At 66.8% G+C, this 225,789-nt stretch carries 203 protein-coding genes and 1 pseudogene (2 of these 204 running past the window's edge); 87 read left to right on the forward strand and 117 right to left on the reverse strand.

Translation table 11 applies throughout. The features are described from left to right. The 8 genes in view from ACEN9N_RS16250 to ACEN9N_RS16285 are tightly spaced (at most 56 nt apart) and all read right to left on the reverse strand, a layout consistent with a single transcriptional unit that may run on beyond the window. Window positions 1–163, reverse strand: partial view of a VOC family protein gene (locus tag ACEN9N_RS16250; protein ID WP_495653999.1) — the 5' portion only. Its footprint begins 227 nt before the window's first position; the window shows 163 of its 390 coding nt (coding positions 1–163); its start codon is at window positions 161–163; its stop codon lies off the left edge, out of view. Next, window positions 160–924 carry an SDR family NAD(P)-dependent oxidoreductase gene (locus tag ACEN9N_RS16255; RefSeq protein ID WP_413313764.1) on the reverse strand — a complete coding sequence of 255 codons (765 nt, stop codon included), beginning with the start codon at window positions 922–924 and terminating at the stop codon, window positions 160–162. Before ACEN9N_RS16255 ends, ACEN9N_RS16250 begins: the two co-directional genes overlap by 4 nt. Continuing rightward, window positions 921–3,047 (reverse strand): acetate--CoA ligase family protein, encoded by a 2,127-nt coding sequence (locus tag ACEN9N_RS16260; RefSeq protein ID WP_495654000.1) that lies wholly within the window; start codon window positions 3,045–3,047, stop codon window positions 921–923. The genes ACEN9N_RS16255 and ACEN9N_RS16260 overlap by 4 nt, the downstream gene beginning before the upstream one ends. A gap of 3 nt (window positions 3,048–3,050) precedes the next feature. After that, a complete protein-coding gene (locus ACEN9N_RS16265) occupies window positions 3,051–3,812 on the reverse strand; it encodes an enoyl-CoA hydratase/isomerase family protein (RefSeq protein ID WP_007839063.1) in 762 nt (253 codons plus the stop codon). Further along, window positions 3,809–4,939 carry an acyl-CoA dehydrogenase family protein gene (locus tag ACEN9N_RS16270; protein WP_495654001.1) on the reverse strand — a complete coding sequence of 377 codons (1,131 nt, stop codon included), beginning with the start codon at window positions 4,937–4,939 and terminating at the stop codon, window positions 3,809–3,811. The genes ACEN9N_RS16265 and ACEN9N_RS16270 overlap by 4 nt, the downstream gene beginning before the upstream one ends. A 9-nt stretch (window positions 4,940–4,948) precedes the next feature. Next, complete coding sequence (locus ACEN9N_RS16275) at window positions 4,949–6,151, reverse strand: acyl-CoA dehydrogenase family protein (RefSeq protein ID WP_413313761.1); 1,203 nt, start codon at window positions 6,149–6,151, stop codon at window positions 4,949–4,951. A 56-nt stretch (window positions 6,152–6,207) separates the two neighbouring features. Beyond that, a complete protein-coding gene (locus ACEN9N_RS16280; protein ID WP_495654002.1) occupies window positions 6,208–7,164 on the reverse strand; it encodes a flavin reductase in 957 nt (318 codons plus the stop codon). A gap of 38 nt (window positions 7,165–7,202) precedes the next feature. Further along, entirely contained in the window at window positions 7,203–8,294 is a 1,092-nt protein-coding gene (locus tag ACEN9N_RS16285; RefSeq protein ID WP_413313759.1) for an LLM class flavin-dependent oxidoreductase, read from the reverse strand. Between the two features lie 99 nt (window positions 8,295–8,393). Between ACEN9N_RS16285 and ACEN9N_RS16290 the strand changes: the two genes are divergently transcribed. Further along, complete coding sequence (locus tag ACEN9N_RS16290) at window positions 8,394–9,305, forward strand: LysR family transcriptional regulator (RefSeq protein ID WP_413332962.1); 912 nt, start codon at window positions 8,394–8,396, stop codon at window positions 9,303–9,305. 8 nt (window positions 9,306–9,313) lie between these two features. Here the strand turns inward: ACEN9N_RS16290 and ACEN9N_RS16295 are convergent, their stop codons facing one another. Beyond that, window positions 9,314–10,195 carry an SMP-30/gluconolactonase/LRE family protein gene (locus ACEN9N_RS16295; RefSeq protein ID WP_495654003.1) on the reverse strand — a complete coding sequence of 294 codons (882 nt, stop codon included), beginning with the start codon at window positions 10,193–10,195 and terminating at the stop codon, window positions 9,314–9,316. 108 nt (window positions 10,196–10,303) lie between these two features. On the opposite strand from ACEN9N_RS16295, the gene ACEN9N_RS16300 reads away from it, so the two are divergent. Both ACEN9N_RS16300 and ACEN9N_RS16305 read left to right on the forward strand, forming a co-directional pair. Then, complete coding sequence (locus tag ACEN9N_RS16300; RefSeq protein WP_495654004.1) at window positions 10,304–11,563, forward strand: CaiB/BaiF CoA transferase family protein; 1,260 nt, start codon at window positions 10,304–10,306, stop codon at window positions 11,561–11,563. A 74-nt stretch (window positions 11,564–11,637) separates the two neighbouring features. Further along, complete coding sequence (locus tag ACEN9N_RS16305) at window positions 11,638–12,597, forward strand: Bug family tripartite tricarboxylate transporter substrate binding protein (protein ID WP_413313754.1); 960 nt, start codon at window positions 11,638–11,640, stop codon at window positions 12,595–12,597. 27 nt (window positions 12,598–12,624) lie between these two features. On the opposite strand, the gene ACEN9N_RS16310 is transcribed toward ACEN9N_RS16305, so the two are convergent. From ACEN9N_RS16310 to ACEN9N_RS16350, 9 genes are all read right to left on the reverse strand, one after another. Next, window positions 12,625–13,275, reverse strand: coding sequence for a hypothetical protein (locus tag ACEN9N_RS16310; protein ID WP_007839036.1), 651 nt, complete (start codon window positions 13,273–13,275; stop codon window positions 12,625–12,627). 69 nt (window positions 13,276–13,344) lie between these two features. Beyond that, window positions 13,345–13,623: a phage integrase family protein gene (locus tag ACEN9N_RS16315; RefSeq protein ID WP_495654005.1), complete on the reverse strand. Its 279-nt coding sequence runs from the start codon at window positions 13,621–13,623 to the stop codon at window positions 13,345–13,347. A gap of 394 nt (window positions 13,624–14,017) precedes the next feature. Beyond that, a complete protein-coding gene (locus tag ACEN9N_RS16320) occupies window positions 14,018–17,332 on the reverse strand; it encodes a pilus assembly protein (RefSeq protein WP_495654006.1) in 3,315 nt (1,104 codons plus the stop codon). Window positions 17,333–17,349: 17 nt separating this feature from the next. Continuing rightward, window positions 17,350–17,901 carry a pilus assembly PilX family protein gene (locus ACEN9N_RS16325; RefSeq protein ID WP_495654007.1) on the reverse strand — a complete coding sequence of 184 codons (552 nt, stop codon included), beginning with the start codon at window positions 17,899–17,901 and terminating at the stop codon, window positions 17,350–17,352. Next, window positions 17,898–18,968, reverse strand: coding sequence for a PilW family protein (locus ACEN9N_RS16330; protein WP_495654008.1), 1,071 nt, complete (start codon window positions 18,966–18,968; stop codon window positions 17,898–17,900). The genes ACEN9N_RS16325 and ACEN9N_RS16330 overlap by 4 nt, the downstream gene beginning before the upstream one ends. After that, window positions 18,965–19,591 (reverse strand): type IV pilus modification protein PilV, encoded by a 627-nt coding sequence (gene pilV / locus ACEN9N_RS16335; RefSeq protein WP_413313750.1) that lies wholly within the window; start codon window positions 19,589–19,591, stop codon window positions 18,965–18,967. The genes ACEN9N_RS16330 and pilV overlap by 4 nt, the downstream gene beginning before the upstream one ends. Then, a complete protein-coding gene (locus ACEN9N_RS16340) occupies window positions 19,592–20,071 on the reverse strand; it encodes a GspH/FimT family pseudopilin (protein WP_413313749.1) in 480 nt (159 codons plus the stop codon). Beyond that, window positions 20,062–20,508, reverse strand: coding sequence for a type IV pilin protein (locus tag ACEN9N_RS16345; protein WP_413313771.1), 447 nt, complete (start codon window positions 20,506–20,508; stop codon window positions 20,062–20,064). The genes ACEN9N_RS16340 and ACEN9N_RS16345 overlap by 10 nt, the downstream gene beginning before the upstream one ends. 302 nt (window positions 20,509–20,810) lie before the next feature. Further along, window positions 20,811–21,716, reverse strand: a complete 906-nt coding sequence (locus tag ACEN9N_RS16350) for a substrate binding domain-containing protein (protein WP_495654009.1) — start codon at window positions 21,714–21,716, stop codon at window positions 20,811–20,813. Window positions 21,717–21,896: 180 nt separating this feature from the next. Between ACEN9N_RS16350 and ACEN9N_RS16355 the strand changes: the two genes are divergently transcribed. The 3 genes from ACEN9N_RS16355 to ACEN9N_RS16365 are packed head-to-tail and all read left to right on the forward strand — an operon-like array spanning window position 21,897 to window position 24,256. Continuing rightward, the gene (locus ACEN9N_RS16355; protein ID WP_495654010.1) at window positions 21,897–22,691 is read left to right on the forward strand and encodes an SDR family NAD(P)-dependent oxidoreductase; all 795 of its coding nucleotides are present in this window, start codon (window positions 21,897–21,899) and stop codon (window positions 22,689–22,691) included. 14 nt (window positions 22,692–22,705) lie between these two features. Beyond that, window positions 22,706–22,999: a putative quinol monooxygenase gene (locus ACEN9N_RS16360; protein WP_413313746.1), complete on the forward strand. Its 294-nt coding sequence runs from the start codon at window positions 22,706–22,708 to the stop codon at window positions 22,997–22,999. A 42-nt stretch (window positions 23,000–23,041) separates the two neighbouring features. Further along, window positions 23,042–24,256 carry an L-dopachrome tautomerase-related protein gene (locus ACEN9N_RS16365; RefSeq protein WP_495654011.1) on the forward strand — a complete coding sequence of 405 codons (1,215 nt, stop codon included), beginning with the start codon at window positions 23,042–23,044 and terminating at the stop codon, window positions 24,254–24,256. Between the two features lie 259 nt (window positions 24,257–24,515). On the opposite strand, the gene ACEN9N_RS16370 is transcribed toward ACEN9N_RS16365, so the two are convergent. After that, window positions 24,516–25,559, reverse strand: a complete 1,044-nt coding sequence (locus ACEN9N_RS16370) for a DMT family transporter (RefSeq protein ID WP_495654012.1) — start codon at window positions 25,557–25,559, stop codon at window positions 24,516–24,518. A gap of 244 nt (window positions 25,560–25,803) precedes the next feature. Here ACEN9N_RS16370 and ACEN9N_RS16375 point away from each other — a divergent pair, with 244 nt between their 5' ends. Beyond that, window positions 25,804–27,144 (forward strand): C4-dicarboxylate transporter DctA, encoded by a 1,341-nt coding sequence (locus tag ACEN9N_RS16375; protein WP_007839028.1) that lies wholly within the window; start codon window positions 25,804–25,806, stop codon window positions 27,142–27,144. A 22-nt stretch (window positions 27,145–27,166) separates the two neighbouring features. Beyond that, a complete protein-coding gene (locus ACEN9N_RS16380) occupies window positions 27,167–27,874 on the forward strand; it encodes a GntR family transcriptional regulator (protein WP_007839027.1) in 708 nt (235 codons plus the stop codon). 362 nt (window positions 27,875–28,236) lie between these two features. Here ACEN9N_RS16380 and ACEN9N_RS16385 read toward each other — a convergent pair whose 3' ends face one another. The 3 genes from ACEN9N_RS16385 to ACEN9N_RS16395 are packed head-to-tail and all read right to left on the reverse strand — an operon-like array spanning window position 28,237 to window position 31,554. After that, window positions 28,237–28,620, reverse strand: coding sequence for a hypothetical protein (locus tag ACEN9N_RS16385; RefSeq protein ID WP_007839025.1), 384 nt, complete (start codon window positions 28,618–28,620; stop codon window positions 28,237–28,239). Between the two features lie 2 nt (window positions 28,621–28,622). After that, the gene (locus tag ACEN9N_RS16390; RefSeq protein WP_495654013.1) at window positions 28,623–30,890 is read right to left on the reverse strand and encodes an RHS repeat-associated core domain-containing protein; all 2,268 of its coding nucleotides are present in this window, start codon (window positions 30,888–30,890) and stop codon (window positions 28,623–28,625) included. After that, complete coding sequence (locus ACEN9N_RS16395; RefSeq protein WP_007839022.1) at window positions 30,826–31,554, reverse strand: hypothetical protein; 729 nt, start codon at window positions 31,552–31,554, stop codon at window positions 30,826–30,828. The genes ACEN9N_RS16390 and ACEN9N_RS16395 overlap by 65 nt, the downstream gene beginning before the upstream one ends. Before the next feature lie 450 nt (window positions 31,555–32,004). On the opposite strand from ACEN9N_RS16395, the gene ACEN9N_RS16400 reads away from it, so the two are divergent. From ACEN9N_RS16400 to ACEN9N_RS16410, 3 genes are all read left to right on the forward strand, one after another. Next, entirely contained in the window at window positions 32,005–33,117 is a 1,113-nt protein-coding gene (locus tag ACEN9N_RS16400; protein WP_413332939.1) for an AI-2E family transporter, read from the forward strand. A gap of 166 nt (window positions 33,118–33,283) precedes the next feature. After that, the gene (locus ACEN9N_RS16405) at window positions 33,284–33,721 is read left to right on the forward strand and encodes a DUF2141 domain-containing protein (protein WP_495654014.1); all 438 of its coding nucleotides are present in this window, start codon (window positions 33,284–33,286) and stop codon (window positions 33,719–33,721) included. Window positions 33,722–33,734: 13 nt separating this feature from the next. Beyond that, the gene (locus ACEN9N_RS16410; protein WP_495654015.1) at window positions 33,735–35,231 is read left to right on the forward strand and encodes a carotenoid oxygenase family protein; all 1,497 of its coding nucleotides are present in this window, start codon (window positions 33,735–33,737) and stop codon (window positions 35,229–35,231) included. Window positions 35,232–35,253: 22 nt separating this feature from the next. On the opposite strand, the gene ACEN9N_RS16415 is transcribed toward ACEN9N_RS16410, so the two are convergent. Next, window positions 35,254–36,159 carry a LysR family transcriptional regulator gene (locus ACEN9N_RS16415; RefSeq protein WP_413313739.1) on the reverse strand — a complete coding sequence of 302 codons (906 nt, stop codon included), beginning with the start codon at window positions 36,157–36,159 and terminating at the stop codon, window positions 35,254–35,256. Between the two features lie 113 nt (window positions 36,160–36,272). Here ACEN9N_RS16415 and gcl point away from each other — a divergent pair, with 113 nt between their 5' ends. Genes gcl through ACEN9N_RS16430 form a run of 3 tightly spaced genes read left to right on the forward strand, consistent with a single transcriptional unit; the run spans window position 36,273 to window position 39,801 of the window. Continuing rightward, window positions 36,273–38,063 carry a glyoxylate carboligase gene (gene gcl, locus ACEN9N_RS16420; RefSeq protein WP_495654016.1) on the forward strand — a complete coding sequence of 597 codons (1,791 nt, stop codon included), beginning with the start codon at window positions 36,273–36,275 and terminating at the stop codon, window positions 38,061–38,063. A 20-nt stretch (window positions 38,064–38,083) separates the two neighbouring features. Beyond that, on the forward strand, window positions 38,084–38,869 hold the full coding sequence (gene hyi, locus ACEN9N_RS16425) for a hydroxypyruvate isomerase (protein ID WP_495654017.1): 786 nt from the start codon (window positions 38,084–38,086) through the stop codon (window positions 38,867–38,869). Window positions 38,870–38,892: 23 nt separating this feature from the next. Continuing rightward, window positions 38,893–39,801 (forward strand): 2-hydroxy-3-oxopropionate reductase, encoded by a 909-nt coding sequence (locus ACEN9N_RS16430; RefSeq protein ID WP_495654018.1) that lies wholly within the window; start codon window positions 38,893–38,895, stop codon window positions 39,799–39,801. Window positions 39,802–39,911: 110 nt separating this feature from the next. Here the strand turns inward: ACEN9N_RS16430 and ACEN9N_RS16435 are convergent, their stop codons facing one another. Further along, on the reverse strand, window positions 39,912–41,246 hold the full coding sequence (locus tag ACEN9N_RS16435; RefSeq protein WP_413313737.1) for an NAD(P)/FAD-dependent oxidoreductase: 1,335 nt from the start codon (window positions 41,244–41,246) through the stop codon (window positions 39,912–39,914). A 229-nt stretch (window positions 41,247–41,475) separates the two neighbouring features. Between ACEN9N_RS16435 and ACEN9N_RS16440 the strand changes: the two genes are divergently transcribed. The 4 genes from ACEN9N_RS16440 to ACEN9N_RS16455 all read left to right on the forward strand — a co-directional run bounded on the left by ACEN9N_RS16440 (window position 41,476) and on the right by ACEN9N_RS16455 (window position 46,615). Next, window positions 41,476–43,776: an NADP-dependent malic enzyme gene (locus ACEN9N_RS16440; protein WP_495654019.1), complete on the forward strand. Its 2,301-nt coding sequence runs from the start codon at window positions 41,476–41,478 to the stop codon at window positions 43,774–43,776. Window positions 43,777–43,957: 181 nt separating this feature from the next. After that, complete coding sequence (locus ACEN9N_RS16445; protein WP_495654020.1) at window positions 43,958–44,992, forward strand: ABC transporter substrate-binding protein; 1,035 nt, start codon at window positions 43,958–43,960, stop codon at window positions 44,990–44,992. Continuing rightward, a complete protein-coding gene (locus tag ACEN9N_RS16450; protein ID WP_495654021.1) occupies window positions 44,992–45,834 on the forward strand; it encodes an ABC transporter ATP-binding protein in 843 nt (280 codons plus the stop codon). The genes ACEN9N_RS16445 and ACEN9N_RS16450 overlap by 1 nt, the downstream gene beginning before the upstream one ends. Window positions 45,835–45,844: 10 nt before the next feature. Next, window positions 45,845–46,615: an ABC transporter permease gene (locus ACEN9N_RS16455; protein ID WP_007836088.1), complete on the forward strand. Its 771-nt coding sequence runs from the start codon at window positions 45,845–45,847 to the stop codon at window positions 46,613–46,615. A gap of 11 nt (window positions 46,616–46,626) precedes the next feature. On the opposite strand, the gene ACEN9N_RS16460 is transcribed toward ACEN9N_RS16455, so the two are convergent. After that, window positions 46,627–47,163, reverse strand: a complete 537-nt coding sequence (locus tag ACEN9N_RS16460) for a response regulator transcription factor (RefSeq protein ID WP_157632248.1) — start codon at window positions 47,161–47,163, stop codon at window positions 46,627–46,629. A 597-nt stretch (window positions 47,164–47,760) separates the two neighbouring features. Here ACEN9N_RS16460 and ACEN9N_RS16465 point away from each other — a divergent pair. From ACEN9N_RS16465 to ACEN9N_RS16485, 5 genes are all read left to right on the forward strand, one after another. Then, window positions 47,761–51,441, forward strand: a complete 3,681-nt coding sequence (locus tag ACEN9N_RS16465) for a DUF5801 repeats-in-toxin domain-containing protein (RefSeq protein WP_495654022.1) — start codon at window positions 47,761–47,763, stop codon at window positions 51,439–51,441. A gap of 89 nt (window positions 51,442–51,530) precedes the next feature. Then, complete coding sequence (locus ACEN9N_RS16470) at window positions 51,531–53,324, forward strand: type I secretion system permease/ATPase (protein ID WP_495656393.1); 1,794 nt, start codon at window positions 51,531–51,533, stop codon at window positions 53,322–53,324. Next, the gene (locus ACEN9N_RS16475) at window positions 53,321–55,045 is read left to right on the forward strand and encodes a type I secretion system permease/ATPase (protein ID WP_495654023.1); all 1,725 of its coding nucleotides are present in this window, start codon (window positions 53,321–53,323) and stop codon (window positions 55,043–55,045) included. The genes ACEN9N_RS16470 and ACEN9N_RS16475 overlap by 4 nt, the downstream gene beginning before the upstream one ends. Before the next feature lie 44 nt (window positions 55,046–55,089). Next, window positions 55,090–56,457 (forward strand): HlyD family type I secretion periplasmic adaptor subunit, encoded by a 1,368-nt coding sequence (locus ACEN9N_RS16480; protein ID WP_495654024.1) that lies wholly within the window; start codon window positions 55,090–55,092, stop codon window positions 56,455–56,457. Window positions 56,458–56,584: 127 nt separating this feature from the next. Next, complete coding sequence (locus ACEN9N_RS16485; RefSeq protein ID WP_007836096.1) at window positions 56,585–56,965, forward strand: cupin domain-containing protein; 381 nt, start codon at window positions 56,585–56,587, stop codon at window positions 56,963–56,965. A 101-nt stretch (window positions 56,966–57,066) separates the two neighbouring features. Here the strand turns inward: ACEN9N_RS16485 and ACEN9N_RS16490 are convergent, their stop codons facing one another. The 4 genes from ACEN9N_RS16490 to ACEN9N_RS16505 form a co-directional block, all read right to left on the reverse strand. Next, complete coding sequence (locus ACEN9N_RS16490; RefSeq protein ID WP_007836097.1) at window positions 57,067–57,288, reverse strand: oxidoreductase-like domain-containing protein; 222 nt, start codon at window positions 57,286–57,288, stop codon at window positions 57,067–57,069. Between the two features lie 108 nt (window positions 57,289–57,396). Then, a complete protein-coding gene (lpxO, locus tag ACEN9N_RS16495; RefSeq protein ID WP_007836098.1) occupies window positions 57,397–58,293 on the reverse strand; it encodes a lipid A hydroxylase LpxO in 897 nt (298 codons plus the stop codon). 93 nt (window positions 58,294–58,386) lie between these two features. Further along, a complete protein-coding gene (locus ACEN9N_RS16500) occupies window positions 58,387–58,788 on the reverse strand; it encodes an OsmC family protein (RefSeq protein WP_007836099.1) in 402 nt (133 codons plus the stop codon). A gap of 25 nt (window positions 58,789–58,813) precedes the next feature. After that, a complete protein-coding gene (locus ACEN9N_RS16505; protein ID WP_007836101.1) occupies window positions 58,814–59,281 on the reverse strand; it encodes an Lrp/AsnC ligand binding domain-containing protein in 468 nt (155 codons plus the stop codon). Between the two features lie 128 nt (window positions 59,282–59,409). On the opposite strand from ACEN9N_RS16505, the gene ACEN9N_RS16510 reads away from it, so the two are divergent. Further along, on the forward strand, window positions 59,410–60,711 hold the full coding sequence (locus ACEN9N_RS16510) for a D-amino acid dehydrogenase (RefSeq protein WP_495654025.1): 1,302 nt from the start codon (window positions 59,410–59,412) through the stop codon (window positions 60,709–60,711). 12 nt (window positions 60,712–60,723) lie between these two features. On the opposite strand, the gene ACEN9N_RS16515 is transcribed toward ACEN9N_RS16510, so the two are convergent. Further along, window positions 60,724–61,806 (reverse strand): aromatic ring-hydroxylating dioxygenase subunit alpha, encoded by a 1,083-nt coding sequence (locus tag ACEN9N_RS16515; protein WP_495654026.1) that lies wholly within the window; start codon window positions 61,804–61,806, stop codon window positions 60,724–60,726. 334 nt (window positions 61,807–62,140) lie between these two features. On the opposite strand from ACEN9N_RS16515, the gene ACEN9N_RS16520 reads away from it, so the two are divergent. The 8 genes from ACEN9N_RS16520 to ACEN9N_RS16555 all read left to right on the forward strand — a co-directional run bounded on the left by ACEN9N_RS16520 (window position 62,141) and on the right by ACEN9N_RS16555 (window position 70,197). Next, entirely contained in the window at window positions 62,141–63,166 is a 1,026-nt protein-coding gene (locus ACEN9N_RS16520) for an ABC transporter substrate-binding protein (protein WP_007836107.1), read from the forward strand. Further along, window positions 63,163–63,690 carry a nucleoside deaminase gene (locus ACEN9N_RS16525; protein WP_413313727.1) on the forward strand — a complete coding sequence of 176 codons (528 nt, stop codon included), beginning with the start codon at window positions 63,163–63,165 and terminating at the stop codon, window positions 63,688–63,690. The genes ACEN9N_RS16520 and ACEN9N_RS16525 overlap by 4 nt, the downstream gene beginning before the upstream one ends. A gap of 124 nt (window positions 63,691–63,814) precedes the next feature. Continuing rightward, window positions 63,815–64,645 carry an urease accessory protein UreD gene (locus tag ACEN9N_RS16530; protein ID WP_495654027.1) on the forward strand — a complete coding sequence of 277 codons (831 nt, stop codon included), beginning with the start codon at window positions 63,815–63,817 and terminating at the stop codon, window positions 64,643–64,645. 106 nt (window positions 64,646–64,751) lie between these two features. Then, on the forward strand, window positions 64,752–65,654 hold the full coding sequence (locus tag ACEN9N_RS16535; RefSeq protein ID WP_495654028.1) for an iron-containing redox enzyme family protein: 903 nt from the start codon (window positions 64,752–64,754) through the stop codon (window positions 65,652–65,654). Further along, the gene (locus tag ACEN9N_RS16540; protein WP_495654029.1) at window positions 65,651–66,595 is read left to right on the forward strand and encodes a methyltransferase; all 945 of its coding nucleotides are present in this window, start codon (window positions 65,651–65,653) and stop codon (window positions 66,593–66,595) included. Before ACEN9N_RS16535 ends, ACEN9N_RS16540 begins: the two co-directional genes overlap by 4 nt. Next, window positions 66,595–67,689, forward strand: coding sequence for a hypothetical protein (locus ACEN9N_RS16545; protein WP_007837288.1), 1,095 nt, complete (start codon window positions 66,595–66,597; stop codon window positions 67,687–67,689). The genes ACEN9N_RS16540 and ACEN9N_RS16545 overlap by 1 nt, the downstream gene beginning before the upstream one ends. An 8-nt stretch (window positions 67,690–67,697) precedes the next feature. Continuing rightward, entirely contained in the window at window positions 67,698–68,525 is an 828-nt protein-coding gene (locus ACEN9N_RS16550; protein ID WP_413313724.1) for a GNAT family N-acetyltransferase, read from the forward strand. Window positions 68,526–68,604: 79 nt separating this feature from the next. After that, on the forward strand, window positions 68,605–70,197 hold the full coding sequence (locus ACEN9N_RS16555) for a diguanylate cyclase domain-containing protein (RefSeq protein WP_495654030.1): 1,593 nt from the start codon (window positions 68,605–68,607) through the stop codon (window positions 70,195–70,197). Between the two features lie 27 nt (window positions 70,198–70,224). Here the strand turns inward: ACEN9N_RS16555 and ACEN9N_RS16560 are convergent, their stop codons facing one another. Beyond that, complete coding sequence (locus ACEN9N_RS16560; RefSeq protein ID WP_413313722.1) at window positions 70,225–71,097, reverse strand: LysR substrate-binding domain-containing protein; 873 nt, start codon at window positions 71,095–71,097, stop codon at window positions 70,225–70,227. A 107-nt stretch (window positions 71,098–71,204) separates the two neighbouring features. Here ACEN9N_RS16560 and ACEN9N_RS16565 point away from each other — a divergent pair, with 107 nt between their 5' ends. The 4 genes from ACEN9N_RS16565 to metC all read left to right on the forward strand — a co-directional run bounded on the left by ACEN9N_RS16565 (window position 71,205) and on the right by metC (window position 75,821). Then, window positions 71,205–71,795 (forward strand): cysteine dioxygenase family protein, encoded by a 591-nt coding sequence (locus tag ACEN9N_RS16565; protein ID WP_495654031.1) that lies wholly within the window; start codon window positions 71,205–71,207, stop codon window positions 71,793–71,795. A gap of 81 nt (window positions 71,796–71,876) precedes the next feature. Next, window positions 71,877–73,460 (forward strand): rhodanese-like domain-containing protein, encoded by a 1,584-nt coding sequence (locus ACEN9N_RS16570; protein WP_495654032.1) that lies wholly within the window; start codon window positions 71,877–71,879, stop codon window positions 73,458–73,460. A gap of 57 nt (window positions 73,461–73,517) precedes the next feature. Then, complete coding sequence (locus ACEN9N_RS16575; protein WP_413313719.1) at window positions 73,518–74,528, forward strand: Bug family tripartite tricarboxylate transporter substrate binding protein; 1,011 nt, start codon at window positions 73,518–73,520, stop codon at window positions 74,526–74,528. Between the two features lie 45 nt (window positions 74,529–74,573). Then, window positions 74,574–75,821: a cystathionine beta-lyase gene (metC, locus tag ACEN9N_RS16580; protein WP_495654033.1), complete on the forward strand. Its 1,248-nt coding sequence runs from the start codon at window positions 74,574–74,576 to the stop codon at window positions 75,819–75,821. Here the strand turns inward: metC and ACEN9N_RS16585 are convergent. The 5 genes from ACEN9N_RS16585 to ACEN9N_RS16605 form a co-directional block, all read right to left on the reverse strand. Then, entirely contained in the window at window positions 75,794–76,069 is a 276-nt protein-coding gene (locus ACEN9N_RS16585; protein ID WP_056593515.1) for a hypothetical protein, read from the reverse strand. The two genes, metC and ACEN9N_RS16585, sit on opposite strands and share 28 nt — an antisense overlap. A gap of 175 nt (window positions 76,070–76,244) precedes the next feature. Then, window positions 76,245–76,664: a sel1 repeat family protein gene (locus ACEN9N_RS16590; RefSeq protein ID WP_495654034.1), complete on the reverse strand. Its 420-nt coding sequence runs from the start codon at window positions 76,662–76,664 to the stop codon at window positions 76,245–76,247. Window positions 76,665–76,791: 127 nt separating this feature from the next. After that, the gene (locus tag ACEN9N_RS16595; protein WP_495654035.1) at window positions 76,792–78,951 is read right to left on the reverse strand and encodes a TonB-dependent receptor; all 2,160 of its coding nucleotides are present in this window, start codon (window positions 78,949–78,951) and stop codon (window positions 76,792–76,794) included. 204 nt (window positions 78,952–79,155) lie between these two features. Then, window positions 79,156–79,362: a YbdD/YjiX family protein gene (locus tag ACEN9N_RS16600; RefSeq protein WP_007837269.1), complete on the reverse strand. Its 207-nt coding sequence runs from the start codon at window positions 79,360–79,362 to the stop codon at window positions 79,156–79,158. Between the two features lie 4 nt (window positions 79,363–79,366). Beyond that, window positions 79,367–81,442 (reverse strand): carbon starvation CstA family protein, encoded by a 2,076-nt coding sequence (locus ACEN9N_RS16605; RefSeq protein WP_495654036.1) that lies wholly within the window; start codon window positions 81,440–81,442, stop codon window positions 79,367–79,369. Window positions 81,443–81,669: 227 nt separating this feature from the next. On the opposite strand from ACEN9N_RS16605, the gene ACEN9N_RS16610 reads away from it, so the two are divergent. The 5 genes from ACEN9N_RS16610 (at window position 81,670) to ACEN9N_RS16630 (ending at window position 87,409) form a co-directional block, all read left to right on the forward strand. Beyond that, window positions 81,670–82,917 carry an FAD-dependent oxidoreductase gene (locus tag ACEN9N_RS16610; RefSeq protein WP_495654037.1) on the forward strand — a complete coding sequence of 416 codons (1,248 nt, stop codon included), beginning with the start codon at window positions 81,670–81,672 and terminating at the stop codon, window positions 82,915–82,917. Window positions 82,918–83,030: 113 nt separating this feature from the next. Further along, window positions 83,031–83,741, forward strand: coding sequence for a DUF3348 domain-containing protein (locus ACEN9N_RS16615; protein WP_007837265.1), 711 nt, complete (start codon window positions 83,031–83,033; stop codon window positions 83,739–83,741). Then, complete coding sequence (locus ACEN9N_RS16620) at window positions 83,738–86,098, forward strand: DUF802 domain-containing protein (RefSeq protein WP_495654038.1); 2,361 nt, start codon at window positions 83,738–83,740, stop codon at window positions 86,096–86,098. The genes ACEN9N_RS16615 and ACEN9N_RS16620 overlap by 4 nt, the downstream gene beginning before the upstream one ends. Beyond that, window positions 86,098–86,751: an OmpA family protein gene (locus tag ACEN9N_RS16625; RefSeq protein WP_413313769.1), complete on the forward strand. Its 654-nt coding sequence runs from the start codon at window positions 86,098–86,100 to the stop codon at window positions 86,749–86,751. The genes ACEN9N_RS16620 and ACEN9N_RS16625 overlap by 1 nt, the downstream gene beginning before the upstream one ends. Next, window positions 86,726–87,409: a DUF2894 domain-containing protein gene (locus ACEN9N_RS16630; RefSeq protein ID WP_007837261.1), complete on the forward strand. Its 684-nt coding sequence runs from the start codon at window positions 86,726–86,728 to the stop codon at window positions 87,407–87,409. Before ACEN9N_RS16625 ends, ACEN9N_RS16630 begins: the two co-directional genes overlap by 26 nt. A gap of 4 nt (window positions 87,410–87,413) precedes the next feature. Here the strand turns inward: ACEN9N_RS16630 and ACEN9N_RS16635 are convergent, their stop codons facing one another. The 4 genes from ACEN9N_RS16635 to ACEN9N_RS16650 form a co-directional block, all read right to left on the reverse strand. Continuing rightward, window positions 87,414–87,944: a C40 family peptidase gene (locus ACEN9N_RS16635; RefSeq protein WP_495654039.1), complete on the reverse strand. Its 531-nt coding sequence runs from the start codon at window positions 87,942–87,944 to the stop codon at window positions 87,414–87,416. 123 nt (window positions 87,945–88,067) lie between these two features. Further along, the gene (locus ACEN9N_RS16640; RefSeq protein ID WP_056593546.1) at window positions 88,068–88,358 is read right to left on the reverse strand and encodes an HU family DNA-binding protein; all 291 of its coding nucleotides are present in this window, start codon (window positions 88,356–88,358) and stop codon (window positions 88,068–88,070) included. 182 nt (window positions 88,359–88,540) lie between these two features. Continuing rightward, a complete protein-coding gene (locus ACEN9N_RS16645; protein WP_495654040.1) occupies window positions 88,541–89,167 on the reverse strand; it encodes a DUF938 domain-containing protein in 627 nt (208 codons plus the stop codon). 150 nt (window positions 89,168–89,317) lie between these two features. Then, window positions 89,318–91,465: a carboxypeptidase regulatory-like domain-containing protein gene (locus tag ACEN9N_RS16650; protein WP_495654041.1), complete on the reverse strand. Its 2,148-nt coding sequence runs from the start codon at window positions 91,463–91,465 to the stop codon at window positions 89,318–89,320. A gap of 239 nt (window positions 91,466–91,704) precedes the next feature. Between ACEN9N_RS16650 and ACEN9N_RS16655 the strand changes: the two genes are divergently transcribed. The 5 genes from ACEN9N_RS16655 (at window position 91,705) to ACEN9N_RS16675 (ending at window position 96,529) form a co-directional block, all read left to right on the forward strand. Beyond that, window positions 91,705–92,373, forward strand: a complete 669-nt coding sequence (locus ACEN9N_RS16655; protein ID WP_495654042.1) for a response regulator — start codon at window positions 91,705–91,707, stop codon at window positions 92,371–92,373. 19 nt (window positions 92,374–92,392) lie between these two features. Then, window positions 92,393–94,198, forward strand: a complete 1,806-nt coding sequence (locus ACEN9N_RS16660) for a sensor histidine kinase (RefSeq protein WP_495654043.1) — start codon at window positions 92,393–92,395, stop codon at window positions 94,196–94,198. Window positions 94,199–94,412: 214 nt separating this feature from the next. Next, window positions 94,413–95,141 (forward strand): hypothetical protein, encoded by a 729-nt coding sequence (locus ACEN9N_RS16665; RefSeq protein ID WP_413313706.1) that lies wholly within the window; start codon window positions 94,413–94,415, stop codon window positions 95,139–95,141. 169 nt (window positions 95,142–95,310) lie between these two features. After that, on the forward strand, window positions 95,311–95,889 hold the full coding sequence (locus ACEN9N_RS16670; RefSeq protein ID WP_495654044.1) for a DUF4189 domain-containing protein: 579 nt from the start codon (window positions 95,311–95,313) through the stop codon (window positions 95,887–95,889). 76 nt (window positions 95,890–95,965) lie between these two features. After that, complete coding sequence (locus ACEN9N_RS16675; RefSeq protein WP_495654045.1) at window positions 95,966–96,529, forward strand: hypothetical protein; 564 nt, start codon at window positions 95,966–95,968, stop codon at window positions 96,527–96,529. Window positions 96,530–96,619: 90 nt separating this feature from the next. Here the strand turns inward: ACEN9N_RS16675 and ACEN9N_RS16680 are convergent, their stop codons facing one another. The 9 genes from ACEN9N_RS16680 to ACEN9N_RS16720 form a co-directional block, all read right to left on the reverse strand. After that, window positions 96,620–97,297 (reverse strand): methyltransferase family protein, encoded by a 678-nt coding sequence (locus ACEN9N_RS16680; protein ID WP_495654046.1) that lies wholly within the window; start codon window positions 97,295–97,297, stop codon window positions 96,620–96,622. Window positions 97,298–97,637: 340 nt separating this feature from the next. After that, on the reverse strand, window positions 97,638–98,303 hold the full coding sequence (locus tag ACEN9N_RS16685; RefSeq protein ID WP_007837242.1) for a response regulator transcription factor: 666 nt from the start codon (window positions 98,301–98,303) through the stop codon (window positions 97,638–97,640). Continuing rightward, complete coding sequence (locus ACEN9N_RS16690) at window positions 98,300–99,676, reverse strand: cache domain-containing protein (RefSeq protein WP_495654047.1); 1,377 nt, start codon at window positions 99,674–99,676, stop codon at window positions 98,300–98,302. The genes ACEN9N_RS16685 and ACEN9N_RS16690 overlap by 4 nt, the downstream gene beginning before the upstream one ends. 37 nt (window positions 99,677–99,713) lie before the next feature. Next, window positions 99,714–100,700 (reverse strand): hypothetical protein, encoded by a 987-nt coding sequence (locus tag ACEN9N_RS16695; RefSeq protein WP_495654048.1) that lies wholly within the window; start codon window positions 100,698–100,700, stop codon window positions 99,714–99,716. 12 nt (window positions 100,701–100,712) lie between these two features. Continuing rightward, window positions 100,713–101,933, reverse strand: coding sequence for an MFS transporter (locus ACEN9N_RS16700; protein WP_495654049.1), 1,221 nt, complete (start codon window positions 101,931–101,933; stop codon window positions 100,713–100,715). A gap of 97 nt (window positions 101,934–102,030) precedes the next feature. After that, window positions 102,031–102,957, reverse strand: coding sequence for a VTT domain-containing protein (locus ACEN9N_RS16705; protein WP_237726160.1), 927 nt, complete (start codon window positions 102,955–102,957; stop codon window positions 102,031–102,033). Between the two features lie 262 nt (window positions 102,958–103,219). After that, the gene (locus tag ACEN9N_RS16710; RefSeq protein WP_413313700.1) at window positions 103,220–104,230 is read right to left on the reverse strand and encodes an aldo/keto reductase; all 1,011 of its coding nucleotides are present in this window, start codon (window positions 104,228–104,230) and stop codon (window positions 103,220–103,222) included. An 84-nt stretch (window positions 104,231–104,314) separates the two neighbouring features. Beyond that, the gene (locus ACEN9N_RS16715; RefSeq protein ID WP_495654050.1) at window positions 104,315–105,868 is read right to left on the reverse strand and encodes an alkaline phosphatase D family protein; all 1,554 of its coding nucleotides are present in this window, start codon (window positions 105,866–105,868) and stop codon (window positions 104,315–104,317) included. 60 nt (window positions 105,869–105,928) lie between these two features. Beyond that, window positions 105,929–107,185, reverse strand: coding sequence for a YVTN family beta-propeller repeat protein (locus ACEN9N_RS16720; RefSeq protein WP_495654051.1), 1,257 nt, complete (start codon window positions 107,183–107,185; stop codon window positions 105,929–105,931). A gap of 142 nt (window positions 107,186–107,327) precedes the next feature. Here ACEN9N_RS16720 and ACEN9N_RS16725 point away from each other — a divergent pair, with 142 nt between their 5' ends. Then, window positions 107,328–107,903, forward strand: coding sequence for a sigma-70 family RNA polymerase sigma factor (locus ACEN9N_RS16725; protein ID WP_495654052.1), 576 nt, complete (start codon window positions 107,328–107,330; stop codon window positions 107,901–107,903). Continuing rightward, complete coding sequence (locus ACEN9N_RS16730) at window positions 107,890–108,576, forward strand: anti-sigma factor family protein (protein WP_495654053.1); 687 nt, start codon at window positions 107,890–107,892, stop codon at window positions 108,574–108,576. The genes ACEN9N_RS16725 and ACEN9N_RS16730 overlap by 14 nt, the downstream gene beginning before the upstream one ends. 12 nt (window positions 108,577–108,588) lie before the next feature. Here the strand turns inward: ACEN9N_RS16730 and ACEN9N_RS16735 are convergent, their stop codons facing one another. The 10 genes and pseudogenes from ACEN9N_RS16735 to ACEN9N_RS16780 form a co-directional block, all read right to left on the reverse strand. Then, complete coding sequence (locus tag ACEN9N_RS16735) at window positions 108,589–109,839, reverse strand: MFS transporter (RefSeq protein WP_495654054.1); 1,251 nt, start codon at window positions 109,837–109,839, stop codon at window positions 108,589–108,591. Between the two features lie 132 nt (window positions 109,840–109,971). Next, a complete protein-coding gene (urtE, locus tag ACEN9N_RS16740; RefSeq protein ID WP_495654055.1) occupies window positions 109,972–110,664 on the reverse strand; it encodes an urea ABC transporter ATP-binding subunit UrtE in 693 nt (230 codons plus the stop codon). A gap of 12 nt (window positions 110,665–110,676) precedes the next feature. Next, window positions 110,677–111,555 (reverse strand): urea ABC transporter ATP-binding protein UrtD, encoded by an 879-nt coding sequence (urtD, locus tag ACEN9N_RS16745; protein ID WP_007837229.1) that lies wholly within the window; start codon window positions 111,553–111,555, stop codon window positions 110,677–110,679. Continuing rightward, window positions 111,552–112,790, reverse strand: coding sequence for an urea ABC transporter permease subunit UrtC (gene urtC / locus ACEN9N_RS16750; protein ID WP_495654056.1), 1,239 nt, complete (start codon window positions 112,788–112,790; stop codon window positions 111,552–111,554). Before urtC ends, urtD begins: the two co-directional genes overlap by 4 nt. Next, entirely contained in the window at window positions 112,787–114,334 is a 1,548-nt protein-coding gene (gene urtB / locus ACEN9N_RS16755) for an urea ABC transporter permease subunit UrtB (protein WP_495654057.1), read from the reverse strand. The genes urtC and urtB overlap by 4 nt, the downstream gene beginning before the upstream one ends. A gap of 185 nt (window positions 114,335–114,519) precedes the next feature. Then, on the reverse strand, window positions 114,520–115,788 hold the full coding sequence (gene urtA / locus ACEN9N_RS16760) for an urea ABC transporter substrate-binding protein (RefSeq protein ID WP_007837226.1): 1,269 nt from the start codon (window positions 115,786–115,788) through the stop codon (window positions 114,520–114,522). A 116-nt stretch (window positions 115,789–115,904) separates the two neighbouring features. Then, window positions 115,905–116,231, reverse strand: a complete 327-nt coding sequence (locus ACEN9N_RS16765; protein ID WP_007837225.1) for a nucleotide pyrophosphohydrolase — start codon at window positions 116,229–116,231, stop codon at window positions 115,905–115,907. 86 nt (window positions 116,232–116,317) lie between these two features. Next, entirely contained in the window at window positions 116,318–117,025 is a 708-nt protein-coding gene (locus ACEN9N_RS16770) for an MFS transporter (RefSeq protein WP_495654058.1), read from the reverse strand. Window positions 117,026–117,075: 50 nt separating this feature from the next. Continuing rightward, a pseudogene (locus ACEN9N_RS16775) lies at window positions 117,076–117,771 on the reverse strand (MFS transporter); the annotation flags it as partial. Between the two features lie 73 nt (window positions 117,772–117,844). Continuing rightward, on the reverse strand, window positions 117,845–118,231 hold the full coding sequence (locus ACEN9N_RS16780; RefSeq protein WP_007837222.1) for a hypothetical protein: 387 nt from the start codon (window positions 118,229–118,231) through the stop codon (window positions 117,845–117,847). 116 nt (window positions 118,232–118,347) lie between these two features. On the opposite strand from ACEN9N_RS16780, the gene ACEN9N_RS16785 reads away from it, so the two are divergent. Further along, entirely contained in the window at window positions 118,348–119,274 is a 927-nt protein-coding gene (locus ACEN9N_RS16785; protein ID WP_413315664.1) for an AraC family transcriptional regulator, read from the forward strand. A 23-nt stretch (window positions 119,275–119,297) separates the two neighbouring features. On the opposite strand, the gene ACEN9N_RS16790 is transcribed toward ACEN9N_RS16785, so the two are convergent. Together ACEN9N_RS16790 and ppk2 are read right to left on the reverse strand one after the other, a co-directional pair. Continuing rightward, complete coding sequence (locus tag ACEN9N_RS16790) at window positions 119,298–120,338, reverse strand: extracellular catalytic domain type 1 short-chain-length polyhydroxyalkanoate depolymerase (RefSeq protein ID WP_495654059.1); 1,041 nt, start codon at window positions 120,336–120,338, stop codon at window positions 119,298–119,300. 63 nt (window positions 120,339–120,401) lie between these two features. After that, window positions 120,402–121,322, reverse strand: coding sequence for a polyphosphate kinase 2 (gene ppk2, locus ACEN9N_RS16795; RefSeq protein ID WP_413315666.1), 921 nt, complete (start codon window positions 121,320–121,322; stop codon window positions 120,402–120,404). A gap of 146 nt (window positions 121,323–121,468) precedes the next feature. Between ppk2 and ACEN9N_RS16800 the strand changes: the two genes are divergently transcribed. From ACEN9N_RS16800 to ACEN9N_RS16835, 8 genes are all read left to right on the forward strand, one after another. Next, window positions 121,469–123,100, forward strand: a complete 1,632-nt coding sequence (locus tag ACEN9N_RS16800; RefSeq protein WP_495654060.1) for an inorganic phosphate transporter — start codon at window positions 121,469–121,471, stop codon at window positions 123,098–123,100. Window positions 123,101–123,109: 9 nt separating this feature from the next. After that, window positions 123,110–124,153 carry a transporter gene (locus ACEN9N_RS16805; protein ID WP_007837212.1) on the forward strand — a complete coding sequence of 348 codons (1,044 nt, stop codon included), beginning with the start codon at window positions 123,110–123,112 and terminating at the stop codon, window positions 124,151–124,153. A 97-nt stretch (window positions 124,154–124,250) separates the two neighbouring features. Next, the gene (locus ACEN9N_RS16810; protein ID WP_056593640.1) at window positions 124,251–125,108 is read left to right on the forward strand and encodes a 3',5'-nucleoside bisphosphate phosphatase; all 858 of its coding nucleotides are present in this window, start codon (window positions 124,251–124,253) and stop codon (window positions 125,106–125,108) included. Further along, on the forward strand, window positions 125,105–126,082 hold the full coding sequence (locus tag ACEN9N_RS16815) for a DMT family transporter (RefSeq protein ID WP_495654061.1): 978 nt from the start codon (window positions 125,105–125,107) through the stop codon (window positions 126,080–126,082). Before ACEN9N_RS16810 ends, ACEN9N_RS16815 begins: the two co-directional genes overlap by 4 nt. An 18-nt stretch (window positions 126,083–126,100) precedes the next feature. After that, the gene (locus ACEN9N_RS16820) at window positions 126,101–126,736 is read left to right on the forward strand and encodes an L-threonylcarbamoyladenylate synthase (RefSeq protein ID WP_413315671.1); all 636 of its coding nucleotides are present in this window, start codon (window positions 126,101–126,103) and stop codon (window positions 126,734–126,736) included. Between the two features lie 40 nt (window positions 126,737–126,776). Beyond that, window positions 126,777–127,433, forward strand: a complete 657-nt coding sequence (locus tag ACEN9N_RS16825) for a site-2 protease family protein (RefSeq protein ID WP_007837195.1) — start codon at window positions 126,777–126,779, stop codon at window positions 127,431–127,433. Window positions 127,434–127,445: 12 nt separating this feature from the next. Beyond that, complete coding sequence (locus ACEN9N_RS16830; protein WP_413315673.1) at window positions 127,446–128,777, forward strand: tryptophan--tRNA ligase; 1,332 nt, start codon at window positions 127,446–127,448, stop codon at window positions 128,775–128,777. A gap of 73 nt (window positions 128,778–128,850) precedes the next feature. Next, window positions 128,851–129,453, forward strand: coding sequence for a LuxR C-terminal-related transcriptional regulator (locus ACEN9N_RS16835; RefSeq protein WP_007837193.1), 603 nt, complete (start codon window positions 128,851–128,853; stop codon window positions 129,451–129,453). 84 nt (window positions 129,454–129,537) lie between these two features. Here ACEN9N_RS16835 and shkS read toward each other — a convergent pair whose 3' ends face one another. Further along, complete coding sequence (gene shkS, locus ACEN9N_RS16840) at window positions 129,538–130,953, reverse strand: surface-behavior sensor histidine kinase ShkS (protein WP_007837192.1); 1,416 nt, start codon at window positions 130,951–130,953, stop codon at window positions 129,538–129,540. Window positions 130,954–131,121: 168 nt separating this feature from the next. Between shkS and ACEN9N_RS16845 the strand changes: the two genes are divergently transcribed. Next, window positions 131,122–131,523, forward strand: a complete 402-nt coding sequence (locus tag ACEN9N_RS16845) for a phage holin family protein (RefSeq protein WP_056593660.1) — start codon at window positions 131,122–131,124, stop codon at window positions 131,521–131,523. 40 nt (window positions 131,524–131,563) lie between these two features. On the opposite strand, the gene ACEN9N_RS16850 is transcribed toward ACEN9N_RS16845, so the two are convergent. From ACEN9N_RS16850 to ACEN9N_RS16865, 4 genes are read right to left on the reverse strand one after another with little or no spacing between them, the layout of a single operon-like run. Then, complete coding sequence (locus ACEN9N_RS16850) at window positions 131,564–132,676, reverse strand: ABC transporter substrate-binding protein (protein WP_007836015.1); 1,113 nt, start codon at window positions 132,674–132,676, stop codon at window positions 131,564–131,566. Beyond that, a complete protein-coding gene (locus tag ACEN9N_RS16855; protein WP_495654062.1) occupies window positions 132,673–133,770 on the reverse strand; it encodes an ABC transporter permease in 1,098 nt (365 codons plus the stop codon). Before ACEN9N_RS16855 ends, ACEN9N_RS16850 begins: the two co-directional genes overlap by 4 nt. Then, entirely contained in the window at window positions 133,767–135,287 is a 1,521-nt protein-coding gene (locus ACEN9N_RS16860; RefSeq protein WP_413315676.1) for a sugar ABC transporter ATP-binding protein, read from the reverse strand. The genes ACEN9N_RS16855 and ACEN9N_RS16860 overlap by 4 nt, the downstream gene beginning before the upstream one ends. Next, window positions 135,284–136,207, reverse strand: coding sequence for an SMP-30/gluconolactonase/LRE family protein (locus ACEN9N_RS16865; protein ID WP_495654063.1), 924 nt, complete (start codon window positions 136,205–136,207; stop codon window positions 135,284–135,286). Before ACEN9N_RS16865 ends, ACEN9N_RS16860 begins: the two co-directional genes overlap by 4 nt. A gap of 274 nt (window positions 136,208–136,481) precedes the next feature. Here ACEN9N_RS16865 and ACEN9N_RS16870 point away from each other — a divergent pair, with 274 nt between their 5' ends. Next, window positions 136,482–137,492 (forward strand): LacI family DNA-binding transcriptional regulator, encoded by a 1,011-nt coding sequence (locus tag ACEN9N_RS16870; protein ID WP_495656394.1) that lies wholly within the window; start codon window positions 136,482–136,484, stop codon window positions 137,490–137,492. Window positions 137,493–137,503: 11 nt separating this feature from the next. On the opposite strand, the gene ACEN9N_RS16875 is transcribed toward ACEN9N_RS16870, so the two are convergent. Further along, window positions 137,504–138,250 (reverse strand): IclR family transcriptional regulator, encoded by a 747-nt coding sequence (locus tag ACEN9N_RS16875; RefSeq protein WP_495654064.1) that lies wholly within the window; start codon window positions 138,248–138,250, stop codon window positions 137,504–137,506. A 169-nt stretch (window positions 138,251–138,419) separates the two neighbouring features. On the opposite strand from ACEN9N_RS16875, the gene ACEN9N_RS16880 reads away from it, so the two are divergent. Genes ACEN9N_RS16880 through ACEN9N_RS16920 form a run of 9 tightly spaced genes read left to right on the forward strand, consistent with a single transcriptional unit; the run spans window position 138,420 to window position 146,848 of the window. Further along, window positions 138,420–139,406 carry a Bug family tripartite tricarboxylate transporter substrate binding protein gene (locus ACEN9N_RS16880; protein WP_495654065.1) on the forward strand — a complete coding sequence of 329 codons (987 nt, stop codon included), beginning with the start codon at window positions 138,420–138,422 and terminating at the stop codon, window positions 139,404–139,406. Between the two features lie 5 nt (window positions 139,407–139,411). Then, window positions 139,412–140,344 carry an amidohydrolase family protein gene (locus ACEN9N_RS16885; RefSeq protein ID WP_495654066.1) on the forward strand — a complete coding sequence of 311 codons (933 nt, stop codon included), beginning with the start codon at window positions 139,412–139,414 and terminating at the stop codon, window positions 140,342–140,344. Next, window positions 140,341–141,327 (forward strand): Bug family tripartite tricarboxylate transporter substrate binding protein, encoded by a 987-nt coding sequence (locus ACEN9N_RS16890; protein ID WP_495654067.1) that lies wholly within the window; start codon window positions 140,341–140,343, stop codon window positions 141,325–141,327. The genes ACEN9N_RS16885 and ACEN9N_RS16890 overlap by 4 nt, the downstream gene beginning before the upstream one ends. 55 nt (window positions 141,328–141,382) lie before the next feature. Beyond that, window positions 141,383–142,072, forward strand: a complete 690-nt coding sequence (locus tag ACEN9N_RS16895; protein WP_495654068.1) for an RraA family protein — start codon at window positions 141,383–141,385, stop codon at window positions 142,070–142,072. Further along, window positions 142,069–142,998 carry an NAD(P)-dependent oxidoreductase gene (locus ACEN9N_RS16900; RefSeq protein WP_495654069.1) on the forward strand — a complete coding sequence of 310 codons (930 nt, stop codon included), beginning with the start codon at window positions 142,069–142,071 and terminating at the stop codon, window positions 142,996–142,998. Before ACEN9N_RS16895 ends, ACEN9N_RS16900 begins: the two co-directional genes overlap by 4 nt. A 42-nt stretch (window positions 142,999–143,040) precedes the next feature. After that, window positions 143,041–144,024 (forward strand): Bug family tripartite tricarboxylate transporter substrate binding protein, encoded by a 984-nt coding sequence (locus ACEN9N_RS16905; RefSeq protein WP_495654070.1) that lies wholly within the window; start codon window positions 143,041–143,043, stop codon window positions 144,022–144,024. 22 nt (window positions 144,025–144,046) lie between these two features. Then, window positions 144,047–145,009 carry a tripartite tricarboxylate transporter substrate binding protein gene (locus ACEN9N_RS16910; protein ID WP_495654071.1) on the forward strand — a complete coding sequence of 321 codons (963 nt, stop codon included), beginning with the start codon at window positions 144,047–144,049 and terminating at the stop codon, window positions 145,007–145,009. Window positions 145,010–145,022: 13 nt separating this feature from the next. Then, on the forward strand, window positions 145,023–145,910 hold the full coding sequence (locus ACEN9N_RS16915; protein WP_495654072.1) for an amidohydrolase family protein: 888 nt from the start codon (window positions 145,023–145,025) through the stop codon (window positions 145,908–145,910). 23 nt (window positions 145,911–145,933) lie between these two features. Continuing rightward, a complete protein-coding gene (locus tag ACEN9N_RS16920; RefSeq protein ID WP_495654073.1) occupies window positions 145,934–146,848 on the forward strand; it encodes an SMP-30/gluconolactonase/LRE family protein in 915 nt (304 codons plus the stop codon). Window positions 146,849–146,857: 9 nt separating this feature from the next. On the opposite strand, the gene ACEN9N_RS16925 is transcribed toward ACEN9N_RS16920, so the two are convergent. Beyond that, a complete protein-coding gene (locus tag ACEN9N_RS16925) occupies window positions 146,858–147,937 on the reverse strand; it encodes an L-idonate 5-dehydrogenase (RefSeq protein WP_495654074.1) in 1,080 nt (359 codons plus the stop codon). Window positions 147,938–147,950: 13 nt separating this feature from the next. Next, on the reverse strand, window positions 147,951–148,904 hold the full coding sequence (locus tag ACEN9N_RS16930; RefSeq protein ID WP_495654075.1) for a 2-hydroxyacid dehydrogenase: 954 nt from the start codon (window positions 148,902–148,904) through the stop codon (window positions 147,951–147,953). 127 nt (window positions 148,905–149,031) lie between these two features. Here ACEN9N_RS16930 and ACEN9N_RS16935 point away from each other — a divergent pair, with 127 nt between their 5' ends. The 3 genes from ACEN9N_RS16935 to ACEN9N_RS16945 are packed head-to-tail and all read left to right on the forward strand — an operon-like array spanning window position 149,032 to window position 151,126. After that, window positions 149,032–149,811 (forward strand): glucose 1-dehydrogenase, encoded by a 780-nt coding sequence (locus ACEN9N_RS16935; RefSeq protein ID WP_007836040.1) that lies wholly within the window; start codon window positions 149,032–149,034, stop codon window positions 149,809–149,811. A 30-nt stretch (window positions 149,812–149,841) separates the two neighbouring features. Beyond that, a complete protein-coding gene (locus ACEN9N_RS16940) occupies window positions 149,842–150,744 on the forward strand; it encodes an NAD(P)-dependent oxidoreductase (protein WP_495654076.1) in 903 nt (300 codons plus the stop codon). Between the two features lie 43 nt (window positions 150,745–150,787). After that, on the forward strand, window positions 150,788–151,126 hold the full coding sequence (locus ACEN9N_RS16945; RefSeq protein WP_495654077.1) for an EthD domain-containing protein: 339 nt from the start codon (window positions 150,788–150,790) through the stop codon (window positions 151,124–151,126). On the opposite strand, the gene ACEN9N_RS16950 is transcribed toward ACEN9N_RS16945, so the two are convergent. Both ACEN9N_RS16950 and ACEN9N_RS16955 read right to left on the reverse strand, forming a co-directional pair. Continuing rightward, window positions 151,092–153,014 (reverse strand): glycoside hydrolase family 15 protein, encoded by a 1,923-nt coding sequence (locus ACEN9N_RS16950; RefSeq protein ID WP_413315693.1) that lies wholly within the window; start codon window positions 153,012–153,014, stop codon window positions 151,092–151,094. The two genes, ACEN9N_RS16945 and ACEN9N_RS16950, sit on opposite strands and share 35 nt — an antisense overlap. A gap of 85 nt (window positions 153,015–153,099) precedes the next feature. Continuing rightward, on the reverse strand, window positions 153,100–153,345 hold the full coding sequence (locus tag ACEN9N_RS16955) for a hypothetical protein (RefSeq protein WP_007836053.1): 246 nt from the start codon (window positions 153,343–153,345) through the stop codon (window positions 153,100–153,102). Window positions 153,346–153,580: 235 nt separating this feature from the next. Between ACEN9N_RS16955 and ACEN9N_RS16960 the strand changes: the two genes are divergently transcribed. The 4 genes from ACEN9N_RS16960 to ACEN9N_RS16975 all read left to right on the forward strand — a co-directional run bounded on the left by ACEN9N_RS16960 (window position 153,581) and on the right by ACEN9N_RS16975 (window position 165,214). Further along, a complete protein-coding gene (locus ACEN9N_RS16960; RefSeq protein ID WP_495654078.1) occupies window positions 153,581–154,363 on the forward strand; it encodes a 4'-phosphopantetheinyl transferase family protein in 783 nt (260 codons plus the stop codon). A gap of 421 nt (window positions 154,364–154,784) precedes the next feature. Then, window positions 154,785–162,479 carry an ESPR-type extended signal peptide-containing protein gene (locus tag ACEN9N_RS16965; RefSeq protein WP_495654079.1) on the forward strand — a complete coding sequence of 2,565 codons (7,695 nt, stop codon included), beginning with the start codon at window positions 154,785–154,787 and terminating at the stop codon, window positions 162,477–162,479. Window positions 162,480–162,511: 32 nt separating this feature from the next. Continuing rightward, window positions 162,512–163,402, forward strand: coding sequence for an OmpA family protein (locus ACEN9N_RS16970; RefSeq protein ID WP_413315697.1), 891 nt, complete (start codon window positions 162,512–162,514; stop codon window positions 163,400–163,402). A 93-nt stretch (window positions 163,403–163,495) separates the two neighbouring features. Continuing rightward, complete coding sequence (locus ACEN9N_RS16975; protein WP_495654080.1) at window positions 163,496–165,214, forward strand: tannase/feruloyl esterase family alpha/beta hydrolase; 1,719 nt, start codon at window positions 163,496–163,498, stop codon at window positions 165,212–165,214. A gap of 10 nt (window positions 165,215–165,224) precedes the next feature. Here ACEN9N_RS16975 and ACEN9N_RS16980 read toward each other — a convergent pair whose 3' ends face one another. The 3 genes from ACEN9N_RS16980 to ACEN9N_RS16990 all read right to left on the reverse strand — a co-directional run bounded on the left by ACEN9N_RS16980 (window position 165,225) and on the right by ACEN9N_RS16990 (window position 169,212). Next, window positions 165,225–167,105, reverse strand: coding sequence for a TRAP transporter large permease (locus ACEN9N_RS16980; RefSeq protein WP_495654081.1), 1,881 nt, complete (start codon window positions 167,103–167,105; stop codon window positions 165,225–165,227). Next, window positions 167,102–168,118 (reverse strand): TRAP transporter substrate-binding protein, encoded by a 1,017-nt coding sequence (locus tag ACEN9N_RS16985; RefSeq protein ID WP_007836067.1) that lies wholly within the window; start codon window positions 168,116–168,118, stop codon window positions 167,102–167,104. Before ACEN9N_RS16985 ends, ACEN9N_RS16980 begins: the two co-directional genes overlap by 4 nt. A 275-nt stretch (window positions 168,119–168,393) precedes the next feature. After that, on the reverse strand, window positions 168,394–169,212 hold the full coding sequence (locus ACEN9N_RS16990; protein ID WP_495656395.1) for an SDR family NAD(P)-dependent oxidoreductase: 819 nt from the start codon (window positions 169,210–169,212) through the stop codon (window positions 168,394–168,396). A gap of 280 nt (window positions 169,213–169,492) precedes the next feature. Here ACEN9N_RS16990 and ACEN9N_RS16995 point away from each other — a divergent pair, with 280 nt between their 5' ends. Beyond that, on the forward strand, window positions 169,493–170,383 hold the full coding sequence (locus tag ACEN9N_RS16995; RefSeq protein WP_495654082.1) for a LysR family transcriptional regulator: 891 nt from the start codon (window positions 169,493–169,495) through the stop codon (window positions 170,381–170,383). Continuing rightward, window positions 170,350–171,354, forward strand: a complete 1,005-nt coding sequence (locus ACEN9N_RS17000; protein ID WP_413315702.1) for a YihY family inner membrane protein — start codon at window positions 170,350–170,352, stop codon at window positions 171,352–171,354. Before ACEN9N_RS16995 ends, ACEN9N_RS17000 begins: the two co-directional genes overlap by 34 nt. Before the next feature lie 126 nt (window positions 171,355–171,480). Here ACEN9N_RS17000 and ACEN9N_RS17005 read toward each other — a convergent pair whose 3' ends face one another. From ACEN9N_RS17005 to ACEN9N_RS17025, 5 genes are read right to left on the reverse strand one after another with little or no spacing between them, the layout of a single operon-like run. After that, on the reverse strand, window positions 171,481–172,461 hold the full coding sequence (locus ACEN9N_RS17005) for a UDP-glucuronic acid decarboxylase family protein (RefSeq protein WP_495654083.1): 981 nt from the start codon (window positions 172,459–172,461) through the stop codon (window positions 171,481–171,483). A gap of 22 nt (window positions 172,462–172,483) precedes the next feature. Beyond that, a complete protein-coding gene (locus ACEN9N_RS17010) occupies window positions 172,484–173,869 on the reverse strand; it encodes a UDP-glucose dehydrogenase family protein (RefSeq protein ID WP_495654084.1) in 1,386 nt (461 codons plus the stop codon). A gap of 29 nt (window positions 173,870–173,898) precedes the next feature. Continuing rightward, window positions 173,899–174,711, reverse strand: coding sequence for a glycosyltransferase family 2 protein (locus tag ACEN9N_RS17015; protein ID WP_495654085.1), 813 nt, complete (start codon window positions 174,709–174,711; stop codon window positions 173,899–173,901). Window positions 174,712–174,765: 54 nt separating this feature from the next. Beyond that, entirely contained in the window at window positions 174,766–175,674 is a 909-nt protein-coding gene (locus ACEN9N_RS17020; RefSeq protein ID WP_495654086.1) for a UbiA family prenyltransferase, read from the reverse strand. Then, a complete protein-coding gene (locus ACEN9N_RS17025) occupies window positions 175,671–178,343 on the reverse strand; it encodes a hypothetical protein (RefSeq protein ID WP_495654087.1) in 2,673 nt (890 codons plus the stop codon). Before ACEN9N_RS17025 ends, ACEN9N_RS17020 begins: the two co-directional genes overlap by 4 nt. Window positions 178,344–178,536: 193 nt before the next feature. Here ACEN9N_RS17025 and ACEN9N_RS17030 point away from each other — a divergent pair, with 193 nt between their 5' ends. Further along, window positions 178,537–181,206 carry a glycosyltransferase family 4 protein gene (locus tag ACEN9N_RS17030; RefSeq protein WP_495654088.1) on the forward strand — a complete coding sequence of 890 codons (2,670 nt, stop codon included), beginning with the start codon at window positions 178,537–178,539 and terminating at the stop codon, window positions 181,204–181,206. Window positions 181,207–181,388: 182 nt separating this feature from the next. On the opposite strand, the gene ACEN9N_RS17035 is transcribed toward ACEN9N_RS17030, so the two are convergent. Next, window positions 181,389–182,447: a beta-keto acid cleavage family enzyme gene (locus ACEN9N_RS17035; RefSeq protein WP_478179329.1), complete on the reverse strand. Its 1,059-nt coding sequence runs from the start codon at window positions 182,445–182,447 to the stop codon at window positions 181,389–181,391. A gap of 250 nt (window positions 182,448–182,697) precedes the next feature. Between ACEN9N_RS17035 and ACEN9N_RS17040 the strand changes: the two genes are divergently transcribed. Beyond that, on the forward strand, window positions 182,698–183,738 hold the full coding sequence (locus ACEN9N_RS17040; RefSeq protein ID WP_413315703.1) for an AraC family transcriptional regulator: 1,041 nt from the start codon (window positions 182,698–182,700) through the stop codon (window positions 183,736–183,738). Between the two features lie 91 nt (window positions 183,739–183,829). On the opposite strand, the gene ACEN9N_RS17045 is transcribed toward ACEN9N_RS17040, so the two are convergent. The 3 genes from ACEN9N_RS17045 to ACEN9N_RS17055 are packed head-to-tail and all read right to left on the reverse strand — an operon-like array spanning window position 183,830 to window position 186,781. Next, window positions 183,830–184,888: a beta-keto acid cleavage family enzyme gene (locus tag ACEN9N_RS17045; RefSeq protein ID WP_413315704.1), complete on the reverse strand. Its 1,059-nt coding sequence runs from the start codon at window positions 184,886–184,888 to the stop codon at window positions 183,830–183,832. A 50-nt stretch (window positions 184,889–184,938) separates the two neighbouring features. Beyond that, window positions 184,939–185,781 carry a TauD/TfdA dioxygenase family protein gene (locus ACEN9N_RS17050; protein ID WP_007836074.1) on the reverse strand — a complete coding sequence of 281 codons (843 nt, stop codon included), beginning with the start codon at window positions 185,779–185,781 and terminating at the stop codon, window positions 184,939–184,941. A gap of 31 nt (window positions 185,782–185,812) precedes the next feature. Beyond that, window positions 185,813–186,781: a Bug family tripartite tricarboxylate transporter substrate binding protein gene (locus ACEN9N_RS17055; protein ID WP_495654089.1), complete on the reverse strand. Its 969-nt coding sequence runs from the start codon at window positions 186,779–186,781 to the stop codon at window positions 185,813–185,815. Window positions 186,782–186,982: 201 nt separating this feature from the next. On the opposite strand from ACEN9N_RS17055, the gene ACEN9N_RS17060 reads away from it, so the two are divergent. Genes ACEN9N_RS17060 through ACEN9N_RS17070 form a run of 3 tightly spaced genes read left to right on the forward strand, consistent with a single transcriptional unit; the run spans window position 186,983 to window position 190,269 of the window. Beyond that, window positions 186,983–187,954 (forward strand): quinone oxidoreductase family protein, encoded by a 972-nt coding sequence (locus ACEN9N_RS17060; RefSeq protein ID WP_495654090.1) that lies wholly within the window; start codon window positions 186,983–186,985, stop codon window positions 187,952–187,954. Between the two features lie 7 nt (window positions 187,955–187,961). Next, window positions 187,962–188,972: a YeiH family protein gene (locus ACEN9N_RS17065; RefSeq protein ID WP_495654091.1), complete on the forward strand. Its 1,011-nt coding sequence runs from the start codon at window positions 187,962–187,964 to the stop codon at window positions 188,970–188,972. A 49-nt stretch (window positions 188,973–189,021) separates the two neighbouring features. Then, window positions 189,022–190,269: a porin gene (locus ACEN9N_RS17070; protein WP_495654092.1), complete on the forward strand. Its 1,248-nt coding sequence runs from the start codon at window positions 189,022–189,024 to the stop codon at window positions 190,267–190,269. 183 nt (window positions 190,270–190,452) lie between these two features. On the opposite strand, the gene ACEN9N_RS17075 is transcribed toward ACEN9N_RS17070, so the two are convergent. The 5 genes from ACEN9N_RS17075 to ACEN9N_RS17095 form a co-directional block, all read right to left on the reverse strand. After that, complete coding sequence (locus ACEN9N_RS17075) at window positions 190,453–191,688, reverse strand: FAD-dependent oxidoreductase (protein ID WP_495654093.1); 1,236 nt, start codon at window positions 191,686–191,688, stop codon at window positions 190,453–190,455. Between the two features lie 74 nt (window positions 191,689–191,762). Then, window positions 191,763–192,767, reverse strand: coding sequence for an AraC family transcriptional regulator (locus tag ACEN9N_RS17080; RefSeq protein ID WP_495654094.1), 1,005 nt, complete (start codon window positions 192,765–192,767; stop codon window positions 191,763–191,765). A 169-nt stretch (window positions 192,768–192,936) separates the two neighbouring features. Beyond that, window positions 192,937–193,404, reverse strand: a complete 468-nt coding sequence (locus ACEN9N_RS17085) for a DUF4259 domain-containing protein (RefSeq protein WP_495654095.1) — start codon at window positions 193,402–193,404, stop codon at window positions 192,937–192,939. Window positions 193,405–193,643: 239 nt separating this feature from the next. Beyond that, window positions 193,644–194,966, reverse strand: a complete 1,323-nt coding sequence (locus ACEN9N_RS17090) for an amidohydrolase (protein ID WP_007836079.1) — start codon at window positions 194,964–194,966, stop codon at window positions 193,644–193,646. 87 nt (window positions 194,967–195,053) lie between these two features. Next, the gene (locus ACEN9N_RS17095) at window positions 195,054–195,257 is read right to left on the reverse strand and encodes a hypothetical protein (protein ID WP_413315731.1); all 204 of its coding nucleotides are present in this window, start codon (window positions 195,255–195,257) and stop codon (window positions 195,054–195,056) included. A gap of 519 nt (window positions 195,258–195,776) precedes the next feature. Between ACEN9N_RS17095 and ACEN9N_RS17100 the strand changes: the two genes are divergently transcribed. Then, the gene (locus ACEN9N_RS17100) at window positions 195,777–196,736 is read left to right on the forward strand and encodes an SDH family Clp fold serine proteinase (RefSeq protein ID WP_495654096.1); all 960 of its coding nucleotides are present in this window, start codon (window positions 195,777–195,779) and stop codon (window positions 196,734–196,736) included. A gap of 164 nt (window positions 196,737–196,900) precedes the next feature. On the opposite strand, the gene ACEN9N_RS17105 is transcribed toward ACEN9N_RS17100, so the two are convergent. Next, window positions 196,901–197,671 (reverse strand): SOS response-associated peptidase, encoded by a 771-nt coding sequence (locus tag ACEN9N_RS17105; protein WP_495654097.1) that lies wholly within the window; start codon window positions 197,669–197,671, stop codon window positions 196,901–196,903. An 89-nt stretch (window positions 197,672–197,760) separates the two neighbouring features. Here ACEN9N_RS17105 and ACEN9N_RS17110 point away from each other — a divergent pair, with 89 nt between their 5' ends. The 4 genes from ACEN9N_RS17110 to ACEN9N_RS17125 all read left to right on the forward strand — a co-directional run bounded on the left by ACEN9N_RS17110 (window position 197,761) and on the right by ACEN9N_RS17125 (window position 199,389). Then, window positions 197,761–198,201, forward strand: coding sequence for a hypothetical protein (locus ACEN9N_RS17110; protein ID WP_495654098.1), 441 nt, complete (start codon window positions 197,761–197,763; stop codon window positions 198,199–198,201). A 13-nt stretch (window positions 198,202–198,214) separates the two neighbouring features. Beyond that, window positions 198,215–198,535: a hypothetical protein gene (locus ACEN9N_RS17115; protein ID WP_495654099.1), complete on the forward strand. Its 321-nt coding sequence runs from the start codon at window positions 198,215–198,217 to the stop codon at window positions 198,533–198,535. Next, complete coding sequence (locus ACEN9N_RS17120) at window positions 198,532–198,753, forward strand: hypothetical protein (RefSeq protein ID WP_495654100.1); 222 nt, start codon at window positions 198,532–198,534, stop codon at window positions 198,751–198,753. The genes ACEN9N_RS17115 and ACEN9N_RS17120 overlap by 4 nt, the downstream gene beginning before the upstream one ends. 381 nt (window positions 198,754–199,134) lie before the next feature. After that, window positions 199,135–199,389 carry a hypothetical protein gene (locus tag ACEN9N_RS17125; RefSeq protein WP_495654101.1) on the forward strand — a complete coding sequence of 85 codons (255 nt, stop codon included), beginning with the start codon at window positions 199,135–199,137 and terminating at the stop codon, window positions 199,387–199,389. Window positions 199,390–199,453: 64 nt separating this feature from the next. Here ACEN9N_RS17125 and ACEN9N_RS17130 read toward each other — a convergent pair whose 3' ends face one another. The 28 genes from ACEN9N_RS17130 to ACEN9N_RS17265 all read right to left on the reverse strand — a co-directional run. After that, window positions 199,454–199,987, reverse strand: a complete 534-nt coding sequence (locus tag ACEN9N_RS17130) for a hypothetical protein (protein ID WP_495654102.1) — start codon at window positions 199,985–199,987, stop codon at window positions 199,454–199,456. Next, window positions 199,984–200,337 (reverse strand): ubiquitination-like system serine protease family protein, encoded by a 354-nt coding sequence (locus ACEN9N_RS17135; RefSeq protein ID WP_495654103.1) that lies wholly within the window; start codon window positions 200,335–200,337, stop codon window positions 199,984–199,986. Before ACEN9N_RS17135 ends, ACEN9N_RS17130 begins: the two co-directional genes overlap by 4 nt. Next, window positions 200,334–200,930: a glycoside hydrolase family 19 protein gene (locus ACEN9N_RS17140; protein WP_495654104.1), complete on the reverse strand. Its 597-nt coding sequence runs from the start codon at window positions 200,928–200,930 to the stop codon at window positions 200,334–200,336. The genes ACEN9N_RS17135 and ACEN9N_RS17140 overlap by 4 nt, the downstream gene beginning before the upstream one ends. A gap of 37 nt (window positions 200,931–200,967) precedes the next feature. Further along, a complete protein-coding gene (locus ACEN9N_RS17145) occupies window positions 200,968–201,159 on the reverse strand; it encodes a hypothetical protein (protein ID WP_495654105.1) in 192 nt (63 codons plus the stop codon). Continuing rightward, entirely contained in the window at window positions 201,156–201,599 is a 444-nt protein-coding gene (locus ACEN9N_RS17150; protein ID WP_495654106.1) for a hypothetical protein, read from the reverse strand. The genes ACEN9N_RS17145 and ACEN9N_RS17150 overlap by 4 nt, the downstream gene beginning before the upstream one ends. Beyond that, a complete protein-coding gene (locus ACEN9N_RS17155; RefSeq protein ID WP_444766203.1) occupies window positions 201,586–201,981 on the reverse strand; it encodes a hypothetical protein in 396 nt (131 codons plus the stop codon). Before ACEN9N_RS17155 ends, ACEN9N_RS17150 begins: the two co-directional genes overlap by 14 nt. Before the next feature lie 10 nt (window positions 201,982–201,991). Continuing rightward, window positions 201,992–202,213 carry a hypothetical protein gene (locus ACEN9N_RS17160; protein WP_495654107.1) on the reverse strand — a complete coding sequence of 74 codons (222 nt, stop codon included), beginning with the start codon at window positions 202,211–202,213 and terminating at the stop codon, window positions 201,992–201,994. Window positions 202,214–202,215: 2 nt separating this feature from the next. Further along, complete coding sequence (locus ACEN9N_RS17165) at window positions 202,216–204,087, reverse strand: hypothetical protein (RefSeq protein ID WP_495654108.1); 1,872 nt, start codon at window positions 204,085–204,087, stop codon at window positions 202,216–202,218. Between the two features lies 1 nt (window position 204,088). Next, window positions 204,089–204,475, reverse strand: coding sequence for a hypothetical protein (locus ACEN9N_RS17170; protein ID WP_495654109.1), 387 nt, complete (start codon window positions 204,473–204,475; stop codon window positions 204,089–204,091). Beyond that, the gene (locus ACEN9N_RS17175; protein ID WP_495654110.1) at window positions 204,472–205,818 is read right to left on the reverse strand and encodes an SPRY domain-containing protein; all 1,347 of its coding nucleotides are present in this window, start codon (window positions 205,816–205,818) and stop codon (window positions 204,472–204,474) included. The genes ACEN9N_RS17170 and ACEN9N_RS17175 overlap by 4 nt, the downstream gene beginning before the upstream one ends. 6 nt (window positions 205,819–205,824) lie before the next feature. Further along, the gene (locus tag ACEN9N_RS17180; RefSeq protein WP_495654111.1) at window positions 205,825–207,042 is read right to left on the reverse strand and encodes a hypothetical protein; all 1,218 of its coding nucleotides are present in this window, start codon (window positions 207,040–207,042) and stop codon (window positions 205,825–205,827) included. A gap of 12 nt (window positions 207,043–207,054) precedes the next feature. Next, entirely contained in the window at window positions 207,055–208,674 is a 1,620-nt protein-coding gene (locus ACEN9N_RS17185) for a hypothetical protein (protein WP_495654112.1), read from the reverse strand. Window positions 208,675–208,685: 11 nt separating this feature from the next. Continuing rightward, window positions 208,686–210,737 (reverse strand): autotransporter outer membrane beta-barrel domain-containing protein, encoded by a 2,052-nt coding sequence (locus tag ACEN9N_RS17190; protein ID WP_495654113.1) that lies wholly within the window; start codon window positions 210,735–210,737, stop codon window positions 208,686–208,688. A gap of 3 nt (window positions 210,738–210,740) precedes the next feature. Further along, window positions 210,741–211,139 carry a hypothetical protein gene (locus ACEN9N_RS17195; RefSeq protein ID WP_495654114.1) on the reverse strand — a complete coding sequence of 133 codons (399 nt, stop codon included), beginning with the start codon at window positions 211,137–211,139 and terminating at the stop codon, window positions 210,741–210,743. 2 nt (window positions 211,140–211,141) lie between these two features. After that, on the reverse strand, window positions 211,142–213,934 hold the full coding sequence (locus ACEN9N_RS17200) for a phage tail tape measure protein (protein ID WP_495654115.1): 2,793 nt from the start codon (window positions 213,932–213,934) through the stop codon (window positions 211,142–211,144). A 125-nt stretch (window positions 213,935–214,059) separates the two neighbouring features. Then, the gene (locus ACEN9N_RS17205; RefSeq protein WP_495654116.1) at window positions 214,060–214,848 is read right to left on the reverse strand and encodes a phage tail tube protein; all 789 of its coding nucleotides are present in this window, start codon (window positions 214,846–214,848) and stop codon (window positions 214,060–214,062) included. Between the two features lie 25 nt (window positions 214,849–214,873). After that, the gene (locus ACEN9N_RS17210) at window positions 214,874–215,278 is read right to left on the reverse strand and encodes a hypothetical protein (protein WP_495654117.1); all 405 of its coding nucleotides are present in this window, start codon (window positions 215,276–215,278) and stop codon (window positions 214,874–214,876) included. Window positions 215,279–215,288: 10 nt separating this feature from the next. Further along, window positions 215,289–215,588, reverse strand: coding sequence for a head-tail joining protein (locus ACEN9N_RS17215; protein WP_495654118.1), 300 nt, complete (start codon window positions 215,586–215,588; stop codon window positions 215,289–215,291). Window positions 215,589–215,599: 11 nt separating this feature from the next. Next, window positions 215,600–215,965: a DUF2190 family protein gene (locus ACEN9N_RS17220; RefSeq protein WP_495654119.1), complete on the reverse strand. Its 366-nt coding sequence runs from the start codon at window positions 215,963–215,965 to the stop codon at window positions 215,600–215,602. 35 nt (window positions 215,966–216,000) lie between these two features. Continuing rightward, complete coding sequence (locus tag ACEN9N_RS17225) at window positions 216,001–218,052, reverse strand: ClpP-like prohead protease/major capsid protein fusion protein (RefSeq protein ID WP_495654120.1); 2,052 nt, start codon at window positions 218,050–218,052, stop codon at window positions 216,001–216,003. Between the two features lie 72 nt (window positions 218,053–218,124). Then, complete coding sequence (locus tag ACEN9N_RS17230) at window positions 218,125–219,624, reverse strand: phage portal protein (RefSeq protein WP_495654121.1); 1,500 nt, start codon at window positions 219,622–219,624, stop codon at window positions 218,125–218,127. Window positions 219,625–219,632: 8 nt separating this feature from the next. Then, window positions 219,633–219,845 (reverse strand): phage head-tail joining protein, encoded by a 213-nt coding sequence (locus ACEN9N_RS17235; protein ID WP_495654122.1) that lies wholly within the window; start codon window positions 219,843–219,845, stop codon window positions 219,633–219,635. Window positions 219,846–219,892: 47 nt separating this feature from the next. Further along, window positions 219,893–220,222, reverse strand: coding sequence for a Mor transcription activator family protein (locus ACEN9N_RS17240; RefSeq protein ID WP_495654123.1), 330 nt, complete (start codon window positions 220,220–220,222; stop codon window positions 219,893–219,895). Continuing rightward, window positions 220,215–222,137: a phage terminase large subunit family protein gene (locus tag ACEN9N_RS17245; protein ID WP_495654124.1), complete on the reverse strand. Its 1,923-nt coding sequence runs from the start codon at window positions 222,135–222,137 to the stop codon at window positions 220,215–220,217. The genes ACEN9N_RS17240 and ACEN9N_RS17245 overlap by 8 nt, the downstream gene beginning before the upstream one ends. A 4-nt stretch (window positions 222,138–222,141) precedes the next feature. Beyond that, window positions 222,142–222,747, reverse strand: a complete 606-nt coding sequence (locus ACEN9N_RS17250; RefSeq protein ID WP_495654125.1) for a hypothetical protein — start codon at window positions 222,745–222,747, stop codon at window positions 222,142–222,144. A gap of 2 nt (window positions 222,748–222,749) precedes the next feature. Beyond that, window positions 222,750–223,529: a hypothetical protein gene (locus ACEN9N_RS17255; protein ID WP_495654126.1), complete on the reverse strand. Its 780-nt coding sequence runs from the start codon at window positions 223,527–223,529 to the stop codon at window positions 222,750–222,752. Next, window positions 223,519–223,767 carry a hypothetical protein gene (locus ACEN9N_RS17260; RefSeq protein WP_495654127.1) on the reverse strand — a complete coding sequence of 83 codons (249 nt, stop codon included), beginning with the start codon at window positions 223,765–223,767 and terminating at the stop codon, window positions 223,519–223,521. The genes ACEN9N_RS17255 and ACEN9N_RS17260 overlap by 11 nt, the downstream gene beginning before the upstream one ends. Before the next feature lie 287 nt (window positions 223,768–224,054). Further along, window positions 224,055–225,789, reverse strand: the 3' portion of a protein-coding gene (locus ACEN9N_RS17265; RefSeq protein WP_495654128.1) for a DUF5906 domain-containing protein. It continues 689 nt past the right edge of the window; the window shows 1,735 of its 2,424 coding nt (coding positions 690–2,424); its start codon lies beyond the right edge, outside the window; the stop codon is at window positions 224,055–224,057.

Raw genomic sequence — 225,789 nt, forward strand, 5'->3', positions numbered from 1 at the left:
CCACGCTGGTGTTGCCCACGCCGTACTGGAACCAGCGGTCCTTGTCGCGGAACTTGAGCTTCAGCCCCAGTGCCGATTCGTAGAAGGCATGCAGCTCGGCCGGGCGTTGCGCCACCACGTACACGTTCTGCAGGCGCTGGGGAGAAATGTCCTCGGCGCTCACAGCGAGGTCTCCGATGCGCCGCCGTCCAGTCGGATCACCTCCGCGTTGACGAAGCGCGAGCCGTCGCCGGCCAGGAAGCAGATGGCGTCCGCAATGTCTTCCACGGTGCCGAGCCGGCCCAGCGGCGTGCGCGCGATGCGCCTGGCGTCGAGCTCGGCGTTGCGGTGCTTGGCCGTGCCTTCGGTCGGCACCGCGCCGGGCGCCACGGCGTTCACGCGGATGCGGCGCGCGCCCAGGTCGGCCGCCGCGGCGCGGGTGATGCCGAGCACGCCGGCCTTCAGGCCGCTGTAGACCACCGATCGCGCGGGCGACTTGAAGCCGGCGATGGAGGCCACGTTGATGATGGCGCCGCCGCGTTCCGGGTCCATCGCCTCGGCCGCGGCCTGGATGCCCCAGATCACCGACTTGAAGCCGATGTCGACCATGCGGTCCATCACCTCGGGCGTGATTTCCATCAGCGGCTGGTAGCGCACCCAGGCCGCGTTGTTGACCATCACGTCGAGCCGGCCCGCCTCGCCGGCCAGGCGCTGCACCGCCAGGCGCATGCCTTCGCGGCTCGAGACGTCCTGCGGCACCGCCACGGCCTTGCCGCCGAGGCGGCGGATCTCCGCGACGGTGTCTTCCACGAACTCGGCCTTGAGGTCGTTCACGCCGACCGTCGCGCCCAGCCGGGCGAAGGCCAGCGCGGTGGCTCGGCCGATGCCGTGGCCCGCGCCGCTGATGAAGGCCACGCGGCCTTCGAGGGACTGTGATGCATTCATGGCTTGTCTTTCGTTTCCGGCACCAGCAGCGCATCGAGCGCGAAGGCACCGTGCCCGTGGTCGAGGACCACCAGCGGGTTGATGTCGATCTCGGCGACGCTGCGCGCATGCCGTGCGGCGAACCGCGACAGCGCCGCCACGGCGCGCGCCGCGGCTGCCACGTCGGCCTTCGGCCGGCCGCGTGCGCCATCGAACAGCGCAAAGGCCTTGAGGGAGCGAAGCATCTGCATGGCCTGTGCCTCGGTCACCGGCGCCACCTGCAGCGCCACGTCGCGCAGCACCTCGGCATAGATGCCGCCCAGGCCCACCATCACGACCGGGCCGAAGACCGGGTCCTTCATGGTGCCGAGGATCAGCTCGGTGCCGCCCTGTGCCATCTGTGCCACCAGCACGCCGGCGATGCGCGCCTGCGGCGCCTTCTGCGCGACGCGCGCCAGCAGGCTGTCGTATTCGTCGCGCAGCTGCGCCTCGGAGCGCACGTTGGTCACCACGCCGCCAACCTCGGTCTTGTGCGGGATGTCGGGCGAGACGATCTTCAGCACCACCGGAAAACCGATGTCGCGCGCCGCGGCCAGTGCCTCGTCCCGGCCGCCGGCCGTGACTTCCTTCAGCACCGGGATGCCGGCCTGCGCGAGCACGGCCTTGGCACTGGCCTCGTTGGCGAAGGCTTCGGCCGGAAGCGCTTCGGCCGACCGCGACGCGACCGCCACCTCGGCCTGTTCGCCACGTGTGCCGAGGCGCACCAGCGCCGCCAGCGTGGCACACGCCGCATCGATGGTCTCCACTGTCGGAAAGCCCATCTCGTTCAGCTGCGCCATGGTGTCGGGCGGCGCCTTGCAGCACAGCAGGACGAGCCGCGACGGATGCGCACGGCGCACCTGCTCCAGCGCCGCGAGGTAGACGTCGCGCAGCCGCGGCATCTGGAAGGCGTACGCCGACTGCAGGATCACCGCGTCGCAGCTCGCATCTTCCGCCACCGCCGACAGCACCTGCACCAGCAGCTCGGGCCGGCTCGACACCTGCGCCGTCATGTCGACGGGATTGCCCGGCGATGCGTAGGGCAGCGCGGCCACGATGCGTTCCTGCGTGGCCGCGGAGAGCTTCGGCAGTTCCAGCCCCTGTGCGCTGGCGGCGTCGGCCATCAGCACGCCGAAGCCGCCCGATGCCGTGACCAGCGCCACGCGCGGCCCCTTCGGCGCACGCGCCGTGCCGACCACCGACACAGCATGGCCCACTTCGAGCAGCTGCTCGATGCTGGGCACGCGAATGGCGCCGGCATTGCGCAGCACCACGTCGAACACCGCGTCCGAACCGGCGAGCGCACCGGTGTGCGAGGCCGCCGCTTCGCTGCCGGCCGACGACACGCCCACCTTCAGCACCACGACCGGCTTGCCTGCCTCGCGCGCCATGGCCAGTGCGCGCATCAACCCGGCCGCATTGCGGCAGGTTTCCATGCAGCACAGGATGACCGAGGTGGCCGGGTCGGTCGCCAGCGAGGCGATGCCGTCGGCAATATCGACGTCGCATTCGTTGCCCGTGGTCAGCAGGCGGCTGATGCCGATGCCGCGCTCGACGGCCAGGCGCATCGTGTAGCTGCCGAGGTTGCCGCTCTGCGACACGATGCCCACCGGGCCCGCCGTCGGGAACGACGACTCCAGCGCCACCGAAAAGGTGGCGATGCTCCTGTCCGCCACGCCGATGGAGCCCAGGCAGTTCGGCCCCACCACGCGCATGCCCGATGCCCTGGCGACTTCGCCGATGGCCGCCTGCAGGCGGCTGCCCTCTTCGCCCATCTCCGAGAAGCCCGAAGACAGGATGACGGCCGCGCGCACGCCGCGCGCGGCGCAGTCTTTCACCGCTTCGAGCACCGCATCGGGCGGCACCGCCATCACGGCCAGGTCGGGCACCGACGGCAGCTCGGCAACGTTCGCATAGGCGGGCAGCGACTGCACCGTGCCGCCTTTGCGGTTGACCGGATAGATCGCACCGCGGTAGCCGTACTTCTGCAGGAACTGCAGCGGCCGCCCGCCGATCTTGGTCACGTCGTCCGACGCTCCGAAGATCGCGATCGAGCGCGGCTTGAAGAGTGCCTCCAGCCCCTTGCCCACTTCGACTGTCGCCATCGCTCAGCGCCCCTTGAACACGGGCGGACGCTTTTCCAGGAAGGCCTGGCGCGCTTCCTTGGCATCCTCGGTGCGCGACAGCGCCATGGTGATGTTCTGCTCGAAGCGGTAGCCGTCGCGCTGCGGCATCACGTCCATCATGTTGGCGGCCTGCTTGGCATAGGCCAGTGCGATCGGGCTCTTGGAGGCCATCTCCTGCGCGAGGCGCATGGCGGCGGGCATGAGCTCTTCCGCCGGAACCACCTCGTCGAGCACGCCGCGGCGGTACAGCTCGGCGGCCGGCACGCGCATGCCGGTGAAGAACATGTGGCGCGTGAACGAGCGCCCGAACATGGTCCGCAGCATCGAGACTCCGCCGGCGAGGCCCACGTTGATCTCGGGCATCGCGAAGCTCGCATCGTCGGAGGCCAGGAAGATGTCGCACGCGGCCATCAGGCCGAAGCCCGCGCCCAGTGCCGGGCCGTTGACGGCCGCGATGACGGGCTTGGCGCATTCGCGAATGGCGTTGCCGGTCTCACGGGTCCAGCGGTTGTGGTCGAGGAAGTCGCCGGGCTTGTCGGCCGAGGGGCGGTCCTTCAGGTCGGCACCGGAGCAGAAGAACTTGCCGGTGCCGGTGAGGATGGCCACGCGGATGTCGTCGCGCTCGGAGATCTCGTCGAACACCTGGATCAGGCGGTGGCGAGTGTCGCGGCTCAGCGCATTGACGGGCGGCTTGTCCAGCCGCACGACGGCGACGAACTCGGAAACTTCAAGACTGACGCTCATGACGAACTCCTGGCAACGTGGGACATGCCGCAGGCCGCCGCATCGGCAACGGCGGCTTCGGTCGGGGAATACAGCAACCGCGACGCATGCGCCAAGCGGTCGCCGTAGCGGAACTCGGAGGCGAGCAGGCGCTGCGCCATGCGGGTGGCCAGCACCTCTTCGCTGACGCCCATGCCGCCATGCATCTGGATCGCGCCTTCGGCGCACAGCCGTGCCGTCTCGGCCAGCGCGACTTTCATCAGGCGCAGCGTGCGGCGCAGGTCGGCGGCGCCGCGCTCGTGTTCCTGGAAGGCGTGCATCAGCAGGCCCTTGGCGCAGAGATAGCGCACATACATGTCCGCCGTGCGGTGCCGCAGCACCTGGAACGACGCCAGCGCCACGCCGAACTGGCGACGCTCCTGCAGATGCTTGACGGTCTGCTCGATCAGCGTGGCGAGCGCGGCGACGGTATCCGCCGCGGTGAGCAGCAGCGCTGCGTTGTCGGCTTGCCCGATGGCCGAGTCCAGCGCGGCGCCGCGTGCGATGCACGCCACCGCCGGCACCGTCAGGCCGTCGAGCCTGAAGTCGGCGCTGCGCCGGCCTTCCATGGTGCGGTAGGTGGCGCTGGGCGCGGGCATGTGTTCGTGGTCGACCAGGAAGAGGGCCGTTTCGCCGCTGCCCTGCAGCAGCGCGGGCACCAGGTGGTGCGTGGCCGCCAGCGACACGTCCACGCCCTTCACCTCGCCGGTCAACGCGTAGCCGATGTCCAGCTGCTTCGCCGTCAGGGCGACCTCGTCGAGCGAGGCCGAAAGCGAGGTCAGCGGCGCGATCTTCGCGCTGCCTTCGCACACCGCTTCGAGCCAGCGCGCGGAGGTGTCTGCGTTGGCCGCTTGCAGCAGCAGCGGCGCGACCGCGCAGGTTTCGATCACGGGCAGGTGCACGCCGTGCGTGGCGAGCCCGACGACGATGGAGGCCAGGTCGGACAGCGTGCCGCCGACGCCGCCGGCTTCCTCCGGCACCAGCGTGCAGGTCCAGCCCATCTCGCGCACGGGGTCGGTGCCGGCGAAGTCCCTGGTGGTCTCGTTGTCCTGCGCGAAGCGCGCCGCGGCGTCCAGCAGCATGCCGGGGAACAAAGGGGTGAATGACATCGACACTTTTCAGGCTCCCAGCAATTCATTGGCAACGACGTTGCGCTGCACTTCCGAGGTACCGCCGGCAATCGTGCGGGCGCGGGTGAACAGGTAGTTCTGCACCCAGGCGGCACCGGGCTCGCCCTCGCCCTGCGCCACCAGGAAGCGGTGCGCGGCGTCGGGGCCGACCGCGTCGAGCGCGATCGTGGTCAGGCGCTGGGCCACGTCGGCGCAGGTCATCTTGATGGCCGAGGGCTGCACGCCCAGCGGGCGCTGGTGGATCAGGTCGTCGGTGGCCTGGGCCATCATCACGCGCGCGCCCTTCACGTCGGCCTCGGCCAGCAGCAGGCGGTAGCGCAGGCTGCCGAAATCGCGGCGTCCTGCCGCGGCCCTGGCGGCCTGTTCGACCAGCTGCGTGACCTGCCGGCGCACCAGCTCCAGCCGCGCCACGTTGGCCGGGGGCAGGCGCTCGCGCTCGAGCAGGAACTTGGCGCAGGTCCAGCCCTTGCCGGGTTCGCCGATCAGGTTGTCGGCGCGCACGCGCACGTCGTCGAAGAACACTTCGTTCAGGTGGTGCCAGCCGTCGATGGTGTGGATCGGCCGCACGGTGATGCCGGGCGTGTCCATGGGCACCAGGACCAGCGAGATGCCGTCCTGCTTCTTCGCCTCCTTCGAGGTGCGCACGAGCATGTAGATCATGCTGGCTTCGTGGGCGTGCGAGGTCCAGATCTTCTGGCCGTTGATGACGTACTCGTCGCCGTCCAGCCGCGCGCTGGTGCTGAGCGAGGCCAGGTCGGAGCCCGAGCCCGGCTCGGAGTAGCCCTGGCACCACCAGTCGCTGCCGTCGAGGATGCGCGGCAGGAAGCGCGCCTTCTGCTCGGGCGTGCCGAAGCGGATGATGACGGGGCCGATGTGGCCCAGGCCATGGTGGTACAGCGGCGGGCAGTCGGCCTCGGCCATCACCTCCTCGAAGATCAGCCGCTGCATGATGTCCCAGCCGGTGCCGCCGTGCTCGCGCGGCCAGCTGGGCGCGCCCCAGCCCCTGGCGGTGAGGATCTTCTGCCAGCCGAGGTATTCGCGCTTGGTGATCTTCTGGCCCGCGGCCACGACGGCGCGGATCTCCGGGGGGCACGCACTGCGCGCGAAGTCTTCGAGCTCGCGGCGGAAGTCCGCGTAGGCGTGCGCCTCGCCGCTGGCAGCGGTGGCGGCGGGGGTGTCGGTGTTCGACATGTGCGTTGTCTCCTGTCCTGTGGTCCATGCGCGGCGCTTTGCTGCGCCAATCGGTGCTAGGCGGTCGCGGGGGCGCCCTTGCGCAGCCTGGTGATCAGTTCGTCGAGCGCGGCCACGGCGCCGACGGCGTCGCGCCGGCGCAGGCACCGCGCCACTTCGCGCCGCAGCGGGAACAGGTCGGGCCGCGGCAGCACGGGAACGACATGCGTCATGCGTTCGCGCAGGATGGCGGTCATGGTCTGCGCCATCAGCATGAGCGCCTCGTTGTGCCCCGCGTCCGCGATGGCGCAGAAGAAGCGGCTGGCCGATTCGATGCGCTGCGCGAGCGTGTCGCAGGGCTGGTGGCGCTCGATGGCGTCGACGGCTTTCTCGACCGCGTCGAGTTCGGCTTCGCTGGCGCGTTCGCAGGCCAGGCGCAGCAGCGTGCCGTACAGCGTGCGGTAGGCCTCGTCGAGATCGGCCGAGCCCAGCCGCCCCTGGATCACCAGCGTGCGCAGCGACTCCGCCAGCATCATGTAGGCGCCCTTGTAGAACACCAGCGCGTGGTCGGCGCCGCCGCCGCCCATGTGCTTCACCTCGCCGATGAAGATGTGGTGGTCGCCCGCCTCGTGGCAGGCGTGCACGCTGCACTCGAAGCTGGCCAGGCAGTCGTCGATCACCGGCATGCCCAGCGGACCGGCGCGCCAGGCGACGCCTTCGAACTTGTCGGCGATCTTGCTGGAAGCGAAGCGGCCCGACAGCGCGTCCTGGCTCTGCGAGAGGATGTTGATGGCAAAGCCCTCGGCCTCGCTGAACGCGCCCACCAGGCTGCTGGCCTTGCGCAGGCTGAACAGCACCAGCGGCGGCTCCAGCGACACCGAACTGAACGAGTTGCAGGTCAGGCCGACCGGCCGCCCATTCGCGTCGCGCGTCGTGATGACGGCCACGCCGGTCGGGAAGCAGCCGAGCAGCTGGCGGAAGAGTATCGGCTCGATCGGCGCGGCCTGAGTCACGTCGGACACGGCATGGGTCATGGCTTTCCCCTCGGGTGAGTCGCTGGGCCCGCGCCGCCTCAGGCGGCTGCGAGTTCGGGCACGACCTGCGCGACGTGCGGCGGGTCGTTGGCAATCTCGCGCTGCACCGCGGGCATGATCACCTTGGCCCACAGCTCCAGCTGGCGCAGCATGGTCGGGTGGTCGAAGTCGCCCATCTGCGTCTGGAACGCGTAGTGGCAGGGCTTGAGCGTGCGGATCTCCTTCACCACGCGCTCGATCACCTGGTCCACCGAGCCCACCGGCAGGTTGGCGCGCATTTCCTCGAGCGTGGCCTCGCCTTCGACGATGCCTTCCTCGACCTGGTAGTCGTCGGCCACCTGGGCGGTGCGGCGCTTCAGGCTCACGGCAATGCGGCGCTGGAAGCGTGCGCAATCAAGGTAGCGCTCGACCTCCGCCTTGTTGTCGCTGGCATAGGCCGCGCGCAGCACGCCGACCTGCACCCGGGCCGGGTCCTTGCCTTCGGCGAGCGCGACCTTGTCGATCAGGTTGCGGGTCTGGCGCAGCTTCTCCACGCCGCCGTCGCCGCCCGAGACGAACACATGGTGACCGCCGCGCACTGCGCGTGTCACGAAGGTCGGGTCGACGCTGGTGATCCACATCGGCGGCATCGGCTGCTGCACCGCACGCTGGCTGATGGCGCTCATGGGCTGCTGGTAGAACTCGCCGTCATAGCTGAACTTGGGCTGCTTCAGGCCCAGCTCGAGCATGTCGAGCATCTCCAGCGTGCGCGCCTTGGCGGTGTCGAGCGAGACACCGAAGCGCTCGAATTCGAAATGCTGGTAGCCCGAACCGATGCCCAGGTTGAGACGGCCGTTGGACAGCTGGTCGACCATGGCCACGTCGGCGATCAGGCGCGCAGGCTGGTACAGCGGTGCGACGACAATGCCGGTTCCCAGCCGGATGTTGCGGGTCACCGCGGCGCAGTGCGCGATCATGGTCAGCGGCGACGAGCACAGGCCGTAGTTGCTGAAGTGATGCTCGGCATACCACGCGGCGCCGAAGCCCAACTCGTCGGCCAGTCGCGTCTGTTCCACCGCGTCGCGCAGGATCTGGTGCGACGTCTTGTGCTTGTTTCGCTGCTGCATCAATATGAAGATTCCGAAATCCATTGCTGGTCTCCTTGTGGGCTTGGTTACGTGCCTTGATCGTAGGAGTGGGGTCCCCGCCCGGCTCACCATGCTTCGCACAGCTTCTTTGCGCTTATTGAAATGAAGGCCCTCGATTCGCTGCGGATCTTCGTCATCGTCCAGAGGAAGGGCAGCCTCTCGGCGGCCGGCCGCAGCCTGAGCCTGTCGCCCGCCACCATCTCTCGGCGCATCAGCGCGCTGGAGGAAGAGCTGGGCGTGCAGCTGGTGGACCGCACCAGCCGCAACCTCAAGGTGACCGAGGCGGGCCAGGCTTTCCTGGAACATGCGGAGGTGGTACTGGAGGCCATGGCGCGGGCCGAGGAAGCAGCGCGCAATTCGAAGCTGCTGCCCGAGGGGCGCCTGCGCATCCACTCGCGCACGCAGATCGGCCTGCGCGTCATCGGGCCGCTGCTGCCGGGCTTCGCGCAGCGCCACCCCGACATCCAGCTCGAGCTGGAGCTGTCGGAGCACCCGGTGAACCTGGTGGAGCAGGACTTCGACATCGACATCCGCACCGGCGAGTCGAACGACTCCAACTTCGTCATCAAGCGGCTGCTCAGCAGCGACGAGGTGCTGGTGGCGAGCCCCGCCTTCATGAAGGTGCACAAGCGCATCCGCCACCCGAATGACCTGCTGCAGGTGCGCTGCCTCACCTACAAGCGCGAGCACGAGGCGGTCACCTGGAAGTACATCGACGAACAGGGCGTGCAACAGGAGCTGGCGATCCAGGGCGTGCTGAACTCGAACAACGGCGAGCTGCTGCGGCTGGCCGCCATGGGCGGCATGGGCATCGCGCTGCTGTCGGAGCCCACGGTGCGCGGCTGCATCCAGGACGGCACACTGGTGCGCCTGCTGCCCGAGTACCGCTTCGCGGTGCGCGCGTTCTCGAACGGCGTCTACGCGGTGTTCCGCCAGAGCCGCACGCTGCCGCTGAAGGTGCGCGCCTTCGTCGACTTCATGGCCGAGGCGCTGCGCGAGAACGACGGCGCCTGAAGGAGGCTTCAGCCGCCGAAGCGGTGCGGCGGCAGGCCGGGGGCGGGTAACCCGCTCACTTCGAACAGCGCCCCGTCCTGCGGGCGGTCGCCCGAGAGGTTGGTGCTCTTCGAGATCGAGGTGATGAAGGCCCTTTCGAACCCGGCCCCTCCGAAGCACAGGCTGGTCGGGTGCGTCGCAGGCAGTTCGACGACGCGCTCCACGCGGCCATCGGGCGCAAAGCGCGCCATCCTGCCGGCGCGTGGCAGCACGCTCCACACGAAGCCTTCGGCGTCCACGGTCGCGCCGTCGGGACCGGAGCCGAAGCTGTCGGTCTGCGCGAAGGCGCGCTTGTTGGCGAGCGGCCCGTGCGGTGAATAGTCGTAGGCCCAGATCGTGCGCAGCGGGCTGTCGGCCACGTAGAAGGTTCGGCCGTCCGGGCTGAAGCAGGGGCCATTGGTCAGCGCGAAGCCGTCCGCGAGCAACTCGACGTCGCCACCGGGCCGCAGCCGGTACAGTCCACCGCCGATGGGCTCGCCGGGCTGGCGATGCACGTGCAGCGTGCCCGCCACGAAGTTGCCCCACGGGTCGCACTTGCCGTCGTTGAGGCGCACGTCCGGGTGGTCGGTGCCGATCTGTGCGATGGTCTCCAGCGTGCGCGTGCTCAGGTCGTAGTGCGCAAAGCCGTGCTTCAGCGCCACGAGCACCGCGCCGCTTTCGCACAACGCAATCGAGCCGACGGGCGCGGGGAGGCTGTGCCGCTCCGATTTCCCGCTGCCGGGCCAGTGGCGGTGCAGCGTGCCCGCGAGCGAATCGATCCAGCAGACGGCGCCCGAGCGCGCATCCCAGCAGGGGCTTTCGCCCAGCAGGTCCCGGGTCGTGCCGAGTTCCCGAACAGTGCATGCATCCATGGGACCGCAGTGTGGCAATGCAGGGCGCAGGGCCGGCGGCGCATCGTGCAAAGCTGCTTTGCGCGCCATGCTCTCCCATGGCGCCCGCACGCTCCTAGAGTGCGGCCGATGAACGAACCCACCGCTCCACCGCCCCTGCAGGGCATTCGCGTCGTCGAGCTCGGCAACTACATCGCGGGCCCCGGCACGGCGATGTCGCTGGGCGACCTCGGCGCCGAGATGCTGAAGATCGAATCGATGGAAGGCGACATGGCGCGCCACACCGGGCACTTCGGCCACGCGATGCTGCGCGCCTACAACCGCAGCAAGAAGTCGATTGCGCTCGACCTGCGCCAGCCCCGCGGGCTGGAGGTGGCGCACCGCCTGATCGCCGGTGCCGACGTGGTGGTGCAGAACCTGCGCCCCGGAGCCGCCGACGCGCTGGGCCTGGGCGCCGAGGCACTGCGCGCGGCGCACCCGGGCCTTGTGCACGTCTCGATCAGCGGCTTCCCGGCCGATGCGCCTTCGCGCGACCGGCCGGGCTACGACATCGCGGCGCAGGCCGAAAGCGGCCTCATGTCCGTGACCGGCGAGCCGCAGGGCCTGCCGCAGAAGGTGGGCGCCACCATCATCGACACGGCCAGCGTGCAGGTGGCGACGCAGGCCATCCTGGCCGCGCTGTTCCGCCGCGAGCGCACCGGCCGCGGCGAGACCATCCGCGTGTCGCTGCTGGAGGTCGCGCTGAACCTGCAGCTGGCCAACTGGAGCGACTACATGGTGCGCGGCGTGGAGCCCATGCGCAGCGGCGACGGCCAGCCGCTGAGCGCGCCGGCGGCCGACATCTTCCGCACGCGCGACGGCATGGTGGTGATCTCGGCCTACGTGCAGGCGCACTGGGTGCGGCTGTGCGAGACCATCGGCTGCCCCGAGCTGGCGACGGAGGCGCGCTTTCTCACCAACGAGTTGCGCGTGGCCAACCGGCCAGCCATGAAGGCGGCCGTGAGCGAGCGGCTCGCGCACTACGGTACCGGCGAGTGCGTCGAACTGCTCACGCGCAACAACATCGTGGTGGGCGTGGTGCGCAGCTATGCCGATGCGCTCGCGGGAGCGGACTTCCGCGCCAGCCGCATGGTCATCGAGGCCGCGCCCAACGGCGGCGAGCCGGGCTACGCCAGCTTCGGCCTGCCCTACGAGCTGTGCGACACGCCGCGCCGCCAGACCCAGGCCGCGCCGGCACTCGGTGCGCACACCGAGGAACTGCTGCGCGAGGCGGGCTATGGCGCCGCCGAGATCGAGGCACTGCGCGAAGCCGGCGTCGTCAAGGGGGCGAACCCGCCCGTGCCGGTGCGCAACCTACAAAGCAGCTTTTCACACCCTGCAGCACCTTGACCCGGCCCCGTCGATAGACTGCCTCGACGGGACTGGCAGCAGCCACTTACCCCTTAAAAGAGATCGGAGACAACGTGATTCATCGAAAACTCATCGCCCCGCTGTTGCTCGGGCTGGCCGTGGTTTCAGGCGCGGCGCAGGCGCAGCAACCCATCCGCTTGGTCGTGCCCTTCGCGGCCGGCGGCGGCACCGACCAGTACGTGCGCCTGCTGGCTTCCGAGCTCACGAAGAAGGGCACGCAGGTCATCGTGGAGAACAAGCCCGGCGCCAGCGGCATCATCGCCGCCGACTACGTGGCCCGCTCGCGCCCCGACGGGCTCACGGTGCTGGTCTCGTCGCTCGGCACGCTGGCCAACAACACCGTGCTGTACGACAAGCTGCCCTACGACCCGAAGAAAGACTTCGCACCCGTCTCGCAGATCGGCTACCAGCCCGCGATCATCGTCGGCCGCATCGACCTGCCCTACAAGAACATCAAGGAGATGGTCGCCTACGCCAAGGCCCACCCCGGCAAGATCAACCGCGGCTCGCCGGGCGAGGCCATCCTGACCAACCTTGCGCCGCTGAGCTTCGAGCGCAACAACGGCTTCAGCACGACGCACGTGCCCTTCAACGGCGACGCACCGGCCGTGCAGGCGCTGCTGAGCAACACCATCGACATCCACGGCACCTCGCTCACCGGTTCGCTGTCGCTGATCCAGGCCGGCAAGCTGCGTGTGCTGGGCGTGATGGACAGCCAGCGCCTGCCGCAGGTGCCCGACGCCCAGACCTTCAAGGAGCAGGGCTACGACTTCGAGGCCGTGCTGTGGTATTCGCTCTCGGTGCCGTCCGGCACGCCGGGTGACTCGATCCGCCGCCTGAACAAGGCCGTGAACGAGGTGATCGCACAGCCCGACTTCGTCACCCGCGCGCGCGCCATGGGCATGGAGCCGCGCGGCGGCACGCCTGAAGAGCTGGCGAAGTTCGTGCAGACCGAGTTCGAGCGCTGGGTGCCGATGCTCAAGAGCCTGAACCTGCCGAAGCAGTCGCACTGAGCGGAGCGCGGCGCGCGCCGTGGGTCGTCAGGCAGACGGCCTGGCCAGCGTCGCCAACTTCTTTCTGGCCGCCTGCAAGAGGCCGCCTCGTTCGACGGGCAGCGCTGCCTTGGTGTCCCCCAGCGCGACGATCTCATGCACGGTGGCTGCCGAGATCCTGGAAGACAACGGATCGCGCGGTGACATGTCGTTGAACCTCCCGAGCGGGATGACGTGCACCTTGAGGTGCCGGCCCATTGTTTTCGACAGCTTCTGGCAAGCCGCTGCCATCGCGGCTTCGTCCGGGACCAGTTGGCCGTGCACGACGAGCAGTTCCACGGTGCCCTGTGCGTCTTCTCCCAGCACGAACGCGCGCACGACCGAGTCCTTGAACCTGGACCGCAGCATGGAGCGGATCGGCTCTGCCGCGGCGAACGATCTCAGCGCGATGCTCCGGAGTTCGTCGTGGAAGACGAAGGAGCGATCGACCTGGACCGTCTCGGCCTGGTCTGCCTTCGCCGCCTGCCGCTTCGCGATGCCGCTGCGAACGAGATGGTCCACGGTGAGGGCCGTTTCGGCCTCGGCCAGTTTCGAGCGACGTGCAAGCTCGCTCGTCGGGAACTGTTGATCGGGGGCCGCGTACAGCACCGTGAGGAGTTTCTGCACTTCGGGGGAGAAAAGGAAATCCGCGGCGCTCATCCTTGCCTTGCTGCTGATACGAAGGGCGCCATTATCCGGATGGGTCGGGGGCGCCGAGCGAGCCGTCAGTCAAGGCGCATGGCGGCGCCCGTGCACCGGCAGGCTCACTTCCATGCCTGTGCTTTCCTGCTGTTCATGCAGCCACTGCACGACGCGTTCGGCGCGCCTGACGCCGATGCCTCGCACCGGGTACCACCAGGTCATGCCCGCATCGTTGATGCGCCGCACGAGTTGCCTCAGCGTGCCGAAGCCCGCCTGTGAAAGTCTTTCGGACAGCAGCGGTTCGAACCAGGCTGCAACGCTGTCGTGGGCTTGCGGCGCATTTCGGCGCGCTTGCGGTGTGTCCATGGGGTCTTCTTCTTCCTGCGCAACGTGTACCGGCCCCCTGCGCGCATGCGGACCCGTGTGTCGCGGCGAGCGCACTGGCCGGGGTGGATCGGATGGGCTTCCGCTGTACTTTGCACGGGGCGTGCCAACTGCCAGGGCGTTGATCCGCAAGGGATTTCTGAATGGCCGGCTGGGTGATGCAAGTCATTCAGACAAATTGCGTGTCCATTTCCTGGACACGTGTCTGGTAGACGATCAGGGTTTACGGGCATGAGCCCGCTGCGGGGGAGCAGCAGGCCCGGCGCGCAGGCGTTCTACGAGTATTCCGGCAAAACCGAGCGGCGCGAGATGCGCGCCGGGCCGCCTCGGGGATCTTTCTCAGCGTCGCCCCAGGCCGGATGGGGCTCGCCCTCCCTCAACGATCGACCTCACGGAACCAGTAAGTTCTTTTTCTCGTGGCCTTGAGGGGAATGACCGGTTTTTGGGCGCCGAGACCCGATTTCCCATCCGCCCCGGAACCACCACCGCCGCCGATCAGGAAAGGCAACTGCCGATTCGTGCCGCCGACGTTGACCGTGACGATGCCGAACACCGGCGAAGGCGCCAGCCCGCCGCCGTCGAGCAGTCTGGCAGTCGTGCTGCCCGTCAGAAAATTGACACCGTAGCTGCGCGCAGAGCCCAGGTTGGCCTGGCAACTGGTGGTGCTCGGGACGATGGGCTGGTTGGTGCCGAAATAGACGGTGCCGCCAACGGTCGTCGGCGCATTCACGCCCTTCTCGCCCGCGCCGCTCAAGGTCACGTAGAACCCGCTCAACGTGCCGTCGTAAGGAGCGGAAGCGGTGGCGTGGAACAACGCAGTGGGCGCCGCGTCCGCTGTGCTGCTGGTGTCGTCGCGCACGGGCGTCCAGCTGGACGCATTTCCTCCCACGTTGGAGTCCTTGATCATGTAGAAGCGGTTCACGATGCTGGTGGCCTTCTGGGTCAGCAACGGGTGCTCCCGGTCGCCGGTGATGTCCAGCACCACGTCGTAGTTCTTCGTCAGCACCACGTCGGGCGGGAAGAAGAACTTCCGCTTGGTCGTACCGGTTCCACCGAGCGCGGCAAACTGCGTAGCCTGCCAGGTGCTCAGGTCGCCGCTGCCGGTCGGCTGGAGATCCACGCGCCAGATGTTGCCACCGGTGTCGGCGGCATAGAGCCGATCGATGTAGCCGTCGAAGTCGCGGTCCACCAGCGTGATGTCGGCCGGAATCGCGTAGGTCATGCCCGCCAGCTTGCAGGGATTGCCGGTGCAGGTCGTGCCGCTGCCGCCTGGCCCGGCCTGCCAGAGCAGGGTGCCGGTGACCGCGTCGACGATGAAGATCCCGCGGCCCATGGTGTCGGCCACGGGCGGTTCGGCGTCTTCATTCGGGTCGTAGCCAGCGCCGAAAATAAGCACCGGGTTCGTGCGGCCCTTGATCATCGCCACCTTCGGCTGCGACCAGGTCTGTCCGAGTTCTCCGAAGCCCGAGTCGGCGTTGGTGCGCTTCCACATGAACTTCGGGTTGGTCGGATCGCTCACGTCCAGCGCATAAAGCAGCCGCCCCCCACGGCGTGCCGACAGGAAGAGGTAGGCCTTGCCCGTGACGCTGTTCTGGTAGACGCCCGGCGCGCCATCGAAGAAATAGGTCTTCGGGGTGCCGGTGGAGGAGTTGCCCAGCTTCAGCGCCGGGCTGTTCTGGTAGAGCCGCTGGAGGCCGGAGTAGAACTCCGAGGGCACGAAACTCCACAGCTCACCCCCCGGGGGCACGCTCGCCGTGGCGCCGGTGGCGTCCTTCACGGTGATTGCGCACGTCGACGACACCGTGCAGCTGCCCTTGGGCTTGCTGGAGTCGGTGGGATTGTTCGGCTGGTTGCCATTGACGGCACGGAACAGGCCGTCGTTGGCGCCGTAGAACACCACCACGCCGGTCGTTCCACCGTAGTTGATCACTGCTGGCCGCGAGTGCAGCACGTCGCCATGAACCGAGCCACGGATCGTGATGCTGGCGTCCGGCGGGCTGCTGGCTTCCCGGCCTGCGACGGCGTCACCCGCCGCGTAGGTGTCGTCGCCACGTGCCCAGTTGATCAGGTTGACCGCCGTCACCGAACTGGAAGCCGGGATACCCAGCGCTGTAGACGTCAGATCCTGGTTGCTGGCCTTGAAGGGCATCGTGCTCAAAGCCGTATTGGTTGTACAGCCGGTGCCGACGCAGGTGTACACATTGCGTGCCGTCGTCGCGGTCGCGGTTGCGGCCGTGCTCGACGGATAGCTGTCCGTCAGGTACTTGAGCCGGATCTGCTGCCCGACCCCGCCCTTTTCGACGACCTGCCCGTCCCCCCAGTCGTAGCCGTCCTTGGCACCTTGCGCCTTGAAGGCGTTGAGCCAGAAGCCACCCTTGGAGTCGGGCAAGGAACCGATGTCCTTGGAGGTCCAGAAGCTGACCGCAGTTGGCGAGATGAACCCGGTGCCCGCCGCGCTCAGCGCCCGGTTGGCATTGGTCCCGGCGGAATAGGTGCCCCACGAAGCATCGGCGAGAAACAGCTGCGGCGCGGTCGGATCTGTGGTGTCCACGCCGAACTGGTACTGCTTGAGATTGCCCATCCAGCGAGGACTGTCGCTGCCGTCGGGGCGGAACATGCCCATGTAGATCTGGTTGACGTAGGTGCCCTGCGTGTTGGCGCTCACCGGCAGCACCGGCGCCGCGAACACGCTGTTGACGGCCTGCACTTCGGTGAAGACCTGCCCGATGGCGGCGGCCAGTGCTGCGACGTCGCCAAGTTTCACCACGAAATACTTGCCGCCACCCTGGTTGGCCATGCTGACCATGAGCTGCTCGTAGTCCGGGTTGGTGCCGTCGCTCAGGATGATGGTGTAGGTGGTGATGGCCGGATACGGCGTCGTCAGGTTGGGAGAAGTCCCCGTGTACATGAAATTCGCCCACTCGTCGGCGTAATCGCTCTGGTACTTGCCCGTGGCCGTGGCGTAGGGCGCGATCGGCGACTTCCAGTTCGGCAGCGCCGCCTGGGCGGGAAGCGCAGTCAGGGCTGCAGCCGTCTGCAAGGCCGATCCACCCACGGTGCCGCTGTCCTGCGGTTTCTGATTGTTGGTAGCGAGCGTGATGTAGAGAACGAAATTCGTGGCGCAAGCCTGGTTCGTCAGTCCTCGGTAGGCCGCGCCGGACAGGCCCTTCTTGCCCTGGTAGAAGGCCCAGGCTTCCTGCATGGTCTGGGCAATCTGGTTGTTGTTGCTCTTGTCGCTGTTGAGGCTCAGTGACTTGACCCGCGTGAGCATCTGGTCGACACCCTTGCCGTCGGTACCGTTGCCGTCCATCAACTTTAGCGAGCTCGGCGCCGGCGATGCCGCGGGCAGGACGAATGTGCCGCCATTGGTTCCGCCGGTAGGAAAGTACATCAGGCCCAGGCTGATGTTGCCGTTCAGGGCAGCGTCCGTGGCGACGGACTTGACGGCGCTGTACAGCCCGCACTGCTCGAACCCCAGGTTCTTCGCTGGATCGTTCACGGCCAACTCGGAACAGGTGAAGCTCGAACTCGCACTCGCCGCAGCCGAGTTGTCGAGGATGATCAGCATGTTGGGGGCAGCGCCGGTGGTCGTGCCCTGGTAGATGTCTATGTCGTCGGCCCGTGCTCCCGCGCTTGCCAGTGCAAGCAGCGCCAGGGCGCCCAGTTGCCAGAAATTCGAGGGCTTCTTCATGTCCGACTCCCGTTTGATCAGCATGCCGCACCCACGGTGACGCGCACCGCAATACCCTGGTGGGTCGGGGCGCTCGGCACGCCGCCGGCCCCCGGCGTGGCGGTCGCATTGACGTCCCAGTTCGAGTTCGAGCACAGCGAATTGCCGCCGCCGCTGCCGCCCGCAATGCCGGTGTTCTGCGAGGCACCGCTTACATAGCAGGGCTGGTCGCTGGCCTGGCTGGCATCCAGTTCGCTGAGCTTGATGGGCTTGATGCCGGTACAAACGGGCGCGGCCACGGCAACGGTGTAGGAGGAGCCGGTCTGGCCGCTTTTGTTGATGTCCACCGTGGTGGTGCTGGCCACCGGCATCGCGGTGAAGTCGGTGCTGATCGTTTTTTCAATCTCCTGCATCGCGGCCGCATTGGCCTCCTTCTCGGTCTGCATATTGCCGACCAGCTTCGTGTTGACGTTGGTGACCTTGACGGCCGAGACGACCATGAGCGTCAGCACCACCAGGAAGATCATGGAGACCAGCAAGGTTGCCCCCGATTGGCCCTGGCGAGGGCAGGCATTCTTCGAACGATTCATGGCACTTCTCTCTGGCCCGAGCTGTTGTAGAGGCGGGCAACCGTGCCGTACACGTGCCGCTTGATGTGGTCGTTGAACGGGCCAGCCGTCGGTGTCGCCAGGCCCATGTCGTAGGTTCTGGCGTCGGTCCAGCCGCCGCTGGCTTCGGTGTTGCGCGCCAGCACGTGAATGCGGATTGCCATCACGTTGGCCCAGTTCGCCGTGGCCGCGGTCCAGTCGTAGGCAGGCGTCGTTTGCGGGCATACGGCCACGGCGACTTCCGCTGCGGGGGGACTGTTCGGGTCGCTGATGTAGCAGTCGGGCGAACCATTGGCATCCATGTCGACGCCATAGTCGAACTGCAAGTTCTCGATGCCTTCCACCAGCGGTGTGATGGTCATCGCGCCGTTGAGGTATTCGGCCATCTTCAGCGTGGGCGTGGTATCGGTGCCGCACACGTTGCAGGTGCTCACGAAGTACACGTGCTGCACGATCTTGCGCAGCGGCGCGAGCTTGGTCGCAAGGCAGTCCTTGCCCATCAGCGTGAAGCTCGCCGCCGAAGAGCCGGCCGCTGCCACGAAGGGCAGCAAGTCGTTCGCGCAAGTGGAAATCTGCAGATAGCGCTCGCCGCTGGCCGCCGACGCTACGTTCACCGCGCTCGTACTGACGCGCGTGACGACCAGCATGGCGGTGCCGGACATGACGTGGTCCAGGCAACTCGGCACGCTGCCCGGCGCGTAGACCGGCAAGGGAACGCTCGAGGTACCCGGACTCGTCGTTGACGCATAGCCGAGATCGGCAATGCTCGCGGGGCAGGCCGCGGGCGTGGCGGTGGAGAAAGCCGTGCTCGAAGACGCACCGACAAAGCCGGCGAGTTGCAGGTCTTCAGTCAGTATCTGCAATGCATAGCGCCCGTTGTCGATCTGGCGCGACGACTTGTCGAGCTCGGAGCGCGAACTCACGGTGGACACCAGCAGGCTGCTGAGCCCAATCAGGAGGAACAGGCCGAGGGTGATGGCCACCATCAACTCGACCAGCGTGAAGCCGCGGCCGGTCTGCCGGCAACGGGACATGGTTCGCGTGCTCACGACAATGCTCCGATCCGGACCTTGGTAGTGACGACCCGGTGCAGTTTTTCGTCGCTGTAGGCGCCACTGCCGCAGGGAAATGCGGTAGTGCCATCTGCCAGAGTCGGTGCGGCCGTCTTGACGAGCCCTTGCCATGACACGGCGATCATGTAGATGTTGCTGGCAGGGTCGTCGAGGGTCACGCAGCCGATCGCACCGACCATCGCACCGAGCTTGGAGCCCGCCTGGATCTCGGACTGCCCCTTGAGCATGTTGTCCCAGGCGGTGAGATCGGCCCGAGCCCGCGCCTGCTGCTGCGCGTTGCCTGCGGCGCAGCTCGCGACCCCGGTGTTCCCGGTGCCGGTGCCCAGTTGCACGCCGGTCGCCCCATTCGAATAGCACGCCGCAACCTTCCGGTTCGCATTGAGGCGATCCGACATGTCCTGCACGAGCTGCAAGGCCTGGATCCGCTGGTAGGACTCCATTTCCGCCATGCTCGACCGACTGCTTACCCCCACCAGGCCGAGCAACCCGAACAACAGGATGACGAGCGAGACCAGCACTTCGATCAGCGCGATCCCTTGCTGGGGGGCGGCCACCTGAAGCAGGCGACAGGAAATGGTACGGTGGGTACGGTGCGACATCTAGCATGCTCCCGTGCTGCTGCTCGGCACACCGCTCAGGCCGATGGAGACACAGCGGGAACTCACGCCGTTCAACGCAGGCGACGGTGCGATGGTGAATTTCGTGCTCGTCGTCACGGTACGGCCATCCTTGCCGTAGGTGACGGCGCCCAGGCCCGCAGAATCGGTGATCGAGAGGTTCTTGTAGGCCTCCTGGTTGTGGAACGTCAGGGTGCCGTCACTTACCGTCCAGCCGCCGTCCCAGGCGGTCCCGATCTTCTGCAGGGACACGTTTGCATTGCGGGACACGGCCTGGCTCCGGGCGAGTGTGATGGCAGCCATCAGGTCGAAGGAGACGTTGCGTACGCGCTGGGTGGCAATGAATGCGCTGAAGGAAGGCAACGCAATGCCGGCCAGGATCGCCATGACCGTGATGGTGGTGACCAGTTCGATCAGCGTGAAACCCCGCGCGGGGAACTTTGGACGGCGGCCTACCAGCATCCCGCCACTCCGCCGGAGCCTGACGCGGTTTTCGTGCCCGCCTCGTCGATGGTCAGCGTCCCGCAGGCGGTGTCCCGCGCAAGCTGGCTGCCGATCGGCGTGGCCGTGATCGTGAAGCCCGGCAGCGTCGTTCCGGTCTTGAGGGGCGTCGTGACCGTGTAGTTGGACGACACGTGGGAGGGGACGCTCGAATTCAGCGTTGCGAGATTGGCGGCATAAGTCCGTGCGTCCAGCAGATAGCGCTGTTGCAGGCTGCTGAGTTCAAGCATGTAACCCTGGGCCGCCGACCGGTTGGAGCGGACGATGTAGTTGGTGTACGAGGGATAGGCGATGGCCGCAAGGATGGCAACGATCGCCACCGTGATCATCAGTTCGATCAACGTGAAGCCGCGCACCCTCGCCGCCCCGTACTGAGGCTCGGACACACTGGAACGCATCGATACCATCGTCGATTTTCTTAAAAACTGATACATAAGACTGCATTCATTCGCCAGCCGATCTCTAACTGGCTTTGGAATCAGGCTCGGGAGTCATTTGAATGTGACTATATGTGAATAGTGTGAAAAAGTCACATAAATTCACATTGGTTTCCGCAAGCGCGACGCCCCCAACTGCCCGTGGAACAAACCGGTCGACCCAAAGACATGCAAACCGTTGATCAGCCAAGCCTGCGGAAGCTGGCGTTGCGAGAGCCTCGGCGTCGAGACGAGTCGGACTCGCGGACTTCCAGGCACCGTGACTATTCGCATGTGGTCGCGACAAGCGAATCGATCAGCGCCCTCGATGCGGACGACAGCCGCCGATGCGGTGCATAGATTACCGAAAACGGCCGCGAGCGACCACGCGCCGGTGCCAGGACCTCGACGGCTCGTCCCTGCGCAATGAGATCCTGCGCGATGAAGTCATAGGTCTGGCATATGCCAAGGCCGCTTTGAGCGAGCGTGACCACGCCCAGCACATCGTCTGATACCTGCAAGCCGCCTTGCGGCACCCAATCGATGTCGCGTCCATCCGCCCGCAGGATCCACGGCGACACCCGCCCGGTGCTGGGCATCACGAAAGCCAGGCAGCTATGCCGCGCCAAGTCGCCGATGCCTGCCGGCGCCCCGGCGCGGGCGATATAGCTCGGTGCGGCGATCAGGCACATGGCTGCGTCCTCGAGCTTGCGCGCGACCAGTCCGCTGTCCGGCAGGCTGCCCATCCGGATGGCCAGGTCGTAGCCCTCTGCCACGAGGTCCACGTTGCGGTTGGTGATGTTCAACTCGATGCGCACCTGCGGATGCTGTGCCGAGAAGTGCTGCAGCAACGCAGGCAATCGATGATGGGCATAGGTGGTGGGGGCGCTCAACCGTACGCTGCCCTTCAACTCATCGCCCTGTCCCTGCACCGTGCGCTCGGCCTCGTCGATCAGCGCGAAGGCCGCGCGCGAGTGCTCCAGGTACAGCCGCCCCTGCTCGGTCAGGCTCAGGCGCCGGGTGGTTCGCCGCAGCAATTGCACGCCCAAGCGCGCCTCGAGGCGCGTGATCGCCCGGCTGAGCACTGATGGCGTCGTGGCCAGCGCAACCGCGGCCGTCGTCATCGATCCCTTCTCGACCACCGTGACGAAGGCCTCCACATCACCGAGGTGATCGAATCTGCGACTCATTTGGTCCTTTCAAGAATAAATATTTTCCTCGAAGGCCAGTTTATCCCCGCGAATGCAATCAATACATTCAAGTCATCGCTGCGACCGCGAGCTCGCCACGGGCCAGAACCCTGCCTCGGCGGTTGGCGTGGCCAACGAAATGCCCAAGCGCCTCAAGTAATAGCCAACAGGAACCCCACCATGGACATGCAACTCAAGGGCAAGACCGCCATCGTCACCGGCGCGACGGCCGGCATCGGACTGGCCATCGCCCGCTCCCTGGCGCGCGAAGGCGTGTCGGTCACGATCACCGGACGCAGCCGCGACAAGCTCGATGCGGCAGCCGCCGAAATCATTGGCGCCGCGCCAGGCAGCGAGGTGAAGACCGTCGTCGCCGACCAGAGCACCACCGAAGGGGTGGCAGCATTGATCGGCGCACAGCCGGACACGGACATCCTCGTGAACAACCTCGGCTACTACGAGGCCAAGCCCTTTGCCGATATCACCGACGAAGACTGGCTCCGGATGCTCGACGTCAACGTGATGTCGGGCGTGCGCCTGTCGCGCCACTATTTCCCGCGCATGCTCCAGAAGAACTGGGGCCGGGTGATCTTCATGTCGAGCGAGGTCGGCGCTTTCACGCCGCCGGACATGGTGCACTACGGCGTCAGCAAGTCGGCACAGCTCGCGGTGTCGCGCGGCATGGCCGAACTGACAAAGGGCACCGGCGTCACCGTCAACAGCGTGCTGCCTTCCGCCACCCGCTCGGAAGGCATCGTGGATTACCTGCGGCAGACGGCGCCGCGGGCCGGCATGACCGATACCGAGATCGAGGCCCACTTCTTCCAGACCTATCGGCCCAGTTCCCTGATCGCACGAATGATCGAAGCCGACGAGATCGCGGCCATGGTGACACTGCTTGCGAGCCCCTTGGGCGCGGCGTCGAACGGCGCCGCCGTGCGCGTCGAAGGCGGAACCTTCCGCTCGATCCTTTGAACAGGAAATCCAGCATGCCCAACGATCTCGTCATCGTCGCACTCGTTCAAGCCAAGCCAGGTCACGAAAGAGCGCTCGTCCAGGCCCAGGCGAAGTTGGTTCAGGTCGTACGCGAGCAGCCGGGCTGCATCAGCTACGAACTCCATGAGGCCATCGATCAACCTGGAAGGGTCGTGTTCTTCGAACGGTGGCTCGACCGGACATCCTGGGAGCGCCATATGCGCGGGGGCCACATGGACGCGTTTCGCGCCAATGCGGGTCCTTTGATCGGGGCCTTTGAACTTCTGCAGCTGCGCCAGGTGGCTTGACAGCGGCTTGCCCGGCCATTTCTTTTCACATCAGGTTTCATCATGCGCCATCATTCATTTCGATTCGCGGCCCTCGCGCTGGCCGCCCTACTCCATCACCAGCAAGCCGCCCACGCGGCGGACGGCCTTCCGCTCGAGCGCTGGCGCAGCTACGCCGGCGTGAGCTGGGAGCCCTCGAAGGATGGCAAGGACCCGGCCCCGTTCGCCACCTCGGTCAGCGCCCCCATCGCCGGCCTGCACTTCGATGCAAGAGGCACCGCCTACGTGAGCACGCCACGCCTCGTGTCGGCGTCTGCGCCTGCAACACTCAGCAGGCTCGACACCCGGGCGGAGACCGGTCCCGCACGGCTGACCGCATTTCCTTCGATTTCGGCCAATGCCGTGGCTGCTGCGCCGCAGGACAGCCTGCGCAACGTGCTCGGTTTCCATGTCGACCGCAGGAACGGCTGGCTGTGGGCGCTCGACATGGGTTTCGTCGCCGGTGAGGCCGAGGCTCCCGCAGGTGCCCAGAAAGTGCTGGTGCTTGACCTGAAGTCGGGGCGCACCGTGAAGCGCATCGCGCTGGACGGCGTGGCCGACCGCAAGGGCAGCTTCCTCAACGACATCGCCGTGGACGAGCGCCGCCGCATCGCCTACATCTCCGACAGCGGCATGCGCAGCGCACCCGCCAACATGGTGGGCCTGATCGTCGTGGACTTCGCCTCAGGCGAGGCCCGACGCGTGCTCGACAGGCACCCGAGCCTGCAGATCGAACCCGGCGTCAAGGTCGTCTCCCACGGCGCGGAAGTCTGGCCGGGCAACCCGCTGCTGCTCGGCATCAATGGCATCACGCTGTCGCCCGATGCGCGCACGCTGTACTGGACAGTGACGACGGGAACGCGCGCGCGCTCGGTCCCGACATCGGTCTTGCGCGATGCGGCGTCGAGCGATGAACAGATCGCCTCAGCCATCCGCGATCTCGGCGCAGTAGGCGGCAACACCGACGGGATCGTGACCGACACCAAGGGCAAGCTCTACATCACGGACGTCACCCGCAACGGCATCGTGAAGTACGACCCACGCAGCCGCACGATGTCGCTGATCGCATCCGACGACGGCGTTCAGTGGCCGGATACGCCCGCGATCCTTCCGGATGGAGACCTGGTCTTCACTTCGAGCGCACTGAACAATCACTTCGCCGGTTCGGTCAAGAGCGGCGAGGAGCGCTATGAGTTGTGGCGTCTGCCGCTCAACGGCCGGAAGACCAAGGCCAACTGAAAGTACGGCGGCTTGGAGGTGCCGGATGCGAGGCGCCTGCGTGAAGGCTGCCCATGAGGAACGAACCACTGGACCAGAAGACGCGTAAGTCGTTGATCACGCAGTGCTGCAAAGAGCAGGCAAAAAACAAGGTCGTGGACTTGCCCCTCCAGGTGTGGAGCGTCAAGTCCGTCAGCAGGCGCTTCACGGTGATGCCCAAGCGCGCGTAACAAGCCACCGCATTGCGCAGGAACAGAACCGCCTGCGCCTGTTTCTCGTCTCAGTGCGTGTGTCGATGATGGACATCGGGGTAGTGCGTATGAGCGTGCACCACCGGCTCATGCCGGTGCCAGTGCACGTGCTTCGCCGCAACCGGTGTGCCGTCGGCATGGGCGTGCTGGTGGTGCTCATCGTGCTCGTGCTCGTGAGAGTGCTCCAGTGGCTCATGCATGTGGAGGTGGCCATGGCTTTCGGTCAGATGCAGCCAGACACCGATTGCCATCAGTACGCCGGCCAGCGCGAGCTGAAGGGTGAACGGTTCGCCCAGCAGCCCGATCGCCACAACGGCGCCGAAGAAAGGTGCCACCGAGAAGTACGCGCCGGTCCGCGCGGTTCCAAGGTGTCGCAGTGCGATCACGAACAGGACCAGACTCGTGCCGTAGCTCAGCAGGCCCAGGACGCCGGCGCTTGCGAGAACAACTGCAGAGGGCCAACTGGCCCCGGTGGCCACTGCGAGCGCGAGGTTCGTAGCCCCCGCCACCAGTCCTTTGGTCATGGCGATGAACGAGGCGTCGGTCACCGACACCTTGCGCGTCAGGTTGTTGTCCAAGGCCCAGGCAAGGCAGGCGCCGAGCACCGCCAGCGATGGCCAGAGGGCGCCCGCACGGGCTTCGCTCGGCCAACTGAGGACCATGGCCCCAGCGACGATGGCGACCATGCCCCAGGCAATACGGCGATCGAAGTTCTCCTTGAAAGCAAACCAGGCGATCAGCGCGGTCAGCACCCCTTCGGCGTTGAGCAGCAGGGATGCATCGGCGGCCGCCATGCCTGCCAGGCCGGTCATGAGCAGCAGCGGCCCCAGCATGCCGCCTGCAATCATGGCGCCGGCAAGCCAGCCCGCTTCGGCACGCTGGAGCCGCACGGCCGGGGCACGCGACGCAAGCCGCCAGATCAATAGACCGATACCCGAGCCCAGATAGAGCACCCCGGCGAGCAGCCAAGGGCTGGCATGCGCTAGCAACAGCTTCGCGAAGGGTGTACCGGCGCCAAAGAGCGCTGCCGCGCCAAGGGCGGCACTGACGCCGCGGTGAAACAGGATGCTCATGCTGCGTTTGTAGCGGATTGAGGGGCCTCGTGGCCATCCAGAGATTGCTGTAGCCCAGCACGGTGCCAGACGGTGGCGCCCAAGGCGCAGATGCATCCCGGTCCACGACTTAAGTCCCCGTGGGCAGAAGGCTTGTGCCCGGGAATACCCTCTGTCCCCCCGAAGTCTTCTTGCCTACATTTCTTGTATGCAAGAAAAGGCATTGCTTGCATGCAAAACTTGACAAGACAGACAGGAGACTTCCATGCCCCGCTTCGCCAAATCGCTTTTCGGTCAGGTGGTCATCGCGCTGGTGCTCGGCGTGCTCGCGGGGCTCCTGGCGCCCGAGTACGCCGTCAAGCTCAAGCCGCTCGGTGACGGTTTCATCAAGCTGATCAAGATGATCATCCCGGTGCTGGTGTTCTGCGTGGTGGTGCATGGCATCGCCGGCGCGGGAGACCTCAAGCGCGTGGGCCGGGTGGGCGTGAAGTCGCTCATCTACTTCGAGGTGCTGACCACCATCGCGCTGGCGATGGGCCTGGTGCTGGCCTTCGTGTTCCAGCCCGGCGCGGGCATGAACGTCGATCCCTCCAAGCTCGATGCGACCGCGATGAGCGCCTATGCGTCGAACGCCGACAAGCTCACGAGCGGCGGCACGGTCGACTTCCTGATGAAGCTCATTCCGACCACGGTGGTCAATGCCTTCGCCACCGGCGACGTGCTGCAAGTGCTGCTGTTCGCGGTGCTGTTCGGCTGCGCGCTCACGCTGCTGGGCGATCGCGGCAAGCCGGTGGCGGTGGTGGTCGATGCGCTTTCACTGGTGCTGTTCAAGATCATGGGGATCATCATCAAGCTGGCGCCGCTGGGCGTGCTGGGCGCCATCGCGTTCACCGTGGGGCAGTACGGCATCGGCTCGCTCAAGCAACTGGGCATGCTGGTCGCGCTCTTCTACGGCGCGGTGCTGATCTTCGTGTTCGTGGTGCTCGGGCTCGTGATGCGCATGTCGGGCTTCAGCCTGATCAAGCTGCTGCGCTACCTGCGCGAGGAGCTCACCATCGTCTTCGCCACCACCTCGTCGGACAGCGTGCTGCCGCAGATCATGGCCAAGCTGCGCCGCATGGGCATCCGCGATTCGACCGTCGGCCTCGTGATCCCGACCGGCTACTCGTTCAACCTCGACGCTTTCTCGATCTACATCACGCTGGCGGCCGTGTTCATCGCGCAGGCCACCAACACGCCGATCTCGATGGCCGACCTGCTGACCATTTTGGCGATCGCGCTGGTCACCTCCAAGGGCGCGCACGGCGTGCCGGGTTCGGCCATCGTGGTGCTGGCGGCCACGCTGCACGCGATTCCTGCCATTCCCGCCATCGGTCTGGTGCTGGTGCTGTCGGTCGACTGGTTCATGGGCATCGCCCGCGCGCTGGGCAACCTGATCGGCAACTGCGTGGCGACCGTGGCCATCGCCGCCTGGGAAGGCGACATCGACCGCGAACGCGCCCATGCGGTGCTCAACGGCAGCTATTCGCCCGATGACGAGCCGCTGGCTGAAGCCGATGCCGCGCCCGTGGTAAACCCCAGCACCGCCTCTTCCGGCGCCCGCTGAAAAAGAAAGAACCCCGACAGACATGCCCGCCCCGGACGTCAGCCCCACCGTCATCGCCGAACGCGTCGTCGAGGCCATCCTCGCGCAGAAGCTCGCGCCGGGCGAACGGCTGGGCGAGCAGGCGCTGGCAGAGAACTTCTCGGTGAGCCGCACCATGGTGCGCGAGGCGCTGATGCAGCTGCAGGCTCGCGGTTTTGTCGAAGTGCAGTCGCGCCGCGGCTGGTACGTGGTGGAGCCTTCGGCCGAGGAAGCGCGCGACGCATTCTCGGCACGACGCATCGTCGAGGCCGGCATCCTTGAGGCCAGCGAGGGCCGGCCGCTCGCGAAGGTGATCCGCAAGCTGCGCGACCACATCGCCGACGAACAGCGCGCCATCGAGGGCGCCGACGCGGCCACCCGCGCCTTCCTGCTGGCCGATTTCCACGTCTGCCTCGCCGAGCAGATGGGGCACCAGCTGCTGGTCGACGTGCTGCGCGACCTTACGGCGCGCACCACCCTGGCGGCCACGCTCTACCAGTCGAAGCATGAGGCCGGGCAGTCCTGTGCGGAGCACGGGGCAATCGTCGCAGCGCTCGAGGCCGGGGATACGGCCGGGGCGCGGCGGCTGATGCTGGAGCACATCGGCAATGTCGAGCGGGCGCTCGAGGTGGATGCTGCGGCGGAGCCGGATGCGACCAGCAGGCTGAGGGTTACGCTGGCGCCGGTGGCGTTGCCGCGGGCGCGGCGGTGAGTCGCGGGGGTTTGCGCCCCGCAACGCTGGTACGGCCGTAAGCAACGCCAGTTAAATGGCTTTGCCTATTTCAGGCTATCGATCCATTCGCTCAAAGCGCCAGCCAACATCCTAGTGAAAACCGCCTTATCACCATCGACTGCACTCGATCAGGTTGCCGTTCATTCCACTTGTTGCGGCGGCTCGCCTAGTCTTCCAACCTCTCCAGGGTGCGGCGTTGCGGCCGGCAAGTCGTGCGGCCGGAAACTCGCCAAGACAAGAGAGGGGAAACGCTCAGCGTCGCTTTGGCAGTTCCGTGGGCTTCACGATACAAGTGGTTGGAGCCCTCTCAGACACACAAGAACCGCTGGCATATGTCGCGATCAAAGGCGGACGTCAATGCTGTGACGTCCATAAACTAGTTCCACGTCAGACCCAAATCCTCTTGACGACGGTGCATGCCCCGTCAGCTTTTCATAAAGCGAGTGCAAGTAGCCCGGCTTGTCTTCCACTTCGTCTAGCGGCACCTCATGAGGCACCACCGAGCGCCAGTACTTTTCGATATTGCCCGATGACAGGATGAACTCGATCGCATCCAGCACTCGTTGTTGGCTCTCCGGTCCGAAACGGTCGAAGTCAGCCTTCATCGCATCAAACAGCTTGGCGCGGCAGCCTCCATCGTTGATATAGAAATCATCCAGCTCGTCATCGCTCATGATGTGCAAGAAGTAATTCAACTTGGAAATGTAGTCAGGGAAAATTTGCATGTTTAAGGTGTTGGAAGTTGCGGAAATGCCGTTCGAATTTCTCCGTTCCTACCTCGATAGACGGTCGCTTGCGTAGTGGTCTCGGGACAACCGCCTCCTGCCCTGTATCCCTCACCTATCACACGTCCCATATCGACCGTCGCCTCGTTTTCTCCAGTTTGGTTCATTTTCTGAATCGCACGCTGAATGGCGTCGAGCTGATCAACGTGACTTAAAAAGCGAGTCGAGTCAACTGGGCGAGGTCGCCTCGGGCACGGGTTATCCGGGGGGATACCAGTCCTCGCCCGATGCTCCTGTTGCTGCATCGTGGTTTGGGCCCCATGCCGAGAGTTCGCATGCCCCCCTCCTCTAGCATCTATGCCCTGTAGGATTTTCTCTGCGCGCCGGTTAGCCCGGTTGCCGGCCAAGCCTAGTGGATCAATCCACTCAAGGGGATTCGATGCGTACTGATGGACGTTGATGCCACCTTCTAAGCCAATCGGATCCGTAGAGATGAATCGCCCGCTCGCCGGGTCGTAATACCGATACCGGTTGTAGTGCAACCCAGTCTCTTCATCCCAATACTGCCCCTGAAACCGAATCGGATTCCGAAACCCCGCTTTCCTCCCCGCCTCACTGATCGCCTGCCTAGCCTCTCCCCAAGCCCTGTAGCTCGCCGACCACGCCACACGCCCCTCATGATCCGTCAGCTCTTGCGGCGTGCCCAGATGGTCGCACTGGTAGAAGGCGATTTCTTCCTTGCCGAATGGCGCAGGCGTTCGACTTTGTTCGCCATTCCATAGCGGGTCCAGTTCGATGTCGTAGCGCCCGCCGTTGTCGGCCATCAGCGCCTTCACATCCGTCGTCTGGCTCAACACGACTGCCTGCGCCTGCCTGATCTGCAGCAGCGGCACGAACGAGCCGGGTTCATGGATGTAGTGAACGCTGTCACCATGCCACGCGTGCTCCCGCCAACCCTCTGTGCTTTGCGTGCTCTCGAAGGCCAGCGTGTCCCCGTCCCAGCCGAACAAGGTGCAGGCGTGCCTCGTGCGCTTGGCGATGCGCCGGCCAAGCGGGTCGTAGCTAAAGGTCGTGGTTTCGCCGAAGGTCTCGGCGCTGCGCATGCGGTTGTAGCCGTCCCAGGTGAACACCGTCTTTTCGCCGTTGCGGCTGCGCTCGATCAGGTTGCCGCGCTCATCCCACTTGTAGCGGGTGCCGGCGTAGTCCTTCAGCAGGTTGTCCATCAGCTTGCCTGCCATGCTGCGGCCGTCACTGCCCGGGCGAACGGCAACACGATTGGTGATGCGGCCCGCCGGTTGAGCGGCGCCTTCCGCGTCTGGAGAGGGGTTGCCGATGTTCCCCGCTGGATCGAACGCGAACGTCTCCCGTCCCAAGCGGCCGTTGGCTTCGAGCAGTCGCCCTACCGGGTCATAGCGGTAGCTGAGGTTGCCACGCCGGCTGTCGCCGATGGCGATCAACTGGCCAGCCTTGTCGTATTGGTAGCTGCGGCGAATGCCGGTGGCTCCGAGGGCGCCGCGCCCGGTCTGGGATATCTGCTGCTCCAGCAATCGGCCGGCCGGATCGTAGTGCTGCTCCTGTGTGAGTCCGTTGCCCTGCTCGCGCGCAATCTCGCGGTGCAGGTCGTCGCGCTTGAAGCCCAGGGTGTCTTGCCCGTCGACGAGCAATCCGTGCACGTGGCCAGAGCCATAGGTGAGCCATCGAGTGACGTGACCGTCTGGGCGGATGGTCGCGATGCGCTGATTGAGTTCGTCGTAGCCGTGCTGCCAGACCGCGGTGCGAGCGCCCTCCAGGTAGTGCTGATGCTCGCGCGTCAGGTTGCCCGCGGGGTCGTAGAACCATTGCAGCTTGGCGTCGCTGTTGCCGGCCTCGACCAATCGGCCGTTTCGATCGTAGGCAAAGCTCTCGGCAACGCCGCCGGCGCTGCGCTCGGTCAGGCGGCCGACAGGGTCGAATTGCAGCAGCGTGGTGTGTTCGCCCTCGACCACTTCCGACAGCACGCCCGTGGATTCGTCATAGCGGTACCGTGTGGTCTTGCGGTCGAAGCCGGTTTCTTCCAGCAACCGGCCCACGGGGTCGTAGCGGAAGTCGTAACTGCTGCCGTTCTCGTTATGCAGTTCGCTCAAGCATCCCAGCAGGTCCCAGCGGTATTTGAGCGTGTGCCCGGCCGCATCGGTGCGCCTGGACACGAGACCGGAGCGCGTGTAGTCATAGCTCGTCCTGCGCCCCAGCGCATCGGTGTGCGCAAGCAGGCGTCCCTCGGCGTCGTGCACGAAATGCTCGCTGCTGTTGTCTGGCAGGGTGATTTCCTCGAGTCGGCCCGGACGGTTGGCGTTCGCTGCGGCGGTGGCCTTCCCCGGTTCGTCCGCCGTCGTGTAGCGATACCGCGTGCGAGAGCCTGGCGATGGCCCCGTCGATGAAGGTCTCCAGCTCCCCGACGATGGACGCATTCAGGTGTCCCACGAGCGTGGTGACGATGGTCTCGCCAAGATTCCTGGCCCCATGCATGAGTTCCTGCTTCACCAGGTGCAGCGTGGGCCGCAGGCTCATGCGCGCTGCGGCCATGGTGGGCGGTGCAGGAATCAGGCCGATGAGATTGATGCCCAGGCTGGCCCAGTTCAGGAACCTGGTGACGGCATCGGTCGACTTCTTCTCGAGGATGGTGACGATGTCGAGAAACACATCCACCAGCGCCATGATGTTGCCCACGATGGGGATGCTGCCCAGCACCGTGGTCAGCCGATCGAGCGTGACGTAGCCGCCGGTGAAGGACCGCAGCCATTCGTCCACCACCTTGCTCGCGGCGGCGATATCTTCCTTGGCGATGGTGTTCAGCGGGGCGACGGCCGTCTGAGGCTCGCGCTCGGCAATCGATGTCGGTGCGGGCTGGCCTTGATGTGTGCCCGATGGTGGCCGCTGCGGCGTGCCTGGTCCCATTGTCCAGTCTCCCTGACTGCGTCTGTTGATGTCGTGAAAATCAATTGGGAAAGAAAAGAGGCTCGGCCGCGCCTGCGCGCGGAACCGTCTGTGCAATCGGGCTGCCGGCTTGCGGAGTTACGGCGCCTCTGCCGACGGGATCGGAGTCCGGACGTGCAGGACCATTGCCGAATCAATGCATGCAGACGCGACAAAGATCCAGGGGCAATTCGTTCTGCACGAATAGCAATTGCAAATTGAGCTCACGCTCACCTCCCTCTCTTATTTCTTGCAGACAATCCTAGAACTCAAGCCGACGCGAATGCGGCCATCTGAAATAAACGAGCGAGCTTTGGTGCGATTTATCTCGATATTCCCAACGCAAGAAAGCAGATCCTCGATGGATCGAGCGAGCCGCAGCTGGCGGACGGCTTCTGCCGCCGCTGCGCTCGGCTACAGTCCGAGACACCTATGAACTCACCCCAACTCCAGCGCGGCGTGTTCCTCGCCCTGCTCGCCGCCGTGACCGTCGCCTTCCTCTGGGTGCTGATGCCGTTCTTCGGCGCGGTGCTGTGGGGCGTGGCGCTGGCGATCCTGTTCACGCCGCTCTACAAATGGCTGCTGAAGAAGATGCGCGGCAAACCCAATTTCGCGGCGCTGTCGACGCTGGCCATCTGCCTGTTCATCGTGATCCTGCCGCTGGCCATGGTGGGCGTTTCGCTGGTGCAGGAGATCGCGCTGGTCACGCAAAGCATCCGTTCCGGGCAGCTCAACTTCGCGGCCTACTTCCAGCAGATCCTGGACGCCTCGCCGCAGTGGCTGCTGAACCTGGTCGAACGCTTCAACCTCGGCGACATGGCGGCCTGGCAGGCGCGCATCTCGGCCGCCGCCGGGCAGGCCAGCCAGGTCATCGCGAGCCAGGCGCTCGCCATCGGCCAGAACACCTTCGACTTCATCGTCAGCTTCTTCGTGATGCTGTACCTGCTGTACTTCCTGGTGCGCGACGGCACAACGCTGTCGAAGACGATGCGCGACGCGGTGCCGCTGGCCAAGCCGCACACGCACTACCTGCTCAACAAGTTCACCACCGTGATCCGCGCCACCGTGAAGGGCAACGTGGCGGTGGCCGTCGCGCAGGGCGCGCTCGGCGGGCTGGCGTTCTGGTTCCTCGGCGTGCAGGGTGCACTGCTGTGGGCGGTGCTGATGGCCTTCCTGTCGCTGCTGCCCGCCGTGGGCGCGGCGCTGATCTGGGGGCCGGTGGCCATCTACTTCCTGGCCACGGGCCATTTCTGGCAGGGCGGCGTGCTGATCTTCGTGGGCGTGTTCGTAATCGGCCTGGTCGACAACATCCTGCGCCCCGTGCTGGTGGGCAAGGACACGCAGATGCCCGACTACATCGTGCTGATGTCGACCATCGGCGGCATGGCGATCTTCGGCATCAACGGCTTCGTGATCGGGCCGGTGATCGCGGCGCTGTTCATGGCGGCGTGGAGCCTGTTCGCCGATTCGGGGCACGTGGGCAACGGCCACGAGGCGGCCGAAGGCGCGGAAGGCGCCGAAAACAGCGGCAAGAAGAAGGGCTGAGGCAGGCGCGGGCACCCGCCCGCTCCTCCGTTCGGCCCCGTTCCGCTCCCGTTTCATCCCCACCGCGCGCATTTCGCGCGCGCAATCCTGCGTTTCGTCACATGGCGCTGGGCACCGTGCCCGGCCTGCGAGATCGTCGGACCTCCAACTTCCAACGAGGCCCGCCATGCAACTTCCCGCATTCATGTCCCGCCCGGCCGTGCACTCCCTGTGCGCCGTCGCGATCCTCCTGCCCGCCGCCGCCTTCGCCGCCGACCTGAGCCTGAGCGTCGCCGACGGCCCCACTGCCAACGCCACGCTCTACGTCGCGCTGTACAGCGACGCCGCCAGCTACGCCGACAGCAAGGCCGTGGCCTCGCAGACCGCGCCGATGCAGGACGGCAAGGCCCGCCTCGTGTTCGCGGGGCTGGCGCCCGGACGCTACGCGCTGCGCGCATTCGCCGACGAGAACGGCAACGGCAAGCTCGACACCAACCTCATGGGCATGCCGATCGAGCGCTACGGCTTCTCGAACGACGCCAAGGGCAACCGCGCCGCGCCCGACTTCGAGGCCGCCGCGATCGCCGTCGACGCCGACCTGCAGACCGTCATCCACCTGCGCTGAGGAGCAGGACGCCATGGAACGACGCGAACTCCTGCGCCTGCTGGCTTCGGCCGGCGCCCTGCCCCTGCTGGCACCGCTGGCGCGCGCAGCCGGCACGGACGATTGGCAGACTCAGTTCGAAGCTGCCGGCGCCCCCTGGAAGACCGGCTTCGCCACGCCTGCCGACGACTTCCCGCTCACCCGCGCCACGGTGCGCGGACGCTTCCCCGATGCCGTGGCAGGCACGCTGTTCCGTATCGGCCCGGCCGGCCACGACCTGGGCGGCGAGCGCTACCACCACTGGTTCGACGGCGACGGCATGGTGCACCGCTTCGTGATCGAGGGTGCCGACGTGCGGCACCAGGGCCGCTATGTCGCCACGCCCAAGCGCGTGGCCGAAGTGAAGGCCGGCCGCCGCCTGTTCGAGGCCTTCGGCACCATGCCGCCGGGCGTGGAGCCGCCGACCTCTGCCGACAGCATCAACGTCGCCAACACCAGCGTGCTGCCGATGCGCGGCGAGGTGCTGGCGCTATGGGAAGGCGGTTCGGCCACGCGCATCGACGCGCTCACGCTCGACACGCTGGGCGTGAAGACCTGGCGCGCCGACCTCGCGGGCATGCCGTTCTCGGCCCACCCCAAGGTCGATCCGGACGGCACGGTGTGGAATTTCGGCGTGAGTTCGGGCCAGGGCCTGCTGGCGCTGTACGAGATTGCACCCGAAGGCGCGCTGCGGCGCGCGGCCGTGGTGCCGGTGGCCGACATGCCGATGGTCCACGACTTCGCCGTGACCGAGCGGCACCTGGTGTTCCTGCTGCCGCCGCTGGTCTACGACAGCAAGCGCAAGGCCGCCGGCGCGAGCTTTCTCGACGCCCACGTCTGGCGGCCGGAGCTCGGCATGCGCGCGCTGGTCATCGACAAGCGGAACTGGGAGCGCCGCCAGGTGCTCGCGCTGCCGGCCGGCTTCCTGTTCCACGTCGGCAACGCCTGGGAGGAAGACACGCCGCGCGGCACGCAGATCCACATCGACTACGTGCGCTCGGACAATGCCGACTCGGTGTTCGTCACCAGCCGCGAACTGATGCGCGCTCGCCGCGTGAAGACCACCGAGCCGCACCTGACCGTGGCCACGCTGAACCTGTCCACGGAGCGCGCCACGCAGGAGACGCTGGCGCAGGAAGCCGAGTTCCCGCGCATCGACCCGCGCCGCGTCGGCCTGCGCCATCGCCAGGTGGTGCACGCCACGCAGATCCGGCGCGACCTGCCCGGCTTCGGCTCGATCGCGCGCACCGACGTCGAGACCGGCCGCAGCCAGCGCTACAGCTACGGCGCGCAGGCCATGGTGGAAGAACACGTCTTCGTACCCGACGGCTCGAAGCCGGGTTGGGTGCTGGGCACGGTGCTCGACTTCGGCAGGCAGAAGACGGTGCTGTCGTGCTTCGCGGCCGACAACCTCGCGGCGGGACCGGTGGCGCAGGCCACACTGCCCTACGCCCTGCCGCTGGGCCTGCACGGTGCCTTCGTGGCGACGTGAAGCGTGCCGGTGGGCCTGGTGCTCAGGCCGCCGCCCACCAGCCTTCGTCGAAGCGCCCCTGCAGGAAGGCCACGAAGCCCGACACCTTGCCCGGCACCAGCTTGGGCGACGGGAAGACGGCGTGTATCTCCTGCTCGGGCAGCGCATGGTCGCCGAGCACCTCGCGCACCTTGCCGGCGGCCAGCGAGTCGCTGGCCACGTAGCGCGGCATCAGCGCGATGCCCAGGCCGTCGCGCGCCGCCGCCAGCACGGCCGAGAGGTTGTTCGAGCGGAAGCGGCCCGATACCGGCACCGTGACCGGCTCGCCCCTGGGCGTGTGCATGCGCCAGAACTCGTCGCCCACCACGCTGCTGTAGATGAGAGCCACGTGCGCGCTGAGGTCCTGCGCGCGCTTCGGCGTGCCGTGCTTCTTCAGGTAGGCGGGCGAGGCGACCATCACCCACGGATTGGCGCCCAGGTAGCGCGCGCCCAATGACGAGTCGGCCAGCTTGCCCATGCGGATGGCCACGTCGATGCCCTGCGCGATGAGGTCGACGTAGCGGTCCTCGAAGCTCAGGTCGAGCTGCACCTGCGGATGCCGGCGCATGTACTCGAGCGCCAGCGGCACCACCACGCGCCGCCCGAACGCCACCGAGGTGCCCACGCGCAGCAGCCCCTGCGCCTGGTTCTGCCGCAGCTGCACGATGCTGTCGGCCTCCTCGGCCTCGCGCACGATGGTCTTGCACTTCTCGTAGTAGAGCGCGCCCGGCTCGGTGAGGCTCACGCCGCGCGTGTTGCGGTTGAGCAGGCGCACCTTCAGCCGCTCCTCGGTGGCCGCGATCTGCTTGGTCACCGTGGGCTGCGTGGTGTTGAACTCGCGCGCGGCCTTCGAGAAGCTGCCCATCTCGACAACGCGCACGAACATTTCCATTGCAAGCAATCTGTCCATGGGCCGGATGGTAGTCACTTATTCCAGCCTGGAATAGGTTTTATGGTCCGCAGCCGTCTTCTTGGAATCCGCCCGGATTCCTACAGTGAGCCCATCCCAAAGGAGACTTCACAATGGCAAAGATGACAGCGGTCCAGGCCGCGGTTCTGGTGATGGAGAAGGAAGGCGTGACGCAGGCCTTCGGCGTGCCGGGCGCGGCGATCAACCCGATGTATTCGGCCCTGCGCCAGCGCGGCAGCATCGCGCACATCCTCGCGCGGCACGTGGAAGGCGCCTCGCACATGGCCGAGGGCTACACCCGCGCGGTGGCCGGCAACATCGGCGTGTGCATCGGCACCTCGGGCCCGGCGGGCACGGACATGATCACGGGCCTGTACTCGGCCTGGGCCGATTCGATTCCCATCCTCTGCATCACCGGCCAGGCGCCGCGCGCACGGCTCTACAAGGAAGACTTCCAGGCGGTCGACATCGAGTCGATCTCCAAGCCCGTCACCAAGTGGTCGGTCACGGTGCGCGAGCCCGGCCAGGTGCCGCAGGTGTTCCAGCAGGCCTTCCACCTGATGCGCTCGGGCCGCCCGGGCCCGGTGCTGATCGACCTGCCCTTCGACGTGCAGATGGCGCAGATCGAGTTCGATATCGACAGCTACGAACCGCTCAAGCCCTACAAGCCGGCCGCCACGCGTGCCCAGATCGAGAAGGCCATCGGCATGCTCAACGCGGCCGAGCGCCCGCTGATCGTGGCCGGCGGCGGCGTCATCAACGCCGATGCATCCGACCTGCTGGTGCGCTTTGCCGAAGCGACCGGCGTGCCGGTGATTCCCACGCTCATGGGCTGGGGCTCCATTCCGGACAACCACCCGCTCATGGCCGGCATGTGCGGCCTGCAGACCAGCCACCGCTACGGCAACGCCACGATGCTGGCCAGCGACTTCGTGCTGGGCATCGGCAACCGCTGGGCTAACCGCCACACGGGCTCGGTCGACGTCTACACCAAGGGCCGGACCTTCGTGCACGTGGACATCGAGCCCACGCAGATCGGCCGCGTGTTCACGCCCGATTTCGGCATCGTGTCCGACGCCAAGGCCGCGCTGGAGCTCTTCGTGGAGGTCGCCGAGGAAATGAAGGCCGCAGGCCGCCTGCCCGACCGCCGCGACTGGGCCAGGCAATGCATCGAGCGCAAGAAGACCATGCTGCGCAAGACCAACTTCGACGACGTGCCGATGAAGCCGCAACGCGTGTACCAGTGCATGAACAACAACTTCAGCAACGACACATGCTACGTGAGCACCATCGGGCTCTCGCAGATCGCGGCCGCGCAGTTCCTGCACGTGTACAACCCGCGCCACTGGATCAACTGCGGCCAGGCCGGCCCGCTGGGCTGGACCATTCCCGCCGCGCTGGGCGTACGCGCCGCCGACCCGGCGCGCAAGATCGTCGCGCTGTCGGGCGACTACGACTTCCAGTTCATGCTCGAGGAGCTGGCCGTGGGCGCGCAGTTCAAGCTGCCGTACATCCACATCGTGGTCAACAACTCCTACCTCGGCCTGATCCGCCAGGCGCAGCGCGGCTTCGAGATGGACTACTGCGTGCAGCTCGCGTTCGACAACATCAACGCCGGCCCTGACGCCGGCATCGAGAGCAGCTACGGCGTGGACCACCTCAAAGTGGTCGAAGGCCTGGGCTGCAAGGCGATCCGCGTGAACCGGCAGGAAGAGATCGCACCGGCCATCCGCCGCGCCGAAGCGCTGATGGCGGAGTTCAGCGTGCCGGTGGTGATCGAGGTGATGCTGGAGCGCGTGACCAACATCGCGATGGGCACCGAGATCGACAACATCACTGAGTTCGAGCCGCTGGCCGAGACGCTGGCCGATGCGCCGACCGCCGTCGCGGCCCTGCTCGACTGAAAAGAAGGAAGAGAAAAGACATGCCCAAGTTCGCAGCCAACCTCACGATGCTCTTCACCGAGCTGCCTTTCATGCAACGCTTCGAGGCCGCCGCCAAGGCGGGTTTCGAAGGCGTGGAGTACCTCTTCCCCTACCCCTTCGAGAAGAAGGAACTCGCTGCCGCCCTGCGCGACAACGGCCTGCAGCAGGTGCTGCACAACCTGCCGGCCGGCGACTGGGACAAGGGCGAGCGCGGCATCGCCTGCCACCCCGACCGCACCGGCGAGTTCGCCGAGGGCATCGCCATGGCGATCGACTACGCGACCGCGCTCGGCTGCCCGCAGGTCAACTGCCTCGTCGGCAAGGTGCCCGCGGGCGTGACCACCGAGGCCGCGCACAAGACGGTGGTCGCGAACCTGCGCCTCGCCGCACGCGAACTCGAAGCGGCCGGCCTGCGCCTGCTGATCGAGCCCATCAACACCTTCGACATACCGGGCTTCTTCCTCACGCGCACCGACCAGGCGCTGGCGCTGATCGACGAAGTCGGTTCGTCCAACCTGCGCGTGCAGTACGACATCTACCACGCGCAGCGCATGGAAGGCGAACTGGGCAACACGCTCACGAAGAATTTGCCGCGCATCGGCCATATCCAGCTGGCCGACAACCCGGGCCGCGGCGAGCCGGGCACGGGCGAGATCAACTACCCGTGGCTCTTCCGGCACATCGATTCGCTCGGCTACGACGGCTGGATCGGGTGCGAATACAAGCCCCGCGCCACCACAGTGGAAGGCCTCGGATGGCGCCAGGCACTCACCCAACAGCAATAAGCATCGGACAAGGAAACAGAGACATGACAACCCAGAAAAAAATCGGATTCATCGGCCTCGGCATCATGGGCGCGCCCATGGCGGGGCACCTGCTCGACGCGGGCCACCAGCTCTTCGTGAACACGCATGGCAACACGCCCGAGCCCTTCATCTCGAAGGCCACCATCTGCGCCTCGGCGGCCGAAGTGACGCGCCAGGCCGACGTGGTCTTCATCATGGTGCCGGACACGCCCGACGTGGAGAAGGTGCTGTTCGGCGCGCCCGGTACCGAAGGCGTGGCCGACGGCCTGAAGGGCTCCAGCGGCAAGATCGTGGTGGACTGCAGCTCCATCGACCCGATCGCCACCAAGGACTTCGCCAGGCGCATCGTCGCGCTCGGCGCCGGCTACATCGACGCGCCGGTCTCCGGCGGCGAGGTGGGCGCCAAGGCCGCCAGCCTCACGATCATGTGCGGCGGCGACGAAGGCACCTTCGGCCGCGTGAAGCCGCTGCTCGACAAGATGGGCAAGAACGTCACGCTCGTGGGCGGCGCCGGCGACGGCCAGGTCTGCAAGGTGGCCAACCAGATCATCGTGGCGCTGAACATCGCTGCCGTGGGCGAGGCGCTGGTGTTCGCCTCGAAGGCGGGCGCCGACCCGGCCAAGGTGCGCCAGGCGCTGATGGGCGGCTTCGCGAGCTCGCGCATCCTCGAAGTGCACGGCGAGCGGATGATCAAGCGCACCTTCGCGCCGGGCTTTCGCATCGCGCTGCACCAGAAGGACCTGAACCTCGCGATGCAGAGCGCGCGCTCGCTGGGCGTGGCGCTGCCGCAGACGGCCGGCGCGGCGCAGCTCATGAACGCCTGCGCTGCACTGGGCTACGGCCAGCTCGACCACTCGGCGCTGGTGCGCGCGCTGGAGGCGCTGGCGCAGCACACGGTGACCCCGGACTGACCAGGCTCTCCCCGAGGCTTCGCGCACTTCGTGTCGCTTCGCCAACCCCCTCGCCGGGGGCAACACCTGCGGCCCGGCAAAAGCCGGTTCCGCGGTGTTCCTGGAAAGAATCAGGTCTTTGCGGCTTCCAGCGACTCCTTCAGGTTGCGCCGGCGCCATGCCCAGGTCTTCACGGCCTGCGGCAGGATGCCGAGGCACGACGCGTAGTAGGTCACCTTGAAGCCCCAGAAGCGCGGCCCGATGGGCGTGTCTCGGAACAGGTCGCCGGCCAGGATGGACAGCATCGCCTCCTGCATGCGCCAGACGTTGCGCGGGTTCATGAACAGGCGGCGGATGGCCGGCGAGGTGATGCGGTAGATGAACCACGAGAACATCCTGGGTCCGCGCTTCATCACTTTCTCGTAGTGGCGGAAGGCCTTCTCGGCCTCCTTCGCCTCGCCCTTGAGCCAGTGGTCGGCCGCGGTGGCGGCCTCGAAGCCGCTGTTCATCGCCAGGTACACGCCTGAAGAGAACATCGGGTCGACGAAGGCGTAGGCGTCGCCCACCATCATGAAGCGGTCGCCGCGGCAGAACTTGGAGTCGTAGGCGTAGTTGCCGGTGGAGGTGGCGCCTTCCATCAGCGTGGCGTTCTTCAGGCGCGCGGCCAGCTTGGGCGCGAGCGCGATGGTTTCCATCAGGAACTCTTCGAGCGAGCCCTTGCGGCGCTTGAAGTAGGCCGGCGAAGCCACAGCGCCAACGCTCACGGTACCGTCCTTCAGCGGGATGTACCAGAACCAGCCGTGATCGAACCAGAACAGCGTGATGTTGCCCTCGAAGCGGCCCGGCCGGCGCTCGGCGTTGGCGAAGTGGCCGTACAGGGCCGCGCTGGCGTGCTTGCGGTTGCGCTGCTTCACATCGAACTGGTTCGACAGCAGGGTGTCGCGCCCGCTGGCGTCGATCACGAAACGCGGGCGCCAGGTGGTTTCGGTGCCGTCGTCGGCCTTGACCTTGACCAGCGGGCGCTTCTCGCCGCCGGTGTCGGCGTCCATGTCCACGCCGGTGACGCGCCGGCCCTCGAAGGTGCGTGCGCCGCGCGCGGCGGCATGGCGGAACAGCAGCTCGTCGAACTCCGAGCGGCGCACGTGCACCGCGTACGGAAAGCTCTTGTCCATCGCCTCGCCGAAGTTGAAGTGGCTGCTGTGGTCGTGCCAGGGCGAAACGAACTCGGCGCCGTGCTTGCGGATGCCGATGGCCTCGACCTCGGTGCGCACGCCCAGCCGGTCGAACAGTGGCATGTTCATCGGCAGCAGCGACTCGCCGATGTGAAAGCGCGGATGCTGCGCCTTCTCGATCAGCACCACGTCGTGGCCCTTGTCCGCGAGCAAGGCGGCCACCGTGGAGCCCGAAGGGCCCCCGCCAATGACCACGACATCGGGGTCGTTGCCGGTGAAAGGTCCTGATGTCATGCGTTGTTGCCCCTCGTTGTGGTTTTATCGCTGTTGGCGCTACCCCGGGCCAGCACCGGCCAATCGCAAGCCGTGAGCCCCCGCAGGTAACGATCGCGCAGTTTAGCCAACCGCCGGCCAACTCCATCACGCCGAAGATATGGATTCAGGCGTTTTCGGCATTCCCCCTGTACAAAGGGGCTGCGCTTTTGCGGTAGCCTCATTGCCCGTCAGAAACAAGGAGACTTTCATGGCTGCACCCCTTTCCCCCGCAGAAGAAGCACTTCGCGAGGCAGCGCGCGAATACCACCGCTCACCCGTCAAGGGCAAGATCTCGATCACCCCGACCAAGCCCCTGCTGAACCAGCGCGACCTGTCGCTGGCCTATTCGCCGGGCGTGGCCTATCCGTGTCTCGACATCGCCGCAGACCCCGCCACGGCCTCCGAATACACCGCGCGCGGCAACCTGGTGGGCGTGATCACCAACGGTACCGCGGTGCTCGGCCTGGGCGACATCGGCCCGCTGGCCGCCAAGCCGGTGATGGAAGGCAAGGGCTGCCTGTTCAAGAAATTCGCCGGCATCGACGTGTTCGACATCGAGCTGGCCGAGCGCGATCCCGACAAGCTGGTCGAGATCATCGCGGCGCTGGAGCCCACGCTGGGCGGCATCAACCTCGAGGACATCAAGGCGCCCGAGTGCTTCTACATCGAGAGGAAGCTGCGCGAGCGCATGAACATCCCGGTGTTCCACGACGACCAGCACGGCACGGCCATCATCTCGGCCGCAGCCCTCCTCAACGGGCTGGAGCTGGTCGGCAAGAAGATCGGGGACGTGAAGATCGCCGTCTCGGGCGCGGGCGCCGCAGCCATCGCCTGCCTCGACGTGATGGTCGGCCTGGGCGCCAAGCCGGCCAACATCCACGCCTGCGACTCCAAGGGCCTGATCTACATGGGCCGCGCGGGCGGTTTCGACGAATCCAAGGCACGCTACGCCCAGAAAGACACCGGCGCCCGCACCCTGGCCGACGTGGTCAGGGACGCCGATGTGTTCCTGGGCTGCTCGGCCCCGGGCGTCATGAGCGCCGAGATGGTCAAGACCATGGGCGCGCAGCCCATCATCCTGGCGCTGGCCAACCCTGAGCCCGAGATCCGCCCCGAGCTGGCCAAGGCCGTGCGGCCGGACTGCATCATCGCCACGGGCCGTTCGGACTACCCGAACCAGGTCAACAACGTGCTGTGCTTCCCGTATATCTTCCGCGGCGCGCTGGACTGCGGCGCCAGCAAGATCACGGAAGAGATGAAGCTGGCCTGCGTGCGCGAGATCGCCGAGCTGACCAAGGCCGACATCAGCGAAGAGGTGGCCACCGCCTACGCCGGCCAGGAGCTGGCCTTCGGCCCCGACTACATCATTCCGAAGCCATTCGACTCGCGCCTGATCCTGCGCATCGCGCCGGCCGTGGCCGAGGCCGCTGCCGCCTCGGGTGTCGCGACGCGTCCGATCGAGGACATGGACGCCTACCGCCAGCACCTGACGCGCTTCGTCTACCAGACCGGCATGTTCATGCGCCCCGTGTTCAGCGCCGCCAAGATCGCCACCGCCAAGCGCGTAGCCTATGCGGAAGGCGAAGACGAGCGCGTGCTGCGCGCCGCGCAGTGGGCGGTGGACGAAGGCGTGGCCAAGCCGATCCTGGTGGGCCGCCCCGCCGTGATCGAGGCGCGCATCAAGAAGGCCGGCCTGCACATCCGCGCGGGCACCGACTTCGAGATCGTCAACCCCGAGGACGATCCGCGCTTTCGCACCTACTGGGAGAGCTTCCACAAGATCATGGGCCGCCGCGGCGTGACGCCGGAGGCCGCCAAGACCATGGTGCGCCGCTCGAACACCACCATCGCCGCGCTGATGCTGCACCTGGGCGACGCCGACGCGATGATCTGCGGCCTGGTCGGCCGCTTCGACGTGCACCTGGAGCACATCCGCAACCTGATCGGCCTGAAGCGCGACGCGCCCGGCTTCGCCACGCTGAACGCGCTGACGCTCGACAAGGGCACGATCTTCATCACCGACACCAACGTGAACGAAGACCCGAGCGCCGAGATGCTGGCAAGCATCGCGGTGATGGCCGCCGAGGAAGTGCGCCGCTTCGGCCTGCCGCCGAAGGTGGCCTTCCTGTCGCACTCGAACTACGGCACCTCGAGCCGCGCCTCGGCCCGCAAGATGCGGCTGGCGCGCGACCTGTTCGCGCAGATGGCACCCGACATCGAATGCGACGGCGAGATGCACGGCGACGCGGCGCTGTCGGAAGATGTCCGCCGCACCGCCCTGCCCGAAACCACGCTGAGCGGCGAAGCCAACCTGCTGGTGTGCCCGAACCTCGATTCGGCGCACATCCTCTACAACGTGCTGAAGATGACCGGTGCCAACGGCATCACGGTCGGCCCGGTGCTGCTGGGCGCCGCGAGCTCGGCGCACGTGCTCACGCCGTCGTCGACGGTGCGCCGCATCATCAACATGACGGCGCTGGCGGTGGCGAAAGTGACCGTCGACAAGTAATCACCGGGCCATCCGGCGGGCGAACTGCCCGCCTTCGGTGCCAAAAACGCGGCAATGCCGCGTTTTTGCATTTGGGGGGTGCAGATGGCGCACCGTATCGACCCACCGGGAGGGTTCGCACCAATCGCGTGCGGGCACCGTTTTTGCTTGAATGCCGAAGCATTCACATCACGGATAACGCATGAACAAGCGCCAACTGCTCCAGTCCTTCCTCGCCGCCTCGGCCCTCTGCTTCGGCCTCTCACCGGCCCTTGCCCAGAGCCCGACGCCGATCAAGTTCCAGCTCGACTGGCGCTTCGAGGGACCGGCCGCGCTGTTCCTGCATCCCGCCGCCAAGGGCTACTTCAAGGCGGCCGGGCTCGACGTGAGCATCGACGCGGGCAACGGCTCGGGTGGCACCGTCACGCGCGTGGCCTCGGGCGCCTACGACATGGGCTTTGCCGACCTCGCGGCGCTGATGGAGTTCCACGCCAACAACCCCGACAGCCCGAACAAGCCGGTCGCGGTGATGATGGTCTACAACAACACGCCGGCCTCGGTCATGGCGCTCAAGAAGAGCGGCATCACCAAGCCCACCGACCTCGCCGGCAAGAAGCTCGGCGCGCCGGTGTTCGATGCCGGCCGGCGCGCCTTCCCGATCTTCGCGAAGGCCAACAACATCGGTCCCGTCAACTGGACCGCCATGGACCCGACGCTGCGCGAGACCATGCTGATGCGCGGCGACATCGACGCCATCACCGGCTTCACCTTCACCTCGCTGCTCAACCTCGAGGCGCGCGGCGCCAAGGCGGCCGACATCGTCGTGCTGCCCTACCCCGACTACGGCGTGAAGCTGTACGGCAACGTGATCATCGCCTCGCCCAAGCTCATCAAGGAGAACCCGGCGGCGGTGAAGAAATTCCTCTCGGCCTTTGCCAAGGGGGCGAAGGAAGTCATCGCCAACCCGGCAGTGGCCATCGAATCGGTGAAGGCGCGCGACGGCATCATCGACAGCAAGCTCGAAACGCGCCGCCTGCAGCTGGCCATCGATACCGTCATCAACAGCGCCGACGCGCGCGCCGAAGGCTTCGGCACGGTCAACGCAGGCCGCATGTCGCTGATGGCCTCGCAGGTGTCGGACGCGTTCGGCACCAAGACGCGCGTGAGCCCCGACGCGGTGTGGACCGCCTCGCTGCTGCCGCCGTCGGCCGAACTGAACATCCTGTCGAAGAAGTGATGGTGGACGCATCGCAAGCGGCCGCCCCCTTCGTCGACTTCCAGGACGTCTGGCTCGCCTACAACGAGGAGCTTCTTCGCGCCAACCACTTCGCGGTCGAGGCCATCGACCTGAAGGTCAGGCGCGGCGAATTCATCGCCATCGTCGGCCCCTCGGGTTGCGGCAAGTCGACCTTCATGAAGCTCACGACCGGGCTGAAGATGCCGTCGATGGGCAAGATCCGCATCGACGGGCAGAACGTGACCGGGCCGCTGAAGATCTCGGGCATGGCCTTCCAGGCGCCTTCGCTGCTGCCGTGGCGCACCACGGTCGACAACGTGCTGCTGCCGCTGGAGATCGTCGAGCCCTATCGCTCGAACTTCAAGGCCAAGCGCAAGGAGTACGTCGAGCGCGCACGCAAGCTGCTGCAGAAAGTGGGCCTCGCGGGCTATGAGGACAAGTTCCCATGGCAGCTCTCGGGCGGCATGCAGCAGCGCGCGAGCATTTGCCGTGCGCTCATCCACGAGCCCAAGATGCTGCTGCTCGACGAGCCCTTCGGCGCGCTCGACGCCTTCACGCGCGAAGAGCTGTGGTGCATCCTGCGCGACCTGTGGACCGAGCAGCAGTTCAACGTGATCCTGGTGACGCACGACCTGCGCGAATCGGTTTTCCTGGCCGACACGGTGTACGTGATGAGCAAGAGCCCGGGGCGCTTCGTGGTGAAGCGCGACATCGAGCTGCCGCGTCCGCGCGAGCTCGAACTCACCTACACCAAGGAGTTCACCGACATCGTGCTGGAGCTGCGCGGGCACATCGGCGCGATCCGCGGCAATGCCGCCGGCGCCACGGCGGCGGCGCACTGAGGAACGCGCCATGAAGAACACCAAGCAAATCGAACGCTGGTCGCCATGGCTGCTGCTCGTGGCGGTGATCCTGCTGTGGCAGGTGATCTGCGCGGGCTTCGAGGTTTCGGACTTCATCTTTCCGAGCCCGCTGCGCATCTGGAACCAGTTCTGGGAATTCAAGGAAATCATCGCGGGCCACGCCTGGCGCACCTTCTGGGTCACGATGGCGGGCTTCGGCCTGGCGATCGTGGTGGGCGTGCTGCTGGGCTTCGTGATCGGCAGCTCGCGCATTGCGTACGCGGCCATCTACCCGCTGATGACGGCGTTCAACGCGCTGCCCAAGGCAGCCTTCGTGCCCATCCTCGTGGTGTGGTTCGGCATCGGCGCGGGGCCGGCGATCCTCACGGCCTTTTTGATCAGCTTCTTCCCGATCATGGTGAACATCGCGACCGGCCTCGCCACGCTCGAACCCGAGCTGGAAGACGTGCTGCGCGTGCTCGGCGCCAGGCGCTGGGACGTGCTCATGAAGATCGGCCTGCCGCGTTCCATGCCGTACTTCTTCGGCTCTCTGAAGGTCGCCATCACGCTGGCCTTCGTCGGCACCACCGTCAGCGAGATGACGGCCGCCAACGAAGGCATCGGCTACCTGCTGATCTCCGCCGGCTCGGCCATGCAGATGGGGCTGGCCTTCGCGGGCCTGATGGTGGTTGGGGCGATGGCGATGCTGATGTATGAGCTGTTCAGCGTGATCGAGAAGCACACGACGGGCTGGGCGCATCGCGGATCGCAGAACCAGTAGGCCGCGCCTGATCAGGCGAGATGCCAGCGCCGGCTGTGCTGCCCCTGCTTCGCGAACACATGGGCAAGGTGCTTCTTGACTGTGTTGACGCTGATGCCGAGCCGCTCGGCGATCTGCTTGTTGGTCATGTCACGGTACATCAGCGACAGCACCTCGTTCTCTCGCGCGGTCAGTCTCATTGCAGGCGATATCGCACAGGACGCCGGCCGCCCGCCGGCTGCCTTCAATCGCAGCACAGACAGATAAAGCGCCTGCAACACCGGACCCGGGAAGCCCAAGGTGCCTGCCAGCACGGCATCCAGCGATTGCGCGAACTGCTCTGCGCTCGCGGCCCACTCGACGCAGCCGCGCGCCTGACTTCGGATCGCTGCATCCAGCCCGGGCATTGAGGGCGCCTCCCAGCCGAGGAGCCAGTCGGTGGCTGGAAAGCGGCGGCGCAGGTCGTCCAATTTGTTGACTCTTTCCGGCGCAATCAGCGCGATGTCCACCAGCAGCAGACGGGGTGCCTGCAGCAGGCAGCGCGCTTCCAGCTCGGAGATGCCGTTCATTTCCGCGTGCTCGATCCGGTACATCCGCTCGGCCGAGTGCCTCGAGGCCAACAGGCCCAGCCCGGACAACGTCGACGCGCGGCCCGGGCAGGTTGCGACGAGAACCGGCACACGGACTTCGACCGCAGGGCAAGGGGCTGGAGATGGAGATGGAATCTCCAGGCAAGCTGGCTGAAAGCAGCTCGATGTCCACAGCGCGGGTAGCGCAAACGGCGACAGCGGACGGAAGTCTTGCGTGAACGGCCGCGGATCTGCGTTCCACGCAGGCTCCCGCCCAGCAGGCGACATTGGGACTTCTTCCATGGCTTCCTCCGAGGCGCTTGTTTTGGAGGTATCCGGAAGGTAATGATAAAGACCACGTCATCGTGCAGATAGGTCCGCGGCCCTCGCAAGGTATCAAAAGGTTATGGGCATGAGGGCACACGCCCGGCACAGCGCGTCATCCCTTGGGTGACAACTTTTATCCTATGGACAGCGCGCCGCCTGGCGGTTCAGCATTCCTCCCTGCTGATACATGGACCTGACTGATTGCCAGCGAACGCGCGTCAATCGGGGCATCAATGCTGTCGGCATTTTTTTCCAAACCGAGGAGTGTTTATGCCTGCGTTAAATCTGACGGCCGGCTCGACCGTCACTCTGGACGAATCCGCCAATTTGCAGAACCTTGCCGCTACTCCCGCCATTGCCGGCGACAGTAACGACAATGACATCTCCGCAAGCTCGCTGCCGACGGCCTTCAGCAGCCGCTTGGCGGCCCAGAGTGTCGGCACCGCCATCAACGCCGCTTTGAGCGGCTATGACGGGACCAATGCCGGCACCAACGCATTCACGTTCAGCGTAACCGGCGCGGTCACCGATATCTCCTTCACGGACGCGAACGGCGCTCCGCTCAATGGCTTCGACAGCGGTCTCAACACCGCCGATGGCGAAGACATCTTCCTGTACACCGATCCGACCAACAACAACGTCGTCTACGGGAAGACGGCCCTCAATGTCGTCGTGTTCGCGGCCTACCTGGAGGAGACGGGAACCCCGGTGACCGGCGCCAAGATGTGGATGGTCCAGTATGAAGCGATAGCGAACCCCGATGCGACCAATCCAGACGATGCGGTCAACCTGCTGAACAAGGTCTTCGTCAGCGTCGGCCAGAGTGCGGACTTCAACCTCGCAGGCGCGCCATCCGGCCAGAACCTGTTCCTGATGTTTACGAAGGACAACCCGACGATCGTCAACGGCCGGATTTCCGACGTGTCGATCATCGCGACGGGAAAGGACCCGGCAAATCAATCCGGCGCAAACCCCAACAGCACCGCCGACGACATCAACATCACGACCGGCGACACGATCAACACCAGCCAGGCCGGCGGGCCGACCACGTTCGGCACCAACAGCCAGATGATCACCGAGCAGGAAGGCATCCGCTTCACGTTCGTGACCGGCGCCAGGGCGGACGTCACCATTCCGAACCTGGACCAGAACGAGGCCGATCTGGAGTCGAACATCGACTTCACCGGCATGTTCGGAGCCAGGACCGCCGATTTCGACGTGGTGCAGTTGCAAAGCGGAAAGAGTGCCCAGGTCAAGGTCACCGCATACAGCACGGCGGTCGAGTCCGGCAACAGCTTCATCGACGGCTATGCGGGCGACCAGGTGGTTTCGATCACGAGCGTGCGCGTGCTCGATTCCGTCACCGGGGCGCCTCTGGAAACCTTCTCGAACGGCGCCGAGGGCGCACTGAGTTCGGCCATCGTCATCAGCATCACCAACGGCGTTGCGACGATCACCGGCGTCAAGGCCGGCTACTCGATCGAATACACGACCTCGGCGGACCACAACCGCGTACTCATCGAAAACGGGGCCGCCCTCAATGCCTCGGGCAACACCCACGCCGACTTCGACATCGGGGGTTTCCGGCTGCTGCAGGTTTCCAGCGCAACGGCAGAGGTCGGCTCCATGATGAACTTCGAGGACGACGGCCCGTCCATCGTGCTGGCGACGCCCACCGACACCGCGCTGCTCAACACGCAGGACGCCGACACCATCGGCGCCGCCACCGACTCCGCCACCACGAACTTCGCGACTGCATTCGGAACGACTTCGAGCAGCTATGGCACCGATGGGGCGGGCTCCACCAACTCGGTCTTCGCGCTCGGCGTGAAAACGCAAGGTGGCGACTCAGGACTCAAGAGCGATGGCGCGACCATCTACCTGTACCTGGTGAGCGGCAAGGTCATCGGTTCGACATCCGCCACCGAGGCCGGCGTCGCAGCGGCCAATACCGTCTTCGACCTGGCCGTGAGCGCAACCGGTTCGGTCACGCTGCAGCAGTTCACCGAAATCGATCACGCGCTGCCGGGTGCTTCGTCGAACTACGCGGCCCAGCAGGCCACGCTGGCCGACGATCTGGTCACACTGACCGATTCCGTGACGCTCACCGATCGCGATGGCGACACCGCTACCGATTCCAAGGTGCTCAACATCGGCGCGAACATCAAGTTCGACGATGACGGCCCGACGATCGTGCTGGCAACGCCAACCGACACGGCGCTGCTCAATACCCAGGACGCCCAGACCATCGCAGCGGCCACCGACTCCGCCACCCAGGACTTCGCGAGTGCCTTCGGCGTGACGTCGAGCAGCTATGGCGCCGATGGGGCGGGCAGCACCACATCGACCTATGCGCTCGGCGTGGCAACGCAAGGGGGAGCTTCAGGACTCACGAGCGACGGCGCAAGCATCAAGCTGTACCTGGTTGGCACGACGGTCGTCGGATCGACCTCCGCCACCGCGGCCGGCATCACGGCGGCCAACACCATCTTCGACCTCACGGTGAGCGGGACCGGTTCGGTGACACTGCAGCAGTTCGCCGAAATCGACCACGCGCTGCCGGGTGCCTCGTCGAACTACGCGGCCCAGCAGGCCACGCTGGTCGACACGTTGATCACCCTGACCAATGCCGTGACGCTCACCGACGGGGATGGCGATACCGCGACCGATTCCAAGGTGCTCAATATCGGCGCCAACATCAAGTTCGACGACGACGGCCCGACGGTGACCTCCATCTCCGACCTCAACGGAACGAACGACGCCCAGCCCATTACGGGGACCTACAACATCTCCGTTGGCGCCGACGACGTGGACAACGCGTCGACCGACGGCATCGTGCTGAACAGCCTGACCGGAACGACCGGCGGCGGGCGGCCCATCACCGATGCAACCGTCTCGCACTTCGCCGAAGACGCCACGACGGTCACCTACAACTTCGGCTTCAACTACTACCCCGGGCCGACGTCGACGACGACGCAGGCGGCAACGGGCACGGTCGTCTTCAACAAGACGGACGGCACCTTCTCCTTCGACCTGGACCAGGTCTTCGGAGGACAAACGACGTTCTCCACGAGTGCGCCGCTGGCATCCTTCAATTACGACACGGAAGGCAACAACTCGCCGGAGATCGTGGTCCAGCAATACAGCAACGACTTCTTCGGCGTGCTTTCGGCCAGGGCGTCCACGCCTCCGAGCGACTCCGGTGACCTGCTGGCAGGCAACAACCACGCCTTTCTGGCGGGCGAAACCTTCACCAGCGAGAGCGCCGGTTTCGTCAACGTCGCAACCAACACCCTCGGCGTGAACTCCGATACCGTCCAATCGGGCGAGTTGCTGAATTTCGACTTCTACAGGTCGAATCCGGTGAGCAACCCCAATCTGACGAGTCCACCGCAGCGCCCAGGAGCGGCCATCGTCGGTACGGACACGGCCTACGCCGACGCGATCAACATCACGATCGACCAGATCACGGACGGCGAGGATGTGGCTGTTCTGCTGAAGTTGTTCAACGCGTCGACCAACACCTCCACGACCAGGCTTCTGATCGCCAACTCCGCGGCGGACTATCAATCGGCCGGAGGAGGTTTGAAGGTCGTCAGCATCGGCGAGGACGACTACGACAGCGCCAACTACCAGATCACGGGCGTGCAGGTCCTGAGCAGCACCGAAGAAATCACCGGCACGGGCATCAGCCTGAGTGGCCACAACACGGTGAATCTGACCGCGACCGGCTCGAACTATGCCGATACGGCAGACAACGATGTGTTCAAGATCATCAAGATCGATGTGATCACATCGACGACGATCAATTCGGACGTGGACCTGAACTTTGTGGGTCAGGTGATCGACGGCGATGCCGACTTCGCGGGCTTCAACTTCGACGTCCACCTGGAGATCGACGGCGTGGCCAACCTGATAGGCACGACCCAGCAAACGGAAGCGATCGCATAACGAATCCTGGCGCAAGGGGGCAGCAGAAACGCGGCCCCTTCTCACCCCGCCTGTGCTCGGGCGTACTGATGTCGAACCTGCGAGGTGGTATGAAGCCTCAGGAAAAGTCTGGCGAGTTGCGGCACGCGGTGACAACGCTCCGCGCCTACTTCGTGCGGGCGGCCTGGTTCAGTGTTTGCTCCGGCCTTTTGCTGCTGGCGCCGAGCGGGTACATGCTGGAGGTGTATGGGCGAGTGGTGAACAGCCGCAGCCCGCTCACGCTGGCCATGCTGACATTGCTGGTCCTGGCCGCTTACTGCCTGATGGAAATACTCGACTGGGCACGCGCGGAGGTGATGTACCGGGCCGGACAGAAACTGGATCGGAAGATGCGGGATCGCGTGTTCTGCGCCATCTTCGAAGCGGGTCTCAAGCGGCTGCCGGGCGGGACCGTGCAGCCTCTCAACGACCTTCGGACCTTGCGGGAGTTCCTGTATTCACCCCCGTTGCTGGCGTTGATGGAAGCGCCGGTCTCGCTGGTCTTCGTGGGGCTGATGTTCGCCATCAGCCCGGTGCTGGGCCTGTCGGCCGTCGTGGGCTCGCTGCTGCAGGTGTTCGTCGGGTGGATCAACGACCGGAGCACGCGGCCGCCACTGGTGTCGGCCAATCGCAGTGCGATCGAAGCGCAGCAGTATGCGGACGCCGCGTTGAGAAACTCGCAGGTCATCGAGTCGATGGGCATGCTGCCGGACGTCCATCGCCGCTGGATGGACAAGCGACGCGACTTCCTGCAGCGCGAGGCCATCGCTTCGGACCGTGCCGGGGCCTATCAGGCCGTCAGCAAGTTCCTGCAGGTCGCCATGGGTTCCCTGTTGCTCGGCCTGGGTGCCTGGCTGCTGCTGAAGAACCAGCTCAACGGCGGCGCCGGAATGATGGTCGTCGGCTCGATCCTGGGCGGCCGGGCCCTGGCGCCGCTGGTGCAGCTCGTGACGCAATGGCGCGCGGTGGTGAATGCCTGCGATGCATGGCAGCGTCTGGACAGCCTGTTGGGCGTCATTGCCCAAAGACCGGACACGATGTCCTTGCCGCCGCCCAAAGGCGCGCTTCAAGTCGAAAGCCTCGTTGCCGGCGCTCCGGGCAACGGTCCGGCCATTCTGAAGAACGTGGCCTTCGGCCTGGTGCCCGGCGAGGTGCTCGCCGTCGTGGGGCCTTCTGCCGCGGGGAAGACGACCCTGGCACGCCTGATCGTCGGCCTCTGGCCCGCGACGAGCGGCAAGGTGCGGCTGGACGGCGCGGACGTTTTCGCGTGGGACAAGAGCGAACTCGGCCCGCACATCGGCTATCTGCCCCAGGACGTGGAATTGCTCGAGGGCACGGTGGCCGAGAACATCGCGCGCTTCGGGGAGGTGCGGCCTGCGAAGGTCGAGGCGGCAGCTTTGGCCGTCGATCTGCACGCCTGCATCGCGGGCCTTCCGCTGGGCTACGACAGCCCGATCGGCCCCGAAGGGACCATGCTGTCGGGCGGGCAGCGGCAGCGGGTCGCATTGGCGCGCGCGATCTACGGCGAGCCCGCGCTGGTGGTGCTCGATGAACCGAATTCGAGCCTCGACGACGCTGGCGACGCCGCATTGGCGGCTGTCATTTCGAAGCTCAAGGCGCGCGGCACGACATTCGTCGTCATGACGCACCGCTCCAGCGTGCTGGCCGTGGCGGACAAGATGCTGGTGCTGTGCGACGGCGCGATGCAGGCATTCGGCGCACGCGACGAGGTCCTGGCTGCGCTGCGGCAAGCCGGTGAGCAGGCGGTGGACCGGATGCGCAAGGCGGCCAACAGTCCCGTACCGAAGCCGCGCGATGCCGCAACCGCTGCGAGCGCCGCGCTTCAGACGAATCCACTGCCATGAAGAAACCTCCGCTCTTCAACCGCAGCGAACTGGGGCGCGCCCTCTGGGGTTTCCGCAGGGAGTTCCTGCTGGTCGGAATGCTGAGCTTCCTGACCAATCTGCTCATGCTCGCGCCGACCATCTACATGCTGCAGCTGTTCGACCGCGTGCTGGCCAGTCAAAGCGAACTCACCCTGCTCGCGGTTTCCTTGATCACCATGTTCCTTTTCTGTGCGCTGGCCTTGTCGGAATGGCTGCGCTCGCGCCTGCTGGTGCGGGCCAGCCTGCGCTTCGACCGGCAACTGAGCACCCGGGTGTTCAACGGGAGCTTCCAGGCCTACCTCGGCCAGTCGACATCCACCGCGTCCAGACCGTTCGCAGACCTGAACCAGATCCGCCAGTTCCTGACCGGCCTGGGCATCTTTGCGCTCTTCGATGCACCTTGGACGCCGATCTACATCGCGGTGATCTTCTTTCTTCATCCCTGGCTCGGCGTCCTGGCGCTTTGTTTCGCCCTGGTCCAGGCCGCACTGGCCTGGTTCGGCCAGAGGAAGACCGTCGCGCCATCGGAAGCGGCCCTGAAAGCCGCGAGCGAGACGATGAGCGACCTGCAGAGCAAGCTTCGAAACATCGAGGTGCTCGAATCGATGGGCATGGTCGCCAACCTGCAAGAGCGTTGGAATCGCCAGCACGCGGCCTGCATGGAAAAGAGCGCTTCCGCGCACGGCTTTGTCAATCACGTCACCGGCTGGAGCAAATTCATACGCTACAGCCAACAGTCGCTCGCGCTGGGGGCGGGGGCGCTGCTGGTGATCGATGGACAGTTGTCGGCAGGCGCGATGATTGCGGCGAACGTGCTGATGGGCCGCGCCCTCGCGCCCATCGACCAGCTGCTCGGCGCGTGGCGTGGGTTTGTCTCCTGCCGTGCCGCACTCGAACGTCTTGAGAAACTGCTGGCCGACTTCCCCGAGCAGGCGCCTGTCCCTTCCCGAGCCGCGCCCACCGGCGAGATCAGCCTGCAAGGCGTCTTTGCGGAGGCCGCAGGGCGCACGGCCCCCATCCTGAAGAACATTTCGTTTGCGGTCCCCGCGGGAACCGTGGTCGCGGTGCTGGGACCTTCCGGCTCGGGCAAGTCCACGCTGGTGAAGGTGATGGTCGGAATCCGGACGGCATCCCGTGGCGCGGTGCTGCTCGACGGCGTGCCGGTCCGGGGCTGGAATCGTCTCGAACTGGGCCCGCATCTTGGCTATTTGCCGCAGGACGTCGAATTGTTCGGGGGCTCCATTGCCGAGAACATTGCGCGGCTCGGCGAGGTCGACTCGCGCAAGGTCATCGAGGCGGCATCCAGCGCCGGCCTGCACGAGACGATCCTGCGCTTTCCCAAGGGCTACGACACCCCCATCGGGGACGCAGGGCGCCTACTTTCCGGGGGACAGAGGCAGCGCATCGGGCTGGCCCGGGCGCTCTATGGCGACCCATCGCTCATCGTTCTGGACGAGCCGAATGCCAACCTGGACGATGCTGGGGAAGCAGCGCTGCTGCGAGCCATACGCGAGCTGAAGGCCAAGGGGACAACGGTGTTCCTGGTGACCCACCGCCAGGGCGCGGTGGCCGTGGCCGACCGTCTCCTGGTTCTGGGCGATGGCGAACTGACGGCAGACGGACCGCGCGATGCCGTGCTCGCGTCTTTTCGTCGCCCTCGGACCGACGTGCGGCCGGCGGCCTTGGTGCAGTCGGCCTGATCCGGCGCCGTCCTGTCCTCGATTCATCTCGCAGGGAGTCCCAAATGGCCAAACCGAACCTTCTCAGAGACGTGAGTTCCGTCCCCTCGCCGATCGAGGACGATCGATCGCAGGATGCCAATGGACTCGGAAACGAGTTTGGACGCGCAGGGCGAATCGGCGCATGGGCCTTGGTCGCAGGATTCGGCGGGTTTCTGCTGTGGGCCGCATTTGCTCCGCTGGACGAGGGCGTGCCGAGCCAGGGGCAGGTCGCCATCGACACGAAGCGCAAGGCGGTCCAGCACCAGGTCGGAGGCATCCTCAAGGAGGTGCGAGTCGGCGAAGGCGATCAAGTCCAGGAAGGACAGTTGCTGTTCAAGCTCGATGACGCCGCGGCCAGGGCGAGCTTCGAAACGGTGCGGCAGCGCTACCTGGGGTTTCGCGCCATACAAGGCCGCCTGCTGGCCGAGCAGGGGGGACAGGACGCCATCGAATTCCATCCGGACTTGCAGGCGGCTGCGGCGGACCCGCTGATCCGGCAACAGATGTTCAACCAGGAGCAACTGCTCAGGTCGCGCCGCGCCGCCTTGCGCGCCGACCTGCAATCGATCGAAGAGAACATCCAGGGCCAGCAAGCTTTGTCCCAAGCCTACGCAAGCATGTTGAGCAGCCGCCGAACCCAGCTTTCGCTTCTCGACGAGGAACTGACCCAGACACGCAAGATGGTTGCCGAAGGCTATGTCCCGCGCACTCGCCAGCTGGAGATGGAACGCCAGGCAGCGGAATCGAGCACCTTCATTGCCGAACTCATCGGCAACATGGGCCGGGCCCGGCGGTCGGTCGCGGAGCTTCGCCAGCGCGCCATTGCCAGGCAGCAGGAATATCACAAGGAAGTGGAGACGCAGCAGGCGGAAGTCAGCCGCGAGGTGCTTGGAGACTTCGAGAAGTTTCTTGCCTTGCGGGACGAACTGGGCCGCACCGAGATCCGTTCGCCCGCTTCGGGCCAGGTGGTGGCGCTGGTGGCACAGACCGTGGGTGGCGTGATCGCGCCGGGGCAAAAGCTGATGGATGTGGTGCCTGCCAACGAGCCCTTGCTGCTTGAAACGAGAGTGCCACCCCATCTGATCGACCGCGTCCACGCCGGCATACCGGTGGACGTGCGTTTCTCGACGTTTGCCCATTCTCCGCAGCTCGTGGTGCAGGGCAAGCTGGTTTCGGTGTCCGGCGATCTTTTGACGGACGCCCAGACCAACACGAGCTATTTCCTCGCGCGGGTGGCAGTGACGCAGGAGGGCCTGAGGAAGCTGGGCAAACGCTCGCTGCAGCCGGGCATGCCGGTCGAGGTGGTCTTCAAGACGGGGGAACGCTCGCTGCTCGTCTACCTCCTGCATCCGCTCACCAAGCGCATCGCAGCCTCCATGAAGGAAGAATGATCGGTAAAGAAAACACTGCTTCCAGGTCACCGCACGCGTGGCCCAGGACTACTATTCAATCGTTCACGTGCGGCTTGGCACGAGGCTGCCGCGAACCAGTTGCTCACTTCGTGCAAGGAGAGTAGCGATGGCAAGTCCAATGAATGTCAACAAGCTTCAGACGAAATCCCATGACGAACCGGACGAGGTTCGGGAGCCTGAAAAGACCCGGGTCGAAGTGGTCCGCCTCGAGGGGTACACGCTCGGACGCTTCAAGTTCGAGCCCGGGTGGCGCTGGTCGAAATGCATCAAGCCGGTCGTGGGCACGGACAGTTGCCAGGTGGCTCACGTCGGGTATGCGGTTTCCGGTCGAATCACCGTGCAAATGAATGACGGCTCGCAGGCCGTCATCAAGGAAGGCATGTCGTACACCATCCCGCCGGGTCACGACGCGTGGGTCGAAGGCAACGACTCGTTCGTCGGCCTCGAGGTGATGAGCGCAGAGGAATACGCAAAGCCCAAGAGCTGACCCAGGGCGGAGGCCTCAGGGGCAGAAATTTTCGGGATGATCGAACGGGGATGCGATCGCGAGCGCCCCTTGCCGCGGCCAGGGGCGCCATGTCCGAGCCTTCAACCGAGCATCAGCGAGGCCTCGTCGCGCCAGTAGGCCACGGCGGCAAGCCAGCCCTCCCACACACAGCCGTTGCAGCCGCGACCGCAGCAGGTGGTGGGCTCGGACGGCGGCGCACGCATCGCAAGCCCCGCAGCATCGAGCAATGCCTGCACGCGCGCGATGAGCGCTTGCGCGCCTGCGAGGTTCGTGGGTTCGGGCAGCCGGTCGATGGCGTTCACGGGCGGCAGATCTTCATGCGTCGGGGTTCGATTCGAGCCGAGGGGAAGGCCAATCCTTCACCGCCCTTGGCGTTCAGCAAAGGCCGCGAGAGGCCGGCCCTGGTGGCCCTACCAGAAGATCCAGAGCGCCAGGCCGCCGAAGATGGCCCACTTCACGAGGTAGTACGCCCGCTTGTCCCACGCCTTCAGGCGCTTGCCGATCACGCGGATCTGGTAGATGTACTTGAACGCGCGGTTGATGCCGCCGGTCTTGTCGCCCACGTCGTTGGGCGAACTCGCGGCGGCCAGCAGGTTCTTTGCGAACCAGCGGTTCACGGCGCTGGCCCAGCGGTACTTCAGCGGGCGCTCGATATCGCAGAACAGGATCACGCGGTCGTGGTCGGTGGTGTTCTCGGCGTAGTGGATGAAGGTCTCGTCGAACACCACGGCCTCGCCGTCGCGCCAGTGGTAGCGCTGGCCGTCCACGTCGATGTAGCAACCTTCCACGCCCGGCGTCCACAGGCCCAGGTGGTAGCGCAGCGAACCGGCGAAGGGATCGCGGTGGCGCACCAGGCGGCTGCCCGGGGGCAGTTCGGCGAACATGGCGGCCTTGATGGTGCCGATGCCCTTCAGCAGTTCGGTGGTGCGCGGGCACAGCACGGCGGCCGAGGGATGCGCCTCGTCGTACCACTTCAGGTAGAAGCGCTTCCAGCCGCTCTTGAAGAAGGAGTTGAAGCCCACGTCGTTGAACTGGCTCGATGCCTTGATGCTGCCGCCGTTGCGCATGGCCAGCGCTTCCTCGCGGATGACCTCCCAGTTCTCTTCGAGCACGCGCATCTCGGGGAACTGCGCGGGCGACAGGTACGGTGTACCCGGCACCTTCGAGAAAAGGTACATGAAGACGTTCAGCGGAGCGAGGAAGGTCGAGTGGTCGGAGAGCTGCCTGAAGAAGCGATGCCGCACCTGGCCGCGGAAATGAACGTAGAGCGCACTGAGCGCGAAGATGGCGAGAATGACCCACTTCATTGTTGAAAGTGTCCTGTAAACGGCACCGGCTAGTGTAAATCCTTGCCCCAAAACGGACCTGACCACGCCTTTTGGCCGTGCGGCACTTGGCGCTCAGTCCGCCCAGCCGGTCTCGATCTCGGTCTTCACCTCGGTCATGAGCTTGTGCACCGGGCACTTGCCCGCCACGCGCAGCAGTTCGTCGCGCTGCGCTTCGCTCAGGTCGCCGCTCAGGCGCAGGCCCGACTTGAGGCGGTAGACGCCCTTGCGCTCCTCGCTGGCGTCGCGGTCGACCACGACCTCGATGTCTTCCACCGGGATGCCCTTGCGGCGCGCGTAGATCAGCACCGTGAGCGCCTTGCATGCGGCGAGCGAAGCGTCGTACAGGTCATGCGGCTCGGGGCCCGCGTCGCTGCCGCCGCCCGCGGGCGAGGCGTCGACCGGAATCTCGTGGTTGCGGATCTTGAGGATGTGGCGCGTGCCGGTGGTGCCGTCGCGGCGAATCGAAATGGTCATGCCTGTCCTTGAATGAGGTGTGTGCTCAGCGGTCGACCGCCAGCATCAGCGTTTCCTTGATCTCTTCCATCACCACGTAGCTGTGCGACTCGGCCGCCACCGGCAGCTTCTTCAGGATGTCGCCCAGCAGGTGCCGGTACTCGCTCATGCCGCTCAGGCGCGCCTTCACGAGGTAGTCGAAGCTGCCCGACACCAGATGGCATTCGAGCACCTCGGGCATGTGCAGCAGCTCCTTGCGCACCTTGTCGAACACGTCGCCCGACTTGGCGGAGAGCTTGATCTCGACGAACACCAGCAGCGTCTTGCCCAGTGCCTCGGGCGACACGTGCGCGTGGTAGCCGGTGATGACGCCGTCGCGCTCCATGCGCTTCACGCGCTCGGCGCAGGGCGAGGCCGACAGGCCGATGTGCTCGGCCAACTCGGTCATGGAAACGCGGCCCTGGCGCTGCAAAAGGTCGAGGATGCGGCGGTCGATTCGGTCGAGTTCGGGCATTTCACTTCTGGCGCGGCGTTGGACGATGAGTCTCAGTGAATTTCACTGCCAATTCACTGAAAACGATGAAATCCACTGCATTGTGCACTTTAGATTCCACTCATTCCATCTGAATCGGCGAATACACCATGAAAGTCATCGTTCTCGGCGGCGGCGTGATCGGCACCACCACGGCCTACTACCTCGCGCGCTCGGGCGCCGAGGTCACCCTGCTCGACCGGCAGGCCGGCCCCGCCGAGGAAACCAGCTTCGGCAACGCCGGCCAGGTGTCGCCGGGCTACTCCACGCCGTGGGCCGCGCCGGGCATTCCGCTGAAGGCGATCAAGTGGATGTTCAAGAAGCACGCGCCGCTGTCGATCCGCCCCGACGGCACGCTGTTCCAGCTGCGCTGGATGGCCGCGATGCTGCGCAACTGCTCGCCCGAGGCCTATGCCGTGAACAAGGAACGCATGATGCGCGTGGCCGAATACAGCCGCGGCTGCCTGCAGCAATTGCGCGCCGACACCGGCCTGCAGTACGAGCAGCGCACCGGCGGCACGCTGCAGCTGTTCCGTACGCAGGCCCAGCTCGACGCGGTGCAGCGCGACATCGCGGTGCTCGAGGAATGCGGCGTGCCCTACGAACTGCTCGACCGCGATGCGCTTGCCCGCGTCGAGCCCGCATTGGCCGGCGCGCGCGACCGCCTCACGGGCGGCCTGCGCCTGCCCAACGACGAAACCGGCGACTGCCACCTGTTCACGCGCGGCCTCGCCGAGATCGCCCGCGGCCTGGGCGTCGACTTCCGCTTCGGCCAGACCATCGACGCGCTGGAAAGCGACGGCGGCCGCATCACCGGCGTGCGCACCACCGCCGGCAAGATCCTCACGGCCGACCGCTACGTGATGGCCTTCGGCAGCTACTCGCGCGCCGCCATCGCCTCGCTGGGCCTCGACATCCCGGTGTACCCGGTCAAGGGCTATTCGCTGACCGTGCCGCTGCTCGACGAATCGCTCGCGCCGCAATCGACGGTGCTCGACGAGACCTACAAGGTGGCCGTCACGCGTTTTGACAACCGCATCCGCGTGGGCGGCATGGCCGAGCTCGGCGGCTTCGACCTGCGCCTGAACCCCGCACGCCGCGCCACGCTCGAGAAGGTGGTGACCGACCTGTTCCCCGGCGGCGACGTGCCCCGCGCCAGCTTCTGGACCGGCCTGCGCCCGATGACGCCCGACAGCACGCCCATCGTCGGCGGCACGCGCTATGCCAACCTGTTCCTCAACACCGGCCACGGCACGCTGGGCTGGACCATGGCCTGCGGCTCGGGCAAGCTCATCTCCGACATGGTGATGGGCCAGCGCCCGGAGATCCGCACCGATGGCCTGGCGATGGACCGCTACGAACAGGGCTCGTCGCACGCAACGCGCCCGAACCCGGCGACTGCCCCGGCTTGATGCGGAGGCCGCTCAGGCGGCCTTTGCAATCGGAATCACGGCACTGCTCATGCCGCGATAAACCTCCGCCTCGCCATGCTTCGCCAGCAGCTGCATCAGGTGCTTGCGAATCAGCATGCCGGGCCGATCCGATTCCATCGAATACTCCACGCCGCGCCGCCGCGTATCGACCAGCGCATCGGGGTCGGTCGATTCGAGGATGTCCTTGTCCTCGCGCGTCACCGCGTCGTCGAAGTCGATCAGCATCTGCGCCGTGCAGTCAGCCTCCGTGTCGTTGCGGAACAGCCATTGGCACAGCTGCATGCGGCCGTCGTCAATGGGCGTGAAGCAGTTGATGATGATGTGGCGCACGCCGCTCGGGTACTCGATGTCGAGCCGGCGCGAGAACGGCAGGTAATACGCGTTGCGCATGTGGCGCGTGGTGATCGGATCGGTCACGCCACTGATCGCATGGAACTTCACCGGGTTGGCCGCATCGATGACCGTCTCCGCGTAGAAGCCCGACTCGTTCTCCACCAGTTCGTACTTGCTCGGCTTCGGGCTCGCGGCCACGCCGAAGGTGGCACGGTGCACGAAGCTGAAGTGCGAGTTGTCGAAGGAATTCTCCAGCGCGCGCATCGGGCTGGTCTGCCACTCTTCGTAGAACTGGAAGATCGTGCGGTAGCCCGGGTCGTCGAACTCCGCAATGGCCGGGATGTCGGCAATGGGCTCCTCGAGCGCCACCCACGCATAGCCATAGCGCGCCGTGCAGCGGTAGGCCGCGGTGCGGTACTCGGGCGAGATCTTGCGGTCGGGCTCGTACTGCGGAATGCGGATGACCTGGCCGCTGCGGTCGTAGGTCCAGCCGTGGTAGCCGCACTGGATAGCGCCGGTGCCGCAGGTCCGGCCTTCTCCGTCCACGCACCAGCCCTTCGAGAGCTTCGCGGTGCGGTGGCAGCAGCGGTCCCGCAGCGCGGCTGGCTGGCCGTCGGCGTCGATGAAGAGAACGATGTCTTCGCCCAGCAGCCTGAAAGGCTTCGGGCCGCCGGCCAGTTCGGCGAGCGGCATGACGGCATGCCAGAACTTGCGGAAGACGGGTTGTTGGGTGACGAGCATGCGCGGACTCCTTCGGTGGTCGTGTGGGGGACGAACTGAAAGAGCAATTTCCTGCCATCGACGGGAACCGTCGCGTGGCTGAACGCTTCTACTCTGCGCAACCTGCTTTGCAAATTGCGCGCCCGGATTGTGGCGCGGCTTCCTGGTCGGCGCACGTTTTCCCTTGCAATGCCCGAGCAAAATCCCTTGGCATGCGTCGTGCATGACCCACCGCAAGAGTAGAAGCGTTCAGCAGCGCACGCACCACGAACGTGCGCCCGCCCGGAAATTGCTCTTGAAACGCCCGCCGCATTTTTGCGGAGGGATTCAAGAACCGAAGCTTCCGAGGCCCCACATGCAACGTCGATCCTTCCTCGCGGCCAGCGCCGCCACCCTTGCCGCTCCCGCCGTCTTCGCGCAGGGCGGCGCCAGGCTCACCCCGCTCAAGTTCACGCTCGACTTCCGCATCAACGGCCAGACCGCGCCCTTCTTCCTCGCGCAGACCAAGGGCTACTACAGGGACGAGGGGCTCGACGTGAGCATCGACACCGGCGCCGGCTCGGTGGCCTCCATCACCCGCATCGCCAGCGGCGTCTACCAGCTCGGCCTGGGCGACATCAGTTCGCTGGTCGAGTTCAATGCGCAGAACCCCGGCACGCCGATGGTGCAGGCCGTGTACCAGTACTACAACCGCGCACCGTTCGCGATCATCGGCCGCAAGGACCGCGGCGTGACCGGCGATTTCAAGAGCCTCGCGGGCAAGAAGGTGGCGGCCGCCGCCGTCGAATCGACCCGCCGTGCATGGCCCCTGGTCGCGCGCAAGCAGGGCATGCGCGCCGACGCCTTCCAGTGGCAGACCACCGACTTCAGCGCGCGCGACAACGTGATGGTGCGCGGCGACGTCGATGCCGCCACCTACTTCCACGACTCGGCCGTGTCGCTGTTCGCGCGCATGAAGCCCGAGGAACTGTCGGTGCTCAAGTACGCCGACGCGGGCGTCAATCTGTACGGCAACGCGATCCTTGCGGGCAGCAATCTCATCGCGCAGAACCCGAAGGTGGTCGCGGCCTTCCTGCGCGCGAGCAACCGCGCCATCGTCGAGACTTTTTCCAATCCGGCGCCGAGCATCGCGGCCATGCGCCAGCGCGAGCCCATCCTCGATGAGAAAATCGAACTCGAGCGCTGGGGCATCACCGCGCAGTACGTGGGCGCGGCCGACACGCGCGATCATGGCCTCGGCGACATCCGGAAGCTCTTGCTCGAACAGCAGGTCGACGAAGTGGCCGATGTCTTCGGCCTCAAGATCAAGCCCGCGTCCGACGCCATCTTCAATACTTCGATGCTTCCATTGCGCATCGAACGCTCCCTTCCCAAAGCATGAATTTCCACAGCGACACCCACACCGTCAACTATCCCGCCGAAACAGCACTCGATGAACGCGACGGCCGCTATCTGCGCAAGGCCATCGTCTGGTCGCACGCGGCGCGCCGCCGGGGCAACCGCCCCTTCGGCTGTGTCATCGTCTCGGCCGCCGGCGAAGTGCTGGCCGAAGCCGGCAACAGCAATACCGAGACCGGCGACTGCACGGCGCATGCAGAAATCAATGCGCTGCGCGCGCTGGCCGAGCGCAAGCTCCCGCGCGAGGAACTCGCGGGCGCCACGCTCTATGCCTCGGGCGAACCCTGTGTGATGTGCGCCGGCGCGATCTTCTGGTCGAACATCGGCCGCGTGGTGTTCGGCATCGATGCCGAGCGCCTGCGCGTGTTCCGCGGCGAGCGGCAGGACCAGCGCGATGCCGAGCTGTCGTGCCGCGATGTGTTCCGCGCCTCGCCACACCCGATCGAATGCATCGGGCCGGCACTCATCGACGAAGCGAGTGCCGCGCACGACGGCGCCTGGAAGTAGGGCTCGCCCCCAGGCTTCGCGCACTTCGTGTCGCTTCGCCAACCCCCTACCGGGGGCAACACCGGCGGCCCGGCGAAGCCGGTTCCGCGGTGTTCCACGAAAACACCCCGACTAGACTCCGCGAATGCCCTGGCACGCCCGTCTCCATCTCTCCTACCAGCGGGAATCCGCCCGCACCGTCGCCCGCTTCCGCCATGACGGCCCGCTGCGCATCCTGCAGAGCCTGTACCCCGAGGGCGACGCCGTCTGCCACAACGTGCTCGTGCATCCGCCGGGCGGTCTGGTGGGTGGAGACACGCTCGACCTCGGCATCGAGGCCGCCGACGGCAGCCATGGCCTGATCACCACGCCCGGCGCCTCGCGCTTCTACCGCTCCGAAGGCGAGCTGGCGCTGCAGCGCACGCGCATCCGCCTCGCAGCCGGCGCGCGGCTCGAATGGCTGCCGCTCGAAGCCATCTGCTACAGCGGCTGCCAGGCAGAGAACCGGCTTTCCATCGAGATCGAGCCCGGCGCCGAGCTGATCGGCTGGGACATCACTGCGCTCGGCCTGCCGAATGCCAACCAGCCCTTCGAGCGCGGCAGCTACCTGCAGCACATCGAGGTGCCCGGCGTGTGGCTGGAGCGCGGACGCATCGACGCGGCCGACCACCGGCTGCTGCAAAGCCCCATTGGCCTCAACAGCCACCGCTGCCTGGCCTCGCTGTTCTTCGTGGCGGGCTCGCCGGTAGCGCGCGCCCGGCGCGAGGCCCTGCTGGCGCACGCACGCTCACTGCTCGAAGCGAGCCCGCTGTTCGGCAGCGCAGGTGCTACCAGCCCGCATGCCGAAGTGGTCGTGCTGCGCGTGCTCGCGCCCGTGGTCGAGCCCGCGATGCAGTTGCTGCGGCAAGTCTGGCAGGCATGGCGCGGCGAGCTGTGGCAGCTGCCTGCGGCCACGCCGCGCATCTGGGCGACCTGAGCCCGATCTTCGCCCCTGGGGCCAATCTGTAGGCGCCGTCTGACGGACAGTCGCTTTGCAAAGGCGCACGCTGCCTCTTTTGCCCAGCGGATGACGAGGATCGGCCATGTCTCCAGACAACGCCCCGAACGCCCACACCCACGCGGAAACGCAGCTTCATCGGCATCTGGCGCACTTCAACGCCGCACGGCTGAAGTTCGGCAGCCCGTCGCCCCACTGGCAGGAAGAGCTCGCCCGAGAGCATGAATGCCGCCTGATCGAAGGCAGGTACCTCGAAGCCCTGCGCACCACGGTGCAGGTGGCGGCATCGGCCTCGGCCGGCAATGCGGACCATTTCGCCAGCTGGTTCGAGTCGCTCGCGCGCACGGGCCCCGGCCAGCATCACCCGCTGTTCGACTGGCTGGCTCAGGAAGCCACGCTGCCGCAGATGCGCTGGTTCCTCACGCAGGAGGCCGCGGGCGAAGCGGGCTTCGAAGACCTGCTGGCCTGCGCCCAGGTCAAGCTGCCGCCGCAGCCCAAGCTCGAGTGCGCGCGCAACTTCTGGGACGAGATGGGCCATGGCAAGCGCAGCGCCATGCACGGCCAGATGCTGGAGCACATGGTGCGCGAACTCGACCTGCATCCGGCCATCGACACCACCGTATGGGAGTCGCTCGCGCTGGCCAACACCATGGTCGGGCTGGCGACCACGCGGCGCTACGCGTACCACGCCATCGGCGCGCTCGGCGTCATCGAGCTCACGGCCCCCGGGCGGGTGAAGCAGGTGGCGGCCGGCATGCGCCGCCTGGGCCTGAGCGGCCGTGCGCGCGCCTACTTCGACCTGCATGCGGCGCTCGACGTGTCGCACTCGCGCGCGTGGATACGCGAGGTGATCCGGCCGCTGGTCGAGGCCGATCCGTCCTGCGGGCAGTTCATCGCCGAGGGCGCGCTGATGCGGCTCGTTTGCGGAGAGCGCTGCTTCGCGCGCTACACCGCCGAACTGCAACAAACCGAGGAGGTCGCCGCATGATGAACGCAGCCGGCGTGCTGCGCCAGGTGGCGGCCACGGGCTATCGCTTCACGACCGTCACGCCCTTGACCCACCAGCGCGTGCTCGCGCGGCGCGGGCGCGAGCCGGGAGCGACGCTGCGCGATATCTTCGGCTGGAACCTGCCGTTCGAAGCGGGCACCGTGCCGCCGGAACTGCTGGCCGGCATGGAGCAGGCCGGCATCGTGCGCCGCACAGGGTCGCTGCTGCGCAGCACGGTGCGCATAGCCAGCCTCGGCGACGACCTGTTCTTTCACTCGGCCTACCCGACGGTCGAGGAGAACGCCGTGTTCTTCGGGCCCGACACGCATCGCTTCGGGCGTTTCATCCGCTATGCGCTGAACCCGCGCAAGACAAAGCAGCCGCTGCGCGTGCTCGACGTGGGCTGCGGCAGCGGCGCGGGCGGCATTGCGGTGGCGCGTGCGCTGGCGGCGATGGACACGCCCTGCACGATCGTGATGAACGACATCAATCCGCTGGCGCTGGAGTACACGGCCGTCAATGCGGAGGCCGCCGGCATCCCCGTGACGCTCGCGCAGGGCGATGCGCTGTCGGCGGTCGAAGGCGACTTCGACCTCATCGTGTCGAACCCGCCCTACCTCGACGATGCCGCGCAGCGCGCCTACCGCCACGGCGGCGCGCGGCTCGGGCGGGCGCTCGGCGTGCGCATCGCGGCCGAGTCGCTGAAGCGGCTGGCGCCGGGCGGGCAGCTGCTGCTCTACACCGGCGTGGCGATGGTCGATGGCGAAGACCCGTTCCTTGCCGAGATACGGCCGCTGCTCACCGCGCCGGGTTTCGAGTGGTCGTATGCCGAGATCGATCCCGACGTGTTCGGCGAGGAACTGGAACGCCCGGTGTATGCGCACATCGACCGCATCGCCGCCGTCGGGCTCGTTGCCACGCGCACAGCGGAGGCCGCGTGATGGCCGCCGGACTCGACCTCGGCGCCGACACCGCGCGGCTCGCCGTGGTGCGCGAATGCAGCGTGCTGGAGCGCATGCCCAAGTGGCTCATCTGCGTGCCGCTGGTGGTGCAGTGGCTGTGGCTGTCGCTGCGCTACGGCGGTGCCACCTTGCCGTCGGCGGCCAACCCGCATCTCACCTCGGGCGGACTGGTGGGCGAAGGCAAGCTCGAATACTTCCGCGGCATGGGGCCGCTGGCGCGCTCGCTCACGGCCGACTACTGCGCAGTGTTCAACGATGGCACGGCGAACGAAGACTCGTTGCGGCGAATCATGGCTGAGAACGGCCTCGCATTCCCCATCGTCGCCAAGCCCGACCTGGGCCTGTGCGGCTACGGCGTCCGCCTGCTGCCCGACATGGCTGCGCTGCGGGCGTACCTGGCCGCCTTTCCTTCCGGCGAAACGGTCGTGCTGCAACGCTACCTGCCGCAGGAAGGCGAGGCAGGCATCTTCTACGCACGCGATCCCGTCACCGGCGAGGGCCGCATCATCGGCCTCGCGCTGCGCTACTTCCCGCGCGTGACGGGCGACGGCCGCAGCACCGTGGCGCAGCTCGTGGCGGCCGACGTGCGCGCGCGCCGCATCGCGCGCTCGCCGCGCCACGAATGCAGCGTGCCATCCGAGAGCGTGCCGGCCGCCGGCCAGCAGGTTCGGCTGGCCACCATCGGCTCGACCCGCGTCGGCGGGCTGTACCGCGACGGCGCGGCGCTCATCACGCCCGAGCTGGTGCGTGCCATCGACGCCATCGCGCGCGACATGCCCGACTTCCATTTCGGGCGCTTCGACGTGCGCTGCGAGAACCTGCGCGAACTCGGCGCCGGGCGCGGCTTCACCATCATGGAGATCAACGGCGCGGGATCCGAAGCCATCGAGGCCTGGGACCCCGACATCGGCGTGCTGCAGGGCTTTCGCATGGTCTTCGCCAAGCAGCGGCTGCTGTTCGCCATCGGCGCAGCGCAGCGCAAGGCCGGCGTACGGCCCATCGGCCTGCTCGCCCTCGCACGGCTCAACCGGCGGCAGAACCGCCTGGTCGACCGCTATCCGCCATCCAACTGAATTGCCGCATGCACATGGACATCACCGCTTCGCACGCCCTGCCCCGCCGTTCGCTCGCGCCGCTCGCTGCCGCGGCGCCCCTGCTGGAAACCCGCTGGGCCGATTGCGAGGAAGACGTGCGCGACGCCCAGCGCCTGCGCTTTCGCGTGTTCGCGCAGGAAATGGGCGCCCGTCTCGCGCCACCCGAAGGCACACCGCCCGGACTCGATGCCGACCGCTTCGACCCCTTCTGCGACCACCTGCTGGTGCATGCGGTGGACCCCGTGCACGGCCGCGGCCCGCTCATCGGCACCTACCGCGTGCTGACTCCGGAAGCAGCGCGCCGCGCGGGCGGCTTCTACACCGACACCGAGTTCGACCTGGCGCCGCTCGCGCCGCTGCGTGCGCGGGCGCTGGAGCTGGGCCGCTCGTGCGTGGATGCGGATTGGCGCTCGGGCAGCGTGATCATGGCGCTGTGGGCCGCGCTGGGGCAGTACATGGTCGACCACGCACTCGACACCATGATCGGCTGCGCCAGCATCGGGCTCGACGACCAGGGCCTGGCTGCCGCGCGGCTGTGGCACCAGCTGTGCCGCACGCACCTGGTCGAGCAGCGCTGGCGCGTGGAGCCACGCATCGCATTGCCGCTGGACACCGATGCAGAAGCCGATGCGGACAGCGACACCGCGCCTCCCGCCGCGCCGCCGCTCATCAAGGGTTACCTGCGCTGCGGCGCGCGCCTGCTCGGCCCGCCCGCGCTCGATGTCGCGTTCAACACCGCCGACCTGCCGATGATGCTGCGCGTGGACGACGTGTCGCCGCGCTACCGCCAGCATTTCTTCGGCGTCGCCGCGTGACGTTTCGGGCGCGATCACGGCGCGCCCGGGCGCTTGGGATACAGTCCCGCACCTCACGCCCTCACGCCCCACCGCCAGAGTGAACTTCAGAAAATCCGCCAACAGCCTTGTTGTTCGCCTGCTCATGATGGGCCTTTTGATGGCGGTGGTGGGAACCGCCGGCAGCTACATCCAGCTCAGCCGCTTCCTGCGGGAGGAGCTGACCCGATCGGTGGCGGTGCAGCAAACGGCGCTGGCCGCCTACGTGGCGCGCAACGTCGACAACTACCTGGGCGAGCGGTTGTCGTTCCTCGAACGCCTGGCGGCCACCCTGCCGCCGGAACTCCTGACGCAGCCCGACCGGCTGCGGGGATGGCTGGCGGAGCGCAGCACGCTGAGCCCGGTCTTCCCGCTCGGCCTGATGGTCGCGGACGCCACCGGCAAGCGGCTCGACGGTACGGGGCAGCTCGCAACGGACGGTTCGGAATTCGCGTCCGCGCGCGCAGGGCAGTCCGCGCCGGGCCGTCCGCGGGCCACAGCCTCCCGGCACTCGGTCTTGCCCATGGCCGTGCCCGTGCGCGACGCCGCCGGGCAGGTGGCCGCCGTGTTGCTCGGCACGGCGGACCTCTCGGCCGACGGCCTGCTCGACCATTTGCAACAGGGGCGCGTGGGCGAAGCAGGCGGCATCCTGGTGGTGTCGCCGCGCGACCGCATCTTCGTGGCCTCGACGGACGTCTCGATGTCCCTCACACCCACCCCGCCCGACGGCGTGAACCCGCTGCACGACCGCGCCATGGCGGGCTATCGCGGCAGCGGGACGACGCGCAATGCCAAGGGCATCGACGAAATCTCCGCCATCGCCTCGGTGCCGAACAGCGGCTGGTTCGTGGTGGCCCGGCTGCCCGTTTCGGAAGCGCTGGCCCCGGTGGGGCGCATGCAGACCTTCATCCTGCAGCAACGCGCACCCGCCGTGGCAGCGGTACTCATCGTGATCGGGCTGATCATGGCGTGGCTGCTGCGGCCGCTGCTGCGCGCCGCCGACCAGGCCGACCGGATGACCCGCGGCGAACTCGCGCTGACGCCGCTGCGGGTGGTGCGCGACGACGAGATCGGGTACCTGACGCAGGCCTTCAACCGGCTGCTGGCCAAGCTGCTGGACAACCAGAAGGCCTTGGCGCGCCTGGCCCACCACGACAGCCTGACCGGCCTGCCCAACCGCAAGCTGCTCGACGAACGGCTCCAGCAGGCGCTGCTACGGGCCAAGCGGCATGCGCGCCAGATGGCCGTGCTCTACCTCGACCTCGACGGATTCAAGAAACTCAACGACACGCTCGGCCACGAGGCGGGCGACAAGGCGTTGCTGGAAATCGCGCAACGGCTGCAGGGCCTGGTGCGGCAGACCGACACGGTGGCGCGCATCGGGGGCGACGAATTCGTGCTGCTGGCCGCCGACTTCGAAGGCTCCGCGGAACAGGGCGCGACGACCCTGGCCCAGCGCTGCATCGACGCGATCGCCCGGCCGCTGCAACTGGAGACGGGGCATTGCGACACGGTCATCGGCGTATCGATCGGCATAGCCCTGGGCGACGGCAACGAAACGCCGCAAGACCTGCTCGCCACGGCCGACGCGGCCATGTACCGGGCCAAGCGGAGCGGACGCGGCAACTATGCAGTGACGCCGACGCCGCACTGAGCGCGGCATCATCCGCTGCCGCGGCCCCTACGCCGGCATGTCGGTGCGCGGCAGCCGAAGGTGCTTCTTCAGCGTCTCGAACACCTGCCGCGTGACCGGATTCACCACGTGGCTGCGCACGTAGAGGTAGTACGCCAGGTCGGGCAGCCGCGGCATGCCGTCGCCCGCGCCGAGCACGCGCAGGCCCGCGTCGAGCTGTTCCACGCCGCGGGCCGTCACGCCCAGCCCCGCACGCAGCGCAGCCTTGATGCCGATCAGGCTCGACGAGGTGTAGCGCGGCGTCCAGGCCACGCCCGCCGCGTCGAGCGCCTCGTGGCCGATGCGGCGGAAGATGCTGGGCCCGTCCGCCATGATGAGCGGCACCGGCTTGGCCGGGTCGTGCACGTAGCCCGCGGCGCACAGCCACACGGTGGGCGAGTTGCGCAGCACCACGCCGTCGAACTGCGCGTCGGCGCGGTTGGAGATGATCATGTCGACCTCGCCGCTCTTGAGCGAGGTCATCAGGTAGGGACTGCGGCCGATGTGGATGTCCAGCTGCAGCAGCGGCGAGGTGCGCGCCACCTCGGTCAGCAGCAGCGGCAGCATGGTCTCGGCCACGTCGTGCGGCGCGCCGATGCGCAGGTTGCCTTCGAGCTGCCCCTGCCGCAGGCTGCGCAGCGCTTCGTCGTTCACCGCGAGCATGTGGTGCGCGTAGGTGAGCAGCCTCTCGCCGTGCTGCGTGAGCCGCTTCTGCCGGCCCTGCTTGGCGAACAGCGGGTGGCCGATCTGCTCCTCCAGCCGCTGCATCTGCTGCGTGATGGCCGACTGCGTGCGCCCGAGGTGCACAGCGGCGGCGGCAAAGCTCTGGTGGCTGACGACGGCCGCGAAGGAACGCAGCAGTTCGAGATCGAGCGTGGGCATGTATTAATTTTATTGAAGTGTTTCCTGCGCCAGCTGGATTGTTGCGTCACGCCCCCGTCACTACAGTGGATGCACACCGAACAGGCAACCCCACTGGAGAAAACCGCATGAGCACCCCATCCGAGCAACGCAGCCGGGCCGTCGAGGCGTCCATCGCCGACATGAAGAAGGCCATAGGCGGCGCTGAAGTCACCCGGGAAAAGCTCGACGTGGTGCTCGATTCGCTTCAAGGCCTGGCCGCGCACACCGAATACTGGGGCGCCGCCGACTTCCCGCCGCCCGAGGCGGGCGAGCACCAGGCCCGCTACCTCATCGCCGAAGATCCCGACCAGAGCTACGCGCTGTACCTGAACGTGATGCGCCCGGGCAAGAAAATCGTGCCGCACAACCACACGACCTGGGCCTGCATCGCGGCCGTGGAAGGCACCGAGCACAACCGCGTGTACGAGCGCACCGACGACGGCAGCGTGCCGGGCGTGGGCAAGCTGAAGCAGACGGCTCTGGTCGTCGTCGCGCCGGGCAAGGGCATCGCGCTGATGCCCGAGGACATCCACTCGGTCGAGATCCAGGGCGAGCAGGTCATTCGCCATCTGCACATGTACGGCCGCGCGCTCGAAACGCTGAACCAGCGCACCGCCTACGACCTCGACGCGGGCACGTACCAGACCATGGGCATCGGCGTGCAGACGCGCCGCTAGCCGCATTTTTTTCCGCTTCGCTTTCATGCGGGCCGCGCAGCGTGGCCTCGCAGGATTTCATTCGTCCCGACGACCCGCCTCATGACTTCCTCCATCGACCCGAAGACCCTCAAATCCTGGCTGCACGACGGCGGCGAGATCGCGCTGCTCGACGTGCGCGAGCACGGCCAGTACGGCGAGGCCCATCTGTTCCATGGCATTCCCCTGCCCTTCAGCCGGCTGGAGATCGATGCGCCGCGCCTCGTGCCGCGCCGCAGCGTGCGCGTGGTGGTGTACGACGAGGGCGACGCCGACGTGGCCGAGCGCGCCGCCGCGCGCCTCGCCGTGCTGGGCTACGGCAGCGTGCATGTGCTGCAAGGCGGCACTCGTGCCTGGAAGGCCGCGGGCTACGTGCTCTTCGCGGGCGTCAACCTGCCCTCGAAGACCTTCGGCGAACTGGCCGAGGAGGTCTATCACACACCCCGCGTCAGCGCCGGCCAGCTCGCGGAGATGCTCGCTCGCAAAGACAAAGTGGTTGTGCTCGACGGCCGCCCCGCCAGCGAGTTCCACAAGATGAACATCCCGGGCGCCACCTGCTGCCCCAACGGCGAGCTGGCCTATCGCGTGCGCCGGCTGGTGCCCGACACCACCACGCCCATCGTCATCAACTGCGCGGGCCGCACACGCAGCATCATCGGCGCGCAGACGCTCATCAACCTGGGGCTGCCCAACCCCGTCTATGCGCTGGAGAACGGCACGCAGGGCTGGTACCTTGCCGATCACACGCTGGAGCACGGCGGCACGCGGCGCTACGCCGACGACAGCGGCAACACCGACCTGCGCTCCGCCGCCAGGGCGCTGGCCGCCCGCTTCGACGTGCCGATGGTGAACGCGCAGGCCGTGCGGCAGTGGGCCGACGACGCAGAGCGCACCCTGTTCCTGTGCGACGTGCGCACGCCGGAAGAATTCGCGGCCGGCAGCCTGCCCGGTGCGCAGCACACGCCGGGCGGACAGTTGATGCAGGCGGGTGACCAGTACTTCGGCGTGCGCGGCGCACGGCTTGTGCTGTTCGACAACGACGGCGTGCGTGCGCCGACCATCGCGAGCTGGCTGCGGCAGATGGGGCACGACGCGAGCGTGCTCGAAGGCGGGCTGGCGAGCAGGCTGTCGCTCGCGCCTGCCGCCGCGCCCCGCGCGCCCGCGCTGGCCACCATCGATGCGCAGGCGCTCGCCGCGCGCATCGAGCGCAACGAGGTGGCGGTAGTCGATCTGCGCGCCAGCATGCAGTTTCGCGCCGGCCACATCGCGCAGGCCCGCTGGTCGATCCGCCCCCGCCTCGCCCGCGACGTGGCGAACACCGAGACGCGCCAGCTCGTGCTGGTTGCCGACGACGCCCCGCTCGCGGCATGGGCCGCGGCCTCCGAGCTCGCGAGCTTGCCGAGCGCACCGCTGCTGCTGGCAGGCGGCATGGCCGCATGGCGCGCCGCCGGCCTGCCCGTCGAGGCCACGCCCGCGCTGCCCGCCGACGGCGACTGCATCGACTACCTGTTCTTCGTGCACGACCGGCACGACGGCAACAAGGAAGCCGCGCGCCGCTACCTCGCATGGGAGACAGGCCTCGTCGCGCAGCTCGACGCGCAGGAGCGCGCCGCCTTCCGCCTGCCCGCCGCCGCATCGCACGGCTGACATCCCCGGTTCCGCTTTCCGTTCGTCCTTGTCCGTTCCTATTCCAGGAGTTCCGCCATGCCGTTCGCCAGCCGCATCCCGCACATCGCCCGTTATGCCGTCGCCGCCGCATGGCTCGCGGCGCTCGCCCTGCAGCCAGCCGCCGCCGAACCGCTGGCGCCACGCAACGGCTTCCCCTCGCAGACGGTGAAGTTCATCTCGCCCTTTCCGCCCGGCGGCGGCAACGACGCGACGGCGCGCCTCGTCACCACACGCCTGCCGGAAATCATGGGGCAGGCGGCAGTGGTCGACAACCGCGGCGGCGCGGGCGGCAACATCGGCGCCAAGGCCGTGGCCGACGCCAGGCCCGACGGCTACACCGTGCTCACCTCGCAGGTGTCGATCATGGCCGTGAACCCCACGCTGTACGCGGCGCCGGGCTTCGACCCGATCAAGAACTTCATTCCCATCACGCAGATCAACGCCGCACCGCTCGCGCTGGTGGTGGACGCCAGCTCGCCCCTCAAGAGCTTCGCCGACCTCGCGACGAAGGCCAAGGCCAGCCCCGGCAAGGTGACCTATGCGACGCCCGGCAACGGCACGCTGTCGCACCTCGTCGGCGTGGTGCTGGCCAAGGACAACGGCGTGGAGATGACGCACGTGCCCTACAAGGGCGCCGGGCCGGCACTGACCGACCTGCTCGGCGGACAGGTCGACGTGCTGGTCACGTCCACCGCTTCGGTCGCCGGCCTCGTGCAGAACGGCAAGCTGCGCGTGCTCGCCGTGACCAGCCCGCGCCGCATCGGCGTGTTCTCGAAGGTGCCGACACTGGAAGAGCTGGGCTATGCCGGTGCGCGCTTCGAAGACTGGTACGGCTTCTTCGCGCCCGCCGGCACGCCGCCGGAACGCGTGGCCTACCTGAACGAAGCCATCGTGCGCACGCTGCATCTGCCCGAGGTGAGCAAGCTCGTGACCGACGGCGGCAGCGAGGTGGTGGCCAATTCGCCGGACGCCTTCGCGGCGCAGCTGCGCCAGGACATCGACCGCTGGTCGCGCATCGTCAAGCTTTCGGGTGCACGCGCCGACTGATTGACGCAACATGGCGGCCCGACCTCCCTTCGCCCCTCCCCAACCATGCCCGATTCGCACTCCGTCCCCGCCGGCCTGACACTCAATACCCGGCTCACACGCACCGGCAAGACGCCGTCATACGCCGGCGGATCGCCCGTCAACACGCCCCTGGTGCGCGCGAGCACCGTGCTGTTCGACAGCGTGGGCGCGATGCGCGACGCGCGGGCTAGGCGCGACGAGGAGCGCATCTTCAGCTATGGCGCACGCGGCACGCCGACCACCTTCGCGCTCGAGGATGCGGTGAGCGAACTCGAAGGCGCCTATCGCACACGGCTCTTTCCGACCGGCCTTGCCGCCATCGGCATGGTGCTGCTGTCGTACCTGAAGCCGGGCGACCACGTGCTGATGTCGGACAGCGTGTACGAGCCCACGCGCAATCTCGTGCATTCCTTCCTCGAGCCGTACGGTATCCGCAGCTCGTTCTTTGCAGCGGATGGCAGCGGCATCGAGGAACTGTTCGAGCCGAACACGCGGCTCGTGTATGCGGAGTGCCCCGGCTCGCTGGTCTACGAGATGTGCGACCTGCCCAAGCTCGCGGCACTGGCGCATGCGCGCGGCGCGCTGCTCGCGGCGGACAACACCTGGGGATCGGGCGTCCAATACCGCCCGCTCGCGCTGGGTGCGGACATCTCGACGATGGCCGCGACCAAGTACCTCTCGGGCCACTCGGACGTGATGATGGGCACCGTCGCCACGACCGAAGCCGCATGGCGCCCGCTCAACGAACGCTGCGATGCGTTCGGCATGACCGTGAGCCCCGACGACGCGTGGCTGGTGCTGCGCGGCATGCGCACGCTGTCGGCGCGGCTGCAGATGCACGAGCGGCATGCGCTGGAGGTGGCGCACTGGCTGCAGGAGCGGCCCGAGGTGGCGACCGTGTTCTGCCCGGCACTGCCACAGCACCCGGGGCACGACCTCTGGAAACGCGATTGCAAGGGCACGAACGGGCTGCTGTCCATCGAGCTGCAGCCAGGCATCGAAAGCGCGGCGGTCGAGCGCTTCGTCGATGCACTCACGCTGTTCGGGCGTGGCTCGTCATGGGGCGGCTATGAAAGCCTGGTGGCATGGACCAACATGCGTGCGGCGCGCAGCGTGACGGATTGGAGCGGGCGCGGGGCGGTGGTGCGGTTGCACATCGGGTTGGAGGCGCCCTCGGATCTGATGGCCGATCTGGAGCGCGGGTTTGCTGCAATGCAAACCCGGCAGCAGCACGGCGCGGACGCTCAAGCCCGGTCCGGGCGCTTCGCGTAGGCCAGGGCCAGCGCGAGCCCCACCACCGCCGCGGCGCCCAGCAGCTTCACCGGACTGCTCGTCAGGCTGCGCACGGCTCGCCCGCACGCAGCGCCCCAGCCCTCGCGCGCGGGAAACAGCAAGGCGCGTTCATGCGGCGTGAGTGCGCGCAGGGCGCTGGGGTTCTCCTCGTCCTCGAGAACGGCCTGGGACACATCGAGTTGCGTGACGTCCTCGGGATGGCGTGGGAGAGTCGTCGGCTTGCGCATGGTCAAGATCCTCGTAGCGGAATGATCGAGCCCCGAGCTTGCGCTGCCCCGCGGCCTTCGCCCATGCGCGGGCGCAGACGCTGCGAGTAGGCCAACTTCCCGCCTGCAGCGGCGAAATCTTCGCGAGCCCGTCGATGCGGGGCGCATTCATTCATTCATTCATTCATTCATTCATTCATTCGCAGGCGCGCTTCCCCGCAGGCGAGGCGCGCAGCCGGTTCAGGAAGGTCAGCTGCACCTTCGCCGTCTCGCTGCCCTGCATTGCCGCGCGGCGCATCCACGCCCCGGCCTCGCAGCGGTCGGCCTTCACGGCCGTGCCGTACAGCGTCGGGCCGGTCAGCAGCACCATGCCGAGCATCTCCTGCGCCTCGGCATGGCCTTCGGTGGCGGCCTGCCGCAGCTGTACGAGCATCGCGCGGTAGTCGCGGTCGGCCTGTGCTTCGAGGGCCAGCTGGAAGCGCTGTTCCGCCTGCAGTTCGACGCCCGCATCCGAAGGACGCGCGGCGCTGAGCGCGGCCACCAGCAACAGCACACCCGACAGCAGCACGCGAAAGCGCAGCGACAGGCCGGTCATCAGGTTGAGTTCGGATGGCATCGATGTTCTCCACGAATAGTGTTGTCGTGCAGGCATCGTCGCGCGGCCGCGCCGAATGGAGAAGCCGGATTTCGCGCAGGCCGCCTCAGCCGGAGACTGAGCCCGCGCCCGTGCCCGTGCCCGTGCCTCAGAACTTCGCGGTCAGCATCACCTGCAATTCGCGCCCGGGCCCCGGCATGATCAGGTTGTCCACGCTGCCATGCCCCGACACGTAGTACTTGCGGTTCGTGATGTTCTTCAGGTTCGCCGAAATCTCGTAGCGCCCGGTCTTGTAGCTCGCGGCCAGGTCTGCCGTGACATAGGAAGGCAGCGTGACGAGGTTGCTCAGCGACGCATAGCGCGCGGCCACGTAGTTGACGCCGCCGCCCGCGCTCAGGCCGTTGCCCAGGTCCTTCATGAGCCACACGAAAGCCGAGTGCCGCGGTGTGAGGGGCGCGATCTTGCCCTGCACCGGCATCGCCGCTCCAACCGGCAACTGCAGCGAACTCACCGTGGCCAGCGACTTGGTCATGCGGCCGTCGAGGTACGCATAGCCCGCGCTGATGTCCCAGCGGCCCGGCAGCTTGCCGGCCAGCGCCAGCTCCATGCCGTTGGTGCGCTGCGTGCCCACGTTGATCTGCCGCGCGGGGTTGGTCGGGTCGGTGTTCTTGATGCCCGAGCGCTCCAGGTTGAACACCGCCGCAGTGAGGTTGAGCGCGCCATCCAGGAAGTCGAGCTTGGCGCCGATCTCCTTGTTCACCGTGATCTCGGGGTCGTTGGCGGTGTTGCTGGCCGACAGCGCGAAGGTCTCGGCCGAAGGCTGGAACGAGCGGCTGTACGACACGTAGTACGACTGCGTTTCGCTCGGCTGCCAGACCACGCCCGCGCGCGGGCTGAACTTGCGATCGGTGCGCGACAACGGCGCCAGCGTGCGTTCGAACGAGGTGTCCTGCCCGAAAACGTCGTAGCGCCCGCCGACCAGCGCCTTCCACTGCGGTGCCAGGGTGATCTGGTCCTGCGCGTAGAGCGCGGCGGTCTTGAAGCGCGTGTTGCTCGGGATCGCGCTGCTGGCCGTGTAGCTCGCGAGCGGAATCGGCGCGGGTGCGGCCACCGGGTTCAGGATGCTCACGCGTTCGAAGCCGGTGGCCGACGACACGGAGTACGCCCGCTTCTCCTGCTGGCCGAACTCCGCACCCAGCAGCCATTCCTGCCTGAAGCCGCCGAGCTCGTTGCGCCATGTCAGGTCGGTCTGGTTGAACCAGCCGCTCTCGTCGCGCAGGATGAAGCCGCGCGTGCGGCCCACGGTCAGGCGAACGGGGTCGGTGGTACCGCTGGGCAGCGTGTTGTAGCGGTCGAGTCCGTAGCTGGAATAGCGCGTGGTGTTGCGCAGGCTCAGCGTGTCGCTGAAGCGGTGGTTCAGCGTGGCGGTGAACGACTGCACCTTCGTCGTGGTGGTGTCGTCGCGCTTGCCGAAGGCCGAGCCGTAGTAGGTGCCGATGGGCACGTTCACCGGGCGGCCGTTGAGCGCCGGAATGCCGAAGTCGGTGAGCCGCTGGTCGTAGGCGTTGGTGTACTGCAGCAGCAGATCGGTCTGCGGACTGAACTTGATGGCCAGCGACGGCGCGACGTTGTAGCGGTCGATGAACTGCTGGTCGCGGTAGCTGCCCGACTTCTCGCGCGCGACGTTGAGGCGAAACGCCATGTTCTCGCCGATGGGCGTGTTGAGGTCGGTGGCGAGCCGCTTGAAGTCGTGCGTGCCGAGGCCGAGCGAGACTTCGCCGAAGGCGCGGTCGAAGACCGGCTTCTTGGTCACGCGGTTGATCAGGCCGCCCGAGGAGCCGCGGCCGTACAGCACTGCGGCCGGGCCCTTCAGCACCTCGATGCGTTCGGTGTCCGAGAGATCGCGGAAGTACAGCGCGTCGTCGCGCACGCCGTCGACGAACCAGTCGGCGATGGCGGTGAAGCCGCGGATCACCACCTGGTCGCGCTGGCCGTCGCCCGCGTTGAACGACACGCCGGGCGCGTTGCGCAGCGCGTCCTGCATCGAAGTCGCGCCCTGGTCGCGCAGCAGCTGCGCCGGCACCACGTTGACCGCCTGCGGAATGTCGCGCAGGGGCGCGGAGCCCTTGGTGGCAGTGCTGCCGATGGACGGCGCATAGCCGACGTCCTGCTCGGAGCTGACGGTCACTTCCTTGAGCGTCGCATCGGCGCTCTGGGCCTGTGCCGCGCAGTGCGCGGCGGCCAGGGCGGCAACGAACAGGGACGGATGGCGCAGGCGAAAACGCGGCGCGCGAGAACGAACGGACATGGCGAAATTCCCTCAGGGCGATTTGTTTTTGAAATCGCGAAGCGCCACACCGGCTCCCCATCGCTCGGATGGAGAAACCGTGTACGCCCTGCCTGGAGGAAATCTGGGTTGGGTGCCTTCGCCGGCCCGCACCGGCTCGATGGCCGGGGCTTTGGGCGAAGGGATCGCGTCGCGCGACCGCAGGATTCTAGATGCAGCGGCGCGTCAGCAGCAACGCCCCTTGCCTGCCCCGTAGCGCGCCTCCAGCCGTTCGCGGAAGAAGGCCTCGTAGCTCATCGGCGCGCGGTCCGGGTGGGTGGCCGCCATGTGCGTCAGGTAGGCGTCGTAGTCGGGCAGCCCGACCATGAGCCGCAGAGACTGCTTGAGCGAGCGCGCAAAGTAGCGCCCGGCTTCCGGCAATGCGAGGCCCATGGCGTCAGTGCGCGGCCGTGGCAGCGACAGCGCCCACTGGCTCGAACGGCGTTTCCTTGGTGGTCGGCCGGTTGGCCGCACGCGCTGCCAGGCAGGCCTTGATGCTGTAGACCAGCACGCTCAGCACCACGAAGATGAAGAGCGCGCACAGCGCCGCGTCGAGGCGGTCGTTGAACACGATGCGCGACATGGCCTCGGGCGTCTTGGCCGGCGCCACCAGCACGCCGCTGGCGATGCCGTCGGTGTACTTGGCCGCATGCGAGAGGAAGCCGATCTTCGGGTCGGCCGAGAAGATCTTCTGCCAGCCCGCGGTGAGCGTGCACGCCAGCAGCCACACGGCAGGCGCAATCGCCACCCACGCATAGCGCTCGCGCTTCATGCGGAACAGCACGACCACGCCCAGCATCAGCGCCACCGCGGCCAGCATCTGGTTGGAGATGCCGAACAGTGGCCACAGCGTGTTGATCCCGCCCAGCGGATCGACCACCCCCTGGTACAGGAAGTAGCCCCAGGCCGCGACGCACAGCGCCGTGGCGACGAGGTTGGCCGGCAGCGAATCGGTGCGCTTGAGCGCGGGCACGAAGCTGCCCAGCAGGTCCTGCAGCATGAAGCGGCCGGCGCGCGTGCCGGCATCCACAGCCGTGAGGATGAACAGCGCCTCGAACAGGATCGCGAAGTGGTACCAGAAGGCCATCATGGCCTGCCCGCCGATCACCTGATGAAGGATGTGGGCCATGCCCACGGCCAGCGTCGGCGCACCGCCTGCGCGGCCGAGGATCGTCGTCTCGCCCACGTCCTTGGCGGTCTGCAGCAGCATCTCGGGCGTGATCACGAAGCCCCAGCTCGACACCGTGGCCGCCACCTGCTGCGCGGTCGTGCCGACCAGCGCGCCGGGGCTGTTCATCGCGAAGTAGATGCCGGGCTCGATGCACGAGGCCGCGACCAGCGCCATCACCGCGACGAAGGATTCGGCCAGCATGCCGCCGTAGCCGATGAAGCGCGCATGGCGCTCGTTGTCGAGCATCTTGGGCGTGGTGCCCGAGGAGATCAGCGCATGAAAGCCCGAGACGGCGCCGCAGGCGATGGTGATGAACAGGAACGGGAACAGGCTGCCCGCCCACACGGGGCCGTTGCCCTGCGCGAACTGCGTGACGGACGGCATCTGCAGCGTAGGCATCACGAACACGATGCCGATGGCCAGCGCGATGATGGTGCCGATCTTCAGGAAGGTCGACAGGTAGTCGCGCGGCGCCAGCAGCAGCCACACCGGCAGGCTCGCGGCAATGAAGCCGTAGCCCACCAGCATCCACGTGAGCGCCTTGCCGTCGAAGGTGAAGAGCGGGGCCCACTCGGGGTTCTGGCTCACGGCCTGGCCGCCGAAGATGGCCAGCATCAGCAGCACGAAGCCGATCAGCGACACCTCGCCGATGCGCCCCGGGCGGATGTAGCGCAGGTACACGCCCATGAACAATGCCACCGGAATCGTCGCTGCCACCGTGAAGGTGCCCCACGGCGATTCAGCCAGCGCCTTCACCACGATCAGCGCCAGCACCGCGAGGATGATGATCATGATCATGAAGGTGCCGAACAGCGCGATCATGCCGGGCACCACGCCCATCTCCTGCTTGACGAGGTCGCCGAGCGAGCGGCCGTCGCGCCGCGTGGAGATGAACAGAATGATGAAGTCCTGCACCGCGCCGGCGAACACCACGCCCGCCAGGATCCACAGCAGCCCGGGCAGGTAGCCCATTTGCGCCGCCAGCACCGGACCCACCAGCGGGCCCGCACCGGCGATGGCCGCGAAGTGGTGGCCGAACAGCACGTTCTTGTCGGTCGGCACATAGTCCAGGCCGTCGTTGTGGCGGTGTGCCGGCGTCTTGCGGTTGCCGTCCAGGCCCAGCACCTTGTCGGCGATGAACAGGCTGTAGTAGCGGTAGGCGATCAGGTAGGTGCAGATCGCGGCGGCCACCACCCAGAGGGCGTTGACGCTTTCGCCTCGGGTCAGGGCCACGGTGCCGAGCGCGAATGCGCCGACCACGGCCACGACCAGCCACACCAGGTGGCGTCGGATGCTGTGCATGCGGATGTCTCCTCTATATTGAACCCGAGGAGTTTTGCCGGGCTGCGGCGCGGGCGCATCCGTCGGACTGCGCGGAGTGCATGCGTGGCTTTGCGTAATGGAAAACCCGGGTACGGCAGGCGCCGTCCCGCAGTGCAATGCCTGCGGGCCTACACGCAGGAACCGGACCAGGCGCGAACATGTGAGCCCTCATCAGGACGCGATCAGGGGGCGAAAGAATCGAAGCCATGGACACACAACCACGCTGCTGCATCGCAGGTGGCGGTCCTGCCGGCATGGTGCTGGGCCTTCTGCTGGCCCGGGCCGGCGTGCCCGTCGTCGTGCTGGAAAAGCATCTCGACTTCCTGCGCGACTTTCGCGGCGACACCGTGCACCCGTCGACGCTCGAGATCCTGCACGAGCTGGGCCTGCTCGACGCCTTCCTGCAGCGCCCGCACGACCGCATCGAGGAACTGCGCGTCACCTTCGAAGGCCGCAGCATCCCGGTGGCCGATTTCACGCACCTGCCCTCGCACAGCAAGTTCCTGGTGTTGATGCCGCAATGGGAGTTCCTCGATTTCATGTGCGACGAGGCCCGGCGCTATCCGGGCTTCGAGCTGTGGACCGATGCCGAGGTCATCGGCCTGCTGCAGGACAAGGGACGCGTCAACGGCGTGAAGGTGCGGCGCGGCGGCCGCGCGGGCCAGCCGCAGGATGTCGAACTGCATGCTTCGCTGGTGGTGGCGGCCGATGGCCGGCATTCCGCGCTGCGCGATGCCGCGGCGCTGCCGCACATCAGCTACGGCGCACCCATCGACGCGCTGTGGATGGCCATTCCCAAGCAGGCCGGCGACCCCTCCACCACCGGGGGCTACATCGCGCGCGGGCGCTTCCTGGCGATGCTGAACCGCGGCGATTACTGGCAATGCGCCTTCGTGATTCCCAAGGGCGGCCACGCTGCGCTGCAGGCCCGGGGCATCGAGGCGTTCCATGAAGAGATCGGAAAGGTCGCTCCCTTTCTCGCCGCCCGGCTGCCATCGGCCCTGCCCGGCTGGGACGCGGTGAAGCTGCTCGAGGTGACGGTCGACCGCCTCGAGGCCTGGTCGTGCCGCGGGCTGCTGTGCATCGGCGACGCGGCCCATGCGATGTCGCCGGTGGGCGGTGTCGGCATCAATCTCGCCGTACAGGACGCCGTGGCCGCCGCGAACCTGCTGGCCCAGGCCTTGGCCGGCGCCGCGAGCGAGAAGGAAATCGACGCCCTGCTGCCCCAGCTCCAGCGCCGCCGGGAATGGCCGGTGCGCGTGACGCAGGCGGCGCAGCGCCTGATACAGGACCGCGTGCTGGTGCCCGTGCTCGGCGGCGAGCTGGCGTCCGGCTCCGGGCACCTGCCCTGGCCGCTGCGGCTGCTGGCGCGCTGGCCGCTGCTGCGCAGGCTGCCGGCGCGGACCGTGGGCATGGGCGTGCGGCCCGAGCACGTGAAGTCGCCGCGGGCGTGATGGAACTGGCATTTCGTTACACAGCCGGGGCCTGGGGAGGCCGCCGGGCAGGCCTCTGCGAGAGGTCGCTGTTGTAGACTGCCAGGTTTTTCGATCAGGCGCGTTCAAGCGGTATGGGGCAAGTTTTCAGGCGCACAAGTTTCAACGGCTCGGCGCTCATTCGCTTGCTTTCCCGACTGGCTGACATCGATGCTCGCGAACCCGCACAACCCACCGCCGACCGACTGAGCCAGTGGTTCGGCTGGACCGATGCCATCTCGCTGTCCGCGGCGCTCGATGGCGCACCGGCAACGATGGCACAGCCCGGCACCCGCGCTCCCCGCAACACCGAAGAAGGCGAATGCCAACGCGTGCGAACCGCCCTGGCGAATGCCATCGCCGAAGACAGCACCTTCGGCACCGGCAAGGACGCGACGCCCGAGTTCACCCCGTACCGCCGGCGCTACCTTGCCCGGCAACAGGCGATGGAGGCCGGTGTCGGTTCGCTGCGCAGCCGGCTGCGCTCGGCGCTGGCAGCCAGATCGCCGGCCATGGCCCGGCTGGCATCGGTGGACGTGGTCATGGCGCAGGTGCTGGAGGCGCGCGAGCACAGCCTGCTGTCGGCCGTGCCCGGGATGCTCGAAAAGCACTTCGAGCGCTTGCGCAAGGCCGCCGGGACGCCTGACGAAGCAGAGACAGACAGCGGCACCCAGCCCCCCGATGCGTGGCTGGACGTGTTCCGCAAAGACGCCCAGGACGTGCTGCTCGCCGAACTGGACTTTCGATTTCAACCGGTCGAAGGGCTGCTCGAAGCACTTCGCACCCAGGCCACCAGGACCCCATGACCCGCTTCCTTCAATACGCCGTCTTTGTCGCAGGCCTGGCCGTCGTCGGCTGGGTGGGCGCCGGATACATCGGCACGAACCCGCTGGCGCTGGCCGTCACCGCGATCATTGGCGCGTCCTACCTCATGGGCGCGCTGGAACTTCATCGCTTCCAGCAGGCCACCTCCACATTGACGCAGGCCGTGGCGGACCTCTCCACCCCGCCAGAGAACCTCGGCGCATGGCTCGGCCGGCTGCATCCTTCGCTGCGCAACGCGGTGCGCCTGCGCATCGAGGGCGAACGCGTCGGCCTGCCCGGCCCGGCGATGACGCCGTACCTCGCCGGCTTTCTCGTGCTGCTGGGCATGCTCGGCACCTTCGTCGGCATGGTGGTCACGCTCAAGGGCACCGGCATCGCGCTGGAAAGCTCGACCGACCTGCAGACCATCCGCGACTCGCTGTCCGCTCCCGTGAAGGGCCTCGGACTGGCCTTCGGCACCTCCGTGGCAGGCGTGGCCGCGTCGGCGATGCTGGGCCTGGCCTCGGCGCTGAGCCGGCGCGAGCGGCTGCAGGCCGGGCAATTGCTCGACACCCAGATCGCGACCACCCTGCGCGTCTTCTCGCTCACGCATCAGCGCGAGGAATCGTTCAAGCTGCTGCAGCAGCAGGCTCACGCCATGCCCGAGCTGGTCGGCCAGCTGCAGGCCATGATGCTGGCGATGGAACGCCAGAGCCACGCGCTGAACGAACGCCTCGCCACCAGCCAGGACCTCTTCCACAGCAAGGCCGAGGCCGTGTACGGCAGCCTCGCCACTTCCGTCGACCAGTCGCTGAAGCAGAGCCTCACCGAGAGCGCACGCGTCGCCGGCGCGGCAATCCAGCCGGTCGTCGAAGCCACCATGGCCGGCATCGCGCGCGAAACGGCCACGCTGCACGACACCATCTCGCAGACCGTGCAGCAGCAGCTCGACGGCCTGTCGACCCGCTTCGAGGCCACCACCACCCGCGTGGCCGATACCTGGAAGACAGCGCTCGCTGAACACCAGCGCACGAGCGAAGCCTTGTCGAAGGACATGCGCGGCTCGCACGACCAATTCGCGCAGACCTTCGAGCAACGCTCGGCTGCGCTGGTCGACACCGTCTCCGCCCGCCTCGAGAGCGCCGTGGGCAACGTGTCGGACACCTGGGGCAGCGCGCTTGCGCAGCATCAGCGCGTGAGCGAAAAACTCTCGGGCGATGCGCGCCAGGCCCTGTCGTCGGCCGCCGCCGCCTTTGCACAGCACTCCGCGTCGCTGCTGGACACGGTCGATGGCGCACACGCGAGGCTGCAGACCGACATGGCATCGCGCGACGAGCAACGCCTCGCGGCCTGGACGCAATCGCTCACGGCCATGGCCGCCTCGCTGCAAAAGGAATGGCAGCAAGCCAGCGCACACAACGCGAGCCAGCAGCAACAACTTCTCGGAACCATGGCGCAGGCCGCGCGCGACATGTCGGCCCAGACCGAAGCGCACGCGAAGAGCACCGTCGCCGAGATCGCACAGTTGCTGCAGGCGGCTTCGGAAGCTCCACGGGCCGCGGCCGAGATCGTGTCCGAGATGGCATCGCGCGACGAACAGCGCCTCTTGGCGTGGACGCAATCGCTGGCCACCATGGCCGCATCGCTGCAGCAGGAATGGCAGCAGGCCGGCGCACACAACGCGAGCCAGCAGCAGCAACTGATCGACGCCATGGCGCAAACCGCGCGGGACATGTCGGCCCAGACCGAGGCGCATGCGAAGAACACCGTCGCCGAGATCGCGCAGCTGCTGCAAGCCGCAGCGGAAGCACCGCGCGCCGCAGCCGAGGTTGTCACCGAGCTGCACCAGAAACTCGCCGACAGCATGACCCGCGACAACGCGATGCTGGAAGAGCGCAGCCGCATCCTCGAAACGCTGGCCACCCTGCTCGATGCCGTGAACCATGCCTCCACCGAACAGCGCACGGCCATCGACACGCTGGTGTCCGCATCGGCCGACCTGCTGGAGCGCGTGGGCAGCCGCTTCAGCGAAAAGGCCGATGCGGAGTCCGAGAAGATGGCCGCCGTTGCCGCGCAGATCACCGGCAGTGCCGTCGAAGTTGCGAGCCTCGGTGAAGCCTTCGGCCTTGCCGTGCAGCTGTTCAGCCAGTCGAACGACAAGCTCGTGGGCCACCTGCAGCGCATCGAAGGCGCGCTGGGCAAGTCCATCACGCGCAGCGACGAGCAATTGGCCTACTACGTTGCGCAGGCGCGCGAAGTCATCGACCTGAGCATCATGTCGCAAAAGCAGATTGTCGAAGACATGCAGCAGATCGCCAGCCGGCAGCAACAGCAGGCACCGGTGGACAGCGAAGCATGATGCGCGAAGACCTCGATGCCGGCTTCGACGAACCGGGCGTGCCGGTGTGGGCGGTGTTCGGCGACCTGATGGCGGGCCTGCTCGGTGCCTTCGTGCTGATCCTGGTGTGCGCGATCGGCATGCAGCTGGAGCTCGCGTCCAGGCTGGAGACCGAGGTCAAGCAGCGGCAGGCCGAGGCCAAGCGCCGGCAAACGCTGGAGCAAGCTCTCGCGGGCCCGCTCGCAGCCGGCCGCGTGACGCTGAACAACGGCCGCATCGGCATCAGCGGCAGCGTGCTGTTTGCCTTCAACTCCGCGGAGCTTCAGCCCGAAGGCCGGCAACTGCTCAAGAGCCTGGCCGCGCCGCTGAGCGCGTACCTCAAGTCGCGCGACGAGATCCTGATGGTGAGCGGCTTCACCGACGACCGGCAGATGCGCGACAACGCGCGCCAATTTGCAGACAACTGGGAGCTCTCGGCGCAGCGTGCCTTGACGGTGACGCGGGCGCTGATCGAATCGGGCGTACCGTCGTCGTCGATCTTCGCGGCGGCGTTCGGATCCGAGCAGGCAGTGGCCTCGAATGCAGATGCCGATGGGCGCTCGAAGAACAGGCGCGTGGAAATGGCGCCCACGCCGAGGCCCTCCAACAATGCCGGCGCAAAGCCCCGTGACTGATCACGAGACGTGCCTCGACACCGCCGCGATGGTCGCCGCATCGATCAAGCGCGGCGATCATCGTTTCGATCCCGTGCGCTTTCGTGTCATCGAAGCGATGGCCAGGCGCGCGGCCGCGTACAGCGGCGAGGCCCGGCGCATCCTCGACGACAAGGTCGCCACGCTGCTTGCCGTGTACGGCGAGGATCTTGGAAAGGCACAGCCAGCGGATGTGGCGAAGCAGGAAGCCGCACCAGAGCGCGGGGCGCTCGCCGGCCTCGTCGATCACATTGCCCGGCATGCACCGGTGCCTGGCGACAGCTCGCCGCCCGCGGCGGGCAATGCGGCACGCGGCCTCCCTGCCTTTTCGCCTTCCACCGAACTGAAGTCGATCCGCTACTTCAAGAGCACATGGTCCAGGCTCAGCGCGGATCGGCGCTTGACGCAATCACTGGCGAAGGTGCCGGAGAACGCGGGCCCCCTCAACTCGCATCACCTCGTGCACCGTTCGCTCACGCTGATGCGCGACCTGTCGCCGGAATACCTCAACCGGTTCATGTCGTATGTCGATGCGTTGTCGTGGGTCGATCAGTTGAACGGCAGCAGCGCCGCGGCGGGCGCGGCGAGCCCGCGCACCGAAGGCCCTGCCAGGAAGAGCGGTCGCGGCAAGTCCGCCTGAACCCTCAGGGCCGCCGAGCCTGCGTCGGCTGGCGCGACCAATACACGCCGTCGAGCCTGTCGAGCCGCACCTCGCCGCCGGTCGACGGCGCATGCACGAAGCGGCCTCCGCCCACGTAGATGCCGGCATGCGTCGGTGCGAACGAGCCGAAGAGCACGAGGTCGCCGGTGCGAACGTCGGACATCGCCACCGGACTGCCGAAGGACGCCATCCGCGCCACCGTGCGCGGCGGCGACTGCCCCACGCTGTTGAGATAGACGTAGCCGATGAGGCCGCTGCAGTCGAAGCCGCCGTCCGGCGTGTTGCCCCCATAGCGGTACGGCGTGCCGACCAGTCCCAGTGCGTGGATCGCGATGCTGTTGGTTTGTTCGGCCGTCAGCGTGCTGGTGACGGCGGCTCCCGGCCGTGGCCCGGTGGGGCCTGCGCAGCCCAGAACCAGAAGACAGGCCCCTATCGGAAGGAGTCGAAGCAGCCACTGCGGCAGCGGCGGCAAGAGCGCGTGGGAACGTTGCGTTGGCACAGGTGCGTCGGGCATGTCTGATGGCTGAGCTTGTGAACGTGCACGGACTCTAGCGCGGAACGCGACGGCTACCTGAAGATGGCCCCTCCGCAGGCCGTGCGCTGCTGCGCCGGCGCCACGGAGGAAGGAAAGAAGCTCTTACTGGCCTGCGGCGGGCGCGTTGACCGCGTCCTTCAGCGCCTTGCCAGCGGTGAACTTGGGCGCTTTGCTGGCCTTGATGGTCATCGGCTCGCCGGTCGACGGATTGCGGCCCGTGCGCTCGGGGCGGCTCGCCACGGCGAAGGTGCCGAAGCCGATCAGTTGCACCGTGTCGCCGCCGGCCAGGGCGCGCGACAGGTTTTCGATGGTGGAGTCGAGCGCGCGGGCGGCATCGGCCTTGCTGAGGTTGGTGTCGGCGGCAATGGCCGTGATGAGGTCGGTCTTGTTCAAGATGAGGTTCTTTCTTCGATCGGACGGTTGAAGGGAAATGAGTGGCGCGGAGCGCACCGGGCTCGAACTTTAAACGCCCCGCCGAGGGAGCGGGACATGCGCGCGTTTCAAAAGTGAAACATCGTGATCGATGCACGCTGGCGCGGGAAGAATCTCCAGCGCAACGAACTGCACCCACGCATTCACCGGAAGCCGAAGACCAGCAGCAGGTTGTTCGCGGGCATCGCGTGCCGCTCGCGCAACACGAGGCCTGCTCGGTGCGCCTCTGCCGTCACGTCTTCCACGCGGCGAATGCCCCATGCGGAATTTCGGGCGCGCAGATCTTCGTCGAACGCGAGGTTGCCCGGCGCCGTTGGAACTTCATCTTCCAGATACGGCCCGTACGTGATCAACACGCCGCCAGGAAGCAGATGCCGCGCGGCCCCCTGCATCAAGGCAGCGCATGTGGTCCAGGGCGCGATGTGCAGCATGTTGGCGCAGTAGATCGCGTCGAACTTCTTTTCTTCTTCAGCGGGTGCGGAACCCTGCAATGGCCATCGAGGGGCCATCACGTCGAGCAGGAGCGGCGGGCAGAGATTCGGTCGCGCGGCTTCCGCGACTCGGCTTGCAATCGCGGGGAGCATGCGGGCATCTGCGTCGGTGGGTTGCCATACCCATTGAGTCATGGTTGCCGCGAACCAGGCGGCGTGCTGCCCCGTACCGGACGCAATCTCCAACACAGTGCCGCGCTCGCCGAGGATGCGGATCAGCGCGTCCAGAATGGGCTGCTTGTTGCGGTCGGCGGCGGGGCTATGGGGAAGGTCGGGCATTCGAGGGGATTTTGATGAGGTTGTTTGAAGGACATCGGGGCAAGGGTATTTCGATGTTGCCATGAAGGCCTGGCTACCGTGCATCGAGCGCCAACCCGCAAATGAAAAAGCCCCGCCGAGGCGGGGCCGTGCAACGGGCTCGATGCCGATTCAGTGGAACTCGTAGAGCGCCACTTTCTTGCTCATCTCCAATTGGCGGGACGTGCGTGCCCAGAGCTCGAAGTTGTTGACCGACGTGCCTGCAGCGTACTGCAGCCCGAGGCTGCTGTCGCAGTGCAGATCGTTCACGGTCTGCGTCGAGCAGCGCAGGACCACCGAGCGTGCCTGGCTCGCAACGCCCGTGCTGTCGTTGAAGCGGGCGCCCTGCTGGCCCGGGCCGGGGCTCGGTGCGCGCCCGTACGCCGTGAACGACGTGGGGGGAAGTGCGCCTTGCGGCACGGTCCACGCGTCCAGGTTGCCGTCTGCGCTGAAGTCGATGAGGTTCGGATCGTTCTGGCTTGGCGCGCCGAAGACGAGGTTGCCCGTGGCCGAGCTTGCCGAGATCAGCTGCGAGCGCATTGCCGCCGTCAGGCCGACGAAGGCGACCTGACGGATCTCCCCGATGCTCTGCGCCCGCGACAGCGTGCGGTAGGACTGCGTCACATTGCCGGGATTGCCGACAGCGCCGCCCACCGGCACGAACTCGAGCTTCCAGACGCTCTGGTCGTTCAGCGCGCTGATCTGCGCGTCGCTGTACTGCGGGTTCAGGAAGAACAGGCTGCTCTCCCTGTCGCTCGGGTTGCCCGCCGTCGCGGTGTTCTGGTACTCGCCGCGCAGGCGGAAGACGCTGCCGGATGTCGGCGTCACGCCATCGTCCTTCGCGGCGACGAGATAGGACAGCCCCGCGGTCGGCAGGTAGACCCGCGTCGAGCCGGTGGGGGTCGTCAGCACCACCTGGCTGAAGATCGAATTGCCGTTGCCGTCCGTCTTGTTGTCGATGTTGACGTTGTAGCCCGTCGTGTAGTAGCTGAAGTCCGGCGTGTTGATCAGCTCGCGATGTTCGGAATAAGGCCGCACGCGGGCGGCGTAGGTGTAGCCGTTGCCCGACAGCTTGAGCGTGCCATTCACGTTGCGCGCAACGATGGTGTCGTAGTCGACGTTGCCGGACACGTCCGTCGTGCGGTAGCTCAGGAGCAGGTCGCCGTTCGCGCGAACGTGCTCGAAGTTGCCGCGGTCCCACTTGAGTCCGGTGGTGCCGGGCCTGAACAGGCCCGCGAAGGCGCCGGCGTTGCTGCCGTCGCGCCCCACGTACGAGCCGTTCTGGTAGTAGGTGCCGGGGTCGTCGCCGACGAACATCGTGCGGCAGGCGGGCGCGATCACGTCGGTGGCGGTGCCCGTCACGGCCGACGTGTCGTTCGGCGCATTGACGCGCTGCGACAGCGGCAGTGCAAAGCATGCCGTGACCTTGTCGAACAGCGCCGCGACCGCCGCGGGCGACGGGACCTGCGCCAGATCGCCGGCCGCGATCGGAGGCAGCGTCGGCGTGGTGCTGTCGCTGGAACGGAAAGTGATCGAAACGGGCGCGCTGCCTTCGGTCGCGGGGACGGTCTTGACGGTGATCTCGATGTTGGCGGCGGTGCCGTCGGGGCGCACGCTCACCGAGATGGCGTCGAGCACCTTGTCCGGGCCGGTGCCGTCGGCCACGAAGACGCCGGAGACCGGATCGAGGGTCCCCTGGCCCAGCGTGCTCAGCAGCGGCTGGAGGGCGGCCACCAGGCTCGTCACCTGCTGCTGGATCGAGGCTTCGGTCAGGGCGCCGGGGTTCGCCTGGATGGCACCGGCCAGGCTGGCGGGGTTGCCGTCCGGCGACAGCCGGGAAACGATGATGGTGGTCAATGGCGAGACGTTGGCCGTGCCCCCCGTGGTGCTGGCGGTCGTGCTGTAGAGCGTCAGGTCGTCGCGCTGGGCCGTGATCACCAGCGGGGCCTTGGCGCTGGCGGGCAGAGGACAGGCGTAGGCCCCTGCGCTGTCGGTCTGCGTCGTGCACACGGTGGCGCCGGTCTGGTCGACGACGACGATGCTGGCGCCCGCGAAGGGCGCGCCGGTGGCGGCCACGCCGGACAGCTGCGATGAGGTCTGCGGCGGGTTCGAGGCTGGCGGCGCCGATGGCGGAGTCGACGGCGGGGCCGCTGGCGGCGACCCGGCAACGGGGAACAGGGCGGCGCCGCTGCCCCCGCCGCCGCCGCCACCACAGGCGGCCAACAACACCAGGCTGGTACTTGCCGCAGTCGCACACAGCGTTTTCTTGAAAGATGTCATGTCGGGAGGTCCTCGTAAAAAAACAGAGCCGGATGTCACAAAATGTGGAGCGCAGTGTGCGAAAGATGGCTGAAGGCCGCCTCCCCTGATCGCGGGATACGCGGCCTGTGCAAAGCAGGCAAAGCTCGCGCATCGGAAGCCCACGCGCGCCTGCGTGCGGGCCTGTCACTCACCGGTTCCCAGGAAAGAGACCTGAATGAAAACTGTGCTCGCGACACCCCCTGCGGCCGCGCTGTGCAATGACCGCCATTGACCGCGTCCGCGTCGCGCTGGTCGAGGACGAGGCCGGCACGCGCGCGCGCCTTTGCAGCGCGGTAGCCCAGAGCCCGGCGCTGGAACTGGTGTTCACGGCAGCCACGGCCGGCGAGATCCATGCCTGGCTGCGCGAGGGGCGGCCCGACGTGCTGCTGGTCGATCTCGGCCTGCCCGACGGCTCGGGCTTCGAGGTCATCGAGTGGTGCCGCCAGCTCGCGCCGAAGGCAGAGACGATGGTGATCACGATGTTCGGAGACGAGGCCAACATGATCCGGGCCTTCGAGGCCGGCGCGCGCGGCTACCTGCTCAAGGACGGCACCGAGGACGATCTGTCGCGCCACGTGCTGCAGCTGCACGCCGGCGGCTCGCCCATGTCGCCGATCATTGCGCGTCAGCTCCTGACTCGCATGGCGCCCGGCACGGCCGCGCCGATCGCTGCGGCCGTGCCCGCCGTCGCCTCGCTGTCGCCGCGCGAGACCGAAGTCCTCGCCCTGGTCTCCCGCGGCTATACCTACCCCGAACTGACGAGCCTGCTCGGCGTTTCGCTCAGTACCATCCAGACCCATGTCAAGAGCATCTACAGCAAACTTGCCGTGCATTCGAAAACCGAGGCGGTCTTCGAGGCCCGTCAACTGGGCTTGCTGGATCGCTAGCCTGGCGCTCGCGCTGCTGTTGGCCGCTCCGCGCGCCGAAGCGGGCAATGCCGGCGGTGAGGGCGGTGGGGCCGACGCGGGCTTCGTGCAGATCGACCGTGCGCTCGTCACGCTCTGGCCCGATGGAAGCCCGGCCGAGGCGCCCGTCGAGCGCGCCCTGCCACATCGGTGGGACATCGACCACCCGCACAGAGGCGGCAGGGCCCGCTATCAGCTCATGCTGCCGCCGGTCCGCGGTGCGGAGCCATACGCGCTTTTTTTTCCGCGCATCGGCAACCAGGTCGAGGTGCGCGTCGGCGGCCATCTGGTGACCAAGCTGGGCGAGCTGGGCGATGAATCGACGGACATGGCCAAGCTACCGGTCCTGATGACCGTGCCGGCCGCCCTGCTCTCGCATGACGCCCCCACCGAACTGCAGGTGGATGCGGCGGTGCAGCCCGGCCGCTGGGGCGGACTCAGCGCGGTCATCTTCGGCGTCCAGTCGGTGGTCGTTCCGATGTATCGCACCAATGAACTCTGGCGCCAGTCCGCTCCCACCGCAATCACCTGGGCACTCGTGTTCATGGGGCTGATTGCGGGCGGCCTGTGGTGGCAGCACCGGGAGGGCCTGTATGGCATCTTCGCGCTGATCTCGCTGTTCGGGGTGACGACCATCTCCGGCCGGCTGCTGATCACGCCGCCGCTGCCGTGGCCGGCCTGGGGCGCGGTCGGCGGCATCGCGCTATGCGTGCTCCTGCTGCTGATGGCGCGCTTCGTCATGGTGGCGATCGCCGAGCTGCGCCCCTGGATGCGGGTTGCCTTCTGGGTGTACCTGGGGCTGTGCGTAGGCGCCGTCACGGCCAGCTTTCTGTGGCACCAGCCGTTGATCTACACCTTGGTGCTCGGCAGCCTGCTACTGCCGGCGATGGTGATGATGTACAGCATCGTGCGAAAGATGTGGATGGCGCCCACGTGGGAGTCGACGCTGATGTGCCTGGCCGGCGTCACGGCGATCGTCGCCGGTGCGCGCGACTTCATGGTGGTCCGCATTCCCGAGTCGGGTTCGATGTCCTACGCCATGCTGCCACTGGCCGTGTTCTTCCTGGTGCTGGCGATGGGCGGGACGGTCGTGGGGCACTACGTTCGCCAAGTGGCCGCATACAGGGAGCTCAATGCCTCTCTGGCGCGGCGCATCGCCGAGCGGGAAGCCGAGCTCGGCGAGTCCCATCGGCTGCAGCAGCGTCAGAGCGAGGAGCAGGCCGCGCTGCAGGAGCGCCAACGCATCATGCGCGACATCCATGATGGCGTGGGCGCACATCTGGTGGGACTGCTCAGCATGATGAAGAAAGGCGGTGCCGCGGCCGAGGCGCTGCAGGAACAGGCTCACGCGGCGCTCGACGAACTGCGCATGGCGGTCGATTCGCTGCAGCCGGTGAACGGCGACCTCGCCACGGTCCTCGCCACGCTGCGCTATCGGTTGCAGCCGCGGCTGGAGGCCGCGGGGCTGCGGGTCGAATGGGAGGTGGCGGCGCTGCCCGAGATGCGCAGCCTGACGCCGACCACGGTGCTCAACGTCCAGCGCATCCTGCTCGAAGCCTTCACCAACGTGCTGAAGCACGCAGCGGCCACCACCGTGCGCGTGACGGCAAGGCGGGTCGAAGGCCCCGACCGGCTCGAGCTGCGCGTGCAGGACGACGGAGCCGGTATTTCCGCGGAGCAGGGCCGCGTGTCCGGCCACGGCCTGGGCAACATGCGGGCACGGGCGCAGTCCATCGGCGCGGCCCTTGTCATCCAGCATGCGCAGCCGCATGGCACCATCGTCGAGCTGAGTTTGCCCATGGCTTAAGCACTAAGCGCATAGGAAGAACGGGATTCTGGCAATGTGATTTTGGCAATGAGTCTGGATATCCGATGACCATCACCATCACCGCCTTTGAACGGTCGCCCGATGGCGGCAAGGACGAAGCCGTGCACAACTGATTCGTTTCGCCTCGGCCCCAACACTAAGATCCAAAATCGCACACCATCTTTGCCAAACCAGGAAAATCAAGGAGGCCTCCATGCAACGAACGATCGTTCTCGCTCGCCTGGCTTTGCTCTTGCCGCTCTTTTTTGCAGCGGCTTCGGCAAAAGCTCACCCGGAGCAATTCGTCTGTACCGGCACATTGAGCTCTGGCTCTGGCATGGCGGGTTCATCGCTGGAAAAGAGCGGTCGGGCGACCTGCTTCTTTGAGGCCGACACCTACGCCGAACAACGGGCGCAAAAGATCTGCAGGCAGAACCAGCCGTGCGAAGTCGTCGCCATGACCCGCATCGATGGAGACAAGCGCATCATCGAACAGGTGCTTTCCATCAATGGCGTCCGGCAACCCGCGGGTGCTCTCCATGCACAAAAGGATGATGCTGCTGTGAACGGGCAAGCACGTGCAGAGGCGCTGGATTGCCCCGGCAAAACCTTCGAAACCTTCGTGGAGAAATTCGCAAACAGCATCTCCCTCCAGGCGAAGTTCACCCGCTGGCCGCTGCAATCCACTGCCATCGATGCCAAGGCGGAGCCAGAACCGAAGCCCGTGACGAAACAACTCACGCAGCGGCAAGTGACTTATCCGCTGATGACGGCGCTAGATCGTGCCAAGCGCGAAGGCAAGATCATTCGGATCGCAAAGGACGAGGACTCGGGAGGTCAGATCGAAATTGCCGGATCGAACTCCGGAGAGAAGGTCCGCTATCTCTTCAAGCGATCGGGAATGTGCTGGAAGCTGACGGCTATCGACGATCAATCGATCTAGCACGACGTTAAATCTCTCTCGGGTATTGCACCTCTAACGCGAGGTCCGAAATGCGCATTCCTTCCTTCTGGCAGTTGGCGATCCTCAGTAAGCTGGATAGATGATCGTCCCCGTGCTACTCCTGCGACCATCGCGGGCTGGAAGGACGTCAATCAGATGGAAATTCGATATGAAACGACTCTTCCTGGTTTCGATGTTGATGTGGGGCCCAGTCTTGGCATACGCCCAGCAGCCACCTAACAGCGGATCACCCTGCCCGCCTGGAATGATCCCCGGTTACGGAAAATGCTATTCACCTAGCGATCCGGATCTATATGGTCCAAACGAACAACGGCAACGCAGCGCCAGGCCGAACGGCGCAGCCAACCATGGGGATGGCTGGCTTCGCTATGAAACTGGCAAATGGACGGAGAGCTTCGGAGCGTTGGCCGACGATGGGAGAGGCGTAAAGGGCTCTAGTGGCAGGTCGGAGGACAGCACAAGCGCCCAAGCTGCAAGAAAGGAAGCATTGCGCGATTGTGGCAAGCAGGATTGCCAGATCAGAATTGAGGTGCGCAATGGATGTTGGGCGGTGGCTTATGGAAAAAGCAGTACGTTCTATTTTGGTACGGAGATCGACATGGTTGGGGCCGACCCGAAAACGGCCGGCTTGAAGCTGGTTTCAAGCCAAGCAATGGCCATGTGCAAGCAAGCAGGCGATGTGAACTGCGAAGTCAGAAACACCTCTTGCAGTCTCCCGTCTCAGTGAGGGTTCGATGCTGCGCACCCTTCTAGCGCGAAGTCGCCGGCGTAGCATTTGCCATCCACCTCACATTGGTTCATCGATGAAGAAGTTGCTGCCGCTGGTCCTGTCCGCCCTGCTTGCCCTGTTCGCCTGTCAGGCCTACGCCGCACCACGCTTTCCGCATTCAGCAGACGAAGCGCGAGCGTTGCTCACGCATCTCGGCGCCCATGTGATGGTCCTCAATTCCGACATGACGCTGATCAAGCAGAAGCCGGCGAGCGAGTTCGACCTGTTGACCTACTACCCGCTGCCCAAGGCCAAGGTCGACGAGTACAAGCGGAACGGTCACATCGTCAACAAGAACGACGACATCGCCGAATTCGTCACCTACAGGGTCAAGGACTACGAACTAACCAACGAGAAGCACGAAAAGCTCCGGATCAAGGACGACATCAGGGCTGCGTCGCTTCAGGACTTTGCACTCTGGACCTACGACAACGTCCTGTGCAGTCAACGAGGCTTCCAGGTGAAGTTGGACAAGACCTTCGAACGCGTCAAAGGGCACGTCACGCTGATGTTCGAGATGCCCGGGAACATCACGCGCGAGATCCGGGTTCCGGTCGATCTCTCCATCGCAGACAAGGATCCGCGGCCCGCCATCTAAGGTTCGGACTGTTCGATAGGCATCCCCGACGCTCACCGCTAACCGACCGCCTCCAGCGCACCGACTTCTTGTAGGCGGCCATCCCACTTCCTACCAGAGGTGCGGAATGAGACGATGACGTACACGGCTTGCGTATTCGTTGTACCCGGGAAGATCGCGGCGCAAGATTTTTTCCTCATCAAGAAGCCGCCAGAAAAGCACCGGCAGGATGAACGGGACCAGACAGATCGTGAGCCACGAGCCAAGTGCAAGCGGCATGCCAATGAAAAGCCAGAGTGCGCCAGCGTACATGGGATGGCGCACATAAGCATAGGGGCCGCCGTCGATCACTTTTTGATCATCCGCGACACTGATGTTGGCTGCTGCATAACTATTGACCTTCAGCACCCAGAAAATAAAGAGGAACGACAAGACGATCACGATGTTCCCGACAAAGGACAGGTACGCGGGCACCGGCGAGACGCCAAATCGATAGTCGAGTGAAGGAAGGATGATAAAAATAAAAAACGCGAGGATGATGAGCGACACGATGATCTTCTGCGACCACTCTTTCTCATGCTGTGGTCCGGCATTCATACGGCGTTCGAGAAGCGGCCTGTCGTGAAGGGCGAGATAGACGGTGAAGCCGATGGTCGAGGCGGAAAAGACTGCGATAAAGAGCCAGCCTTGCCAGTATTTCCACGTGCCCGCGGGCAAGAAAATGAAGGCAACGAATACGGCCATCCCCGCAACCCCTTGCGCGATGGCTTTCTTGTAGAGCGGGTCCATAGACGAGTGAATGGTATATCCGACGCTCCGCAACAAGCGACCCAAGTGCGAAATTTCCGATGACCGCTCTGGAGGGCGAGAGCCTGCAGCTCAGAGGCCTTCGCGCCAACTTCTCCTGCGGCTACAGTCGGCCACACGCAGACGCTTGGGGAACACGATCAGTTCGCCCCGAAGCTGATTCAAATGGAATGCTCAGAGCCCATAACTGCCATCTTCACTTTAGAAGGCCTGTCTCGCGCAGAAAGAACTTCTGTTGAAGATTCCTCGATTCCTTGGCGCAATCGTCAATCGGCAGCGCCGGTACACAAAGCGCTGGCAGTCAACGAAGCAGGCAAGCGATTCAGGAGCCCTGCCCGAACTCCCGCGCATGCTCCACCGCGTACTTGATGAGCTCCGCCTGCCCCTCGATCCCCAGCCGCCGCTTGATGCTCTGCCGATGCGCCTCCACAGTGCGCACGCTCAGGCCCAGGTCACGCGCGATCTGCTTGCTCGACTCCCCTCGCCCCAGCGCAGAAAGAATCTCGCTCTCGCGCGGGGTGAGCAGCGGCCTCGGCTCCTGCGTGCGAAACAGCTTCTTCGACACGGCTGGGCTCAGGAAGGTACCGCCCGCCGACACAGCCTCGATGGCCGCGACGATCTCCGCCGCGGGCGCGTCTTTCAGCACGTAGCCGCGTGCGCCCGCCTGCAGAGCCTTCTGCACGTACTCGGGGTTGTCGTACATGCTGAGCATCACGATGTGCGGCGCGCCCTGGCGTTGCAGCAGCAGCGCCGCGAGCTCGATGCCGTTCATGTCCTTCATGCCGACGTCCATCAGCATGAGGTCGGGCCGCAGGCTCTCCACCAGCGCAAGCGCTTCGGCGGCGCTGCCGGCCTCGCCGACGATCTGCAGGTTGGGCATGGAGCCGAGCCGGGCGCGCAGGCCGTCGCGCACCAGCGGGTGATCGTCCACCAGGAACAGGCGCACGGCCGCAGTAGGCATGTCCTTGGCTTGTTGTGTCGTGGTCATGCGGCCTGTGCCTTCGCGCTGCGGGCCGGCACCTCGGCCTCGATGGAGGTGCGCCCCGCGTTGGAGTTCATGGTGAGCCGCCCGCCGATGGCCTCCATGCGCTCGCGCATGTTGCGCAGGCCGATGCCGCGCCGCGGGTCGAGCTGCACGGCCTGAATGTCGAAGCCGGTGCCATCGTCGCTCACTTCCAGACGCACGCCCTCTTCGTCGTCGAAGTTCAGCGCAATGTGCACGTGCTGTGCGTGCGCGTGCTTGCGCACGTTGGTCAATGCTTCCTGCGTCAGGCGGAAGAGCGCTGTCTTCACTTCGGGCTGCAGCTCGAAGGATTCGCCGCCCATCATCATCGACGCATCGACTCCGCCCTCCTCCCTGAACTCGTCGACCAGCCGCTCCAGCGCGGCGGGCAGGCCCAGTGTGTCGAGCAAGGCGGGGCGCAGGCGGTGCGAGATGCGGCGCACCTCGATCAGCGAATCGTTGAGCCGCTGCAGCGCCTTGGCCAGCGCGGGCGGCGTGGTGGTGTGCTGCTGGCGGTCGAGCGATTCCACGGCGGACTCGATCAGCAGCTTGGCCGACACCAGCGTCTGGCTGGTGCCGTCGTGCAGCTCGCGCGCGAGGTGGCCGCGCTCTTCTTCCTGCGACTGCACCACGCGCCGCGCGAGCAGGCGCAGCTTGGCCTCTGCCGTGCGGTGCTCGCTGAGGTTCAGCAGCAGGCCGGCGGCGCTGACCACGCCAAGGCACAGTGCGGCGATGCCGGCAATCCACAGCAGCGTGGCGGTGACGTTGGCGTTCATCTGCCGATCGAGGGTGTCCATGGTCGACTGGATGTCGTCGAGGTACAGGCCGGTGCCGACCATCCAGTTCCAGCGCGGCAGCGCCGTGACGTAGCCGAGCTTGGGCGCCATCTGCGCGCTCGACGGCTTGCGCCACTCGTATTCGATGTAGCCGCCGCCGTTTTCCTTCGCGCCCTTGATCAGTTCCTGGATGGTGTAGCGGCCGCGCGAATCGCGCAGCGCCCAGAGGTTCTTGCCGACCAGTTCGGGCTGGCGCGAGTGCATGAGCGAGTTGCCCTCGAGGTCGTAGACGAAGAAGTAGCCGTCGTCGCCGTAGTTGAGCGCGGCGAGGCGGCGCAGAGCCTCGTTGCGGGTGGCTTCGTCGTCCTGGCCGGATTCGTACAGCGGAAGCAGGTTGCTCACGGCCAGGTCCACGTAGCTGCGCAGTTCGCTGCGGCGCTGGTCCATGTAGCTGCGCTCGATGAGGGCGCGCTCGCGCTGGGCGAGGTCATGCTCCTGGTGGCGCACCGCGAGGGCCACAAGCACCAGTGCGATGAGCAAGGGTGCCACAGCGAGCGCAACGATCTTGGTGCGGAGGTTCATCGGGGGGCAAGGCTACCACCGCCGCCTGGCCGGCCCTTCAGAGCTCGGGGTTCGTCAGTGGCAGCAAAGCGCAGTCGTTCAGGGCGTCCAGCAGCGCATCTTGATCGGCGCCGCCTTCGAGCATCAGGTCCAGGTTCTTTCCCGTCTGCGGCCGAATGGCAAGAAAGCTGAACTCGTAGCCGAGGCCGCTTGCACGGCGGCGGCTGATACGGGCCTGCCGCAGGTCGGCTTGCCAGCTGCCGTCGGTGCTGCGCAACTGCACACCGTCGAGTTCGAAGGCGCGCACCCGCGAGGGCGCGAAAGTGCTGACCTGCGAGAAGGGAATGAACCACACGAACCATGCAGCCAGCGGCACGACCACGCACAGCCCCACCATGGTCTTCAGAAAGCCCACGTCGGAAGCATTGAGCAGCAGCGCAATGGCCACCGCACCCGCCAGAGCGTAGCCCGCCGCAATCCAGGCCTGGAAACAACGCCAGCAGAAAACCATGGCGCGGCTTTGCAGCACGCCTGTGGCCGTCGGCGTGGGGCAGGTTCGAAGCGAGAGGTAGTGGTTGAGGGCCGGCACCAGGTCATCGACGGGCACCGTCAGCATCAGCTTCTTGAAGGGCCGGGTATGAACGATCAGGTAGTTGTCGCTGTCGGGAATGCCCTCGAAGGTCAGCACGTCGATCCAGTCGACGTGGCCGAGCCCTTGCACCGAGAGGCCGCTTTCGTCGACGTCGACCTGCACGCTTTCGTTGAAGGGCTTGGGCCGGCGCTCGCCGGGTTTCAACCAGCGCGCCTCGAGCCAGAGCCACGCGCGCACGACGACCACCAAACCCACCAGCCACAGCGCGAAGAGGGCAAGCCAGGCCACCATGCCCAATGCGATGTACCAACCCGTCGCCTCCAGGTCGATGACCCATACACCTGCAACGCCCATCAACAATGTGTAGGCCGTACAGAGCAACAGGATGGGCCAGATCAGGGCGGCGTCGTGCTGGGTGACCTGGATGCGCCGCGAAAAAACCGGAGGGCTCATTGAATGCCGCGGCTACCGTCCAACGGCGATGCCCACGGCCCGCGGGCGGAACTCGGTCGCGTAGTACAGCAGCGCCAGCAGCACATACCCGCCGCCCAGCAGGCACAGCCCGCTCCATCCGTGGAAGGCATACACGGCCGCCGCAATGCCCGAGGCCACCGCCGCGCAGATGAAGATGAAGGTCATGAATAGCCCGTTGAGCCGGCCGCGCAGCTCCGGCGCCAGCATGAACAGGCTGCGGAAGTTGAGCACCTGGCACAGCTGCACAGCCCCGTCGAGCAGGATGCCCGCCGCGACCAGCCCGGCCACCGAGCGGTAGTGCATGGCGACCGCACCGAGCACGAAGGACAGCAGCGCGACGACGATGGCTGCGCCGGTCGCGGGCCGCGTCCACCCCCGGTCGGCCAGCCGGCCCGCCACCGGCGCGAGCAAGGCGCCAGCGGCGCCGGCCAGCGCGAACAGCGCAATGCCGCGCTGCCCCATGCCGAACTCGTGCACCAGTGCCAGCGGCACGGCAGTCCAGAAGGCCTGGAAGGCGGAGAACATCATCCCCTGGTAGAAGCCGCGCCGGCGCAGCAGCGGCGTGTTCAGCACGATGCCGGGCAGCGAGGCCATGGTGCGCGCATAGCCCACCGAGGCATGCGGCCGGCGCTGCGGCAGCACGCGCCACAGCACGGCAATGAGCGTGGCCATCAGCGCGGCCGAGAGCCAGAACACCGCGCGCCAGCCCAGCGCGGAAGCCACCACGCTGGCAAAGGGCCGCGCCAGCATGATCCCGCCCAGCAGGCCGGCCATGATGTTGCCGACCACCTTGCCGCGCGTGGCCTCGGGCGCGAGGTGCGAGGCGAAGGGCAGCAGCACCTGCGCCGCGACCGCGCATGCGCCCACCACGAACGAGGCCACGAGGAAGGTGATGGCGGAGTTCGAAAGCGCGATGCCCACCAGCCCGATCACCGCGCCGAACAGCGCGCCCACGATGAGCTTGCGGTTCTCGACCACGTCGGCCAGCGGCACCAGCAGCAGCAGGCCGGCGCCGTAGCCGAGTTGCGTCAACGTCATGATCAGGCCGGCCAGCCCGGCATGCAGTTGCAGCGTGTCGGAGATGGGGCCGATCAACGGCTGGGCGTAGTAGATGTTGGCCACGCACAGGCCGCAGGCGATGGCGAAGACCAGCGTGAGAGCGGGCGTAAGACCGGCCGGAGAAGCAGAAGCTCTGGAGGCGGAAGAAGACATGAGGAGTCCCGGTTCGAGAGGGCAACCTTAGGGGTTAACCCGAAGCCGGGGGACCATATCACGGGAGGCCGATTCCTGCTGCGCGCAGGCCTTGCGGTCAGTCCACGCTCGTGGGCCTGCCCGAGGCCACCCACGCATCGAGCCCGCCCGTCAGCGGCAGCGCCCGCCGCGCCCCGCGTGCCAGCAGCACGCGCGCGGCCTGCGCGGCCGACACCTCGTTGGGGCAATTGCAGTACAGCACCACGTCGCGCCCTGCCGCGTGCGACAGGTCGAGGCTGCGCTGCTGCAGCGCCTTGAGCGTGTACGACTGCGCTCCCGGAATGCGGCGCGGATCGACCTGCACGCCGGCCTGCCCGCGCACGTCGATCACCAGCGGTGGCTCCTCGCCGTTCAGCAGTTCGTGCAGCTCTTCCACCGAGATGCGCGGCATGCCCGTGAGCCGCATGAAAGCGCGCCGGCGCCAGTAGCGCACCGCGAGGATCACCACCAGCACAAGAGCCACTGCCGCGGTGGCGATGCCGCCGGCCTGCGCCAGCACGGCCAGCACCTCCTGGATCTGGTTGCGAAACACCCAGCCCAGCCCGAGGAACAGCCCCGTCCAGACCAGCGCCGCGCCCACGTCGAAGCCGATGAAGCGCCGCACCGACATGCCCAGCGCCCCGGCCATCGGCGGCGCCACCACCGACACGCCCGGCACGAACTTGGCAGCCACGAGCGAGAGGCCGCCCCAATCGGTGATGAGCGATTCGCCGCGCCGCACGCAGGTGTCGGGCGACAGCGAGATGCGGCACAGCATGCGCATGAAGCGGTAGCCGAAGCGCCGCCCGGCATAGAACCACGCACCGTCGCCCAGCAGGTTGGCGATGACGGCGGCCATCACCACGCCGGGCACCGAGACATCGCCGGCTGCCAGCAGCGCGCCTGTCAGCACGAGCACCGCGGCCGCCGGCACGGGCAGCCCAAGCCGCGCGGCGAAGCTGGCGGCAAACACCACCAGGATCGCGTTCTGCACGAGCAGGGACATCAGCTGCGCCATGGCTGCCTTTGTGGCCCGGATGCCGGTCGAAGTTGCGGGGATTGCGTGCGGTTCATGCCGGCAGCGATTCTCAGGCATGGCCCAAGAACGTACCGTGCGCGGGCCATTGCCGAATGGTTTTCGGTTTTGCTCCCTCCCCTCCTGGGGGAGGGTTGGGGTGGGGGCGCGACGGCGATGGAAAAAGCGGCGCCTGTGCGAAGGCCTGCCCCCATCCCAGCCTTCCTCCAGAGGGGGAAGGAGCAAGACGAACTCAGCGCGGGGCGTCGCCCTTGCGGTATTCGGCAGTCAGTTCGTCGAGCTTCTGCTTCAGCGCCGGATCAAGCTTGTATTCGGCGGCGGCCAGCGTCGCATCCAGCTGATCGGGCCGGCTCGCACCCAGCAGAGGCGCGGTGATCAGCGGATTCGCCATGACCCACGCCACCGCCAACGTGGCCAGCGGCACGCCGGCCTCGTCCGCCAGCCTGTGCAGCTGGGCCACGGTGTTGAAGCTGCGCTCGTTCCAGTAGCGGTCCTGGTACATGCCGCCGGCGGTGCCGAGCGTGAAGCGCGTGTTCTCCTCCGGCTTCGCTCCGGGCTTGTACTTGCCAGTCAGCAATCCGCCGGCCAGCGGGTTATAGGGAATCACGCCCAGGCCTTCCTCGCTGGCCAGCGGCAGCAGCTCGCGCTCAATCTCGCGGAACAGCAGGCTGTAGCGCGGCTGCACCGACACGTAGCGCGTGAGCTTGAGCAGCTCGGCCTTGCCCAGCGCGCGCGCCAGCCGGTAGGCCAGGAAGTTCGACACGCCGATGTAGCGCGCCCGCCCCGACTTCACGATCACGTCGAGCGCCTCCAGGCTCTCTTCGAGCGGCGTCTCGCGATCGTCGCTGTGCAGCTGGTACAGGTCGACGTGGTCGGTCTGCAGCCGCTTGAGCGAAGCATCGATGGCGTCCAGCAGGTGCTTGCGCGACGCGCCCTGGTCCCAGCTGTTCGGGCCGACCTTGCCGACCGCCTTGGTGGCGACGACGAAGCGGCGGCGGCCCGCGGGGCCCTGCTTTTGCAGCCAGCGGCCGATGATTTCCTCGGTGCGGCCGGTGGTCTCGACCGTGCCGCCGAGCGGGTACACGTCGGCAGTGTCGAGGAAGTTGATGCCGCCTTCGGCCGCCTTGTCGAGGATCTGGTGCGACACCGTCTCGTCGGTCTGCAGGCCGAAAGTCATGGTGCCGAGGGCGAGCCGCGACACGGTGAGGCCTGTGCGGCCAAGACGAATGGTGGGAATGCTCATGGGGTCTCGCTCCGAGGAAGAGAGGGATGAAGAATGGCGCGGCCATCATAGGCACGGCCGCTCGATCCTGCAGGCGGCGGAGATTCAGGTGGTTTCGAGATGCACGCCGGGCGCGCCCCGGGCCACCGAGAAGCGGGCCATGGGCGCCACGGCCGAATCGGCGTTCTTCTCGTCCTCCACCGCGCGGAACTCGACCTCGCAGCCGCGGGCATCGAGCGTCACGAGCGCGTAGCCGCGCTTGTCGCCGCGGCCGTAGCGCAGGTGCTCGTTCTTCGCGAGCATGTTCGCCACGTTGGCGGCACTCGGCCCTTCGGAGGTGATGGCGCCGCCGACGAATTCGGTCGCCACCGCCGGCCCTTGCGCCTCGCGCCGCAGGTCGGCGGCCCAGAAGGCGTGCACGTCGCCGCTCGCGACCAGCGCGTTGCCGCCGCGCGCCTTGTGTGCGGCCAGCCCGTCGAGCAGGCGCGTGCGGGCGGCGGCGTAGCCGTCCCATCCGTCCATCCAGTAGCCGTGCTCGGGGCCGCGCTTGCGGTCGGCCTCGGCGAGCAGCGTGGGCTGGGCGAGCACGGTCCACTGCGCGGGTGGCGCCGCGAGTTCGCGCGCGAGCCACGCCTCTTGCGCCGCGCCGAAGAAGCTGCGTTCGGGCGCGAGCCGGTCGGGGCAGTCGGCCAGCGGCGATGCGCTGCGGCCCGCGAGGCAGGCGTGGTGCGAGCGGTACTGGCGTCCGTCGGTCAGCAGCACGTCGAGCATGCGGCCGAAGCGATGGCGGCCGTAGATGGTGGCGTCGGGCCCGCGCGGGCGCATGCTGGCGGGCACCGGCATGTGCTCGTACCAGGCCTGGTAGGCGGCCGCGCGAATCGCGAGGAATTGCGCGGGGTCGACGGTGCGCGGCGATAAATCGTTCGCGTAGTCGTTGGCTACTTCGTGGTCGTCCCAGGTCACGAGCCAGGGAAAGGCAGCGTGCGCGGCCTGCAGGTGCGGGTCGGTCTTGTAGAGCGCGTAGCGGTTGCGGAACTCGGCCAGCTGCGTGGGAATGCCGCCCTCGTGGCGCCGCACGTGGCGCGAGCCCCAGGAGCTTTCGTAGATGTAGTCGCCGAGATGCACCACGAAGTCCAGCGGCTGCGCGGCCATGTCGCGGTAGGCGGCGTAGTAGCCCTGCTCGTACTGCTGGCAGGAGGCGAAGGCGAAGCGCAGCGGCTGCTGCGTCCCGTCGTCCTCGGCGGGCGTGGTGCGCGTGCGTCCAATCGGGCTGCGTGCGCCGCCGGCCGTGAAGCGATACCAGTAAGGGCGGCCCGGCGACAGCCCCTGCACTTCGACATGCACCGAGTGCGCAAGCTCGGCCGTAGCGATGGCCGAGCCCTTCGCCACGACGCGCCTGAAGCCCTCGTCGTCGGCGACTTCCCATCGCACTTCGACGGGCGCATCGCCCATGCCGCCGCCCTGCAGCGGCTCTGGCGCCAGGCGTGTCCAGAGCACGAAGCCGTCGGCGCGCGGCACGCCCGAGGCCACGCCCAGCGTGAACGGATCGCGCGACGCCGTGGCCGGCTGCGCATTCAGCCGCAGGAACGGATGGCCCAGCGAAGCGGCGGCCAGCCCGCCGCACAGCAGGCGTCGGCGCGAGAGTCTTTCTTCCTTCATCCGGGGCAATGTCCCCCGGTTCGCTCGCCCCTGTCAATCGGGCCGGAAGAAAGCCGACAGTCAGGACCCTGGCTGCGAGCCCACTACCGTGACCCGCGCCGTCATGTACGGATGCACCGAGCAGACATAGTCGTACACGCCCGGCTTGTCGAAGACGCGGGCGAAGGCCTTGCCGGGCAGCAGCAGGTCGATGCCCGTCGAGCCGTCCTTGAAGACCAGGCCGTGCGGCGCGCCGTCGTCGTTCTGCCAGCTCACGCGCTGGCCGGCCTTGACGGTGATCTGCGCGGGCTCGAAGGCGAAGTTGCGGATGGCCACGTGCGCCGAGCCGCCGGCGTGCGCGCCTTCGGAAGCTGCCGTGCGCTGCACCGCGATCTTGCGCGGCGCGTTGCCCACCGCCACCGTGTGCATGGGCCCGCCCGCAAGGTCGACCACGCTGACGTCGTTCGAGCCCTCGTTGCTCACCCACAGCTTCTTGCCGTCCGCCGACAGGTCGAGCCAGTGCGGCTGCTTGCCCACAGGGATGCTGCGCACCGCCGCGTGCGTGGCCGGATCGAACAACATGACCTCGCCTGGCCCCTGCACCACCACCACACCGCTCGCCATGCCCATGAAGTGCTGCGCGATGTGCGGCGACACGCCCGTGGGAACCGGCGGGCCCCACTGGTTGGTGGCGGGGTCGAGTACCTGCACGGCGGCCACGCCGGCCAGCGTGAGGTACAGCGCCTTGCCGTCATGGCTGAACTCGAGGTCGCGCGGCGGCTTGTCGAGCGGAATCTGCGTGACCACGGCGCGCGTCGCCATGTCGATGACCACCAGCGCGAAGTGCCCCGGCTCCTGCGAAGCGACGTAGGCCTGTCGCCCGTCGGGCCGGATGGCGATGGTGTGCGGCTTGGGCACGGGCACGGTGGCGCTCACGCCGTGGGCCGATGTGTCGACGAAGGCCACGCGGTCGTCGCCGTTGACCGCCACCAGCAGCCACTTGCCGTCGGTGGTCATGGCCAGGCCCTGCGGCCCCTTGCCCACGTCGATGCCGCGCGTGACGCGGTCGCTCGCGGCGTCGATCTCGCTCACGGCAGCGGCGCCCGAGCCGCTCACGAACACGCTGCGCCCGTTGGGCGCGACGATGATGCCGTCGGGCCCCGCCGCCACAGGCAGCGTGGCGACGACGCGCTCGGTGCCGGTGTCGATCACGCTGACGGTGCTGTCCTTGAAGTTGCCGACATAGGCTTTGGGGCCTGCTGCAAGCGCGGCGCCGGCCGAAGCCGCCAGGGCCGCAAAGATGACGAGGATGCGCGCGAAGCCGGGCATGGCGATCATGGTGAAGACCTCCTGGAAGAAGAAAGAAGAAGCAGAATCCGCAGAGGGCATGACGCATGGCATGCCCTGCTTATTCCAGCGGGGGCCGAAAAAAACTGGAATAAAAAACCGGGCTGCCACGTCATGCAGGAAGAAGGAGCCCTTGAGCCTGTCGACCGACCGCACACGCCAGTTCGAAGCCGCCGCGCTGCCGCATCTCGATGCGGCATGGAACCTTGCGCGCTGGCTGCTGCGCGACGACCAGCTGGCCGACGACGCGGTGCAGGAGGCTTATCTGCGCGCGTTCCGGTTCTTCGATGGGCTGCGCGGCGAGAGCGCCCGGCCGTGGCTGCTGGGCATCGTGCGCAACGCCTGCTACGACTGGATGCGGCAGAACCGGCAGCTCGCCGACCAGGTGGAGTTCGACGAGCTGCGCGACAGCGAGGCGGTTTCAGCACCCTCCTCGCCCGAAGCCGGCGATCCGGCGCGGCAGTGGGAGCAGCGCGTGCAGGGCGAGCGAATCAACGCCGCCATCGATGCGCTGCCGCCGGTGTACCGCGAGGTGATCGTGCTGCGCGAGCTGGAGGAGATGCGCTACGAGGACATCGCGCGCATCGCGGGCGTGCCGCTGGGCACCGTCATGTCGCGGCTGTCGCGCGCGCGGGCGATGCTGCGCGAGAGCCTGCGCGACGAACGTCCCGGCGACGCGGGAGGAAGGACACGCCATGTCAATGTCTGACGAGGAACTGGGCACGCTGATCCGACGCCATGCCGCGCGGCACATGCCGCCCGAGGGGCTGGCCGCGCGCATCGGGCAGGCGGTGCGTGCAGAGGAAGCTGTGGCCGCCTCGCCCACGCCTGCACCCGCGCCTGTGCGGCGAAACCGGGGCCTGTGGCAGGGGCTGGCATGGTTCGGCACCGGCGCGGCCACGGCCTGGGGCCTGGCGCTCGTGCTTCTGGCAACGCCGGTGCCGCCTTCGGACGCTCTCGCCGAGGGCGTCACCGCCAACCATGTGCGCTCGCTGATGGCATCGCACCTGGCCGACGTGGCCTCGTCCGACCATCACGCGGTCAAGCCGTGGTTCGCCGGCAGGCTCGACTTTTCACCGCCGGTGGTCGACCTTGCCGCGGAGGGCTTTCCGCTCGCTGGCGGGCGGCTCGACTACCTGGACGGGCGCACGGTGGCGGCGCTGGTCTACCGCTCGGGGCCGCACGTCATCAACCTGTTCGTGTGGCCGGCTGCGGATGCAAAGGCGCAGGCGCCGGTGCTCTCCGCGCGGCAGGGCTACCAGCTCGTGCACTGGGCCCAGGGCGGCATGCAGGCCTGGGCCGTGTCGGATCTCAATGCAGCCGAGCTGCAGAACTTCGCGGCGCTGCTGCGCGAGCGCACCGCGACGCCCGCTGCGAAGTAGCCGGCAGCCGGCTCAGAAGGCGACGGCGGCCGGCCGGCGTGCGGCGGCACGGGCGCTTGCGATCGCCCAGCCGAAGATGCCCAGGCCCGCCAGAGCGAGCAGTGCGCCGACCCAGCCGGTCGAAGTCCAGCCCAGCCCGGCGGAAATCGCCACGCCGCCAAGCCATGCGCCGAGCGCGTTGGCCATGTTGAAGGCCGAGTGGTTGAGCGCGGCGGCGAGCGTCTGCGCGTCGCCGGCCACGTCCATCAGGCGGATCTGCAGGGCCGGGCCGATGGCCACGGTCGAGCCGATGAGGAACACGGTGAATGCTGCAGCCACGACATGGTGCGCCGCGAAGGTGAACACCGCGAGCACCAGCGCCGCATAGGCCAGGACACCGCCGATGGTGCGCATCAGCGACTTGTCGGCCAGCCGCGAGCCCACGAGGTTGCCCACCACCATGCCGAGGCCGAAGAGCGCGAGCACGATGGGCACGCCGCCCACCGGCATACCGGCCACCTCGATCAGCGTGGGCTTGATGTAGCTGAACACCGAGAACATGCCGCCGAAGCCGATGGCGGCGATGCCCAGCGTGAACCACACCTGCTTGCGCCTGAGCGCGCCGAGTTCGCGCCAGGGGCTGGCGCCGGCGGCGGGCGCCATGTCGGGAATGTCGCGGCGAAGCAGCGCGATGGCCACCAGCGCGATGAGGCCCACGAACACGAAGGCCGCGCGCCAGCCGAAGAACTGGCCCAGCCATGCCGCGATGGGCACGCCCACAAGCGTGGCACCGGTGAGCCCCAGCATCACGAGCCCCACGGCCCGCGCGCGGCGCCCCGGCGGAGCGAGCGTGGCGGCCACCAGCGCGGCCACGCCGAAGTAGGTGCCGTGCGGCAGTCCGGCGGCGAAGCGCAGCAGGTTCAGCAGCAGGTAGTTGGGAGCCGCGGCGCTGGCGAAATTGCCGGCCGCGAACACGGCCATGAGCACGATCAGCAGCGCGCGGCGGCGCCAGCCGGCGGCCAGCACCGCGAGCACGGGCGCGCCGATGACCACGCCGAGCGCATAGGCGCTGATGACGTGGCCGGCCTGGGGAATGCTCACGCCGATGTCCTTCGCCACCTCGGGCAGCAGGCCCATGATGACGAACTCGCCTGTGCCGATGGCGAAGCCGCCGACGCCGAGCGCGAGCACCGCGCGCAGGAAGTTGGCGGGCTTGCCCGAAGGCAGGGAAAAGGAAGAAATGTCGGTGACCGCGCTGTCCGACGCGGGTGGGGAGGCGTTCAAGGCCAGGCTCCTGGGAGGGGTGCCCGGCGGCCGCGGGCAAGGCGCGATTTTAGGGTAAACCCTGAAATCGCGCCGATACGCAATTGCCGAAGACCTTGTACTGGCAGGGCCGCGAGGGCCTGGCCAGTGGGCTCAGATCGCCACCAGCTGCCGCACGCCCTGCGCTTCCATGTCCTTGCCGAGGCCTCGCGCGATGATCTCGCCGCGCTCCATCACGAGGTAGTCGTCGGCCAGCTCCTGCGCGAAGTCGTAGTACTGCTCGCACAGCACGATGGCCATGTCGCCCCGGTCGGCCAGCATGCGGATGACGCGGCCGATGTCCTTGATGATGCTGGGCTGGATGCCCTCGGTGGGTTCGTCGAGGATCAGCAGCCTGGGCTTGGGGGCCAGGGCGCGCGCGATGGCGAGCTGCTGCTGCTGGCCGCCGGAGAGGTCGCCGCCTCGTCTGTTGATCATCTGCTTGAGCACGGGGAACAGCTCGAACAGTTCCTGCGGGATGGGCGTGCTGCCGCTCTTGTAGGCGAGGCCCATGCGCAGGTTTTCTTCCACCGTGAGCCTGGCGAAGATTTCGCGGCCTTGAGGGACGAAGCCGATGCCGGCCCTGGCCCTGTCGTAGGGCGTGGCCTTTTGGATCGGCTTGCCTTCGAGTTCGATGCTGCCGCTCTTGACGGGGACGAGGCCCATCAGCGACTTGAGCAGCGTGGTCTTGCCTACGCCGTTGCGGCCGAGCAGCACGGTGACCTTGCCGAGCGTGGCCTCGAAGCTCACGTCGCGCAGGATGTGGGAGCCGCCGTAGTACTGGTGGATGTTCTTGACTGTGAGCATGGGTTCGGTTCCTCAGCGGCCGAGATAGACCTCGATCACGCGCTCGTCGGCCTGCACTTCGTCCAGCGTGCCCTGCGCAAGCACGGAGCCGTCGCACAGCACGGTGACGATTTCGGAGATGGTGCGGATGAAGCTCATGTCGTGCTCCACCACCATCAGCGAGTGCTTGCCCTTGAGCGTGAGGAACAGCTCCGCCGTGCGCGCCGTTTCCTCGTCGGTCATGCCGGCCACAGGCTCGTCGAGCAGCAGCAGCTTCGGGTCCTGCATCAGCAGCATGCCGATTTCGAGCCACTGCTTCTGGCCGTGACTCAGGTTGCCGGCCAGGCGCGACACGCTGTCGGCGAGGTGGATGGTCTGCAGCACTTCGGCCAGCCGGTCGCTCTGCGCCGAGTCGAGCCTGAACAGCATCGACGCGCGCACGCCCTTGTCGGTCTTCAGCGCGAGCTCGAGGTTCTCGAACACGGTCAGGTGCTCGAACACCGTCGGCTTCTGGAACTTGCGGCCGATGCCCAGCTGGGCGATGTCGGCTTCGCGGTGGCGCAGCAGGTCGATGGTGCTGCCGAAGAACACGGTGCCTTCGTCAGGCCGCGTCTTGCCGGTGATGATGTCCATCATCGTGGTCTTGCCCGCACCGTTGGGGCCGATGATGCAGCGCAGTTCGCCCGGCGCGATGTCGAGCGACAGCTTGTTGATGGCCTTGAAGCCGTCGAAGCTCACGCTCACGTCCTCGAGGTAGAGGATGCGGCCATGGGTGACGTCGACCTCGCCCGGCGTGACGTGACGGCCGAAGTCGGCGGCGCGGCCACCCGATTCGGTGCTGCCGCTGTCGTAGGGCATGCCGCGGGCGCGGGCGGCGCGCTCGGCGCCAGCTTCCATCAGGTCGGGGGTCATGCGCGTGCTCCCTTCGGTTCGGCGCCCAGCGGCGCGTGCAGCGATTCCGGCTCCATGCCCTGCGAGGCGGCGAGTGCGCGTTGCGCTTCTTCGCGGCCGTCGCTCACCGCCGCCGTGGCGCCGGCCGCCGGTGCCTTCTCCCTCGACAACCACTTGCGCACCAGCCCCACGATGCCGTTCGGCAGGAACAGCGTGACGGCAATGAACAGCGCGCCCAGAAAGTACAGCCAGTACTCGGGGTACGCCACCGTGAGCCAGCTCTTCGCGCCGTTGACGATGAAGGCGCCGATGATCGGCCCGATCAACGTCGCGCGCCCGCCTACCGCCGCCCAGATGGCGATCTCGATGGAGTTGGCCGCGCTCATCTCGCCCGGGTTGATGATGCCGACCTGCGGCACGTACAGCGCGCCGGCCACGCCGCACATGATCGCGGAAATGACCCAGATCGTGAGCTTGTACGGCAGCGGGTTGTAGCCCGAGAACATCACGCGGGTCTCGGCGTCGCGGATGGCCTGCAGCACGCGGCCGAACTTGCTGCCGATGAGCCACTTGGCAAACAGGAAGAAGCCCAGCAGCGTGAGGCCGGTGAGCGCGAACAGCGTCATGCGCATCTCCTGCGTGGCGATCGGGATGTTCAGGATGCGCTTGAAGTCGGTGAAGCCGTTGTTGCCGCCGAAGCCCGTCTCGTTGCGGAAAAACAGCAGCATGGCCGCGAAAGTCATGGCCTGCGTGATGATCGAGAAGTACACGCCCTTGATGCGCGAACGGAAGGCGAAGAAGCCGAACACGAAGGCGATCAGGCCCGGCACCGCGACGATCAATATCAGCGTGGCAACGAAGCTGTCGCTGAAGGTCCAGTGCCAGGGCAGCGTCTTCCAGTCGAGGAACACCATGAAGTCCGGCAGGTCGCTCTTGTAGTTGCCGTCGCGGCCGATCTGGCGCATGAGGTACATGCCCATCATGTAGCCGCCGAGCGCGAAGAACAGGCCGTGGCCCAGCGAGAGGATGCCGGTGTAGCCCCAGATCAGGTCCATGGCCAGCGCGCAGATCGCGTAGCACATGATCTTGCCGACCAGCGCCACCGCGTAGTCGCTCATGTGCAGCGGGCTACCGGCGGGCACCCACATGTTGAGCACCGGCGCCACGGCGCAGACCACGATCAGCGCGACGAAGAAGGCCGTCCAGCCCTTGCCGCTCAGGAGCGGACCTTTGGTTGGCAACACAACCTTGCTCATGCTTCTGCGCTCCGGCCCTTCATCGCGAAGATGCCCTGCGGCCGCTTCTGGATGAAGATGATGATGAAGACAAGCACCGCGATCTTCGCGAGCACCGCGCCCGCCCAGCCTTCGATGAACTTGTTGAGAATGCCCAGCCCCAGCGCCGCATACACGGTGCCCGCGAGCTGGCCGACACCGCCCATCACGACCACCATGAAGCTGTCGACGATGTAGCTCTGGCCGAGATCAGGGCCGACGTTGCCGATCTGGCTCAGCGCGCAGCCGGCAAGGCCCGCGATGCCGGAGCCGAGCGCGAAGGCGTAGGTGTCGATGCGCGCCGTGTTCACGCCCATGCACGAGGCGATCGGACGGTTCTGCGTGACGCCGCGCACGAACAGGCCCAGCCGCGTCTTGCCGATGAGCCATCCCATCGCGAGCAACACCAGCGCCGCAAAAATAATGATGCAGATGCGGTTCCACGGCAACGTGACGTTGCTCAGCATCGAGAAGCCGCCGCTCATCCAGCCGGGGTTTTCCACACCGACGTTCTGCGCGCCGAACAGCGTGCGCACGAGTTGCTGCAGCATCAGGCTGATGCCCCAGGTGGCGAGCAGCGTCTCGAGCGGGCGGCCGTAGAGGAAGCGGATCACGCCGCGTTCGAGCACCGCGCCGACCAGCGCCGATGCGAGGAACGACACCGGGATCGCAGCGACGAGGTACAGCCCGAACGTCGACTCGGGCAGGTACTTCTGGAAGATGCCCTGCATCACGTAGGTGGCGTAGGCGCCGATCATCATCAGCTCGCCATGCGCCATGTTGATGACGCCCATCAGCCCGTAGGTGATGGCGAGGCCCAGCGCGGCGAGCAGCAGCACCGAGCCCAGGCTGATGCCGCTGAACACGGCGTTGATGCGGTCGCCCCAGACCAGCGAACCGTCGATGCTGGCGATGGACGCGACGATGGCGGCCTTGACGTCCGCTTCGGTTTCGTCGGCCAGGCGCTGATTGAGCAGCAGCTTGGTGTCGGGGTTGCGGTTGTTGCCCAGTTCCTTCGCGGCCACGAGGCGCTTGGCCTTGTCGGCGCTGGTGAGCATGCTGGCGGCGCGCACCAGTTCGAGTTGCGCCTTGATCTTCGGGTTGGTCTCGGCGGCCAGCGCCTTCTCGACCATCGGGATGCGTGATTCGTCGGGCTCCTTGAACAGGGCCTGTGCGGCTTCGGCGCGCACCGCGTCGTCCTTGCTCGTGAGCTTGAGCGCGGCCTGCGCGGCATCGAGCGCGCCGCGCATGAGGTTGTTGTTGACGACGTCTTCGGCGGTGTCGGGCACTTTCAGCTCGGCGCCGGTGACGGGGTCGAAGCCTTTGTCGTCCTTCATCACGAAGACCTTGTCTTCGGAGTACTTGACTGCGTCGTCGGACATCGCCTGGATGAAGGCGGCAGTCTTCTCGTCGGCCGTGAGCACGGCCTTGTTGAGCGCGGCGATGCGGGCTTCGGATTCGCCGGAGGCGATGGCCCGGGCTTCGTCGGCGGTCAGCGCGTGGGCGGCCGATGCCATGAGGAGCATGGCGGCAAAGGCGCAGTGAAGGGTTCGTCGAAGCATCTTGAAAGTGGGATTGGGGTTGGCTCCCTCCCCTTCCGGGGGAGGGTTGGGGTGGGGGCACGCGGCACCTGCACAAGCGCAGCGCTCGAATCGACCGCCGCCAGCCCCCACCCCTGCCCTCCCCCAGCGGGGGAGGGAGAAAAGCACACTTACAGCGACTTGCCAGCCGGCTGGTCCGGCTTCTTGTCGTTGCCTTCGATGTACGGACTCCACGGCTTGGCCTTGACCGGGCCCGGCGTCTTCCACACCACGTTGAACTGGCCATCGGCCTTGATCTCGCCGATGAACACGCTCTTGTGCAGGTGGTGGTTCTTCTCGTCCATCTTCGACACGATGCCCGAGGGGGCCGTGAAGGTCTGGCCGGCCATGGCGGCGATCACCTTGTCGGTGTCGGTCGACTTGGCCTTCTCGACCGCCTGCTTCCACATGTGGATGCCGATCCAGGTGGCTTCCATCGGGTCGTTGGTGAGCGGCTTGTCCTTGTGGCCGGCGATGTTCTTGGCCTTGGCGTACTCGCTCCACTGCTTGATGAAAGCCGTGTTGGTCGGGTTCTTGATCGACATGAAGTAGTTCCATGCGGCAAGGTGGCCCACCAGCGGCTTGGTGTCCACGCCGCGCAGCTCTTCTTCACCCACCGAGAAGGCAACCACGGGCACGTCCTTGGCCTTCAGGCCGGCGTTGCCGAGTTCCTTGTAGAAGGGCACGTTGGAGTCGCCGTTGATGGTCGAGACCACCGCCGTCTTGCCGCCGGCCGAGAACTTCTTGATGTCGGCAACGATGGTCTGGTAGTCGCTGTGGCCGAACGGCGTGTACTTCTCGTCGATGTCGGTGTCCTTCACGCCCTTGCTCTTCAGGTAGGCGCGCAGGATCTTGTTGGTGGTGCGGGGGTACACGTAGTCGGTGCCCAGCAGCACCCAGCGCTTGGCGCCGCCGCCTTCCTTGCTCATCAGGTAGTCGACGGCCGGGATGGCTTGCTGGTTGGGCGCGGCGCCCGTGTAGAACACGTTCTTCGAGAGCTCTTCACCCTCGTACTGCACGGGGTAGAACAGCAGCCCGTTCATTTCCTCGACCACCGGCAGCACCGACTTGCGCGACACCGAGGTCCAGCAGCCGAAGATCACCGACACCTTGTCCTGGCCGAGCAGCTGCTTGGTCTTTTCGGCGAACAGGGGCCAGTTGGAGGCCGGGTCGACCACCACGGGTTCGAGCTGCTTGCCCAGCACGCCGCCCTTCTTGTTGATGTCGTCGATGGCCATCAGAACGGTGTCCTTCAACACGGTTTCCGAGATGGCCATCGTGCCCGACAGCGAGTGCAGCACGCCGACCTTGATGGTGTCGGCGGCAAATGCGGGCGCAGCAGAAATGCTGGCCAGCGCGACGGCGGCGGTGAGCGCCTTGAGTGTGAAACGACGTTGCATGTGGACTCCTGCTCCGGGGTTGGTTGACCTTGGCGCCAGCGCTGTGCTGGCGTGGGAGGGAGTTTGCGGAATGCACCAGGACGGGGAAATACGCCGGGTGGCGTACACGGAGGTACTCAGGCGGACGGCGGCGGTGCCGGGTACTTCCGGGCGTTGACCAGCATCTTGCTTCTTGCCGCTTCCACCAGGTCGATGCCGAGCTTGTCGGCAAGCTGGAGCAGGTAGAGGAAGACGTCGGCAATCTCCGTGCCGATCTCGGCGCGCTTGTCGGCCGGCAGCGAGCGGCTCTGCGCTTCGGTGAGCCACTGGAAATGTTCGAGCAGCTCGGCGGCTTCGACCGAGAGCGCCGACGCGAGGTTCTTGGGGGAGTGGAACTGCTCCCAGTTACGGGCCTGGGCGAAGTCGCGCAAGGCTTGGGTGATTGAGGTCAGATCGGATTCCATGGCACACCAGTCGTCGGGCGGCGAGTGTGGCACGGCTCCAGGGAAGAAGCCCATCCGGGCATGCACATACCCGGATTGGGCAGGCGTCACAACCGGGGCGGCGAGGGCCGGGTGCCTCGCCAGTGGAACATCGCGACGAGAAGAGCCGACACCATCAGGTACACCAGCGCCACCCCGAACGCGCCCGAATACGCAGCGGTGTCCGTCGCATTCTCCAGCCTCCCATAGAACAGGATCCCGATCAACGCCACCCCCAGCGCATTGCTCGCCTGCTGCACCATCGACAGCACGCCCGAGGCCACGCCCGCATGCTGCGGCGGCAGGCCGGCCAGCACGGTGGACACCAGCGGCGCCATCACCATGCCGAGGCCTGCGCCCTGCACCAGCAGCAGCGGGACCATCCAGGCGACCACATGCGAGTGGCCCGCCCATCCCGCCACGTTGACGAACTGCAGCGCATGCCCCGCCGCCAGCACGAGGGCGCCGAGCGCGATGGGCGGCTTGCCGCCGAAACGCCGTGCGAGGCGCGCACCGGCCATCGACGTCGCGAAGAAACCGACCGCCAGCGAAGTGAAGACCATGCCCGACGCCAACGGGCCCAGCGCCAGGCCCTGCTGCAGGTACAGCGCCAGCACGAAGTACAGCGAGGCGTTGCCCACGTAGAAGGCCAGCGTGGTGAGCAGGCCCGTGACAAAGCGGCCGTTGGCCAGCAGCGCCGCTGGTGGCGCCGGCGCTGCTGAAAAGCGAATGCGGCCAGCAAGGGCAGCGCGGCCGCAAGGCACAGCCAGCTCCACAGCGGCCAGCCTTGCTCGCGCCCTTCCACCAGCGGCAGCACCACGGCCACCGAGCCCGCGGCCGCCAGCAGCATGCCGGCGAGGTCGAGCCTGCTGTTGCCGTTGTTCGCCAGCGGCGGAATGACGCGCGGCGCGAGCACCAATGCCAGCAGCCCGATGGGCACGTTGATGAGGAAACAGCTGCGCCAGCCGAGCCCCGCCGGATCGGCGTGGATCAGCAGGCCGCCGACCAGTTGCCCGAGCGTGGCACCGAGCCCCAGCGTGAGCCCGTAGGCCGCGAAGGCGCGCGCCCGGCCTTCGCCGATGTAGGCCAGCCCGATCATCGCCAGCACCTGCGGCTGCAGCAGCGCCCCGGCCAGGCCCTGCAGCACGCGCGCGGCCACCAGCATCTCGGCATTCGGCGCGAAGCCGCAGGCCGCGGAGGCCAGCGTGAACAGCAGCAGGCCCAGCATGAACATGCGGCGCCTGCCGAACAGGTCGCCGAGCCGGCCGCCGGTGATCAGTCCCGCCGCGGTGGCCAGTCCGTAGCCCGCCACCACCAGCTGCAGGGTGCCGGCGCTCGCCAGCAGTTCGCGCTGCATCGACGGCAGCGCGACGTTGACGATGAAGAAATCCAGCACCACCAGGAAAGTGCCGCTGAGCATGACCCACAAGCCGAGCCGGCCGGGCCCGGTCGCGCCTGCGCTCTGCTGGCCGCCCGATGGAGAAAGCGATGCTGCCGAGGCAGCGATGTTCGACTGAGTCATGGTGGTAACCAGTGTTGGGAGAAAGGGGCGCGACGACAATGACCTGCGAGGTCATGGCCGATGCGCCGGCCGCTCAGACGGAAGGCGTCGGCAGGATGAATTGGTAATCGACGGCAATGCGGCCGTCCCCGGCCAGCACCAGGAACTGCAGCCCCAGCGCGGCCACCGGGCCGCCCGCGGCCGGAACCATGTGCCAATGGAACATCACCGCGTCGTGCAGGAACTGGGCATCGCCCGCGCAGACGAAGCGAAAGCCCGCATCGCGCACGTTCTTCTCGTGCGAGCCGGTGACGCGCCGATGCAGCGCCTCGTAGCCTTTGGCCTGCAGCGTGCGCACGTAGTGCTCGCCCTCGGGCACCCAGAGGCCGGCGATCGCAGTGCGGCGCGCGGTGGCATCGGGCTCGTTCCAGGCTGCGACGTAGCGCTCGGCGAGTTCGGCGGATTCATTGCGTTCATTCATGGTCTGCTCCGGTGTGCTGCAAGAGTGAAGCCGCAGTTTCGGCCTCGACTGCTGGACAGTGAATGCCCGAAAATCCACCCTTCTTGTCCATTCGTCCAACACCACAGGAGCCGCCCATGGACCCGCTCGACGATGTCTTTGCCGCGATGCGCGTGCGCAGCGCCTTGTATGCCCGCCTCGAGGCCGGCGCACCCTGGGGCCTGAGCCTGGCCGGCGGCGAGAGCGCGCGCTTCGGGCTCGTGGTGCGCGGCGGCTGCCTGCTCGAGGTCGAGGGCGTGGCGCAGCAGGTGGCGCTGGCGGCGGGCGACTGCTATGTGCTGGCGCACGGCACGCCCTACGTGCTGCGCGACCATCCGAACACGCCCACGGTGAGCTGCACCTCCGTCGTGCGCGACCGCATCGGCGGGCTGGTGGAACTGGGCGGCACGGGCACCGCGGCCTCGGTGATCTGCGGCTGGTTTCACTTCGACCAGCGCGCCGCGCAGCCGCTGCTGGCGCTGTTGCCAGTGCTGCTGCACGTGAAGATGGAGCAGGCACGCGCCCTGGCGCTGCAGGGCACGCTGCAGCTGCTGGCCATGGAAACCGGCGAACCGGGTCTCGGCTCCAGCCTGCTCGTGAGCCGGCTGGCCGACATCGTGTTCGTGCAGGCGGTGCGCGCGCACGTCGCGGCGAATGGCGAATCGCAGACCGGCTGGCTGGCCGCGCTGGCCGACGCGCGCATCGGCCCGGCCCTGCGCGCCATGCACAAGGACATCGCACACGGCTGGACGGTGGAGGCGCTGGCCGGTGCCGCGAGCCTGTCGCGCTCCGCCTTCGCGCAGCGCTTTCGCGAACGTGTGGGGCAGTCGCCGCTGGAGTACCTCACGCAATGGCGCATGTTCAAGGCCGGCAACATGCTCGGCCAGGGCGATGCCGCGGTGGGCGCGATCGCAAGCGCGGTGGGCTACGAATCGGAGGCCGCATTCAGCAAGGCCTTCAAGCGCGAGAAGGGCATTGCGCCCGGTGCGTGGCGGGCGGCCGCGCGCGAAGGCGCCACGGCATAGCCCCTTCTCTCTTCAGGCCTTCGCTACGGCACTGCGGCCTTGAACTGCGCCGCCGCGAACGCCCAGGCCATGCGCGTGGCATCGGGCCCCTCGGGGTCGCTGAACAGCAGCTTCGGCGCGCCGCCGCTCCACGAATGGCCCAGCCCCGCGATCTCGCACAGCGTGACGAGCGCGCGGCCCTTGCGCCTGAAGTCGGTCACGCGCATTGCGCGGCGCTTGCCGCGCTGCATGTCGCGCGGCCCGGACTGCCGCGCGCCCACGGCCGTGGCCCACACCGCGGCGCTGCTGACGGCATTGCTCGGCGCGACCACCGCGTCGGCATCGCCGTGCAACACCAGCATCGGCGGCAAGGTGGTGAAGACGGCCGCAGCGCCCATCGCCTTGCCGACCGCCGTGGCAGGCATCGGCGGCACATTCTGTCCGCGCATGGCGCCGAGGGCGGTGGCCGACGACTTCGCTGCGCCGGGCGCCACACCCGAGTGCATGACGACGGCGCGGAAGCGGTTCGGATAGCGCGTCGCAAGCAGGGCCGCCATGCTCGCGCCGGCCGAGAGACCGGCAAGCGCCACGCGGTCGCGGTCCACGGGATACAGCATGCAGGCCTGGTCGATGGCGGCCATCAGCGTCGCGGCTTCGGCGTCGGCCTTGCCGGAGCGGCGCTCGTACCAGTTCCAGCAGCCCTGCGGGTGGGCGATCCGGTCCTGCTCGGGATAGAGCACCAGGAAGCGCTGGCGCACGGCCAGCGCGTTCATGCGCGTGCTCGCGGCAAAGTCGCGCCCGGTCTGGCCGCAGCCGTGCAGCATGACCATGAGCGGCAGTTTCTCGCCGGGCTGCAGTTGCAGGTCGGCCGGACGGAACAGGTGATAGCCGCGCGCGCCGCCCGGCCCCATCGCCATGCCGCTGAGCCAGTCGCCACGGCCTGGCGGCGGCTTGAGCCGCTTGGCGGTGGCGCGCTGCACCTGCCCCGCCACGCGCTTGCTGTTGCTCAACGTGAGCTTGGTGAGTGCCTTGAGGTTGCGCTCGTAGGCGCGGGCGAAGACGGAAGCGGTGGAACGACGGGCCATGGCGCGCAGTGTGAAGGCAAAGCGCCGGGCGGCCAAACGGCGGCCCCCCCGCCATCCGGCGCCTCAGTAGATCTCCGGCACGATCATGTTGGCCGGCACGGGCTGGCGCAGGTAGTCCGCATGGCGTACGCGCTCCGGCAGCTCCACCGGCGGATGCGGCACCTCGTTGTAGGGCAGCTGGCCCAGCAGGTGGCTGATGCAGTTCAGCCGCGCCTTCTTCTTGTCGACCGCCTGCACCACCCACCACGGCGCCTCGGGGATGTGGGTGCGCTCCAGCATGATTTCCTTCGCCTTGGTGTATTCCTCCCAGCGGCGGCGGCTCTCGAGGTCCATCGGGCTCAGCTTCCATTGCTTGAGCGGATCGTGGATGCGGCCGAGAAAGCGCATGTGCTGCTCGTCGTCGGTGATGGAGAACCAGTACTTGATGAGCTTGATGCCCGAGCGCACCAGCATCTTCTCGAACTCGGGCACGGTGCGGAAGAACTCCTCGTACTCGTCGTCCGTGCAGAAGCCCATCACGCGCTCGACGCCGGCGCGGTTGTACCAACTGCGGTCGAACAGCACCATCTCGCCCGCGGCGGGCAGGTGCGCGGCGTAGCGCTGGAAGTACCACTGCGTGCGTTCGCGGTCGTTGGGCGCGGGCAATGCGGCGACACGGGCCACGCGCGGATTCAGGCGCTGCGTGATGCGCTTGATGACGCCGCCCTTGCCCGCCGCATCGCGGCCTTCGAACAGGATGACGACCTTCTGCTTGCTGTGCTGCACCCAGTCCTGCAGCTTGACCAGTTCGCCCTGCAGGCGGAACAGCTCCTTGAAGTAGGCCTGGCGGGCAGCCTTGTCGGCGGACACGGCGGCTGACGGATCGAGGCCGTCGATGTTGCGGTCCTCGATCTCCAGTTCGAGCTCTTCGTCGTAGCTGTCGATCAGGTCGCGGGCGATGCGTTGCATCAGGTCTTCGTGGTCGGGAAGTGCGCTCGTCAGCATGGTGGGCAAGAAGAAGGTGAAAGGGTCGGAAAAAGCATGCTGCTCGCCCCATATGACGGCTGCGTGACGGCCCGAAGCCGATTGACACGCCGTTGTCACACGGCGCGAACACCATCCGAAGCCACTCCAACACCCCAGAATCGCCCATGAACACGCTCGCAGCCCCGCATGCCGAGTTGCCGTCCGCGTCCTCGGCGCACCGGCCCAGGCTCGACGCCAAGCCCGGCCCGCTCACGCTCATCACCTTCGTGGGCCTGCTGGCCGCCGGCCTGCTCTTCACGGCCTGGAGCCTGGTCGGAGACGTCACGGCCTCGGGCGCGCCGGTCACCACCTGGGTGCCCTACATCCTGCTGGGCGTGGCCCTGCTGATTGCACTGGGCTTCGAGTTCGTCAACGGCTTCCACGACACGGCCAACGCGGTGGCCACGGTGATCTACACGCACTCGCTGCCGCCCAACTTCGCGGTGGTGTGGTCGGGCTTCTTCAACTTCCTGGGCGTGCTGGTGTCCAGCGGCGCGGTGGCCTTCGGCATCATCGCGCTGCTGCCGGTGGAACTGATCCTGCAGGTGGGCTCGGGCGCGGGCTTCGCGATGGTGTTCGCGCTGCTGATCGCCGCCATCATCTGGAACCTGGGCACATGGTGGCTCGGGCTGCCGGCTTCTTCCTCGCACACCCTGATCGGCTCGATCATCGGCGTGGGCGTGGCCAATGCGCTGATGCATGGCCGCGACGGCACCAGCGGTGTCGACTGGGCCCAGGCCACCAAGGTGGGCTATTCGCTGCTGCTGTCGCCGATGGTCGGCTTCGGCTGCGCCGCCCTTCTGCTGCTGGCGCTGCGCGCCTTCGTGAAGAACCGCGCACTGTATGAAGAGCCCAAGGGCAGCGAGCCGCCGCCGTGGTGGATCCGCGGCCTGCTGATCCTGACCTGCACGGGCGTGTCGTTCGCGCACGGCTCCAACGACGGCCAGAAGGGCATGGGACTGATCATGCTGATCCTCGTGGGCACGGTGCCGATGGCCTATGCGCTGAACCGCGCGATGCCCGCCAACGAGACCGTGAAGTTCGTGGCAGTGGCCGAGATGGCGCAGAACGCGCTGAACCGCAGCGTGCCCGGTTCGCTGCCCGCGCAGCAGGCGGCGCCGCAACCCGCCGCTGCGCGCGAGACGCTTTCCACTTACGTGCGCACGCGCGAGTTCGGCCCCGCGGTCGCGGCCAGCGCGGGCAGCATCGGCGAGCAGGTGCGCAGGCACGGTTCGCTCGCAGCGGTGCCGGCCGAGGCCGTCGCCAACGTGCGCAACGACATGTACCTGGCCTCCGAAGCCATCCGCCACCTCGACAAGAGCGGCGCCGCCAGGTTCGACGGCGAGACGAAGCTGCGCGTGGGCGCGTTCCGCCAGGAGCTGGACGATGCGACACGCTTCATCCCGCTGTGGGTCAAGGTTGCGGTCGCCATCGCATTGGGGCTGGGCACGATGATCGGCTGGAAGCGCATCGTGGTCACGGTGGGCGAGAAGATCGGCAAGACGCACCTGAGCTACGCGCAAGGCGCCTCGGCCGAAGTGGTGGCGATGATCACCATCGGTGCGGCCGACATGTACGGGCTGCCGGTGTCGACCACGCACGTGCTGTCCTCCGGCGTGGCCGGCACCATGACGGCCAGCGGCTCGGGCCTGCAGATGTCCACGCTGCGCAACCTCGCGCTGGCCTGGGTGCTGACGCTGCCGGTGGCGATGCTGCTGTCGGGGTCGCTCTACTGGCTGTTCACCCGCATCTTCTGACCACGCATCTTGTCGGCACTCCATGACCTCGCCGCCCAGTCCTATGGCGGCGACGAAGCCGGGCTGATCTCCGGTTACCTCTTCGACGCCTCGGCAGCCGAGCCCGCGCGGGCCATCGACTCGGCGCAAGCCGCCGCATGGCTGGCCGAAGAGCGCGACCGTGAATGCACCGAGGAAAACCCCGCGTACGTCTGGCTCCATTTCAACCTGAGCCACGCGCATGCGGAGCGCTGGCTGTTGCGGCACGCGAACCTCTCCGACACTTTCTACGAGACGCTGCACGAAGGCCTGCCCTCCACGCGCATCGAGCGCGACGACGATTCGCTGATCGCCGTCATCAACGACGTGCATTTCGAGTTCAGCTTCGAGCCCTCGGACATCTCCACGCTGTGGATCAGCGTGGGCCCGCGCCTCGTGGTCACGGCGCGCACCAAGCCGCTGCGCTCGGTCGACACGCTGCGCACGGCCGTGAAGGCGGGCGACGCGCCGCGCTCGAGCACCGAGCTGCTCGAGCACCTGCTGCGTGCGCAGGCCGATGTGCTGGTGAAGATCGTGCGCGGCGTCACCTCGCGCATCGACCGCATCGAGGACGAGTTGCTCGCCGGCCGCCTCGACCACAAGCGCGCGCGGCTCGGCGTGCTGCGCCGGCTGCTGGTGCGGCTGCAGCGGCTGCTGGCGCCGGAGCCGGCCGCGCTGTTCCGCCTGCTGCAGGGGCCTCCGGGCTGGATGTCCGAGCCCGACGCGCAGGCGCTGCGCGGCTCGACCGAGGAGTTCTCGGTGGTGCTGCGCGACATGCAGGCGCTGCAGGAGCGCATCAAGCTGCTGCAGGAAGAGATCGCCGCCAACGTCAACGAGGACAACAACCGCAGCCTGTTCGTGCTGACGGTGGTCACGGTGCTGGCGCTGCCGATCAACATACTGGCGGGCCTGTTCGGCATGAACGTGGGCGGCATTCCGCTGGCGGACCACAAGCACGGCTTCTGGATCGTGGTGGCGATCGTCGCGAGCTTCACCGCGGTGGCGGCCTGGGCGGCTTTCCGCAAGAAGCGCTGAGCCCCATGCCACGGCGCAGTAATGCTATTTATTTAGTAGCGTCTCGCGCAGCATCCATGCGCCCGCATCGATGTTCCAGACCCCCTAGAATGGCGGGGTGTCCTCCATCCTCAATGCCGATCTTCACTGCCACTCCGTGGTCTCCGACGGCACGCTGACGCCCGAAGAACTGGCCGCGCGCGCAGCCGCCAACGGGGTCGAACTCTGGGCCCTCACCGACCACGACGAGGTCGGCGGCCAGCATCGCGCCGCCGCCGCGGCCCGTGCCAACGGCATGCGCTACCTCACCGGCACCGAGATCTCCGTGACCTTCGCGGGCGAAACGGTGCACATCGTCGGCCTGGGCTTCGATGCCGACGACGCGGCCATGTCGCAAGGCCTCTACGACACGCGCGGGGGCCGCGGCAAGCGCGCACAGGAAATGTCCGAGGGGCTGGCCAAGGTCGGCATCCACGGCGCGTACGAAGGTGCGCTCAAGTTCGTCGGCAACCCCGAACTCATTTCGCGCACGCACTTCGCGCGCTTCCTCGTCGAGAAGGGCCACTGCCGCGACACGCCCGAGGTGTTCCGCAAGTTCCTCACCGAAGGCAAGCCCGGCTACGTGCCGCACCGCTGGGCCACGCTGAAGGACGCGGTGCAATGGATCACCGGCGCCAAGGGCATGGCCGTGATCGCGCACCCGGGCCGCTACAAGTTCACGGCCAACGAGGAGTACGCGCTGTTCCTCGAATTCAAGGCGCACGGTGGCAAGGCAATCGAGGTCGTCACCGGCAGCCACACGCCGGCCGAGTTCGTCGAGTACGCCGACAAGGCGCTCGAATTCGATTTCGCCGCCTCGCGCGGCAGCGATTTCCACAGCCCCGACGAGAGCCACTGCGACCTCGGCAAGCTGCCGCCGTTGCCCGGTGCGCTCACTCCTGTGTGGGAACTGCTCGGCGATCGCATCCAGCAGTGAGGCAGAGTTCCGGGCCCGGTATCGACAACGCAGCTACCGTTGCGCTGGCGAATGCACGCGCGGCGCAGCAGCGCAGCCGCAGCAAGGAATCGGAACGCATCCTCGCGGGCATCGGCATGGTGCTGGTCGCGAGCGCCTGCTTCGCCACGCTCGACACCGCCACCAAGTTCTCGACCATCGGCGTGCCCATCTTGATGGCCGTCTGGTTTCGCTATGCCTTCCAGGCCGTGGCAACCACGGCGGTGCTGCTCCCGCTGCACGGCACGGCGCTGCTGCGCACGCGGCACCCGCGCTACCAGTTGCTGCGCGGCGCATTGCTGCTGGTGTCGAGCACGCTGGCCTTCCTGAGCCTGCGCTACATGCCGCTGGCCGAGTTCACTTCGATCGTGCTGATCGCGCCGCTGGTGATCACGCTGTTGGCGGCCACCGTGCTCAAGGAGCAGGTCTCGCCGCTGCGCTGGATGCTGGTGGCGGGCGGCTTCATCGGCACGCTCGTCATCCTGCGCCCGGGCGGCGAGGCCTTTGGCTGGGCGGTCCTGCTGCCCATCGGGCTGGTGCTGACCAACGCGTGGTTCCAGGTGCTCACCAGCAAACTGGCGCAGACCGAGAACCCGCTCACCATGCACTTCTACACGGGCTGGGTCGGCACGCTGCTCGCGTCGTTCTCGCTGCCTTTCGTATGGGCCGCCCTGCCTTCCTGGCAATGGTGGGCGCTGCTGTGCCTGATGGGCTTCATGGGCACGGTGGGCCACTTCATCCTGATCCTGGCTTACCAGCGCGCGCCGGCGTCCACGCTCACGCCGTACCTCTATGCCCAGATCGCCTTTGCCATGCTGGGCGGCTGGCTCGTTTTTTCACAGATGCCCGACCGCTATTCGCTCATCGGCATGGCGCTGATCGCGGTCTGCGGCGCGGCCGGTGCGTGGCTCACGGTGCGCGAGCGCCGCGTGCCCATCGAACCCGCCGAATCCTGATCAGGAGATTGTTCTTTCATGGCCCAGTACTTCGAAGTCCACCCCGAGAACCCGCAGCAGCGGCTGCTGAAGCAGGCCGCCACGCTGCTGGCGCGCGGCGAGATCGTGGCCGTGCCCACCGACTCCAGCTACGCGCTGGCCTGCCACCTCGACGACAAGGACGCGGTCGACCAGCTGCGCCGCATCCGCCAGGTCGACGAGAAGCACCACCTCACGCTGCTGTGCCGCGACCTGAGCGAGCTGGCCAACTACGCACGCGTCGACAACAAGCAGTACCGCCTGCTGAAGGCGGCCACGCCCGGCCCCTACACCTTCCTGCTCGAAGCGACCAAGGAAGTGCCGCGCCGCGTGAGCCATCCGCAGCGCAAGACCATCGGCCTGCGCGTGCCCGACCACAAGGTGCTGCTGGAGCTGCTGTCGCTGCACGGCGCGCCGCTGCTGGCCACCACGCTGATCGCGCCCGGCGAGACCGATGCGCTGAACGACGCGCAGACCATCCGCGAGCGCTTCGAGAAGCAGATCGCCGCGGTCATCGATGCCGGCGCCTGCCCTTCGCAGCCGACCACCGTGGTCGACCTCACGCCCATGGGCACGGGCGACGACCCGGTCGTGGTGCGTCAGGGACGCGGTGCATTGGCCGTGCTCGGCCTCTGAAATCGGGCTGATAACCACTCCCATCTGACACAATCGCCCAGTGGATTCCAACCTGATACAGACCATCCTGATCTACGCGCTGCCGGTGATCTTCGCGATCACAGTGCACGAGGCGGCACACGGGTATGTGGCACGCCATTTCGGCGACAACACGGCCGAGGTCATGGGACGCGTCACCCTCAACCCGATGAAGCACATCGATCCCATCGGGACCATCCTGATGCCGTTGATGCTGTACTTCGCGACCTCGGGCGCCTTCCTGTTCGGCTATGCCAAGCCGGTGCCGGTCAACTTCGGGCGGCTGCACCATCCGAAGCGCGACATGATCTGGGTGGCGCTGGCCGGGCCGATGTCGAACTTCATTCAGGCCTTGCTTTGGACGCTGGTTTGGGCGTCGCTCAAGCTTCTCGATATCGATGAGGAATTCTTTCGCGAGATGGCGGAAGCCGGCATCCGGGTCAATCTCGTCATGTGCGCCTTGAACCTGTTCCCGCTACCGCCGCTCGATGGTGGGCGCGTGCTCGCCGGCTTGCTGCCAAATGGGCCCGCACAGAATTTCCTGGCCCGCATTGAACCTTTTGGCTTCTTTATTGTGATGGGATTGATCATTGCAAGAATCCTGGACACCTTCTGGATGCGGCCATTGATGACCCTTGGCTACGACTTCATCAATCTCCTTCTTTCTCCGCTGCGTTAAGTTCTTCGTCAAATGGCCTCGTCTTCCAAAGCTTCCTTGCGCGTCCTGACCGGCATCACGCCCTCGGGCACGCCGCACCTCGGCAACTACGTCGGCTCGATCCGCCACTCGGTGCGGCAAAGCGTCGCGCCCGGCGTGCAGAGCTTCTTCTTCCTGGCCGACTACCACGCGCTCATCAAGGTGCAGGAGCCGGCGCTGATCCAGCGCTCCACCCTCGAGATTGCCGCCAGCTGGCTGGCCTGCGGGCTCGACCCGGAACGCGTCACCTTCTACCGCCAGTCGGACATCGTCGAGATCCCCGAGCTGACCTGGTTCCTCACCTGCGTGACCGGCAAGGGCGTGCTCAACCGCGCGCATGCCTACAAGGCGCAGCTCGACAAGAACGTGGCCAAGGGCGAGGACCCCGACGCCGACGTGACGGCCGGCCTCTTCATGTACCCGGTGCTCATGGGCGCCGACATCCTGATGTTCAACGCCCACAAGGTGCCCGTGGGCCGCGACCAGGTGCAGCACATCGAGATGGCGCGCGACATGGCGCAGCGCTTCAACCACCAGTACGGCGAGCACTTCACGCTGCCCGAAGCCGAGATCGACGACGCGGTGGCCACCCTGCCCGGCCTCGACGGCCGCAAGATGAGCAAGAGCTACGGCAACACGATCCCGCTGTTCGCGCCGCGCGCGCAGCTGCAAAAGCAGATTGCCAGCATCGTGACCGACTCGCGCGCGCCCGGCGAGCCCAAGGACACCGAAGGCTCGGCACTGTTCCAGATCTACCAGGCCTTCGCCAGCGCCGAGGAAACCGAGACGCTGCGCAAGGCGTACGCCGACGGCATCGGCTGGGGCGACGCCAAGCAGTTGCTGTTCGAGCGCATCGACCAGGAAGTGGCGCCGCTGCGCGCACGCTACGACGCGCTCATGAACGACCCGGCCCAAATCGAGCGCATCCTGCTCTCCGGCGCCGCGAAGGCGCAGGCCCTGTCGAAGCCCTTCATGGCCAGCCTGCGCCATGCGGTCGGCCTGCGCAATCTCGCGGCCGGCAAGGACGCCGGGCAAGCCCGGGCGGCCAAGGTCGCGAAACCCAGTTTCAAGCAGTACCGCGAGAAGGCGGACGGGCTGTTCTATTTCAAGCTGTTGGATGCGCGCGGCGAAACCCTGCTGCAGAGCCGTGGATTCGCATCGCCGCAGGAAGCGGGCCGTACCATCGCGCTCTTGCAGACGCAGCGCGGCGAAGCGCTGGCCGCGCTGGCCGGCCAGCTGGACCCCATCGGAACAGAAGAAACACGCGCCGTCACCGAGGCGCTTGAGGCACTGGCGGAGGCAACACCCACGACCAGCGGGAGTTGATCCGGCAAACCCATCGGCTTACCTGCCGGTGAGCAGGACGAGAGAAGACGGTGCGATCACAAAGGAAGAAAACATGAGCATTTATGTCATCGACGACCACCCCCTGATGCGCGACGCGATCGTGATGGTCTTGCGGCGCTTGCGCCCGGCCGAGAACATCGTCGAGCTCGAGCGCCTCGACAAGCTCGCGGGCTCTGTGCAGCAGCGTGGCGCGCCGACCCTCTTCTGCCTGGACCTGAAGCTCCCGGACACCAATGGCGTGTCGGGCGTGATCGCGGTCAAGCAGGTCTATCCGAACGTGCCGATCGCCGTGTATTCGGCAGCGCCGTCCGCGGACATGGAGGACGCCTGCATCGAGGCCGGCGCCGACACCTACATCGAGAAGTCGGCCAGCTCCAACGAGCTGGCTGCGGCGTTGCGCGGCCTGCTGATGGCAGGCTCGGAAGACGAAGCCGACGAGATGCCGGCCGCCAACAGCGGCAAGCTCTCGAAGCGGCAGACGCAGCTGATCGCCATGCTCGACAAGGGCATGAGCAACCGCGACATCGCCACCGACCTGGAGATCAGCGAGCACACGGTGAAGGTGCACCTGTGGCGCCTGTTCCGCAGGCTGGGCGTGAAGAGCCGTACGCAGGCGCTGCACTACGCGCGCACGAACGGTTTGCTATCTGGTTAACCCCCTCGGGGTTTCTGGAAATGAAAAACCGCGCATCAGCGCGGTTTTTTTATGGGCGGCGCAAGAGCACATGAGGACGATTGCTCAACCACCCGACGCACTCACCCGCGCCTGCGCCACCGCCTCGTCGGCGTCGTGCAGCGCCACCCGGAACACGCTGCCGCGGCCCAGGCGCGAACGCACGCTGACAGGGTGGCCCAGCACGTGCGACAGCCGCGCAACGATGGCCAGCCCGAGGCCGAAGCCGTCGGAGGTGCCGGCATGGTCCGCCACCTTGTAGAACTCAAGGAACACGTCGCGCAGATGCTCGGGCGCGATGCCGATGCCGGTGTCCCACACCTCCACGCGCAGGCCGTCGCGCGTCTGCCGCGCGGCCAGCAGCACGCCGCCTTCCGTCGTGTACTTGATCGCGTTGGCCAGCAGGTTGCCGATCATGCGGCGCACGCGGATCGGGTCGGTCAGGAACGAGCCCTCGCACGCGTGCACGCGGAAGTCCAGTCCGCGGCTCTCGGCTACCGGGCGGTATTGCAGTTCGAGGTCGTGCAGCAGCTCGGACATGTCGACCCGCTCGACGTGCAGGCGCACCTGGCCCGAATCGATGCGCGCCAGGTCGAACATCGAGTCGAACAGTGCATTCACTGCGTGCGTGGCGCGCACGATCTTGGGCGCGAGCTCCAGCACCAGTTCAGGCTCGTTGCGCAGCCAATCTGCGTACAACGAAAGTGCCAGCACCGGCTGGCGCATGTCGTGCGCAGCGCTGGCCAGGAAGCGGTTCTTCATGGCCACGGCCGATACCGCCGCCTGCCGCTGCTGGGTCAGCGACTTGATCAGGATATGGTTATGGAACAGCAGCTCCAGGCTGTTGCGCGCCGTCTCGTGAATGTGCCGCCCCGCCCGCAGCAGCAGGAACCAGTGCAGCACCGGCAGCACCGGCATCAGGTAGCCGAACTGGAACTGCGGATGCTGCAGGGTGATCGAGGCCAGGCGCAGCAACACCGCACCCAGCATCGTGATGAACAGCGTGTTGACGTAGCGCTTGAGCAGCGGCGGATGCAGCGCCAGCCCGTTGAGCGGAAAGGTGCCCACGCCGGCCACGATGAGCCAGCTCATGAACTGGTTGACTTGCGGCGTGCGCTCGAAGAACAGCAGCACCGAGAGGCCCCACACCACCGCGCTGGTGCTCCAGACGAAGCCATAGCGTTCCGTGAACTGCTGCTGCGCCGCCGCACTGCGCCCGGCATAGCGCACCGCGTAGACCTGTGCGCCCCAGGCGCGGCAGGCGGTGGCGAGCAAGCCTGCCACCAGCCAGGTCAGCAGTTCCCAGCGGGGCACGTACGCCCAGCTCAGGCCGACCATTGCCGGCATCAGCGCACCCGAAACGAAATACGAGCCCTTCGCAGAGCGCATGAGGCTGCGAATGAGTTCGCCGCGCACCCATGATTCGGCTTCGTCGGCCGAAGCCGGGGCGGGGGTCATGCTGGCGATCGACGCATTGGCCATAAGACCGGGGATCTTAACGGGCCGCCCAACATCGTTTCACCAGGTAACCTTCGAAAACGGCGCCCGCCGATCCGGACCTTAAGCAGGAAGGATTCATGCCCTGCCGGCGGGCGGGGTGGGCACAGGCACCCCGGCTAACATGGCATCTGCTTGTGCAACCCGAACCCCATGCTGAACAACCTGACCCCCTTCCTCATCCACTGGGCCATCACCGCCCTCTCTCTGTGGGTGGCCAGCCACCTCTTTCGCGGGCTCAAGTTCGACAGCACCGGCGCGCTGGTGGTCTCGGCGCTGCTGCTGGGCCTGGCCAACGCGATCGTCAAGCCGCTGCTGATCGTGCTCACGCTGCCGCTGACGCTGGTGACCTTCGGGCTCTTCCTGCTGGTCATCAACGCGCTGATGATCCTGCTGGTAGCCGCGCTGGTGAAAGGCTTCCGGGTGTCGGGCTTCTGGACCGCGCTGTTCGCGAGCATCTTCATCTCGCTGCTGAGCATCTTCATCGGCTCGTTCGTCACGGGCAGCGACCCGGCCGAGAAGGTGCAGATGCCGCAGAGCGGCAACTGGCTCTGAGCGCCTTCGCGCTCAGGCGGAAGACATCGAGCGACGCGCCCTACTTGCCCCACACGGCCTTGTACTTGTCGCGATACCCGTTGTCCGGATCGAACACATTCTTCGGCCCGCCGTCCTTGCCCACGTTGCCCACGGTCACGAGGTGCACCCTGGGCACGTAGCCCGACCACTTCTCCTTGGCGAAGGCGCGGTTGAGTTCGTCGACGATCTGCCAGCCCTGCATGTTCAGCGGCTCGGGCACGGTGCCGGCCTGGAAGCGCTGCGTGCGGATGCGCTGGTACGCGGCCTCGGAGCCGTCGCCGGCCGACACCGCCTTCGGGTTGCCGTCGCCCTTCTTGCCGGCCGCCGTGAGCGACGGGCCCATGAAGTCGAAATACAGGTCGTTGATGGCCAGCGAGTGCGTCCACTTGTCGCCGAAGCGCTGCAGCAGCGAGGTGGTCAGCTGCGGCATGCGGGTGGAGCTTTCGGCGATCGGGCTGTCCTCGAAGCTCAGCACGGTGCAGCCGCCGCACTTCTTGATGACGGCCTCCATGGCGCGCGCCTTGTAGAGCGCAATCGCGTACTGCGAGTCGGTGAAGATCACCACGCCGGCCTTGCCGTTCGAATCGGCCACCACCCACGAGGCGGCGACGTCGGCCACGTCGTCGGTCACCGTGGTCACGTTGGCGAAGAGGCCCGCCTTCTCGTTGGGGCCAGGCTGCTCGCCCGAGTGCCAGCCGACCAGCGGAATGCCCGACTTGGCCGCGCCCGAGAACGCGGCCTTCTGCTCGGTGGTGTCGAAGCCGCCGACCACGATGCCGGCCGGCTTGACGGCCAACGCCTGGTTGAGCGCGGCGGTGCGGCCGCTCACAGTGCCCTGCCCGTCGATGACGCGCACCGTCCAGCCGATGGCGCGTGCCGCTTCTTCCACACCCTTGCTGACACCGACGATGCCGCCGTTCTTCATGTCGCCCGCGACGAAGACGATGGTCTTGCCGGCGGCGGCCTTCGGGCCGGCGGTGGGGCCGTCCCATTTCTCCTTGGTCATGGTCGCGACCTCGACCTTCTGTTTCGCCGCTGCGAGAAAGTCGTCGGCCATCGCTTTGTGCGCCAGCGTGGCGGCGCACAGGGCCAGCACGGCGGCGGCCGCGCGTGCGTGAACACTCTTCTTCATGCTTTGTCTCCGGTGGTTGTGATGGGAACGGACTGCGCGTGGTCGAGCTGGCGCTCGGCGATGCGCCGCTTGATCGAGCGGTTGCGCCGCTGCTGCGCCCAGCCCGCGATGCCGATGGACACCAGCAGCGTCAGGCCGTTGAACAGCGGCTCCACATAGAAGGCGCCGCCGAACTGCTGGATGCCCGAGATGCCGATGGCAAGAATGGCCACGCCGACCAGCGTGCCCCACACGTTCACGCGGCCGGGCCGGATGGTGGTGGAGCCGAGGAAGGCGCCGACCAGCGCCGGCAGCAGGAATTCGAGCCCCACGCTCGCCTGCCCGATCTGCAACCGCGATGCGAGCAGCACGCCCGCGAAGCCCGACAGCAGCCCCGACGCGACGAACGCGCCCATCACATGCCTGCGCACCGAAATGCCGTTGAGCTGCGCCGCCTTCGGGTTCGCGCCGATCACGTACAGCGCGCGGCCCAGCGGCGTGAATTCGGTGACCACCCACAGCGTGAGGCTCACCGCGAGCACGTAGAACGCGCCCACCGGCAGCCCCAGCAGGCTGCCACCCGCGATGCCGACGAAACCATCGGGCAGTTCGCCCACCACCTGCCGACCGCCGCTGTGCCACATGGCCACCGCGTAGATCACGGTGCCGGTGCCCAGCGTGGCGATGAACGAATCGATCTGCGCGAGCTCGACCAAGAGCCCGTTGAGCACGCCGAACAGCGCAGCGCACAGCAGCACGACGAGCACTGCCGCCGGCCACGGCAGGCCGAGCTGCGTCTGCAGGCTGATCGCGAGGATGTGCCACAGCACGATGCCGTAGCCCACCGTGAGATCGATCTTGCCGGTGATCATCGGGATGGTCGCGGCCAGCGCCAGCAGCGCGATCACCGACTTGTCGGCCAGGATCGCGCGCAGGTTGAACAGCGTCGGGAAGGTGTCGGGCAGCAGCAGCGAGAACAGCAGCGCCAGCGCCACCATCAGCACCACCAGCCCGTAGACCGGCATCGCGCGGCCGATGCCCTGCGCGAGGGAGATGGCCTCGCCGTCGAGGGACTTGTCGGGCTCCAGCGCCGTGGACTTGATCGAACTGCTCATGCTGATATTTCCTCGCGCGTTGCCGCGCCTGCTGCCAATGCCAGGAGTCTTTCAACCGTGATCGCCTCGCCCGTGAGTTCGGCGGCGATCAGGCCGTCGCGGAACACGAGCACGCGCGTGCACACGGTCGCGATTTCCTCGAAGTCGGTGGAGACGACGACCAGCGCCGTGCCGGCCTCGGCGCGCTCGCGCAGCACGCCGTAGATCTGCCGCTTGGCGCCGACGTCCACGCCGGCGGTGGGCTCCTCGAGCACCACCAGCGGCTTGTCGAGATGGAACCAGCGCGCCAGCACCACCTTCTGCTGGTTGCCGCCGGAGAGCTGCTGCACTTCGGCCGAAGGCGCGGGTGGGTTGATGTCGAAGCGCTGGATGAGCGAGAGCGCGTGGCCGTTCTCGCGGCGCGGGCGGTCGAAGGCCAGGCCGCGGTCGCCGTGCAGCGCCGCGTTGGGGAAGAGATTCTCGAGCACGGTCATCGAGCCGGCGAGGTTTTCCTCGAGGCGTTCACCCGCCACGTAGGCCACGCCCGCTCGAATGGCGTCGGCCGGGCAAGTGAAATCGCATGCATTGCCGAGCAGCTGCATGCGGCCGGCCGACAACGGCTCGCGGCCGAAGATCGCGCGGCTGATGGCCTCGTGGCCCGCACCGCGCAGGCCGACGAGGCCCAGCACCTCGCCGCGGTGCACCGCCAAGCTCAGCGGGCCGGCGTTGCCGCTGGCCGCACCGTCGAGCTGCAGCACGGGCTCGCGCCGCGCCGGGGCCTTCGCCTTCTGCACCGAAGCCGACAGCGCCTTGCCCACGATGAGCCCGACGAGCTCGCCTTCGTTCGTCTGCGTCGTGGTCTTCACGGCCACCAGCTTGCCGTCGCGCATCACGGCCGCGCGGTCTGAAATCGCCATCACCTCGTCGAGCCGGTGCGACACGTACAGCATCGCCATGCCCTGGCGGCGCAGTTCGCGCAGCACGCCGAACATGCGCTCCACGTCGCTCATCGGCAGGCTGGCCGAGGGCTCGTCGAGCACCAGCAGCCGCGCCTTTACTTCGAGCGCGCGGCCGATGGCGAGCAGCGATTTCTCGGCGCGCGTAAGAGAGAACACGCGGCGGCCGGGGTCGATGTCGCAGCCCACGCGCGCCATCACGCGGCGCGCCGTGTCGTTCGCGGCCTTCCAGTCGATGAGGCCGAAGCGGCGCGGGTAGCCGGTGCCCAGGCCCACGTTCTCGGCGACCGTCATCCATTCAATGAGGCCGAGGTCCTGGTGGATGAAAGCGACCGGCTGCTCGCGCCGGTCGCTGCGCCGCCAGTCGGCCTGCGGCTTGCCGTCGAAAAGAATCTCGCCCTGGTCGGCGGGATGGATGCCGGCGAGCAGCTTGATGAGCGTCGACTTGCCCGCGCCGTTCTCGCCGAGCAGCGCGAGGATTTCTCCGGCGCGCACGTCGAGCGTGACGCTGTCGACGGCCTGCGTGCCGCCGAAGCGCTTGCTGATCGACTGGAACTGCAGCAGTGGAGAAGCGGTGCTCATGCGCCGGCCGCCCCGCGGGTGTTCAGGCGGATGCGGTAGAGCGAGGTCGAGGCGCACACGTACAGCTCGTTGCCGTCGCTGCCGCCAAAGGTCAGGTTGCCCACCTTCTCCGGCACCGCGATGCGCGCCATGCGCGTGCCGTCGGGGTGGTAGACCTGCACGCTGTCGGCGCTGCTCGTGTAGACGAAGCCGTGCACGTCGACGCGAAAGCCGTCCGCGAGCCCCGGCTCCACGACCGCGAACACGCGCGGGTTGCCGAGGTCCTGCCCGCCGATCACGTCGAAGGCGACGATGTGGTGGTGCCCCGAACCGTCGGTGCGCAACGCGGCCGACGTGTCGCTCACGTAGAGCAGGCTTTCGTCGGGCGAGAAGGCCAGGCCGTTGGGCTCCTCGACGAAGTCGCTCACCGAGCGCAGCGCGCCGCTCGCGGGATCGAAGCGGAACACGTGGTTGCGGCCCAACTCGCTTTGTGCCTTGTGCCCTTCATGGTCGGACACGATGCCGTACGGCGGATCGGTGAACCAGATGCTGCCGTCGCGCTTCACGACGATGTCGTTGGGCGAGTTGAGGCGGCGGCCCTGGTAGCGGTCGACCACGACCTCGTCGTCCAGAGGCAGCAGCCCCGAGCCGAAGCGCGTGCGCACGATGGCACGCCGGCCGTGCGAGCAGTGCAGCAGGGAGCCATCGGCTTCGCGCGTGTGGCCGTTGGTGAACTCCACGCCCTCGCGCCACACGCTCATGCCGGCCTCGGCATGCCAGCGCAGCATGCGGTTGTTGGGGATGTCGCTCCACAGCACCGCGCCGTCTTCGCGCATCCACACCGGGCCTTCGCTCCAGGCAGCGCCGGTGCACAGGCATTCGAGCGGGCCGGCATCGCGGGCGACGGAGGCAAAACGGGAGTCGAAGACTTCGATGGTCATGGCCACAGCGCTGGTCCCTGAAGTTGGGGTTCGCAGTGTGCACTCGAAAAGATACCGGTAACCTAGGTCTTTCCCGTACGCCTATTTCGCCATCTTTCATTCTTATGAAACCGTAATTCGCTGTATTCTTTATGCATCAAACTCGGCGAATCAAAGGTTATCGGTATCAGATGCTGTGTCGCATATCCTCGAACCCGCATTTCCGAGAGAGAGAAAGAAGAAGCCCTTGCCCTCAAACAAAGCCACCACCGCCCCCCTCGCCCGTCCTGCGACGATGGCCGACGTGGCCGCGCGCGTCGGCGTATCGAAGATGACGGTGTCGCGCGCGCTCAACCGGGGCGCGAGCAGCGACCGCGTGACCTCCGAGGCGCTGCGCCAGCGCATCCTGCAGGCCTGCGAGGAAATGGGCTACGTCATCGACCAGACGGCGCGCACCTTCTCCAGCAAGCGCTCGGGCTTCATCGCGGTGCTGATCCCCTCGCTCAACAACTCCAACTTTTCGGAAACCGCGCAGGGCATCACCGCGGCCGTCGAAGCGCGCGGCCTCCAGGTGCTGCTGGGCTACACCGACTACCGCGTGGAAACCGAAGAGCGCCTGCTGCGCGCCATGCTCGCGCGCCGGCCAGAGGGCGTGATCCTCACGGGCGGCTCGCACACGCCCGCCGCACGCGCGATGCTGCAGGCCGCCGGTGTGCCAGTGGTCGAGACCTGGGACCTGCCCGCCACGCCCATCGAGCACACGGTCGGCTTCTCGAACGCAGAGGCCGCGGCCTCGATGGTGCGGCATCTGCACGGCAAAGGCTACCGGCGCATCGCCTTCATCGGCGGCACCTCGAACCGCGACACGCGCGGCGCCGACCGCCAGCGCGGCTATGCGCAGGCGATCCGCGAACTGGGTCTGCCCGACGGCCACGTCATCAGCTTCGGCCAGCCGCCCATTTCGATGGCGCAAGGCGGCGAGGCGGTGGCGCAGCTGATCCGGCAATGGCCCGACGTGGATGCGGTGATCTGCGTGTCCGACCTCTCGGCCTTCGGCGCGCTGATGGAATGCCAGCGCCGCGGCTGGGACGTGCCCGGCCGCATCGCGATCGCGGGCTTCGGCGACTTCGAGGTGGCACGCGCCTGCCACCCGCGCATCACCACCGTGGCAGTGGATTGCGTGGGCATCGGCAAGGCGGCCGGAGAGCTGCTGCTGCGCGTGATCGACGGCACGCGCGAAGGGCAGCGGCCGCCTGCGGAGACGGTGCTGATTCCGTTCCATATCGAGCAGCGGGAGAGCTCATAGGCTCCGCCCCATCAGGGGTGCCAGGTCGAAACGACAGCGGGCGTCTGTGCGGTGGGCCTGCCCGCAAGCGCATAGGAGAGCTCGTTGGCGGCCTTCATGATCGTCTTGGCATGCCCGATCAGCTTGGCCTTGGGCAGCCGGTCCGAGGGACCCGAGATGCACACCGACCCCAGCAGCGCCCAGCGCAGCCCGAACACAGGTGCCGACACCGTCGCCACGTTCTTCTCGCGCTCGCCAATGGAGTAGTGGTAGCCCTTCTTGCGGATGTCCTCGTAGAGCTTTCCGGGCTCGCCGGAGAACGCGAGGATCACGCGCCCCGGTGAGCCCAGGTCCAGCGGGAGCATCGCGCCCATGCGTGCGTGATGCCGGATGGGCTGCGGCCCTTCCACGCGCGCAAGGCAGGTCCTGGAATTTCCCTCGCGGACATAGAACGCGGCGCTCTCGCCCGTTGCCTGCGAAAGCGCGAGCAGCATCGGCTCCACGACGTTGTTGGCGTCGAAGCTCGCCTGGTAGCGAGCCCCGAGCCAGCCGGCCGCGGGCCCCAGCCTCCAGCCGCCGTCGTCGCGCTGCACCACGTAGCCCGCAAGCGCCAGCGTGCGCAGCAGGCGCAGCGCGGTCGTCTTGTGCATCTGGCTGCGCCGGGTGAGTTCGGCCAGCGAGAGGTGCTCGTCCTGCATGCCGAAGGCATCGAGCAACTGCAGCGCGCGGGTGACCGCGGTGACTCCGCCCGCGGCCTCGGCGTCTGCTTCGCGCGGCATCTCGATCACTTCCTTCCGCGTGGATCTGGCTCTTGGAGTTTGTTTCACACAGTGGTCCATGGTCCGTTCAGTGGACCACCATTGTATGGAATGGAACGCAAACCTAAAGTCGCTTCACGCCTCGCAGGACGGCCTGCCGGCGCCCAACGAACGATTCGGAGACAGATCAATGCGCACCTCGAGCCACGGCTCCATCCATCGCCGCGCGGCCCTCGGCCTCGCCCTTCTTCTCGCCTCGGGCATTGCGGCGGCGCAGGCCTATCCGGCGCGCCCGATCAAGCTCATCGTGCCGTTCCCGCCGGGCGGCGGCACGGACATCATCGCCCGCGAGGTGGCCAACAAGGTCGCGACCTCCGAAGGCTGGACCATCGTCATCGACAACAAGCCCGGCTCCGGCGGCAACATCGGCGTCGACGCGGCAGCCAAGGCCAGCCCCGACGGCTACACGCTGGTGCTGGGCCAGACCAGCAACCTCGCGATCAACCCGTCGCTCTACACCAAGCTGCCCTACGACCCGGTGAAGGATCTCGCGGCAGTGGGCCTGGTCGCATCGGCGCCGCTGGTGGTGGTCGTGTCTTCCGCCTCGCCCTACAAGAAGCTCGCCGACGTGGTCGCCGCCGCGAAGGCCAAGCCCACCGCGCTCAACTACGCGAGTTCGGGCAACGGCACCGTGGCCCACCTCGCGACCGAGCAGTTCCAGAAGGTCGCCGGCATCCAGCTCACGCACGTGCCCTACAAGGGCGCATCGCAGGGCATGACCGACCTGGTCGGCGGGCAGATACAGCTCTACGTGTCGTCGGTGCCGACGCTCATCGCGCAGATCAAGAGCGGACAGCTGCGCGCGCTGGCCGTGACCTCGCTGCAGCGCAACCGCGACCTGCCCGACGTGCCCACCATGGTCGAGGCGGGCTACAAGGACTTCGAGGCGGTCACCTGGTTCGGCGTGGCGGGCCCCGCGGCGATGCCGAAGGACGCGATCGCAAAACTCAACGCTGCCTTCAACAAGGCCCTCGCGACGCCCGACGTGCAGAAGAAGCTCGCGGCGCAGGGCGCAGAGGTGCTGTCCGGCCCGCCGGAGAAGTTCGCCTCGCTGATCCGCACCGACGGCGTGCGCTGGGGCGCAATCGTGAAGGCCTCGGGCGTCCGGCTGGACTGATTCCGATGTCCGGCTCCATCGTCGCGGGCACCGTTTCGCCCGCCATGCCCACCGCGCCCTTCTCTGCCGGGCACGGACGCACGCAGGTCGAGGTACCGCCGGGTGCCTGCGACTGCCACGTGCACCTGTACGACTCGCGCTATCCGCCGGCGCCGGGCGCGAAGCTGACGCCGCCGGACGCCACCGCGCATGACTACCGCCGACTGCAGCAGCGCACCGGCACCGAGCGCGTGGTGTTCGTGACGCCCTCCACCTACGGCACCGACAACCGCCCCCTGCGCGATGCGCTCGCCGCCTTCGGCGCGCAGGCGCGCGGCGTGGCGGTCATCGACGAGAACACCGGCGACGAGGAACTGCGCTCGCTGCACGACTGCGGCGTGCGCGGCATCCGGCTCAATCTCTCGCTCGGCGTCGTGAACACCGCCGCGCAGATCGCGCCGCTGGCGAGGCGCGTCGCGCCTCTGGGCTGGCACCTGCAGCTGCTCGCGCCGGCGGACGTGCTGGTGCAACTCGCGGGCGTGCTCGAAGACCTGCCCGTCCCCCTGGTGTTCGACCACTTCGCACGGCTCGCGCCGTCGACGGCCGGCAGGCATGCGGCACATGCGCTGATCCTGCGCCTGCTCGCATCGGGCCGTGCATGGGTCAAGCTCTCGGGCAGCTACATCGTGAGCGAGGAAGGCCCGCCGCACTTCGCGGACGTGGCACCGCTGGCAAGGAGCTTCCTGCAGGCCGCGCCGCAGCGCGTGCTGTGGGGCAGCGACTGGCCGCACGCCAGCGCCAGTGCCGGCCACCAGGCCATGCCCGACGACGCGCAGCAGATGACATTGCTCGCCGGCTGGACCGGGACGTCGGACGCCTTGCGCCGCGTGCTGGTCGACAACCCGGCCGCGCTCTACGGCTTCGACAGACAGAACAACGCTTCCACGGAGACAATATGACCCGCATGCACAGGCGCCGCTTCGGCGCATTGGGCCTGTCCGCGCTCGCCGCGGCGTCGCTGCCCGCACTCGCACAGGGCCAGTGGCCCACCGGCAGGCCCATCACCTGGGTCGTGCCCTACCCGCCGGGCGGCACCACCGACATCCTCGGCCGCGCCATCGCGCAGCGGCTGGGCGCATCGCTGGGCACGACGGTGATCGTCGACAACAAGGCCGGCGCCACCGGCACCATCGGCTCCGCCTTCGTCGCGCGGTCCACGCCCGACGGCTACACGCTGCTGGGCACCTCGATCGGCCCGCAGGCCATCGTGCCGAACCTGCTGCAGAAGATGCAGTACGACCCGGTTGCAGCCTTCGCCCCGGTGACCTTGATCGGGACCATTCCGCACGTGCTGGTCGTCGGTACTGCACAGCCGATGCGCACCGTGGCAGACCTCGTCGCGCAGGCGAAGGCGCGGCCCGAGGAGCTGTCGTTCGCGTCCGGCGGCAGCGGCACCATCCTGCAGATGCAGGGCGAGCTGCTGCGCCTGCAGACAGGCACGCGCATGACGCACGTGCCCTACAAGGGCGACACGCCGGCCATCCAGGACGTGCTGGCCGGCCACACCAGCTTCATGTTCGCGCCGGCGGCCGCGGCGCTGCCGCATATCCAGGGCGGCCAGCTGAGGGCGCTGGCCGTCACCTCGGCCGCGCGGCTGAAGGCGCTGCCGGATGTGCCCACGATGGGCCAGGCCGGCTTCAAGGATTTCGTGGTCGAGCAGTGGCAGGCGCTCTACGCGCCGGCGGGCACGCCCGCCGCCGTGGTCCAGAAGCTCAACGCCGAGGTGGTGCGCCAGCTGAAGGACCCGGAGATCGCCGCCATGGCCGACAAGCTCGGCGTCACCCTCGTGGGCAGCACGCCGCAGCAGCTCGCCGACACCCAGAAAGCGGACCTGGCCAAGTGGGCCAAGGTCGTCAAGGACGCGGGCATCAAGCCCGAATGAGCCTCGCCCTCTTCATTTCCTCCCATCCATCACCATCACTCCAAGAGGTTTCCCCATGTCATCTCCCCTCCCCGACGTCATTCGCGACTTCGAGCGCGTGCCCGCGAACATCGTGGCGCAGGCGGCCGAGTTCCAGCCCGCCATCCTGGCCGACGTGGCCGGCCGCCGCGGCGCACTGGACGGCCGCATCAAGGCCCTGCGCCCCCGCATGAAGCTCGCGGGCACCGCGATCACCGTGGAAGTGCGCCCCGGCGACAACCTGATGATCCACGCCGCCATCGCCATGGCCAAGCCCGGCGACGTGCTCGTCATCGACGGCAAGGGCGACCTCAGCTCCGCGCTCATGGGCACGATCATGATGACCGCCTGCCGCCAGCTCGGCATTGCCGGCGTGGTGATGGACGGCGCCTGCCGCGACAGCATCGAGATCGACGAGATGGACTTCCCGGTCTTCTGCACGGGCACCAATCCGAACGGGCCCACCAAGAGCATCGGCGGCCGCATCGGGCATCCGGTGTCGATCGGCGGCGTGACGGTGCGTCCGGGCGACTTCGTCATCGGCGACGCCGACGGCGTGGTGGTGGTGGAGCGCGAGAAGATCGAATCGCTGCTGCCGCTGGCCGCGAAGAAGGTGAAGGACGAGGCCGCGCGCATTGCCGCCATCAAGCAGGGCGACACCGCCGCCAAGTGGCTCGATTCCGCGCTGCGTGCGGCCGGCGTCCTGAAGGAAGGCGAGACGCTGTGACGGCCATCCTGGTGACGGGCGCCGACCTGGCGCCGCAGGCGGTGAAGCTGCTCGAAGGCCACGAGATCGTCTACGCGGGCAAGACGCCGACCGAAGACGACCTCGTTACGCTGTGCCGCACGCACGACCCGGTGGCCATCATCGTGCGCTACGGCAAGGTGGGCGCGGCCGTCATGGACGCGGCCCCTTCGCTGAAGGTGATCTCCAAGCACGGCAGCGGCACCGACACCATCGACAAGGCTGCGGCGCAGGCGCGCGGCATCGAGGTGGTCGCGGCCGTGGGCGCGAATGCGGCGGCGGTGGCCGAGCAGGCGCTCGCGCTGCTGCTGGCCTGCGCGAAGTCGGTGGTGGCGCTGGATGCGCGCATGCACGCGGGCCACTGGGACAAGGCGACGCACAAGAGCCTCGAACTCGGCGGCCGCACCATCGGCCTGATCGGGCTCGGCGCCATCGGGCTGCGCTTCGCGCGCATGGTCGATGCGCTGGGCATGCGCGTGCTCGGCTTCGACCCTTACGCGAAGAACCTGCCCGCCTACGTGCAGGCCGCGGACCTCGCGACCATCTGGGCCGAGTCGGACGTCATCTCGCTGCACTGCCCGCTGACCGACGAGAACCGGGGGTTGATCAACGCGGACACGCTGGCGCGCTGCAAGCGCGGCGTGATCGTGGTCAACACTGCGCGCGGCGGCCTGATCGACGAAGGGGCCCTGCTGGCGGCCGTGCGCTCGGGCCAGGTCTTCATGGCAGGGCTCGACAGCTTCGCGGTGGAGCCGATGACCGCGGGCCACCCCTTCCAGGGCGAGAAGAACATCGTGCTGAGCCCGCACATCGGCGGCGTGACCAGCGACGCCTACGTCAACATGGGCGTGGGCGCCGCGAAGAACCTGCTTCAGGTGCTGGAGCGACAGACGGCGGCGAGCAGCTGAAGGCATCGCCACCATCCCGACCAATAACAAGGAGACAAGAGAATGAAGAGCGGCAAGAAGGCCCGCTGGGCCGCGCTCGCGATCGGCCTGCCTGTTGCGCTGGCAGTTGCTCATGCGCAGGCACAGACGTGGCCAGCCAAGCCAGTGCGCGTGCTCGTCGGCTTTTCGGCGGGTGGCCCCACCGACGTGGTGGCGCGCGCCTTCGCAGACCACGCATCGCGCGCGCTGGGCCAGCCATTCATCGTGGACAACAAGCCCGGCGCCAACACGATCCTCGCAGCCGAAGCGGTCGCCGCGGCGCCGGCGGACGGCTACACGCTGCTGCTGGGCGCGACGAACCACACGATGATCCCGGCGCTCTACAGCCACCGCGTCAAATTCGACGCCGTGCGCTCCTTCGCGCCGGTGTGCTCGCTGGCCGTAAGCCCCACGGCGCTGGTGGTGGGGCCGTCGATGCCGGTGAAGTCGCTCGGCGCCTTCCTGCAGGCCGTGAAGGCCGAGCCGGGCAAGCGCACCTATGCCACGCCGGGCTCGGGCAGCTCGGGCCACTTCGCGAGCGCGCAGTTCACGCAGCTCACGGGCACCTCGATGAACCACATCCCCTACAAGGGCGCGGCGCAGGCCGTGACCGATCTCATCGGCGGACAGGTCGACAGCTCTTTCGCCACGCTGGGCTCGGTGCTCGCGCAGGTGCAAAGCGGCAAGCTGACCGCGCTGGCGGTGGCTGCGCCGAAGCGCTCGGCGCTGCTGCCCGGCGTGCCGACCTTCGAGGAGGCCGGCGTCAAGGGCTACACGGCCGACGCCTGGTACGGCCTGCTGGCACCAGCGAAGACACCGCCCGAGGTGCTGGCCACGCTTCGCCGCGTGGCGACGGAGTTCTCCCAGGCGCCGGCCACGCAGGAAAAGCTGCGCTCGCTGGGCATGGAGGCCCGCAACACCTGCGGCGACGCATTCGGTGCGCAGCTCGCGGGCGAGGTCAAGCTCTACGGCGATCTGGCCCGATCGCTCGACCTCAAGACCGAATGAACGCATACGAGAGGAACACACCATGAAAGCCATCCGACGCATGCTCGCCGCATGCACCCTCATCGCGGCCGCAGCAACTTCCGCACAGGCCGCCTATCCAGAGCGCCCCATCACGCTGGTCGTGCCCTATGCACCCGGCGGATCGGCGGATGCGCTCGCGCGCGTGCTGGCCGTGCGCGTGGGCATGAAGCTGGGCACCACCGTGATCGTCGACAACCGGCCCGGCGCAAGCGGCACCATCGGCGCGGGCTTCGCGGCCAAGGCCGCGCCCGACGGCTACACCGTGCTCTACGACGCCACGCCCTACTCGATCAACCCGCATCTCTTCGCGCGCATGCCCTATGCCGCCAATGCGCTGCAGCCGCTGGCGCTGGTCGCCCTGGCGCCCAACATCGTGATCGTGCGCGCCGAATCGCCCTTGAAGAACATCAAGGACCTCGCGAACAAGGCCAAGGCCGAGCCGGGAAAGATCAACTTCGCATCGGGCGGCAGCGGCACCGTGCAGCGGCTCGCGGCGGAGCTGCTGCGCCAGCGGCTCGGTCTCGACATGGTGCACGTGGGCTACAAGAGCGGCGGCCCCGCCATCACCGACGTGATGGGCGGGCAGGTCGACTTCATGTTCAGCACCATCGCCGCCTCGTATCCGCTCGTGTCCTCCGGCAAGCTGCGCGCGCTGGCGGTGTCTTCGCCGCAGCGTTCGCCACGCCTGCCAGAGGTGCCGACCATCGCCGAGACCGTGGTGCCCGGCTACGAGGCCTACGAATGGAACGGCGTCTTCCTGCCCACCGGCACGCCCGCACCCATCGCCGAGAAGCTGCACAAGGCGGTGGTCGAGGCGCTGAAGGAAGAGGAAGTGAAGAAGCGCTTCGTCGACGTCGGCGTGCAGCCGGTAGGCTCGACGCCCGCCGAGTTCGCCGACTTCCTGAAGAAGGAAGATGCGAAATGGGCGGACGTGATCCGCAAGGGCAACATCAAGCTCGACTGAAGACAACGCACGAATGAACGCCACCTCCATCGCGCAGCCGGTTCCCCACTCGGTCGGCCTGGATCGCCCCGCGCCCGCGCTGCCCGCAGGCGCATGCGACAGCCACATGCACATCTTCGACCCGCGCTTTGCCGCGTCGCCGCACTGGAAGCGCCAGCCGCCGCGCGCCGAGGTGGCGGCCTATCGGCTGCTGCAGCAGCGGCTGGGCACATCGCGCACGGTGGTCGTCAACCCTTCGACCTACGGCACCGACAACGCCTGCACCCTCGATGCGCTCGCGCAGCTGGGCGAACAGGCGCGCGGCGTGGCGGTCGTCGCCGAGGACGTGGCCGACGATGAACTCGACCGTCTCGCGGCGCAGCGCGTCTGCGGCTTGCGCGTGAACTTCGTGACGCCGCAGTCCTGGGGCGCCACCACGCCGCGGATGCTGACGACGCTGGCGCGCAAGGTGGCGCGGCTGGGCTGGCACATCCAGGTCTTCGTGCATCCGGAGCAGCTGGTGGAGCTCGAGCCGGTGCTGGCCGCCCTGCCGGTGCCGCTGGTCATCGACCACATGGCGCGCATCGACCCGGCCGAAGGTGCCGATGCAGCGGCATTCACCGTGGCGCGAAGGCTGCTCGACGGCGGCAACACGTGGATGAAGCTCTCGGGCGTCTACATGCGTTCGCGCGACGGCGCACCTGCTTACCGCGACGCCTTCACGCTGGGCAGGGCACTGGTCGAGGCCGCGCCCGAGCGGCTGGTGTGGGGCAGCGACTGGCCGCACACGACCGAGACGCCGGGAACGGTGGACGACACTGCGCTCGCCAACGTGCTCGCAGCCTGGTGCGGCGACGAGGCCGTGCGCAGGCGCATCCTCGTCGACAACCCGGCGAAACTCTATGGATTCGCGGCCGCCTGATCCGCGCCGACTAGGAGACCGACATGTACTTCCTGCAAGCGCCCCAGGTGCTGGAGCTCCAGACCTTCACCAGCATGCCCGAGCACTTCCGGCGCCGCGAGCCGAGCATCTGGGCCGACGCCAACCGCGGCGGCCAGCCGACCGACTCCTTCCTCGAAGGGCCGGTGTTCGACGACGCCGGCAACCTCTACGTCTCGGACATCCCCTTCGGCCGCATCTTCCGCATCGACGCCTCGGGCGAATGGACGCTGGTTGCCGAATACGACGGCGAGCCGAACGGCATGAAGTTCATCGATGCGAACACGCTGCTCGTCACCGACTACAAGAACGGCCTGATGCGCGTGGACGCGCGCACCGGCAGCGTCGCGCCGCACCTGCAGCGGCGCAACACCGAGAGCTTCAAGGGCGTGAACGACCTGGTGCTGGACGCGCGAGGCAACGTCTACTTCACCGACCAGGGCCAGAGCGGACTGCACGATCCTTCGGGGCGCCTGTATCGCCTGCGGCCCGACGGACAGCTCGACCTGCTGCTGTCCAACGTGCCCAGCCCCAACGGCGTGGCGCTCTCGCCCGACGGCAAGGTGCTCTACCTCGCAGTGACGCGCGGCAACTGCGTCTGGCGCGTGCCGCTGCTCGCGGACGGCAGCGTCGCCAAGGTCGGCCAGTTCTTCACCTCCTACGGCCCGAGCGGCCCCGACGGGCTCGCCGTCGACGCGCAGGGGCGGCTGCTGGTCGCCAACCCGGGGCTCGGCATCGTGTGGGTGCTCAATGCGCGCGCGGAGCCGGTGGTGGTGCTGCGCGGCCCGGTGGGAGCCTCGACGACGAACATCGCGTTCGGCGGGCCGGACAGGGCCACGCTGTTCGTCACCGATTCGACGCACGGCAACGTGTTGAAGGCCGAGCTCGACGCGCCAGGCACGCCGCTGCACCGGGGCTGAAGCCGATGCTCAGGCGGCAACGGCCTCCGCCTGCGCCGCATCTCCCGCGAAATCGATCAGCACCTTCATCGCCTTGCGCCGGTCGCTCGCCAGCTCGAAGGCCTGGCGCGCCTGCAGCATCGGGAAGGTGTGCGACACCACCGGCGACAGGTCGACGCGCCCTTCGTTGATGAGCCGCACCGCGAGCGCAAATTCCGCATGGAAGCGGAACGAGCCGCAGATGCTGAGTTCCTTGGCCACCACCATGTTCTGCGGAATGCTCACGTCGCCGCCCAGCCCCAGTTGCACGACCACGCCGCGCGGGCGCATCACCTCGAGCCCGTCGCGCAGCGCGCGCTCGTTGCCCGAGCATTCGAGCATCACGTCGAAGGTGCCCTTGTCGGCCGAATGGCGTGAGACCCAGGCCTTGTCCTGCGCGACGTTGATGACGTTGTCGGCGCCCATGGCGCGCGCGATGGCCAGCGGCTCGTCGACCACGTCGGTAGCGGTGATCTCGGCCGCCCCGTGCGCGCGCGCCGCCGCGATGGCCAGCACGCCGATGGGCCCGCAACCCGACACCAACACCCGCTTGCCCAGCAGCGGGCCGGCGCGCGACACGCCGTGCAGCCCCACCGAGAACGGCTCGGCCAGCGCGGCCAGGCGCAGCGGCACGTGCTCGGCCACCTTCACGCACTGCGTGGCCTCGCACAGCAGCATGTTGCGAAAGGCGCCCTGCACGTGCGGCGTGCGCATCGCGCTGCCATAGAAGCGCATGTCGAGGCACTGGTTGGGCAGGCCCTCGAGGCAGAACTTGCAGGCGCCGCACGGGCGGCTCGGGTTGACGGCCACCTTGTCGCCGATGCGCACGCTCTCCACGCCGGGCGCCACCGCCACCACGGTGCCGGCCACTTCATGGCCCAGCACCATCGGCTCCTTGATGCGCACGGTGCCAAAGCCGCCGTTGTGAAAGTAGTGCAGGTCGGAGCCGCAGATGCCGCCCATGCCGACCTTCACCAGCACCTGGCCCGGGCCGATCTCGCCGGCGTCCTGTTCGTCCAGGCGCAGATCGTCGGGGGCGTGGATCACGAGGCACATACAACGCAAACGCATGATGTTTCTTCCTTCAGGCAACGGGAGTGACCAGGGGCTGGCCCGCGAAGTGGGCCTCGAGGTTGCGGCGCACGAGTTCGCCCATGGCGCGGCGCGTCTCTTCGGTGCCGCTGCCATGGTGCGGGTGCAGCACCACGTTGTCGAGCGCGGCAAAGCGCGAATCGATGCGCGGTTCGTTGAGGAACACGTCGAGCGCGGCGCCGGCAATGGCGCGCGCCTCCAGCGCCTGCAGCAGCGCGCCTTCGTCGACGGTGGTGCCGCGCGACACGTTCACCAGCCAGCCCTTCGGGCCCAGCGCCTGCAGCACTTCGGCATTGACGATGCCGCGCGTTGCTTCGCCGCCGGGCAGGATGACGATGAGCACGTCGCACCAGTCGGCCATGGCGGACAAGCTTGCGAAGTGACGGTGCGGACTGTCTTGCTTCGGCGTGCGGCTGAAGTAGCCCAGCTCCACGTCGAAGCCCGAGAGCCGGCGCGCGATGGTGCTGCCGATGCGGCCGAAGCCCGCGATGCCGATGCGCTGGCCGAAGACGCGCGTGGTCAGCGGCATGCCGCCGTTGGCCCATGCGCCGCTGCGCACGAACCGGTCGCCCGCCGGAATGCGCCGCTGCAGCGCGAGCGTGAGCCCCACGGCGAGATCGGCCACGTCGCCGTTGAGCACGTCGGGCGTATTGGTCACGCGGATGCCGCGCGCACGGCAGGCGGCGAGGTCGATGCCGTCGGTGCCCACGCCGTAGCAGGCGATCAGTTCCAGCTTCGGCAGTGAGGCAATCAGCTCGGCATTCGCGCCCAGTTCGCCACGCGTGGCGACCGCGCGGATGTGCGGCGCGTGCTCCGCAATGAAGGCCTGCCGGTCGGGCGCTTCCCACAGGCGGTGCAGCGTGTAGGCGGCCTGCATCGGCGCCATGTCCCATTCCGGGTAGGCGCCGGGCATCAGCACGTGCGGGGATGTAGCGGTAGCGGTCAAGCGGGTCTCTCCTGCGGTTGTCGATTCAATAAGATACCGGTAACTTTAATCGCCAGCATGAAATAGCGCCAGCGCAGGTTTTACCCATTGACGACTGCAAAAGATACCGGTAACTTATCCAACTGTCATGGACCAGGAGCCTCCCTTGAAACTGTTCGACCTTTCCGGGCGCACCGCCCTCATCACCGGCTCCAGCAAGGGCATCGGCTTCGCGCTGGCCGCGGCGCTGGGCAATGCCGGAGCGCGCGTGGTGCTCAATGCACGCGACGCCGCGGCGCTCACCGCCGCCCGTGACGCCCTGCGCGCCAAGGGCATCGCGGCCGAGGCCATGGCCTTCGACGTGACCGACGCCGCCGCGGTGGAAGCGGGCGTGGCCGCCATCGAAGCCGACATCGGCGCCATCGACATCCTCGTCAACAACGCCGGCATGCAGCACCGCGGCGCGTTCGCCGAATTCCCGGTCGATGCCTGGCACAAGATAGTCACCACGAACATCGACAGCGTGTTCCTGGTCGGCCGCTTCGTGGCCCAGCGCATGATCGAGCGCAAGCGCGGCAAGATCATCAACGTGTGCTCGGTGCAGAGCGAGCTGGGCCGCCCCGGCATTGCGCCCTACGCCGCCACCAAGGGCGCGGTGAAGATGCTCACCAAGGGCATGGCGATCGACCTCGGCAAGCACGGCATCCAGGTCAACGGCCTCGGGCCGGGCTACTTCAAGACCGAACTCACGCAGGCGCTGGTGGCCGACGAGGCCTTCACGGCGTGGCTCTCGGGCCGCACACCCGCCGGCCGCTGGGGCGACGTAGAGGAGCTGGGCGGTGCGGCCATCTTCCTGGCTTCGGATGCGTCGAGCTTCGTCAACGGCCACATCCTGTATGTGGATGGCGGCATCACCGCGAGCCTGTAGCACCGTGCACTGCATGCTGAAAGCCCCCGCATGACGACCGCAACCGTCCCCAGCCAGCGCGTGGCCGTGATCGGCGTGGGCATCATGGGCACGGCCATCGCGCGCCGGCTGCTCGAATGCGGCCACCGGGTGAGCGTGTTCGATCCCGATACGGCCAAGGTCGCGGCGCTGCAGGCGCATGGCGCGCAGGCCGCCGTCACCGCGCAGGCGGCAGCGGCGGCCTGCGACTTCGTGATCACCAGCCTCAACTCGGCGGCGGTGGTGGAGCGCGCGATCTTCGGCGAGGCCGGCATCGCCGCCGCGTCGGCCGATGCAAAGCGGCTGCTGATCGACATGTCGTCCATCGACCCGCCGTCCACGCGCCGGCTCGCGCAGTCGCTGCGCGAGCGCACGGGCATGGGCTTCGTCGACGCACCGCTCTCCGGCGGCGCGCCCAAGGCGCTGCTCGGGCAGCTCACGGTGATGGCCGGCGGCAGCGCCGAAGACGTGCAGCGCGCACGCGCCGTGATGGACAGCCTGTGCGCCAACTACACCCGCATGGGCGACAGCGGCGCGGGCCAGACCACCAAGCTCGTCAACCAGCTGCTCTGCGCCATCGGCTTCCAGGCCGTGGCCGAGGCCGTGCGGCTGGCCGAGGCCGGCGGCGTCGATGCCTCGAAGCTGCCCGCCGCGCTGGCCGGCGGCCGCGCCGACAGCCAGATCCTGCGCGAGTTCGGCCCCAAGATGGCCGCGCGCGACTACACGCCCACGGGGCGCATCGACAACATGCTGAAGGACCTCGAGGCGGTGCAGGCCTTCTCGCAGGGCCAACGCCTGCCGATGCCGCTGGCGGGCGCCGTCTCGGAGCTGCACCGCAGCTTCGTCACGGCCGGGCTCGGCGCCGAAGACACGGCGGCCATGATGCGGCAGTTCGACGGCTACGCTCGCGGCTGAAGCGGCCGCACCCACGGATTTCAACCAGGAAAGAAGAACACCCATGTTCATCCGCTGCGCGTTTTTCAGGGGCCGGGTCAAGGCCGGCATGGAAGAAGCATTCGACCGCCACGTGCACGAAAAGCTCGTGCCGCTGTGGACCCGCTTCCCCGGTGCGCTTGAGGTGCGCGTGCTGCGCCAGCTCGAAAGCGACGTGAGCGATCCCGAACTGGCAATGGTGCTGTCGATCCGCTATGCGAGCCGCGAGGACATCGCCATCGCGCTCGATTCGCCCGTGCGCTACGAAAGCCGCGAGGTCTCGAAGAAGCTCTTCGAGATGTTCGACGGCACGGTCTTCCACACCGTGTTCAGCGCCGAGGAGTTCGCGCTCGCGGTCGCCTGAGCGGCGTCTTCTTCCTTGCCGTCTTGTTTGCCTTCTGCGGCTGCGCCTTGCCGTCGAGGTCCGCCAGCTCCCACACGCCGCCGGCCGCCGACACCAGCGCATGCGCGCTGTTGATCAGCCCGATGTGCGAGAACGCCTGCGGAAAATTTCCGAGCTGCCGCTGCGCCACCGGGTCGTACTCCTCGGCGAACAGGCCCAGGTCGTTGCCCAGTGCCAGCAGGCGCTTGAACAGCGCCCGCGCCTTGCGCATCCTGCCCATGGCCACGTACACGTTCGACAGCCAGAAGCTGCACGCGAGAAACGCGCCCTCCCCGCCTTCGAGGCCGTCCACGCCCTTCTCGGTGCGGTAGCGGTACACCAGGCCGTTGAAGATCAGTTCCTTCTCGATGCGCGCGATGGTGCCCTGCACGCGCGCGTCGTGAATGGGCAGGAAGCCGATCAGCGGCATCCACAGCAGCGCCGCGTCCACCGTGTCGGCGCCGTAGAACTGCACGAAGGAATTGCGCCCGGCATCGTAGCCGCGTGCGCAGACTTCGGCATGGATCTCGTCGCGCACCTCGCGCCAGCGCTCGACGGGGCCTTCGAGCCCGTACTCCGTCGCGCTCGCGATCATCCGGTCGAAGGCCAGCCAGCACATGATCTTGGAGTGCACGAAGTGGCGTGGCTCGCCGCGCACTTCCCAGAGGCTGCAGTCGGGCTCCTTCCAAAGCGCCGTCAGCTGCTTCGCGATGGCGCGCTCCAGCGGCCACACCTTGTCCATGTCCGCCAACCCGGCCTTGCGCGCCGCATGGAAGGCTGCGATGACCGAGCCGTACACATCGAGTTGCCGCTGCCCGTGCGCGCCGTTGCCGATGCGCACCGGCCGGCTGTTCTCGTAGCCCGGCAGCCAGCCGAGCTCGAGTTCGGTGAGCGAGCGTTCGCCGTGCAGGCCGTACATCACCTGCAGCTCCTCGGGCGAGCCGCCCACCGCGCGCATCAGCCACCAGCGCCAGGCGCTGGCCTCCTCCACATAGCCCGAGCCGATCAGCGCGTAGAGCGTGAGCGCCGCGTCGCGCAGCCAGCAGAAGCGGTAGTCCCAGTTGCGCTCGCCGCCGGGCCGCTCGGGCAGCGAAGTGCTCGGCGCGGCAACGATGCCGCCGGTGGGCTCGTAGGTGAGCGCCTTGAGCGTGAGCAGCGAGCGCATCACCGGCTCGTGGAACTCGCCGCCGTAGCCGCAGCGCCCGGTCCATGCGCTCCACTCGATCACGGTGCGCGCCAGCAGCGCGCTGGCGTCGCGCGTCACCGGCGGCTTCAGGTGCGACGGAAACCAGTCGAGGCTGAACGCGATCGACTGCCCCGCCGACACGGAGAAGTCGGCAAAGCTCGCGAAGTTCTCGTTGGTCAGCGGCACGCCGGAGCTGATGCGCACCGAGTCGGGCCCGGCCGTTGCGAACACCGCGCCGTCGCGCCGCTCCATCCACGGGCACCACTCGCCGTAGTTGAAGCGGATGCGGAACTCGGTGTGCATGGCGACGATGCCGCGCACGCCCCGCACGATGCGCACCACCTCGTGCGTGCCGTCGATGGCGGGGCGGGGCATGAAGTCGGTGACGATGGCCACGCCCTTGGCCGTGCGGATCGTGGTCTCGAGCACCACGGTGCCGGGCAGGTAGCGCCGGGTGATGCGCGCACTGCGGTCCTTGGCACGCATCGTCCAGTGCCCGTTGCGCTCGTCGCCGAGCAGGCTGGCGAACATGGCCGCGGAATCGAAGCGCGGCAGGCACAGCCACTCGATGTCGCCGCCGCGGTGCACCAGCGCCGCGCTGTGGGTCGAGCCGATGAGCGCGTAGTCGCCGATGGGGCGGTCGGCATGGAGCCGTCCGGAGGGGTGCTTGGGGTTCTTTGGCAAGAGCCCGAGTCTTTTCGCGCGCGCGGGCGAGGCACGCCAGCGGCGGGCGCGGATTGCTGACGGACAACGCCTTTTCGCGGGCGCGTCAGGCCTGAGGATCACGCCCCCCAGGCCGGGTCATCCATTCGTCCACGAAAAACCGCGCACGGAACCTGACCCGTTCGAGCGCGGCTTCGCGCGAAGGCTGCTGCGCCAGCACGAACACGCAGCGCTGCACGCGCCCCTGGCGGAGTTCGGCCTTGCCGGCGTAGGTGCCTTCCGGGGCCTTCTTAAGGTCCACTTGGCAAGTCCAGCCTTCGGGGAGATCGAAGTCGGAGAATTCGTGGGTCATGGCAGATCGAAGAATAGTTCTCCGGGAGCCGCGGCTCAATCTTCCAGCCAGCGGTGCCAAGGGCCTTTTCCTGAAAATGTGACGATCGCCGGCCTCGAGGAACCACCACCAATGGGCGGGTGCCTGAGCGACCTCTACCAACGCCAGCAGACCGTCGACACCAGTATGGGCGGGCCACCTTAAGCCCAGCTGAAGAACCCGCCGGACGAGTTGAAAAATCAAGCAAGAATTGCGAATGCAACTGCAGATCGACTCGCGCCAGGTCCACCTGTGGCACCTGTACGTTCCCGACCAGGACGCCCCCGCCCACGAAGAAGCCATGGCCCTGCTGACGCCCGAGGAGCGCGAAAAGCACGGGCGCTTCCACTTCGCCCGCGACAGGCGCCGGTACCTCATGACGCGGTGGCTGATCCGCTCGCTGCTCTCCCGCTACGCGCCCATCGCGCCGCGCGACTGGCGGTTCGAAACCAACGCCTATGGGCGCCCGCGGATCGCCAATGCGCTGCCGCAGGCGAAGCGTCTTCGCTTCAACATTTCGCACAGCGCCTCGCTCATCGTGGTGGCGCTGACGGTCGAGCGCGAGGTGGGCGTGGACGTCGAACACACGGCCAGGGCCGCCCCGCTGGAGATTGCGCAGCAGTTCTTTTCCGCCGACGAGGCGCAGGCGCTGCGGCAGCTTCCGGCCGAGCTTCAGCCCTCCCGGTTCTGGGATCTCTGGACGCTCAAGGAAAGCTACATCAAGGCGCGCGGCGTGGGGTTGTCGCTTCCGCTGGACCGGTTCTCCTTCAGTTTCGAAGGCGCGCATGAGGTGGCGGTCGGCTTCGAGGACGGCCTCGACGATTCAGCTGCGCGCTGGCGGTTCTGGCAGCTCCAGCCGGACAACGCGCATGCCGTGGCCCTCTGCCTGGAGTGCGTGCAACCGGAAGGCGTGCAACTCGTGTGCTGGAAGGCATCGCCGCTGCTTGCCTCGGTCGAAGAGTTCCACAGCGCGGTGACGCGCCGGTCACCGGGCGGTTGATTCCCCGGGGCGGAACGGCCTTCCAAATTTCGCGCGAGTCTGATCGCGGGCTTTGTCAAGCGGCATGCCCGCCATGGAACATCGTTTCCATAAATATCTCGCAAGTAAATCGATGCACTAAAAAGAGCTATCGATTGCTTTCCTCCTGTGAGAAACAGATGTTCATTACCACCAAAATCTACGATTGACAAAGGAACTTTCCATGGTAAGTATTAAATTCATTAGTAACTTGTTATTACTATTAATAAATAATCCGCGTTTGAAAATTTAAATCAATTCGACAAACTGCCTCCTAAAAGCGACAAGGCAGATTGCAATTACCCACCCCCCAATTAACATTTGTTTGCAACAACTAACAAATAGTGCGCAGGGACAAGGTCCTAGGACCGATCACTGATTTTTTAATTGGATGGATGGGGTCATGAATAAAACTTATCGCTCACTCTGGAATGAGTCCCTTGGCGCCTGGGTCGCCGCGTCGGAAAACACACGGGCCTGCGGCAAGCGCGGCGGCGGCCGCGTGGCATTGGCCGCTGTGGCCAGCGTGCTCGGATTGTTGTCGCTCTCGGCGCAGGCGCAGGTGAACTGCAGTGCGCCGCCATACAACTTCTACAGCGGCAGTGCGACGTGCGCGGGTTATCTGTCTCAAGCGACTCTCGGCGGCGCCACTGCCATAGGCTATAACGCCCAAAGCACGGGGCTGAATGCCGCGACGCTCGGCTACCAAGCCCTTGCCACAGCCACCAACGCCATTTACATCGGTGCGCGCACCGGTGGGACCGGAGCGTCCGGGCAGTCGTCGATTGCTATTGGTACGGATGTCAACTCCAGCGGCGACGCAGCTGTCGCTGTCGGCGCGCAGTCGAAAGCAACTGGACTCAGAGGCATTGCCTTGGGTGCGCAAGCCAATGCCGCTGTCGACTATGCGACAGCACTCGGTGGCGGTGGCGTCAGTCCAGCAACAGCCGTCCGGGCCACCGGCGTCGGTTCGACGGCTCTAGGTGGCAATGCCACCAGTGGCGCCCTTGCATCGGGCGCCGATGCCATCGCCATCGGCGGCCAATCCGTCTCGTCGACACAATATTCATTGGCCATCGGCTTGAATGCAGCAGCCTCAGGCGCGGGCGGTGCAATCGCGATAGGTGCCAGCGCGGTTTCGAACAATGTCAATACGGTCGCGCTGGGCGTCAACGCCAATGCCACCGGAGCTGGCGCCAGCGCATTGGGCACCGCTTCCACGGCCACGGGAGGGAACTCCACCGCAGTCGGTGTCAACTCTGTGGCGGGTGCAAACTTCGCGTTCGCCGGAGGCTATTTGTCCCAGGCAACCGGGTTGCGCACCGTCGCGGTAGGCAATCAGGCGGAAGCAACCAGCGACGCAGCCACCTCCGTCGGGAACACTGCTCGGGCGCTAGGGAACAGTTCGCTTGCACTCGGAGCGCAAGCACTCGCCATCGGGGACAGCACGGTTGCGGTCGGCCAGGGTGCCGGCGCGGGCTCGACGATCGCCAACACGGGTTCGGTCGCAGTGGGCATTGCCGCCGGCACGCTGGTCAGCGGCGCGCTGAATACGGCTCTGGGCGGAGGCATTGCGAGCGTGATGCGGGGCGCCGGTTCGGGCGTCACGGGAGCGCGCAACGTCGCATTCGGCACGGGCGATGGCAAGGTCGCCTATGACGCCACGCTGGCCGCTTCGGCGGGCAGCCTGGTCAGCGGCAACGACAACGTCGCGATCGGCACCAACGCAGGCATCGGTGTCGCAGGCAATGCGACCACATCGATCGGCCTGAACGCGAATGCGAGCGCGAACAACGCGATCGCCCTCGGTTCGCAGGCAACGGCATCGGCAGCAAATACCCTCGCTCAAGGCACCGGCAGCAATGCAGGCAACCTGAACGCCATCGCGATCGGCTTCCAAGCGATCGCAACCAAGATCAACTCCATCAATCTTGGCGCGCGCACGGCTCCAGGAGCGGGCGCCCTGGGGGAAAGCGCCATCGCCATTGGCACGGACGTGACGGCCTCGCAAGATCGGGCGGTCGGGCTGGGAATCGGAAGCCGGGCAACCGGCCTGGATGCGCTGGCGGCCGGTACCCGCACCAATGCGGCTGCCGACTACGCCACGGCGCTCGGTTCGGGCGGGACCACGGCAGCGACGGCCGTGCGCGCCACCGGCGTCGGCGCGGTGGCGATGGGCGGCAACGCCACCGCGGGCGCCCTTGCATCGGGCGCCAATGCCATCGCGATTGGCGGTGAATCCGTCGCCGATGCCGCCGAGGCGGTTGCCATTGGCCGGGGCTCCAGGGCCACCGGCGGTCGCGCGGTTTCGATCGGCTCGGGCAACGTCGCCAACGGCAACGGCGCGGTCGCCATCGGCGACCCCAACACCGCCACCGGCAACGGCGCGATTGCCTCGGGCCTGGACAACACCGCCACCGGCGACGGTTCGGTGGCCATGGGCAATACCAACATGGTGGGCGGCGGCGGGCAGGCGGTCAGCACCCCCGGCACGGCGGCACAGGGCGCGGTCGGCATCGGCTACCGCAACACCGTGGTAGGCCAGGGCAGTGTCGCGATCGGCAGCACCAGCAGCGCGCTCGCCGCGGGCGCGGTGGCATTCGGCGACACGGCGGTGGCCAACAACGCGGACGACGTGGCGCTGGGCTCGGGCTCCACGACGAGCAAGGCCGTCGGCACGGCCAGCACCACCATCGGCGGCACGGTCTACAACTTCCAGGGCACCACGCCGACGAGCACGGTGAGCGTGGGCAGCGTGGGCAACGAACGCACCATCACCAACGTGGCCGCGGGCCGGATCTCCGCGACCTCGACCGACGCCATCAACGGCTCGCAGCTCTACGCCACCAACCAGGCGGTGCAGGCCATCGCGGCCAGCACGCCCACGCACTACTACAGCGTGAACGATGGCGGTGTGCAGCAGGCGAACTACACGAACAACGGCGCGACCGGCGCGAATTCGTTGGCGGCCGGCGTCGCCGCGTCGGCTACGGGCGATCAGTCCGTGGCGCAGGGCTTCCAGTCGAGCGCATCGGCCGGCGACGCCATTGCGATCGGCACCGGCACCAAGGCGTCGGCGGTCAGCAGCACCGCGATCGGCGTCAACGCCGTGGCATCGGGCGTCAGCGGCTCCACGGCGGTGGGTGCCTTCTCCAGCGCCAGTGCCACCAACAGCCTGGCGGTCGGCGAATTTGCCAGCGCATCCGACGTGGGCGCCTCGGCCGTCGGCCCCGGCGCGAACGCCGCGGCAGCACGTGCCACGGCGCTCGGCAATGCCTCTTCCGTCGCGGCTGCGGGCGGCGTCGCGGTGGGCGACACGGCCAGCGCCAAGGCGGCGGACAGCGTGGCGCTGGGCGCGAATTCGGTTGCCAACAACGCCGGTGACGTGGCGCTGGGTTCTGGCTCGACCACCGCCACGGCCGTCGGCACGGCCAGCGCCGTGATCAACGGCAAGACCTACAACTTCCAGGGCACCACGCCGGCTTCGACGGTGAGCGTGGGCGCGGTGGGCGCCGAGCGCACCATCACCAACGTCGCGGCCGGCCGGATCTCCGGTACCAGCACCGATGCGATCAACGGCAGCCAGCTGTTCGCCACCAACGCCGCGATCGACGACGTGGCAGCCACGACCAACAAGGGCTGGAACGTGACCACAGGCCAGACGGGCACCGGTACGGTCACAGGCACCAGCGTGCAGAACATCGCCCCGGGCGGCACCGCCACCTACACGGCGGGCAACAACATCGCCATCACGCAGAACGGTGCGGAGGTGCAGATCGCCACCAGCGCCACGCCCAGCTTCACCAGCGTGACCACCGGCGGCACCGTGCTGAACAACAACGGCCTCACGATCACGGGTGGCCCGAGCGTGACGAACACCGGCATCAACGCCGGCAACACGGTCATCACCAACGTGGCGCCCGGCGTGGCGCCCACCGATGCGGTGAACGTGACCCAGCTGAACACCACGGTGGCGGCCAACAAGACCAAGTACTACAGCGTGAACTCCACCGGCGGCGGCAACGAGGACAACCTCGGCGCCACGGGCACCGATGCCATTGCATCGGGCAAGAACGCGACGGCGGCGGGGAACTCGGCCGTGGCCATCGGCCTGGGCGCGACGGCTGCGAACGCCAACAGCGTGGCGCTGGGCTCCGGCTCCGCGACGGCCGCTGCGGTCGGCACGGCCAGCACCGTGATCAACGGCAAGACCTACAACTTCCAGGGCACCACGCCGGCTTCGACGGTGAGCGTGGGCGCGGTGGGCGCCGAGCGCACCGTCACCAACGTCGCAGCCGGCCGGATCTCCGGTACCAGCACCGATGCGATCAACGGCAGCCAGCTGTTCGCCACCAACGCCGCGATCGACGACGTGGCAGCCACGGCCAACAAGGGCTGGAACGTGACCACAGGCCAGACGGGCACCGGTACGGTCACAGGCACCAGCGTGCAGAACATCGCCCCGGGCGGCACCGCCACCTACACGGCGGGCAACAACATCGCCATCACGCAGAACGGTGCGGAGGTGCAGATCGCCACCAGCGCCACGCCCAGCTTCACCAGCGTGACCACCGGCGGCACCGTGCTGAACAACAACGGCCTCACGATCACGGGTGGCCCGAGCGTGACGAACACCGGCATCAACGCCGGCAACACGGTCATCACCAACGTGGCACCCGGCGTGGCGCCCACCGATGCGGTGAACGTGACCCAGCTGAACACCACGGTGGCGGCCAACAAGACCAAGTACTACAGCGTGAACGACAACGGGGTGGCGGGAGCCAACGTCAACAACGACGGCGCACAGGGCATCAACTCCATCGCCGCGGGCGTGGGTGCGAGCACCACCAAGGCGGCCACCGGCAGCGTGGCCATGGGCAACAACGCCGCGGCCAGCGTCGTCAACGGGCTGGCGCTGGGCTCCGGCGCGGCGGCGGGTACCAACGCGGGCGACGTGGCACTGGGCTCCGGCTCCGTCACGGCGGCCGTGGTCAACACCCCCGGCGTGACCATCAACGGCACGCCCCACACCTTCCAGGGCACCACTGCGACGAGCACCGTGAGCGTGGGCGCGGTGGGCGCCGAGCGCACGATCACCAACGTCGCAGCCGGCCGGATTTCCAACACCTCGACCGACGCGATCAACGGCTCGCAGCTGTTCGCCACCAATGCCGAGCTGGCCAACATCGGCTCCACGGCCAGCAAGGGCTGGAACATGACCACGGCCCGGACAGGCACGGGCACGGCGACGGGCACCAGCGTGCAGAACATCGCCCCGGGCGGCACCGCCACCTACACGGCGGGCGACAACATCGCCATCACGCAGAACGGTGCAGAGGTGCAGATCGCCACCAGCGCCACGCCCAACTTCACCAGCGTGACCACGGGCGGCACGACGCTGAACAACAACGGCCTCACGATCACGGGCGGACCGAGCGTGACGAACACCGGGATCAATGCCGGCAACACGGTCATCACCAACGTGGCGCCCGGCGTGGCGCCCACCGATGCGGTGAACGTGAGCCAGCTGACCACGCAGGTGAATGCGTCCAAGATCCACTACTACAGCGTGAACGACAACGGCACGCAGCAGGGGAACTATGCGAACGATGGGGCCACGGGCATCAATGCCCTGGCTGCCGGCGTGAACGCCCTGGCCGCGGGTGCAAGCGGCATTGCCATGGGCAACGGCGCGCGCGCCAGCGCCGCTGACACCATCGCCATCGGCAGCACTGCGACGGCCGATTCGGCGGAGGCGGTGGCCATCGGCAAGAACGCGAAGGCCACAGGCGGCAAGGCGATCTCGATCGGCTCGGGCAACACGGCCTACGGCGACGGGGCTGTTGCCATCGGCGATCCGAGCTATGTCAGCGGTACCGGTGCCTTTACCGGCGGTGCCAACAACATCGCCAACAGCGACGGCACGGCCTCGGCCACTGCGGCCAACCAGGCCAATGGTGCAGTCGCCATCGGCAATGGCAACAAGGCGATCGGCCAGGGCTCGGTGGCACTGGGCAACGGCTCCACGGCCGGTGCGGCCGGCAAGGCCGGCAGCGTGGCCATCGGCGATGCAGCGACGGCGACTGCCAATGCGGGCGATGTGGCGCTGGGCTCCGGCTCGATCACCACGGCGGCCGTCGGCACGGCCAGCGCGACCATCAACGGCAAGACCTACAACTTCCAGGGCACCACGCCGGCGAGCACGGTGAGCGTCGGCGCGCCGGGGGCGGAGCGCACGATCACCAACGTGGCCGCCGGCCGGATCTCCAACACCAGCACCGATGCGATCAACGGCTCGCAGCTGTTCGCCACCAACCAGTCGATCGAGGACCTCAGCACGACGGTCACGACCAACAAGACCAAGTACTACAGCGTCAACTCCACCGGCGGCACCAACGAAGACAACCTCGGCGCCACCGGCGCCAACGCCATCGCGTCGGGCAAGAACGCGGCGGCGGCCGGCGCTTCGGCGGTGGCCATCGGCCTGGGGGCCACGGCCGCGGACGCCAACAGCGTGGCGCTGGGCGCAGGTTCGGCCACGGCCGCTGCCGTGGGGACTGCGAGCACGACGATCAACGGCACGACCTACAACTTCCAGGGCACCACCCCGGTGGGCACGGTCAGCGTGGGCACGGTCGGAGCCGAACGCACCATCACCAACGTGGCCGCCGGCCGGATCTCCAACACCAGCACCGATGCGATCAACGGCTCGCAGCTGTTCGCCACCAACCAGTCGATCGAGAATCTCAGCACCACGGTCACGGCCAACAAGATCAGGTACTACAGCGTCAACTCCACCGGCGGCGGCAACGAAGACAACCTCGGTGCGACGGGTGCCGATGCCATCGCGTCGGGCAAGGATGCGAGCGCAACGGTTGCCGGTGCGGTGGCCATCGGATCGGGTGCCGTCTCCGACCGGGCGGTCGCGCCTTCCACCGGCAGCATTCCGGCCGGCAGTTCGCTGATCTCCTACAACACCACCGACCGCACCCTGCTGGGCGCACTGTCGGTCGGCAGTGCGACCACCTACCGCCAGATCACCAACGTGGCCGACGGCACACAAGCGCAGGACGCGGTCACGGTGCGGCAGCTGTCTGGCGCGTTGACGTCTTTCGCGGTGACGCCGACGCTGTACTTCCATGCCAACTCCGCCGCGGCGGACTCGCTGGCCATTGGCGCGGAGTCGGTGGCCGTGGGCCCGCAGACCGTGGTCAACGGCAACAACGGCGTGGGCATCGGCAACGGCGCGGTGGTGCAGCAAAGCGCGCCGGGCGGCATTGCGATCGGCCAGGGCGCGACCTCGCACATGGCCGACTCCATCGCGCTGGGCACGCAGTCGTCGGCCGCCGCCGTGCAAGGCGTGGCGCTGGGCGCGGGCACCAGCGTGACGCAGGCCGGCGGCGTGGCGCTGGGCGCGGGCTCGGTGGCCTCCACCGCCGCGGGCGTGGCCGGCTACATCCCGCCCACCGCCACTGCCGCGCAGCGCATTGCCATCGGCGCGACCACCAGCACGCTGGCGGCGGTATCGGTGGGCAATGCAGCCAGCGGCCAGTTCCGGCAGATCACCGGCGTGGCCGCGGGCACGGCCGACAGCGATGCGGTCAACGTTTCACAGCTGCGGGGTGTACAGGGCACGGTCGCTGCGATCGACCAGTCGGCGGTCAAGTACGACAGCAATGCGGACGGCACGATCAACCACAACAGCGTGACGATGGGCGGCAGCAACGCCACCGGCCCGGTCACGGTGCACAACGTGGCGCCGGGCGTGGCGGGCACCGACGCCGTCAACGTGAACCAGTTGAACGCGGTCAGCGGCGGCCTGAACAACCGCATCGATGCGACCAACAGCCGCATCGACAACGTCGAGAAGAACGCGTATGCCGGCGTTGCCGCGGCCATGGCCCTGCAGATGCCTGCGAGCTACGTTCCGGGCAAGACGGTCATGCGCATCGGCGCGGGCTCCTTCAAGGGCCAGGGCGCGGTGGGCATCAGTTTCCGGCGCACCTCCGAGAACAACGCCTGGAGCATCACCGGCGGCGTGGCCACCAGCCGTGCCGGGGTGGGCGCCACCGTTGGCGCGGAATGGGTCTTCAACTGATCGCCATACGGATGAACTGAACGAACTCCATCATGAACAAGCCTCTTCAAGCCAAGACTTTCTTCACAGTCCGTACCGCACCGCTCGCCGCGCTCTGCCTCGCGGCACTCGTGGCCGGCGGCTGCGCCAACCCGAGCTACACCATCACGCCGGAGATGCAGGCCAGGGCCGCTTCGGAGAACCCGGCACCGCCGAAGGACGAGGACTTCCCCGCGCTGGACTCGGCCAAATGGCAGCAAGGCGCCTTTCCGAGCCTCGAGGCCCTGCGCGCCATGCGTGCCGGCATGGGCAAGGACCAGGTGCGCGAGCTGCTGGGCTTTCCGCACTTTCGCGAAGGCCTGGGCGGCGTGCGCGAGTGGAACTACATCTTCCACTTTCGCACCAGCGCCGGTCCGGAATACGTCACCTGCCAGTACATGGTCCGCTTCAATGCAGACGTGCTGACCAACGGCATGTACTGGAAGGGACCGGGCTGCGCGGACCTGCTCAAGCCGATGGCCGCGACGAAGCCCGCCGCTACCGTCCAGCCGGTGGTTCTGCCTGCAAAGACGACGCTCGGCGCCGACGGCCTGTTCCGCTTCGACGGCCGCTCGCTGGCCGACCTGCTGCCCGAAGGCCGGCGCAAACTGGACGCACTGGCAAGCGACCTCGGGAGCAGCGCCAGACCGGTGGACTCGATCAGGGTGACCGGGCATACCGACCGGCTCGGCAGCAACAGCTACAACCAGGCGCTCTCGCTGGCGCGCGCCAGCACCGTGCGCGACTACCTGGTGCAGGCCGGCGTGCCGGCGCAGGCTGTGCAGGTGCAGGGCAAGGGCGAATCGGAGCCGAAGGTGCAGTGCGCACAGACGAGGCGCGCGGACCTGATCGACTGCCTCGCCCCGAACCGCCGCGTGGAGATCGAGGTGTCTGCGCAGCGGTGAACTCCGCGGCGGGCCATGCCGAACGCACGGTCCGCCGGCGGTTTCGACCGTAAGATGGCGCCGCGCCGCCGCAGAGCGGTGTCTGGAGACACGATGCCCCGTTTCACCCTCCGTGCCTTCGCTCGAGCCGCTCTCACCGTGGCCGGGCTCTCGCTGACGGCTTGCGGCACCGTGCCGCCGACCGCCGAGCAGCCAGCAACTTCCTGTGCGTCTCTGGCACGCCATGTCATCGAACCGGGAGCCATCGGCTTGCCCAGCGGAAGGGCCTCGGTCACCTCCGCCGTGCTGACGCCCGCCACGGCAGGAACGGTCAACGCCGGTGCATTTGTGCCGGCCCTTCCCCGGTTCTGCAAGGTCACGGGCACGATCGCATCGCGTGACCCTGCCGCGCAAGTCATCAACTTCCAGCTGAACCTTCCGACCGAATGGAACGGAAAGGCCCTGCAGTACGGTGGCGGCGGCTTCAACGGCGTGTTGATCACCGGCCTCGCGCCCTTGCGCGACGCCGCGCCGGGCGACCCGCTGCCCATCGCGCGGGGCTATGCGACCTTTGGCCAGGACTCGGGCCACCAGGCGAGCGCCTTCCCTCCCGGCGAGCCAGGCGCCTTCGCGCTGAACGACGAGATGCTCGAGAACTTCGCGTTCGCTTCGTACAAGAAGGTGAAGGACGCGGCCGTGGACCTCATGCGCGCCTACTACGCACGACCGCCGCAGCGCACGTACTACTTCGGCGGCTCGGAAGGCGGGCGCGAGGGAATGATGATGGCGCAGCGCTTCCCGGCCGACTACGACGGCATCGTCAGCGTGGTGCCCGTCATCAACTGGACCGGCCTGTTCCATGCATTCGTACGCAACCAGGTGCCACAGCACGACGACTGGCTCCAGGCCGGCAAGATCCCGCTGATCGCGAAAGCCACCTCCGATGCCTGCGACGCGCTCGACGGGCTGGCCGACGGCGTCGTCAACAACTACATGGCTTGCCAGGCCCGCGTCGACCTGCAGCCGCTGCGCTGCCCCGGTGGCGGCGATGCAGGCTTGCAATGCCTGTCGGACGCGCAGCTGCGACTGGTGCGCGGCATCCACTCGCCGTATGTTTTTCCCTTTCCCATCGCCAACGGGCTCACCACCTACCCGCAGTGGCTGTACGGCCATGAGGACAGCCTCGACGGTCCCTCCGCCCTGAACATGGTGCGCTGGGTCTCCGGCACGGCGGCGCCCGTTGCCCCTCCGGATGCGGCGCGCCATTCGACGCAGTGGATCTACGGCAGCAACTGGATCCGCTACGCCGTCGCCCGCGACAAGGACTACGACGTGCGCCGCTATCGTCCCCAGGAGTTCCGGGCGCAGGTCCAGAAGACCTCCGCGATGATCGACGCCACCGACCCGGACCTTTCGGCGTTCTTCGCTCGCGGCGGCAAGCTGATCGTGCGCGAGAACGCCGCCGACCGCGCACAGAGCCCCCTCATGGGAATCCAGTACCACGGCGCGCTTGTGGCGCGCATGGGAGCACCGGCCGTGGAAAGATCCGTGCGGCTGTATGTTTCACCGGGCTCGACACACAGTGGCAATTCCCGGGCGGTCGGAGGCGGCGCGCCGGTGCCGACGATGGTGGACCTCCTGGATCCGCTGGACCGATGGGTGAGCACGGGCGCTGCGCCCGCAGACGCGCTGGTGCAAACGGTCAACGCGCCGCTGCCGCCGTTTGTCGTCCAGGCGTCCCGACCGATGTGCCGCTACCCGGCATACCCGCACTACACAGGCGGCGACCGCATGCAGGCGTCCAGCTACCAGTGCCGCGCGGCGACACCTTGAGCAGGCTCCATCAAAGGAACCCGATGGAGAGCCACGGCACCGCGGCGACCAGGACGGTGCCGACCAGCAGCGCGAGCATGTAGCCGACGATGGGCCGGATGCCCTTGTCCGGGTGCACCCGCCCGATCGCGCATGCCGCGTAGTAGCCCACGCCCAGCGGCGGCGCGAACAGCCCCAGTCCCATCGACAGCACGACGACCATGGCGTAGTGCACCTCGTGGATGCCGAGCTGGCGGGCGATCGGGAACAGCAGCGGGCCGAACAGCACGATGGCCGGGATGCCCTCGAGCACCGAGCCGAGCACCACGAAGGTGACCAGCGAAACGGCCAGGAACATCGGCGCGCCGCCCGGCAGCCCGGTCATGGCCTGCGCCAGCGAACTGGAGAAGCCCGACTGCGTCAGCCCCCAGGCCATTCCCGTCGCGGTGCCGATGATCAGCAGGATCGCGCCCGACAGCGACGCCGTCGCCACCAGCATCGGTCCGACGCGCTTCCAGTCGAACTGGCGGTACACCAGCAGGCCCGACAGCACGGCATAGACGATGCCGATGGTCGAGACCTCGGTGGCCGTGGCCACGCCTTCGACGACAGCCGCGCGGATGATGAAAGGCAACGCCAGCGCCGGCACTGCAATCGCCGCCAGCTTGGCCACCTGCCGCCGCGAGGGGCGCTCGACATGGCTGAGATCCTCGCCCCGCGCCCGCAGCCAGACGACGACGCACAGCGTGAGACCCAGCACCACGGCCGGCAGGAGGCCGCCGGTGAACAGCGCCGCAATCGAGACGCCCGTGACCGATCCGATGGTGATCAGCACCAGGCTCGGCGGCACGGTCTCGGTCTGCGCGCCGGTGGCCGAGAGCAGCGCCACCAAGTCGCCCTCGCTGGCGCCGCGCTTCTTCATTTCCGGAAAGAGCGCGGGCGCCACCGCGGCCATGTCGGCGGCCTTCGACCCCGAGATGCCGGAGACGAGGTACATCGCCCCGACCAGCACGAACTGCAGGCCGCCGCGCACGTGGCCCAGCAGGCCCGCGAGGAAGGCGATCATGGCCTTGGCCATGCCGGTCATTTCGATGAGCAGCCCCAGGAACACGAACAGGGGCACGGCCAGCAGGATCAGGTGCGACATGCCCTCGTCCATGCGGCCGATGATCACCGGCAGCGCGGTGTCCGTTCCCAGCGCCAGGTAGCCGATGGTCCCCAGGCCGAACGCAAAGGCGATGGGAATGCCGCTGAACACGCTCGCCCCGACCACGCCTACGAAGAAGATCAGCAGGTTGTAGCGCCCCAGGTCTTCGAAGACGCCGCGGCCCAGCGCGAAGGCGCCGATCACGATGGCCACTGCGGCGAAGGCCTTGGTGCCCGTGCGCCAGTCGGCATCCTTGAACAGCCGCAGCACCGAGAACAGCATCATCAAGGCGATGCCGCAAGGCAGCGCCGCAGCGCGCCATGCGTTCGAGATCTCGAGGGCCGGCGTGGTGATGAAGCGCTCCTCCGAGGCGTATTCCCACGCTGGCCAGGCCGCCATCGCGAGGAAGGCCAGCGACGCGCACACGCTGATGGCCTCCAGCAACTGCTGGCGCGCGGGCGCCTGGCGCGAGACCAGCGCCGTCATGCGCATGTGCTCGCCGCGCCGCAGGGCGACCACGGCACCGAGCATCGCCAGCCAGATGAAGAGCATCGAGGCGAGTTCGTCGGACCAGACCAGCGGCCTATGGAACGCGAAGCGCGCCACGACGCCGGCCAGCAGCACGGCGATGTCCGCCAGCACGAGCGCACCAGCGGCCGCTTCGACGATGAACCCGAGAACGCGGTCGATGCGCGCCGCCCGCGAAGCGGGGCCCACCGCCGGAGACGCCTGCACGCTGTGGCCGGCGGGGCTCATCGCGCTCATGCCAGCTTGCCGACGGAGCGTTCCAGGAGGGCCCATGCCTCGTCGCCGTACTTGCTCTTCCATTCGCCATAGAAGCCGGCCTTGCGAAGCTGGTCGCGGAAGGCGGCGGCGTCCGGCTGGTTGAAGGCCAGGCCCTTGCCGGCCAGTTCCGTCTGCAGCCCGGCGTTGAGCTGCGCCACGTCGTCGCGCTCCTTCAGGCCGGCCGCGTCGATGTGCTTGGCAACGATGGCGCGCAGATCGGCCGGCAGCTTCTCCCAGGCGCGGCGGTTGGCCAGGAACCAGAAGCCGTCCCACATGTGGTTGGACAGCGAGCAGTACTTCTGCACCTCGAAGAGCTTGGCCGTCGAGATGATGGCCAGCGGGTTCTCCTGGCCGTCGACGATCTTCGTCTGCAGCGCGGAATAGACCTCGGCGAAGTTGATCGACGCCGGCGCGGCATCGAGGGCCTTGAACATCGAAGTCCACAGCGGCGACACCGGCACGCGGATCTTGAAGCCCTTCAGGTCGGCGGGCGTCGCGATGGGCCTGGACGATGAGGTGATCTGGCGAAAGCCGTTGTCCCAGATCTTTTCCATCGGCACGATGCCGGCCTTGGCGATCTGCGCGCGGATGTAGGCACCCAGTTCGCCATCCATCGCCTTCCACACGCTCGGGTAGTCCTTGAACGCAAAGCCGACGCCGCTGATCGATGCCGCCGGCACCAGCGTCGAGAGGATCAGGCCCGAGAGGGTGAAGAACTCGACGCCGCCCGAGCGCAGCTGGCTGAGCACATCCGTGTCGGAGCCGAGCTGGTTGTTCGGGAAGATCTGGATGAGGACGCGGCCGTTGGTCTCGGTGCGGATCGCATCGGCCATCTCCTTGGCGCGCAGGTTCATCGGATGCGTCACCGGCAGGTTGTTCGCGTACTTGTAGGTGAACTCGGCCTTGGTTTGCGCGAAGGCGCTGCCCGCGGGGGCGGCGACAACGGCGGCCGCGGCGGCGCTGCGAAGAATGGTGCGACGGGAAATGTTCATGGTTTGTCTCCTTGGTGGTTCGTCATTGTGATCGGTGGCTCAGCCGTGCATGGCCGGCTGCGATTCTCCACGCTCGACGAGGCGCGTTCGGATGTCGTTCTTGGTGAACCTGCCGTAACCCGGCTTCGGCAGCGAATCCCAGAAGAAGAAGCGGCGCAGCCAGCGGTACCTGGCGCAGCGCCTCGGCCGTAAGGCCCGGCCGGCTCGCGACGGCGATCTCGCCCCATCGAGCTTGCCGAAGCGCGTGTGGCCTCAGCCGATGTACGGCAGTTTCGTCATGCCTTGGCCCCTTGCAGTTCGGCCCCGGCTTCGGCCTTGCGGCGGCGAAGGGTCGGCAGGCCGACACCTGCCGCATCGAAGCCGCCGTCGACGGCCACGACCTGGCCGTTGATGAAGCTCGCTTCGGGGCTGCACAGGAAGCCGATGACATTCGCCATCTCCTCGGTGGTGCCGTAGCGATTCAGCGGAATCGCGTCGTAGTAGTCGGAGCGGATCGCCACGCTGTGCACGAGCTTGGCCATTTCGGTTTCTACCGGGCCGGGGGCAATGACGTTCACGCGCACGCCGGCATCGCCGAGCTCGACCGCATGCTGCTTCGTCATGTGGATGAGCGCGGCCTTGCTGGTGCCATAGGCCACGCGCAGCGTGCTGGCCCGCAGCCCGGAGATCGAGGCGACGTTGACGATGGCGCCGCCGCCGTTGCCGGCCATCACCGCGCCGAAGGCCTGCGTGCAGAGGAAGGCGCCATCGAGGTTGGTGGCCATCACCGTGCGCCATTCCTTGAAGGAGGTTTCCAGCACCGGCTTGAAGATGGCCACGCCGGCATTGTTGACCAGCGCGTCCACGCGGCCGAACTTTGCAACGACGGCCGCCACGGCGCGGTCGACCTGCGCCGGATCGGACACGTCGCAAGGGACGCCGAGCAGATCGCCGGGGCGCGCGATCTCCGATATCGTGCTGTCGAGCGTTGCGCTGTCGCAGTCGAGCAAGACGACCTTGCAGCCATGACCAAGAAACCATTCGCCGACGGCGCGGCCGATGCCGCGGGCGCCTCCGGTGACGACTGCGATGCGGGCTGGTGATGTGGTGCTCATGATGTGGTGCGTTGGGTTGAAGGGAAAAAGGAACTCGGGATCCGGAAGCCGGCGGCCATTCCTCGGGCGTGACAGGCAGGAGCCCAGGGCATTGGGGCCGCCGTCGATCAGCGTCATCGCATCGACGACGCGATCGAACATCGGTGTTGTGTCTCCTGCTGCCACTTGTGGGAGCGCCCCCCGTTCACGTGCTTAGCGCGCGGGATGCGATGCAGTCTAGGGATGCGCTTCGATCCAGAGAAATTTAAAATCTGGATCGGTCGATACAGAAGGCAAATCAATGGACATGCGCCACCTGCGCTGCTTCGTCGCTGTTTCCGAGGAGCTGCACTTCGGCCGCGCCGCCGAACGGCTGCACCTCACCCAGCCGCCCGTGAGCCTGGCGATCAAGGAGCTGGAAGAAGAACTGGGCGTCACCCTGCTCGAGCGAACCTCGCGCCGCATCGCGCTCACACGGGCCGGCGAGGACGCATTGCGCGACGCACGCGCCGTGCTGGCCGCGGCCGACACCCTGCGCAAGCGCACCCTGGAGGCCGCTCAGGGCTTGATGGGCTCGCTGTCGCTCGGCTTCATCAGCCTGCCGGCCTATTCATTCCTGCCGCCGATGCTGCGCGCCTTCACGGAGGACTACCAGCGCGTGAACGTGTCGCTGCTGGAAGGCACCACCGACCAGATCATTCACGACGTAGAGAGTGGCAGGCTCGATGTCGGCCTGGTGTTCCGGACGCCCGACCTGCCCGCGGCACTGAACTCGAGGCTGGTCCATACGGAACCGCTGCTCGTGGCGCTGCCCGCATCGCACCCCCTGGCCGGCGGCACGCGCATCGCGCTCGAAAAGTTGTCGAACGAACGCTTCCTCGGATTCGAGCGCCATCAGGGTCCGATGATGTTCGACGCCATCGTCGCCACCTGCATGCGGCATGGCTTCAGCCCCAAGCTGTTTCCGGCGCGGCAAATGCACACCATCGTGAGCCTCGTGTCCGGCGGCATCGGCGTGGCGCTGGTGCCCGGCAGCGTGCAGGCATTGCATCGCGAGGGGGTCGTCTATCGAAGCATGAAGGGCGAGAAGACCATCGTCGAGACCGTCGCCATCTGGCGCAAGTCCGACGATTCGCCGCAGGTGAAGGCGCTGCTGTCATGCTTGCCGAAGATCCGGCAGCGGGGCGGCTGAGTGAATGCCTCGATCTACGACGCATCGAAGATGGACCTTGCCGAAAGGCGTCAGCAGCAGGCCTCAAAATCGCATGCAGCGGCTTGCTCGTCCGCGAAGCCAGCCGCCCCCTCCTCTTTCAGCGATACATGTTCACTCTGACCCGCCTGACGATCCACCGCGCCAGGAAAGAACGCTTGCCCCAGGTCGCCGGAAGCCTGACATTCACGACCTTGCTGTCCATCGTGCCCTTGCTGGCGACGAGCTTCGCGCTGTTCACGCGATTCCCGATCTTCAAGCGATTCAAGGATGCGATTCATGAGTTCCTGCTGAGCAGGCTGCTGCCGCCAGACATCGCGCGCACGGTCCTCAAGTATCTGGACCAGTTCGCCGCGAATGCCAGCAGCCTGACCTGGGTCGGCTCGCTCTTCCTGCTGGGGACCGCAGTCGCGATGTTGCTGACCGTCGAGAACGCTTTGAACCAGATGTGGGAGGTGAGGAGGAATCGGCCTTTCTTCAGAAGAGTCGGCCTGTACTTGCTGATGTTGGCCGTGGGGCCACCCGTGATGGGTCTGAGTCTGTGGGCAACGTCGTACGTGCTGGGCGTTTCCCTGGGTCTGATCGGCGCCTTGCCACCATCGCTCGCCTTCGTGCTCGACCTCGGGCCGCTCGTGCTCGGCGTGACCGCGCTGACGAGCATGTTCTATTTCGTTCCGAACACGAAGGTGCGGCTACGCGACGCCGTCGCGGGCGCCCTGATCGCCAGCGTGGCCTTCGAGCTGGGCAAACGGGGCTTCGCCACCTATCTCGTCAAGGTGCCGACCTACAAGGCGCTGTACGGGGCGTTCGCGGCCTTTCCGATCTTCTTGCTGTGGGTGTACTTCTCGTGGCTGATCACGCTGGTCGCGGCCATGATCACGGCCAACCTGGCTCTTGCGCGACGGCGACAGCCGGGGAAGGCAGCTCGAGCCTGGCAGTTCGGCCGGGGCTGATGCAGGCGCCGCTCATTCGAAACCGGCCCTCCTTGCAGGCAGCGGCGAGAAGCCCACTCGCTTTTTGGCTCTTCCTGTGCCGCTCACATTGCGCGTCATGCCGAGTGGCTTGCACGACAAGCACCGCTATGGAGCCGCCGGCAAGAGCTCGCCAGCCGACAGTACACCATCGAGGTACTCGATGGTCTTGCGCAGGCCCTCCTCGAGCTGCATGCTCGGCTGCCATCCGAACAGCCGATTTGCGAGGCCCACATCGGGCCGGCGCTGCATCGGATCATCGGAAGGCAGCGGCGCGAACGTGAGCTTCGACGAAGATCCCGTGAGTTCGATGATCAGTTTCGCGAGATCGCGCACGGCAATTTCCGCCGGATTGCCGATATTCACTGGGCCCGGTCCGCCCGGACTGGCCTCCATGAATCTGTTGAGCCCTTCTATCAGGTCACCTACGAAGCAGAAGCTGCGCGTTTGCAGGCCCTCGCCGTAAACAGTGATCGGCTCGCCGCGCAGCGCCTGCACGATGAAGTTCGACACAACGCGCCCGTCCCTTGGATGCATGCGCGGACCGTAGGTATTGAAGATGCGCGCCACCCGAATGTCCACGCCGTGTTGACGGTGGTAGTCGAAAAACAGTGCCTCGGCGCAGCGTTTGCCCTCGTCGTAGCAGCTGCGCACGCCGATCGGATTGACATTGCCCCAGTAGCTCTCGGGCTGTGGATGCACATCGGGGTCGCCGTACACCTCGCTGGTCGATGCCTGCAGGATGCGCGCACGCACACGCTTCGCAAGGCCGAGCAGGTTGATCGCCCCGAGGACGTTGGTCTTGGTGGTCTGCACGGGGTCGCGCTGATAGTGCACTGGCGAGGCCGGGCATGCGAGGTTGTAGATCTGGTCGACCTCCACGTAGAGCGGGAATGTGACGTCGTGGCGCATCAGTTCGAAGTGCGGATTTCCGAGCAGATGCTCCACATTGCGCTGCGCGCCGGTGAAGAAGTTGTCCACGCACAGCACGTCGTGACCCTGGGCAAGGAGGCGCTCGCACAGATGGCTGCCCAGGAAGCCGGCGCCTCCGGTCACGAGAATTCGGCGCCGGGAGTTGTGGACACGCATGAGGGTTCCTCCGGTTTCTTCTTCAGCGGCCGATGGCCTGGTAGTCGAATCCCTGCGAGCGGATGTCAGGGTCATAGAGGTTGCGGCCGTCAAAAATCAGTGGCTGCCTGAGAACCGTCTTCAGTGCGCTGAAGTTCGGACTCTTGAACGCTTTCCAGTCAGTGAGGATCACGAGCGCATCAGCGTCTTCTGCGGCTTTCATCGCGTTGTCGACATAGCGCAGCCGGGCGAGCAGATCCTGCCTGCCGTCCAGGTCGCCCTCAAGCACCTTGCGGGCCTCGGCAATAGCCACCGGATCGTGCGCCACCACATCTGCCCCGCGCATCAGCAGCGCCTTGATGACAATGCGGCTCGGCGCTTCGCGCATGTCGTCGGTGCCAGGCTTGAAAGCCAAACCCCAGATGCTGAAGCGGCGCCCGCGCAGGTCTTCGCCGAAGCGCTGCACGATCTTCTCGACCAGTACCAGTTTCTGCGCATCGTTCACCGCACGCACGGCTTCCAGCACCTGCAGGCGCTGGCCGTGGCTGGCGGCCGTATGTACCAGCGCCTGTACGTCCTTCGGGAAGCAACTGCCGCCGTAGCCGAGACCTGCATAGAGAAAGCTGTAGCCTATGCGCGGATCCGAGCCCACGCCACGCCGTACCTGCTCGATGTCTACGCCCATCTTCTCCGCGAGGTTCGCCAGCTCATTCATGAAGCTGATGCGCGTGGCGAGCATCGCGTTGGCGGCATATTTGGTGAACTCGGCCGCCTCCACGTCCATGTGGATCATCCGGTCGCGCTGGCGGTTGAAGGGCGCGTACAGGCGGGTCATCATCTCGCGCGCCCGTTGTCCGGCTTCACCGGACTCGCTGCCGAGCACGATTCGGTCAGGCCGCATGAAGTCAGCGATGGCCGCGCCCTGTTTCAGGAACTCGGGGTTCGAGACAATCGCGACGGCAGCGCCCTGAAACCCGCTGTCGGGCGCATGACCTCCGCTCGCGCGCCGTTGCGCGAGCTCTTCTGCTATGACCGTGCGCAGCTTGCCGGCAGTGCCCACCGGCACGGTGGACTTCTCCACCACCACCTTGAAACCCTCCATGTGGCGCCCGACGCTGCGGCCCGCGGCAAGCACGTATTGGAGGTCTGCGCTGCCGTCCTCGCTGGGCGGCGTACCTGCCGCAATGAAGATCAGATCGCCATGGTGCACGGCGCGCGCGACGTCGGTCGTGAAGTCCAGCCGGCCGGTGAGAACATTGCGCTCGATCAGCTGCGGCAGCCCCTCTTCGTGGATCGGCACGCTGCCTGAGCGGAGCAGTTCTACCTTGCGTTCGTCGACGTCGACGCAAACGACTTCGTGGCCGATCTCGGCAAGGCAACTGCCTGTGACGAGGCCTACATAGCCGGTACCGAGGACGGAGACTTTCATGGGATAGGAGCGGCGAAGTGATCGAAGCTCTAGTCTTCGACGATGCCCTTCGAGGCAGAAGACTGGGTCGCTGCATTGGCGCCGACCGGATAACTGCAGACACGAAACCACAAGAGATACCAGAGCGCCTTGAGTCCGTCGCGCCAGTTGATCTTCTTCCCCTGTTCGGCAGTGCGGCCCCGATAGCTGATGGGAATTTCACGGATCTTCCATCGGCCGGACCGGACAATTTGCGCGCTTATTTGAATCTCACATCCAAAATCGGCACAGGTGATGTTCAGGGTGTCATTCACCTCTTTGGTGAACATCTTGTAGCAGACCTCGATGTCGGAGAACCTTTTCCAAAAGAGAGCGGCAAACAGCGTCGAGATCAACCAGTTTGCTGCGACTTGGGAAAAGGAAATGAACCTCGCGCGCCCCAGACGCCTGCCTTTGAAGCGCGACCCATAGACCACATGGGCGGTCTTTTGATTGACGATCAGGTCATACATGGGCGCCCAGTCTGCGGGGTCGTATTCGAGGTCCGCATCCTGGATGACGATGACATTTCCGGTCGCGGCAGCCAAGCCGGTTCTCAGGCCGGCGCCCTTGCCGAGGGTACGCTCGTGATAGAGCGCACGAACCGTGATCCGGGCAGTTGTCGGCTCGCCAGCTCCGAGGTGCGAGGCCGAACACTGCCCATCCGGAAAATTGGTCTTGATCCATTCCCGCGTTCCATCGACCGATCCGTCATCCACAAGAAGGATCTCCTTGTCCACCTCGGGAAGAGCCCTTGAGACGGCGATGAGAACACCAGGCAGCGTATGGACCTCGTTGAGGACGGGAATCACGATGGACAGCATGAGGGTTCGGTACCTGATTGATTTCTGATGGTTTGCGGGAGCCTGCCGATGCCGCTACCACGGGGGAACGGCAGCCAGCATCGCCAAGCCCAGGACCACATGGATGTTCCTGTAGACGGTCTGGAGCCGGCGGACGCCCGCGTAGGTGAGGCCGTCTCGCAGGGCCCGCCAGGACGCGTGCAGATGAATGGCGTACAGCACGATGGCCAGCGACAGTTCGCGAGGGACAAGCCCGAGCAGCGCGAGCACGGTCAGCAACATGTAGGCTGAGCTGAACAAGAACAGGCCGGCAAGAAATGTCCTCTTCTGGCCGAACGCGACGGCGTTCGTTCGGATGCCATTGCGCAGGTCGCCATCGTAGTCGCGCGTCTCGTGGGTCAGATGTCCGGCAGCGAACACGAGCCCGAAGTAGCAGCCGACGGCCACGCTGTGCGGCGAGATCGACGACAGGGCTGCATAACCGAGCAGAAAGTGGAGCGCACCGCCGAAAAAATGAAGCAGCGAGTTCAGCAACGGCACCCCTTTGCCGTGAATGCCCGGAAAGGAATAGATGGCGCTGAACGCCGCGATGATCAACGCAATGGCGAACGACACCCGACTGACCAAGCCAAAGACCAGCAGGCTGAGCGCCAGCAGGGTCAATGCCAGACCACCCATCCTGGCGGAGTTCTCGCCTTTGGCCAGGTAGGTCCTGGTGGCGCGGTGCGGATCCTCGAGGTCGCCATGCACACCTGACCAGTCGTTGAGCACGAAGACATGCGCGACAAGCAGAAGGTTACCGGCGACCAGGGCTGCAATCGTGAAGAAGGTGCTGGCACTGAAGTCGGCCATCGCGAAGCACGCACCAATCATCGGTGCCCCCTGCAGCACGCAGACCTCGTCGATGCGGATGCAGGACAGGAGGCGCCACAGCGATGCGGCGCGTGCTTGCGCGGGGACGGTCTTGGCCTCGGGCTGTGTCATTGGCCGGCGCCTTCCGGGGTACGGGCAGGTTCGGCCTGCAGTCCCATTCCCTTGGTTCCGTAGTAGAGCCTCAACCAAAGCGCGTAACCCACATCCGGCGACCAGTAGTAGCGCCGCACGGTGCCGCTCATGTCGTTGTGATAGAGCAGGGGCGGATTGCCGGCCAGTGCCGAGAAGCCATTGGAGGCGAGTTCCCGCAAGAGCCGGATGGCCTCGGCGTTCACCGCCGTACTTCGCGGTGCGCTCTCCAACTGCGCCAAAAGCGAGGCCGCCCGAGCCCACACCTCCTGGCTGGGAACAGCAGGCTGCAGGCGTGATGCCGGCAAGAGGAGCGGGCAGCCGGCGCGATGCAGATCCGCAAGCCTCAGGATCATCATCGGCGGCGCTCCTGCGTAGTAGACCCAGAGGCCACTGTCGGCCGAGCGTCGCATCAGCGCTTCGCACAGCGAGCGCGCTGCAGTTGGATCCTGCCTGGCGAGCAGCATGTAGATATGCATCTGGATGCCGATGTCCGCTGGATTCGGGTCCGCGCCTGGGTCCAGGCATTGGTAGTCGGCGCGTTGGGCGAGCCAGGTGCGATACAGCCCGTCGCCCGTTCGGAACTGCCGGATGGTTCGCAGCGCGATCGCCAGCTTCGCCTGGCTTTCGCCCGGCGCCACGCGCCACACCAGGGCCGTGTCATCCGAGTCAGGCGTGATGGCGCATCCAAGCACGCCGATGGTCGGTGCATCGGACCTTCCGTGATAACGCACGAGGCCATTGGGCTCGATCTGGCTGGCAAGGTAGCTGCGCGCCTTGGCGAGCATGTCCTGCATTTGCGCTGGGGCCGCGATCGGACCTGCGATGTCGAGCATGATCGCGTTGAGATAGGTATTGAGCTCGGGCTGCGGCTTCTCGAAGCGGGTATCGCTGGTGAACGACGTGAGCCAATAGCCTGGCGCCTGTTGCCCTTGGGCGATGCGCTCAACCGCAAGGCGGGATGCGTACTCGAGGAAACGGTCCACCGGATCGGCGGCGCTTTCTGCCGCCAGATCGAAGGAGCGTTCACGCAGGAGCCGCGCCTCGCCACCAGGATGCGCGCGAACGAGAACCGCCAGCACGTGCCTGCCGGGCCGCAACTGGCCGAGGGGTGCGCTCAGCCGCCATCCGGCAGGGTGCTTCTCGCCCAGCGTCCGGACCACATCGGGACGCTCGAAGAAGCGACTTGTTCCCGCCACCTCCCGTCCGTCGATCAGCACCGCAATGTCCTGGGGCGAATTCGAGTCCACGAGCGCCCATCCGGCGACGTCGAGTTGCCGTTCGATCCGATCGCCCATTGCAGCGTCGTGGACGACCACCTCGATCGTATCGATCAGATCTACGTTGCCGCGCAGATCCCTGAAGAGATCGGCGTGCGCGGGCGGGTGGTTCAACTCGGCGATGAACGCCGCGTTGCGGAAGTCCCACATGGGCCGCATCCTGTCTTCGGCCTTTGCCGTCAATACCGCCGTGTCGATGGCCCCGGTGTACCAGAAGGCGCCGACGGCCTGGATACCGATTGCCAAGACGCATGCTGCGCCGAACAGCACGCGGCCGCCCCGCGACAAGGCGGCCACGATGGGGGGGAGCATCCATACGAGCAGCGGCACCATGTCCGTAAGCCATCGTGGTCCCCACGCAATGCCCTGCCGCCAATCGACCATCGCATAGCCGCCGATTTGCACGACCATGGCTGCGCACAGCGCCAACGTGAGGCCGCGCGCGCTTCGCTCCCGAAGCGCGTAGAGGAGCAGGCACGGCACGAACAGCAGAAACGGCGAGAAGATGAACAACCCCCGCGTCGGGCTGACCAGCAGGCCGGCGACTCCCTCGGTGAAGCTGTCATTGAAATCGCTGGGATGAACACTCAGCGCATACGCGCCGGCCACATGGCCGACCAACTCCAGGTTGTAGACCAGCGTGAAGATGACCGGGACAGCGCCGGAAAGGACGAGCCAGGCCCACCGCTTCCCCGCCCACCAAAGTCCGTAAAGGCCAAGCGCCGCGGCGAGTATGGCGTCGGGTGGCCGGTTCGCGGCAATCAACGCACAGAGGAATCCGGCTACTGCCACACGAATCGGCGTACTCGGCCCTGTGATCAGCCACATCGTCGCGATGATGAGAAGCTGTGCGACGCCATGCATCCACAACGCTTGGCTGCTGATCACCCATGCGGTGGTGCCGAAGGCAAAAACGAGACTGAGAAGGATGGCGGTGCGGGGGCTGCTGCGCCTGCGCAGCAGCAGATAGAGCAAGGCCACCGATGTCGCCGCGATCAAGGAGGCACAGAGCTTTTCCATGATTCGGGCCATCTTTTCGAAAATGTGCGTATCCCAGGCGATGGAATCGAGATAGCGCACAGCCGGCAAGTAGAGCGGCGCGACGATCAGCGGGACCACGAGCGGATACTTGGAAACGAGGTGCTGGTCACGCCCCCTCATGATCCAAAACGCCGTGCCGTCCTCGCCCCCGGCTACCGGCGGGGTTCGCCCCAGCGCGACGGGGCTGACGATCGGATCCAGCAATACGCTGTGATTTCGCAGGATAGAGAACGGCAGATACCGCGCCGCATACGTGTCAGCGGCCGAAATCAGGCGACCGTTGGCATTGAAGACCACGAACGAGACGATCGCCAGCAGCAGCGCGATCACCCCGTCAGAAAGGGAAGACCTTGACCGCCGTGGTTGTGCTGCATCGCTCCCTGGCCATTTGGACGCGATTCCGCTCATCGATCTTCTTTCTTGCTGTAGCCTCGCGCCCGTATCGGCGACCTTGTAGCTTCTGTAAGAATTATGCCTGACAGTAAATTATGTAAAAATTTGCCGCTTGCGGCGCGGAGTCGTCATGCAGTCCCGCAATTCCGGCAACAGATATCCGTTGCCCACCACCGATCTTGCAATCTTCACGATCTGCGCAAGCAACTATCTCGCCCATGCTTGCGTACTCGGAGCCTCGGTGCGCCAACATCAGCCGGGGGCCACGCTCGTCGTTTTTCTGCTCGATGAGCCGCCTGCAGACATCGAGTTGCCCGAATGCGTAACCATTGTTCCGGCCGAAGCGGCCTTCCAGCGCAGGGAATGGAACCATCGCCGATGCCACTACAGCATCCTCGAGTTCGCAACGAGCGTGAAGCCGGCCTGCTTCCGCTACCTGTTCGACCAAGGGGCCGGGCGCGCCGTCTACCTCGATCCGGACATCCGGCTGTTTCAGAGAGTCGATCAGTTCTGGAACGCAGATGCGAACGATGCTGAACTCGTGCTCACGCCGCATATTCTGTCGCCGCTCCCGGACGACGGATGCATGCCGGACGATCTCGTCATTCTGCGTGCCGGCCTCTACAACCTCGGCTTTGCGGCATTGCGGGACACCGATCGCGCACGCTTCCTGCTGGAATGGTGGGACCACAAGCTGCGAACACTCTGCCTCGAGGACGTGCAGACTGGCGTCTTCACGGACCAGAAGTGGATGGACTACGCACCGCTGCTGGTGCCCGGCGCGACGGTGCTGCGGCACATGGGCTTCAATGCCGCCTATTGGAATCTTCATGAACGCACCCCTCGCCGCCTGGACGACCACTGGCGAGTGGAAGGCCGAGCGGGAGATGTCCATGACCTCATCTTCTTTCACTTCAGCGGCTTCAACCCCGACCTGAAGCAACTCTCACGCTACGAGAGCCGCTTCGGGTGGGATCTGCCCGGAGATGCGCGCAGCCTGTTCGGCGATTACGCCAAGGCCCTGATCGACGCCGGCATCTCAAGATTCAGGGCGCTGGGCATTCCGCAGGTCACCTTTGCCGACGGCACCGGCTGGGATCGGGCATGCCGCGCGCTGTACCGCCAGTCGCTCGCGGAAGGACTGGATCTGGGCGACCCGTTGGAGAATCCGGACTTCCTGGAATGGGCGGGATGCCAGGCGCCGGGCGATCACGTGACACGGTATCTCCGGGTCGTGCTGCGCATGCGCGGCGATCTGGTGAGCACCTTCGACGATGGCCATGACATTCGCGGCCTGATGGCCTGGATGCGGACCTCGGGCGTGCGCGAGGCCGGGTTCGACCGGAATCTGGTCGAACGCCTCGGCGCTCCCGGCAAGGCGCACCGCATGAGCGCGAACTATGTGGGCTATCTACGCTCGCATCTGGGCGTCGGGGAGGCCGCTCGCAACAGTGTTGCGGCGCTCGATGCGGCGGGCGTTGCGGTTCATTGCCACGACATCTCGACCGATGCGCCGGCGCCGACGGGCGACTACACACCCCCGGGCCAGCGTTGGTCGTCGGGCACGCCTGCAGCCACCATCCTGGGTTGCAATGCGGACATGCTGCCCGACGTGCTGTCGAAACTGCCGGAGCACCTCCTCACCACCTATCGCGTCGGTTGCTGGTATTGGGAAACGCCCGATTTCCCCGATGAATGGGCAGATCGGTTCGATCTGGTGGATGAGATCTGGGCCGGTACGCAATTCATAGCCGACGCGATCAAGCGGAAGGCGAAGATTCCCGTCGTCGTCATGCCGCCGATGGTCATGCCCCCGCCCGTTGCGAGGGACCGCGCATGGCTGGCAACCCTGCTGCCGGAGGCTTCGCGCGACGAGTTCATGTTCCTGTTCCAGTTCGACGTGGCCTCGATCCCGTTCCGCAAGAACCCGGAGGGTGTTGTTGCGGCCTTCGTCGAGGCATTCCGGCCAGCCGACCCGGTGCGATTGATCATCAAGGCGCTCAATGGCGAGGCGCATCCCGAACTGATGCTGTCGTTGCGCGCGGTGGCCAACGGACATCGGGTCTCGTTCCTGACCACGGCGCTCGAGAGCGTCGATCGCTTCCGGCTCCTGGCCTCGGCCGACAGTTTCGTCTCGCTTCATCGGGCCGAAGGCTTCGGCCTGTCGATTGCAGAAGCGATGGCGTACGGCCTGCCTGTGGTGGCCACCGGCTGGAGTGGCAACGTCGATTTCACGCATGCCAACAACGCCGCCCTGGTGCCCTTCGATCTCGTTCGCAGTGAAGTCTCGCACGGACCCTATGCGGCCGGCACACTCTGGGCAGAACCTCAGCTCGCCGCCGCCGCCCGCCTAATGCGGCGGGTGTGGCTGGACCCTGTGTGGCGCGCGCAGATCGCGCAGGCCGGCCAAGAGACCGTGGCCGCGAAATTTTCGGCCACGGCCGTGGGTCCTGCGATGCGTGGACGCCTCGATCAGATCGCAGGTCTGGCCAGGGGCCAAGCCAGCCCGCGCGAACAATCGGCGGCCGAACGCACGGATCGGGCATCCGCCTCGCGCGCCAGGCCGCTCTTCGTCAGAGTGATACATGATGTGCTGAGTTACCCTGGCTACTACCTGGTGCGGCTGCCGCGTGTACCCCGGATACTGTGGCGCTATGGCGTTTCCGGCACGTTGAAGAGGGCCGAGTTGGTCGCCGGTGCGGCTGTGGACGTCAAGGGCCAATACCTCGTCACCCAGGTCCTGACACGACTTCGCAGGCGGCTCCTGCGCTGGCGATACGACGGTTGGCGTCGGCGGTAGATGGCGCCTCGCGGGGCACACGCCTTCGCGCCTCTCGCATGCTCAGCCATCATGACATTCGCCGCGTGGTATATCCGACGGTCAGGGCCGTGGTACTGGCCGCCGGGATCCGCAAAGGGCAGTCGCGCCCAATCCATCGGCCGACCAAACGGCACGTCAACAACTCCGGTGTACCTCATGCGTCAGGCCGGCTTGCGCAGGAAGCCCTGCTGGGCACCGTTGCGATTGGGCGCGAAGCCATTGGCCTGCAGCGTCTCCTCGATGGTTTCGTAAAACACGCCGATCTTCATGATCTCGCGCGCCTGCTGCGCGGTCGCAATGGGGCGACCGAATTCAGTCGAGATGCGCACCAGTTGCCGGATCTGTTCGACCGAGCTCATCTTGCCGGTGCGGGTCTGGTTCCACAGCACGTCCTCAATGCCGCAGCGCACGTGCAGGCCTAGGGCGATGCCGATCATGTTCACGGGCAGCACGTTGAGCACCGAGCTTTCCACCGTGACCACCGAGCCATCGGGTGCGGCGCGCAGGAAGTTGGCCAGGTTGTAGATGTTCGCCTGGTCCATGCCGCCGCTGATGGCCACCCAGTTCATCACCAGCGGGCCCTTGTAGACGCCGCGGCGGATCATCCGCTCGATGGTCTCGAAGCTGTTGATGTTGTAGCACTGGAACTCGCTCTGGATGCCCGCGGACGTGAGGCGGCGGATGTGCTCCTCAACCCAGCTGGGGTTAGAGGGCACGATCATGTCCTTGTACGTCGAATAGAGCCTCGGGTCGCCGCGCGACAGGCCCCTGAAGTCGTCCAGGCCGGCGTGCTCGGTCACGTTCATCTGCGTGGTGTTGACGGTCACGGTCACCTGGTCGGGGCGGGGCGTGAGTTCGGCCAGCATGTGGCGCGTGTCGTCGCTCAGCCACTTGGCCGCGGCACCGTCGTCCTCAGGCGCGAAGCTGATCGAGCCGCCCACCTGGATGATCATTTCCGGCACGGCCTTGCGCACGCCGGCGATCAGTTCGTTGAACATCGACAGCCGCTTGCTGCCCCTGCCGTCGGCCTCGCGCACATGCAGGTGCAGCACGGTGGCGCCGGCTTCGTAGCAATCGACCGCCTTCTGGATCTGGTCTTCCATCGTGACCGGGATGTCTTCCGGAAAGTCGGCGGGAATCCACCCCGGCGCATAGGGCGCGGCCGTGATGATCAGGGGCTGCTGGTTCTCGGGATACAGGTGGCCGTCGAGGAAGTTCATGGGGTTTGTCTCCGGTGGGAAAGTTGCTCTGGCGCCAAAAGTGTCTGGCGCACCCCGGAAAACTTCTTGCTCATTCGGGACTGCGACTTGTCTTTGCGGGACATTGAAACGGTCCTTGCGAAGACCGGTTTCGCAGTCTCCATCTGCACCAGACACTGAACGCCATGGCCGATCACAATCGGGCCATCATCAAGACACAGCAATCCAGGATCAGCCCCCGGGCGGGCACGGGGCTCCTGAAGAATCCACCATGAAGCACCTCGGCCGACTGATGCGTAGCGCGAGCCTCAGCGGCTACGTGGACCTGGTGCGCTCGCTCGGCCGGGACCCGCATGCCTTCCTGCGCACCGTGGGGCTGAAGGCCCAGTTGCTCGAGCACCCCGAGATGCTGATTCCAGGTGACGCCGTGCGCGAGCTGCTCGAGATCACCGCGCGCGCCACGCGCACCGAAGATTTCGCGCTGCGGCTCGCGGCGCAGCGCAAACTCTCGGCGCTCGGGCCGATCAGCGTCGTGCTGAGGGAAGAGCCCACGCCCCGCGACGCGCTCGACACGCTGGGCCGCTACCTGAAGCTGGTGAACGCCTCATTGAGCTTTCGCCTGGAGGATACGGGCGACATGGTCATCCTGCGCGAAGACCTGCTGCCCAGCCCCGGGCTGCCGATGCGCCAGTCGATGGAACTGGCCGTGGGCATCATGTTCCGCGTGCTCACCGAGCTGATCGATCCGCAGTGGCGGCCGCAGCAGGTCTGCTTCACGCACCGCCCGCCGGCGGACGTGTCGGCGCACCGCGCCTTCTTCGGGCGCCACGTCAAGTTCAACCAGGATTTCAATGGGCTCGTGTGCCTGGCGGCCGATCTGCGCAAGCCGCGCGAATCAGGCGACCAGGGCGCGGCGCGTTTTGCGCGAGAGTACCTGGAGGCGGCCCTGAAAGACCGCGGCGAGAGCACGCGCGAAGCCTGCCGTGAACTCATCCTCGCGCTCATGCCCGGCGGCGGCTGCACGGCGCAGGAAGTGGCGCGGCACCTGCGCGTGGACCGCCGCACGCTGCACCGCCGGCTCGAGGCTGAAGGCTTCACCTTCAGCAGCCTGCTCGACCATGTGCGCTCCGACCTCGTCAAGCGCCACCTGCGCGACAGTGACCTGCCGCTGAGCGAAGTGGCCGAGCTGCTGGGCTTCTCGGGGCCAAGCAGCTTCAGCCACTGGTTCCGCCACCACTTCGGCTGCAGCGCCTCGCAGTGGAGCAAGCAGACGGCCAGCGCGGTGGCTCAGGGGACGGTGCGCGCGTTCTGAGCCAGGCCTTCAAAGCGGAGGGCATGCGAAAGGCCTTCGAGCAGGCGCCAAAAGGCGCGCGTGACAGACCTCGTCATCACCACGCTCACTCTCAAGCCGCCTTGCGCAGGAAGCCCTGATTGGCGCCATTGCGATTGGGTGCGAAGCCGTTGGCCGCCAGCGACTCTTCCGCTGTGTCGTAGAAAACGCCGATCTTCGAGATCTCGCGCGCCTGCTGCGCCGTGGCAATCGGACGGCCGAACTGGCGCGAGATTTCCACCAGCTGTTCGATCTGCGCCACCGTACCGATCTTGGCCGAGCGCGTCTGGTTCCACAGCACGTCTTCGGTGCCGCATCGCACGTGCAGGCCCATGGCGATACCTATCATGTTCACGGGCAGCACGTTGCGCACCGAGCTCTCCACGGTGAGCACCGCGCCATCGGGCACCGCACGCACGAAGTTGGCCAGGTTGTAGATGTTCGGCGCGTCCATGCCGCCGCTGATCGCCACCCAGTTCATCACCAGCGGACCTTTGTAGACACCGCGGCGCATCAAGCGTTCGACCGACTCGAAGCTGTTGATGTTGTAGCACTGGAAGGCGCTCTGGATGCCGGCCTTCGTGAGGCGACGGATGTGCTCCTCGACCCAGCCCGGCTGCGCCGGCACCGTCATCTCCTTGTAGGCTTCGTAGATGGCGGGGATCTCGCGCGAGGTGCCCTTGAAGTCCGCCAGCTCGGCGTGCTCCGTGACGTTCATCTGCGAGGTGTTGACGGTCACCGTCACCTGGTCCGGCGTGGGCTCCAGCTCGGCCAGCATGTGGCGCGTGTCGTCGCTCAGCCACTTGGCCGCGGCGCCTTCGCTCTCCGGCGCGAAGCTGATCGAGCCGCCCACCTGAATGATCATTTCCGGCACGGCCTTGCGCACGCCGGCGATCAGTTCGTTGAACTTCGACAGCCGCTTGCTGCCCTTGCCGTCCAGTTCGCGCACATGCAGGTGCAGCACCGTCGCGCCGGCGTTGTAGCAATCGACCGCCTTCTGGATCTGCTCTTCCATCGTGACCGGGATCTCGCCCGGGAAGTCGGAAGGAAGCCAGCCCGGTGCGTAGGGCGCGGCGGTGATGATCAGCGGCTGCTGGTTTTCGGGAAAGAGGTGGCCGTCGAGGAAGTTCATGGCGTGGTTTCTGTCGGGTTGCGATGTAGGAAACGGAATCGATGGACAACTCAGTACGGCACGTCGCCGACGATGCCGGCGCGTTCCATCTTGCGCGGCGCGGGCCAGTAGTCGTTCAGCGCGTAGTGCTGCGTGCTGCGGTTGTCCCAGACGACCACGTCGCCGGCCTGCCACGACCAGCGCACCTGGTACTCGGGAATGGTGGCGCGGCTGAGCAGGTAGTTCAGCAGCAGCGCCGCGCCGGGCGTCTTGTCGATGCCGTGCCGCACGTTCTCGGGGGTGCTGTAGTTCACGAAGTGCGTGGTGAAGCTGCCCACGTAGAGCACCTTCTCGCCGGTCTCGGGGTGCGTGCGCACCACGGGGTGCTCCACGGGCGGATGGTCCTGGCCCAGCTTGAGGCGGGCTTCCATCGGCATGACGGCACCGAACGAATGCTCGATAGCAGCCTTGGCGCGCAGCTTGCCGATCTTCTGCTTGATCTCTTCGGGCAGCTCGTCGTGCGCCTGCACCATGTTCACCCAGATGGTGTCGCCGCCGATCTCGGGACACTCGATGCAGCGCAGCACTGCCCCCATCGCCGGCGCTTGGCGCCACAGGCCGTCGCAGTGATAGGTGTTCTCGTAGCTGTGCTTGTTGTCGCTGCGGTAGATGCGCACGAGGCCCGGGTGCTCTGGGTCGCTGCCGACCACGGGGTGGTCTTCGAGCGCGCCGAAGCAGCGTGCAAAGGCCGCATGCTCGGCGCGCGTGATGTCCTGTCCGCGGAAGAACAGCACCTTGTGCTGGAGCAGTGCGGCGCGGATCGGCGCAAAGCGCCCGGGGTCGCGCGAGGCCTCGCCCAGGTGGACGTCCGAGATTTCCGCGCCGATGGAGGGCGTGATGGGTCTGATCTTCATGAAGGGTCTCCGATGAAATGGCGAGCGAAGCTCAGTTCGCCTGGATGCGGTACTTCCTGACGATGGCGGCGTTGCGCTCCGACAGCGCCTTCGTCTCGACGATGAGCGCGGGCGTGTCGACGCTGAGTTCGGGCTCCAGGCCCACGTCGAGCAGCTTCTGCTGCACGGCGGGCGACTGGCCGGCCTTGCCGATCACGGCGTGCAGCTTCGCCAGCACGTCGGCCGGCAGCTTGGCGGAGCCAATGAAGCCGACCCAGCCGCGGAACTGCAGGTCGGGATAGCCGAGCTCGGTGGTGGTGGGCAGGTCGGGCAGGAAGCGCGAGCGGGTCTTGCCGGTGAACGCGTAAGGGCGCAGCTTGCCGGCCTTGATGAGCGGCATCGAGGTGAGCATGCCGTCGAACATCAGGTCAACCTGGCCGCCCAGCAGGTCCTGCAGCGCGGGCGGCGAGCCGGGGTAGCCGATGTGCTGCAGGTCGAGCCCCGCGCGGTCGCTGAGGATCAGGCCCGCGTACTGCGACACGGTGCCGGGGCTGTAGCTGGCGAAGCTGGCCTTGCCCTTGCGCGTCTTCAGCTCGGCGACCAGGCCCTGGAAGTCCTTGGCCGGAAAGTTCGCGGCCGTGACGAGCACCACGCCCGAGCGCGCCACCGAGGCAATGGGCACCACGTCCTTCAGCGGATCGAAGGGCATCTTCACGACCTGCGGCGTTTCAGCCAACACGTTGCTCGCCGCCATCACGATCGTGTCGCCGTCGGCCGGCGCCTGCAGCATGGCCTGCAGGCCGATCGATCCGCCGGCACCGGGGCGGTTCTCGACGATCACGGGACGGCCGATGTCCAGCGCCATCTGCTGCCCGACGACGCGGGCGACGATGTCCATCGTGCCGCCCGGCGGCGCGGGGACGATGAGCTTGACGGGCTTGTCGCCCAGCGCCCAGGCCCCGAGGGCCATCGAGCATCCGACCAGCGCCACGGCGGCGCGTACAAAGTGCAGCAGTTTCATGGGTTGTCTCCGGTTTTTTCATGCGGGCCTCGGTGGGCCAACGCCGCCAGTATCCGGCGCACTCCGCTCGCAGTTCTTGCTTAATTGGGGCATCAATTTGCCGATTTGGGACATCGCCGAGACCACACTTCCCGACGTTGAAACGCGCCGCAAGAATCCGTTCCATCCCAGCCCCACACGCATCGCATCAGGAGACGCACCATGAACCAGGCCATCCGCTTCCACGAGACCGGCGGCGCCGACGTGCTCAAGCTCGAACACGTCGAGGTCGGCGAACCCGGCCCCGGTCAGGCGCGCGTGCGCCACAGCCTCATCGCCGTCAACTTCATCGACATCTATTTCCGCACGGGGCGCTATCCGCTCGCGCTGCCCAACGGCCTGGGCTCCGACGCCGTGGGCGTGGTCGAAGCCGTGGGGTCGGGCGTGACCGACATCCGCGTGGGTGATCGCGTGGGCTACCTCATCGGGCCGCAGGGGGCGTACTCGCAGGTGCGTGTGATGCCTGCCGATGTGCTCATTCCGCTGCCCAACGGCATCTCGGACAGCACCGCCGCCACGCTGATGATGAAGGGCATGACGGCGCAATACCTGTTCCGCCAGGTCTATCCATTGAAGGGCGGCGAGACCATCCTGTACCACGCAGCCGCGGGTGGCGTGGGCCTCATCGCCTGCCAGTGGGCCCGTGCCATGGGCGTGACGATGATCGGCACCGTGAGCACCGACGAGAAAGCCGCCGTCGCCAAGGCCAACGGCTGCACCCACACCATCGTGACCTCGCGCGAGAACATCGCCCAGCGTGTGCGCGAGATCACCGACGGCAAGGGTGTGCCCGTGGTGTACGACTCGGTGGGCAAGGACACACTGGAGGCTTCGCTCGATTGCCTGCAGCCGCGCGGCACGCTGGTAAGCAACGGCACCTCTTCTGGCGCCGTGGTCCTCGACACCAAGCTGCTGGCTGCGAAGGGCTCGATCTGGCTCACGCGGCCGGCGATGGTGCACTACATCCATCCGCGCCCGCACATGCTCAGCATGGCCGACGAACTGTTCGGCCACGTGCTGGCCGGCCGCATCGTGAGCGAGCCGCAGCAGAGCTTCGCACTGGCCGACGCGGCCGAAGCGCACCGCGCGCTCGAAGGCCGCAAGACCACCGGCGCCACCGTGCTCGTGCCCTGAGGTTTTCATGATCGCCTTTTCTGTCGCCGCATGGCCGGCGCGCGGCCGCCTGCTCTTTCCGGGCACGCTCGCCTGCGCGGTGGTCGCCGCCGCGTCCACCTTTTTGTCGCAGCACTACGGTGCGCCGGTGATGCTGTTCGCGCTCATCCTCGGCATGGCGATGAACTTTCTTTCGGCCGAGGGCCCGTGCAAGCCCGGCATCGAGTTCACCGCGCGCCACGTGCTGCGCTGGGGCGTGGCGCTGCTCGGGCTGCGCATCACGGCCGCGCAGGTGGTGGCGCTGGGCTGGCACCCGGTGCTGCTGGTGGCGGTGTCGCTGGTGCTGACCATCGGCGTGTCGATGGTCGTGGCGCGGCTGATGGGCTTCAACGTGCTGTTCGGCCTGCTCAGCGGCGGCGCCACCGCGATCTGCGGCGCTTCGGCCGCGCTGGCGCTGGCCGCGGCGCTGCCGCCGCATCCGCTGAAGGAACGCGCCACGCTGTTCACGGTGGTGGGCGTGTCGGCGCTGTCGACGCTCACGATGATCGCCTACCCCCTGATCGCACGCGCCCTGGGCATGGACACGCACACGGCCGGCGTGTTCCTGGGCGCCACCATCCACGACGTGGCGCAGGTGGTGGGCGCGGGCTACGGCATGTCGCAGGCCACGGGCGACACGGCCACGCTGGTCAAGCTGATGCGCGTGGCGGCGCTGCTGCCGGTCATCCTGTTCGCCGTGATGTTCACGCGTGCCACCGGCAAGGCCGTGGGCGGCCAGCGCCCGCCGCTGCTGCCGTGGTTCGCGGTGGCGTTCGCTGCGCTGGTGGCGCTCAACAGCACGGGCTGGCTGCCGTCGGCCCTCGCCACCGCGGGCAGCGACCTGTCGCGCTGGTTCCTGGTTGCGGCCATGGCCGGCATCGGCATGAAGACGCAGCTGCGCGAGCTGGTCGACGTGGGCCTCAAGCCGGTGGTTCTGATGGTCGGCGAGACCGTCTTCATCGCCGCGCTGGTGCTCGCGCTGCTGCGCTGGGCGCCCTGACGCACGACGACAGAGACGACAACACACACAACAACCAGGAGACAAGACCATGAAGAAGAAGAAGAAGACCCTCGTCGCCGCCGCAGCCGCGACCCTCGCTGCCGGCGCTTCCCTCGCCCAGTCCTCGCTCACGCTGTTCGGCGTGATGGACGCAGGCGTGAGCCACTACCGCACCACCAGCAGTTCGCACAACCCGCTGCGCTCGGCCGAGCTGCGCCAGAGCCAGACCGTGCTGTCGCCCTCGGGCAATGCGTCCAGCCGCATCGGCTTTCGCGGCACCGAAGACCTCGGCGGCGGACTGGCCGCGAGCTTCTGGCTCGAGGCGCCGCTGAACAACGATACAGGCGGCGGCATCACGAACTTCGGACGCCGCTCCACGCTCAGCCTCAGCGGCCCCTTCGGCGAACTGCGCCTGGGTCGCGACTACACGGCCTCGTTCTGGAATGACGCGGTGTTCGACCCCTTCAGCGTCAACGGCGTGGGCACCAACCTGATCGCCGTGGTCAACAGCAACATCGCGGCCTCGCGCGCGCTGGCCACGGGCAGCCTGCTGAACGGCGGCCTCTCCGCAGGCACCGACAGCTACCTGCGCACCAGCAACGCCGTCAGCTACTTCCTGCCACCAAACCTGGGCGGCTTCTACGGCCAGGTGCAGTACGCGCTGCACGAGAACACCAAGATCAGCAACACGCCCGACAGCCCCTCCAAACGCGGGCGCTACGCGGGCGGGCGCATCGGCTGGGCCAGTGGCCCCGCCGACGTGGCGCTAGGCTACGGCGAGAGTACGCTGGCCAGCACCACCGTACAGAGCGAGAAGATCAAGAGCCTGAACCTCGGTGCTTCGTACGACTTCGGCGTGGTGAAGGTGTTCGGCGAATGGTCGCGCGTGCGCGACGTGCGCAACAGTGCCGCCCCGTTCGCCAACGGTTCGTTGCGCCTGGCCGACCGCTACGACGGCCTCATGGCCGGCGTGAACGTGCCTCTGGGTGCGGGCATGCTGCGCGCCTCGTATGCACGCGTGCGCTTCGTCAACGGGCTGCATCTGCCAGACGGCAATTCGTCGGTGAACAAGCTCGCACTCGGCTACGTGCACAACCTCTCCAAGCGCACGGCGCTGTATGCCTCGGTGGCGCGCATCCACATCGCCAACGGCCGCAACAACCCGACCGTGATGGGCGTGACGCCGCTGGTGCTGAGCCTGCCGGCGATCTTCCCTCAGCCGGGCTACGCGACCACCAACGGCATGCAGCCGCACCGTGCGCTGGGCTACGACGTGGGCATTCGGATGGCGTTCTGAGCGCCTGAAAGCGACGGCGGCGCCCTCCGCATTCCTCCTAGCCATTGCCGCAGACGCTGGTAGGGCTGGTAGGGAGCAGGTCAATTCAGCACGTCGTCCTCCGATTTGGGATTCGTTCGGCACCAGTTGGGCCATTGCGAAAGTGCTCGGTGCAAGGAGTCGACTTGTTAATGCGGCTTCCTTTTAATTCTCAAGAGGAGAGGAAATGAGGTGGACTTCGGGCGCGCCGAGCCGCTCCAGCTCGGCATAGAAGTGGTCCACTCGCTCCTGCGCATGCTCGCGCAAGATTCGATCGCGCTGTGCGCAGCTGCCAGTCGTTTCCAGCGCGCCGGCTTCGCCCACCTTGCGCGAGGCCTCCTGCACAAAGCGGCACATCGGATGGCGCAGATTCCCAAAGCGCTCCAGCAGTGAATCGGTGTCCAAGCCTTGGTCAAGCAGCTTGCCGAGCACCACGGCATCCTGAACAGCCATCGTGCCGCCCTGGCCCATGAATGGGGTGGACGCATGTGCCGCGTCTCCGACGAGCAGTACTCGTCCGGCATGCCATGGCAGCGGCAGGGCCATCTCCTCCACAGCGGTATAGATCACCTCGGCCTGGGCGCCGAGCTGACGCAAGAACTGGCGAGCAGGGCCGCCAAATTCGGCAAAACGTTCGCGCATGAGATCCGGCCACTGGGAGCGCTCGTAGTGAGCCCCGGCGGGTTCGGCAACGGTCCCAAAAAGGTAGAGGCGGTCGTGGCTGATCGGCATGATGCCCAGGCGTTTGCCCACGCCCATCATCATGATCTTATCGGTGAGCCCGACGGGGCGCGCATGCACGCTACGCCAAACGCCCAGTCCGGTGTACCGCGGAGCAACCTCGCCAGCCACCCATTTGCGCATCTGTGAACGAATGCCGTCGGCACCGATCACTAGATCGAAGTGCTGCGTGCTGCCATCGGACAGCGCAGCCTGCACGCCGTTGGCCTGGGATTCAAGACTCAGCAGTTGCGTATCCAACTGCGCCTGTAAGCCGAGCCCTGAGAGCCGCGCGGCCAGTACGCGATGCATGTCTGCTCGCTTAACGCCCAGGATCGGAGGAACGCCTGCCGCGGGACTCGGGTAGTGCACATCGACAATGTGCTGGCCCTGATGGTCCATGTAGACGTTGCGACCGCCGGTAACGGAGAAGCCCGCATCAAGCACTTCATTCATCACCCCAAGCTCGCGAAAAGCCTGAAGCCCGTTGCCGTATACGAAGATGCCCGAACTCTGGAAACGCCAGACGCTTTGCTTTTCGATCAGTCGCACGCGCACTCCGCGGGACGCAAGCGCGATCGCGACGGCACAGCCGGCGATGCCGGCGCCAACGATGAGGACATCCCTTACGGCGTTTTCGATCTGTTTACTGGCGTGATGCTGCGGATGGGTCGTGGTCATGTGGGGAGATACCGTGGAGTGCCGACGGATTCTCGGCAGCGTCACCGCGCCCCACAACCTCCGGAACGCCGGGTTCAGGAACCGACAGTACGGCGCCGCACATACGCCGTGGGTGTCTCGCCGGCCCAGCGGTGAAATGCTCGGGCAAAGGACTTGTCGGAGTCGTAACCCACAAGGGCCGCGACCTGCGCAAGGCTCTGGCGGCTGTTGCACAGGCGCTCGGCGGCCAGCGCCATTCGCAGGGCGCTCAAATAGTCCATGGGCGTCACCAGAAGGCAGCGCCGGAACCGCTCGTTGAACACGGTTCGCGAGACCAGGCCGACCTTTGCCATCTGCTCCACGGTCCACTTCCGTGCGGGATCTGCGTGCAGCTGCTGAAGCACACGCGCGAGCGCGGGATCTTGTAGAGCCCGCAGCCAGCCCGATGGCGTTCCCTTCGCGTCGGTCAGGTGACGACGCAAGACGTGAACCAGCAGAAGATCTGCAATGCGCGCCGCAACGAGTTGCCATCCCGGCTGCTGCGCGAAAGTCTCGTCGATCAACGACTCGGCGGCCATCGTCAGTGCTGCCGTGCCTGCGGCATCCTCCTCCCGAATGATGATCAGGCCGGGAAGAGCCGCAATAAGTGCTGCTTCGCCCAAGACCGGCATCCACAGATGGAGTGACAGCAGTTCCGTGACCGGCCCCTCGCCGTCAAGGGTGAATGCAAGCGGGTGTTCGCCATGTCGCCCGATCAAATGGTGTGCGATCAACGGGGCGAAAGGTTGCGCAGCGACGTCGGGCGCCGACGAAACGGTATGGGCACCACCGTTTGGCAGCACCACAACATCTCGCGGGCCGACGCGTTCGGGCTCCGCCCCTTCCAATGCGATCCAGTAGGGGGCGCCACGCGCCAGGCGAATCAATAAACCTTCAACCCCGCGCGAACTCAGCGCCCAAGGTGCTGCCAGGGTGAAGCGGGCCGTCGCTGCCCGCTCTGACCTGCAGGTGGCGAGCACTTGGCTGAGAACATCAGGCACTTGTCCAGGCGATCCGGGATTGCGGTCAATCGATGTCCCGAACTTGGGGCTGGAAGCCATCGCATTCATCCAGTCACGCCTGCACGCCTTGCGTCCAAGGCCTCCACAAAGAAGCTATCGAAATCGCGATCATTTTTTCCTCGCTGTCCCAAGACGGTCAACGCGCCGACTGGGCATGTCGAGTGTCAGCTATGTGCTGCCATGTTCAACGTCGCCTTGTGGCCGGCTGCTACCGCTGCCGTTCGAGCCTCGTCGCAAGCTGGCTGATTCCGGCAGCCCATCGGTTTGATTTGCCTGCGGACCATAGTTGAGCGAGTTCGGAAGATCTGACGTCCGAAACCCGAGTGATGGCTTGTCGTGCACGGGGCGCCAATGCGCGCACCTCGGGTGAGCGCGCCTTTGCGAGACATGGCGCGGCGTCTGCGCTGGTCGTGGCAGGCCCCTTTCCGTCCGCACTGGCGATAACTTCGGCGGCGGCAACAGCAACAGAGCCCGCATCGGCCTCAAGATAGCCAGGACGCAATGCTGCATCGATCGCTGCGGCTATCGTGTCTGCCCCCGCAGACCTCGAGCATTCAATCAGCCAGTCTTGTGCATCGTCGTTATCAAAGGGGCCTTCACCCCATGCTCCTGCACTGACCGAGAAACTCATGACTAGCGCGAATGCCGCCACACCCACGTGCTTCAGGTTGTTCACTCGATTCCTCCGTGCGTTTCATTCGGCCGAGCAGCTCGTGTCCTGTGACTGCGCGCATCGGATTCTGACCTAAGCGCGAGTGATCAGTGTTGGCCGACTGTAGCCGGTCGCGGAGAGGCCGTCATGACGAAGGTCTGGTATTGCAGACGAGGCCAATCGCCAATTCTTGCGCCGTGACATCGGCGTTCTGCCGACGCCATGTCGAAGACTACGGTCGCCGGCGGCAGCCGCACGCCGAGCTACTTGGGTGCCATGGTGGTGAGCACGGCCACGCTCATGGCCTCCACACTCGTCTTGATCGATGGCTCGGGCACCGGCGCGAAGAAGGGCGAGTGATTGAAGGCCAAGGGCTTGCCGCCGGGCTTGAGCGACGCCATCACCTCTTCGGGAGAGAGCACGCCCACGAAGAACATCATCGATGGCACGCCCGCATTGCCGAACTCGGAAAAATCCTCGCTCGCGGTGATGGGCCGAACCTGCACCACCTTCGGGTCGCCGAACGCCGTCTTGAGTGCCGCCGCCGTCCGGTTGACCACCGCTTCGTCGTTGACCACCGCAGCCCCGCCGGGCACCAGCTCGACCGTCGGCTCGGGCGCACCGCCCATCATCGCGGCCGCGTTGGCCGTGCGGCGAACGCCGGCCAGCAGCTTCTCGCGCACCTCCGGCTGGTAGCTGCGGATGGTGCCGCGCAACACCGCCGTGTCGGGAATGATGTTCCCCACTGTGCCGGCTTGGACCGCACCGATGGTGACCACGCCGAACTCGGCCGGGTCCTTCTCACGGCTCACCACGGTCTGCACGTCAGTGATGAAACGGGCGGCAATCGCAATCGGGTCGATCGTCTTGTCCGGCGCCGATCCATGGCCGCCGCGGCCTTTGAAGGTGATCTCGAGCGAGTCAGAGTTAGAACTGATCGCACCGACCTTGTAACCGACGAAGCCATAGGGCGACGGCGAGGTGTGCAGAGCGAACGCGAAGTCGGGCTTGGGAAAGCGCTTGAACAGGCCGTCGGCAAGCATGGCCTTGGCACCTGACACGGTTTCCTCAGCGGGCTGCGCGACAAACATCAGCGTGCCCTTCCACTGATCTTTCATCGTGAGCAGCGTGCGCGCGGTGCCGACCCAGCTCGCCATGTGGATGTCGTGGCCGCAGCTGTGCGCCACGAAGGTCTCGCGGCCGTTCGATTGGGTCTTGGCCTTGCTCGCGTACGGCAAGCCGGTCTTCTCTTCCATGGGCAGCGCGTCGAGTTCGGTGCGCACGAGCACGGTCGGGCCTGCGCCGTTCTTGTAGATCGCGACGAGGCCCGTGCCGCCGACCTTCTCGGTGACATCGAAACCGAGCTTGCGCATTTCGCCGGCCAGCTTCGCAGCCGTTCGCACTTCCTGGAAGGCGATCTCCGGATTGGCGTGCAGGTCTTTGTAGAGCGTGTCGAGCGAGGGGTACATACCGTTGACGACAGGCCCGATCTGCTGATGCAGCGACGTCTGTGCGCTGGCGCCCAGCGCCAGGGTCAGCAAGGCAACGGCGGACAAGGTGCCATGACGAAATGAACGGGAAGACATGGAGGAAGAAGCCCTATATGGAAAGAAGATAGACACCAGCCATGCCAGTGTGGCCTTCTTCACGCAAGCTTCGAGCCCGGGATTGCCCTAGACATCAAAGCCGATCCGCAGTTCCCTTTTTTGCGACAGCAGGTCGCGTTCAAAAAATTCGCCACTCACACAGGACAGCAAGGCACTTCGCGTACGTGGCGTGCATGCAAGGCATGCCATCGCGCGCCTCCCCCCAAGCGCCAGCTTCCAGTCGACCTCAACAAGGCTGGATGTCAGCACGCCCTCCTTGGCGCCGTCCATATTTTTTTGCGTGCCTCGCCCCCCAAGGGCAGCCGACTCGCGGAAGCTGGCGATCGCCGCTGCACGATGGCCGTGGCGACGTCTGCCTGATCGACTGCACCAACGGAACGCTGGGACGTGGCCCTCGCCCATGGTCAGAGCAACGTAGCCGACAACATCTGCTTGGCGAGGGGAAAGCAGGGGACAAGACCTATCCTTGCGAAGGCCGAGGCAATGCACTTTGTACCCAAGTTCGACCGTCAATCGAATTGGTAGGAACAATGGTGTAAGAAATAAAAAAGCGCCCCGAAAGGCGCTTGTTTATTGACTTCTTGGAGGAGAGGGAGGGAGCAACATGTCCAGTCTTTGCAAGCATCCCCGAGCAATTTCTACATGGATGCCTACAAGGATGCCTACACATCGATTCGAATCCTTGTCTCACGGAAGCAACGCGGAACTTTCCCTCAGAAGACCGGCAAACCTCGACATAGCGCGAAAATACTATTGTGTTTCTGAATAATTCCCTCTCAAATCGCGCGCATGGATATTTATGTTTACGCCGGTCAGATCAACCTCGCTGGCTATCACGCAGTTTGCGAGCAGCTGAAAAAAAGACAATCGAACAATGCTCTTTTAGTCTTGGGAACACCGGGCGGGGATCCACACGCCGGCTTTCGAATCGCCCGTGCCTTTCAGCACGCCTACGGCGAGTTTTCCCTGCTGGTCCCCCGGTACTGCAAAAGCGCGGGAACACTTATTGCAATCGGGGCCAAGACCATCTACATGGCAGATATGAGCGAGCTCGGCCCCCTGGACGTTCAAGTCAAGAAGAACGACGAATTAAATGGTTTTAATTCGGGACTGGACATCATCCAAGCCGTCAACAATCTACAGCAGTCGGCGATGAATGCGTTCCGGTCTTACCTGAACGAACTTCACAGTCAGGCAAGAATCTCCACCAAGATAGCGGCTGACATCTCAACCAAATTGACTGCAGGCCTCTTCGAACCGATTTTTGCGCAGATAGACCCCATGCGTCTTGCCGAGACGCAGCGGGCGATGGAAATCGCTTTCGCCTACGGCACGCGGTTGAACGAGAAGAGCGGCAACCTTCGCGCCAACGGACTGGCAGACATCGTCACCAAGTATCCATCGCACGGTTTTGTAATCGACCGAAAAGAAGCCCGCAGCATCTTCCTCGACGTGCAGGAGCCGCCCGGTGTACTATCTCAAATCAGCGAAGCTCTCCATTCGCAGATGGATGCCGGTATCGATAGCGCTTCCCCTTCAGTCGCCTATATCCCCCCAGCAGCCTCACCAGGAGCAGACCATGACACCGCACAACAGCCAGACCACCCTGAAGGAAGCAATCCGCCAAGCGGGCATCCGATCAGCGGAGGTAGCGCGGCAGAGCATGAATCGCCCAACGTGCCTGCCGCCAACGATCCCGTCCCCGAGGTCCCTGCCGTTGCCGCCGCTGCCGGCGAAGGATCTGTCTGATGCCCTTCGACAACTAATGGCATCCTGACAAACAAGCCCGCATCGCGGGCTTGTTGCATTTCAGGGGGTGCACATTTCGATTCCTGTCGAAAGCACCAGCAAGCCCTTGATATTCAACAGCTTTCTATGCTCGGGACAAGCACTCAGCCGAATTTGGCAGTACCTCAGAACGGCAATTCCCCTTCGTCAGCGCTAGAAGGCGCCGCCTTTTCCTCTCGAAGTTCCTGCGCTGCTACAGGCCCCGCGTCGATCTGATCAACCGGGATCAGTTCCATCATCTCCCGTGCCTCCTCCGGTTCGCAGATCAGCCAACGGTCGAAGTCATGCTCCTCGATTGCCACCAAGGAGCGCTTGTCTTGCACTTCGAGCGGCTTTTTCGTCGTCTTGTCGATTTCGGGCTTGTGCATCCGGGACATGATCGGATGCAGGTTCGCGTTGATCGTGAGCATGGTGTAGCTCTCCCACACCTTCTCGGTCTCCAGATCCTTCCAGGTGCTCCACAGGCCGGCCAGGCCCCAGAGGCGACCGTCCGCGCGCCGGAAGCGCCACCATTGGTTCTTGCCCGCCTCCCAGTTCGGCTCGTCGAAGCTCCAGGCCGGGATGATGCAGCGTCGACTCAGCTTCCATGAGTCCTTGAAGGCCGGCTTCTTCTCGATGCCGGCGAAGCGGGCATTGTGCGTGGCCAGCTCCCTGCCCTTCGTCTCGCCCTTGCGCGGCGGTGCGGTTGGGACATGGCTGCTGGACCACGACGGAATCAGAGACCACTGCCCTACGGCGATCTCGCGCTCGTACTCCGTTTTGTCGACGGCACGACGCATGAACGGCCCGGTGTACATCGGCCGCATGCTGCGCAGCCAGCGCTCCGCCGAGCGGGCACCGATGTACCAGGCCGCCTCGATCTCGCGGTCTTCGGGGGAGATGTAACGGGTGCACATGGTGCCCAGATTCTGCGCTTGGGAACCTGTTGACGGCCGAATACCTGAGGCGGATACTGTATTTTCATACAGTTCTTTCGGAGACCATCATGGAAACCACCGCCCCCGAATTCTCCCCCGACTCCCCATCTCAAACCCCCGATCGTCAGCACAGGAAGGACTGGATCAACCGCTTTGCCGCTGAATGGCAGACCCTGGCAAACGGTCGCATTGACGTGGAGTACACGACCATGGACGCCATCACGCTGCAGCGCGTCGTCGGCCACCGGCTGCCTGAGGAGGTTGCCCGCCAGCACTTCAACTCCTGCACCGGCGCCGACTCCCCGCTCAAGCGCGCGGAGGAGAAGTTTCAGTCCCTGGCCGTCGAGGTCGGTCTTCTCGATGCTGGCCAGCCGCTTTCGAAGGAGGCGTTGGACTTCGCCTACGGCGTGGCGACGCTCTGCGCGGGGGCCGCGGATCGCTTCCGCGATGCTCGTGACGGCTGCGCCGGCGACCACATCCGGGCAATGTATGGACCGGTGCCGTTCTGAGGTCAGATGCTCGATGTTCAGCACCGTTTATCTCCTCCGCGAAGGGGGCAGCAAGCTTTCCACCGACGTGGTTCGTTCGCGCGGCGTGCCCGGCTGGCTTGAGGTCAAGAAGAACGGCGGCTGGCCGGAGTGGCACGCGAGGTTCTACCCCGAGCGACCGCTGGAGGGACAACACATCAACCCCCTCTTTGAGATCAGGAACATCCGACTCGTCCAGATTGAGGGAGGCATTCTGCTTTCTGGCTTCGAGCGGCCAGTAAATGACCCGCAGCGCCCTCAGTCTTGGTGGTGCGTCCCGTCCCCCAGGGAGCAGCCCGCGACAATCAGCCCATGAGCCAACCAGATTTCTTTCCCTCTCAGACCACCACCCTCTTCTCGCCGGCCTGGTACAGCGACCGCGTGCACGAAGAATGCGATCTGCCGCTGGCGCCGGGCGACTACAAGGTCACGCCAGGGCACGGCACCGAGCGCTGGACGGTCACGTCGCTGAAAGACGGCACCACGATCTACAACGGCATCGGACCTGTGGAAATTCGGCGCACTTCCCCCTGATACAATCGCGGCACGCTCAGACCTTCTGAGCAGTGCCTGGCCAGGCAGCTGAATCTCACACCAGCGCGTCGAAGTCACTACGACGAGAAAAACAATAATGACTTCATGCAAACGAATTTGCCGTAGCGTGGACCGCGTAAGAGTTCACGACCACATTCTCAAAGCCGCCCTCGAGGCGGCTTTTTCATGGGCGGCCCGCAGTTCACTCTTGTTGACTCTCGCCTGAGCAATTCTTCACGCGGACGGAGCGGGCCTCCGCGGGAGAATCGAGGCGCGACTGCCTCGGCGATCGCACCTCCCCGGGGCCGCCGAACATCGGCCCTCTTCACCCGCTTCGGCGGGTTTTCTTTTGCCCGCAGCGCTCGCCGCGACAATGCCAGGATGACCACCCTCTACCTGCAGATGACCGAGAAGCTCTCCGCGCACTGGAGAGCGAACAACAACGCATACCCGCAGAAGTTCGTGCTGTCGCCGGCGCTGCGCGACACCTACCTGGGCGACCTGCGCCTCCTGAACAACAACGTCGGCAAGACAGTCACGATGCCAGACAAGCACATGGGCGTGACCATCGAGGTCGACGAGGCTTCGCCGGGCGTGATGGTGGCGGCCGATGGCACCGAGGTCGCACTGCAGTAGTCCAAAACGACAAAATACCCCAGCTCGAAGGCTGGGGGTGATTCGTTTGCGGAATGGAACGGGTCTACGGAGGCGCCAGCAGCGCGCGATCGTTTCTCACGGTGCCGAGCAAAAGCTGCACTTCGTTGTCTCGCCCCTCAACAACGAGTCGACCTCGCTCAAGAAGCTCTCGACTTCTTGCAGCCATGGCTGCGAGGACTGCGGATCGATCCGCGACACGCTGGCAGGCAGCGGGGTCGCTACGGGCTTGGTCCCGATCACGGGCGGCGAAATCGATGTATTGCTTGCGCACCCGGTTGCGCTCAGCGTCAGCAGCGCGGCGATCGCGCTCCAAGATTGCCAGCTTCTTTTCGTAGGCATCAACGTTTCCCTGTTGAGTTTGAGCATGCGCAGCCACCAGGGCGACGGTGCGCTGCAGATCCCTTAGCGCGGCCAGCGCTCGAGCGGTGTTTTCCTTGGCGCGGTCAGCCTTCTCGGCGGCCAGGTCAGCACGTGCGCCGGCGACGCGTGTGCGTTCGATGCCGGCGGTGGCCAGCGCGGCCACGAGCGCAAGGCCAAGAGCCCAGAGCGCGCCGGTCTTGAGGTCGGGCAGGATCATGACCCCACCTCCGGCAGGTCCACGGTCTGGCCAGCGAGCGCATGCGTGCAGTCGGCGAGGAACTGAATGCGGCCATCGGTGACGAACGAATGGCACACCATGCATTGGAAGTGGCTCGGTCGATCCGGGTGTTTCGCGTTGTAGGTGCACCAGCAGCTGTCGCCGGGCTTGTGGCTGGCCGCGAAGTGGCCGCTGCGCACAAGTACAGAGGGTGTCAGCGTCGGCACATCATGCGAGCCATTCCAGCCCCAACGGCCTGGGCCGGTGCTCACCGCATGCTTCTCGTCGCAGCCGGGGCAATGAAACCACGCGTAGTGCGGGTCCGTTGTGGAGGGGTGGGCCAGCCTCATTTGCTCAGCACCTTGTAGGCGCGCGCGGTGGCCGCCTTGCGCTCGGCCAGCTTCAGCCGGGCCGCACCGTTGACGCGCCCGGTGATGTCGTAGACGTCGCCCCGCTCCGCAGCCGGCAGGCATCCCTTGTAGGCGGCGAAAAACCAGCACGCAGTCAGCGCCGCATGCTTCGGCTGCAGCACCAGCGACGGGTCGCCGACGTAGTCGAAGCCCAACGCATCGCTGGCGGCGCGGTAGGCGTCGAGCCAGGTGAGCTGGATCAGCCCGCGACCGTGATAGCCCTTGTAGCGCAACTGGCTCAGGCCACCCGGGTTGCGCACGTAGTCCTCGGCGCGATGTGTCCCCTTCACGAACAAGCTGGGGAAGACCGCGCGCAGCCGATCGGGCGTTGTGTAGTAGAGGTCTTCCTCGACCACCGCGAGCGGCCCGTCGCGGCCTTCGGACTCGATCGCCACCTGCCCGAGCAGGCATGCCGCGGCGCTCGCGGACGTGATGGCGAACCGGTCCATGCCGTCGCTCAGCGGCCAGGCGTAGCGCTCGGCATTGGCGCGCGTCGCGCCCGTGCAGTCGATGAGGGTGGAAACGTCGATCATGCTTTTCACTCCATTGCCGCGTGGCTGCAGCGTTGATTCATTCGTTGACGCCGGCGCAGCGCAGGTACAGCGCAACAAGGGCTTCGGTGTGTTGTCCGCGTTGAGCTGCGGACGGGTTCGCCGGAAGGGTCGGCAACGCGGGACAGTCCCGCGCCGGCGCCAGCGGCGATGAAGGCGTGGCGCAGCCCTGCAGGACCACGAGCAGCACCAGCGCGGCCGCCCGGTTCATGGCCGGCCTCCCTGCAGCTTTTCGTTCGCTCGCTTGATCGTGTTGTTCACGGCCGCCGCAGGCGCGGGTGCCGGTGGCGGCACGGCGCTTGCCTTCGCGGCTGCCTTGGCGGTGATGGCGGCGGTCGTTGCAGTCTTCGCCGCGGCGCCGACCTGGTCGGCCGCCTCGCCCACGGCCTCTGCGGCGCTCGAGGTCACCATGGCCGCGGTCGTTACGCTGTCCGCCGCCTTCTTGAGTCGCCCGCCATAGGCCTCCTGGAGGCGTGCAATTTCCGCGAGCGAGTCCTGCTTCTGCTGCTGCACGCCGAGGAAGTAGCCGATGCTCACGCCCCCACCGACGAGTCCGCCGATCACGACGCAGGCGTTGAAGACGTGCCGCATGGTGCGCGGCAGGCGCTTCACAGGTTCGAGGGGACCGAAGTCACTGTCAGCGCGGTGCATGGATTTGCTCCTGAAGGTTGCGGACCTGGTCGCGCAGGCCCTGCATTTCTTTGCTTTGGGTTTCCAGCTTCAGGTTCTGCGCCTCGAGCTGGCGGTTCATTTCGGCGAGCTGCCCCTCCATTCGGGCCAGCTGCTTGTAGGCTTCGTTCCTCTCCTCAGCGAACTTGTCCGCGCGGGCCGTCATCGCAACGAGCGCCGCGTCGGAACGCTCGGCGACATCCTTCCAATGCGCAATCGCAGAGACGTTCGCCTCCGTGTTCGCGCCGTCGAGCTGCCGCTGGCCGCGCTGGCTCCACAGGTAGAGCGCCACGGAGACGCCCACGGCCGCGGCGCCGCCCAGCACGCCCTTCAACTCGGTGAACAGTTGGATGAAGTCGCCCATGTCTTTCTTTCTAGATCTCGATGATTTCGACGGGCATCGCGGGCGCCTCGCCCTCGATCACGCCATCACGTACGAACACGGGCTCGCCTACGGCGCCGCCGCCGCGCGCGGTCAGCAGGCCGCCGCCGGGCAACTCGACGGTGGCCACCTCGCCGTCGAGCGCAGTGATGGTTCCGACCTGCAGCGGGCGCGCCGGCAGCAGGTCGAGGAAGACGCGGTAAATGTTTCGCATGGTCAGTCCACGTGGGTCTCGAGGCCGATGGTCTGGCGCAGAACGGGGCGGTCCCAGCTCACGGCGGTGCTGCGAACGAGTCCGAGGCGGGTGGTGGGTCCGTCGACGTAGCGCACGAGCGCGCCCGGCTGGATGATTCCGGTCTCGGCCAGCACCGGCATGCGCAGCGTCACGAGCGCCTGGCGGCCGGTGTTGGAAAGTTCCGCGAGGCCGCGCTGGCGAATGGGAATCGCGTTGGTGAACAGCGGATGCGTGACCATCGGCGCCACCGCGCCACCGGCGGTGCCGGCGCGAGTGACCTGGCCGAGCACGCCCGCGGCGGTGGTGCCGCCGACGAAGATCCGGTCGTAGGCCGGGAGGCTCCGCCATTCGATTCCCTCGACGGTAGTGACAGCGCTCGGCACTTCGAAATCCGGCGTAAGCGTGTCCCACGTCCAGGGTGTTGCCGGGTACCGCGGGAGCACGCGCAACGTCGCGTCAGTCCGGTGCGGCTGCACATAGCCGCCGGCCGCACGCACAATGTCCTGCACCGCAGCGATGTAGCTGCCCTGGAAGTTCCAGGTGCCGCCCGGCACGTTCCAGTCCTCGAGGCCCCAGGCCACGGCCCAGCCGATGCTCACGCCGTTGACGGTCAGCGCCAGCGCCGCAAGCTGCTGGGCAGTCAGCGGGGAGGCGCTGAAGTGATTGAGCGTCGGCGCGTAGGGCGCATCCAGGATGGCGGCGCGCCCCCTGCCCTGCACCCGGATCCGGGCCTTGCCGAAACTGCGCTCGCGGCTGTAGCTCTCGGCGCACAGGCGGAACGCCACTCCGTTGATCGTGGTTTGGATGTCCACCGGATCGCCGCTCGAGTCGGGTTCGATGAGCGCGAGCGCGGAGGCCGGAATCGACGCGCTCCACGACCAGGTCCACGAGTCCGCATCAAGGCTCATGGAGAAGGCGTCGGCCTCGATGGCCACGCCACTGTCGACGCGTTGCAGCGTGATGTGGTTTTCCACTACGTAGACCCTCCTGACCGGCACAACAACCGTTTCCCCAGGCCCCGGCCCGTCATGCCGCTCGCAAACAAAAACCAGATTCGCATCCGCGCTCCACGGTGCCTCGAACAGCAGATCGGTGTCGGGCACATAGCACGGGTCTTCCGGCTGCGGCGGCGTGCTGCTGGACACGCCAGGGGGCGGCTTGATGGCGTTCTGGTAGCGCGTGGTGCGCCCGACGGCGACAGGCTTGCCGTTGCCCTCGAAGGCCGTGAGGCCGACGAAGAACGGCCGCGCGTCCTGGAACCGCGCAACTGCTGCGCGGCGCACGCGCATGCCGTCTTGGAAGCGGATGCCCGACACCGCGCCGGCGCGCAACGCGTCCTGGAACCGCACCTTGCTACCGACGCGCTGGCGAGCGGCGTCCTGAAAGCGAATGCCCGACACCGCGCCGGCGCGCTCGCCATCCTGGAACCGCACACCGATGCCGCGCCGCGCGCGCTGGCCGTCCTGGAACCGCACGGCGGTGCCCACGGGCAGCGGCACGGCGTCCGCGTAGCGCACTGCGGCGGCTGACGTGAGTGGTCGGGCGTCCTGCTGCCGGATGCTCGTGCCGGCCTCGATGGGCGCGGCTTCCTGAAAGCGCACGCCGAGCCGCGACACGAGGGGCCGCTGCGTGTCGGTGAAGTAGCGCACTTCGCCGAGCACGTCGGGCATGCCGGCATCGATCGCACCGCCGACGCTGAAGCCGAGCGCCGCGCGGCCGACGACATCGGGCATGCCGGCGTCGATCTGGCCGGAGACGATGGCATCGGTCGCGGGGCTGCTGCCGTCGTCGCCGAAGACCAGGTTGCCGGTGGTGAGCGGTGCCGCGGCGAAGAGAAGATCGACAGATGCCACATCACACCACCTTCAGTTCGGCGAGGATGGCCCGGGCGCCGGCATACAGCAGCGTGCCCGTGGTGCCGCTGATCTTGAGCGCGCCGGCGCCGGCTGCGTCGGACACGTCGCCGGAGCCCAGCAGCGTGCCGGCCCCGTTGTGGAGATCGAACGTCGCGGCGTAGCCTTGGGTCAGGATCATGTCGCCCGCACCGTTGCCTTGCGCGAACACGAGCGCGTGGTCGATGAAGGACACGGCGGGCGCAGCGAAGACCATCGTCACGAGCGCGATGCCCGAGCCGTCGAACAGGTTCGCGTAGGCAGGGTTAACCGGGTCAGCATCGATCAGCGCCGAGATTCCGCCCACGAGTCGGGCGTCCTTGAAGGCCTGCGTGGGGGTGAAGCTCATGGCATCAACTCCACGCCGCCGTTGGCAAGATTGAGGTTGTCGGCGACCACGGCGCGGAAGTTCAGGTCGTGGTCGAAACTGATGACGTAGTAGGTGTCCAGTTCGTCGATGTAGTCGAACGAATAAGCGCCCGTGCTGGCTGTGCTGAAAACCTCGCGCACCAACCAGCCGTCTTTCTGCCGATAGAGCCGCACGCGTTCAGACACAGGGGTGTTCGGCGTGCCCTTGTCTTTCGTGGTGCCCTTCAGGCGGCCAATGCCTTGCCCGAGCATTGTCCAATTCATGTCCCGCCGCGTTTTCGGTGGCGCGATGCCAACGCAGTGGTACGCGCTCACGCCCGCCGCCGTCACAACCATGGCGGGGCTGACGGCGCTCACCTTGCCATACAGGTCGGTCTTGATGTTCTGCCGGGTGTCCCACGCGGTCGCACCTGCAATGGGGTACGTGAACCCGCTGGTGCGCAACGTCATAGACAGCCCGACACTGCCGCCCAGGCCTGCGGCCGGGCATACCGCCTTACCGGCGAGGGCCGCGGCGATGCTCCCTTGACTCACCCCATTCTTATAGAACGTAACCGTGCCCGCGGTGAAGTCGCAGACGACGCCGATCACGTCGCCGGCCGTGTACGCCGCCCCGTAGCTCGTGATGGCGCCTGTGAGTGCCTTTTGGCCGTCGTTTCGATACGCCGCAGAGTATCCAGTCCCCGACGACCCCATGACAAGGCTCAGGTCCACGGCATTGGTCGCGACCCCTACACCAAGCGTCGCCCCCGAAAAAGGACCCGCCCCTTGGAACTCAAGCTGGTACACCCCGCTGGACCGGTACATCACGCCCCGCGCCGACCCAGATATGGCCCCCCCATACGAGATCGTCTGCTTGTCCGTCGACAGCCGCGTGTTGGGCGAGATGTCGTAGGGCGTGAAGGCCAGCCTGTCACTACCTGTTTTGGTTCGCAGGCCCGGGTATGTAATCGAGAAAACCTGAAGTTCCTCGGCCCAAGTGGTCGCATCGTCCGAACTCTGCAGCCGCATCGAATACAGCATCGTTGCCGAGCTGTCGGCCGCTCCTACGCGAATGTCGCCCACGTCTTGAGGACTGCCACCGAAGTCCCAACTCAGCACAAGGCTGCGCAAGACGCTCGCCGACCACGCTGCTGCGGTCGCAGTGTTGTCGTCCTTCAAGTTCGCCAACGCGCCTGTCGACGGTGCCACGCTGCTCGTGAGCGTGGCCGATCCGTCGACGCGCGTGCCGGATACGTCGAGCAATTGGAACTCACTGATCTCCAGCCCCCCAGTCCCGCGCGCTTCGGGGTTGATTACGCGCCAGTAGCGATGTGCTGCCATGTCTGCTTAGCGCCACGGGCCGGTTTTGTCGAAGAAGCTGGCACCCATATTCCCACTTGAGGGAGTCGTGTTGAACGTCGTCGTTGTGTTCGTCAACGCCAACATGCTCCTGCCGGCGAGGGACCCTACAGCCGGCGTCGCGTCAAACGTCTTGAAGGTATCGAACACGCCGCTGTGCGGCGCGTGGTAGAGGCCGGGGAACTCGGCACGCGGCCCGACCGCCGAGGCGCTGAGTCGAAGTTCGACTTTCATGAGGCGCAAGTTGCCATCTACCTGTGCAGACGGGAATGCACCCATGGTCGTGTCGAGGCCAGTCGCCGTTGTGGTGGCGCTCCCCTGGATCGCCTTCACATACAGCGTCGCGCTGCCCAAACCGGTGTGATTCCGCGGCGTGGCGAGTTGTGGCACGCCACCGTTCGCGTCGAGTGCGCCATCGAACTGACTTGCGACACTGGCGTTGATCGAATAGGAGAGCGTGCAGCAATATGCATCGCCCGAAGGCTTGAACGGTATCGGGTCGCCAAAGCAGCGCGTCACACCCGCATACTGCGTGTTGGAGTTTGCGTAGTACGGTGCGTTGAAAAAGTAAAAAATCTTCCCATCGCCAAACAGAACCCATTGCGTTGCAGCGGCCGAAGCAACACCACTTTTTGCCCAGTAGCCACCGCCTGAAACTTGCAGGTCTGTCGGAAACGGTTCGGTGCCGGTGTCCACGTCCGACATCGTCACGTACCCGCGCACGCGCGCCGAGGTCGTGCCCGTATCGTCCACGCGCAGCAGACACTTCGTGCTCGTCGGATCGCTCGATTGGTAGACGGCTTTGTTGGTCCCCGAGAACGGCTTGAGCCAACCCAGCGGCGCCATCTTCATAGTGATGGTGCCGGTGTAGGTGCCATCGGGCAACGCCGTGGCCCAAGTTGCCGTCGTCGCGAGAGGGCGCGCTGTCACCTTTTGCTCGCCGTTCGCGCCCGCGAAACCGGTCGGCCCGCCGGTCACGCCGGTGATCAGCACCACGCTGTCGACGAGCGAGGAATGCGCGCCGGGAAAAGTGGCTGTCATCACGCCGCCCGCCGCGACGAGCGATGTCAACGTCTTCGTGTCGAAACCATCCTTGAGGCACGCGTCGAGCAGCGCGATCAAGGCTCCGGCCGTGCCGCTAAGCACGGGCGCGCCCGACATGGCGCTGCTGAAATACTTGACGGAGGTGTCCACCGGTGAAGTCATGGTGTTGAGGCCTTAGAGAGGGTTGTCGATGTCGCCACGGGCGAGCAGTTCGAAGGAGTAGTCGAGGCCAGCCGCCGGGCCTTGCTTGACGGTGCGGGCGATCCAGACGGTCGGCAGCGCGCCCACGGTAGGCACGAAGACGACGTTGCCGATGCCCCAGCCGCTGCCCCATCCTTCGATCGGCACGCTGAAATACGGCGTGTTGGTGTAGGGGTTGATCGGCGCGATGACGGTGTTGATGCTGTAGGTGCCCAGGTTGCCCACGTGCTCGCCGATCACATCGACGGTCTGCGTGGTCTTGAACACCAACGCGAAGCGCTCGGTGCGCGCGCCGCGGTTGGTCACCGTGATCGGAAACCCCGTGTCGTTGTAAGTGGCCGGAGCCGCGTTGCCCACGGGCGTGTCGGACCATGTGATGCCATCCCATGTGGCTTGGTCGAAGACCGGCTTCACGCGCGCGCGCAGATCGCCGACCATCAGCGCGCTGGAGATGTACGAGCCGACCGGGAAGTCGTGCGACAGCGCCTTGAGGCCGGTGATGTCGCCGTTGATCTGCGCATCGCGGATCTGCGACATGTCCTCGATGTAGTGCGCCACGCGCACCGGCTGCGAGTAGCCCGTCACGTCCACCCAGGTGACGATGCCGGCCTCGCGGTCGACGGTGTAGCCGGTATGGATGGTGGCGCCGTCGTTGCCGATCACGCGCACGCGCGAGATGCGGGTGCGGCCGACGTTCACCGTGCCGCCGTTGACGGCCGTGGCCGGCGCCGTGGTGGCCTTGTGGCTGAGAACGTAGAAGCCGGCCGGGCGGAAGATGGGCACGCGGCCGTCGGAGGGCAGGCGCACGGGGTCGATGCCGAGCAGCGCGGCGTCGAGCGGCAAGTAGGTGAAGGCCACCGCGTTGAGGCGCACCGTCTCCTGCCGGATCAGGTCGATGTAGGCCGTGGTCAGGCCGGGGATGCCGAGGAACGACACGTCGACGGCCGACTGCCCTGCCGGCGCCGAGGGCGTCACGCCCACCAGCATGACCACGCCGGTGGTGTAGTTCACGCGACCCTTGATGCGGGTCGTGTTGATGATGCCGTCGCCGTCGGCGGTGACGTTGAAGGTGGTGCCGTCCTGCATGGTGCCGAGCACGGACAGGCTGCCGGTGCGCAGCGGCGCCGTCGGCACGCGGAAGGTGATGGCGTAGGTGGCGAACGGGGTGTCGCTGCCGTTGATGGGCGCAGCGGCCAGGGCGCGCCAGTTGGTGACGGCGGGCGAGCCGCCAGCCGCCCAGGCGTCGAGCAGTACTTCGCCCTGCCCCAGCGACATGGTGCCAACGGTGGTGCCGTTGCCGGTGACAGGCGAGATGTCCTGCTGCACTTCGCCCGATGCCTTGACCACGTAGTCCTTGCCGCCGCGGCTGAAGCGTGCGCCCGAGATCGAAAACGCGTTGGCGACATTGGTCTTCAGATGCAGGTGGTCCATCGTGCCGCCGAGGGTGTCGACGGCGGGCGTGGTGTTGGTGAACTGCGCGGCGGCCGAGGTGACGCCGCTCAGGTTCAGCGAGAGGATGGTGCTGGCTGCCACCTGCACGAAGGGCACGCGCTTGAAGGAAGAGCCGCCGGTGTTGAGATAGATATCGCTCATGGGGACTCCGGTCAGGCTTGGGCGACCAGCGTGTACCAGGGGCCGTTCGACGAATCGGCGAGGTAGACGTTGTCGAACGCAGTCAGGGCCACGGCCACCGGCAGCGGGAGGATGGTGTTGGCGTTGAGCACGAAGGTGCCCGCCGCATAGTTGACGGTGCCCACGGCAACGAGCGCGTCGCCCAGGTGCGCCACCAGCGTGCCGGCGCCGTCGTCGCTGATGAGGTAGCTCGAAGCCGCGCCCCAGTTGACGATCGGGTTGTCGAGGTACTGCGCGCGCAGCTGGCCCGTGAGCGTGAAGCTGACCGAGCCCGGCGTGATGCCGGTCATGCCGAAGCTGCCCGAACCGCCGGCGACCGTGAGCGTGGCCGAGGTCTTGGCGGCGCTGTTGATGTTGACGTTGACCGCCGTGCCGGGTGCGGGCAGCGTGGTGGGCGAGAGGCGGATCACGCCGCCCGCATAGTTGACCGGGCCGGTGCCGTAGCCGGTGAGGCCGCCGGCGCCGTTGTCGGTCACGGTGCGCGTGACACCGCCGTCGAGCCAGGTGATGGTGAGCGCGCCGGGCTGGATGACCTTGGCGCCGGCCGTCACCGACGATTCGCCCGAGGTGTTGAAGGGCCAGTAGAACTTGCCGTTGTTGTCGAGCGTGAGCACGTCGCTGTCGCGCGCCGCGGCGGGTTCGACCCACTGCACGATGATGTAGCTGCCCACGTCGGGCAGCGCACCGAGCGTGACCGACCAGGTGCCGCTCGTGAAGTTCAGGTTGCCCGAACCATAGCCGCTGTCGGCGCCGCGGATCGCGCCGTCGCCCTGCTCACGCAGCACATACCAGCGACCCTGACTCATGTAGCTGATGGAGAGCGTGCCGCGCACGGGCGCCGGCTCGATGGTGCGCACGTAGCTCAGCGAGCGGGTTTCCTGCTTGACTTCGAAACCCATCGACTGGTTGACCGACTGCGGCGCCGCGGCGGGCGCGTAGGTCACGGTGTAGACCAGGGCGCCGGTGCCGAAGATGTTGGTGGTCAGCGCGAGCACGCCGTTCTCGTAGTCGACGGTACCGACCTGTGCGCCGCCGCTCAGAAGCCGGCCGCCGCTGTCGGTGACCGTGATGCTGCCGTTGACCACCGAGAGCGAGCCCGGGGCGATGGCGCCGCCGATGAACAGATTCTGCGTGGTGGTGAAGGTGGCGTTGATCGTCTGGACGATGGCGCTGCCGGTGGACACCGCACCGGCGGTCAGTTGGTTGGTGCGGGCGTCGGCGATGGGCGTTTCGATCTGCGCGCTGGGCACCAGTTGCGTGAAGATGGATTCGCCCTTGATGACGAAGTCGCCCATGGAGGCGGCCTCGGTCAGCTTGGTGACGCCGTAGTAGCGCGCGGCATTGGCAACCACGGTGTCGCTCAGCTTGGTGAGCAGCGCGATCTGCGCCTTGGTGTACTCGTAGCGCGACATGTCGAAGCCGGGGAAGTCGGCCGTCAGCGTGTTCGCCAGGCGCAGGGTCAACACGTAGCGGGTGTAGGTGCCCTTGTCGTCTTCGAAGCTGCGCAGTTCAGCCGCGGCTTCGGTGATGCGCACGTATTGCTGGAACTGGTCGGGATAGCTCTCGCGCTTGGTCAGCACCAGCGTGGAGCCGATGGGCGGCAAGTCGTCGGTCTTCTGGTACACGAGCAGCGTGTCCTGCCCGCTGACGTGGTTGCCGTAGAGGTAGCCGGCGTACTGCGGGCCGATGGACAGGTAGGCCTCCATGCGCGACACGGCCGAGGTGCGCCGGTCGAAGGTCTCGCCGGTGCTGAAGAGCGTGGCCGACACGTTCGGGTCATCGGGCGGCATCGCGACGACGATGTTGGCGTCCAGGAAGTCGTCGACGGTAGTGGTGTCCACGTGCAGGCCGAGCTTGCGCAGGCTGACGCGGCCACCGGCGCGGGCCACTTCGGAGATGTCGGGGAAGATGGCGTTGCTGGCGCCGTCGACCACGACCTCACCCGTCGGCGCGCCGCCGCCTTCGGGCACGTCTTGCATGACCTGGGTCTTCAAAAATTTGATGTCGCCTTCTTGAATTGGCATGGGTCAGACCTCGATCAGCCGCACGGTGGCGATGTAGGGGAAGGTGTCGGGGGGAAGCTCGGGGCGAGCGATGGGGTCCGCCTGTATAGGCAGATCCACTGGCGCAAACTGCACAGTGAACGTGCGGCCGTCAGCCAACGTCAGCAGGTGTTCGCCCACAGGATCTGCCGCAGCAAGGGCGCGCAAATCCTCCACGACGCTGCGACGGATCCAACCAGCATTTGCCTCGCCGCTCAGCGTGATGGGCCGGCCGGCCTGCTTGACCGCTGCGTCGATGACCAATGCCCCTGTGACGGCGTACTCGGCCGACTTCTGGACCGCGCTCCAGGCGAACTCGTCGCTCCAGACCATGCCGCGCGGTAGCTGCAGGTCGCCCAAGGTGTGGAAGGTGGTGGTTGCCATGGTCAGGGCGCGGAGGTGCTGCGGGCCTGGCCGAGCCGCTGCAGCAAGTCTTGCAGCATGTCGGCGCCCGCGTTGTCGGTGTTGAGCGAACCAAAGTTCTGGCCGTTGACGTTCAGGTCCACCCGGACGGTGCGCGTGGATTCCGGCCTGGGGATCGTCGATGGCTGCTGCGCCTTGCTGTTGGCGGTGCCGAACGTGTATTGCTCGGCCGCCTTGAGCAGGGCCATGCTCAGCGTGCCGCCATCGCCGCCGTATTTCTTCTGGCCCGGGTTGTCGAAGAACGGGATGTCGCCCTTGGAGTCCGCGAACTCACCGGCAATCTTGCGCGCGATGGCATCGTCGTCCACGCCAGCGGACTTGAGGAAAGCTGCGATGCCGGTGCGTGTGCCCAGATCGGTCCCCGCTGACCGCATCTCACCGCTCACCTGCGTGGGCTTCACCACCTGGTTGGGACCGATGATGCCGAGTTGGTCTTCAGGCCGGAGATAGGTGCCGTCCGGCAGGCGCCCGCCGCGGGTGACGCCCGGCGCGCCCGGAACGCCGCCGGCCGAGCCGCCCGGGCTGGCACCGCCTGGCGCGCGCACGCCGCCCACCACCTTGCCGTAGTTCTGAGCCGCCCTGGCCGCGTTGTCGAACCCGCCCGCTAGGCCCTTCAACGCAGCGGACGTCTGAACAAGCTGGAGCGTGGCTCGCCCTGCGTCGTCCACCTGCACTTCGTAGCCCTTGGCGGCGGCCTGCGCAGACACCCAAATGGGAACCACCCCGTCGTTGGCGGCAATGGCTGCTTCCGCGGCCTTTGCCCAAGCCGCCGCGATGGCATCGGCGCTGGCCTGCCCGCTGTCGCGGATGAGTTCGAAGTCCTGACGCGCAGTTTCGGCTGCGATGCGCAGCGATTCCTTGGTCTGCAGGCCCATGCGCGCAAAAGCTGCCTCGATGGCCTTCGCTTGCTGCTCCTGCTTTTTCGTGTTGTTCTCGGCTGCAGCGGCCGCGGCATCCGTCGCAGCCTTGAGCTTGACCATGACCTCGGCTGCGCGTTGCACGTTGCCGGTGGCGATGGCCTGCGCGTACTCCGCGCGCAGCGCTTCCTGAGCCGCCCTTGCCTCCTGCGCCTTCCTGGCCTGTTCTTCGTGGGCGAGCGCCGTGGCGCGCGATTTCTCTGCCGCCGCAGCATTGGCCTGGGCCGTGGCCTGGAGCGTCGTGGCCATGGCCGTGTATGCCTTTTCGGCCCCTGCGGCGGCAACCGCGGACGCATCAGCGTCTGTCGTGAGAGCCTTCCAGCCAACACGCGCCGATTCCGCTCCTACGGCGGCCCGGTCGAATGCTGCACTGGCTTGCTGCGCATACGCCTCGGTGACGCCCGCCATGCCCTGCGCGGAGTCGCGGATCTCGTCAGCGGCCTGCTTGAATGCAGCCGAGACGTTGCCGATGGTGATCTTCGAGAGGCCCTCGATGATGAGCGAGACGCCGCTGAGGATGTTCGAGGTCACGCCCGCGAACGATTCGGCGATCTTGAAGATGCTCCCGATGAGCACGTTGGCACCGCCGGACATCACGCCCCAAGCGGTTTGCACCACGTCGCTGGTGGTCTTTGCTCTGCGACTCAGATCGTCCAGCGTTGCACCGACGCGCTCCGCGAAGGCCAACGCGCTCGATGTGGCAGCGCCGAAATCAAAGCTCGCCGCGAAGTCACGCACCCACTTGATGGCCGCCTGGAACGCCGTGGCGATGGCAGCGCCGAACTTCGCGACCGTTCCATCGTTGACGGCGGCACGCAGCGAGCCTGCAAGCTGCTCTGCCGCTTTCGTGAGCACGGGCAACACGGGCGTGCCCAGCGTGTTGGTCACGTATTCCCAGGCGCGCCCGAGGCCGCTCAACGCGCCATTCAGGTTCTCCTGCATGACCTTCGCGGTCGCTGCGGCGCTTCCCTCCGAGTCCTTGAGTGCGCGCGTGAGGTCGTCGAGCTTGCCAACCCCTTGGTTCAGCAGAGCGCGCAACGCGGGCCCGGCTTCCGTGCCCACTGCATTGATGGCTCGGCTCGCACCTGGACCACCTTTGGCAAGCTCGTGTAGCGCCTGGTTGAAGTCCACCGTCGTAATGCCAGCCGCTGCCAGCTCCGTGCGGAACTTGCTGGCAGGGTCGGCGAACTGCGCCATGATGCTGTTGAGCGCGGTACCGGCGCGGCTCGCATCGATGCCTGCGTCGGCGAACTTGCCGATGATGGCTACGGTTTGCTCGAGGCTCAGTCCGAGCGTATTGGCGAGCGGCGCAGCATAGCTGAGCGCCTGCGCAAGACCGGACACGCTGGTGTTCGTCGCGTTGGCGCCCTTGGCGAGCACATCGGCAACGCGCGCCGCATCGGTAAAGGAAAGCCCAAGCCCGGTGACCGCCTTGGTGATGTACTCGGCCGAGGTCGCGAGCTCGATATCCCCTGCGGCGGCCAAGTTCAGGACCGCAGGAAGCGTGCCGATCGCATCCTTGGCGCTCAAACCGGCCTTGGCGAGAGTCTCGAGTGCGCCAGCTGCCTCTACAGCACTGTATTTCCCGCTTGCCCCGGCGTCCTCTGCTGTCTTGCGCAGCAGCTTCATTTCGTCGGCGCTTGCGCCCGTCGCGGCTTGGACCCGACTCAGTGCCGACTCAAGATCGGCCGCCCCCTTGATGACACCGACGAATGCCTTGACGCCGAAGTAGCCGAGGATGGCCGCGCCCACAGCTGCAATCTTGGATTGCAGCTTGTCGAACACCGCGGACGCTTCGTCCTTGGCATTGATCAGGATTTGGATCGGCTTGATGGCCACGGGTTCACTCGTTCAAAGGGACGGGTGCCGTTGGCACCGACGATGGCGGCGCATGAGGCCTCGCGGGAAGCGCCATGCGTTGCCACCGCCCGCCTACCGCGAAGGCGGCGGGCAGGCGCATGGACTTAGGCAGCGACTGGGCGGCCGTCTGCGTAGATCGCCTCCGCGTTGGCGGACTTGAGCACCTCGAGGCCGAACTGCATCTGCACGAATTCGGTGCCCTCGGCGATGATGGGCAGGTCGCCCGTCGGGGTCAGCGTGACCTTGGGCATGAAGAAATCGCGGTTGGCGCCGGAGGCGTTGTCCGCCACGATGCGCAGCGCGCCCTGCGTCTCGGCGGTAGCGCCCGAGCGCACCGTCTCGTAGCTGCCCGCCACCGGCGTGTAGCCGAACTGGACGTTGCCGGCGACGATCGCACCGCCCACGACGATCTGCACGCGGCCGGTGTCGAGGTCGACGTTGTAGTCGTCGCCCACGTCATAGTTGGTCGTGCCGTCCGAGCTTTTCACCGTCACGGCCGTCACCTTGCGGACACCCAGCGGGTTGCCGGCTGTGGCGCCCAGTTGGTAGAAACGGCCAGGCGTCACCGCGCGAACTTCGGCCGTCACGGGCGTGGCGGCTTGATTCACCGTGGTTCGTGTACCCGAAAGCCACAGCGCGAAGTTCGCCGCGCTGAAGTTGTCGCAGTTGAGCGAGCCGGTGCGGTTGACCTCGACGATGAGCGATTCGTCCTTCTCGCGCAGGCCCTTTTCCGAACTGAAGTGTTCGGCCTTGGTGGTCTCGATGGACAGGTTCACGCCCGGGCAGTTGCCCATGGCGATCTCGCCCGTGAGGCTGCCGTTGGCGTCGAAGGGATCGAAGAACACGCGACCGCGCGGGATTGCGTATTCGTTCTTTGCGTAGATCAGGGCCATGTTGAAGCTCCAGAAAAATCGGGGTTCACTCGTGCCCGTCGTAACGGGCCTGAGTCGTGAAAGTGAGGTCGATGCCGATAAGGCCGTCTTCGGGGTACTGCGGCGGCGTCACCTGCAGCAGGCGCAGCCGTTCCCAACGCCGCCCGCCGACTTCCCCGGCCGGTGTCCAGTTGTGCAGCGAAGCCATGGAGGCCGTGAAAGCGGCGTCCACCAGCGCCACGGCCTGCTCGCCGCGCTTGGCGATCAGCGTCACGCGCCAGGCGGACTGGACTGCGGCGGCGCCCGCCTTGCTGTCCGCCACGTTGCCGTCGACGAAAGAGACCGAGGCCAGCGGCCATGCGTCACGGCGCCCGGCATCGCTCGCGAAGCCCATGACCTTCCAGCCGCCGGCCAGGCCGCTGCGCAGCTGCTCGACGAGGACGGGTTCCATAGCCAACATGTCAGACGGTCCCGAGCACAAGACGAACCAAGCCCGACCCGTTGGGCTCAGCAGAGATCACCTCGTAGGCGACACCGTCGATGCTCAACTGGCCGCCGCGCTCCAGCGCGCCGAGGGCGTCCACTGGTCCCAAGCATTCGGGCGCCGAGGCATCCACCTGGCCGCCGAACGGTGCCGCGTAGGGCCGCTGAAAGAGCACCGGCACCTCCACCCCGCCGACCACCGCCACTGCGTCGGGGAGGCGAGTGAGCACCGCGCGGTTGAGGCGCTGCTCGAGGTTGGCGAAGGGGGCGATGCTCACGGCGCGCGAGATCAGGTGGTCAAAGTACCGGGCGCACCGGTGAACTTCACCAGCAGGCTTGTCACGCCGTTGCCGGCCGCCTCCCATGCATGGGCAGCAGCACCAGAGATATCTCCGGCTCCGGGCGTCGCTGCGCTGTCGTCGAACGCGCCCGCACTGGCATCCCAGACGAGCGACTCGCCTTGGGTGATGACAGCGCCGCTGACCTTGGGCACAAGGAACACGCCTTCGAGCCGAACGGGCCCGGTGGCGCCGTTGGCGATGGCGGCGATCGCCACGCCCAGCACATTGCCGATCTTCACGACGGCGCCGTTGGCAATGTTGCCGGTGGCGGTGTACTGGATGACAGCGCCTTCCTGCTTGAAGTTGTTGCTCATGGATTTGGCTCCGATGATGTGAACGGGGCGCCGGCTTACTGGCCGGCGTTGGTGACTGCGCCGCGGAAGTCCACCGCGCCAATGCCGTAGTCCAGGCGGACCTTGTAGCGAGCGCCGTCAACGTCGAAGCCGTCTTGCACTTCGAGGTGCGGCTCTTGCGCGCCGTCGAGGAAAGCCACCTCGATGACCGGCGCTTCCGACGCATCGGCGAACAGGTAGCGGCGCGTGCCCGAAAGGCGCGGCGTGTCCACGATGTCGCGGAACAGGCCGTTCACGATGTTGGGCTTTTGCAGCTTGTTGGCTGTGTCGGGGTCGTACTGCGCTTCGTTGATCGAACGTGCGGTGCCGCCCATGCCAATGGGCACCAGCAGCACAGCCGGACGCAGGTCGAGGAAGTCGTTGCCCGACACGTCCTTCTGCGAGGCCATGGCCACGCGGTCTGCATCGAGCGCGGCCATCGCGATGGCCGCGGCGGTCGTGATGTTGCCGTGGTCGGCGTGGAACAGCGTCTTGCCGTCCGCCATGGCCGGTCCAAGGCCGGCATTCAAAGCCAGCAGCGCATAGACATCGACCTCGACCGTGCGCGCAGCGGCGCGGCCCAGCATGGACGAAAGGCCCACGAAGGCGCCCAGGTCATCGTTGATGATGGCCTGGCGGCTGAGGTTGATGATGTTGCCCTTGGTGCCGGCGGTGATGCTGGCCTTCTCGCCATCGGGGATGGACTTGTTGGTGAACTCGCCCAGTTCGTTGACGGCGTCCAGCGAGCCAAAGGAGCCGGTGCGATAGCGGTTGTGAGCACGGAAGTCGCTGACGGTGCCCGTGGCGCAGAAGCGCGTCCAGGTGAGCGCGGCCAGCGCATAGGACGCCAGCAGCGCCTTGTGCATGGTGTTTTCCAGCAGGATCGGGAAATCGCTGGTGCCCTGCGTGAACGCAGCGGCCACGACATCCATCTTGTCCATGCCGTCGGTCTTGACGCCAGCGCGGGCAAGCGACGCACGCGCCAGGTCGAGCAGCGTGGCGCCGCGGTAGGGGTTGGTCGACATGGATGCGCGAACCTTCGCGTCCTTCTCGACGCCCGATCGCACGAGCAGCGACTGCACGGCGGCATCGCGCTTTTTGTCGACTTCATCGGCCACGGTGTCCACGCGGGGATGCGCACCCTGCGGATTTGCAGGCTCGGTGCCCTTGCCCATCTCGGTCAGCAGTCGCGCCTGAATGGCCTCGATGGTGAGGCTCGGATCGGCAAGCACTTCGGTCTGCAGCGCGGCCACGGCCGGGCGCTCCATGAAGGGCTTGAACATCGCCATCACCTGGGTGTTGTCGTCTTTGGTGCGAGCGAAAGGTGCAGCGGGTTGAGCCGCCGGCTTCTTTTCTTCGGGCATCGAATGCTCCTGTGATTTGCCAGCGGTCACCGGCGGTTTAGAAACGTGTGCGTTGTTGGGGGTGGAGGCGTCGCGCTTGAAGCGGGACAAGTCGAAGCTGTTGACCAGCGAGGCAGCGACCGCTACCTCTTCGCCCACTTCGTCCGCAAAGCCTTCGGTGACAGCCTCTTCGGCAAGAAACCAGTGGTCCTTGCCGTCGGTGAGGATCGCCAGGGCTTCGTCGTAGGTCTTGCCCGACTTGTCGGAATAGGCGCTCGCCATGGCCTTGCTGTAACGGTCGAGCACGTCGGCCTGCTCGCGCAGCTGGGGTGCGTTGCCGTAGGCGAACGACCACGGCGCGTGGATCATCATCTGGGCGTTCTTCGCCATGGTGATGGTGTCGCCGGCCATGGCGATGTAGCTGGCGCAGCTGATCGCCACGCCGTCCACGAACACGGCCACGGTCGCGGCGTGACGACGCAAGGCGTTGTAGATGGCGAGGCCATCCGGTACGCTGCCGCCGTAGCTGTTGATGCGAAGGTTGATAGTCGCGACGTCGAGCGCGGCGATGTCGCGCACCAGCTCACTGGCAATCACGCCATCTTCGTTCCAGCGGTCGCCGATGTTGCCGTAGATGTAGATCTCGGCCACGGACGCGGCAGCGTCTTCGGCCTTGGCTTTGGCCTTGATCTCATACCACTTGGCGATGCTGTTGGTGCTGCTCATGCGTGTTCCTTGCTGGATACGAATGTGCCGATGCGCGTGTGCAAAATCTCAAAATTCCTGCACAACTTGCACTCACTGCTCATCGGGCGAAGCTGGCTCGACGGGCGGCGCGGGCTGAGTACTGCCCGCATTGACCGGCACACCTTCGGCGGCCTTCTCGCGCAGCCAGCGCCCCTGCTGCTCGAGCACGTCCATGGGATTGCCACCGCGCTTGCGGATAATCTCGGGGCCCGAGACATAGGCACGGTCCTCCAACATGCCCCAGGCTTCCGCTTCCTTCTTCGGGTCGATCCATGGCATGGAGGGCGGCATGTACGTCGCGTCAGCCAGCGTGCCTGGCTTGATCCCGGGCGGCACTTTGAGTGCGCCGCTGGCGACAGCCGTCGCGATGAATCGTTCGTACACAGGGCGCGAGACGCGGCTGATGAACTCGGCGGACAGAACTGCATACGCCGCGTAGCCCTCGACCAGCTCTTGGCGCTGCGCGCTGTAGGTCCCGTCGTAGGTGCGCGCGATGCTGCTGTACGTTGGACCGGCGCCAGCAGCAATGGCTTTGAGCTGCCCGCTCCGGTAGGTCTCCAGATTCGGGTTCGGCCGGTTCGTATCGATCATCCCGATTTCCTCGCCGGGGCGAAGGTCGTCAAAGACCATGCCTGGCTGGAATTTCATACGTCGCGGCTCTGCGACGTTCTCCGGGTTGTAGTCGGTAGCTGCGCCCTTTTTGATGAAGGCCGCCATGCTGGCGGCGATCTTGGCTGCGATGCGCTCGCTTTCTTCGTAGTCCTTCAGGTCATCGAAGCGGGTGAGCACCGAGGCGAAGACGGAGACGCCGCGCACCTGGCGGATGCGATGCGCGGTCTTCAGGTGAAGTACGCGGTCGGCGCCAAGGCGTTTGGTCTGCGCGCCCACGAGGGAACCGCCTTCCAACGGATCTGATTTGTAGATGTGATAGCCAGTCGGCGCGCCCCAGGCGTTGAGCTCAACCCCCTGCACGATTCGTGCTGGCGCCGTGGTGTTGAGGTTCATCGGCAAGAAGTCGGCCTCGAACATCTCCAGGCTGAACGGCACACGAGTGCCGTGATCGAGCGTCGGCAGCAAGCCAGCGATCATCTGCGCGAGCACCTCACCGTCACGAAACCATGAACGAGCCAGGAGCCGCTCCGCGCTGGCCCAGTCATGTTGGGCGGTTACTTCGGGGCGCTTTTTCCAATCCTTGTGCAGTTCCATGATTTCGCGTGCCAGCGCGTCATCAATGGACCCATCGGCCTTCCGGGGCTGAGGCTCGATGCCGATGCCGTAGGCGCCCACGGTGTTCGCGACGAGCGTGTTGAGCACGCCCAAAGCGAGGTCATAGTTCTGCTCGAGATGCCGCGCGATCTGTCGAAGCGACGAGCCAGCGCGGAGGACTTCGTCATTGCTGCTTCCTGTGGCGCGACGGCCCTTGCGCAGTCTGTCGGGCTTCGCCGCTTCGTAGTAGGCCAGCACTGTGCGGGCGTGGGCTCGCCTGACGGCAGCCACCGGCGAAACCCATGACACGAAACGGTCGACGAGAGTTGATTTTGGTTGAGCCATCGCGCGTGTCAGTCGGAAAAGTCGGCGACTTGGTAGCGCGGATACATGCGCTGCGCAGAGCCACTGGCGTCAGCGATGCCCTTCGTGATGACTTCGCGAGCCTGCAGTAGCTCGGCCACGCTACGCATGGTGACCAAGCGCCCATCTGCGGCGCGGATGGTGAGCTCGCCGCTACCGATGGCAGCGTCGATGGCGGCGAGATTTTGTGCGGTGAATGCCATCGGGCAAGCGTGCCCGGGGCCTTGTGCAAAATCTCAAAAATCCTGCACTATTCGACGACCGGCCGACGCCGCCGCGCGAGGATTGAATACAGGAGCCGTCGGGAAATGCCGAACTGGTGTCTCACGTCTTCGAAGTTCCTGCCCGTGAATGCCGCCCACACCGCGGCGTCGCGGGCGGCACGCTCGTCGCGCTTTGGCACGTAGCGCCCACCGATGCGCGGCCCCAGGCGTCGGGCCACGGCTTCAGCAAGCGCGTCAATGGCTTCACGTGGAACGTCATCGCGGAAGACCGCGAGCCCTCTGTCTCGGTGGCACTCCACCAAGATGCACAGCACATCGTGGCGCAGCGTCGCGCCCTCATCACGGGGGTCAATCACGGCGTTCAAAGCTCCATTCGGATGAGTCGGTGCGCGACGCGCGCGGTGTTGTCGGGCGGTTTTGGCCAGGCGAGGCCGGAGGTGCTGGCTGCGCCGACTGGTCGGCGGTACCGGCACGCTCGTGCAGACGATCTGCCGCTCTTTGCCAGTCCACGCCGGTCCAACGGTGAAGGCGCAGTTCCTGGTGGTGTGCCGCCGCGAAGGCATAGCCCCATGTGTCCAGCGGTTCGTTGCGGGCGCCACGCCGTTTGACGAAAGCGTTCTTGCGCGGGTCGTAGGTCTCGCTCACGAGACCAGCGAAATACATCGGCTCCAGTTCATCGCTGAAATGGGTGAGGCGCTGCTCGGTCGTTCGATCAGCGTCGGTGGAGAGGCGACCGAAAAGCCAGTGCTTGATCGCCACTGTGCCCACCTGGTAGGTCATGACGCCGCGCTTGTCGCTGCGCCCGCGCCAGTCGACATCGGAGAGCTTGCCCTTGCCGATGGTGGGCGCGTTGTTGTGCTTCGCGCCGTAGATCGCCATGGGCCTGCGCGTGAGCCGACGACGTGCATAGTCCTTCACCGCCTCTGTGCGGTGGCCCATCATGTCGATGGCAACGGCCTCGACACGCAGCGTGGCGCCGCAATCGTGTGCGATGGGTTTGTTGAGCAACTCGGTGAGGCTGACCCACACGGCATCGTCTGCGGGGTCGCCCATCAGTTCGATGTAGTCGATCACCCAGAACGCCATGCCGCGCCCCCAGCCGACGAGCTGCACGGCGAGGCGGTTGTCCTGCGTGTCGACGCCCGCGGTGACAACCAGCACGCCAGCAGGCGCGTGACGCAAGCGATACGGCTCGGCGCGCTCGGCGATCGCGTTCTGCTTGACCGCGCGCATGGCGGGGTCTTCCCAGGCTTCGGCACGTCGATCGTTGACGAAGGTCTTGATCGCGGCGATGTCGCCCTGCGCGTCGACCCACACCTGGGCCATCTCGGCCCAGCGGGGGCCCAGGGCAAAACGGTAGTACAGGAAATTGGCCCGATACCCCCGGATGCTGCGCTCAGGGTAGCGCGCGACCCACTCGCCACGGTCCACCATCCGGTCCTTGTGGTGTTCCTCGATGTCGGCGCCGCACTCGGGGCAGGTGCACCAGGCGCGCGTCACGCGGCCATCCGGGCCCACCGACCAATGGAATGCCTCCCAGGTCAGCGGGTGCATGTGCTCGCAGTGCGGGCACGGCACGTGATACAGGCGCTGGTCGGACTTTTCGTACTTCGCTTCGAGCCGGGAAAGCCCCTTGAATTCGGGCGTGCCGACCGATGCCCGTTTCGAGTTCGCGGGGAACGCGCTGTTGCGCCCATCGAGCAGCGCGTCGGGGTCGTCGCCGGTCGGCAGGCTCGACGCGACGCTGTCGTACTCATCGACCAACACCAGCCGCGCGCTTGTCGACTTGAGCCGCTTCGCATTGCCGGTGTGCTCCATGTAGAGCTGCCCGCCGGCGAAGTCCTTGAAGCCGCGCGTGTTGCTCGAGTTGCGCGATGCGGTCGACGTCAGCGCTTCCGTGCACGCGGGTGTCTCATCCAGCAGCGGGTTGAGCTTCTGGTTGATGAACTTGTTCATCGAGACCTCACCTGGCAGCACGACCATGATCGGGCCCGGGTCCTCGCACATCGTGTAGCCGATGATGTTGGTCTCGATCTCGCTCTTGCCGAACTGGATCGGTAGCACGGCCACCATCTCGCGCACCGGGCTGCTGGCGCTCATGCAGTCCATTGGCTCGCGCAGCATCGGGCTGCGTGCCGTCACCCACGGGCCGGGCAGCGAGCTCGCCTTGCTGCTGAGGATGCGATGCTCGTCCGCCCACTGCGAGACGGTCTTCGGCCGCCGCGGCTGGATCGCGCGTGCGGCGGTTTGGTAGAGGCTCTGTGCTTCCACCTGCCTAGCGCCCCAGCTTCGAGAGACCGCTGGACGCCGTCTCCAGCGCGTGTCGGATCTCGGCACTGAGCGTCGAGCGCACGACGGCCTCGTCCACTTCCGCCGCCAGCGCGGGCGCCACACGGTGCGCGATTCCCTCGATGGAGGTGCGCAGCACGGTCATGACTTCGTTGATCACGGCGCGCACCTCACTCGCCTCGAGCAGCTCTTTCACCCGCGCGCGGTAGGAGGCCTCCGCCTCGAGCGCCGCGAAGTGCTCCCGCTTCGCCTTGGACTCCTGGAAGTCGAAGCCAGGGGGCACCGGCTCTTTCCCGCCCGGTGCCGCGGGCTCGGCGTCGTCGTCGAGCGGCGGCACTGGCGCTGGCGATACCGGCTGCACCGGCGCGGGCGCCGCGCGCTCGCGTCGTGCCTGTGCGTGGCGGTCCGCCACCCCCTGCTTGCTCGGGTCTTCGGTGGCGCGCACGCGCACGATGCTTTCGGCGACCAGCACGCGCTTGCCGTCTTCGGCCATCACGAGGCGGCCGTCCTTCTGCAGCTGGTAGCCGTAGGTGCGCCCGAAGCCGAGGTGGACCGAGAACTCGGGGATGGTCATGACGTTGGAATCGGCCATGGTCATTCCCCTGCCGCCTGGCGGATGCGGAAACGCAAGCGGCGCGGCAGGTAAGCCTCCAGCCCTGCCCTGTCCGCCACGGCCTGCATGCTGAGACGCGAGCGGTACGAGGCAGCGCGCACGAACATCAGCACGGGGCGCAGGTCGGTGCCGTGCGTGCCGCTGGCCGCCCAGATCCCGGGCGCCAGGTGGGCGGTGGCGCCGCTGCGCAGTCGGCCATAGGCCACGAAGTAGCGGCGGCCAGCCTGACGGGCGGTGCCGCGGTGCACGTTGGCGCGACGCCGCGCGGTCATGTTGGCCCGGTAGCCCTGCTCGCCGAACGTCTGGAAGTAGCTGAGCAGCTGCACGATGAACGAGCCGCGCAGGTTGCCGCGGCCGTCGTCGCTGCCCGGGTAGGGGATGCGCGGAATCGCGGTCTGGAAGCCCGAGGGCAGGATGCCGGCGCGGCGCAGCGCCACCTCGCTGCGCTTGTCGCGCCGGGTGCCGCCGAACTCCTGCGCCTGCAGGATCTGCTGCGGGTCGATGCCCTTGCCCCCGTAGTAGGTCGGCTCGATCGCGACGCTCATCCGCTCGGCCGTAGCCTTGCGCACGTAGACGCTGTTCGCGACGTAGGGCGTGGGCCGGTCGAACACGCTGCGGATCTCGTTGCGCATGACGCGCCGAACCTGGAACCCCGCATCGTTGAGCGCGGCCGCGTAGGCGGTGCGCGCCTGCTTTCCGCTCAGCTTGCCCAGCGATTCGCGCACGGAGTCCAGGCCATCGAGCTTGAGGTCAAGCCGCATACGAGCCTCCCGCCGCCACGGCGCCGTTTTCGGGCCTGACCGCGGCCAACCCCTGGGCGACCCATTGCGGCGTTCCGGTGAGCGTCACCTGCAGCCCGCGCAGGCCCGGGAACAGGTCGTCAGCGCGCAGGCTGCGCACCAACGCCTTCAGCTCCGGCCAGCCATTGACCAGGGCGGCGAACTCCGCCGCATTCGCTTCCGTGCAGCGGATCACCTTCGAAATCACTTCTCCGTCCATCTCATCCTTTTTTGTGAGGCGTGTGAGGAGTGGTGTGGGGCATGGGTGCGCACGTAAGTGCCTGTCGGCATTGGCGTGTGGGGTATGTGAGGTATGTGAGGCATGCAGGCGGGTGCACCTGCATGCGGGTGTGCGCACGCACCCATGCATGCGCACACATGGGCGGGTAAGGCCCGGATGCCTCACATACCTCACAGGCATTGATTTCATTGGGTTTTCTTGCCTCACACCATGGCTCACAGATGGCTCACATGCCTCACCGAATTGGACGAACGACCCTTGCGACATCAATGCCCCCCTTCGCGGAATGCCTTGAGCGAATCCTTGAAGGCGCGCGCCCTGTCGCCTATCCACGTCGGCTCGTGCTCGCCGACCGGGCACTCGGCACCACCGGGCAGGAAGGTGACCCCGGACGGTCCCTTCACGCCCACGCCGAGGTCGTAGCGCTTTGACAGGGTCTTGGCGCCGTGCTTGCGCATCAGCTCACTCGCGAACCGCGGTTGATGCAGGGCCTTGAGGCCCACGCGATGGCACCAGGCTCCGTACAGGGCATAAAGGTCCAGGGGCAGCATCGGGCTCAGCAGCTTCGGCGCGTTCCTGGCCGGGAAGCCGTCGATCTCGCCCGACTCGAAAGCCTTGAAGAAGCGGCTCGGGCTGTCCATGCTGAGGTCGATCAGCTCGCGCTTGGCCTCGGTCATCGGTGGCAGCGTGCCTTCGGTGAAGTCGCCCAGGTCGACGTGCAGCAGGTAGTCGTGCAGCGCCGCGGCGCCGCCGTTCTCCAGCTCCACGAGCAGGTCGCGGTAGAACTCGCGGCTCAGTTTCTCGGGCGTCCAGATGACAGCGTGCCGCCGGTCGTCCTGCTCGAGCACCACCGGCATCGTCTCGTTGCTCAGGAACACCAGGTTGACGTGGTTGCGTTCGTCGTAGGCCGAGAAATTCTTCGGGTTGATGCGGATCCAGTCCCCGGTGATGAAGGCCTTGAGCTTGTTCTTCACGTGGTAGAGGTCCGACCGCGCCACCACTTCGTCGGCGATGAGGAACAGCTTGCGACTGGCCCAGTCGTTGAACTTGTCTTCGATCGCACTCTGATCGATGACGCGCCCGTAGCGCCCGTAGATCGCCATCAGCGCTTCGAAGAACATGTTCTTGCCGGTACCCTGCGGCCCGTGCAGCACGAGCGTCGTTTTCATCTTCGCGCCCGGGTGCTGGATCGGGTAGGCGATCCAGCGCAGCACCCACTCGTACAGCGCATCCGGGCGGCTGTCGCCGGCGCACATGTGGCGCAGCAGGTCCAGCAGGTACTCGCACTTCCCCGCCTTCGCTTCCGTGGGCCAGCCCGCCCAGAGGTTGCAGTGGATGCTGGTGTCGGTGCAGGCGGGATCGAAGCCGACCTCGGTGACGCGCACGATCTGCTTCTCGGGATGCTCGGCCCACGCGCGATGCGTCTCCCGACTCAGGCACGCGTCGCGCATGTCGCTGAGCGCCACGAGCATGTGCTCCTGGTGGTCGAAGGTGACGCCGCCCTGGCCATAGACCAGCGCGAAGCGCTCGAGCAACTCGTCGAGCGAATCGATGGGGCGCAGCGGCGCGGCCGCAGGCTTGCCGTCAGCCCCGCTCCCCTTGGCGTGTGGGGCACGCGCCGCGCCCTGCGCGCGCCAGCCCAATCCCGAGATGCGGGACTCCACCTGCGCACGCACGGCGTGCAGGCCCTCGGCCAGGTGCAGGTCGTTGAAGTCGTTGAGCTTCTCGCCCTTCTCCAGCCAGTCGGTGCGGCGTGTTTCAGGGTCGGCCCAGCCTGGCACCATCCACCCACCGCCGACGGCCATGGCGGTAAGGCTGGCCGCGGACACGCCGGCGTTCGTCGCCTTGTGCGGCTGGCCGCAGTGCGGGCAGATCGGGCCGTCGGCAACCCACACGCGCCGCTTGCACTCGGGCTGCTGGCACTTCTGCGTGTTGTCGTCGTCGGCGCAGATGAGCAGCTTCGCCAGCTTGTAGCGCTTGCGCAGTTCGGCCGCGACTGGC

Source organism: Variovorax sp. Varisp46, assembly GCF_059491885.1.

Bases quoted from the DNA above. Each gene is read 5' to 3' on its own strand.
- ACEN9N_RS16255 (WP_413313764.1), bottom strand. From the start codon at position 924: ATGAATGCATCACAGTCCCTCGAAGGCCGCGTGGCCTTCATCAGCGGC.
- ACEN9N_RS16260 (WP_495654000.1), bottom strand. From the start codon at position 3,047: ATGGCGACAGTCGAAGTGGGCAAGGGGCTGGAGGCACTCTTCAAGCCG.
- ACEN9N_RS16265 (WP_007839063.1), bottom strand. From the start codon at position 3,812: ATGAGCGTCAGTCTTGAAGTTTCCGAGTTCGTCGCCGTCGTGCGGCTG.
- ACEN9N_RS16270 (WP_495654001.1), bottom strand. From the start codon at position 4,939: ATGTCATTCACCCCTTTGTTCCCCGGCATGCTGCTGGACGCCGCGGCG.
- ACEN9N_RS16275 (WP_413313761.1), bottom strand. From the start codon at position 6,151: ATGTCGAACACCGACACCCCCGCCGCCACCGCTGCCAGCGGCGAGGCG.
- ACEN9N_RS16280 (WP_495654002.1), bottom strand. From the start codon at position 7,164: ATGACCCATGCCGTGTCCGACGTGACTCAGGCCGCGCCGATCGAGCCG.
- ACEN9N_RS16285 (WP_413313759.1), bottom strand. From the start codon at position 8,294: ATGGATTTCGGAATCTTCATATTGATGCAGCAGCGAAACAAGCACAAG.
- ACEN9N_RS16290 (WP_413332962.1), top strand. From the start codon at position 8,394: ATGAAGGCCCTCGATTCGCTGCGGATCTTCGTCATCGTCCAGAGGAAG.
- ACEN9N_RS16295 (WP_495654003.1), bottom strand. From the start codon at position 10,195: ATGGATGCATGCACTGTTCGGGAACTCGGCACGACCCGGGACCTGCTG.
- ACEN9N_RS16300 (WP_495654004.1), top strand. From the start codon at position 10,304: ATGAACGAACCCACCGCTCCACCGCCCCTGCAGGGCATTCGCGTCGTC.
- ACEN9N_RS16310 (WP_007839036.1), bottom strand. From the start codon at position 13,275: ATGAGCGCCGCGGATTTCCTTTTCTCCCCCGAAGTGCAGAAACTCCTC.
- ACEN9N_RS16315 (WP_495654005.1), bottom strand. From the start codon at position 13,623: ATGGACACACCGCAAGCGCGCCGAAATGCGCCGCAAGCCCACGACAGC.
- ACEN9N_RS16320 (WP_495654006.1), bottom strand. From the start codon at position 17,332: ATGAAGAAGCCCTCGAATTTCTGGCAACTGGGCGCCCTGGCGCTGCTT.
- ACEN9N_RS16325 (WP_495654007.1), bottom strand. From the start codon at position 17,901: ATGAATCGTTCGAAGAATGCCTGCCCTCGCCAGGGCCAATCGGGGGCA.
- pilV (WP_413313750.1), bottom strand. From the start codon at position 19,591: ATGTCGCACCGTACCCACCGTACCATTTCCTGTCGCCTGCTTCAGGTG.
- ACEN9N_RS16340 (WP_413313749.1), bottom strand. From the start codon at position 20,071: ATGCTGGTAGGCCGCCGTCCAAAGTTCCCCGCGCGGGGTTTCACGCTG.
- ACEN9N_RS16345 (WP_413313771.1), bottom strand. From the start codon at position 20,508: ATGCGTTCCAGTGTGTCCGAGCCTCAGTACGGGGCGGCGAGGGTGCGC.
- ACEN9N_RS16350 (WP_495654009.1), bottom strand. From the start codon at position 21,716: ATGAGTCGCAGATTCGATCACCTCGGTGATGTGGAGGCCTTCGTCACG.
- ACEN9N_RS16355 (WP_495654010.1), top strand. From the start codon at position 21,897: ATGGACATGCAACTCAAGGGCAAGACCGCCATCGTCACCGGCGCGACG.
- ACEN9N_RS16360 (WP_413313746.1), top strand. From the start codon at position 22,706: ATGCCCAACGATCTCGTCATCGTCGCACTCGTTCAAGCCAAGCCAGGT.
- ACEN9N_RS16365 (WP_495654011.1), top strand. From the start codon at position 23,042: ATGCGCCATCATTCATTTCGATTCGCGGCCCTCGCGCTGGCCGCCCTA.
- ACEN9N_RS16370 (WP_495654012.1), bottom strand. From the start codon at position 25,559: ATGAGCATCCTGTTTCACCGCGGCGTCAGTGCCGCCCTTGGCGCGGCA.
- ACEN9N_RS16375 (WP_007839028.1), top strand. From the start codon at position 25,804: ATGCCCCGCTTCGCCAAATCGCTTTTCGGTCAGGTGGTCATCGCGCTG.
- ACEN9N_RS16380 (WP_007839027.1), top strand. From the start codon at position 27,167: ATGCCCGCCCCGGACGTCAGCCCCACCGTCATCGCCGAACGCGTCGTC.
- ACEN9N_RS16385 (WP_007839025.1), bottom strand. From the start codon at position 28,620: ATGCAAATTTTCCCTGACTACATTTCCAAGTTGAATTACTTCTTGCAC.
- ACEN9N_RS16395 (WP_007839022.1), bottom strand. From the start codon at position 31,554: ATGGGACCAGGCACGCCGCAGCGGCCACCATCGGGCACACATCAAGGC.
- ACEN9N_RS16400 (WP_413332939.1), top strand. From the start codon at position 32,005: ATGAACTCACCCCAACTCCAGCGCGGCGTGTTCCTCGCCCTGCTCGCC.
- ACEN9N_RS16405 (WP_495654014.1), top strand. From the start codon at position 33,284: ATGCAACTTCCCGCATTCATGTCCCGCCCGGCCGTGCACTCCCTGTGC.
- ACEN9N_RS16410 (WP_495654015.1), top strand. From the start codon at position 33,735: ATGGAACGACGCGAACTCCTGCGCCTGCTGGCTTCGGCCGGCGCCCTG.
- ACEN9N_RS16415 (WP_413313739.1), bottom strand. From the start codon at position 36,159: ATGGACAGATTGCTTGCAATGGAAATGTTCGTGCGCGTTGTCGAGATG.
- gcl (WP_495654016.1), top strand. From the start codon at position 36,273: ATGGCAAAGATGACAGCGGTCCAGGCCGCGGTTCTGGTGATGGAGAAG.
- hyi (WP_495654017.1), top strand. From the start codon at position 38,084: ATGCCCAAGTTCGCAGCCAACCTCACGATGCTCTTCACCGAGCTGCCT.
- ACEN9N_RS16430 (WP_495654018.1), top strand. From the start codon at position 38,893: ATGACAACCCAGAAAAAAATCGGATTCATCGGCCTCGGCATCATGGGC.
- ACEN9N_RS16435 (WP_413313737.1), bottom strand. From the start codon at position 41,246: ATGACATCAGGACCTTTCACCGGCAACGACCCCGATGTCGTGGTCATT.
- ACEN9N_RS16440 (WP_495654019.1), top strand. From the start codon at position 41,476: ATGGCTGCACCCCTTTCCCCCGCAGAAGAAGCACTTCGCGAGGCAGCG.
- ACEN9N_RS16445 (WP_495654020.1), top strand. From the start codon at position 43,958: ATGAACAAGCGCCAACTGCTCCAGTCCTTCCTCGCCGCCTCGGCCCTC.
- ACEN9N_RS16450 (WP_495654021.1), top strand. From the start codon at position 44,992: ATGGTGGACGCATCGCAAGCGGCCGCCCCCTTCGTCGACTTCCAGGAC.
- ACEN9N_RS16455 (WP_007836088.1), top strand. From the start codon at position 45,845: ATGAAGAACACCAAGCAAATCGAACGCTGGTCGCCATGGCTGCTGCTC.
- ACEN9N_RS16460 (WP_157632248.1), bottom strand. From the start codon at position 47,163: ATGAACGGCATCTCCGAGCTGGAAGCGCGCTGCCTGCTGCAGGCACCC.
- ACEN9N_RS16465 (WP_495654022.1), top strand. From the start codon at position 47,761: ATGCCTGCGTTAAATCTGACGGCCGGCTCGACCGTCACTCTGGACGAA.
- ACEN9N_RS16470 (WP_495656393.1), top strand. From the start codon at position 51,531: ATGAAGCCTCAGGAAAAGTCTGGCGAGTTGCGGCACGCGGTGACAACG.
- ACEN9N_RS16475 (WP_495654023.1), top strand. From the start codon at position 53,321: ATGAAGAAACCTCCGCTCTTCAACCGCAGCGAACTGGGGCGCGCCCTC.
- ACEN9N_RS16480 (WP_495654024.1), top strand. From the start codon at position 55,090: ATGGCCAAACCGAACCTTCTCAGAGACGTGAGTTCCGTCCCCTCGCCG.
- ACEN9N_RS16485 (WP_007836096.1), top strand. From the start codon at position 56,585: ATGGCAAGTCCAATGAATGTCAACAAGCTTCAGACGAAATCCCATGAC.
- lpxO (WP_007836098.1), bottom strand. From the start codon at position 58,293: ATGAAGTGGGTCATTCTCGCCATCTTCGCGCTCAGTGCGCTCTACGTT.
- ACEN9N_RS16500 (WP_007836099.1), bottom strand. From the start codon at position 58,788: ATGACCATTTCGATTCGCCGCGACGGCACCACCGGCACGCGCCACATC.
- ACEN9N_RS16505 (WP_007836101.1), bottom strand. From the start codon at position 59,281: ATGCCCGAACTCGACCGAATCGACCGCCGCATCCTCGACCTTTTGCAG.
- ACEN9N_RS16510 (WP_495654025.1), top strand. From the start codon at position 59,410: ATGAAAGTCATCGTTCTCGGCGGCGGCGTGATCGGCACCACCACGGCC.
- ACEN9N_RS16515 (WP_495654026.1), bottom strand. From the start codon at position 61,806: ATGCTCGTCACCCAACAACCCGTCTTCCGCAAGTTCTGGCATGCCGTC.
- ACEN9N_RS16520 (WP_007836107.1), top strand. From the start codon at position 62,141: ATGCAACGTCGATCCTTCCTCGCGGCCAGCGCCGCCACCCTTGCCGCT.
- ACEN9N_RS16525 (WP_413313727.1), top strand. From the start codon at position 63,163: ATGAATTTCCACAGCGACACCCACACCGTCAACTATCCCGCCGAAACA.
- ACEN9N_RS16530 (WP_495654027.1), top strand. From the start codon at position 63,815: ATGCCCTGGCACGCCCGTCTCCATCTCTCCTACCAGCGGGAATCCGCC.
- ACEN9N_RS16535 (WP_495654028.1), top strand. From the start codon at position 64,752: ATGTCTCCAGACAACGCCCCGAACGCCCACACCCACGCGGAAACGCAG.
- ACEN9N_RS16540 (WP_495654029.1), top strand. From the start codon at position 65,651: ATGATGAACGCAGCCGGCGTGCTGCGCCAGGTGGCGGCCACGGGCTAT.
- ACEN9N_RS16545 (WP_007837288.1), top strand. From the start codon at position 66,595: ATGGCCGCCGGACTCGACCTCGGCGCCGACACCGCGCGGCTCGCCGTG.
- ACEN9N_RS16550 (WP_413313724.1), top strand. From the start codon at position 67,698: ATGCACATGGACATCACCGCTTCGCACGCCCTGCCCCGCCGTTCGCTC.
- ACEN9N_RS16560 (WP_413313722.1), bottom strand. From the start codon at position 71,097: ATGCCCACGCTCGATCTCGAACTGCTGCGTTCCTTCGCGGCCGTCGTC.
- ACEN9N_RS16565 (WP_495654031.1), top strand. From the start codon at position 71,205: ATGAGCACCCCATCCGAGCAACGCAGCCGGGCCGTCGAGGCGTCCATC.
- ACEN9N_RS16570 (WP_495654032.1), top strand. From the start codon at position 71,877: ATGACTTCCTCCATCGACCCGAAGACCCTCAAATCCTGGCTGCACGAC.
- ACEN9N_RS16575 (WP_413313719.1), top strand. From the start codon at position 73,518: ATGCCGTTCGCCAGCCGCATCCCGCACATCGCCCGTTATGCCGTCGCC.
- metC (WP_495654033.1), top strand. From the start codon at position 74,574: ATGCCCGATTCGCACTCCGTCCCCGCCGGCCTGACACTCAATACCCGG.
- ACEN9N_RS16585 (WP_056593515.1), bottom strand. From the start codon at position 76,069: ATGCGCAAGCCGACGACTCTCCCACGCCATCCCGAGGACGTCACGCAA.
- ACEN9N_RS16590 (WP_495654034.1), bottom strand. From the start codon at position 76,664: ATGCCATCCGAACTCAACCTGATGACCGGCCTGTCGCTGCGCTTTCGC.
- ACEN9N_RS16595 (WP_495654035.1), bottom strand. From the start codon at position 78,951: ATGTCCGTTCGTTCTCGCGCGCCGCGTTTTCGCCTGCGCCATCCGTCC.
- ACEN9N_RS16600 (WP_007837269.1), bottom strand. From the start codon at position 79,362: ATGGGCCTCGCATTGCCGGAAGCCGGGCGCTACTTTGCGCGCTCGCTC.
- ACEN9N_RS16605 (WP_495654036.1), bottom strand. From the start codon at position 81,442: ATGCACAGCATCCGACGCCACCTGGTGTGGCTGGTCGTGGCCGTGGTC.
- ACEN9N_RS16610 (WP_495654037.1), top strand. From the start codon at position 81,670: ATGGACACACAACCACGCTGCTGCATCGCAGGTGGCGGTCCTGCCGGC.
- ACEN9N_RS16615 (WP_007837265.1), top strand. From the start codon at position 83,031: ATGGGGCAAGTTTTCAGGCGCACAAGTTTCAACGGCTCGGCGCTCATT.
- ACEN9N_RS16620 (WP_495654038.1), top strand. From the start codon at position 83,738: ATGACCCGCTTCCTTCAATACGCCGTCTTTGTCGCAGGCCTGGCCGTC.
- ACEN9N_RS16625 (WP_413313769.1), top strand. From the start codon at position 86,098: ATGCGCGAAGACCTCGATGCCGGCTTCGACGAACCGGGCGTGCCGGTG.
- ACEN9N_RS16630 (WP_007837261.1), top strand. From the start codon at position 86,726: ATGCCGGCGCAAAGCCCCGTGACTGATCACGAGACGTGCCTCGACACC.
- ACEN9N_RS16635 (WP_495654039.1), bottom strand. From the start codon at position 87,944: ATGCCCGACGCACCTGTGCCAACGCAACGTTCCCACGCGCTCTTGCCG.
- ACEN9N_RS16645 (WP_495654040.1), bottom strand. From the start codon at position 89,167: ATGCCCGACCTTCCCCATAGCCCCGCCGCCGACCGCAACAAGCAGCCC.
- ACEN9N_RS16650 (WP_495654041.1), bottom strand. From the start codon at position 91,465: ATGACATCTTTCAAGAAAACGCTGTGTGCGACTGCGGCAAGTACCAGC.
- ACEN9N_RS16655 (WP_495654042.1), top strand. From the start codon at position 91,705: ATGACCGCCATTGACCGCGTCCGCGTCGCGCTGGTCGAGGACGAGGCC.
- ACEN9N_RS16665 (WP_413313706.1), top strand. From the start codon at position 94,413: ATGCAACGAACGATCGTTCTCGCTCGCCTGGCTTTGCTCTTGCCGCTC.
- ACEN9N_RS16670 (WP_495654044.1), top strand. From the start codon at position 95,311: ATGAAACGACTCTTCCTGGTTTCGATGTTGATGTGGGGCCCAGTCTTG.
- ACEN9N_RS16675 (WP_495654045.1), top strand. From the start codon at position 95,966: ATGAAGAAGTTGCTGCCGCTGGTCCTGTCCGCCCTGCTTGCCCTGTTC.
- ACEN9N_RS16680 (WP_495654046.1), bottom strand. From the start codon at position 97,297: ATGGACCCGCTCTACAAGAAAGCCATCGCGCAAGGGGTTGCGGGGATG.
- ACEN9N_RS16685 (WP_007837242.1), bottom strand. From the start codon at position 98,303: ATGACCACGACACAACAAGCCAAGGACATGCCTACTGCGGCCGTGCGC.
- ACEN9N_RS16690 (WP_495654047.1), bottom strand. From the start codon at position 99,676: ATGAACCTCCGCACCAAGATCGTTGCGCTCGCTGTGGCACCCTTGCTC.
- ACEN9N_RS16695 (WP_495654048.1), bottom strand. From the start codon at position 100,700: ATGAGCCCTCCGGTTTTTTCGCGGCGCATCCAGGTCACCCAGCACGAC.
- ACEN9N_RS16700 (WP_495654049.1), bottom strand. From the start codon at position 101,933: ATGTCTTCTTCCGCCTCCAGAGCTTCTGCTTCTCCGGCCGGTCTTACG.
- ACEN9N_RS16705 (WP_237726160.1), bottom strand. From the start codon at position 102,957: ATGTCCCTGCTCGTGCAGAACGCGATCCTGGTGGTGTTTGCCGCCAGC.
- ACEN9N_RS16710 (WP_413313700.1), bottom strand. From the start codon at position 104,230: ATGAGCATTCCCACCATTCGTCTTGGCCGCACAGGCCTCACCGTGTCG.
- ACEN9N_RS16715 (WP_495654050.1), bottom strand. From the start codon at position 105,868: ATGAAGGAAGAAAGACTCTCGCGCCGACGCCTGCTGTGCGGCGGGCTG.
- ACEN9N_RS16720 (WP_495654051.1), bottom strand. From the start codon at position 107,185: ATGATCGCCATGCCCGGCTTCGCGCGCATCCTCGTCATCTTTGCGGCC.
- ACEN9N_RS16730 (WP_495654053.1), top strand. From the start codon at position 107,890: ATGTCAATGTCTGACGAGGAACTGGGCACGCTGATCCGACGCCATGCC.
- urtE (WP_495654055.1), bottom strand. From the start codon at position 110,664: ATGCTCACAGTCAAGAACATCCACCAGTACTACGGCGGCTCCCACATC.
- urtD (WP_007837229.1), bottom strand. From the start codon at position 111,555: ATGACCCCCGACCTGATGGAAGCTGGCGCCGAGCGCGCCGCCCGCGCC.
- urtC (WP_495654056.1), bottom strand. From the start codon at position 112,790: ATGAGCAAGGTTGTGTTGCCAACCAAAGGTCCGCTCCTGAGCGGCAAG.
- urtB (WP_495654057.1), bottom strand. From the start codon at position 114,334: ATGCTCCTCATGGCATCGGCCGCCCACGCGCTGACCGCCGACGAAGCC.
- urtA (WP_007837226.1), bottom strand. From the start codon at position 115,788: ATGCAACGTCGTTTCACACTCAAGGCGCTCACCGCCGCCGTCGCGCTG.
- ACEN9N_RS16765 (WP_007837225.1), bottom strand. From the start codon at position 116,231: ATGGAATCCGATCTGACCTCAATCACCCAAGCCTTGCGCGACTTCGCC.
- ACEN9N_RS16780 (WP_007837222.1), bottom strand. From the start codon at position 118,231: ATGAATGAACGCAATGAATCCGCCGAACTCGCCGAGCGCTACGTCGCA.
- ACEN9N_RS16785 (WP_413315664.1), top strand. From the start codon at position 118,348: ATGGACCCGCTCGACGATGTCTTTGCCGCGATGCGCGTGCGCAGCGCC.
- ACEN9N_RS16790 (WP_495654059.1), bottom strand. From the start codon at position 120,338: ATGGCCCGTCGTTCCACCGCTTCCGTCTTCGCCCGCGCCTACGAGCGC.
- ppk2 (WP_413315666.1), bottom strand. From the start codon at position 121,322: ATGCTGACGAGCGCACTTCCCGACCACGAAGACCTGATGCAACGCATC.
- ACEN9N_RS16800 (WP_495654060.1), top strand. From the start codon at position 121,469: ATGAACACGCTCGCAGCCCCGCATGCCGAGTTGCCGTCCGCGTCCTCG.
- ACEN9N_RS16820 (WP_413315671.1), top strand. From the start codon at position 126,101: ATGGCCCAGTACTTCGAAGTCCACCCCGAGAACCCGCAGCAGCGGCTG.
- ACEN9N_RS16830 (WP_413315673.1), top strand. From the start codon at position 127,446: ATGGCCTCGTCTTCCAAAGCTTCCTTGCGCGTCCTGACCGGCATCACG.
- ACEN9N_RS16835 (WP_007837193.1), top strand. From the start codon at position 128,851: ATGAGCATTTATGTCATCGACGACCACCCCCTGATGCGCGACGCGATC.
- shkS (WP_007837192.1), bottom strand. From the start codon at position 130,953: ATGGCCAATGCGTCGATCGCCAGCATGACCCCCGCCCCGGCTTCGGCC.
- ACEN9N_RS16845 (WP_056593660.1), top strand. From the start codon at position 131,122: ATGCTGAACAACCTGACCCCCTTCCTCATCCACTGGGCCATCACCGCC.
- ACEN9N_RS16850 (WP_007836015.1), bottom strand. From the start codon at position 132,676: ATGAAGAAGAGTGTTCACGCACGCGCGGCCGCCGCCGTGCTGGCCCTG.
- ACEN9N_RS16855 (WP_495654062.1), bottom strand. From the start codon at position 133,770: ATGAGCAGTTCGATCAAGTCCACGGCGCTGGAGCCCGACAAGTCCCTC.
- ACEN9N_RS16860 (WP_413315676.1), bottom strand. From the start codon at position 135,287: ATGAGCACCGCTTCTCCACTGCTGCAGTTCCAGTCGATCAGCAAGCGC.
- ACEN9N_RS16865 (WP_495654063.1), bottom strand. From the start codon at position 136,207: ATGACCATCGAAGTCTTCGACTCCCGTTTTGCCTCCGTCGCCCGCGAT.
- ACEN9N_RS16870 (WP_495656394.1), top strand. From the start codon at position 136,482: ATGGCCGACGTGGCCGCGCGCGTCGGCGTATCGAAGATGACGGTGTCG.
- ACEN9N_RS16875 (WP_495654064.1), bottom strand. From the start codon at position 138,250: ATGCCGCGCGAAGCAGACGCCGAGGCCGCGGGCGGAGTCACCGCGGTC.
- ACEN9N_RS16880 (WP_495654065.1), top strand. From the start codon at position 138,420: ATGCGCACCTCGAGCCACGGCTCCATCCATCGCCGCGCGGCCCTCGGC.
- ACEN9N_RS16885 (WP_495654066.1), top strand. From the start codon at position 139,412: ATGTCCGGCTCCATCGTCGCGGGCACCGTTTCGCCCGCCATGCCCACC.
- ACEN9N_RS16890 (WP_495654067.1), top strand. From the start codon at position 140,341: ATGACCCGCATGCACAGGCGCCGCTTCGGCGCATTGGGCCTGTCCGCG.
- ACEN9N_RS16895 (WP_495654068.1), top strand. From the start codon at position 141,383: ATGTCATCTCCCCTCCCCGACGTCATTCGCGACTTCGAGCGCGTGCCC.
- ACEN9N_RS16905 (WP_495654070.1), top strand. From the start codon at position 143,041: ATGAAGAGCGGCAAGAAGGCCCGCTGGGCCGCGCTCGCGATCGGCCTG.
- ACEN9N_RS16910 (WP_495654071.1), top strand. From the start codon at position 144,047: ATGAAAGCCATCCGACGCATGCTCGCCGCATGCACCCTCATCGCGGCC.
- ACEN9N_RS16915 (WP_495654072.1), top strand. From the start codon at position 145,023: ATGAACGCCACCTCCATCGCGCAGCCGGTTCCCCACTCGGTCGGCCTG.
- ACEN9N_RS16920 (WP_495654073.1), top strand. From the start codon at position 145,934: ATGTACTTCCTGCAAGCGCCCCAGGTGCTGGAGCTCCAGACCTTCACC.
- ACEN9N_RS16925 (WP_495654074.1), bottom strand. From the start codon at position 147,937: ATGCGTTTGCGTTGTATGTGCCTCGTGATCCACGCCCCCGACGATCTG.
- ACEN9N_RS16935 (WP_007836040.1), top strand. From the start codon at position 149,032: ATGGACCAGGAGCCTCCCTTGAAACTGTTCGACCTTTCCGGGCGCACC.
- ACEN9N_RS16940 (WP_495654076.1), top strand. From the start codon at position 149,842: ATGACGACCGCAACCGTCCCCAGCCAGCGCGTGGCCGTGATCGGCGTG.
- ACEN9N_RS16945 (WP_495654077.1), top strand. From the start codon at position 150,788: ATGTTCATCCGCTGCGCGTTTTTCAGGGGCCGGGTCAAGGCCGGCATG.
- ACEN9N_RS16955 (WP_007836053.1), bottom strand. From the start codon at position 153,345: ATGACCCACGAATTCTCCGACTTCGATCTCCCCGAAGGCTGGACTTGC.
- ACEN9N_RS16960 (WP_495654078.1), top strand. From the start codon at position 153,581: ATGCAACTGCAGATCGACTCGCGCCAGGTCCACCTGTGGCACCTGTAC.
- ACEN9N_RS16965 (WP_495654079.1), top strand. From the start codon at position 154,785: ATGAATAAAACTTATCGCTCACTCTGGAATGAGTCCCTTGGCGCCTGG.
- ACEN9N_RS16970 (WP_413315697.1), top strand. From the start codon at position 162,512: ATGAACAAGCCTCTTCAAGCCAAGACTTTCTTCACAGTCCGTACCGCA.
- ACEN9N_RS16975 (WP_495654080.1), top strand. From the start codon at position 163,496: ATGCCCCGTTTCACCCTCCGTGCCTTCGCTCGAGCCGCTCTCACCGTG.
- ACEN9N_RS16980 (WP_495654081.1), bottom strand. From the start codon at position 167,105: ATGAGCGCGATGAGCCCCGCCGGCCACAGCGTGCAGGCGTCTCCGGCG.
- ACEN9N_RS16985 (WP_007836067.1), bottom strand. From the start codon at position 168,118: ATGAACATTTCCCGTCGCACCATTCTTCGCAGCGCCGCCGCGGCCGCC.
- ACEN9N_RS16990 (WP_495656395.1), bottom strand. From the start codon at position 169,212: ATGAGCACCACATCACCAGCCCGCATCGCAGTCGTCACCGGAGGCGCC.
- ACEN9N_RS16995 (WP_495654082.1), top strand. From the start codon at position 169,493: ATGGACATGCGCCACCTGCGCTGCTTCGTCGCTGTTTCCGAGGAGCTG.
- ACEN9N_RS17000 (WP_413315702.1), top strand. From the start codon at position 170,350: ATGCTTGCCGAAGATCCGGCAGCGGGGCGGCTGAGTGAATGCCTCGAT.
- ACEN9N_RS17005 (WP_495654083.1), bottom strand. From the start codon at position 172,461: ATGCGTGTCCACAACTCCCGGCGCCGAATTCTCGTGACCGGAGGCGCC.
- ACEN9N_RS17010 (WP_495654084.1), bottom strand. From the start codon at position 173,869: ATGAAAGTCTCCGTCCTCGGTACCGGCTATGTAGGCCTCGTCACAGGC.
- ACEN9N_RS17015 (WP_495654085.1), bottom strand. From the start codon at position 174,711: ATGCTGTCCATCGTGATTCCCGTCCTCAACGAGGTCCATACGCTGCCT.
- ACEN9N_RS17020 (WP_495654086.1), bottom strand. From the start codon at position 175,674: ATGACACAGCCCGAGGCCAAGACCGTCCCCGCGCAAGCACGCGCCGCA.
- ACEN9N_RS17030 (WP_495654088.1), top strand. From the start codon at position 178,537: ATGCAGTCCCGCAATTCCGGCAACAGATATCCGTTGCCCACCACCGAT.
- ACEN9N_RS17035 (WP_478179329.1), bottom strand. From the start codon at position 182,447: ATGAACTTCCTCGACGGCCACCTGTATCCCGAGAACCAGCAGCCCCTG.
- ACEN9N_RS17040 (WP_413315703.1), top strand. From the start codon at position 182,698: ATGAAGCACCTCGGCCGACTGATGCGTAGCGCGAGCCTCAGCGGCTAC.
- ACEN9N_RS17045 (WP_413315704.1), bottom strand. From the start codon at position 184,888: ATGAACTTCCTCGACGGCCACCTCTTTCCCGAAAACCAGCAGCCGCTG.
- ACEN9N_RS17050 (WP_007836074.1), bottom strand. From the start codon at position 185,781: ATGAAGATCAGACCCATCACGCCCTCCATCGGCGCGGAAATCTCGGAC.
- ACEN9N_RS17055 (WP_495654089.1), bottom strand. From the start codon at position 186,781: ATGAAACTGCTGCACTTTGTACGCGCCGCCGTGGCGCTGGTCGGATGC.
- ACEN9N_RS17060 (WP_495654090.1), top strand. From the start codon at position 186,983: ATGAACCAGGCCATCCGCTTCCACGAGACCGGCGGCGCCGACGTGCTC.
- ACEN9N_RS17065 (WP_495654091.1), top strand. From the start codon at position 187,962: ATGATCGCCTTTTCTGTCGCCGCATGGCCGGCGCGCGGCCGCCTGCTC.
- ACEN9N_RS17070 (WP_495654092.1), top strand. From the start codon at position 189,022: ATGAAGAAGAAGAAGAAGACCCTCGTCGCCGCCGCAGCCGCGACCCTC.
- ACEN9N_RS17075 (WP_495654093.1), bottom strand. From the start codon at position 191,688: ATGACCACGACCCATCCGCAGCATCACGCCAGTAAACAGATCGAAAAC.
- ACEN9N_RS17080 (WP_495654094.1), bottom strand. From the start codon at position 192,767: ATGGCTTCCAGCCCCAAGTTCGGGACATCGATTGACCGCAATCCCGGA.
- ACEN9N_RS17090 (WP_007836079.1), bottom strand. From the start codon at position 194,966: ATGTCTTCCCGTTCATTTCGTCATGGCACCTTGTCCGCCGTTGCCTTG.
- ACEN9N_RS17095 (WP_413315731.1), bottom strand. From the start codon at position 195,257: ATGGACGGCGCCAAGGAGGGCGTGCTGACATCCAGCCTTGTTGAGGTC.
- ACEN9N_RS17100 (WP_495654096.1), top strand. From the start codon at position 195,777: ATGGATATTTATGTTTACGCCGGTCAGATCAACCTCGCTGGCTATCAC.
- ACEN9N_RS17105 (WP_495654097.1), bottom strand. From the start codon at position 197,671: ATGTGCACCCGTTACATCTCCCCCGAAGACCGCGAGATCGAGGCGGCC.
- ACEN9N_RS17110 (WP_495654098.1), top strand. From the start codon at position 197,761: ATGGAAACCACCGCCCCCGAATTCTCCCCCGACTCCCCATCTCAAACC.
- ACEN9N_RS17115 (WP_495654099.1), top strand. From the start codon at position 198,215: ATGTTCAGCACCGTTTATCTCCTCCGCGAAGGGGGCAGCAAGCTTTCC.
- ACEN9N_RS17120 (WP_495654100.1), top strand. From the start codon at position 198,532: ATGAGCCAACCAGATTTCTTTCCCTCTCAGACCACCACCCTCTTCTCG.
- ACEN9N_RS17125 (WP_495654101.1), top strand. From the start codon at position 199,135: ATGACCACCCTCTACCTGCAGATGACCGAGAAGCTCTCCGCGCACTGG.
- ACEN9N_RS17130 (WP_495654102.1), bottom strand. From the start codon at position 199,987: ATGATCCTGCCCGACCTCAAGACCGGCGCGCTCTGGGCTCTTGGCCTT.
- ACEN9N_RS17135 (WP_495654103.1), bottom strand. From the start codon at position 200,337: ATGAGGCTGGCCCACCCCTCCACAACGGACCCGCACTACGCGTGGTTT.
- ACEN9N_RS17140 (WP_495654104.1), bottom strand. From the start codon at position 200,930: ATGATCGACGTTTCCACCCTCATCGACTGCACGGGCGCGACGCGCGCC.
- ACEN9N_RS17145 (WP_495654105.1), bottom strand. From the start codon at position 201,159: ATGAACCGGGCGGCCGCGCTGGTGCTGCTCGTGGTCCTGCAGGGCTGC.
- ACEN9N_RS17150 (WP_495654106.1), bottom strand. From the start codon at position 201,599: ATGCACCGCGCTGACAGTGACTTCGGTCCCCTCGAACCTGTGAAGCGC.
- ACEN9N_RS17155 (WP_444766203.1), bottom strand. From the start codon at position 201,981: ATGGGCGACTTCATCCAACTGTTCACCGAGTTGAAGGGCGTGCTGGGC.
- ACEN9N_RS17160 (WP_495654107.1), bottom strand. From the start codon at position 202,213: ATGCGAAACATTTACCGCGTCTTCCTCGACCTGCTGCCGGCGCGCCCG.
- ACEN9N_RS17170 (WP_495654109.1), bottom strand. From the start codon at position 204,475: ATGAGCTTCACCCCCACGCAGGCCTTCAAGGACGCCCGACTCGTGGGC.
- ACEN9N_RS17175 (WP_495654110.1), bottom strand. From the start codon at position 205,818: ATGGCAGCACATCGCTACTGGCGCGTAATCAACCCCGAAGCGCGCGGG.
- ACEN9N_RS17180 (WP_495654111.1), bottom strand. From the start codon at position 207,042: ATGACTTCACCGGTGGACACCTCCGTCAAGTATTTCAGCAGCGCCATG.
- ACEN9N_RS17185 (WP_495654112.1), bottom strand. From the start codon at position 208,674: ATGAGCGATATCTATCTCAACACCGGCGGCTCTTCCTTCAAGCGCGTG.
- ACEN9N_RS17190 (WP_495654113.1), bottom strand. From the start codon at position 210,737: ATGCCAATTCAAGAAGGCGACATCAAATTTTTGAAGACCCAGGTCATG.
- ACEN9N_RS17195 (WP_495654114.1), bottom strand. From the start codon at position 211,139: ATGGCAACCACCACCTTCCACACCTTGGGCGACCTGCAGCTACCGCGC.
- ACEN9N_RS17205 (WP_495654116.1), bottom strand. From the start codon at position 214,848: ATGGCCCTGATCTACGCAAAGAACGAATACGCAATCCCGCGCGGTCGC.
- ACEN9N_RS17210 (WP_495654117.1), bottom strand. From the start codon at position 215,278: ATGGAACCCGTCCTCGTCGAGCAGCTGCGCAGCGGCCTGGCCGGCGGC.
- ACEN9N_RS17220 (WP_495654119.1), bottom strand. From the start codon at position 215,965: ATGAGCAACAACTTCAAGCAGGAAGGCGCTGTCATCCAGTACACCGCC.
- ACEN9N_RS17225 (WP_495654120.1), bottom strand. From the start codon at position 218,052: ATGAGCAGCACCAACAGCATCGCCAAGTGGTATGAGATCAAGGCCAAA.
- ACEN9N_RS17230 (WP_495654121.1), bottom strand. From the start codon at position 219,624: ATGGCTCAACCAAAATCAACTCTCGTCGACCGTTTCGTGTCATGGGTT.
- ACEN9N_RS17235 (WP_495654122.1), bottom strand. From the start codon at position 219,845: ATGGCATTCACCGCACAAAATCTCGCCGCCATCGACGCTGCCATCGGT.
- ACEN9N_RS17250 (WP_495654125.1), bottom strand. From the start codon at position 222,747: ATGGCCGATTCCAACGTCATGACCATCCCCGAGTTCTCGGTCCACCTC.
- ACEN9N_RS17255 (WP_495654126.1), bottom strand. From the start codon at position 223,529: ATGCGGCTTGACCTCAAGCTCGATGGCCTGGACTCCGTGCGCGAATCG.
- ACEN9N_RS17260 (WP_495654127.1), bottom strand. From the start codon at position 223,767: ATGGACGGAGAAGTGATTTCGAAGGTGATCCGCTGCACGGAAGCGAAT.